Raw genomic sequence first — 223,666 nt, 5'->3', positions numbered from 1 at the left:
CGCAACCCGGCCCCTTCCAGACTTCCCACCGCAATAAAAAGCTGTCCTACAACAAACCATATGGGTTAGCTGGCTTTCGACTCGGTCCCTCCTGCCAACGGAGCCACCAATGCCCGACCATGATCCTCCCCCCTCGATCGATCAGCTGATCGACGGCCTCATCGCCCGTGAAGGCGGCTACACCAACCATCCCGCCGACCGCGGCGGCCCGACGCGCTACGGAATAACCGAAGCGGTTGCCCGCGCGCATGGCTACAGCGGTCCGATGTCGCTTCTGCCCCGGGACGAGGCCGCCGCCATCTATCGCCGCCTTTACTGGCTGCGCCCACGCTACGACCAGGTCGCCCGCCGCGCCCCGCGCGTCGCCGCCGAACTGTTCGACACGGGCGCCAACATGGGACCGGGCGTCGCCACCACTTTCCTCCAGCGCGCGCTTACTGCCCTGAACCGCAACGCCAAGGACTTCGCCGACATCACGCCGGACGGCCGGATCGGCCCCCGGACGCTCGGCGCACTCGACTCCTTTCTCGACCTGCGCGGTGCGGGCGGCGAAACCGTCCTGCTGCGTGCGCTCGAAGCACTGCAGGGTGAACGCTACCTCCGCCTGGCCGAAAAGCGCCCCGCCAACGAGGCCTTCCTCTACGGCTGGCTGGCGAACCGGATTGGCAACGTCGAATGACGTCTTTTTAGCCAGACCAGCCTCCGTTCGCGCGACCCCCGTACCGTGTCAACTTCGACAACTTCGTGAGGAAACCATGCCCCTTCTCGATGCCATCATCAGCCCGCTCGGCCAGCTGATCGACAAGATCATTCCCGACCCGCGCGCCCGCGACCGCGCCAAGCTCGAACTGCTCAAGCTCGAAGGCGACCAGGAGGCCGCGCAGATCGCGCAGCAGATGCAGGCGATCATTGCCGAAGCCAACAGCCAGGACCCGTGGACCAGCCGCGCCCGTCCCAGCTTCCTCTACGTCATGTATGCGCTGATGCTGTGGTCGATCCCGATGGGGCTGATCGCCGCGGTCAGCCCGGCTTCCGCCAATGCCATCGCCTCCGGCATGACCGCATACCTCCGCGGCCTGCCGAGCGAGCTCTACACCCTCTTCGGCACCGGCTACCTCGGCTACACCGCCGCGCGGACCTGGGGGAAGGTGAAGGGCGTCGAATAGACACCCCATGCGTGGTCATCGCGGGGGCAAACCGGCTCCGCGATGACCGATCTGGCGGCCTCCGGGCCTTGCATCGCTTCGGTTAAGGAACGATCCTCCCTCCGCTGATTTATGAGGGCAGCGGAGGAATCATCCAGTTGAGCGAATTGCTCGAACCCGGACGCAATTGCTGGCGGATCGAGCAGGCTGCGCGCGCAGCCGTGATCGTCGACGCCTGCGATTATTATCGCATCATCCGTGAAGCGATGCTTCAGGCGAAGCACCGGATCATGATCATCGGCTGGGATTTCGATCCCCGGATCATCCTCGACCGGACGAACAGCGACCAGAGCCTTGGCGACTTCCTGCTCGAGCTCGCCCGGACCAAGCCCAATGTCCCGATCAAGATCCTCAGCTGGCGGGTCGGGGCGTTCAAGCTGGCCTTTCGCGGCAGCGCCCTGTTGTGGCTTGCCCGGCTGGCTTGGACCAAGGCGATTCGCTTCGTCCTCGACGGGGCGCATCCGCCGGGCTGCTCGCACCACCAGAAGATCGTGGTGATCGACGACTGCTTCGCCATCTGCGGCGGGATCGACATGACCGCCGACCGCTGGGACCGCCCGGCCCATGCCGACAACGACCCCGGCCGGACCCGCCCCAGCGGCCAGCCCTACGGGCCGTGGCACGATGCCACCATGGCCAGCGACGGCGCGCTTGCCGCCGCCCTCGCCGAACTCGGACGGACCCGCTGGGAACATGCCACGGGTGAGCATTTGCCCGCGATCGAGGATGCGACGCCGATCTGGCCGGAACAGCTCGAACCGCAGTTCGAAGGCAGCAGCTTCGGGATCGCCCGCACCGTCGCTCCTTACCGCGACTGGGACGGCATCCACGAGATCGAAGCACTGACGGTCGACCTCATCGAACGCGCCCGCCGCTTCATCTACGCCGAGAACCAGTATCTCACCTCCCCCCGCATCGCCGCCGCGATCATGCGGCGGATGGCCGAACCCGACCCGCCCGAGATCGTGCTCGTCATGCCGATCCGCGCCGACGGCTGGCTCGAACAGGCGGCGATGGACGCGACGCGCCTGCGGCTGATGCAGATCATCGGCACCGAGGACGTCAACAACCGCTTCCGCATCTTCACTCCGAAGACCGAGGGCGACGACGACATCTACGTTCATGCCAAGCTGATGATCGCCGATGACCAGGTGCTGAAGATCGGCTCGGCCAACCTCAACAACCGGTCGATGGGTCTCGACAGCGAATGCGACGTCCTGCTCGACGCCGCGACCGATGCCGAGCGTGAGGCTCTGACCACCCTGCGCACCCGGCTGATGGCCGAGCACACCGACCGCTCCGAGCAGGAGGTCATCGACAGCTTCGGCCGCACGGGCTCGCTCCTCGCCACCATCGCCGAACTGACGAAGGTGAAGGGCCGCCGGCTCGAACCGCTCGCGTTCGAACAGCCGACCGGCGTCGCCAAGGCCATCGCCGAGCGCGAGCTGCTTGACCCCAAGAGCCCCGATGCCATGTTCGAGAGCATGACCGAGCGCACCCTGTTCAAGCCCTTGCGCGGGCGCCTCAAGGCGCTGCGCCGCCGCGGGCACAAGCTGCCCGCCTGATGGCTCGCTCTCCGTCGCGCCGGCGCTGGTCCAACCTGCCCCGCGCCGCCGCGGAGCTGGTCGACCGCTTCGGGTGGAGCCCGGTCGCGCTGCTCAACCGGATCGACCGCCTGACGCCGGGCAAAGGCGACCGCGCGCGCCGCATCGCGGAAGGGGTCCGGTTCGGGCCCCATGCCCGCCATCATCTCGACATCTGGGCGCCGTCGCATCCGGACAATGCCAGGCTTCCCGTGATCGTCTTCTTCTACGGCGGCGGATGGCATGCCGGCGAGCGCACCGACTATGGTTTTGCGGCGGCCGCCTTCGCAGCGCAGGGCTTCCTTGCGATCGTCCCCGACTACCGCCTCGTTCCCGAGGTCCACTATCCCGACTTCCTCGAGGATGCCGCGCTGGCCTTGCGGTGGGTGTGGGCCAATGCCGCGGCCTACGGGGGCGATCCGGGCAAGATCACGCTCGGCGGCCACAGCGCCGGCGCCTACATCGCCGCCATGCTTGCGCTCGACCCGCGCTGGCTGGCTTCGGTGCAGCTGCCGTCCGACACGATCAAGGCCGGCGTGCTGCTGTCGGGACCGTTCGACTTCGCGCCCTTTCGCGAATGGCGCGGGCGGGCGACCTTCGGCGGCTATCACGACCCGGCCGAGACCCAGCCCATCAACCACGTCCGTGCCGACGCCCCGCCGCTCCTTCTCCAGCACGGTTCGGGTGACCGGCTGGTCTATGCCAAGAATAGCCGCAGCCTCGATGCTGCGCTGACCCGCGTCGGGGCCCGCCACGAGATGCGGATCTATAAGGGCTGCGACCATGCCGGGACGGTGGTTGCCCTTTCCCGCCCCTTTCGCGGCCGCTTCCCGGTGCTGGCCGATGCGACGGCTTTCTTGCGCTCCGCACTCGGGCTTCCCACCTCCCCGCCAACGACATGAGCGGGACACCAATGGAACAATGGCACGGCACCACCATCATCGGGGTGCGCAAGGACAATCGCACGGTGATCGCCGGCGACGGCCAGGTCAGCATGGGCAATACGGTGATGAAGCCGAACGCCCGCAAGGTCCGCAGGCTGGGCAAGGACGGCAAGGTGATCGGCGGGTTCGCCGGTGCGACCGCCGACGCCTTCACCCTGTTCGAGCGGCTCGAGAAGAAGCTCGAGCAGCATAATGGCCAACTGCTCCGCGCCGCGGTCGAGCTGGCCAAGGACTGGCGAACCGACAAGTTCCTGCGCAACCTCGAGGCGCTGATGATCGTCGCTGACGCCGACGTGCTACTGGTCATAACCGGCAATGGCGATGTGCTTGAGCCCGAGGGCGGCATCGCGGCGATCGGCAGCGGCGGCAATTACGCGCTGTCGGCCGCCAAGGCGCTGGTCGATTATGAACCCGACCCCGAAAAGCTCGCCCGCAAGGCGATGGCGATCGCGGCCGAGGTCTGCGTCTTCACCAACGACCGCGTCGTGGTGGAGACGGTCTGAGCCCAGAGAGCTATGTCGTTCGCCCTGAGCGTAGTCGAAGGGCCCTGGTGCGAACGTTTGGAAAGAGCCCTTCGACTACGCGCCTGCGGCGCTTCGCTCAGGACGAACGAGGTTTGAACACGTGAACGACGCACTTACCCCCAAGACCATCGTTGCTGCGCTCGACGATCACATCATCGGCCAGACCGAGGCCAAGCGCGCCGTCGCCGTGGCGCTGCGCAACCGCTGGCGCCGCCAGCAGCTCGGTGACGAGCTGCGCGACGAGGTCACGCCCAAGAACATCCTGATGATCGGGCCGACCGGCTGCGGAAAGACGGAGATCAGCCGCCGGCTGGCGAAACTTGCCGACGCGCCCTTCGTGAAGGTCGAGGCCACCAAGTTCACCGAGGTGGGCTATGTCGGCCGCGACGTCGAACAGATCGCCCGCGACCTCGTCGAGGAAGCCGTTCGCCTGGAGAAGGAACGCCGCCGCGAGCGCGTCCGCCAGGCCGCCGAGGAGGCCGCGATGGAGCGGCTGCTCGATGCGCTGACCGGCAAGGGCTCGAGCGAGGCGACCCGCGCTTCCTTCCGGCAGCGCTTTTCCGATGGCAGCCTCGACACCGCCGAGGTCGAGATCGAGGTTTCCGAAGCGCCCGCCATGCCGTTCGACCTCCCCGGCCAGGGCGGCGTCGGAATGATCAATCTCAGCGAGATGATGAGCAAGGCGATGGGCGGGGCGCCCAAGAAGCGGCGCAAGCTGAAGGTGCCGTCGGCGTTCGCGAAGCTCACCGAGGAGGAGGCCGACAAGCGCCTCGACCAGGACGACGTCACCCGCACTGCGCTTGCCGATGCGGAAGCGAACGGCATCGTCTTCCTCGACGAGATCGACAAGATCGCGGTCAGCGATGTGCGCGGCGGCTCGGTCAGCCGCGAGGGCGTGCAGCGCGACCTCCTGCCGCTGATCGAAGGCACGACGGTTGCCACCAAATATGGGCCGCTCAAGACCGACCACATCCTGTTCATCGCGTCGGGGGCCTTCCACGTCGCCAAGCCCGCCGACCTGTTGCCCGAACTTCAGGGCCGCCTGCCCATCCGCGTCGAGCTGAAGGCGCTGACCGAGGACGATTTCGTCCGTATCCTGTCGGCGACCCGCGCGAGCCTGACCGATCAGTACAAGGCGCTTCTCGCCACCGAGGAAGTGACGATCGAATTTGCGGAGGATGGCATTCGCGCCCTCGCCCGGATTGCGGCGGAAGTGAACGAAAGTGTCGAGAATATCGGCGCGCGGCGGCTGCAGACGGTGATGGAGAAATTGCTCGAAACCGTCAGCTTCGAGGCCGAGGACCGTCGCGGCGAACACCTGCTGGTCGACGCTTCCTTTGTCGATGCGCAGCTCAGCGACCTCGCGCGCAACACCGACCTGTCGCGCTACGTCCTCTAGGGGGTCGGAGCCTCGACCGATCGGTAGCGCCACACCAGCCCCTGCTGGAACGGAGCCCAGGCGCTCGACTTCACCCCGGCCAGCCGCAGCTTGTCGGCGACCCACTGGTTGCAGGTGTTGATAGCGCTCGCCTTGCCGCGGCCGTGGTAGAAAGCGTCGTCGAGACCATAGCCCGGATGATCGATCCGCCGCGGCTGGCCATCGAATTCGGCGCGGATCGCGGCCCACAGGCGGCGATATTCCTCCGGGCGAAGGCGGATGGCATGAAGATCAAATCCGGGCTCCGCCGTCTGGTCGACGTGCAGCACGCGCTTCCCGCCGGTCATCGCCGCCCAGACGGTCCGAGGGGTGATGTCGCTCCATTGCGGCGTATCGAGATACACCCGCCGCTCGCCGGCTCCGAAGCCGTACCAGCGGACATCGAGCGGGGCGCTTTGCACGTCATCGGCGGGCAGCAGCGGCTGCCAGTCGAGCCCCTGCGCACGGGCGGGCATGACGATGTCGACGTGGACGCCGTTGGACCTGAGATAGATGGTCGTGCCCCTCTCCGGTTCGCTCCACCCGGCATTTACCGGCATCACGGAGCCGATCGCTGCGGCGAGCAGATAGGCGAGGGGAATCGCGATGATCGCAAGGGCCGCGCGCCGACCCCATCGACCCTTTCGCCGTCGTCCCTTTGCCCACGACCTCACGCTTTTCCCAACCCCGCCTTGCCTAATCGGTCCACCCCAACTATCTGCGCCGCACGTCGCCTGCTAGCCAGCGCGGCACCGGTCGGGGCGTAGCGCAGCCTGGTAGCGCATCACACTGGGGGTGTGGGGGTCGCAGGTTCGAATCCTGTCGCCCCGACCATTTTCTCTCCTTGAAGTCGGAAAAGAGCCGCGACCCCGATGCCTGATCCAAGCCTGATCCTCGCAGCCGCAGCGCCCGGCGCGCCTTCCGGCGCCACCGCCTTCCTGCTTCAGGTCTTCCCCTTCCTGCTGATCTTCGTGATCTTCTATTTCCTGTTGATCCGTCCGCAGCAAAAGAAGGTCCGCGAGCATCAGGCGATGATCTCCGCGGTCAAGAAGGGCGACGAAGTGATCACCGCCGGCGGGATCCGCGCTCGCGTCACCCGCGTTATCGACGAGCGTGAGGTCGAGGTCGAGATCGCGCAGGGCGTCAAGGTGCGGGTCGTCCGCTCGACCCTGACCCAGGTGCTGAACCAGGCTCCCAAGGGCGCGAACGACTGATGTTCGAACCGCCGAAGTGGAAGATCTGGGGGATCTTCCTGGCGATCGCCCTCGGCATCGCCTTCGCTATCCCGAGTTTCTTCCCGCGCAGCGAGGTCGCGACCTGGCCCAAGCTTGCGCCGCGGACCCAGATCGCCCTCGGTCTCGACATCGCCGGCGGTAGCCAGCTGCTCTACGAGGCCGACCTCGCCGACGCGCAGAAGCAGCGCCTGGCGGCGATGGAGGACAGCGTGTCGCAGGAACTGCGCCGCGATCCGCGAATCGAAGTCGGGGACATTTCCACCGCCGACGGGCGGATCAGCTTCATGCTCCGCAATCCGACCCAGCTCGATGCCGCGGTCGAGAAGATGCGCACGCTGACGTCGGGCGTCGGGCTGACCGGCACGCGCACCTGGAATGTGTCGACGCAGGACGGCAACCGCATCCTCATGACGCCGACCCCTGAAGGGACCCAGCAGGCGGTGAAGGATGCGATGACGGTTGCGCGCGACGTGGTTCGTCGCCGCATCGATCCGTCGGGCACGCGCGAAGTCACCGTCATCAACCAGGGCCAGAACCGCATCCTCGTGCAGGTGCCTGGCGTCGATGACCCCGAAAGCCTCAAGCGCCTGATCGGCCAGACCGCCCGCCTCGAATTTAAGCTGGTCGACCAGCGCGCCGACCCGTCACAGGTCGCCCAGGGCCGTGCGCCTCCCGGCAGCCAGGTGCTTCCGATGGCCGACGGTTCGGGCGCGATTGCGGTTCAGCGCCGGGCGATGGTCTCGGGCGAAAATGTCAGCCAGGCGACCCAGGCGTTCGACCAGCAGACCGGTGCGCCGGTGGTCACCATCCGCTTCGACACCGCCGGTGCGCGACGCTTTGCCCGGGCGACGACCGAGAACGTCAACAAGCCGTTCGCGATCATCCTCGACAACAAGGTGCTGTCGGCCCCCAACATCAACGAGCCGATCATCGGCGGCACCGCCCAGATCAGCGGCGGATTCACCGTCGAGAGCGCCGGCGAACTCGCCATCTCGCTGTCGTCGGGCAAGCTGCCGGTGAAGCTCGATCCGATCGAGGAACGCACAATCTCGGCCGAGCTTGGCCGCGATTCGATCGAGAAGGGCCTGCTCGCGTCGGCGATCGCGATCCTCGCCGTGATGTTCTTCATGATCATCACCTACGGCCGCTTCGGCGTCTACGCGAACATCGCGCTGGTGGTGAACGCCTTCATGATCCTGGCGGTGATGAGCATCTTCGGCTCGGCCCTGACCCTGCCGGGTATCGCGGGCTTCGTGCTGACGATCGGTGCGGCGGTGGACGCCAACGTGCTGATCAACGAACGCATCCGCGAGGAGCAGCGCCGCGGGCGCAAGCTGCTCGATGCGATCGACACCGGCTACAAGGAAGCCTCGACGGCGATCTTCGATGCCAACATCACCAACGTCATCGCCGCCGCCGTGATGTGGTATTTCGGTTCGGGCCCGGTCCGGGGCTTCGCCGTCGTGCTTCTGATCGGCATCATCACCTCGGTCTTCACCGCCGTGAACTTCACCCGCCTGCTGGTGGCCCTGTGGGTCAAGCGCAAGCGGCCGCGCGAACTGCATATCTGAGGCTGATGCCATGAAGCTGCTCAAGCTCGTCCCCGACAACACCAACATCGACTTCATGAAGGTGCGCAACATCGCCCTCATCCTGTCGATCCTCGTGACGGTCGCCAGCCTGGTGCTGGTCGGCGTCCGCGGGCTCAACCTCGGCATCGACTTCGTCGGCGGGCAGATGGTCCGCGCGACCTTCTCTCAGCCGGTCGGGATCGAGGATCTCCGCGGCAAGGTCGAGGCGCTCAATGTCGGTGACGTGAGCATCCAGGAGTTCGGCGACGGCAAGACCTATCAGATCCGCCTGCCGCGTCCGGAAGGTCCCGAGGTCCAGGCCGCGGCGATCATCTCCAAGGTCCGGACGATGCTCCAGAACCAGTATCCCGGCGTCAACGTCGGCGCTGGCGAGGCGGTGTCGGGCAAGGTGTCGGGCGAACTTGCCCGCGACGGCCTGCTCGCCATCACCCTCTCGATGCTTGGGGTCGCGATCTACATCTGGTTCCGCTTCGAATGGCAGTTCGGCGTCGGGGCGCTCGTTACCCTGTTCCACGATGTGTCGCTGATCCTGGGCTTCTTTGCCCTCACCCGGCTTCAGGTCGACCTCAACATCGTCGCCGCCTTCCTCGCGGTGGTGGGTTATTCGCTGAACGACACGGTCGTCATCTATGACCGCATCCGCGAGAATCTGCGCAAGTATCGCAAGATGCAGATCATCCCGATGCTGAACCTGTCGCTGAACGAAACCCTGTCGCGTACCATGGTGACCTCGGGCTCGATCATGCTGGCGCTGGCGGTGCTTCTCCTGTTCGGACCGGACGTCATCTTCGGCCTCACCGCCGCGATCCTGCTCGGCACCTTCATCGGCACCTATTCGTCGATCTACATCTCGGCGCCGATCCTGGTCTGGCTGGGGATCAAGCCCGACAGCTTCCTCAAGGTCGAGGACAAGTCGGCGAACCTTTCGGCCGGCGACGGAGCGGTGGTGTAAGCGGCGGTTCAGACACCGTCCCGCACTAGCGCTTGGCCTCCCCCTTCGACTGCCCTAGAAAGCCGCTCATGCTGAAGCCGAACCGCCTGTTTTTCCTTGCGCTGAGCGTCGCGGTGGTCCTGCCTGCCGCAGGCTGCGCCCGCAACAAGACCAAGGCCGACACGGCCTATGTCGCGCGCGACGTCAACACGCTCTACGCCCTTGCGAAGAAGCGGCTGGACCAGCGCGAATATACGCAGGCTGCGAAGATCTTCGACGAGGTCGAGCGCCAGCACCCTTATTCGGTCTGGGCCCGCCGCGCGCAGATGATGAGCGCGTTCAGCTATTACATGGCGCAGACCTATCCCGACGCAATCAGCTCGGCCCAGCGCTTCCTGACGATCCATCCGGGCAACAAGGATGCGCCCTACGCCAACTATCTGATTGCGATGAGCTATTACAATCAGATCGCTGACGTCACTCGCGACCAGAAGATCACCGGCCAGGCCAGTGACGCCTTCCAGGAACTGATCCGCCGCTATCCGGAGAGCCGCTACGCCGCCGACGGCCGGCTCAAGCTCGACCTCATCAACGACCAGCTTGCTGGCAAGGAGATGGAGGTCGGCCGCTATTACCAGCGCTCCGGTAACTGGCTGGCGAGCGTCAATCGCTTCCGCACCGTGGTCGACAAATATCAGACCACGACCCACACGCCCGAAGCGCTGATGCGCCTGACCGAAAGCTATCTGGCGCTCGGCACGCCCGACGAAGCGGTCAAGTCCGCAGCCGTCCTCGGCCGCAACTATCCCGGCACCGTCTGGTACCAGCGCGCCTATGCGCTGATCCAGAAGCACGTGCCAAACGCCCCGCTTCAAGCGGCCTGAGGAGGGTGCTGGGCCGGGCATGCTGAGGCAGCTCGTCATCCGTGACGTGGTGCTGATCGACCGGCTGACCCTCGACTTCGGCGATGGCCTTGGCGTCCTCACCGGCGAGACGGGTGCGGGCAAATCCATCCTCCTCGATTCGCTCGGCCTCGCGCTTGGCATGCGCGCCGACAGCGGGCTCGTTCGCGTGGGCCAGGACGGCGCTTCGGTCACCGCCGAATTCGATCTTCCGGCAAATCATCCCGCCCTTCGCCTGCTCGACGAGGCCGGCATCGAGCAGGAGGGCGGCGAGCCACTGATCTTCCGCCGGACGCTCAAGGCCGATGGCGGCAGCCGCGCCTTTCTCGGGGGCGGGCCGGTCCCGGCGGCGACCCTGCGCGAGGCCGGCGGCACGCTGATTGAAATCCATGGCCAGCACGACGATCGCGGCCTGCTCAATCCCAAGGGCCACCGCGCCCTGCTCGACAGTTTCGGACGGGTCGACGTCTCCGTCGTGGCGAAGGCGTGGCGGCGATTGTCGGACATTCGCGCCGAGCTCGACCAAGTGCGCAGCGCCGCAGCCGACGCCGACCGCGACCGCGAATTCCTCGACCACAGCATCGCCGAACTCGCCAAGCTCGAACCGGTGGAGGGCGAGGAACAGGCCCTGGCCGACAGGCGCGCCGGGATGAAGCAATTCGCGCGCGTGCAGGAGGACCTCGACGGCTTGTCGGGCCTGTTCACCGGCTCCGAAGGCGGCCTGTCGCAACTTCGCCAGGCGGCCCGGCGGCTGGAGCGGATCGCCGACGCCCACCCGCAGCTTGGTGAGGCGCTTGCCGCGCTCGACCGGGCCTTGGTCGAGGGCAGCGAGGCAGAAGAGAAGGTTCTATCAGCCCAGCGCGACCTCGCCTTCTCGCCCGAGGAGCTGGAAGAAGCCGAAGCCCGTTTGTTCGAACTGCGCGGCCTAGCCCGCAAGCACCGGGTTGAGCCCGACCAGCTTGCCGCGCTGCTCGACACCATGCGCGAACAGCGCGAGGCGATCGACCAGGGGGAGAGCCGCATCGGTGAGCTGGAGCGGGCCTTGGCCGTCGCCGACAGCGACTATGCGCAGGCCTCGCAGGCACTGACCGAGGCGCGCAAGACCGCCGCCAGCCGGCTCGATCAGGCGGTCGAGAACGAACTCGCCCCGCTAAAGCTCGAAGCCGCGCGCTTTCGTACTGTGGTAGCGCCGGGCGAGTCCGGACCTGCCGGCAGCGACAGGGTCGAATTCGAAGTGTCGACCAATCCCGGCGCGCCCTTCGGAGCACTGACGAAGATCGCCTCGGGTGGCGAACTGTCGCGCTTCATCCTCGCACTCAAGGTTGCGCTGGCCGAAGAAGGCGGTGCTTCGACCATGATCTTCGACGAGATCGATCGCGGCGTCGGTGGCGCGGTGGCAAGCGCGATCGGCGAGCGGCTGGCGCGTCTGGCGGCGAAGAGCCAGCTCCTGGTTGTCACCCACAGCCCCCAGGTCGCCGCGCGGGCCAGCAGGCATTACCGGATCGAGAAGAGCCATTCGGACGAGGGCACGCGGACTACCGTGCGCCTGCTCGATGCCGAGGAACGACGCGAGGAAATCGCCCGAATGCTCTCGGGCGCGGCGGTCACCGACGAAGCGAGGGCTCAGGCCGCCCGATTGCTCGAGACGGCCTGACGCTCCTCGCTCAGTCGGCGGCCGTGAGCTGGCGCTGCCCGCCGAGCTTGTAGACCTGGCCCCACTTCATCACGAAGCCGACGTTCTCCATCAGGCGGATGTTGGCCAGCGGATCGCCGTCGACCGCGATGATGTCCGCATCCTTGCCCGCCTCGATGGTTCCGGCCACCGCCGACACGCCGAGCAGGTCGGCCGCATTGACCGTCGCCGCCTTGATCGCGTCGGCCGGAGCCATGCCGTTCTTGACCATCAGCCCGAATTCCTCGGCATTCTTGCCATGCGGGCTGACCGCGCTGTCGGTGCCGAAGGCGATCTTCACGCCTTCCCGCACAGCGCGGGCGAAGCTCTTTTCGGCGTTGCCCTTGGCGGCGGCCGCCTTCTCGAACTGCGCCGGGGTCAGGGCCCCGCGTTCGCCGTCCTTGTAGGCTGCCGCGGGAGCCATCAGGGTCGGAACGTAATAAGCCCCGGTCTGCTTGTAGAGGCGGAAGGTCTCGTCATCGGCGAAGGTGCCATGTTCGATCGAGTTGGCGCCCGAGCGAAGCGCGGCGTTGATGCCACTCGTCCCATGGGCATGGACCGCGACCTTGCGGCCGAACGAGCGCGCTGTTTCGACGATGGCGCGCATCTCGTCTTCCATCATCTGCTGGTTGAGCCCGCCCGCGACATTGCTGAGAACGCCGCCGGTCGCGGCGAACTTCACCACGTCGGCGCCGTCGCGGATCTGCTCGCGGGTGGCGCGGCGGCAGTCGTCGGCCCCGTTGCAGACGTTGCTTTCATGATTGTGGCCGATCTCGGCGAGTTCGCGATTGAGGCCGTTCACTGGGTCGCCGTGCCCGCCCGAGACCGAGATCATCTTCGCGGCCATCAGGATGCTCGGTCCGACATAGGCGCCCGAATTGATCGCCCCCTTCAGCGCGCGGATGGTGGGCGGGTCGCCGCCGAGATCACGCACCGTGGTGAAGCCCGCGGCGAGCGTCTTCTTGGCATTGGCGAGCGCGGTGAAGGCTTCGTCCTCGTCATTGCGGACGGGCGCCTGAAGCCGCGCCTGCAGCCGGTCGTCGAGCCCGCCGAGGTGGACGTGGCTGTCGATCAGGCCGGGCATGACGGTGCTGGAGCGGAGATCGACAATGCGAGCGCCGGGAATGGTCGCGAAGCCGTCGCGGATCTCGACGATCTTGCGACCCTGGATCACGACCGAGGCATTGCGCATGGGCGCTCGGCCGGGAACGTCGATCAGCGTGCCGGCGTAGATGACGGTGACGGGCTGGGCGGTCGCCGCCTGGGCGATGGCGGCGGCTACGAGCATCGAAAGCATATTGGTCCCCCTGAGGTCTGGCCGAAGCTTAGCCGCCCCTACGCTCCTGCCAATAGCGATATGCCTCCCCTTGCAATCGCTCGATCAGGCGGCGCGCTTCGGGGCCGGTCCATTCGCCGGTGAAGCGATGCCTTTCCCAGCTGCCGGTCCACCAGCCCTGGCCGGGAAGCCCGTCCGACTGGCGCACCACCAAAACCGCCAGCTCGGGTTCGCCGGCGGCTTCGGCCGCCTCGTCGATGGCGGCAAGGGTTACGCAGAGCGCGCGCATCTTGGGCCGGGTGAAGGCGTGGCCGAGCCGCCCGAGCAGTTCCGAATAGGTGAGCGGATGACCGGCGGCGGCGGCGGCAAGCAGATGCTCGCGGACCGCTGCCGGGTCGGCGATGCTCACTGGCCGGGCTGGTTGGCGACCGGCGTCAGTTCATAGACTTCGAGCTTCGCTCCGGAGCGCGGATAGGGCAGTGTCAGCCGCCAGCGCATCGGAGCGATCCGCTCCATCACGCCGGCCATGTCGCGCTTGTCGTCCTGGCCGTAGGGCTTGGGCTGCTGTTCGCTGCCGAGCGCGACGCTGCCGAGGAAGATCAGGCGCGAGGCGACATCGTCGTCCCACAGGCGCCCGGCGGGGCGCTCGGTCCCGGTCTGCTTGACGATGGTGAGAAGGTCGTCCTCCACCTCGACATAGCAGAAGAACGGTTTGAAGCGGACAAAGGCCGGCGACCCTCGCTCGGCGCTGCCGAGCCGGACCAGCCGGCAATTGTAGCTGCCGGGCGTCGGCGCCGGGCGGGGTAGCGCGGTCGCGGGGCGGAGGAGGTCGCCTTCCTCGCGGACGCTGCTTGCGAAGCGCGCGCGGGCCGCGGTGAGCCCTTCGGTCCAGGCGAAGGGAAGGCGGTTGATGCGATCGGCATCGCCGGCCGTGGCCACCGCGAGCCAGCGGTCGGCCTTCTTCGGCGCCGTGGGGGCGGTTGCCGGCTGTGCCGACGGCGTGCCGACCTTGGCCACGGTGCATCCGCCAAGCGCCAAGAGCGCGGCGACGATCGTTCCTGAGCGGGCAATATCCATGGGCTTCCTCACGCTAGCACAGCGTCTGCGGGCGTCCACATGGACAAAGGCCCCCACTGGTTAACAATTCCTTGCGATGCGGCCGCGGCGGTCCCAAGGCGCGGCGAATGACCGCCTCCCCGCCTCCCCGTCCGCAAAGTCTTTCCCGTGCCGGCCTCGGCCTCGGGATCGGTGCCTATACGGCGTGGGGGCTGATGCCGCTCTACTTCAAGCTGCTGCTTGGCGTGCCGGCGGTCGCGATCGTCGCGCACCGGATCGTCTGGTCGTTCCTGCTGCTGGGTGGGCTGATCAGCCTGACCGGGACGTGGAGCGCGGTGCGCGCCGCGGTAAAGGAGCCACGGACGGTGCGGCTGCTGCTGGCGACCGCGGCGCTGATCGGGGGCAATTGGCTGCTCTACGTCTATGCGGTGAACAGCGGGCACATCCTGGCGGCGAGCCTTGGCTATTACCTCAATCCCCTCGCCAACATCCTGCTCGGGCGCTTCGTCCTTGGTGAGCCGCTGAGCCGGGCGCAGTGGCTGGCGGTGGCCCTTGCCGCGGTGGGCGTCTCGATCCTGGCGCTTGGCGCCCTGTCCCACCTGTGGCTCAGCCTCGCCCTGTGCGGCAGCTTCGCGCTCTACGGCCTGCTCAGGAAGGTCGCGACGGTGGAAGCGACCGCGGGGCTGGGCATCGAGACCGCGCTGCTGCTGCCCGTTGCCGCCGGCTGGCTGGTGTGGGCGATGCTGACCAGCGACATTCCGGTGTGGGGCGTCGACCGTGCCGATACCGGCCTGCTGATCCTGTCGGGGCTGGTATCGACCGTGCCGCTCCTCCTGTTCACCGCGGCGGCCCGGAAGCTTCCCTATTCCACTCTTGGCATCCTCCAGTTCATCGCGCCGACCCTGCAGTTCCTGGTCGCGGTGTTCCTCTACGGTGAGCCGTTCAGGACGACGCAGGCGATGGCCTTTGCCTGCATCTGGACGGCGGCGCTGATCTATCTCATCTCTGCGCTGCGCAGCGGTGCGGAAGGGAAGCCGGAACCGCTGCCCGAATAGGAGGGCAGTCATGAGCGCCGATCCCAGGATCGATGCCTATATCGCCAAGGCGCAGCCGTTCGCCCGGCCGATCCTCGAGCATGTCCGGAAGCGGATCCACGCCGCCGTTCCGGAGGTGGAAGAGAGCATCAAGTGGAGCGCCCCGGCGTTCCTGTTGGACGGCAGGATCCTGCTCATGATGGCCTGTTTCAAGCAGCATATGGCGCTGAACTTCTGGCGCGGGCAGGAACTGCGCGGCGGGGCGGCGAGCGACGAGGCGATGGGGCAGTTCGGCCGCATCACCGCGATGGCCGACCTGCCCGGCGATGCCGAGCTGGAGCGGCTGATCCGCGAGGCGGCCGACCTGTCCCGCTCGGCGCCCGCCCCGCGCAAGGCCAAGGCGGCCCCCAAACCCGCCGCCGAGCTTCATGCCGACTTCGCCGCGGCGCTGGACGGAGACGAGGCCGCCAAGGCCGCGTTCGAGGCCTTTCCGCCGGGATGCCGGCGCGAATATGCCGACTGGATCGCCGAAGCGAAGCGCGAGGAAACCCGGGCCAGGCGGATCGCGACGGCGATGGGCAACCTTCGCGAGGGCAAGAAGCTGCACTGGAAATATGAAGGCTGCTGACCGACATAAGGGATCATGTTGAACCTTGTCTCGCTCCTGATCGGCCTTGTCGCCCTTGTCAGCGCCGCCGTCGCCTTCCTTCCCCTGCTCGGCTGGGCCAACTGGCTGATCCTGCCGCTGGCGGTGGTCGGCGCCGGGATCGGCCAGCTGAGCGGCGGGTCCAAGGCCGGCCGCAACCTGTGCATCTTCGTGATCGTGGTCGGTGCCCTGCGGCTGATGCTGGGCGGCGGGATCCTCTAGCTCAGCGCATCTTCACGTAGCGGCCGGGGGCATCCTCGATCGCTTTCAGCTTGCCCTTGCCCGGCATGCGCGCGCCGGTAGCGGGAACCTCCTTCGGCGCCTTGCCCTTGAGCCAGCCGAGCCAATCGGGCCACCAGCTGCCCTTGTGCTCGGTCGCGCCCGCGATGAATTCGTCGAGGTCCTTGGGCTCGCCCTCGTTGACCCAATACTGATATTTGCCGGCGCTCGGCGGATTGACGACACCGGCGATATGGCCCGAGCCGGCGAGCACGAAGCGCTTTTCGCCGGGGACGTGGTCCATGATCTTCCACACGCTTTGCGGCGGGGCGATGTGATCCTCGCGCCCGGCCTGGATGTAGAGCGGGGTGCGGATCTGCCGGAGGTCGATCGGGGTGCCGTCGACGATCACACCGCCGCATTCGATCAGCTTGTTCTGCTTGTAGAGCGTATCGAGATAATCGCGGTGCCAGCCGGCCGGCAGGTTGGTGACGTCGCCGTTCCAGTGAAGCAGGTCGAACGGCGGGGGTTCCTTGCCCATCAGGTAGTTGTTGACGACGTAGTTCCAGATGAGATCGCGGCCGCGCAGCAGGTTGAAGGTGGAGGCCATCACCCGCCCATCGACGATCCCCGTGTCGGCCGACATCTGCCCGAGCAACTGCATGGTCTCGTCGCCGAGGAACAGGCGAAGATCGCCCGCTTCGGAGAAATCCACCTGCGCGGTGAAGAAGGTGGCCGAGGCGACCTTGTCCGCCTGCCCCCTTGCCGCCAGCAGGGCGAGCGTCGCGGCGAGCGTGGTGCCGGCCACGCAATAGCCGATGGTGTGCACGCTTTCGACGCCGAGCAGGTCGCGCACGGTGTCGATCGCATCGACCTGGCCGCGCAGGACGTAATCGTCGAGGGTGACGTCCTTGATGCTTTCGTCGGCCGACTTCCAGCTGACCATGAACAGGGTGATGCCCTGTTCGACGCACCAGCGGACGAAGCTCTTCTCGGCGGTGAGGTCGAGGATGTAGAAGCGGTTGATCCACGGCGGGAAGACGATCAGCGGCGTTTCCAGCACTTGCGGCGTCGTCGGGGTATACTGGATCAGCTGGTAGAGCGCGGTTTCGTGAACGACCTTGCCGGGCGTGGTCGCGAGATTGCGGCCGACCTCGAAATGCCCCTTGGCGACATGGGTCATCTGCCCCGCCTTCATGTCGTCGAGCATGTGGCGCAGGCCGGTGAGGAGGTTTTCGCCGCGGCTGTCGAGCGTCGCCTTCAGCACCTGGGGATTGGTGAGGGCGAAATTGGACGGGCTCATCGCGTCGACGAAGCTGGCAGTGAGGAACTTGAGGCGCTGGTGGGCCGCGGCATCGAGCCCATCGGCCTCGTCGACGCTTTTCATCAGCTGGTCGGAAATGGCGAGGTAGGACTGGCGAATGGTGTCGAACAGCGGATTGTCGCGCCATTCGGGTGCGGCGAAGCGCTTGTCCTTTTTCTCCGCCGCCGCGCTCATTCCGCCGAGCATCTGGCCCCACGCCTCGAGCCCCTTGCCCCACGCTTCGGCGCCGGCGCTCAGCATCGCCATCGGATCGGGCGCGGGCGGCAGCTTGAGGCCCGGCGCCGGATCGCCCGCCTTCCAGCTGTCGGCCCAGGTTTCGAGCAGCATCTGCTGCGCGCGGCCCATCACGAGCGTCCAGTGCTGCCAGTCCTCGAGGCTCGGAAAGGCGGGCGTGGCGGTGTCGGTCATGGTCGGTCCGTTTCTCTGCCCGGAGCAGGAAAAAGAAAAACTGCCTTGGATTTCACTTCGTCCACTTCGCCCCTGTCGTCCACGTCGCAGCGGTCGAGGCGGTGGGCGAAAGCGGTCGAAGGCATGGGCTCACCATGGCATGGATCGGGGGGTGTAGGACAGTGCGTGCCGCGCCCCGTCGCAGCGAGCGGCCTGGAATGAGCGGACCGGAGGGTCAGGCGTGGGGCAAGAAATCGCGGGCGGCGAGAAGTGTTCGGGGCCCGCGCGCAATGGATTGCTTCGGCGCCGCGCTCCTCGCAATGACGGGAATGCGATGACGCCCAATCTTCCCGTTCCTGCCCTGCCGCTGGCGATCCAGGCGATCGACCTGTTCGGGATCGCGGTGTTTGCCGTGTCGGGCGCGCTGCTGGCGGCGGAGCGACGGCAGACCTTTGTCACCTTCCTGTTTTTTGCGGTGGTGACCGGGGTCGGCGGCGGCACCTTGCGCGACCTACTGATCGGGGCACCGGTGTTCTGGACCCGGGGCAATGAGGTGCTGGTGATCTGCTTTTCCGCGGCGCTGCTGGTGTGGCTGGCGAGCCGGCGCTGGTTCGCGGGATCGGCCTTGCTGTGGTTCGACGCGGCGGGGCTTGGCGCCTACGCCACCTATGGCGCGGCCAAGGCGCTGGCCTATGGCATCGCGCCGGTCCCCGCCTTCGCGATGGGCGTGCTGACCGCCTGCGCGGGCGGAATCATCCGCGACGTGCTGGCGGGCGAGCCGTCGATCCTGATGCGGCCCGAGCTTTACGTCACGGCGGCGGCGCTGAGTGCGGGGCTGCTGGTGGGGCTGGCGCTGCTTGGCGTGACCGGCTGGGCCGCGGCGCTGGTCGCGGCGCTGGCCGGATTTGGCCTGCGCGGCCTGGCGATCGCACGGGGCTGGAGCCTGCCCGCCTACGGCAGGGGGTGAAATCGCCTCAGCCCGTCGAAACGCCCCGTGGCAAGGAGCGCCGCCTGCGCTAGGGGCGGCGGATGGGCGTGATGCAGCCTTTGTCGCACTATGCGGAAGACGTTCCGGTCCGGGCGAAGCAGCGCCGGCCGCGGCGCCAGCGGCTGATCGGGCTCGGCGCCGCGATCCTGCTCGAGCTTTTGGTCGTCCTCGCGCTTCTCACGCTGGGGAGCGGGCGGATGGCGGACATGGCCAAGGTCGGCGAACCGCTCAAGACCTTCGATCTTGCCGCGCCGCGGCCCGAGCCGGTGGTGCCGGTCAAGAAGCCCGAAACCAAGGTCACGGCGAAGACCGCCGCGGTAACCCCGCCCCGGCCGATCGATACCCCGCAGGTCCCCGCGCCCGCCGCCCCGTCGGTGCAGCCGCCGACGCCGCAGCCGGCGCCGCTGGTGCAATTGTCGCGCGACGAGCTGGCGGCGGCCGACCTTCGCTCGCTGCCATCGGTCCCGCGGCCGGTGGCGCGGGCCGGCCCGGCGGCGCCCAGCACCGAGGCCGACACCCCGCTGGTCGACGGCACCGGCCCCAATGGCGAAAAGCTGTACGCCGCCGCCTGGCAGCGCGAGCCGTCCGATGGCGAGATGCGCGGCTACCTGTCGACCGCGCAGCCCGGCTGGGCCCTCATCGCCTGCCGCACCGTGGCCGACTTCAGGGTCGACGATTGCGTGTCGCTGGGCGAAAATCCGCGCGGATCGCAACTGGCCCGCGCGGTACTGGCCGCCTCCTGGCAGTTCCGCGTCCTGCCCCCGCGGGTCGGCGGCCGCTACCAGGTCGGCGAATGGGTCCGCATCCGCTTCACCTACGGCGTCCGCCAACGCGCGGCGTGGGAGAAGTAAGCGGGCGGCTCTAGCGGCGCCGGGCTGCGATCAGCGCCCGCTGCTGCTCCTTGTACCAGGCGCTGACATCACGGCGATCGCGGCGGAAGATACGATAGGCAAGGGGAATGGCGCCAAGGATGCCGCGTACCTGGGGGAATTCGAAGCGCCGTGCGACCACGTCCTTGATCGTTTCGCCAAGCAGCCGGCGGGCGACGAAAATCCAGTAGCGGCCTTCCAGACGGCTGGGATCGGCGCTGTTCACCCTGATGAAGAAGGCCACGTTGGAAACGCCGAGAAGGGTCGCGAGGTAGCGGGAAGCGCGGCTGGCAGCGACTTCATAGTGGTGCTGCCGCGAAGCGTGGATGATCACGCAGGCCCCATGCCGGCCGTAGCGATAGCTGACATCGAGGTCCTCGCACGGCGAATAGCCGAGCAGGTAGGAATTGAAGCGCTCGGCCTTAGCGACCGGCGAACGGATCGCCATCGAACCACCCGGCAGATAGTCGCTGAGATAACCCTCATCGCTGCCCATGATGCCGGCCACCCGGTCCGCATTGCCGGGCCGTCCCTCGTCATAGGGCACGAACATGCGCTCCATGCTCATCATCAGGATTTCCTTGCGGATCCACGGCCAGATCTTCAGATTTTCCTCGAGAAAGCCGGCGAGCCTGGCGACCTTCCGGGTGCCGGTGTCCTTCTGCTCCAAGGCGGCGGGGACATTCGAGCCATCGTGAAGCCCCAGCATCCGAGCGGCAACAGGCGGAAAGTCGGCGACGAGATTGCCGCCTACGCCGACGATCCTCTGGTCGGGATCACGCTCGAAGATGGCGAGCGTCCGTTCGGCGTAGTCGGGGAAAAGGAGGCTGTCGTCATCGGTGAAGAGGACGACGTCGGCGGTGACATGGTCGAGCGCCTGGTTGCGCTGAAAGGCGGCGGAGCGTTCTTGCGCGGGAATGACGACCAGCCTGATCGCTGTCCCGGCAAGCAATTCGCGCAGCTCTCTCTCATGCGCTTCCCAATCCGGGCTCGCATCGACGACGATGATCTCTTTCGGTGACCGGGTCTGCGCAGCCGAACAGGCAACGGCGACCTTGAGAATGTCGATACGACTGACGGTCGGAATGCAGTGAGCCCAGCTCAGTTCGATTCCAGCCTGTGGTGGGCGCCCAGTTTCGGTCATGGATTGGCCGTGTAGCAGCAGCGGCGATCGAGGACAGGCCCTGGCGGCACGCGGTCCCGTCTTGGCACTCGCGATTGCCGAAGATCACAACTAAGGTCGGCGGCATGCACACCGATTTCTACCGCATCGAGCGGCTGCCGCCCTATGTCTTTGCCGAGGTGAATGGGATGCGCGCGGCGATGCGGGCGCGGGGGCAGGATGTGATCGACCTCGGGATGGGCAATCCCGACACGCCGCCGCCGGCGCACGTGATCGCCAAGCTGGCCGAGGTGGCGGCCAAGCCCGATGCGCATGGCTATTCGGCGTCCAAGGGCATTCCGGGGCTGCGCAAGGCACAGGCGGCTTATTACCAGCGGCGGTTCGGGGTGGAGCTCGATCCCGACAGCGAGGTGATCGTGACCCTGGGGTCGAAGGAAGGCCTCGCCAACCTTGCTCAGGCGATCACCGCGCCGGGCGACGTGATCCTGGCGCCCAACCCCTCTTATCCGATCCACAGCTTCGGCTTCATCATCGCGGGCGCCGCGATCCGCTCGATCCCCGCCGCGCCGGGGGAGGAGTTCTTCGAGCGGCTGCGGATGGCGATGCGCTACACCGTGCCGCGGCCCAAGGTGCTGGTGATCGGCTATCCGAGCAATCCGACGGCCTATGTCGCCGACGTCGCCTTTTACGAGAAACTGGTTGCCTTTGCGCGCGAGCACGGGATCTGGATCATCTCCGACCTGGCTTATGCCGAAATCTATTTCGGCGAGACGCCGACGCCGTCGATCCTGGCGGTCGAGGGCGCCAAGGAGGTGGCGATCGAGTTCACCTCGATGAGCAAGACTTATTCGATGGCCGGGTGGCGGATCGGCTTTGCGGTCGGCAATCGTGAGCTGATCGCGGCGCTGACGCGGGTGAAGAGCTACCTCGATTACGGGGCCTTCACACCGGTGCAGGCGGCGGCGGTGGCGGCGCTGAACGGACCGCAGGACTGCATCGCCGAGACCCGCGCGCTGTACAAACGCCGGCGCGACGTGCTGGTGGAAAGCTTCGGGCGGGCCGGGTGGGATATCCCCGTGCCGGAAGCGAGCATGTTCGCCTGGGCCCCGATCCCCGAGGCTTTCCAGAAGATGGGAAGCATGGAATTCGCCAAGCGGATGCTGAGCGAGGCCGGGGTGGCGGTGGCGCCGGGAGTCGGGTTCGGCGAGGAGGGCGAAGGGTTCGTCCGGATCGCGCTGGTCGAGAATGAGCAGCGGCTGCGGCAGGCGGCGCGCGGCGTGAAGAAGCTGCTGAAGTCGGTCTAGGCCATCCTTTCCCCTTCCCGTGCGTTCACGGGACCATGGAACGAAGGATTTTCAGCATTGCGGCGATCGCCGCGCTTTGTCTTGGCGGATGCGCGGGTCGCGTCGGCACCCCGGGCGGCGCGGTCGACCCGCTGCAGGCCCGCGGCGAGCAGCCCGGGTGGCGGCTGACCGCGACGCCGGGCCGGGTCGTCTTCGCAAGCGACGATGGCCGCCTGCTGGTCGATGAAACCAATGAAGCGGGAACGGTGCCGAAGGACGGGCGCCTGCAGGGCAAGCGGATCATCATCGACAGCCGGGTGCAGGCCTGCGCGCTGGGCGGAAGCGCCTACACGCAGACGGTGCGGGTGACGGTGGACGGGCAAGCCTGGGACGGCTGCGGCGGTGCCCAGTCGCGCGGCCTGTCGCTTGGCGCCGGCAAGTGGAACGTCCTGTCGGTGAGCGGGCGTTCGACCCCGCTCGACCGGCCGTTTGAGGCGAGCTTCGAGCGGGGCCGGCTGAGCCTCCAGCTTGGCTGCAACCGGCTGACCGCGCCTTATGCGCTGGCCGGCCAGTTGCTGAGCGTCGGCGCGGTCGCCGCGACCCGGATGACCTGCCCGGACATGAGCTTCGAGACGGCTGGCCTGCAGGCGCTAGCCCTGCCGTTCGAGGTGGAGCCCATCGGCACCGACCAGCTGGTGCTGCGCAACGCGCTTGGCACCTTCAACCTCGCGCGGGCGCGCTCCTAGGGGACCATCGTCACCAGCAGGTAGGCGGCGAACATGACGAGGTGGACGGCGCCGTGGAGCACCGTCACCCGGCCGCGCGCCAGCGACAGCGACGAGACGAACAGGGTGAGCACCAGCAGCACCACGCCCTGGTCCTCGAGCCCCAGCGACAGCGGCAGGTCGAGCAGGAAGGCGACCACCGTCACCGCCGGGATGGTGAGGCCGATGGTCGCGAGCGCCGAGCCGAGCGCGAGGTTGAGGCTGGTCTGGAGCCGGCCGAGCCGCGCGGCCTTCAACGCGGCGAGTCCTTCGGGAAGGAGGACTACGGCGGCGATGACGATGCCGACCAGGGCGCGGGGAGCCCCGGCGGCGGCGATCGCTTGCTCGAGCGGTTTCGACAGGCTCTTGGCGAGGAGGACCACGGCGAGCAGGCTGACCAGCAACAGCGCGAAGCTGATGCCCGCCGTCCGGGCCGTCGGGCGATGATCGTCGCTTCCGGCCGCTTCCGGACGGACGAAATAGTCGCGGTGCCGGACGGTCTGCGCGAAGACAAAGGTCAGGTAGAGGATCAGCGCGAAGATCGCGACAAAGGCGAGCTGGGTCGGGCTGTAGATCGGGCCGGCGACGCTGGTGGTGAAATTGGGCAGGACCAATGTCAGGACCAGCAGCGCCGCGATGGTGCTGAGCGCGGCATTGGCGCCGGTCCGAACGAAGCGCACCTGCATCGCGCGACGGGCGGCGGCGATGAGACAGACGCCGAGCATCAGGTTGAGGATGATCATGCTGGCAGCGAACACCGTGTCGCGGGCCAGCGCACTCGATCCTTCGGGTGCGGCGAGCATCAGGCTGACGATAAGCCCGGTTTCGATCACCGTCACCGCCAGCGCGAGGATGAGGGTCCCGAACGGCTCTCCCACCCGCTCCGCCACCACTTCGGCGTGATGCACGGCGGCAAGCACGGTGGCGGCGAGGATCAGGGCCGAAAGGAGCCACCAGCCGGCCCCCGCCATCGCCGCAATGGCGACGGCAAGGCCGATGGGTGGAACGATGATGGAGGCGCGGTCGGTGAAAGCGGACATGGTCAGAAGATAATGTAGCCCGCGACATAGCGTGTCACGAGGGCGGCAAGGACAAATGTCGCGGCGATGCGGCCGCGAACCGCCATGCCGAGGACGAGGAGGACCGCGAGCAGCAGCGTCATGCCGAGGCTCGAGGGGACGAGAAGGCGCGGGGCCAAGGAAGGGATGCTGGCATAATAGATCATCTGAACCACCAGCAGCCCGAGAAGGATACCAAGCACGATTCGGCGGACGCGGAAAAAATGATCGTCGAGATCGTCGATCCGGTCGAGGTCGCGGGGAAATACCAGCCGGGCAGCCATGTAATAGGCGCCGGCAAAGGCCGTCACCAGCATCAGGCTTTCCCCCGACACCGACACCAGCGACCGCAGCGTCCAGGCCGCCGACCAGAAGGACAACAGGTCGAGCAGCACGAACACCGCCAGCAGCGGGGTGAGCCAGCCGAGGCGAAGTTCGGGACGGCCATGCAACCGGTCCTCGATGCTGCGGGCAAGTCCGCTCAGCACTTCGGCGACGGACAGGCCCAGCATCAGCCCGTACAACGCAAACAGGAATTCAAAATCGCTCATCGAGGCCCAGCATGCGGACGGCACGCGGGTTTGACTAGGGGAGCGGCGCTGCCCATGACATTTCCAATGCCCAAGATGCGCAAGAAGGCGGACCTCCCGAGCAAGACGTGCGCGGCCTGCGGGTTGCCGTTCAGCTGGCGCAAGAAATGGGAGCGGGACTGGGCGAATGTCCTTTATTGTTCGGACCGCTGCCGGACGGCGGGAAAGAAGGCCTGATGATGTTTCCTGACACGCCCGAGACCGCGCAGGCGGTGGCCCGGATCATCGGCCAGGCGGTCGCGCCGGTGTTCCTGCTGGCGGGCATCGGCGCCTTCCTCAACACCCTGACCGGGCGGCTGGCGCGGATCGTCGATCGTGGCCGGGTGATCGAACCGCAACTGCTCGGCAGTGTCGGGGCCGAGCACGACCGGCTGGTGCGCGAGATCAACATGGTGGACCGGCGGATGGGGCTGATGAGCAGCGCCATCACCTCCACCGTCGCAAGCGCCGTGCTGGTTTGCACCGTGGTGGTGCTGTTGTTCGCCGCGGCGCTGACCAACCTTCATGCCGGGACCGCCATCGCGCTGCTGTTCATCGGCGCGATGGTGACGCTGGCCGCGGGCTTCTTCATATTCCTGATCGAGACCCGGATCGCAGCCCGGGCCATTCGCGTCCGCAAGGCGCTGCTCACCCACGAGGTGGACGAGGCCGCGGGCGACGAATGAGCTAGAGCGGCCGGGGCAGGTCGGTCCCGGCGGTATGCCAGTCCTGCCAGCGCCCCTCCCGGAGCAGGCCGGCGCGGAAGGCGTGCTGTTCCGGATCGATCACCAGCCACGCATCAGGTCCTTTCGACACCATCAGCAATCCCGAGCGCTGCAGTGGGCCGGAGCGCATCATCGCGTTGCGATAGGTCTGTGCGTCGGGGCCGAGACGGGCTTCGAGGTCGACGCTGATCGGGCTGTTTTCGACAAGGCCGCTTTCGGACGGGCGGCGGCCGATCATCCCGTCGAGCGCGGTCCAGTCCCCCGGCGCTTCCGCGATGACGTTGAGCGGCGGGGTGGCGACGTTGTCGGCCCATTTGTCCTGCTTGGAACAGGCGGACAAGGCGGCGGCGAGCAGCAGGGCAAGGATGCGCATGACATGGACAACGCCCGCCCGAGCGGTTTGGCTTCGGGTTTCTATTGAGGCGGCGGAACGAGCATCGCTGCTGGGGAGCTTGGTTGCCGCAGCCGCCGCCCCCCGGTAGGGCAGGCCCCAAGGCCAACAGGAGGACGACAGACCCGTGATTCAAGCCAGCAACATCCTCGACCGCGTACTCGTCCTCGAGATGGTGCGGGTCACCGAAGCCGCCGCCATCGCCGCTTCGACCCTGATCGGCCGCGGCGACGAAAAGGCGGCCGATGCCGCCGCGGTCGAAGCCATGCGCGCCGCGCTGAACGAGCTGCCGATGGACGGCACCGTGGTGATCGGCGAGGGTGAGCGCGACGAGGCGCCGATGCTGTATATCGGCGAAAAGGTCGGGTCCGAGCAGGGCACCGGCCCCAAGATCGACATCGCGCTCGATCCGCTGGAAGGCACCACCATCACCGCCAAGGCGGGTCCCAACGCGCTGGCCGTGCTGGCGATCGCCGAGGCCGGGTGCCTGCTGAACGCGCCCGACGTCTACATGGAGAAGCTGGCGATCGGGCCGGGCTATGCGCCGGGTACCGTCAGCCTCGAGCGGTCGCCGACCGAGAATGTCCGCTCGCTGGCCGCGGCCAAGGGCGTCGACCCGCACGAGATCATCGCCTGCGTCCTCGATCGTCCGCGCCACGCCGCGGTGATCGCCGAACTGCGCGCGCTTGGCTGCGGCATCATGCTGATCCCCGACGGCGACGTCGCGGGTGTCATCGCCACCACCAATCCCGACACCACCGTCGACATCTACATGGGGTCGGGCGGTGCGCCGGAGGGCGTGCTTGCCGCCGCGGCCCTGCGCTGCGTCGGGGGGCAGATCGAAGGCCGCCTGCTGTTTCGCAACGACGACGAGCGTTCGCGCGCGCGCCGCTGGGGGATCGAGGACCTCGACCGCATCTATCGCCTGGAAGACATGGCCAAGGGCGACTGCATCTTCGCCGCGACGGGCGTCACCGACGGGTCGCTGCTGAAGGGCGTGAAGCGCCGCAAGGGCTATCTCACCACCGAAAGCATCGTCATGCGCGCGTCGAGCGGAACGGTGCGGCGGATCTCGGGCGAGCATCGCAAGAGCCATTGAAGCCCGGCCCGGCTGCTGTATCATGCGGGTATGACAGCTGAGCTGACCGCAGACCGCGAAACGCCCCCGTTCGTCCACGCGGGCGGTCCCGTCGGCGTGGAGCCGGTTGAGCGTTCCTACGTGAACGTCATCCGGGCGCGGACCCTGATCGCCTGGCTGCCGGTCGTGATCGGGGCCATCGTCCTCGACCGGGTGGCGTTGCGGGAAACCGACTTCAGCGGGCTGCTGCTGGTGGCGATGCCGCTGCTGGCGGTGATCACGGCGGTGACCGCGCCGCCCCGGATTTGGGCGCGGATCGGCTATGCACTGGAGCCCGCGCTGCTGCGGGTGGTGCGCGGCTGGCTGTGGCACAGCGACACCGCCGTCCCGCTGGTCCGGGTGCAGCACCTTGATATCGCGCGCGGGCCGCTCGACAAGATGTTCGGCACCGCGACGCTGGCGATCCACACCGCGGGCACGCACAACAGCATCGTCAGCCTGCCCGGCCTGTCGCCCGCCCGTGCGGCCGAACTGGCGGCGGTGATCCGTACCCACATCAAGGCGGACCTCGACTGAGGTGACCCCGGTTCCGGTGACCGCTGACGACGCGCCGGCCGAGCGGCTGCACCCGCTTGCGCTGCTGAGCGGGATCGGGCGCGCGGTGCGCAACGTGGTCGGCGGAATCGCGGCGGGCGGTTTCCTTGCCGTTCAGGGCCGCATCGGCGTCGCGCTGATGATCTTTGCGGGCATTGCCATGATGACGCTGGGCGGGCTGTTCCTTCACTGGCGGCGCTTTTCCTTCCGGGTCGGGAGCGACGCGATCCGGATCGACAGCGGGATCGTCAGCCGCAACCAGCGCACCATCCCGTTCGACCGGGTGGCCGACGTGAGCATCGAGCAGGGACCCCTGCAGCGGGTGTTCGGAATCGCGCGGGTGACGCTCGAGACCGGCGGGTCGGCGGCGGGCAAGGAGGAAGGCGTGCTGGACGGCATCGCCCTCCACCGCGCCGAGGCCTTGCGCGAATATGTGCGCTCGATGCGGCAGGGCCTGGGCGCTTCCGCGGTGCCTGCGTCAGCGCCAACAGCGATCGCCGAAGCCGAGACCCCGGCGCTATTCGCGATGGACCTTAAGCGGGTGCTGACGCTGGGCTTCTTCAATTTCAGCCTAGCGGTGCTGGCGGGCCTGTTCGGCGCCAGCCAGACGGTCGGCGACGCGCTTGGCATCGACCCATTCAAGCGCCGCTTCTGGACCCCGATCCTCGAGCAGAACGGGCTTGGCGACTTCCTTCTCGCGCACCGGATCGGGCTGGCGATCGGCGGGGCGGCGGTGCTGGTGCTGGTCGGGATCGCGACCGGGCTGCTGCGCACGGTGCTGCGCGAATTCGGGTTCCGGCTCGACCGCACCGGCAACGGGTTTCGCCGCCGCCGCGGGCTCCTCACCAGGACCGATGTCTCGCTCCCGGCGCGGCGGATCCAGGCCGGACTGATCGCCACCGGTCCGATCCGCAATCGCTTCGGCTGGCGCGCCTTCAAGGTGCTGAGCCTGGCCGGCGAAGGCGGCGGCGGGGGCGGCCGGAAGGGGCAGGAGGGGCGCAGCAACCATGTGCTTGCGCCGCTCGCCAGCGATGCCGAGATCGCGCCGATAGCGTCACACATCGGGCTCACCGTGCCGGACGCGTCCACGCCCTGGCGGCAAGTGTCGCGCGGCTATGTCACCAGCGCCCTGGCGCTGATCGGGATCGTGACGGGTGTGGGCGCGGTGGGCGGCCTGCTGTTCTTCGTCGCGCTGAATGCGCCCCTTCAAGCCTATGCCTGGCCGCCGCTCTTCGCGCTCGCCGGCTTTCTTGCGCTCGGCCTGCTGCGCTGGTTCGAATGGCGGCACACCTCCTATGCGCTGGATGGTGAGCGCCTGTTGATCCGCAGCGGCTGGTGGAGCCGCCGCACCCTCCTCCTCCCCTTACGCAATGTGCAGAGCGTGACCCTCAAGGAAAGCAGCTGGTCGCGCCGGTTCGGGATCGCCAGCCTGGCAGTGGACGTCGCGGGCGGGCGTTCGGGCGGGCAGATCCTACCCGCCCTGCCGCGAGATCAGGCGCGCACCATCCGCGCGGAGCTGCTATCGGCGCAGCCATGAGTGCGGCGCTTGGAGTGGAACGGTCGCTGTCGGGCCAGGCATGGCGCTGGCGGCGGCCGCAATCGGAAGAGAAACTGGGCATGGCCCTGCTCGACGAGCTGCTGCTCGGCCGCGGGGTGAGCCCGGACGAGCTCGACCGCTACCGCAACCCGACGCTGCGCGACCTGCTTCCCGACCCCAGCCTGTTCCGCGACATGGACGCGGCGGCCGAGCGGGTCGCTACAGCGGTGCTGGCGCAGGAGACCATTGCCATCTTCGGCGACTATGACGTCGATGGCGCGACCAGCAGCGCACTGCTGGTGCTGCTGCTCCGGCAGCTCGGGATCGAGGCGATGGTCCACATCCCCGATCGCCAGGCCGAGGGTTATGGCCCCAACCTCCCTGCCCTGCTCAACCTCAAGGCCCGGGGCGCGAGCCTGATCGTCACGGTCGACTGCGGCGCGCAGGCGTTCGAGCCGCTGGCCGGTGCGCGCGAGGCGGGCCTCGACGTGGTGGTGGTCGATCATCACCAGTGCGCGGCCGCGCTTCCGCTGTGCCATGCGCTGGTCAATCCCAACCGGCTGGACGAGGGCGAGACAGGGATCAGCCACGGTCACCTCGCGGCGGTCGGCATGGCCTTCCTGCTTGGCGTGGCGGTGGTGCGGACGCTGCGTGGCCGCGGCTATTTCGCCGCGCGCCCGGAGCCCCGGATCATCGAGCTGCTCGACCTCGTGGCGCTCGGCACGGTGGCCGACGTCGCCAAGCTGCACGGCCTCAACCGCGCGTTCGTGGCGCAGGGGCTGAAGGTCATGGCGGGCGGGCGCAACATCGGCCTCAACGCGCTTGCCCAGGCCGCACGGCTGAGCGCGGCGCCGAGCTGCCGCGACCTTGGCTTCGCGCTTGGTCCGCGGATCAACGCCGGGGGCCGGGTCGGACGCGCGGACCTCGGGGTGCGGCTGCTGACCACCACCGACCCCGACGAGGCGCACGCCATCGCGCTGGAACTCGACCGCCTCAACGAGGAGCGCCGCGGGATCGAGCAGCTGGTGCTCGACGATGCGCTGGCGCAGGCCGCCGGATTCGATAGCGACCCCGTGGTGACCGTCGCGGCGGAGGGCTGGCACCCGGGCGTGATCGGGATCGTCGCCGGGCGCCTCAAGGAAAAATTCGGCCGCCCCTCCTTCGTCATCGCGGTCGGCGAGGACGGGATCGGCAAGGGTTCTGGCCGGTCGATCACCGGGGTCGACCTTGGCGCGGCGATCCTGTCGGCGAGGGACATGGGGCTGGCCGCGGGCGGTGGGGGTCATGCAATGGCCGCCGGGGTGACGCTTGCGCCAGGCGGGGTGCCCGCGTTCCGCGATTTCCTGAACCAGCGGCTGGCGGCGGACGTCGCCATCGCCACCGCCGGCCGCGCACTGGTGCTCGATACCCTGTGCGCGCCGCGGGGCGTGGCCGGCGGCCTGTGCGATTCGCTCGACCAGGCGGGTCCTTATGGGGTCGGCTGGCCGCAGCCCCGCGTCGCCGCGGGCGAGGCGCGGCTGATGCGGGTCGGGGTGGTCGGCAACGGCCACGTCCGCGGCATCGCCTGCGGGGCCGATGGGGCGAGCTTCAAGTGGATCGCCTTCCGGGCCGCCGACAGCGAGCTTGGCCAGGCGCTGCTGGCGATGCCCGGCGAGCGCAAGCTGTGGCTGGCGGGGACCGTCCACCGCGACAGCTGGACCGGGGGCAATGCGGCCGAATTGCACCTGGAAGATGCGGCGTTCGCGTGACCTTCGACGCCTGACCGATGGTCGGTAGCTTGCCTGCTTGACCACCCGCGCACCTTCGCCTAGGCAGCCCCCCGCCCAGTTGGCCCCTTCGTCTAGTGGTTAGGACGCGGCCCTTTCACGGCTGAAACACGGGTTCGAGTCCCGTAGGGGTCACCAGGCTTTCCGACATCATTTGAGAGCCTGCCAGCGCCATGCGCGCAGCGCTTTTGCGCGGGCAATCCACAACAGAAAAACGGCCCCGATGCCGCAAGGCACCGGAGCCGCTCCCTCCTGTCGAGACGAACTCGTTGGGTTAGGCGACCTGGTACAGGTGCACGGTGCGCCGACGACGACGCATTGAGGCACCGATCGCGCCGAAACCGACCAGCATGAGCGCCCAGGTTCCGGGCTCCGGCACGGCCGCAGTCACGCCGCCGAGGCGCAGCTGGCGGAGATCTGTAACGCCCGTCCCGTTGGTGTCGAAGCTGATCGAGGTGATGGCGTCGGTGCCCGTGGCCTCGAAGCCGAAGAAATTCTCGCCGTTGCCGAGCGCGAAATTCTGGGTGACGCCGTTCACCGTGATCGCGACCGAGCTGGTGCTGCCCTGCGCGTTGAAGAGGTTGAATTCGGCGCTGGTAAAGGTGCCGCCGTTGGTCAGGAAGACCGAACCCATATCGAGCGGCGACTTGTCGGCAGCCATGAAGCGCGACTGGCCGTTCGAAGCGGTCGTGGTCAGCGCTTCGTCGGACTGGACGCTCACCATCGTATTGGTCTGATTGGTGGTGCCCACCACCGAGGTGCCGGTCAGGCTGGTGTCGGCAAGGACATTCTCGGGCGGCTGGACCGCGCCGGGCGAAGCCGTGACGATGATGGCAGCCGAGGCCGGGGTGGCCGCGAGGCCGAGGGCCGACGCAGCGGCGATGAACGCAAACTTCTTCATAGGGGTACTCCGGACGCAACACGAGGCTGGACAGGAGAAAGGCCCACTGCCGCGGTGTACATGACGCACCGCGGCACCAGGCTGTTCCTATGCTTAAGAAATAAAGTTAATCCGGCGATAACGTATCGCGTGGCCGGAGGCGGTCAGCCCTGCCCCGCCCGGCCATAGATATCGTCGAACCGCACGATGTCATCTTCGCCCAGATAACTACCGCACTGGACCTCGACGAGGTGGAGCGGGACCTTGCCGGGGTTGGCGAGGCGGTGGACGGTGCCCGCGCTGATGTAGGTCGATTCATTCTCATGCAGCAGGAAGGTCTTCTCGCCGACGGTCACTTCGGCGGTGCCGGAGACGACCACCCAATGCTCCGAACGGTGGTGGTGCAGCTGGCTCGACAGCTTGGCCCCCGGGCGGACGATGATGCGCTTGGTCTGGAAACGCTCATCGAGGTCGGTGGTCTGGTACGATCCCCACGGCCGGTGGACGACGCTTGGCTGGTCGGCAACCGCATTGCCGCTGGCCTTGAGCGCCTTGACCACCGCCCCGATGTCCTGGGCGCGGTCGCGGGAGCTGACCAGGACCGCGCCGTCGACCGCCACCACGATGAGGTTGTCGAGCCCGAGGGCCGCGATCGTCGTCTCACCCCCGGCGAACAGCAGCGAATTGCTGGTGTCGAGCGCCATCGCGCTTCCGTGCAGCGCATTGCCGCGGTCGTCGTGCGCGGCGCGGCCCCAGATCTCGTTCCACGAACCGAGGTCGGACCAGGCCATGTCGACCGGGACCACCGCGACGTTGGTCGAGCGCTCCATCACCGCATAGTCGATCGAAATGGGGTCGATCGGCGAGGCTTCATTCTGCTCGGCCGGGCGGAAGAAGGTGCCGTCGGTGGCGCCGCCGTCGACCGCTGCCCGCGCCCAGGCGGCGATGCCCGGGGCATGCGCGTCCATTTCGGCGAGAAGGTCCTCGGCCCGGAACAGGAAGATGCCGGCGTTCCAGAAATAATTGCCCGAACGGACATAGTCCTCGGCCTTGGTCAGCGAGGGCTTTTCGACGAATTCGGCAACGTCGAGGACGCCCGCATTGCCGGCCCCGGCATCGACCCGGATATAGCCGTAGCCCGTATGCGGCATGGTCGGGTGGATTCCGAAGGTCACGATCTTGCCGGCCTGCACCGCGGGGACCGCCTCGCGGATCGCGGCATGGAAGGCGGGCAGGTCGTCGATGACGTGATCCGACGGAAGGACCAGCATCATCTCGCCCGGCGCGCGCTGGGCCAGCCATTGCGCGGCGACCGCGAGCGCGGGCGCGGTATTGCGGCCCTGCTGTTCGAGGATGATGCACTCCGCCTCGAAAGAGGTGTCCTCGACCTGGTCGCGGACGAGGAAGCGCTGGTCCTCGGCGGTGATCAGCATCGGCCGCGCGAACCCGGCGCCCGACGCACGCGTCACGGTGTTCTGAAGCAGGGAGGGCCCGCCATCGAAGCTTGCCAGCTGCTTGGGGAAATGGGCGCGGCTGAGGGGCCACAGGCGCGTGCCAGACCCGCCACAAAGAATGACGGGCCTGATGTTCGCAGGCGCCGCCTGGCCGGTCGTCGGCAGATTCGTATCGTTCATGCGCATTCCCATAGATGCTTCGGCAAGGTTCGTCGCGGTCAAGCACAGGCGGTGGCGAGGGTCCAGTTTGGACCCGTCGCATCCGCGCGAAGACGAGCACGGCCCTGCCAAGGGGCTGGGAAGAAACTTAATTTCTCTTTAACCGTTTCACCATCGACGAATTTGTCCCTGGAGTGTCGTCTTGTCCCTGCATCGAGCGTCCAAGCTACGGCTCATGCTGGCCTCCGCTGCCTGCGTGGCGGCGATCGCCTCGGCGCCATTGGCGATCACGACGCTTGGCGACCATGGAGTCGCCATGCCCGGTCTTGCGGCGTCGCAGAAGATCATGTCCCTCCTCGACGCCCGCTCGCCGGGCGAGCGCGTAAAGGGTGCGCTCAGCCAGAAGAAAAAGAAGAAGCAGAGCCTGGCGGTCCGCGAGGCCGCGCCAGCGACCTCCGCGACGCCGACCGAGCGGCTGGCCGCGGCGGTTGTACCGGCACCGGCCGCGCCCCCCGCCGAGGCGACCCCGCCCGTGACCGAAGCGCCGCCTGAAGCCCTGGCGGGCGTGGTTGCGCCTGCGGCTGCCGCCGTTGCCGGAGGCCCGCCGCTGCTGGTCGGCGCTGCGGTGTTCGGCGGTGGTGGCGGTATCGGCGGCGGCGGTGCAGGCGGCGGCGGCGGCGGCGGCGGGCAGGTGCCGCCCGGCACCACTCCGCCGACCAGCGCCGTTCCCGAACCGCAAAGCTGGTTCCTGATGCTCGTCGGCTTCGGCCTTGCCGGAACCTCCCTGCGACGGCGCTCCGCCGCGCGGCCGGCGCTGGCCTGAACGGACGATCATGCGCTGGTTGACCCTGGTCGGCGTTGCGGCTGTGGTAGGTGGGTTCCTTTCCTATCTGGCGGTCCCCCGGTCCGACGCCGCGGTGAGCGCTGCTGCTGCGCCTGCGGTGCAGTCGCGGTCCAGCGCCGACGACAAGCGGATCTACCTTTCCCCCGACCAGCGGCGTGAGGCGACCGGCAAGGCCGGGTTCGCCATCGCCCCCCGCTCGCTGCTGCGGGTCGACCGGCGGCTTCAATATGGCGAATATGAGTGGAACGCCGAGGGCGTGCCGCCCGGCCCGGTCACCGTCCGGGTGGACCTGCGCACCCAGCTGATGAGCGTGTTTCGCGGCGGGCACGAGATCGGGACCACGGTCGCGCTCTATGGTGCGGACAGCAAGGAAACCCCGCTCGGACGGTTCCCCATCCTGTGGAAGGGCAAGAACCACCGTTCGAGCCTGTACGACGCGCCCATGCCCTACACGCTGCGGCTGACCGGCGACGGCGTGGCGATCCACGGCAGCAATGTGCGGTGGGGCGCCGCCACTCACGGATGCGTCGGCGTTCCGACCGGTTTTGCAGAAAAACTGTTCGCGGCGACCAAGATCGGCGACGTGGTGACAATCGTCCGCACGAAGAACGGAACGGCATCATAGAACGTGCGAGCACGGGCGTGCGTAACTCAACTCATCGCATCAGGTTCCGAGATTAATTACCGATTTTTTGTTTCACCTGTGTAGCGATTAAATGCCGACCGCCATGGACAACTTGCTGCAGGTGCGAAGAAAAAAGGCGAGACCTCGGAACCAAATTCCTTACCAACCCGTTAACCCTGCCGCGGTGGAAACGCGATTTCACCGACTCTTCCACGCTAGGGGAACGTCATGAAAATGCTGAAACTCACGGTCGCTGCCGCGATCGCCGCCACCGCTTTGCCAAGTGCGGCAAGCGCTGCTTCCATCGTTACTACGGGTAATCTCGCCACCACGGTTGCGAATACCAAGCTCGATATTGCCGCAACCAACCCGAACAACTTCACGATCGGGTTCAGCGACGCGGATCTTGCCAATCCGTTCAATGAACTGCTGACCTTCACCACCGACGTTGCGGGTATCCTCAACATCAACGTGCTGACGTCGGCGACGTCGCTGGCCGACAACGTCACCTTCTCGAGCGTCTCGCTCTTCGGTGGCTCGATCGGCGGCGCACCCGGGACCAGCCTCGTGCAGGTCCGTCCGGATCCGAACGACACGTTTGGCTTTGCCAACAACACGATCAACATCGGTGCCGGCACCTACACCCTGAACATCCAGGGCACCCCGGGCTCGCAGAATGGCTCGTTCGGTGGTTCGGTTGCCTTCAGCCAGACCGCCGCGGTTCCCGAGCCGGGCACCTGGGCGCTGATGCTGATCGGTTTCGGTGCCGTCGGCTTCTCGATGCGTCGCCGCCGCGCGACCGCCGCACATCTTTATCAGGCTGCCTAAAAGCGCCTCGGTAAACTACGCAAAAACAAGGGGTCCGTCCGAAAGGTCGGGCCCCTTTTTTATGTGTGCGATCACCCGCGCTGGGCGATGACCTCGGCCAGGAATGCCTCATATTGCGCGGCTATCCTGTCCCACGAGAAGAGTTTCGCGCGTTCTTCGAGAGCGCTGCGGTCGGCACTGCGCTGAAGGCTGTCGGCGATGCCGCTGGTCAGGGCGTCCATATCCTCGTCACGCACGAGGCACGCCGTGGTGTCGGTGATCCAGCGCGTGCGTGGAAGGTCCCAGGCGACTGTCGTCAGGCCGCAGGCCATGGCCTCGACGAAGACGTTCCCGAAACATTCGTCGCGTGACAGGTGCAGGAACAGGTCGGCGCTGTTGTAGAGCGCCGGCATCCGGTCGGGCGTGACGGTGAAATTATGAAAGCGGCCGGGCATCAGCCTGGCCGCCTGGTCCCGCAGCGTGGCGCGCAAGGGGCCATCGCCGGCAACCGCCAGATGCACGCCGGGAAGCCTGCTCACCGCGTCGATCGCGGTGCCGACCTGCTTGCTGTGGATGAGCGCGCTCGCCATCAGCACCAGCGGAACGCCTTCGGGCAGGCCAAGGTCGGCCCGGGCCGGGGGCATGTTGTGGAAGCGCGCGAGATCGACGCCGTTGGGGATCAGCGCCGAGCGATAGCGATCGCGGTTCGTTTCCAGATAATCGGGGTTGATGCAGACCAGCCCCTCGCAGCCGAAGAAGCGATTCTCGCTGTTGTCGGCCTGCGCCGGCCAGTCACCATTCTGCGTGACGAACACATGGGCGGGGCGCCTGCCCTTGTGCTTGCGGGAGCGCAGCGCCCAGTTGAGGAAGGGGTAGGAGCAGGCCAGTGTCACGTCATAGTCGGCCGGGCGATAGACGCGCAGGAAACCGGGTATGAAGCTTGCTTCTTCCCACGAGGTTTCGGTGCGGAAGGCGGGCCAGCTCGGGAACCGCTCGAACCGTTCCCGCCCGATTAGCGGCGCGGACAGATAGCGATACGAGGTGCCGGGCCGTTCGGGCCCCGACCCAATCAACGTCACCTCATGCCCGCGGCGGGCAAGTTCGGACCCGACCGACATGAAGGCGATTTCCGCACCCCGCGAGACGCGGTGGAGCCCGGGCAATGCGAACGCGATCCTCATGCGGTGATCCAGCCCTTGGCGCTCATCCTTCGCGCAGCTCACTTATATTCGATGAGGGTGCGGCGCGACGAGGTCAGCCGCCGCGCCCAGTAGATCAGCACGCCCTGCACCTGCGCGATCTTGAACACGAACAGGAGCAGGCCCCACTTCAGCGCCGTCCCCTGCCCGAACCCCTTGCGCCGCGCCTGCCCGCTGGTGCGCACGACCTGGACGGCCAGCAGCGCCACGACAGCGAGGCCAAGGGCAAGGAAGACAGCGCTTTGGAAGGCGGCCGCGCCGAGCAGCAGAAGCGCCGCCAGCGCCATCACGCCCGTCCAAAAGAAGATGCTGAGGAGGAACCGGTGCCAGCCCGGATCGCCCTGTCGTCCGTGGAGGGCCGCCAATTCCGCAGTGGCATGGCCGGCCCGCATCGCGCGGCGCCAGGACTGGCGCATGCTGCCGATATCGACGTCGTGCAGCGTCATGTCGCGCCCATTAGCCCAGATCCGCCACCCGTTCTGGCGCAGGCGGAGGCAAAGGTCGGGCTCCTCGCCGGCGATCAGCCGCGGGTTGTAGCCGTTGACGGACTGCAGCGCCGCAAGGCGAAACAGCGCGTCGCCGCCGCACGATCGCGCCTCGCCCGCAGGGACGTCCCATTCGATCTCGCAGGCGACATGATAGATATTGCGGGTCGGATATTTCTCGCGCCTGCGACCGAACACCACCGCCAGCGTCTCGTCCGCGGCCAGGGTTTCCCGCGCCTGCTGGACCCAGCCGGGGGTCAGCTCGCAATCGCCATCGGCCGTGTGGACGAAGCGGACCTCCGGATGGCTGTCGGCGATGGCGGCAAGGCCGAGGTTGCGGGCGCGCGCAGCGGTGAATTCCTGCCCCTGGCCAAGTTCGAGGTCGAGAACGGTGAAGCCAAGAGAGCGGGCGAAGTCCTGGCTTCCGTCGGTCGAGCCGGAATCGACGTAGATCCGGGCGGGAACGTCAGGGACCGAGCGAAGGCAGCGCATCAGCCGCTCGCCCTCGTTTCGCCCTATGATGACGAACCCAACATCATCCAATCCCATGCGGGCGGCTATATGGCTGGCCTTTGCACCCGTCCACTCACGGGACGTTTACCGGTTTTGCGCAAACCGGCCTCTCTATCGTCCCACACCCGATGCTCTATGACGTGTCGCCATGCTTCGCATCGGTTACCTCATCAATCGTTATCCGTGGCCGAGCCACACGTTCATCCGCACCGAGATGCGCGAGCTCGAGCGGCAGGGGCACGAGGTCGCGCGGCTGGCGGTGCGGGGCTGGGACGATGCGCAGGGAAGCGCGCTCGACGAGGAGGAGCAGAAGCTCACCGATTATGTCCTGCAGTCGGGCGCGCTGGGCCTTTTGGCGAGCGCGGCCGGGCTGCTTTTGCGGTCGCCTCTTGCCTTCGCGCGCGGGCTTGCAGCCACCTTGCGGCTGGCGCGGGGGAGCCAGGCCGGCCTCAAGCATATCGCCTATTTCCTCGAGGCATGCTGGGTGGTCGGCTGGAGCAGGCGGCGCGGGGTCGCGCATCTCCATGCCCATTTCGGGACCAATACCGCGATCGTCGCGACGATCGTCCATGCGCTGTGCGGACTGCCTTTTAGCTTCACCGTCCACGGCCCCGAAGAGTTCGACGCGCCGCGCCAGCTGAAACTGCGCGAGAAGGCGGCGGCGGCAAGCTTCGTGGTGGCGATCACATCCTATTGCCGGAGCCAGCTCTATCGCTGGGTCGATCCGCAGGACTGGCCAAAGATCAAAATCGTGCGCTGTACGCCCGAGCCGACCTTTTTGGTCGCAGCGCCGACGCCCCCGCCCGCAGCCAAGCGCCTCGTCTGCGTCGGTCGGCTTTGCGAGCAGAAGGGGCAGCTGAAGCTGATCGAGGCGCTGGAGCGGCTGGGGGACAAGCACCCCGACCTCAAGCTCGTGCTCGCCGGCGAGGGGCCGATGCGGCCCGAGCTGGAGCACGCCGTCGCCAAAGCGAGCCTCGGCGAGCGGGTGACCATCACCGGCTGGATCAACAGCGAACGGGTGATGGGGGAGCTGCTGGCAGCCGATGCTCTCGTCCTGCCGAGCTTTGCCGAAGGACTGCCGGTCGTCATCATGGAAGCCATGGCGCTTGGCCGGCCGGTGATCAGCACGCTGATCGCGGGGATTCCCGAACTGGTGCGCGACGGCGTCGACGGCTTTCTTGTCCCGGCCGGTGACAGCGACCTGCTGGCCGACGCGATCGACCGGTTCCTCGCGCTCAGCAACGGGGAGCGCCAGCGCCTTGCGGCGGCCGCCAGCGAGCGGGTTCGCGAACGGCACCAGCCGGCGCGCGAAGCGGCCTATCTTGCCGAACTGGCGCTGAGCGGGGGCAAGGCCGAGCGCGACTGACCTACTGGGGACGCTCGGTCCGATTCCACTGCTTGGGCGCGCCCGAGCGGACCAGTTTCAGGTACATCGGGATCTTCCACAGCGCGTAGAGCGGCAGGCGGACGAGCGCGCCAAGGCTCAGGAAGGTGCGGCCCTCGCGCCACCAAGCGAGCAGGAGCACGAGCGCGGCGACGAGGCCGACGCCCGCGAGGAGGAGCGCTGGCGCGGGTGAAGCGCCAAAGGCTGCAAGGACGAGCAGAAGCGCCAGAACGGCCGCGTTGACGAGCGCCAGCAACGTCAGTGGCGGCACCAGCAGGTCGAGCCCCGCCAGCAGCGTTCGCGGCGACAAGGTGGCGATTCCGCGGGCGATCAGCCCCGGCGCGGTGGCCTTCGCCAGCGCGAGGAAGCCGCCTTCCCACCGGCTGCGCTGGCCGAGCGTATGCGACTGGTCGGCATGGGGCGACCAGACGATGCATTCTTCGACCAGCCGCGGGTGGGCGCCCGCCCGGGCAAGTTCCAGACCGAGGCGGGCGTCCTCGATGATGCTCGACGTCGCTAAGTCCGCGCCCTCGAACATGGGCCACGGGATGCACATGCCGGTGCCGGTCAGGTGCACGCTTCCGGCGAGGCGTTGAAGGCCGCGCTGGCGAACGAGGTTCTTGATCAGGAAGGCGAAGGTGGAAACCTGGACCAGCGCGCCCGCCGTGGGCGAGGGTTCGAGGAGGTTGATCGCCTGCACCGGCCGGCCCAGCTGCTGGCACGCACCGGCCAGCGCTTCCAACCCGTCGCGGCTGGTGCTGCAATCGGAATCGAGGACGATCACCGCGGTCGGCGGCGCCTGGCGCAGGTGATCGCGGGCGAAGGCGAGCGCGAAGCCCTTGCCGCGGTTCACCGCGTCCTGCCGCTCGATCACCTCGACCCCGAGCCCGCGCGCGATGCTGGCGGTGTCGTCGGTGCAATTGTCGGCGACCACCAGCACCCTGAACCGCGGGCCAGCGGCCTGCGTAAGGCTTTCCAGCGTCCGCGCGATAACCGCTTCTTCATTGTGCGCGGGCAGGATGATCGCGGTCGTCCCTAGCGGGCGGCGCCACAGTGTGCGGGCGCCGCGGGGAAGGCCAAGGGCAACTTCGGCAACGAACATGAGATCGCTGAGCAGCACGGGCGCAAGCAGGATCAGGGCGAGGACGGTCATCATGCAGTCGAAGCTTTCGGTCCCCGAAGCCCTCGGGGCGGGCGATTGCCAACCCTGTAGCATGGGACTAGCGTCTTGGATCAATTCGGTTCGTCTGCCAACGCAGATCAGGGCGGGTCATTAGTGCTGCTTGTGAAGCAAAAGGAAAAGGCGAACTGGCTGTCCCAATGGCAGCTTTCGCATGTCGCCCTGATTGTCGGCTTTCTGGCCTTCGTGCTGCCGCCGATGTTCGACGTCGCGCGCTTCAACTGGACCACCGAACAGGGCGGGCATGGGCCCATCGTCATGGCGACCGGCCTGTGGCTGCTATGGCGCGAATATAGCGCGTCGCGGCACCTGACACGTCCGGGCAATGCGATCCTGGGGATCGGTGCCCTGCTGGTGCTCGTCCCGCTCTACATCGTGGCTGGGATCACCGGCATCCTCGAGTTGCAGGTGTTCATCATGTACGCGGCGGTGGTCGCCGGAGCCTATCTGCTGGTTGGCCCTGCGGTCCTTCGCGCCTGCTGGTTCCCGATCCTCTATCTCGCCTTCGCGCTGCCGCCGCCCGACCAGGTCGTTGCCGTCATCACCCAGCCGGTGAAGATCGTGATCTCGAGCGCGGCGGTGAAGTTCCTGTACGCGCTCGGCTATCCGATCGGCAGTTCGGGCGTGATGATCCAGATCGCGCAATATGAGCTGCTTGTCGCGGCCGCCTGTTCCGGGCTGAACAGCCTGCTGACGCTGTCGGCGATCTGCATGTTCTACGTTTATCTGAAGAACAGCGACGACAAGAAGCTGTTCATCGGCATGGCGCTGCTGGTCGTGCCGATCGCGGTGCTGGCGAACTTCATACGGGTGCTGATCCTGATCCTCATCACCTATTACGCAGGCGAAGCCACGGCGCAGGGCTTCCTCCACGATTTCGCCGGCATCCTGACCTTCGCGGCGGCCCTCGCGACATTGATGGCGATCGAGGCGATCATCACCAGCCCGCGCCGGCTGTGGGCGAGGAAGAAGGCCGCCAATGCCTGAGCGCGAACAAGCAGAGCACGACATCGAGGCCGTGGGCACGAGCACGCGCGGGCTCGATCGGCGGCGCTTCCTGATCGGGGGCGTGATGGCCGCCGGCGCAGCGACGACCTACGCCCGGCTGCCGAGCAAGCCCGTCGACTATCTTGGCTCACGCAAGCTCGAGAAGCTCGTCCCCAAGAAGATCGGGTCGTGGGAATTCCTGACCAACAGCGGGCTGGTGGTGCCGACCGAAGACACGCTGTCGGATTCGCTTTATTCGCAGCTGCTGACCCGGACCTACACCAATGGTGTCGATCCGCCGATGATGCTGCTGATCGCGCAAAGCGCCGGGCAGACCGGCCTGTTGCAGGTCCATCGGCCCGAATTCTGCTATCCCGCGGGCGGGTTCAAGCTGTCGCCGATCGTCCCGATCCCGCTTGCCACCGGGGGTGGCAGCATCAAGGCGAACAATCTCACCGCGACCCTGCCGGGCCGGTCCGAACAGATCGTCTACTGGACGCGGGTCGGGACCGACATGCCGCTGACCTGGGCGTCGCAGCGGCTTTCGGTCGCGATCGCCAATCTGAAGGGACTGATTCCGGACGCGGTGTTGACCCGGGTATCGACGGTCGATCCCGATCGCGAGGCCGCCCTCACCCGCCTGGCGGACTTCGCGGAAACACTTCTGCGCGACATGGGCGCGAGCAAGGACGTGCTGATTTCGGGTCGCTAGTCCTAGTCGGCCTTGGGCCAGCTGAACGGCTTGAGATAGTGGAACACGAAGGCGAGCGTCCCGACGATCGCGAGGATGGCCAGCAGGTGCTGCCCTTCATTGCCGACGTAGTTGGCGACGGCGCAGCCGACACCCGCTGCAAGGTACATCCACAGGGGATCGTTGACGTCGTTGCCGCTGTCGCTGGTGGAGCGCTGCATGAACAGGACGATCAGTCCGGCAAAGATGCCGACCGTGATCCAGTCATAGGGCGTTTCCATTTGAAGCAACTCCTCCGCACCTGTCTGGCATCCCTCTAGCATCGATGCTAGCCTTGTAGGAACAGCTGTTATTGAGGTCTGATACATGCGCAATCGTGCTCTTGCTGCCGTTCTCCTTCTCGCCACCCTCACGGCTTGCCAGAAGAAGGCGGAGGGGCAGACCGTTGCCCTGGTCAATGGCGAGGAGATCACTTCGTCCGAACTCAACGCGGAACTGGCCAACGCCAACATTCCTGCCGACGCCGACAAGAAGGCGATCACCAACCGCATCCTTCAGGGGCTGGTCGATCGCCGCCTGCTGGCCGAGCAGGCGCGCAAGGACGGGGTCGACAAGACCCCCGACTTCATCGCCCGCCAGCGCCGGATGAATGAGGAACTGCTGATCGGCATGCTCGCCAACCGGTCGATGGACACCAGTAAGCTGCCGACCGATTCCGAGATTGCGGCGTTCCAGGCGAAGAACCCGCAGGCCTTCGCCAAGCGCGAAGTGTGGAAGCTTGAGCAGGTCCAGTATGACACGCCGAAGGACAAGGCCGTCACCGATCAGATCATCGCGACCAAGACGCTCGACCAACTGACGAGCGTGCTGACCGCGGCGCGGGTCCCCTTCCAGCGCGGCAACAACCAGATCGTCACGAGCTCGATCCCGAGCGAGCTTTATCCGCAGCTCGCGGGCCTGACGGCGGGCGAACCCTTTATCGTCCCCAACGGCAACAAGTCGGTGGCGAGCGTGATCGCTACACGCACGCCCGCGCCGGTCGATGCAGCGGCAGCCCGGACCGAAGCGGTGAACGCGATCCGGCGGCAGAGCAGCACCAATGCCCTGCAGCAGCGGCTGAAGGATCTGCGGGGCCAGGCCAAGATCGAATATAAGGCAGGCTTCGGACCGGCCGAGACGCCCAAGAAGTAAGAGAACGGCACCGCGCTTAGGCGGTTTGAAGAGCAGCGCTCCGAGAAGGGGCGCTGCCCTTTTTCTTACTTGCGGCGCTCTTCGCCGTAGCCGACCGCGTAATAGCTATCGACACCATAGCCGTCGCTGACGAGGCCACCCTTGAACTTGTTCAGGATGATCCCGGCAAGCTTCTGCCGGCCAAGCGTTTCGACCGAATCCTTGATTTCCTTTTCGGTCGTCAGACCCTCTTCGGACACCACCACATAGGCGTCGAGATAGGCCATGGTGGCGACCGCATCGTCATTGGCGAAGACCGGCGGCAGGTCGCAGATGAAGACATTGTCGGGATTGCTGCGGCGCATCGCCTGGAACATGCCGCGGGCCCGGGCAGAAGCGAGCAGTTCGGCCGAATGGACCATCCCGCCGCGGGTCGGGATGATGGTCAGCGCCTCGCCGTCGAGCAGGTAAGTCTCGAACCTTCCGCCATTCGCGAGATAGTCGTTGAGGCCATTGTCCGGGACGATCCCGAACTGGCTGCTGAGCGAACCGCGGCGCAGATCGAGGTCGACCGCGAAGGTGCGGATCTGCGGATCGCGGCTGAGGCTTGCGCTGATGTTGGCCGAGACGAAGGACTTGCCGACGTTGGGGGTGGCGGACACGACCCCGATCAGCCGCATGTTGCGGGCGCGCTTTAGCTCGAGCAGCCGTCCGCGCACGAGGTTGAAGCTGCGCGAGCGCGGATCGATGCTGTTGAAGCCGTAGATGCCGCCGGCAAGCGCCCGCTCGGGTGCCCAGCCCACGGGCTCGGGCGCGTCGAGCGCGTCGGCGACCGTCGCGTCCGGCAAGGGGTGGCGGTCGGCGGCATCGCCGGCCATCTGATTGAGACTGCTATGCAAGTCGTGGTCTCTTCCTGCGGAAAAGGGCGAAGCGCGCGGGCTTCCTGGATTTCTTGTCGACGAGCAGCGGCACCACGCCCAGGACCGGGAGGCCGAGGCCTTCGATCTGCGAGGGGCTGCGGAGCGGGCGGCGGAGGAATTCGACCGCAAAGGCGAGGAGCAGGCCAAGCACCAGGCCGACGCCCGCACCGGCACCGATCAGCAGCGGCCGGTTGGGCGAATGCGGGGTATCGGGAAGGTTGGGCGGCTCGACCAGGCTGAGGCGCTCGGCCCGCTGCTCATTGGCGAGGCGGGCGCTGTTCTGGGCGCTTAGCAGGTCGTCGGCGACCTTCTGATAGCGGCCACGCAATGCCTGCGCCTGGTTTTCGAGCTGCATCGCCTGTTCCATGATCGCCGGCGCCCGTGCGGACCCCGCCAGCGCCGCCTGGGTCCGGGCCATGGCCGCCGAACGCGCCGCCTGGAGCGAGGCGATGGCTTGGCTATTGGCCTGGACCTGTCCCCGCAGCAGCGCCGTGTCGTCTTGTGGGGGGTTGGCGCGAACCATCTGCTGCACGGCCCTCAGCCGCTCACGCGCGGTAAGGACATCGGGATGATTGTCGTTGTACAGCGCCTCGGCCGCGGCCACCGCCGCTTCTGCCGCCGCGATCTGAGGATCCTTCTTCGACGCGCGGCTGATCTGGACCAGAAGGTCCCGGTTCTGACTTTCGAGGCTGGCGATCTGGCTCGAATAACTGCCAAGGTCGAGCACTGGTGCGGCGGTATTCGCCAGGGTCGAACCGTTGCGGGCCTTGAGCGCAGTCAGCTGGCCTTCGAGGGAAGATACCTGGGCGCGCAGGGTATTGGCCTGGTCCTCCAGAAAACGAACGCTGAGGCGAGCCTGTTCAGCGACATCCTCATTGTCCTGCGAAAGGAAGTCGTTGACGTAGCTCTGCAGCACTTCCTGGGCGAGGGAAGGATCGGAATAATCGAAGCTCATGTCGATGGCGATCGTCGCACCGGTCCCCTGCCCACTGCCGATGTCGTTCGACTGGGCCCCCACCGTCGTCGCCTTGCGCATCTTCTCGACGATCGTCGACAGCGGCTCGCTCTGGCGTTCGTCGGCGTAGAGATTGTTTTGTTCGATCAGGCGAATGAGGTCGCCGCGGCTTAACACGCGCTCGCGGATGCGACCGATACGCTGTTCGATATCGCCGGGGTTCGGCGCCTGCACCACGCTAGTCGGCAGATCCTGGGACTGGACCAGCAGGCTGGCGGTCGACCGGTAAAGCGTCGGCAACGAGAAAGCTGCGATCGCTGCGATCGCGGTTACCGCGACAAAGGGAGCGACAATCCAGTAGCGGCGCTGCCACATGATCGTCGGCAAGTGGTTGAAGAACCACCCGATACCGCCCTGCCCGGTTTCAAACTCGTCCATCAGCGCACGCTTCCAAATCGATTACGGATGAACAGCGAGCCGCCAACATCTGTCTTGGGATCGTTGCCCGCGATGCTCAGCTTGCGAACGGACGCACTGACGCCCGCCGACAGCCGATCGGTTATGCTGCGATCGTACGAGCCCGACGCGCTGTAAAAGGACTGCTTGGTCGTGAAAAGCCTGCTCGCAGCGTCCGTGGTAACATAGGCGAACGAGGCCTGAACCTGATCCTTCGCGCCCAACCGACGAGAATAATCCAGGCTTGCGCTGGTCGAGGTCGGGGCAACTCCGAACGCAACGCCTTGCGCCCGCCGTGCCGCTCTCAGGCAGAAGCGTTCAAACTCAAGGGTACGACACAATGACGCATCGAGAGCAAGGTCCGTGCCCGACGTCTTTCCGCCCAAATTGCCGAAGTCCTGCTCGGTCCGCGTAAGACCGGCGGCCGCCGTCAGGCTGAGCAATTCTGCGAGTTGGGCGCTGACCGTGAGCTGGGCCCCGTAACTGGTGATGCCTCGCCCGAGTGAGTAGTCGGTTCGGGTCCCGATCAAGCGTCCGCCCAGCGAGAGGCGTTCGCTCAGCTGGCGCTGATAGCCAAGCGCTCCGTCATATTGCGTCGAATCGAGCAGCGCCTGGTTATTTCCCCCGTAGAAAACATGCTGCGCACCGACGCTGGCGACGAGCGTATCCACTGGAGAAAGTCTGAATTCACCGCCGCCGGATCCGGACACGCGGTACTGTCGCTGCGAAAGGGCCACCAAATCTGGGCTGACAAGCACGACGACGCTGGGAGGTATGACCGGGTCGGTGCCGTCGGTCGGATTGGGATCGGTGGGCGCCACGAAGAAGCGTGACGACAGCTGGGCGCCGAAGTCGCCGCTGAAGCTCAATCCCCCGTACAATCGCGTCGTCTCGCTGACGCGCGTGGTATTGAAAGCATTCAGCGAGAACAGCTGCCGATTGCTCAAGCGCCGGAAATAATAGCTGTTTTCGACATAAGCCGAGAGGCTGGTATTGCTCCGCTCTCCCCCCCACGAATGGTAGCCGTTGGCGGACACGCGGCCATAGGCGCTCGACCGGCCGACCAGCGACAGGTCCGGATTGGTCGAATAGCCGAGCGCGCCCGACACATCGAGGTAGGTCCGGTTCTGCGCCGCGGCGGGTGCAGCGGAGAGCAGCGCGGCGAGGCTTCCGCCCGCCAGCGCTTGCAGGAGAGTGCGACCGGTCATCACGGGATCACCAAGGTATCGCCGCTCTGAATCTGCGGTATGTCAGCGGTGCTCAAGCGTCCTCCATTCCCTTTCAGGGCGTCCACTACTCGCACACGGATGGTCAACAGATTGTCACCAGACTTGCGAATGATGCGCGCATTGCCGAGATCGGCGAATTCCGACGCGCCGCCGGCGATGCTGAGGGCCTCAAGCGCGTTGACGTAGCGGCCCGGGGTAAAAGTGCCCGGCGCGCGGACCTTGCCGATCACCGAGAACTGGAAGCCGCTCGGGCTTTTCACCGAGACGGTGACCTGCGGAACCTGACCGCGATATTGCGGCTGAAGCCCGGCGGTGATGATCCGTTCCAGCTCCGCCGGAAGCTTGCCCGCAGCGACGACCTGCCCGACCAGCGGGAAGGCGAAGGTGCCGTCCGGAAGCACGCGAACGCTGCGCTGGAGCCGTTCGTCGCCCCATACCAGCACGTCGATCTCGTCGCCGGGATTGATCCGATAGGCGACCCCGGCCGGGGCTTGCTGGCTTGCCTGCTGTGCCTGTGCCTGTCCTGTGCCGCCTGCGACGACGGCGAACAGAAGGGCAAGGATGATGTTGAAGCGCGCCATGTTACTCCTGCGTGATTCGGGATATCTGGGGCTGGTATAGGTGTTCCTACCTGAACCTTCTGGTCAGAAAACGTTCTTAGGTCTAGTCGAACCCCTTTATGAAGAACAAGAACAGGTTGAGCGGGGTTCTGCTCCCAACCATCTTTCTCGCCGCACTCGTATGCGGTTGCAGCGATCGCCAATCCAAGGCGCAATCCGCCTATGACGACTACCAGGCCGCTCTTGTAAGCGGCGATTTGGGCGCTGCCCGGGCGGCCTTGGGCAAGCTCGTCTCAGCCGACGATTCCAACCCCGATTACTGGATCGAGCTGGGCAAGCTGTCGATGCAGCTGGCCGATTATGGGACAGCTTATGACGCGTATCAGCGCGCTCATGAGCTCGATCGCGGCAATGCCGACGTGCTGGCGGTGATGACTCAGCTCGCGCTACGCTCGGGCAATCTCGAGATTGCGGACGACAATGCCAAGCAGCTCGAGCTCCTCGCCCCGAATAATCCGGCCGTTTCGCTGACCAAGGGCTATATCGCGCTTCGCCGGGGCAATTACGAAGAAGCCAATCGGCAGGTGGCGGCGTTCGCGACCGTCGCGCCCTACGATTCGTCCGGCAAGGTGCTTCAGGCGCGCATCCTGATGTCCCAGAACCAGCCCAAGGCCGCGGTCGACCTGCTGGAAGGCCAGGTCAAGCAACAGCCGTCCGACGCGACCAGCCTCAAGGCCTTGTCGGGCATCTACGAGCTGCTCGATCGCTGGGGCGATTCCGCGCGTACCTTGCAGGCTTATCTGACGTGGCGGCCCGAGGACCAGCAGGCCCGGGTTAACCTGGTCGAGGCGGCGCTTCGTTCGGGCCAGGTGGATGCGGCGGCGGCTGTTACCCTGAAGGCGGTCCAGAAGGATGACGTCGACCAGGTGCTGGCGCCGTGGATTTCCTTCGGCAAGCAGGAGATCGTGGCCGACCGCCTGTTCGAATATGCCAGGGGCGCGGACTATGGCCGGCGGATCGCCATCGCGCGCTTCCTCGCCACCACCGCGCAGCCCGAGCGTGTCATCGCCCTGACCGAAGGCGCGGCGGCGACCCCGGTCCGCCCCGACAATGTCATTCCCAACGCCCTCTATGGCGAGGCGATCGCCCGCAGCGGGCGGACGGCAGAGGGCATGGACCGGCTGAACCGCGTGATCGAGGTGGATGGCGCCAACCGCGAGGCCTTGCGGGCCCGGGCCCTCCTACGCAGCGCGGCCGGTCTTCATCAAAAAGCAATCGAAGATGCGCAGAAGATGGTGACGCTCGATCCGGACTCGGCGAACGCGCGATTGTTGCTCGCGCGCATCTATGACGCCGGTGGTGATGCGGACGGTGCGCGGCGCACCTTGTGGGACGCATTCCATGATATCGGTGAGGACCAGGTCATTTACGATGCGCTAAAGGCAGTTGTGGCACGGACCGAAGGTGCAGACGGCGTCGGCCGACTCTCCAAGGAGTATTACGACAAGCGTCTACAGCAGCTGGCTCGGAGTTTTTCGTGATCGTTCCCTCGAACGAGGATCTCATTCTGGAGGAAAGCGTCGCCGAGACGCTGGCGGTGGAACCCCGCCGGCCGGCGCTTGCCGCCGCGAACGGAACGCGATTCACTTCCAACATCGTCGGCCCTTTGCTGTTCCTGCGTGACATGCTGAGCTTCCTGCTGGCGTTCCCGATCGCGCTGTTCGCCTACGAAGGGCTGTTCGGACAGATGCTGGTGCCATCGGTCCACTTCTTCGCGGCAACCGCGATGGTGGGGACGTTCATCCTGCTGCGCGTTTCCAAGGACAGCTATCTCCAGAACCTGTTCACGATGAACGAGCGCGGCGACAGCGCCATCTTCGACGCGCTGCTGAGCGGCCTGGTCGCCACCGCCCTCGTCTTCCTCAGCGGCATGGTCGAGAATTTCTCGCGCGGGGTGAGCGTCCTCTACGTCGCCGCCACGGTCATGCTGCTGTCCTTTTCCCGCTGGCCGTTCAACAGCCTGCTTGAACGGATGGCCCAGCGCGGGGTGATCGGACAGCGTATCGCCTTCTACGGTGCCGATCCCGGCTCGATCGAAGCAATTCGCAAGGTGCTGGCGGCGAGCGATCTCAGCCACCTGCACTTCGTCGGGGTGGCCGACGACCGGCCCAAGCTGCCCGACGTGCCCGAGCTTCCGTTCATCGGTGGCAGCGACGAGCTTGCGACCATGGCCCGCGCCGGCAAGGTCGACCAGGTCCTGATCAGCGTCCGCAACCTGCCGTCGGCAAGGCTGCACGAGATCATGGAGCGGCTGAATTCGGTCTGCGTCGATATCTCGCTGATCCCCGATCAGGCAATCGACCTTGCACCCGATTACCGGGTCCGGCTGATCGGCACGCTGCCGGTGCTGACCGTATGGCAGCGCCCGTGGCGCGACGTCAGCGGCCTGTTGAAGCGCACCGAGGACATCATTCTTGCAGTCCTGGCGCTGATCGTGGTGTCGCCGATCATGCTGGTGACGGCGCTGCTGATCCGCCTGACCAGCGCCGGGCCGGTGCTCTTCGTGCAGCCGCGGGTCGGCTTCAACAACGAGGTGATCCACGTCCTCAAGTTCCGCTCGATGTATTCGAGCCAGACCGACCTGGTCGGCCTGCAGACCACCACCAAGGCGGATCCGCGCATCACGCCGGTAGGCAAGGTCCTTCGCCGCCTCAGCATCGATGAACTACCGCAGCTGCTCAACGTGCTGAAGGGCGACATGTCGATGGTCGGCCCGCGGCCCCATGCCACCCACATGCGGGTCGGGGACCTGTTCTACCAAGAAGCGGTCAAGGGCTATGCCGGGCGCCACCGGGTCAAGCCGGGCATCACCGGCCTTGCGCAGGTTCGCGGCCTGCGCGGCGAGATCCGCACCCTCGAACGGGCCAAGCGCCGGGTCGAACTCGACCAGCAATACATCAACCAATGGTCGGTCTGGCTCGATCTGTGGATCCTGCTGCTGACCGTGCGTGCCGTGTTCCTCGACGCCGATGCCTATTGAGCGCGTTCCTTTTGTCGGGGTGACCTTCGATCGGTTGACGATGGAAGAGGTGCTTGCGCGCCTGTCCGCGGTCACCGACGCAAGTCCCTACGGCTATGTCGTGACGCCCAACGTCGATCACGTCGTCCGCCTCGACGATCCGCAAGAGCGGGCCGAACTGCTCCCCCTCTACGAACAGGCCGACCTCAGCCTGTGCGACAGCCGGATCATCGCGCATCTCGGCCGACTGCGGGGCCTGTCGCTCCCGCTCGTCCCTGGCAGCGACCTTACGGCGCGGCTGTTCGCGGAGGTGATCCGGCCGGGCAACCGCATCGCCGTCGTCGGCGGCAGCCGCGCCATGGTCGCCGAACTGCAGCGGCGATATCCGGGCGTGAACCTCCTCCACTACGAAGCGCCGATGGGCCTCCGCCGCAACGAGGCCGCAAGGATCGAGGCCGCCCGCTTCGTCGCCGAGGCCAAGCCGCGCTTCACCTTCATCGCCGTGGGATCGCCGCAGCAGGAATTGATCGCGGACGCCGTGCGCGCTTTTCCGGGAGCGACCGGCATGGCCTTCTGCATCGGTGCCTCGCTCGACTTCATCACCGGCCATGAACGGCGCGCGCCCAAGGTGCTGCAGCGGCTGAGCCTCGAGTGGGTGCACCGGCTGGCGTCCGATCCCAAGCGGCTGTGGCGGCGCTACCTCGTCGAGGGACCGCGCATCTTCGTCATGGCCGCCCGCCCCCACCAGGGCATCGCCAAGCCTTGATCGAGACCATCACCCCGACCGGCGCCCGGCACTTGAGCCTGCCGGCAACGCCTGTCCGTCGTACCGCAGCGGGCCGCCGGGCGCGCCTGGTCGCGCTGCTCGGCATCGTACTGCTGATCGTCGCCGCGGCCTTTGCGGGCTACAGGATCTACCGGCAGCAACAGGCCGCGCCGGCGGCCACGGCGGGCAAGGCCCCGGGCGCGGCCACGGCCGGCGTGGTCCCGATCCCCGACCTGCCGCCGCCCGACCTGCTGCGGCCACTGACGCCCGAAGAGGCGCTCAAGGCCAATGCCGAACGGCCGGTCGAGGCCCAGCCGGCCACCCCGGCCCAGCCTTTCAAGCTGCGCGCGGACGAGATCAGCCGGCTGCGGGCAATCGATTGCCTGACCCAGGCCATCTACTACGAGGCGGCTTCGGAAGGCGTCGATGGCGGCCGCGCGGTGGCGCAGGTGGTGCTGAACCGCGTTCGTCACCCGGGCTATCCGAATACGGTTTGCGGTGTCGTCTACCAGGGCAGCGACCGCACGACCGGGTGCCAGTTCACCTTTACCTGTGACGGCTCGCTGGCGCGGACCCCGGTCGCCTATCTGTGGAACCGGTCGCGGCTGATCGCAGGCGAGGCGCTGGCCGGGCGGATCTTCGCCCCGGTCGGCTATGCCACTCACTACCATGCCGATTATGTCGTGCCCTACTGGGCCGCGTCGCTGGCCAAGGTGGCGGTGATCGGGCGCCACATTTTCTACACCTTCCGCGGCAGCGGCGGTTCGCGCGCGGCGTTCCGGCAGGGTTATGCGGGCGTTGAGCCTGCCGTGCTGCTGCCGACCCCTGAAGTCATTACCGACAGCCTCGACACGCTGGACAATGCCACCGCCCCCACCGATCTGCCGCCGCCGATCAAGGTGGAGGAGGACCGCGTCGAGGCGCTTGCCCCGTCACCCGTGATCAAGCCGGTGGCCGACACCAGCAAGCTCGAGGCCGACCTCACCCGCGGCCAGCTGATCCTGGGCGAACCCGCGCCGCCGAGCGGGACCCGCAAGAAGGCCGTGGCGGAGAGCGACTGCCCCGCCAGCTCGACGCAGGGCATGCGCGCTGCGGAGAATGCGGCTACGCGGGTGGGCAAGGACAAGCCGGGCTGCTGAGGAAGCGGCGGTTGCCGGAAGGTGCTGGCGGTGGCGGTAGCGGTGGCGATGGCGATGGCGATGAAGCCAGCCGCGTTTCGGGTCAGATCGAGCGGTGTGAATTCCTCAGCGAGGGAGATCGCCGCTTCAGCTTAGAGCGAGGGTCTAAATCCTTCGTGCCGCACCAGCGCCCACTACCGGCACAAAGAAAAAGGGACGCGGTTTCCCGCGCCCCTTTGTTCTCGCTAGGTATGTTGCTGTGGCTCAGGCCATCTGCGGCAGCGCAGTGGCGCGGCGGCGGCGGCGCATGGAATAACCCACCGCGCCGAAGCCGACGAGCATCAGCGCCCAGGTGCCCGGCTCCGGAACCGCGCTTCCGATACGCGTGGCATAGAGCTGCCCGTTCGAGGTGCCAGCAGTCGTCACGCGGCCCTGGCTATCCCGCAGGGTGATGCTGTTAATCGGCGTAGAACCGGCATCGAACAGCCAGAAAGCCGAGGCCTGGCTGTCGGCATCGACCGAACCGCCGCCGAAATGCAGACCAACCAGGGTCAGACCCTGCATCAGGGTGGTGCCAAAATTGATCTGCGAACCAGTTGGTCCCGTGAAGGTCGCCAACACCGTCGCATAATTGGCCGTGTACGGCGGTGCATAGGAAGACGTGCTGCCGGTCGGCGCAGGCGCGCCGTCTAGAAGGTCACGCAGAATGTTCTGAATCGCCGGGTCGGTGGTGCTTCCGGCTGAGCCTTGGAACAAGTTGCCGCCATAATATCCCTGGCAAGCAATGCCGCCCTGCACATACCCAACGGTGCAGGGGTCGGTTGCCGGGGTGGAAACAGGCTGGGCAGCAGATGCCGGCGCGGCGAACCCGACCGCAGCGACCAGCGCGCTCGTCGCCATCGCGACGTTCAAAAGCATCTTAGACATGAATCTTCCCCTGAGCGTAACCGGCAACCCGCCGGGCCATTCGATTTCCCAAGAACGACTCGCGTGTTAAACAATTTTTAAGATATTTACAATGTCCGTTATCCGGGCGGTCCTCACGACACTTGAAGTAAAAGTTAATACAAACAAGTGTGTTGGACCCGCCTGTCCCGTCGCGGGACTCAAATTTCGGGCGGTTTTGCTGGCTTTGAAAGCGCCGTCAGCGCGCGAGTCGATACGCTCGGGCGGCTTCCTGGAAGAGCGGGTGCTGGAGCCAAACGAGCAAAAATGCCCATGCTGCGACGCCGGCACCGATCGCCGCGGCGATCAGGCCGATGGGCGTTGCCGGGGAAAAGCCCGACCACAGCATCAGCAGCAGGGCCGGGCCGACGGCCACCAGGGTCACCAGCAGTCCTTCGCCATAGGCCCGCCGAAGCGCACCGCGCTCGCCGCCGACCAGCTCCCGCATCGGCTTGCGATAGAGGAGAAAGGCGAACAGCGCCTCGGCAACCTTGGCGGCGGCGGCGATCGTAAGGCTGACCATCGCCCCGGCCGCGAACGCCGCATAGCCGAAGATCGCGCGGAACGTCTCGATCCGCACCTGCTCGCGGGTGCGGTGGGAGAGGATGAAGATTTCGGCGGTCATGCCGATCGCCACCGAGATTGCCGACGCGATCATCAGCAGTGAAAGCGGCGTCGCCGCCGCCTGCCACTTCGCACCGTACAGGATCGCGATGATCGGCTGGGCAAGGACGGCAAGACCGATCATCATCGGCCACAGCAGGCCCAGCAACAGGCGCATGAAACGAAGGTAGGTCCGGTCGAAGGAACCAGTTTCCCGCAACTCGATCGACATGCGGCTGAAGAGGACGTTGCTGCCAGCGCCGAAGACATTGCTGTACAGTGTCGCCGGCAAGCTTGCTGCGCGCGAATAAAGGCCGAGCTGGCCCAGTCCGAGCAGCGACCCGAGGGTCATTTCACCAAGACGGGTGTTGATCTGCGCAATTCCGCTGATGCCGATCATCTGCGTTCCGAAGTGGACGATGGAACGGATCCCGGTGAACCGGAGCCTCCAGACATCGGGCCGCCACAGGGCGATATTGAAACAGATGGAGGTGACGACCCACGACAGGACCTGGGCCCAGGCAAAGCTCATATAAGCAAAGCCAAGCCACGCGAGGATGATCGTGACCAGCGCGATCATGGCGGAACGAACCACTGACATGATCGCAATGATCCCAAACCGCATTTCCCTGGCGCACAGGGCCGCGGGAATGAATTCCATCATCGCGAACAGAGGGAAAAGCGCGAAGACGAACAGGAAATTGCCGACTTCGCGCGACCCGAACAAATGCTGGGCAGCGACGGCGCCAATGAGGATCGAGACCACATAGACGAGGCTCATCAGCACGTTGACCGTGAACAGCGATCGCAATGTCTCGCGGGTGAGCTCGGCCTCCCGCATCAGATATTTGGCGAGCCCGAATTGCATGAGGACATTAATGACGGTGGTCACTGCGGCCGCCATCGCGAAGATTCCGAAATCCCTGGGGCTCACGATCCGGGCGACGACGATCGTCGACGAGAAAGTGAGAAGAAAGGACGTCGCTTGAGCCACGTAGGTCCAAGCCAGGGAAACACGAACCGACATAGGGCCTGACGATGGGAGCGATGAATGAGGCGCTGGTCTTAGAAGGAATGGCCGGGGCTGCAACCGGTAAGCATGGGCGCTGCAGCGTCAGGCCAAGCCAGGCTGACCGTGACCTTGAACCTGCCCTTGACCCTGAATGTCGGTCCGCCCCTGCTTCATCATTCGACGGCTACGCACTGCATTCTTCTGCTGCGCGAGAAAGCGGCTTCGCATCCCGACGATGATGCCCATTGATGCCGCCAGCAAATATTGCGACGGATTGACCACCAGCATCCACTCCACGAACGAATGGAGCGAGATGGCGATGAGCCCAACGCCGACACCGATCAGCACTTCAGCACCCGGCTGCTTCCGAAACCGGAAGGCCGTCGTCAGCGCGACGACGATGGAAGTCACCAGCAGAATCACGATCGTGATCAGACCGGGATATCCCGATTCCGCGCCGATCAGCAGATAGGCATTATGCACATTGGCCGCGCGGTTGCTGGCCGACCAGTTGACGCCAGCCCGATCCGCGAAGCCCTCCGTAATACTGATGAAGACATAGTGATTGGGGCCGATACCAAGCGGATAATCGCCGATGATCGCTTTCGCGGTCCGAACAAAGGCTTCGCGCTGGAGATCTTCGGACATGAAACTCGTGTTCTGCGCCTGAAAACGGCGCTCGAGCGCCGATTTCGCAAGAGGAAAGCTGGCGGCGAGAAGGATCATGCCGACCACGCCGACCGCGACCTTGCGACCGTTGCCGTTTACCGCGAGCGAAAGAACCAAGGTCAGAATTAGGCCGACCCCGGCGATACCGATCGTTGCCCGGGAAGCGGTCAGCGCGACAACGATGAGGCCGGCAATCACGCCGACCAGCGCCCGTCCTGAGCCGCGGCCGGCGAGGAAGGCAGCGAAGGCCGGCATCAGCGCCATGTGCGACACGAAGCCGAGTAAATTCTGGTGGCCAAGCGACCCACCGGTCTGCAGCGCACCATTGAGCCTGTCGAAAATAGCGTAGCCCGCCTGCACGGCAAGCCCCGCACAAAGTCCGGTAAGCAGCGCTCTTTCCCCGCGCTCCATTTCCGCCACTCGAGCCACGGCCAGGAACACCAGCACAACGCGAAGCAGCTGAACGACGTAAGAGATGGCATATTCTGGGAATCTGGCCTGCAGCACTGATATGCTCGCGGCGAAAAGATAAGCGAGCAAGGGACCGATCAGAACCAGCTTCGGCCAGCGTGTCCGCATTCCGAAAACTATTCCAAAGGCGACGGCGTCAAGCAGGCTGACCTGCCAACCCTTTACGTACCCCGACCAGATCGGCGTCGCGAAGGGCGCTACGTCAAGGTTCCAGGGACCGAGTACCCAGGGAAGGAAGGTGAGCATGCCCCATGCCCACGGCGCCTGCCGCGGGTTGCCTTTCAGCCAGACCGCAAGCAGCGGCGCGGCGAGAATAATCAGCGCAAAGGCAATCCACTTCATGCACGATGGCCTTCACCAGTGATGGCGGGCGACAGGATCAACTGCCCGAACACCCTACGAACAACTTCACGAAACCTGCGCTGGACGACATGATTTCGATCCAAGAAATTTCCTCCGACGGGAGACTATGATCACAGTCTAACGCACAGGGATTAGCGTCTCCTTTAGATGCATTCGGCGCCGCCGCACAGAAGCAAGTTGTGTTGCGGCTGTCCTTCCGGAAACAGACGCGAACAGGTCAAACAGCCAAGCCTTGGTCGCGTGCCGCAGCGATGGTAACCGAAGCATATGGCGATTGATCTACCGATGAACCGGCGTTCGGCCCTGGTCGGCCTCATCGGCGTTGCAGGTGCGGGCGGCGCGATCGGCTTGTCGCAAACGCAGCGGCGGGCCGAGGGTAGGCGGCAGACCGCACAGGCGGAGCCGATCAGGCTCGAGAACGGCGAGACCGATTTTCGCAAGGTTTCCCTGGCGCAAGTTCCCCTCGGCGCAGGGGGGTTCGTCACCGGGCTCGACATCAGCAGAGACGGCAAGCGCTTTGCCTGCCGGACCGACGTCACCAATGCCTATGTCCGTGACGTGGGCGATGGCTTCTGGCGCCCGCTCTTTTCTCCGTCGAGCATGGCGCCGAAGGATTATGATCCGCTCCCCGAGCACAAGGACAAGGCAGACTCGCTCGGCGTCGCGGGAATTCGGATCGCCCCTTCGAACAAGGACATCATCTTCGCGGTCTTCTGCGGCTACGTCTGGCGATCGGCCGACGGCGGCCGAACCGTTCAGCGCACTCGTTTTCCACAGAAGCGCTTCAATCCGAATGGGGGATGGCAGCGGCTGTTCAACCCGACCGTGGACATTCATCCCGTGGATCCCTCGTCCGTCCTGGTCGGGACCTGGGGTGAAGGGGCATGGTGCACGGCCGACGGTGGCGCAACGTGGCGCCAGGCCGACCTACCCCCGGCCGAGGGCACTCCCGACGGGCAGGAAGGCATTCATCTGGTTGCCTTCGACCCCGCCCAGCCCAATCGGGTCTACGTTTTTGTCGCCGGACTGGGGCTCTTTCGTTCCGATACCGGGCCAGGCGGCAAGTTCGACCTGCTGGCCGGCGGACCCACGCGCAGTTCCAACATCGTTCCCGGTCCGGGTGGCGACCTGTTCGTCTGCGAGTTCAGCAAGGATCGGTGGGGCGGGAAGGTATGGCGCTATTCGCCCATGGCTGGCTGGACATCCGCCCAGCCGAAGCGTGAAGCGATGACGCTGGCGTTCGATCCGCGCAAGCCCGGCACGGCCCTGCTGGTCAACGCCGACGGCGTCTTGATGAAGTCGGATGACTTCTGCGCGACCTTTGCCGAGCTTACCGGTTGGAAATGGGCCGAAAATGGCGGCGAGATCCAGTGGATGGGCGGGCTCTCGACGATGTATCCGGCACAGGTCAAATTCGACCCCAATGTTCCTGGACAGGCGTGGATCGCGCAGGGCGTGGGGGTGGCGAGCGCCAATATCGACGATCCGGCCATTCGAGTTCAGGATTGGTCGGCCGGGATCGAGGAACTCTGCGCCTGGTCGACGCTCTGTGTTCCCGGCGGAAAGACGTATCTCGCGGCGATGGACAAGCCGTTCTGGCGTGTCGACAGCCTGTCCGCCTACACGAATGACTTCCGATTTCCGGTACTCGAGGGCAACGGCCACAACGCCGACTTCGTCGCCTTTGCAACGTGGATGGATTACGCGCCCGAGGACCCGCGCTTCCTTGTCGGTGTGGTGGCACCGGGCCAATGGTCGGGTCCCGGCTACACCACCAATGGCGGTGAAAGCTGGAAAGTCTTCAGTGGCCAGCCCGAAGGTGGGTGGGGCAAGGGCGGTTGCATCGCCGCCGCGTCCAAAACCAATTTCGTCGTGCTGCCCTCGAACAACGCTCCAGGCGTCTACACGCTCGACGGCGGGAAGAGCTGGGCTACGATTAAACTTGACGGGAAGAGCCCCACTACTGGGTTCGCCAATGCGTTTTATGTCGGCCGCAAGAACCTTAGCGCAGACAAGAGTAGGCCGGGCACCTTTGCGCTCGTCTTTACGACGCTCAGTGGCAACGACGAGTATCTCAACGTGCTTGGCGGGTTGTGGCTGTCTCGTGACGGCGGCCGGTCATGGACGCAGCAACTGGCCGGCCTGATTGGTCCGCCCGGTACGAAGCCGCGGGAAGTCGCGGTGGCGGGCGGGGACGCAAGGCAATTCTGGCAATGCCAGCTCGAGTATGTTCCGGGGCGAAGTGGCGAATTGGTCTACACGCCACACGCCGACCTTTCTGCCGACCGTTTCTTCTGGTCACAGGATGATGGAAAGACCTGGGCGGAACTCCACAAGTCGATCCGCAACGTCCGCGCGTTCGGCTTTGGCAAGGCAGCCCCGGGCCAAGCGCGGCCGTCCCTCTTCTTCTGGGGTGAAGTCCGCGGTCGTCAGGGGCTATTTGCAAGCTTCGATTGGCTGGCGAGCGAACCGCGCCTCGTCTCCCGCTTCCCGAGCCAGATGCTGGCCAACGTCTCATGCATCGGTGGAGACCTGAACAATTTTGGACGGGTCTACGTGGGGACGTCCTGCGCCGGCTGGGTCAGGGTAGACGTCGAAGCCTGACCATTTTCGGACAAGACCCCATCGGCCACAGCTGTCCCTGCATCCTTCAATCCAAAGTTGATGGATTGGTTCGTCGATAACGTTCCCTCGTTTCGTCGCCGAGCGGCTTCGAATCGCCGTATACAGCTTCACACTTGGTGGCGCTGGCCAAACAAACCCGTCAGGGGCCGCGCCGGCAAGCGACCAGCAGCCGGTCAAATCTCGTAGATTATTCAGGTTCTTAACCGCCGGGGGGCGGGCTGGAATTTACTCCGGGATGGTCAGAATTCCGTTCTCTTCGGAGACGGTATCTTAACCAATTTGGCCGACTTCTGTCTGTGCGAGCCCGCCCCTGGAACGTCAGCCCCGGGGTGGTCAGGAATAGCCGGGAGGGATTCATGGGAAGTACTTTCCCAAACGATAGCGCTTGGAAGCCAGTCAAGATCGGTGCGGGTGGCTGGATCACCGGCATGGACATCGCTCCTGATGGAACCATGGTCGGCCGGACCGACACCTACGGTGCGTATCTTTGGAACGGAACGAGCTGGGACCAGCTCGTTACGGCTGCCAGCATGCCGGCCGACGTGAAGGGCATGGGCGGGGTCTTCGAAATCCGCATCGCGCCGAGCAACACGAACATCTTCTACATGGCCTTGCACGGGGGAATCTATAAGACCACCGATCGCGGCCAGACCTGGGTCAAGACCAGCTTCCCGGTTGGAACCTTCGATGCCAATCAAGCCAACCGCATGGACGGCCAGAAGATGGCCATCGATCCGAATAATCCCAATATCGTCTTTGCGGGAACGCAGACCGACGGTCTGTGGGTTACTCGTGACGGGGGTACGTCCTGGTCGAAGATCGCTGCAGTTCCTCAAGGTACCAACGGCAATGATCCCTCGCTGACGGGAATTTCGATCAAGGGTTCGAACGTGTTCGTCGGAACCGCTGGAAGCGGTGTCTATGCCAGTACCGACGGCGGTTACAGCTGGAAGAGCATCGGCGGACCGGCCGATGTTGCCAACGCGGTCATCGCGCCCGACGGCTCCTATTATGCCGCTGGCGGCAACACTTATTCTGCCCTGTACAAGTATGCCAACGGCACCTGGACCATTCTGCCGACGGCCGGCGGCGTGATCCAGTCGGTCTCGATCGACCCGTTCAACGCCAATCACATCGTTGCAGTCGGCGAAGGCGGAACGCTCCAGGAGAGCTGGGACGGCGGCAAGAGCTTTGGTGGCTGGAACTGGGCCGGAAGCATCGAATCGACCAAGGACGTGTCGTGGCTGGAGACCAGCGGCGGTTACATGTCGTCCAGCACGATCATTTTCGACCCGTCGGTACAGGGCAAGCTCTGGCAGTCGGCGGGCGTCGGCGTGTTCGAAACTGCACTTCCGAGCGGCGGGTTCGCCTGGAATACCCCGATCGTGTGGAATTCGCACAGTATGGGGATCGAGCAGCTCGTCGGTAACGAGATCATCGCACCCCTCGGCGGCAACCCGATCGCCGCTTCGTGGGACCGCCCGTTCTTCGAGGTCACCAACCCCGACAGCTATGCCAGCAGCTACGGCGGCGGCGGATTCTCGATGGGCTGGTCGGTCGACTATGCCTCGTCCAACTCGAAGTTCATCGTCGGCATCTCGGACTACTTCGGGACCGAGAACAGCGGCTTTTCGATCGATGGCGGCAAGACCTGGCAGAAATTCGCTGGTCTTCCGTCCTGGGCCAATGACACCGTTGGCGGCAGCATCGCGGCGAGCACCGACAAGAATTTCATCTGGGTAACCTCGGGCAACAACGCTCCCGCCTACACGCTGGACGGCGGCAAGACCTGGAGCCTCATCTCCATTCCGGGCGTCACCGACTGGTACATGGTGCACCAGGCCTATTACCTGAACCGGACCTCGATCACGGCTGATCGCGTTCTGCCCAACACCTTCTACCTGCAGGACCCTAATAGCGGCGTCTATCGCACCACCGATGGCGGGGTCAGCTGGACCAAGATGTTCAGCGGCCAGCCGGCCGACTGGTCCTATTGGAACGCCAAGATGGAAGCGGTGCCCGGCAGCGCCGGCGAACTCTACTTCACTTCGGGGCCGCAGGGTTCGGATCAGTTCGGCGTGCTTAGCGCCTTGTCGCTGATGCATTCGAAGGACGGCGGCGCGAGTTGGCAGGCCGTCGCGGGCGTCACGGCAGGCACCTTCGGCTACGGCGCTCCCGCGGTGGCTGGCGGTCCGGCAACGGTCTACATCCACGGCTACGTCAACGGCGATTACGGGATCTGGTATTCCGCCGATTCCGCCAAGACCTGGACCAAGATCGGCGAGCACCCGATGGGAAGCCTCGATGGCATCCGCACCATCTCGGGCGACATGGACAAGTTCGGCGTGGCCTATGTCGGCTTCGGCGGGTCGGGTTATGCCTATATCGACTTCAGCGGTTCGGCTCCGGCGCCCTCCACGCCGCCGTCGGTTCCGACCACCCCTCCGCCGAGCCAGCTTGGCGTCATCGCAAGCGCGCTCGACGATGTCGGGACCGCGGTCAGCGTCGGCAACAATGCAGTGGTCAACGATCCGACGCCGACCCTTGCCGGCACGCTGTCGGCGGCGCTCGGCACGGGGCAGAAGCTGTCGATCTTCCGCGATGGCCAGCTGATCGGCGATGTTTCGCCGACCACCACCAACTGGAGCTTCACCGATCCGGGCGCGACCGACGGCAAGCATGATTATGTCGTCAAGGTCGTCGACGCGCTGGGCCAGTCGGGCACTGTCTCGAGCACCTTCTCGCTGACGATCGACACGGTTGCCCCCAACCAGGCAGTCACGGTGACCGCGGCCGGTGGCGATGCCAACGGCAGCACCAGCACCAGCACCGCTCTCCGCATGGCAAGCGCATCGGCCGGCACCACGATCAGCGGGACCGTCGGCGGCGCGCTCGGTGCCGACGAAGTGCTGGTCGTGTTCCGCGACGGCGTCCGGCTCGGCACGGCTTCGGTTTCGAACGGAAGCTGGACCTACAGCGACGGCGTGACCACGGGCACGTTCAAGTATACCGCGCAGGTCCAGGATGCCGCCGGCAACCTTGGCCAGATGTCGTCGGTGCTGGCCGTCCAGCTCGGCCTCAACGACATCCTCGGGACCACCCGCAACGACGTGCTGGTCGGAACCAGCGGCGCCGATCGCTTCTCGGCGGTGGGTTCGGCGAAGAACCTCGGCAAGGGCACGATCGACGTCCTGACCGGCGGGTCGGGTGCGGACCAGTTCGTCCTCGGCGACTCCCGCGGCCGCTTCTATGACGACGGTTCGAGCCGGACGTCGGGCGCGGACGATTTCGCCCGCATCACCGACTTCTCGCTCTCGCAGGGCGATCGGCTCCAGTTGAAGGGCACTGCCGCCGAATATCTGCAGGGCTGGATCAACAACCTGCAGGGCTTCTCCGGCACGGGCATCTATCACGACACCAACGGCAACGGCGTGCTCGACAATCGCGACGAGCTGATCGCCCTTGTGCAGAACCACGGCCCGATCGATCAGAGCGCTTTCATCTACATCTGATCGCCAGGCCCTCAAAAAGCGAAGGCGTCCTTGCCGCAAGCGGCAGGGGCGCCTTTACTTTTTCGCTTTATCGTGCTGAAAGAATTGCATAATCGGCCTGCGGGCATGTGACATGCAAGCCACCCTTCCCCGCCATAATCGTCAATGCGAACATTTGGGCTGCGCGCGCTCTTAAAGAGCTATTAACCATATCGGGCGAGAGCGGACGGGCACGTGGCCGGGCACTGAGCGGTACACCCAAGAGGAACAAGGACAGGCAATGAACGAGGCGATCAGGACCGCACTTCAGGCCTGCCGACGACACTTCACGTCGGCCATCGTATTCAGCGCGCTGGTCAACCTGCTCTTCATCGTGCCGATGCTCTACATGCTCCAAGTGTACGAGCGGGTGGTGCCGACCCGCGGGCACACCACGCTGTACATGCTCACCCTCGTGCTGCTGGTCGGCCTCGTCACCATGGCCGCGCTCGACACCCTGCGCTCGCGGCTCCTGGTGCGGGCTGGAGTCCGGCTCGACGCGCAGCTTGCCAAGATCATTCTCCAGTCGACCCTCGGCCGGCCGAGCCAGGGAAGACAGCGCAACGCACTCCAGGCGATGCGCGAGTTCGACACCCTGCGGCAGGCGATGACCGGACCGGCGATCCTTGCCGCGCTCGATGCGCCGTGGGTGCCGATCTACGTGCTGATCGCCTTCCTGGTCAGCCCCTGGATCGGGGTGCTGGCGGTGGTCGGCGCGATCCTCGTCATCCTTCTTGCCATTCGCAACGAACAGGTCACCCGCGCCCGCCTGCAGGAAGCCAATCAGGCCGCCGGGCTGACCTATTCCGACTTCGAGACCGCAGTTTCCGCCGGCGACGTGGTCCGGGCGCTTGGCATGCGCGATGCGATGGTGAGCGGCCACCTGGCGCAGCGCTCGCACATGATGCGCCTCCAGACCGAGGCGAGCCTTGCCGCGAGCGGCGTCACCGCCACGTCCAAGTTCGTCCGCCAGTTCCTCCAGTCGCTGGCGCTCGGCGTCGGCGCGCTGCTCGCGATCGACGGGCTGATCAGTCCGGGCGCGATCTTTGCGTCGATGTTCATCGTCGGCCGTGCGCTGGCCCCGATCGATCAGATGGTCGGCAACTGGCGCGGCATCATCCAGGCCCGCGGCGCCTGGAATACGCTGAACGAGTTGTTGAACCAGGCCGGTCCCGACATCGCCCTGACCCAGCTGCCGCGTCCGCAGGGCCAGATCGAGGTCGAGGACCTTCACGTCATCTCCGAGGACGGCCAGCCGATCCTCCAGAACATCTCCTTCACGGTGAAGCCAGGTCAGGTGATCGCGATCGTCGGCCCGAGCGGTGCGGGCAAATCGACCCTGGTCCGCGCACTGGCCGGCGCAGTCGTGCCCAACCATGGCGCGATCCGGATCGACGGGGCCGACCAGCGCAACTGGGACCCGCAGCGGCTGGCCGAGCATGTCGGCTTCATGCCGCAGGAATCGACGCTGTTCCGCGGCTCGATCAAGGAAAATATCGCGCGGTTCCGCAACCGGTTGGGCGAAGATCCCGCGCAGATCGACACCGACGCGATCGCCGCCGCGCAGGTCGCCGGCGCGCATGACCTGATCCAGCGCCTGCCCGGCGGCTACGACCAGCAGCTTGGCCTTGGCGGGCGCGGTCTGTCGGCGGGCCAGATGCAGCGCGTGGCGCTTGCCCGCGCCCTGTTCCGCGGCCCGTCGGTCCTGATCCTCGACGAGCCCAATTCGAACCTCGATGCCGACGGCGAGCAGGAACTGCTGCAGTGCCTGCACCAGTGCAAGACGCGCGGCACCACCATCCTGCTGGTCGCGCACCGCATGAGCATGATGCCGATCGTCGATGGCCTGATGATCGTCCAGGACGGCCGCATCGCCGCTTACGGTCCCAAGCATGAGGTCATGCAGAAGATCGGCGCGCAGAAGGCCATGTCGCCCCCCTCGCCTACCCCCGGAGTTGCGTGATGACCGCCATGGACCTCGATCTCACGGCCACTGCGCTTCCCGCGAAGTTTGGCGGCTTTGGCGGCATCGGCGGCCAGTCCTCGGCGTCGAGGGGCGTCGACGACCCGAGCTTCGACATGCGACTCGGCTACCTCATCGCCTTTCTGTTCTTCGTGGTCGTGATCGGCTGGGCGGCGATCGCCAGGCTCGATGCGGCGGCGATGGCTGGCGGCAGGCTGGTCATCGACGGCCAGCGCCAGGCGGTCCAGCACCGCGATGGCGGCGTGGTCGGTGAGATTCGGGTCCGCGAAGGCCAGCGGGTCGAGAAGGGGCAGGTCCTCCTGACCTTGTCCGCCGCCGACGTCCGCGCGCAGGAGCGTGCCCTATCGGCGCAGGCGATCACGCTGTTCGCGCAGCGGGCCCGCCTGCAGTCCGAGCAGATGGGCCGCGCGACCATCATCACGCCACCCGAATTCGCCAGCATGACCGATCCCGAGGATCGCGCCTCGATCGAACAGGCGATGACCATCCAGCGCGCGCAGCTCCGCACCCGCATCGCCGTGGTGCAGGCCCAGCGCGGCGCCCTTGCCCAGCGCCAGTCGGGCGCGGGCAACATGGGCCGTGGCTATGGCGAGCAGGTCTCGGCACTAGAGCAGCAGATCCGCTCGCTCGACCAGGAACTCGAAAGCCTGCGCGGTGTCGCGGCCGAGGGGTTCGTTTCCCAGAGCCGGATCCGTGCACTGGAGCGCGCGCGGGCCGAGCTGATCGGCCAGCGTGGCCAGTATAGCGCCAACGTTGCCCAGACCCGCGATCAGGCCGGCGAGAGCCGCCTCCAGTCGCTGGAAGCGCAGAGCGATTATCTTGCCCGCAGCGCGTCCGAACTGCGCGACGTCGAGGCTGCGCTGAACGAGGTCGTCCCGAAGCTCGCCGCCGCCCGCGACCAGCTTGAGCGGACCGTCATCCGCAGTCCCGCGACCGGGACGGTGGTTGGCCTCCAGGTGTTCACCCCGGGCGGCGTGATCGCGGCCGGCCAGCGGCTGATGGACGTCGTTCCCGATCGTGCCGCGCTGCATGTCGAGGGCAAGTTGACGGTCAACGACGGCGACGACGTGGTTGCCGGGCAGACCGCCTTCGTTCGGTTCGATTCCCTTCACGAACGCTCGCTTCCGCCGCTTGAAGGCAAGGTGACGCGGGTGTCGGCCGACAGCTTCACCGATGAGAAGACCGGCGAAAGCTTCTTCACAGCCGCGATCGAGGTGCCGCCGTCGCAGCTCGCGCTCCTCAAGGAAGTGCGCGGCCCGGACTTCAAGCTTCGCGCCGGCATGCCCGTCACGATCGAGATCCCGGTGCGTCGCCGCACTGCCCTCCAGTACATGCTGGAGCCGATCACCTCGGCGATGCGTAAGGCCGGCCGGGAGCACTGATCCACAGTTTTCTGCCTGGCGCGGGTTAAACCGCGTTAACCACGGTTGCTCTCTGCTTCGTCAACGTTCACTTGTCGTAATGACAAGGGGGGATGGGGGCCAGCTTGCGGGGAGCGACCGCGACTGTCGGGTTCGGAAGATGGCCTGCAGGGCTGCTTGCAGGCTCGGCCATCGCGCTCGCCATTCTCAGCGCTCCAGCCTCGGCCGACACGCTGCGCGATGCCCTTCTTGCAACCTACGACACCAGCCCGGTCCTGAACGCCCAGCGCGAGGCGCTGAAGGGCAGCGACGCCGGCGTTGCCCTCGCCAATGCCGAAGGCCGGCCGCAGATCGCCGCGACGGTGGGCATCAACCGCGACCTCACCCGCTCGGGCGTGCTCGTCACCACCCGGACCAAGGGGCCGATCCTGTCGGGCGGCCTCGACGTCAACCTGCCGCTGTTCGCCGGCGGCCGGGTCCGCAATGGCATCGAAGCCGCCAAGGCGCGGGTCCAGGCGGGCCGTGCGGGACTGAAGGCGGTCGAGGGCGACGTCTTCGCCGAAGCGGTCGAAGCCTATATGGACGTGCTGCGCGACCGCGCGATCCTCGACCTCAACGACAATCAGGTCCGCGTCCTGACCGAGAATTTGCGCGCGACCTCGCAGCTCTACAGTGCTGGCGACCTGACCCGGACCGACATCGCCCAGTCGCAAGCCCGCCTCAGCAGCGCCAAGGCGCAGCTCGCGCTTGCCCAGTCGCGGATGTCGGCGAGCGAGGAGAATTACCTTCGCGTGGTGGGCAAGCGGCCCGACGGCCTCTCCTCGCCGCCCCCGCTTCCGGCGCTGCCCGCAACCGCCGACGAGGCGACCCGCATCGCGATCGCCCGCAACCCCCGGCTGACCGCCGCCCTCCAGCAGGCGCGCGCCGCGGGCCTCGACGTCAGGGTCGCCTTCTCCGAACGCCTGCCGAGCCTGTCGGGCGTGCTTGGCAGCGACTACGTCAACTATCTCAACGATCAGCCGGGTGTCGGCGTGCCCCGTGCCGGGGTGCAGACCAGCATCGGCCTGACCACCCGCATCCCCCTCTACCAGGGAGGCGCGCCCGCCGCCCGTGTCCGCCAGGCCCGCGCCGCCGAAGGCCAACTCGTCGAGCAGACCGTCGCAACCGAGCGGACCGTCGTCGCCAATGCCCGGTCGGCCTTTGTTGCCTACCAGGCTTCGCTGAAAGCCATCCAGTCGAACATCGATGCGGTGGATGCCAACGAGCTCGCGCTTCGCGGTGCCCGAGCCGAACGCAGCGTCGGGTCGCGCACGGTGATCGAGGTCCTGAACGCGGAACAGGAATTGCTGGGCGCGCAGGTCCAGCTGATCGCCTCCCGGCGCGACGCCTATGTCGCCGGATTCCGGCTGCTTGAGGCGATGGGCCAGGCAAGCTCGGAGGATCTCGGACTGGAGGGCGGCGCCCTTTACGACCCCCTGGGCAACTACAAGAAGGTCGCGGGCAACTGGAATGACTGGGGCGGCGCACCACGGCACGAGGCGCGGTCCACCTCGACCGTCAAACTGGCGGAAGGGCTGCCCGACCATGTGACCGGGACCGAACCGCAGGTCGCGATGCAATTGCCGCCGCCGCCCTCGCAGCCTGCACCGGTCGCGGTCGCGGCGGCACAACCCGCACCATCCCCGCATTCCTCCTCGGCCCCGGCCAAGGCCCCTGCTGCTACTGGCGGCTGGGCGATCCAGCTCGGCGCCTTCGCCCGGCCCGGCGCGCCGCAGGCGCTGTATGCAAGGGTTGCGAGCAAGATCGGCGCGCGCCAGCCCATCTATCTTCCGGCCGGCCGCGTCACCCGCCTGCTGGTCGGCCCCTACCAGAGCCGCTCGGAGGCCGAGGACGCGTGCCGTACGCTCGGCACCGCCACGCCCTGCCTCCCGCTACGCCGCGACTGATCGCCTCTCCGCCCGTCTGGCCTTGACCCGGCAATCCTGCCGGACGAAGGCGCTCGCCTGCACGAAACACGCGAGGAATGCCCGATGATCGAAGCCGAATGGTGGGAATATGACAGCGTCGAGGAAATGGCCGACGCGGTCGCCGGCGACGTCGGCTTCATCATCGAAAGCGCGATCGACGCGCGCGACGCATCGCTCCTCGCGCTGCCGGGCGGCAAGACCCCGCTGCCGATCTTCGGCAAGCTCGCCGCGCAGAAGCTCGCCTGGAAGAAGGTCACCATCGTCCCGACCGACGAGCGGCTGGTCGAAGTCAGCGACGAGCGCAGCAACGCGCGGCTGCTGGCGCAAAGCTTCATGCGGGCAGGCGCGCGGGTGATCCCGATCGGCGGCGAAAATGCCGACGTGGAGGCCGCGGGCAATATCGCCGACGCGCGGCTGCAGGACCTGCCCTGGCCGCCCGACCTCGTCTGGCTCGGCATGGGCGGCGACGGGCACACCGCCTCGATCTTCACCGGTCCTGACATGCAGAAGGCGCTGGATGCGCCCAAGGCGCGCCGTGCGGTGGGCGTCCGTCCCGACCCCATGCCCGCGGACATGCCGGTCGCGCGCGTCACCCTCACCCGCGCGGCGCTGCTGTCGGCGCGGACGCTGATCATCACCATCACCGGCCAGGACAAGCGCGACCTGCTGGAACAGGCGATCGCCGACGGTCAGTCGAGCAAGCTGCCGATCGGCCGGGTGCTGGCCGAGGCCGAGCAGCCAATCGACATCCACTGGGCGCCTTAATCGGTTCTCGCCATTGCGAGCCGGAGGCGGAGCAATCCATGGTTCAGTCCAGCGGATTGCCTCGTTTCGCTCGCACTGACAGCTCAGGAGGCAGGGTGAGGACTAGCGCAGCCGCTCCGCGTGCCACGCGAGGTGATCGGCCATGAAGGTCGAGACGAAGTGGTAGGAATGATCGTAGCCTGGGCGCACGGCTAGCTCGAGCCGCTGGCCGGCATTGTGGCACGCGGCCTCCAGCAACTCGGGGCGAAGCTCTCTCTCGAGGAACGGGTCGGCCCCGCCGACGTCGACCTTTAGCGCCGGGACCCGCGCCCCGCCCTCGATCAGCGCGACCGCATCATGCGCGCGCCACGCGTCGCGGTCGGCACCGAGATAATGCGAAAAGGCCTTTTCCCCCCACGGCACCTGTGACGGCGCGACGATCGGCGCGAAGGCCGACACGCTGCGGAAGCGGCCGGGATGGCGAAGCGCCACGGTCAGCGCGCCGTGGCCGCCCATGCTGTGGCCGGTGATCGCCTGCGCGCCCATGTCGAGCGCCGGAAACTCGGCCGCTACGAGGGCCGGAAGCTCGTCGGTGACGTAGCTCCACATCCGGTAATTGGCCGACCACGGCATTTCGGTCGCATCGATATAGAAGCCGGCGCCAAGGCCGATGTCCCAGCCCTCCGCATCCGCCACCCCCTCGCCCCGCGGCGAGGTGTCGGGCGCGAGAAAGGCGAGGCCGAGCTCGGCGCAGGAGCGGCGATACTCGCCCTTGTCGGTGACATTGGCGTGGGTGCAGGTCAGGCCCGACAAATAGGTCACCAGCGGCACCGCCCCTCGCTCGGCCTGCGGCGGCAGGAAGAGCGAGAAGGTCATCGGCGTGGCGGTCGCCGTGCTGTCATGGGTGATGACGAGCTGGCGGCCGCCATGGCTGAGGATGTCGGACCCGACCTGCATCGCTTGTGGCCTCAAGCGTCCGCCGGCATCCGGTGCATGGCGCAGAGCTTGTTGCCATCGGGGTCGCGCAGATAGGCGAGGTAAAGGTTCACGCCCATGCCACTGCGCACGCCGGGATCATCCTCGATCGGCGTGCCGCCGGCCGCGATGCCGGCTTCGTGCCAGGCATGGGCCTGTTCGGGACCGGTGACCGAAAAGCCGAGGGTGCAACCGTTGCCATGCGTCGCGGGCTGGCCGTCGATCGGCTTGGTGATGATGAAGATGCCCCCGTCTTTGAGGTACATGACGCGGCCCTTGGGATCGACCCGCCCTTCCCGGCCGCCAATGGCGGTGAACAGGGCATCATAGAATTTCTTGGACCGCTCGATGTCGTTCGAGCCGATCATGACGTGCGAAAACATGGGTTCTCTCCTCCCGCTTGTTGTTCAGTAGACCACGACGGCGCGGATGCTTGTCCCTGCGTGCATCAGATCGAAGCCCTTGTTGATCTCCTCAAGGCTCAGCACGTGGGTGATCATCGGGTCGATGGCGATCTTGCCGTCCATGTACCAGTCGACGATCTTGGGCACGTCGGTCCGCCCCTTGGCGCCCCCGAACGCCGTCCCGCGCCAGTTGCGCCCGGTGACCAGCTGAAACGGACGGGTCGCGATCTCCTTGCCGGCTTCGGCGACGCCGATGATGATCGAGGTTCCCCAGCCGCGGTGGCAGCATTCGAGTGCGGTGCGCATGACCTCGGTGTTGCCGGTGCAGTCGAAGGTATAGTCCGCGCCGCCGTCGGTCAGCTCGACCACCCTGGCGACGATCTCGTCGCGGCTCATTCCGCGGGTGTTGAGGAAGTCGGTCATGCCGAACTGGCGTCCCCATTCCTCTCGGTCGGGATTGAGGTCGACGCCGATGATCCGGTTGGCACCGGCCAGCCGTGCGCCCTGCACGACGTTGAGCCCGATCCCGCCAAGCCCGAACACCACGACGTTGTCGCCGACCTGGACCTTGGCGGTGTTGACCACGGCGCCGACCCCGGTGGTGACCCCGCAACCGATATAGCAACTGGTCTGGAACGGCGCGTCCTCGCGGATCTTCGCAACCGCGATCTCGGGCAGCACGGTGAAGTTCGAAAAGGTCGAGCAGCCCATGTAGTGGAAGATGGTCTCTCCCTTGTAGCTGAAGCGGCTGGTCCCGTCGGGCATCAGCCCCTTGCCCTGCGTCGCGCGGATGGCGGTGCACAGGTTGGTCTTGCCGGAAAGGCACGACTTACACTGGCGGCATTCGGGCGTGTAGAGCGGGATGACATGGTCGCCCGGCTTCACCGAAGTGACCCCTGCGCCCACCTCGCGCACGATCCCTGCCCCCTCGTGGCCGAGGACCGAGGGGAAGATGCCTTCGCTGTCGAAGCCGTCGAGCGTGTAGGCGTCGGTATGGCAGATGCCGGTCGCCATGATCTCGACCAGCACCTCGCCCGCCCTGGGCCCTTCAAGATCGAGTTCGACAATCTCCAGCGGTTGCTTGGGGGCAAAGGCGACGGCGGCTCGGGTCTTCATGGGCCGCCTGTTGCCACTTCCGGGCTGCTGCGCCAAGCACCGTCGCATGACATGGGCAACTGGCAAGCATGCACTCATCACCGGCGCTGGCACGGGCATCGGCGCGGGCGCCGCGCGGGCACTGGCGGCGGCGGGGGCCAGGGTCTCGCTGCTGGGCCGGCGGCCCGAGCCGCTGCAGGCAGTCGCCGCGCAGACCGGTGGCCGGGCGATCCCTTGCGACGTTACCGATCCCGAAGCACAGGCCCGCGCCTTTGCCGAAGCGCGTGACGCCTTCGGGCCGCTCGACATCGTCATCCTCAACGCCGGTATCGGCGACAGCCGTCCGTTCCTGCGCACCGGGCGCGAGACGTGGAACGCGATCATCGCCACCAATCTCACCGCGCTGTTCGACGGCGCGCAGCTTGCGCTTCCGGATCTCCAGGCCGCGGGCAAGCGGCTGATCATCGTCGCCTCGGTGGCGGGCCTGCGCGGCGGTGCGATGGCAGCGCCCTATGTGGCGTCCAAGCACGGCGCGGTCGGCCTCACCCGCAGCCTCGCGCTCGAGTTCGCGCGCACTGGGCTGACGGTGAACGCGATCTGCCCGAGCTTCGTCGATACGCCGATGGTCGACGACAGCGCCGAGCGGATCGCCGGCGCGACCGGAAAGAGCGTCGAGGAAGCACGCGCGCTGCTCGCCCGGACCAACGGCAACGGGCGCCTCATCACCGTCGGCGAGGTCACCCACGCCATCATGCAATTGTGCCACTCGGACGCGAGCGGCACCAACGGCGCCTGCGTGACGATCGACGGCGGAACGAGCGCCTGAGGCTCAACCCCGCGGCTTGACCGCCGTTACCCGCAGGAAGGTCGCGGAAATGACGGTCCGGTCCGGTTCGCCGCTGTTGTTCTGCGCCTCGAACAGGGCGACGAGATCGCGCTCCAGCTCCTGTTCCCGGCCAGCCTCCCGCGCGGCGGCAAAGGCGTTCATGGTCGGGCCGTAATAGTCGCGGAAGTGCGCGACGAAGCTCGCCGGCGAACCGTCGTGGCGGAACACGAATGAATCGCGTTCGCAGGTGACATCGTCGATCCCCGCGGCGGCAAAGCGGTCGCGGACATGCTCTTCCTGGCCCCACAGCATCGGACTGACGAAACCTTCTGGCGGGGGCGGCGAATAGGCGGCGCTGGTCTTCAGGATCTGCGCGACGAGGGTCGGGTCGCCGGGAATCCAGTTGCCCATGGTGATGGTGCCGCCGGGCCGCGTCACCCGCGCCATCTCCTTCGCGACATCTTCCGGACGAGGCGCGAACATGGCGCCGAAGACGCTCACCACGCGGTCGAAGGTGCCGTCGTCGATACCGCCAAGATCGCTCGCGTCGCCTTCCTGGAAGCGGCAATTGGCAAGACCTGCCGCCTCGGCCCTGCGGTTGCCGGCAGCGACCAGATTGGCCGCGATATCGACGCCGAGAACGTCCGCGCCGCGCTCGGCGGCGGGAAGGGCGGTGGTGCCGTCCCCGCAGCCAAGGTCGAGCACCTTTTCGCCCTCACGCACGCCGATGCGATCGACCAGTTCGGCGCCGCTCTGCCGCATGGTGTCGGCGATGCGGGTGAAGTCACCCTTTTCCCACAGGGCCTTGCTCGCGTTCATGGGTCACTCCGACGTGCCTGATGGACTGCCAGGGGGACAGTCGCCCGACGCATGAGTGAGCCGCCACTGCCGGGTTGCCCCGGGACGGCCAGACGCGATGCTAGCACAAGTGCGGCTTATTCAAACTCCACGATCACCTGGTCGACCGCGACGCTCTCGCCCGCGGTGACCGGCGTGGCCTTCACCGTCGCGCTCTTTTCGGCGCGGAGGATGTTTTCCATCTTCATCGCTTCCATCACCGCGATCGGCTGCCCGGCCTCGACCTTGTCGCCAACCGTGACGTCGAGCCGGGTGAGCAGGCCCGGCATCGGCGCAAGCAGGAGGCGTGAAAGGTCGGGCGGGACCTTCTCGATCATGTGCCGGGCAAGTTCGGCGACGCGCGGGGTCATGACCGTCACGCGGTGGCTTCCGCCGCGCGTCGTCATCCGCAGCGTGCGGCCCTGCCGATCGACCAGCACGGTGCGGCTGCGGTGGCCGATGCGGGCGCGAACGAGGCGCTGGCCCGGCGCGTAGTCGGCATCGAAAGCTTGTGAATCGCCGCCGTCGACGACCACCTTGTCGAGGGTGAAGTGGACGTGATGCTCCGCCCCGCCATCGAGGCGCACCACATGCTCGCGCGCAGGGGGCGAAGGCCGGCCGAGCTGCTGGTCGATCTGCAGCCCGCGGCTTTCGTGCACCGTGCCGATGAAGGCCGCCAGCGCGCTGAGGTCGGCAGTCAGCGTTTCGTCCAACGGAGCACCGGTGAAGCCGTCGGGATATTCCTCCGCGATGAAGCCGGTGGTGATTTCGCCTGAGCGGAAGCGCGGGTGCTGCATCAGCGCGGAAAGGAAATCGACATTGTGGCTGATGCCACCGATCTCGAACGCGTCGAGCGCCTCGACCTGCGCGTCGATCGCGGAAGAGCGGTCCGGACCCCAGGTGATCAGCTTGGCGATCATCGGGTCGTAGAACATCGACACCTCGCCGCCTTCGAACACGCCGTCGTCGACCCTTGTCCTTGTCTCGTTCGTGCTGAGCGAAGTCGAAGCACCGTCGCGCCCGCGCCCTTCGACTTCGCTCAGGGCGAACGAGGTTTTCGGAGGCTGATAGCGGACCAGCCGCCCGGTGCTCGGCAGGAAGCCGCGATAGGGATCCTCGGCATAGACGCGCGTCTCGACGCTCCAGCCGTTCAGCTGCACCTCGTCCTGGGTGAAGGCCAGCGGCTCGCCGGCGGCGACGCGGATCATCTGTTCGACGAGGTCGAGGCCGGTGATCTCCTCGGTTACCGGATGCTCGACCTGCAGCCGTGTGTTCATCTCGAGGAAGTAGAAACTCTCGCCCGTCGTGTCGGCGCCCGACACGATCAGCTCGACCGTGCCGGCGCTGTGGTAACCGACCGCGCGGGCCAGTGCGACGCACTGCTCGCCCATCGCCTTGCGCATCTGCGGCGTGACGAATGGCGAGGGCGCTTCCTCGACCACCTTCTGGTGGCGGCGCTGGATGCTGCACTCGCGCTCGTTCAGGTAGACAATGTTGCCGTGCTTGTCGCCGAGCAGCTGGATCTCGATGTGGCGCGGGCTTTCGATGAACTTCTCGATGAAGACGCGGTCGTCACCGAAGCTGGCGAGGCCTTCGCGCTTGGTCGCCTCGAAGCCGTCGCGGACGTCCTGTTCGGACCAGGCGAGGCGCATCCCCTTGCCCCCACCACCGGCCGAGGCCTTCATCATCACCGGATAGCCGATCTCGCCCGCGATCCGCACCGCGTCATCGGTGGTCGCGATGTCGCCGAGAAAGCCCGGCACGACGTTGACGCCCGCGGCCTGCGCCAGCTTCTTGGATTCGATCTTGTCGCCCATCGCGGCAATCGCATTGGCCGGCGGGCCGATGAAGGCGATGTTCTCCGCGGCCAGCGCTTCGACGAAGCTCGCGCGCTCGGACAGGAAGCCGTAGCCCGGGTGGACCGCCTCGGCGCCGGTCGCCTTGCACGCCTCGATGATGAGGTCGGCCTTGAGATAGCTCTCGCCCGCCGGCGGCGGCCCGAGCCGCACCGCCTCGTCCGCCATCCGCACATGCGGCGCGCGGGCGTCGGCATCGGAATAGACGGCGACCGTCTTGATGCCCATGCGGCGTGCGGTGCGGATCACCCGGCATGCGATTTCGCCGCGGTTGGCGATCAGGATCTTGGAGAACATCGGGCTACGCCTTGCGTCAAAAGAGGATGGAGAACCAGACCACCAGGAACCCGCCGACACCCATGCCGAGAAAGCCCGTGGCCGCGCGGATGTAGATCCAGGCCTTGCTGCCCAGCGCCTGCCGGTTCTGCCGGGCCTGGAGGATGGCAGAGCTCGCCGACAGGGCGAGCGCCCCGCTGATCCCGAAGGCCGCCAGCAGGATGCCGACGAGCAACGGCTGGATGGCCTTGCCGCCTGCCGACTGGGTCACGGTGATGACCCCGCCGATGGCCAGCAGCGCGATGGACAAGAGGTGCTTGGAATAATCGTACAGCAAGATGCCGCGGTCGCGGTCGTCATCCGGCGTGTCGGCGCCGAGGTCCACGGGCTCGATCATTCGGCGGCCTCGTCCAGCGGCGGCTTGTTGTGGCCAAGCAGGCGGAGGACTTCGTCGGCGGCGTCCGCCAGATTGGTGCCCGGACCGAAGATCGCCTGGACACCCGCGGCGCGCAGCTCGGCATAATCCTGCGCGGGAATGACGCCGCCGGCGATCACCTTGATGTCGGCGTGGCCCAAGTCCTTGAGGTGTCCGATCAGTTCGGGGATCAGCGTCTTGTGACCGGCCGCGAGGCTGGAGGCGCCGACCACGTCGACCTTTTCCTCCACCGCCAGTTCGGCAGCTTCGCGCGGGGTCTGGAACAGCGGGCCAGGGACGATCTCGAAGCCGAGGTCACCAAAGGCCGAACTGACGAGGTTGGCACCGCGGTCGTGACCGTCCTGACCCATCTTGGCGACCAGCATCCGGGGCTTGCGGCCCATTCGGCTGGTAACCGCAACCGTGCCCTGCTTGGCCTCCTCCCAGCGCTGGTCCGCGCGCTGGCCGTAGATGCCGGAAACGGGTTCGGGCCTGGTCGCATAGCGCCCGAAAGCGCGTTCGAGCGCGTCGGAAATCTCGCCCAGCGTGGCGCGGGCGCGCGCGGCGGCGACACTGAGGTCGAGCAGGTTGGCATCGCTTCGAGCGCCGGCTTCCAGCGCGTCGAGCGCCGCCTGCACCGTGGCCTCGTCGCGGTCGCTGCGCAGCTTGGCCAGCCGCTCGATCTGCCCGGCACGGACCTTGGCGTTGTCGACCTCGAGGATGTCGAGCTCGGCCTCCTCAGGCAGCCGGTAGCGATTGACGCCGACGATCACCGCTTCGCCGGTATCGACCTTGGACTGGCGCAACGCCGCGGCTTCCTCGATCCGGCGCTTGGGCAGGCCTTCGGTCACCGCCCTGGTCATGCCGCCCAGCTGCTCCACTTCCTGGATCAGCGCCCAGGCCTTCTCCTCGAGCTCGCGGGTCAGTGCCTCGACATACCAGCTTCCGCCGAGCGGATCGGCGACCGCGGTGACGCCGCTTTCCTCGGCCAATATCAGCTGGGTGTTGCGCGCGATCCGGGCCGAAAAGTCGGTCGGCAGCGCGATCGCCTCGTCGAAGCTGTTGGTGTGAAGCGACTGGGTGCCGCCAAGCACCGCCGCCAGCGCCTCGATCGTGGTGCGGACGATGTTGTTGTACGGATCCTGCTCGGTGAGGCTCACGCCGCTGGTCTGGCAGTGGGTGCGCAGCAGCTTCGATTTCTCGGACTTGGCGCCAAGGTCGGTCATGATCCGGCCCCACAGGGTGCGCGCCGCGCGCATCTTGGCGACCTCCATGAAGAGGTTCATCCCGATGCCCCAGAAGAAGCTCAGCCGTGGGGCGAAGGCGTCGATGTCGAGACCCGACTTCACCGCGGCGCGGACATATTCCATCCCGTCGGCGAGGGTGTAGGCCATCTCCTGAACCGCCGTCGCCCCGGCCTCGTGCATATGGTAGCCCGAGATCGAGATGCTGTTGAACTTGGGCATCTCGCGCGATGTATAGGCGATAATGTCGCTGACGATCCGCATCGAGGGTTCGGGCGGATAAATGTAGGTGTTGCGGACCGCGAACTCTTTCAGGATGTCGTTCTGGATGGTCCCGGTCAGCGCGGCGCGCGGCACGCCCTGCTCCTCGCCCGCGACGATGTAGAAGGCGAGCACCGGAAGCACCGCGCCATTCATGGTCATGCTGACTGACATCTCGCCGAGCGGGATGCCGTCGAACAGCAGCTTCATGTCCTCGACGCTGTCGATCGCGACGCCCGCCTTGCCGACATCGCCGGTGACGCGAGGGTGGTCGCTGTCGTAGCCGCGATGCGTCGCAAGATCGAAGGCGACCGACAGCCCCTTCTGACCGGCCGCGAGGTTGCGGCGGTAGAAGGAGTTGGATTCCTCGGCGGTCGAGAAGCCCGCATATTGGCGGATGGTCCACGGCCGCCCGGCGTACATCGTCGCATACGGCCCGCGGGTGTAGGGCGCGATGCCGGGGTAACCGGGCTCGATGCCATCCGCATCCTCGGGAACGTAGACGGTCTTGAGCGTGATACCCTCGGGCGTGGTGCGGCTGAGATCGGCTCCGCGCGCTTCCTTGGCGGCGAGGGCTTCCCAGGCAGTCTTCTTGTCATCGGCCATGCGAGGGCAACTAGCCCCAAGCGAGCCGCGCGAAAACCCTGACTAATGCGCCTGTTTGGGGCTTTCCATGATCTCCGTCAGCATCCCGCCCATGTCCTTGGGGTGCAGGAAGAAGATCGGCGTGCCATGCGCACCGATCCGGGTGGGCCCGAGGATCCGGGTGCCGAGGCTTTCGAAATGCGCGCGCGCTTCCGCGATGTCATCGACCTCGAAGCAGACGTGGTGCTGCCCGCCCTGCGGGTTCTTCTCGATGAACTTGGCGACCGGGCTGCCCTCGCCCAGCGGCTCGATCAGTTCGATCTGGCTGTTGGGCGCATCGACGAAGCAGACCCGCACGCCCTGCGCCGGCAGGTCGAAGGCCGGCGACGAAGGCTCCGCGCCGAACAGGGTGCGATAGGTCTCGAGGCTCCGCTCGATCGAGGGGGTGGCAACCCCGACATGGTTTAGGCGTCCAAGTTTCATCGGTATCCTACTTCAACGCTTTCAGGGTGGAGACGATCAGGGCTGCGAGTGAAATGCCGACCAGCACCAGCTTGAAGCAGATCAGCAAGCGGGCCCGGTTGGGCTCGATGCTCCGGCTCGCCATCGCCCCGCTCTCCTGCACGATTTCGGACCGGAGGGCGTGGAAAAGCCCCCGGCCGAACGCGACGCTCAGGAGCAGGAAGATGAGGGGCGCGAGCCAGCGGTCCATGTCACAGCGGGATGTTGTCGTGCTTCTTCCACGGGTTCTCGAGGCTCTTGTCCTTGAGCTTGCGCAGGCCCAGCGCGATCTTGCGCCGCGTTTCCTGTGGCTGGATCACGTCGTCGATAAAGCCCATGCTCGCCGCCACGAAGGGGTTGGCGAAGCGGTCTTCATATTCGCGGGTCTTCTCCGCTATCTTCTCGGCATCGCCGCGGTCCTGGCGGAAGATGATCTCGACCGCGCCCTTGGCCCCCATCACCGCGATCTCGGCGGTCGGCCAGGCATAGTTCAAGTCACCGCGCAGGTGCTTGGACGCCATGACGTCATACGCCCCGCCATAGGCCTTGCGGGTGATGACGGTGATCTTGGGAACGGTCGCCTCGGCGTAAGCGAACAGCAATTTCGCACCATGCTTGATGATGCCGTTATGCTCCTGGCCGACGCCGGGGAGGAAGCCCGGCACGTCGACGAAAGTCAGCAGCGGAATGTCGAAGGCGTCGCAGAAGCGGACAAAGCGCGCCGCCTTCTTGGACGAATTGATGTCGAGCACGCCGGCCAGCACCATCGGCTGGTTGGCGACCACGCCGACGGTGCGGCCCTCGATCCGGCAGAAGCCGATGATGATGTTGGCGGCGTGCGCGGGCTGAAGCTCGAAGAAGTCGCCCTCGTCGGCGACCTTCCGGATCAGTTCGTGCATGTCGTAGGGCTGGTTGGCGCTCGGCGGGATCAGCGTGTCGAGGCTGGGCTCGGCCCGGTCCCACGGATCCTCGCTCGGTCGCTCGGGCACCGCCACGCGGTTCGACAGCGGCAGGAAGTCGAAGAACTCGCGCGCCGCCAGCAGCGCGTCGATGTCGTTCTCGAGTGCGAGGTCGGCAACCGACGACTTGGTCGTGTGGGTGACGGCGCCGCCCAGTTCTTCCTGCGTCACGACCTCGTTGGTGACGGTCTTCACCACCTCCGGGCCGGTGACGAACATGTAGCTCGAATCCTTCACCATGAAGATGAAGTCGGTCATCGCCGGCGAATAGACCGCGCCGCCGGCGCACGGGCCCATGATGAGGCTGAGCTGCGGCACCACGCCGGAAGCGAGCACGTTGCGCTGGAACACCTCGGCATAGCCCGCGAGGCTGGCGACACCTTCCTGGATGCGCGCGCCGCCTGAATCGTTGAGGCCGATCACCGGTGCGCCGACCTTCATCGCCGCGTCCATGATCTTGCAGATCTTCTGCGCGTGGCGTTCCGACAGCGAGCCGCCGAACACGGTGAAATCCTGCGCGAAAACATAGACCAGCCGGCCGTTGATGGTGCCGCTGCCGGTCACCACGCCGTCGCCGGGGAAGCGCTGGTCGGCCATCCCGAATTCGGTCGCATTATGCTCGACGAAGGCGTCGACCTCCTCGAAGCTGCCCTCGTCCAGCAGCACGTCCAGCCGCTCGCGAGCGGTCAGGCGACCCTTGGAGTGCTGGGCGTCGATGCGGCGCTGGCCGCCCCCCCATCTGCGCTGCGGCGCGGCGACGTTCGAGTTCGGCAATGGTACTGCTCATGGGCGCAAGCTCTTCGGGCCAAGCCCGGGCTCCGTCAACTCGGTCAATTATTCACTCTGACCATTATGGCCCTCGGCCGGAACTTCGCGCTGGCGCCGCCCGTTCAACCCTCATCGCTGACTGCTACTAATCCGTTGTTGCAGTGCAGCATCACCAACCGAGGATCCGCCTTCCCGCGGAACCCGACTCGGTTGATTGTTGTTCGGTCGTAATAATCAGCTCTTTCGAGAGGTTCATTTCGCATGTTCGAGACTGTCGGCGTAAAAAGCTCTGGCGCTTCCTCCCTCCCAGCATTCTCGAACAAACGAACGACCCTTATCTGTTTCTCGCATCTGCGCTGGGACTTCGTGTTCCAGCGTCCGCAGCATCTGATGAGCCGCTTCGCCAAGGCGATGCCCGTGACCATCTGGGAAGAACCGGTGCCGGCTGCGGCGGGTGACGGCCCCTCGCTCGATATCCGGCCCGCGAAGGGCATGGACAATGTCACGTTGGTCACCCCGCACCTTCCGGAAGGCCTCGACATCGATGCCGAGCGCACCGTTCTGAAGGGCCTGCTCGACCAGTATGTGGCGAACACCGAAGGGCGTCTGATCCGCTGGTATTACACGCCGATGATGCTGCCCTTCTCGCGGCACCTCGATGCGGTGGCGACCGTCTATGATTGCATGGACGAACTGTCCGCCTTCCGCTTCGCCCCGACCGAATTGCTCGACCTCGAGCGCGAGTTGCTGGAGGCGGCCGACATCGTCTTCACCGGCGGCTATTCGCTCTATGAAGCCAAGAAGAAACGGCATGGCAACGTCCATCCCTTCCCCTCGTCGGTCGACCGCGCCCACTTCGGCAAGGCCCGCGCCGGCATTGCCGATCCCGCCGACCAGGCACCGATCGCCCGTCCGCGGCTCGGTTTCTATGGCGTGATCGACGAGCGGCTCGATCTCGAGCTGCTCGACCGTGTCGCCGAACTGCGCCCCCACTGGCAGCTGGTGATGGTCGGCCCGGTGGTGAAGATCAGCGAGGACGACCTCCCGCGCCGTCCCAACATCCACTACCTTGGCGGCAAGAGCTACGACGAGCTGCCGGACTATCTCGCCAACTGGGACGTGGCGATGATGCCGTTCGCCATCAACGAGGCGACCCGCTTCATCTCGCCGACCAAGACGCCCGAATATCTGGCGGCCGGCAAGCCGGTGGTCTCGACCCCGATCAAGGACGTCAAGCGCCACTACGAGAAGCTCAGCGGCGTGCGCATCGCCGCCACCGCCGAGCAGTTCGTCGAAGCCGGTGACCGCGCGCTCGGCCTCGCCAGCGACGGCGAATGGCTGGCCGAAGTCGACCTCGCCCTTGCCGACATGAGCTGGGACATCACCCAGGCGCGGATGGCGTCGCTGCTGGCCGAAGTCACCGAGCAGGGCCAGAAGATCGAGCGCCCGGCGTTCGGGCAGGGTCAGTACACCCACACCAAGAATAAGAAGTACGATTATCTGATCGTCGGCTGCGGCTTTGCCGGATCGGTCCTCGCCGAACGGCTTGCGACCCAGCATGGCGCCCGGGTGCTGATGATCGACAAGCGCGATCACGTCGCGGGCAACGCCTATGACGAATATGACAAGAACGGCATCCTGTATCACAAGTACGGGCCGCACATCTTCCACGCCAACAGCGACGAGATCGTCAGCTACCTCTCGCAGTTCACCCAGTGGCGCCCGTACGAGCATCGCGTGCTCGCCAACGTGCGTGACATGCAGGTGCCGATCCCGATCAATCGCACCACGCTGAACGAACTGTTCAACGCCGGGCTCAAGACCGACGAGGACGCCGCGGCGTTCCTGGCGGCGCGGGCCGAGCCGGTGGCGGAGATCAAGACTAGCGAGGACGTCGTCATCAACGCCGTCGGACGCGAGCTCTACGAGCTGTTCTTCCGCGGCTACACCCGCAAGCAGTGGGGCCTCGATCCGTCGGAACTCGACAAGCAGGTCACCAGCCGCATCCCGACGCGGACCAACACCGACGACCGCTATTTCACCGATACGCACCAGATCATGCCGCTTCACGGCTACACCAAGATGTTCGAGAAGATGCTCGACCATCCGCTGATCGACAAGCAGCTCGGCACCGACTTCCGTGATGTCCGCAACGACATCGATGCGGCGCACATCATCTACACCGGGCCGATCGACGAATATTTCGACTGGCGCTTCGGCAAGCTGCCCTATCGCTCGCTGCGCTTCGTCCATTCGACCATCGACAAGGAGCAATTCCAGCCGGTGGCGGTGGTCAATTATCCGGACACGGAAACGCCCTATACGCGGATCTCCGAATACAAGCACATGACCGGGCAGGAGCATCCCAAGACCACCATCACTCTCGAATATCCGAGCGCGGAGGGCGATCCCTACTACCCGATTCCGCGGCCGGAGAACCAGCTGCTGTTCAAGAAGTATGAAGCGCTGGCGGATTCGACCGCCGGGGTGACCTTCGTCGGACGGCTGGCGACCTATCGCTATTACAATATGGACCAGATCGTCGGCCAGGCGCTCGCCACCTTCCGGCGCATGGATGAGTCTCGCTCGCGCAGCGGCGCGTCCAGCCGGGAACTTCGCCTGGCGATCTAGGCCAGGAGGATCAAACCATGAGTGACGATCGAGAACGCAGCACTCCGCCCCTCGAATTATGGGGCGGAGTGGAATGCACCGTGGTCCGGATCGGCGACGACTTCCGCGACCAGGTGGTGGAGACCGGGCACGCCGTCCGCCTCGCCGACCTGAACGCGATCGCCGAGCTGGGCATCAAAACGGTCCGCTATCCGATCGTGTGGGAGCGGGTCGCGCCCAATTCCCCCGACAAGCTCGACTTCGCCTGGCATGACGAACGCCTGCGCCGCCTGCGCGACCTTGGGATCAAGGTGATCGGCGGGCTCGTCCATCACGGCTCGGGCCCGCGCTACACCAGCCTTCTCGACCCCCAGTTCGCGGCCAAGCTCGGCGACTATGCCGCCAAGGTCGCCGAGCGCTATCCGTGGATCGACCGCTGGACCCCGGTCAACGAACCGCTCACCACCGCCCGCTTCAGCTGCATGTACGGGCACTGGTACCCGCACCGGAAGAACTTCCGCGACTTGCTGCGGGCGCTGGTCAACGAATGTCACGGCAGCCTGCTCGCCATGCGGGCCATCCGCGCCGTCAATCCCGGCGCGCTGCACATCGTCACCGAGGATCTCGGCAAGACCTTCGCGACCCCGCGGATGGCGTACCAGGCCCGGCACGAAAATCAGCGCCGCTGGCTCAGCCTCGATCTCCTGATCGGGCGGGTCGACGAGCGTCATCCGTTTTGGCCGATGCTGATAGAAGCAGGCGCCGACCCCGCCGTGCTCGCCGAGCTGACCCGGCAGGAGGCCGCGCCCGACCTCATCGGGATCAACCATTATCTCACCAGCGAACGCTATCTCGACGAGCGCAAAAAGCTGTATCCTGACCAGCCGGTCGGCACCAACGGGACCGACCGTTATGTCGATCTCGAAGCCGTCCGGATGCCGCACCTGCGCGGCAAGACTGGACCGCTGCCGCGCCTGCGCGAAGCGTGGGAGCGCTACGGCATCCCGCTCGCCGTCACCGAGGTCCACCACGGCTGCACCCGCGAAGAGCAGGTGCGCTGGCTGTCCGAAGTGTGGAGCGCGGCCGAGCAACTGCGCGCCGAGGGCGGAGATATCCGCGCCGTCACCCTCTGGTCGCTGTTCGGCAACGTCGACTGGCGCTCGCTGCTGACCCGCCGTGAGGGCGTCTACGACGTCGGCGCGTTCGATACGCGCGGCGGCAAATTGCGCCCGACCATGGTGGCGCGTGCGGCCAAGTCGCTGGCGGCCGGCACTCCCCTCGTTCATCCCGCGCTCGAAGGGCGGCCCTGGTGGCGGCGCAGCGAACGCTTCTACAGCGGCGGCAAGCCCAGCATGAACCATCACCTCGGCAAGCAGCAACTGCTGATCACGGGCGCGACCGGTACCCTCGGCCAGGCCTTTGCGCGCCTGTCGCATCACCGCGGCCTGCGCCACGTGCTGACCGACCGCGCGGCGCTCGACATCACCGAGCCGCAGGTGATCGAACAGGCGCTCGACCGGCTTCAGCCGTGGGCCGTCATCAACACCGCGGGCTTCGTCCGCGTGCCCGAAGCCGAGCACCAGCCCGAAGATTGCTTCCGGATCAACACCACGGGCCCCGAACTGCTTGCCGCGGCCTGCCGCCGGCGGGGCATCCCGTTCGTCACTTTCTCGTCCGACCTGGTGTTCGACGGCAAGCTTGGCCGGCCCTATCTCGAACCCGATCCGACCAGCCCGACCTGCGTCTACGGGGAAAGCAAGGCACAGGCCGAAGACCGCGTGCTGGCGATCGATCCCGACGCGCTGATCATCCGCACCAGCGCCTTTTTCGGGCCGTGGGACCCGCATAATTTCCTGCACCACACCGTCGCGACACTCAGCCGCGGCGAGGAAGTATATGCGAGCGACAATGCGATCGTCTCGCCCACCTATGTCCCGGACCTGGTCCATGCGACGCTCGATTTGCTGCTCGATGGCGAGCGCGGGATCTGGCACCTCGCAAATGCCGGCAGCATCAGCTGGCATGAACTCGCTCGCGAAATCGCCGGGCGGACCGGGCTCTGCCCCAAGAAGATCAGGGACAGCGGCGGGGACCGGGCCGACACCACGCTCGGCACCAGCCGCGGCCAGCTGCTGCGCCCGCTGACCGCCGCGCTCGATGATTACGTCCGGGTGGCGACGACGCTCCCGCGCTGATCTCCCCGCCAGCTACCGGTCCGGTGCAATCGCACCGTTGAACCATCGCGCCCGCTCGTGCTTTGTCGGGTCTGAAAGGAACGCGCCCCCTTGCAGCCGCAGCCGCAGCCAAGCCACTGGCCCCAGCGCCTCTACCTCGTCCGCCACGGGCAGAGCCAGGGCAACGTCGCCCGCGACCTGTCGGAGGCGCAGGGCCTTGCGACCATCGGGATCGACACCCGCGACGTCGATGTGCCCCTGTCGCCGCTGGGCCATGACCAGGCCAATGCCGCCGGGCGGTGGTTCGCCGCACTGCCCGACCACGAAAAGCCCGAAGTCATCCTGTCGTCACCCTATCTGCGCGCGCGCCAGACCGCGCAGGCGATCTGCGAAGCGGGCGGACTCGCCGGCGGCCGGGCAAGGACCATCGTCGACGAGCGCCTGCGCGAACGGGAATTCGGAGTGTTCGACGGCCTCACCGCACTCGGTATCCGCCAACGCTACCCGGAAGAGGCCGCGCACCGCGCCCGCCTCGGCAAATTCTACCACCGCCCGCCCGGCGGGGAGAGCTGGGCCGACGTCATCCTTCGCCTCCGCTCGGCGATGAACTCGATCAACCTCCATTACAGCGGCCGCCGCGTACTGATCGTCTGCCACCAGGTCGTCGTGCTGTGCATGCGCTATGTGCTCGAGGAGCTCGACGAGGAGCAGATCCTCGCCATCGACAAGTCGGCGGACATCCTCAACTGCGGCATCTGCGCCTTCGACTTCGCGGTTCAGGAACTCGACTGCGCACCCCGGCTGGCGCTGTGGAATCATTCCGCGCCGCTCGAGGAACAGGGCGCTCCGGTCACCGCCGCACCCGATCAGATGGCTGGCAGCCGGTGAACGAGCCGCTCGCGCTCGATCCCGACACACTCAGGAAGCATCCGCTTCCCCCGATCGGCAGCGGCGACAAGGATGATCGCGGCTCGATCCTCATCATCGCCGGCAGCCGCGAGGTGGCCGGCGCCGCCTTGCTGACAGCAACGGCGGCGATGCGCGCAGGCGCTGGCCGCCTGCAGATCGTCACGGTCGAAAGCGCCGCGACCGCCCTTTCCGTCTCGATGCCCGAAGCGATGGTGACCGGCCTTGCCGAAGGTCGCGATGGCGGCTTTGCCCCTTCGACCGTCAAACCGCTCGCGGCGCTTGCGGCCAAGGCGGAGGTCGTGGTCGCCGGCCCGGGCCTGCGCGGCAACAGCTCGACCGCCGACCTCGCCGCCGCACTGGCACGGGATTGCAGCAAGCTGGTCCTCGACGCCGCCTTGCTCCACGCCCTCCCGGCGCGCCGCAGCGACGTCGCCCGCAAGAAGACCCCCGCCATCCTGCTGCCCCACGCCGGGGAGATGGCGAGCCTGCTCGGCTGCAGCGAAGAGGAGGTCGAGGCGGACCCCGTCGGCGCCGGTCGCCGCTGCGCCGATCGTTATGACAGCATGACCCTGGTCAAGGGCGTGCAGAGCCACGTCGTCACGCCCGATGGGCAGGTCTTCCGCTATCGCGGCGGCGGCCCGGGGCTCGGCGTTTCAGGCTCCGGCGACACGCTTGCGGGGATCGTCGGCGGCCTCCTCGCCCGCGGCGCCGACCCGCTCAGCGCGCTGCTATGGGGCGTATGGTGCCATGGCGAAGCCGGCCGCCGCCTTGGCGACAAAATCGGAACGCTGGGTTATCTGGCGCGCGAGATTCCGGACGAGGTGCCGGGGGTATTGCGCGACAACGGCGGCCTTAGCTGACCCCGTAATCGTCCAGCTCGTCACCGACCACCCGCACCACGTGCAGCACGTTGGTCGATCCCGCGGTCCCGAACGGCACGCCGGCAAGGATGATCACCCGTTCGCCGCCGGTCGCCAGCTTGTGGCGCAGCACCATGCGCTTGGCCTTGCCGACCATCTCCTCGAACGAGGCGACGTCGCGGGTGTGGACGGCGTGGACACCCCAGACGAGGCCCATGCGGCGGGCCACGGTGCGGCTGGCAGTCATCACCAGCAGCGGCACGGGTCCGCGCTCACGCGCGATGCGGCTGGCGGTGGACCCGGTCGAGGTATAACAGACCATCGCCGCCACCTTGACCGTGTTGGCGATGTTGCCGGCGCTTTCGGAAAGCGCGTCGGCGGTGGTCGGCTCGGCCGGCGTCGCGGTGAAATGCACCCGTTCGGCATACATGGGGTCGGCTTCGACCGAGCGGCCGATCCGGTCCATCATGTGCACCGCTTCCACCGGGAAATCGCCCGCCGCGCTTTCGGCCGACAACATGACCGCATCGGCGCCATCATAGATCGCATTGGCGACATCGCTCACCTCGGCCCGGGTCGGGGTCGGCGAGGTGATCATGCTTTCCAGCATCTGGGTCGCGACCACCACCGGCTTGCCGAGCTCGCGGGCGCGGGCGACGATCAACTTCTGCAGCGGCGGCACGGCCTCGGCCGGAAGTTCGACGCCAAGATCGCCGCGGGCGACCATCACCGCGTCGGCATGTTCGAGGATGCCTTCCAGCCGTTCAATCGCCGCCGGCTTCTCGATCTTGACCATCAGCGCGGCCTTGTCGCCGATCAGCGCGCGCGCTTCCTGCACGTCCTCGGCCCGCTGGACGAAGCTCAAGGCGATGTAATCGGCGCCCTGCTTGAGCGCGAACTGGAGGTCGTCGCGGTCCTTTTCGGTCAGCGCGGGGATCGGGATCAGCACGTCGGGGACGTTGACGCCCTTGTTGTTGCTGACCTTGCCGCCGACCTCGACGATGGTCTCGAGCCGCGTTGGGGCGACCGCCGCCACGCGCAGCCGGATCTTGCCGTCGTCGATCAGCAGCTGGTCGCCTTCGCGCACGGCTTCGAACAATTCGGGGTGCGGCAATTCGACCCGCTCGGCCGACCCCGGCGTGTCGTCGGCGTCGAGTATGAAGCGCGCACCTGTTTCCAGCTCCGCCGCCCCCTGCGCGAACTTGCCGACGCGCAGCTTGGGCCCCTGAAGGTCGAACAGGATGCAGCTCGGGCGCTTGTGCTCGGCCTCGAGGCTGCGGATGATCTGGACCAGTTCGGCCTTGGCGGCCTGGTCGCCATGGCTCATGTTGATGCGGAAGGCATCGGCGCCGCAGCTCATCAGCTTGGCGATCATCTCGCGGCTGTCAGAGGACGGCCCGAGGGTCGCGAGGATCCTGACCTTCCGTTCGCGCGGTCCGACCGACATCTTTACCCAAACTCCCGCTGCTGGCTGCTGTTGCCGCAGTGCCATAGCGCTCGGCGCAGCTTGTTCAACCGCTTGGCGGGTCCTCACGGCTCGCTTAAGGGCCCCGGCGCATACCTATTCACCGGGAGGGAAGAATCATGTCCGACGGCAACGTCGCTGCCGATCAGCTGCGCCTGTTCATCGAGCGCATCGAGCGGCTCGAGGAAGAAAAGAAGGGCGTCGCCGACGACATCAAGGACGTCTACGCCGAGGCCAAGGCCAATGGCTACGACACCAAGACGATGCGCCAGGTGGTCCGCCTGCGGAAGATGGAGAAGCACGCCCGCGACGAGGCGGACGCCCTTCTCGAAACCTATCGCAACGCGCTCGGTTTGCACTAATGATCAGGGCTGCATCATCAGGGGGAAGCAGCCATGATCATCACCACCACCTCGACGCTCGAAGGCCGCCCGGTCCGCGACTACCTCGGGCTCGTCGGGGGCGAGGTGATCGTCGGCGCCAACGTCGTCAAGGACGTGCTTGCCTCGATCAGCGACTTCTTCGGCGGGCGCTCGGGGGCCTACGAAAGCTCGATCCAGGAAGCGCGGGCGCAGGCGATGCAGGAGATGGAGGTCTCTGCCCGCCGCCTCGGCGCCGATGCCATCCTGGCCGTCGATTTCGACTATGAGGTGATCGGCAAGCAGGGCTCGATGCTGATGGTGTGCGTGTGCGGCACAGCGGTAAAGCTCAGCTGACTATGGTGGAGCACAGCTCCCCTGCGGTCCTCGCCGAGCGGCTGCTCGGCCGCTCCGACATCGACATCGGCGAAGAGGAACGGCGGGTCCTCGCAGCAATTGCGGCGGGCACCGCCAGCAGCCGCGACGTCAACGACGAGGCGACTGCCCAGGCGAGCTTTGGCGACCACCTGTCTGACCGGGTCGCCGCGGTTGGCGGCAGCTGGGCCTTCATCATCGCCTTTGCCGTAGTGTTGTTCGGCTGGATGCTGCTCAACAGCGAGGTCCTCAGCCGGATCGGCCTCGCCTTCGACCCCTACCCCTACATCTTCCTCAACCTCATGCTGTCGACGCTGGCGGCGATCCAGGCGCCGATCATCATGATGAGCCAGAACCGGCAGGCGTCGAAGGACCGGCTGGCGGCGCAGCTCGATTACGAGACCAACCTGCGCGCCGAACTCGAACTGCTTCGCCTCCACCACAAGGTCGACGAGCTGCTCGCCGCGCGCGCCGCGGGGGAGCTAGAAAGCCTCCACGAGAAGATCGACCGGCTGCTGGCGGACCGGGCGGGCGATTGAGCCCAAGCCCCAAGCTGGCTAGAGGCGCGGGCGAACCATTCAAGCGGGACACCCATGGCCGGCCATTCCAAATTCAAGAACATCATGCATCGCAAGGGCGCGCAGGACAAAAAGCGCTCCGGCATGTTTTCCAAGCTCAGCCGCGAAATCACCGTCGCGGCCAAGATGGGCCTGCCCGATCCCGACATGAACCCGCGCCTTCGTGCCGCGGTGAACGCCGCCAAGGCGCAGTCGATGCCGAAGGACAACATCCAGCGCGCGATCGACAAGGCGAGCAAGGGCGACGCGGAGAATTACGAGGAAGTCCGCTACGAGGGCTATGGCCCCAACGGCGTTGCGATCATCGTCGAAGCGCTGACCGACAACCGCAACCGCACTGCGACGAACGTCCGCACCGCTTTCTCCAAGAACGGCGGCAATCTCGGCGCGAGCGGCAGCGTCGCCCACGGCTTCGAGCGGCTCGGCCTGATCGAATATCCGGCCAGCGCCGGTGACGAGGACAAGGTGATGGAAGCCGCGATCGAGGCCGGCGCCGACGACGTCCAGAGCGACGAGGACGGCCATCAGATCTGGACCCAGACCGATGGCATGCACGACGTCGCCAAGGCGCTCGAGGCCGCGCTCGGCGAAGCGTCGGCGGTCAAGATGGCGTGGAAGCCAACCCTCACCACCGAGGTGTCGGGCGATGCGGTCGCCAGCCTGATGAAGCTCGTCGACGCGCTCGAGGACGATGACGACGTCCAGACCGTCTGGGGCAATTACGACATCTCTGACGACGAGCTGGCCAAGCTCGCCTGACATGCTGTGGCTGGCGATCAAGGCGGCGATCTCCGGTGTCCTGATCGCCGCCATCTCGCTCGTCGCCAAACGCTATCCGGGGTTCGGGGCGCTGATCGCGTCGCTGCCGCTGGTCTCGGTACTCGGAATGCTGTGGCTGTGGAGCGAGCGGCCCGACCCCGCCAACATGGCCGCGCACGCCGAAGCGACCTTCTGGTTCGTGCTTCCCTCGCTGCCGATGTTTCTGCTGATCCCGGCGCTGCTCAGGAACGGGGTCGGCTTCCACCTGTCGCTGGCGCTCGGCTGCCTGCTTACCGTGGTGCTCTATCTGCTGATGACCTGGGCGGGACCGCGCTTCGGGCTCCGGCTGTGATCATCCTCGGCCTCGACCCTTCGCTTTCCTCGTGCGGATGGGGGGTGATCCGGGCTGACGGCAACCGCCTGGTCCACCTCGCCAATGGCCAGATCAAGACCAGGCCCAGCCTCGCCCTTGCCGCAAGGCTCGCGGAACTGGCACGGACACTCGACGCCCTCATTGCCGAGCATGCCCCGCAGGCCGCCGCCGCCGAGGAGGTGTTCGTCAACAAGAACCCCGCCTCCACCCTCAAGCTTGCGCAGGCGCGCGGCGTCGCCCTGATGTGCGCCGCGCGCGCGGACCTCGACGTCGGCGAGTATGCGCCGAGCCTGGTCAAGAAGGCGGTGGTCGGGACCGGCGGCGCGTCCAAGGACCAGGTGCACGCCATGGTCGCGATGCTCCTTCCCGGTGCGAAGATCGCCGGCGAGGATGCGTCCGATGCGCTGGCGGTCGCGATCACCCACGCCCATCACCTTGCCAGCGCGCGGCGCGGAATATCTTGATTGGTCATTGCGAGGAGCGCAGCGACACGGCAATCCAGCGCCCATGGATTGCTTCGCCCCGCTCGCAATGACGAATAGCGGCACATGATCGCCCGCCTTGCCGGCACCCTTGCCGAACTTTCCGCCGACAGCGCCGTCATCGACGTGCGCGGGGTCGGCTATCTCGTTCTGGCGAGCGGCCGCACCCTGTCCGCCCTCCCGCCGGTCGGCGGCGACGTCATCCTGCTGACCGAGCTTCAGGTCCGCGAGGATTCGATGACCCTGTTCGCCTTCGGTGCGGCGGCCGAACGCGAGGCCTTTCGCCAGCTGACCGGTGTGCAGGGTGTTGGCGGACGGCTTGCGCTTGCCATCCTCACCATCCTCTCGCCCGACGAACTGGCCCGCGCCGTTTCGGCCGGTGACAAGGCGATGATCGCGCGGGCAAGCGGCGTCGGCCCCAAGCTTGCCCAGCGCATCGCGCTCGAACTCCAGGGCAAGCTCGGCCTCGCCCCGGCGCTCGGACCCGGAACCTCGGTCGCCGCCAGCCCGGCCACCAACGATGCCCTGTCCGCCCTTGCCAACCTCGGGTTCAAGCTGGCCGAAGCGTCCCACGCCGTCGCCGCCGCCGCCGAGGAGCTGGGCCCCGACGCCACCCTCGATGCGCTGGTCCGCCTGGCGCTTCGAAAGGCGGCCAAGTGACCACGCATCGCGCGTCCTGCCGCTGCGGCCAGCTTTCCGCCGTCGCGTCGGGCGATCCGGTGCGGGTGTCGGTCTGCCATTGCCGCAATTGCCAGAAGCGGACGGGAAGCGCCTTTGCGGTGCAGGCCCGCTGGCCGGGGAACCGCGTCGCGCTCAGCGGAACGTCCAGATCCTTCGAGAAGGTCGGTGGCAGCGGCAATTCGGCGATATTCCACTTCTGCCCGGAGTGCGGCTCGGACGTCTACTTCGTGAACGGCGGCCCTTCCGTGCATCCGGCCGTCGCCGACAGCATCGCGATCCCGCTCGGCGCATTCGACGATCCGACCTTCGCCACCCCGCAATTTTCGGTGTGGGAAAGCCGCAAGCACGAATGGCTTGAGATTTGCGGCCCCGGGATTCATCACGACTGATGGCTACCGATCCCGACCGCATCACCACGCCCGAGCGCACGGCCGAGGACGTCGATGCCGCGCTTCGCCCCAAGCGGCTGGACGAATTCGTCGGCCAGCAAGCGGCGCGCGAGAACCTTCGCGTGTTCATCGCCGCGGCCAAGGCGCGGGGCGAGGCGCTCGACCACGTGCTGTTCTTCGGACCGCCGGGGCTCGGCAAGACCACGCTGGCGCAGATCGTCGCGCGGGAAATGGGCGTCGGCTTCCGCGCCACCTCTGGTCCGGTGATCGCCAAGTCGGGCGACCTCGCCGCGCTCTTGACCAACCTCGAGGATGGCGACGTCCTCTTCATCGACGAGATCCACCGCCTCAATCCCGCGGTCGAGGAAGTGCTCTATCCCGCGATGGAGGATCGCGCGCTCGATCTGGTGATCGGCGAGGGCCCGTCGGCTCGCTCGGTGCGGATCGACCTGCCGCGGTTCACCCTCGTCGGCGCGACCACCCGGCAGGGGCTGCTGACCACGCCCTTGCGTGATCGCTTCGGGATTCCCGTCCGCCTCAACTTCTACACCGTGCCCGAACTGGAACTGGTCGTCCGCCGCGCCGCCAGCCTGCTCGGCGCCCCGGTCAGCGTGGATGGCGCGCACGAGATCGCCCGCCGCAGCCGCGGCACGCCGCGTATCGCCGGCCGCCTGCTGCGCCGGGTCCGCGACTTCGCCCATGCCGCGGGCGCCGACACGATCGACGCAGGCACCGCCGACCGCGCGCTCAGCCGGCTCGAGATCGACAGCCTCGGGCTCGATGCGATGGACCGCCGCTACCTCCTGATGATTGCCGACCTTTATGGCGGCGGCCCGGTCGGGGTGGAGACGCTGGCCGCCGGCCTGAGCGAGCCGCGCGACACGATCGAGGACGTGATCGAGCCCTATCTTATTCAGCTCGGCCTCATTGCCCGCACCGCACGCGGGCGCTGCCTCAACGGCAAGGCTTGGACCCATCTCGGCCTGCCGCCGCCCGCCGGCTCGTCAGGCGGCCTGTTCGATTAGGGAGACATCGTTTGTCGCTTTTGCTTGCTCTCGCCGCCCAGGCCGCCGCCGCTCAGGCCCCAGTCGCGACATCGCCCGACTACAGCAAGGACGCCAGCTGGCTGTGCCTGCCGGGCCGGCAGGACAGCTGCGCGACCCCGCTTCCGACGACCGCGCTGACCAGGAACGGATATGGCTCGACCGGGCTGGTCAGGCCGGCCACGACGACCAAGGTCGACTGCTTCTACGTCTATCCGACGGTCAGCCGGGACAGCGGCTTCAACAGCGACCTCACCGTCTCGGAAGAGACTGGCGCGGCGATGGCGCAGCTGGCGCGGTTCGGGACGGTGTGCCGCACCTTTGCGCCCATCTATCGGCAGATGACCTCCGCCGCGATCGGGGCCGCCGCGCTTGGCCGTGATCCCAAGCCCTGGTTCGAGCTTGCCTACGGCGACGTCAGCCGCGCCTTTGCCGAATTCCTGGCCAAGCGATCGCAGGGCCGCCCCTATGTCCTGATCGGCCACAGCCAGGGCAGCTGGCTGCTGCAGGCCCTGATCGCGCGCGAGATCGAGGGCAAGCCGGCGGCGGCGCGGATGGCGCTGGCGATCATCCCGGGCTTCAACGTGCTGGTGCCCGAAGGCAAGCTGACCGGCGGCACCTTCAAGTCGACCCAGCTGTGCACCAGGGCGGGCCAGCGCGGCTGCGTCGTCAGCTACGTTTCCTATCGCACCAACAACCCGCCGCCGCCCGGCGCCCTGTTCGGCTATGCGGCGGCCAAGGGCGTGACGGTTGCCTGCACCAATCCCGCCGCGCTCGGCACCCGCGGCTGGGCCGGCCTCGACAGCTACTGGACCGCGCGCAGCAACTTGCCCGTGCCCGGAGGCCCGATCCAGTGGTCGACCGAAGGCGCCCCGCCGACGCCCTTCCTGCGCACCGAAGGCCTCGTCAGCGGCCGCTGCGTCAACGAGGGCCCGCGCGGCTATCTGGAACTGCGCACCAACGTCACCCCTGGCGCCAAGTGGACCAGTCGGATCGGCGGCGAAGTCGGGCTTGGCGGCATGTTCATCCCCGGCTGGGGCATGCACCTCGCCGACATGCAGGCGCCGCAGGGCGACCTCATCCGGCTGGTCGAAGCGGTCGCCCGCTAGTTCTCGATCCAGAACAGCTCCTCGACCCGCCGCTCCAGCGCGACCGCGAGCTTGAGCGCGAGCAAGGTCGAGGGGACGAACACGCCATTCTCGACCGTATTCACCGTCTTGCGGCTCACCCCGCACCGCTCGGCGAGCTCGGCCTGCGTCAGGCCAAGCTCGCCGCGGCGCTCCTTCAGCCGGTTGGTGAGCTGCTCGCTCATGCCTCCAGCCCACGCTGCGCGCGCTTCTCGAGCATGACGAAGTGGAGAAGGCCGATGCCGAGGCTGAGGCTGATAACCAGGTGCAGCGCCTGGCGGACGGAAAGGTCGGCGACCGGCACCAGGGTGTAGACGAGCGCACTAAGTCCAACCGCCGCGATGAATCCGCTGCGCAGCGCGAGGAGCCGGTTCATCTGCGTCGCCTCGTCGTCGATCATCTCCCGCACCGCCTGCGGCGCAAACCAGAAGCCGCGGGTCACCAGCATCAGCATCAGCACCAGGGTCAGCACCGCCCAGGCACCGATCTTGACATGATCGACCGTGCGGCTGCCGCCCGCCGCGGAAAAATAGACCGCCTGCTGGGACAGGTAGATAACGAGGATCATCGGCAGCATCCGCAAGCGGCGCTGCTCATAATATTCGGCCTGCTCGCCCGGCGTCCGCTTGGTCCCGCGATCGCGCAGCTTGAAGATGAGGACGATCAACACCCCGAACACGAGCCCGGCCACAAGCCCCCACGCATAATCGTTCACTGCACTCTCCCTGTAACCTGTAGGTGACATGTAACCTTGGGGTTACTCACGTGTCAAGCCGCTCCAGGCACGGCTGGCCGAAACGGGTTGCCCCTGCGAGTCGGCAGCCGCTAAGGGCCAATGTAATGACGTCACCTCTGGACCAGCCCTACCGCGGCGGCTTCGTCGGGCCGGAGCATCGCTTCGCGCTGACCGTCTATTTCGAGGACACCGACACCGCGGGAATCGTCTACTACGCCAACTACCTCAAGTTCATGGAGCGCGCCCGCTCAGACATGCTGCGCGCGGCCGAAGTCGACCAGCGCGGCGCGCTCGAGGCCGGCACCGGCGTCTATGCGGTGGCGGAAGCGCACGTCCGCTACCTTCGCCCCGCCAAGCTTGGCGACGACCTCGTGATCGTCTCCACCCTCGATGAAGTGCGTGCCGCCTCGGTGCGGATTCACCAGCGGGTCATGCGCGGCGATGAACTGTGCGCGCAAGGACGGATCACCGCCGCCTTCCTCACCCCCGACGGGCGGCCGACCCGCCAGCCGCGGGAATGGGTTGCGCGGTTCGAAGACATACGCAGCAAGACAAAGGAACAAGCATGACGGCCCCTGCCGCCGCCCCCGCAGCCGCTGGTGCCGCCGACCTGATGAGCCCGCTCGCCCTCTTCCTCCACGCCGACGTGGTGGTGAAGGTGGTGATGATCGGCCTGCTATTTGCCTCAATCTGGACCTGGGGGATCATCATCACCCATGCCCAGCGCCTGAAGCGGATCAACCGCGACAGCCAGGCGTGGGAAGGCGACTTCTGGGCCGCCAAGGACATCGACACCTTTCACGACGCGCGCGGCAAGGACGACCTGCCTTCGGCCCGGATCGTCACCGCCGGCCTCAAGGAATGGCGTCAGTCGATCGCGCTTCCCTCCGGCGACCGAAGCGGCGCCCGCGAGCGGCTGACCACGGTGATGAGCGCCGAGGTGGAGCAGGAACTCGACCGCCTGTCCGACCGGCTCAACATCCTCGCGACCGTCGCCAGCTCCGCGCCCTTCATCGGCCTGTTCGGCACCGTGTGGGGCATCATGCGCAGCTTCACCGCGATCGCGGGCGCCAACAACACTTCGCTAGCGGTCGTCGCGCCGGGCATTGCCGAGGCGCTGTTCGCGACCGCGATCGGCCTGTTCGCCGCCATCCCGGCGCTGATCGCCTACAACCGCCTGACCCACGGTCTCGACCGCTTGGAAGCGCGTCTGAACCGCTTCGCCGACCGCTTCCACGCGACGCTGAGCCGCGAACTGGAACGGGGCGACTGATGGGCGGCTCGGTCGGCAACAGGAGGCGCGGCGGCCGCCGGGCCCCGATGGCCGAAATCAACGTCACCCCGCTGGTCGACGTCATGCTGGTGCTGCTGATCATCTTCATGGTGACGGCGCCGCTGCTGGTCGCAGGAGTCCCCGTCGACCTCCCCGAAAGCCGCGCCGCCCCGCTCGATACGCAGGTGCAGCCGGTGCAGGTAAGCATGGACGGTCAGGGCCGCATCTTCATCGACGAGACCGAGGTCGCCGCGACCGCGCTTCCGCAGCGCCTTGCCGCCATCGCCGCCGAACCGGCCCCGCCCGAGGGCCGCCGCATCTTCCTCCGCGCCGACCGCGGGCTCGACTATGGCAAGGTTATGGCGGTGATGGGCGAACTCAATCGCGCCGGGTTGAACCGCGTCGCGCTCGTCAGCACCGCGGGAGACGGCGGTTGAGGATCGACCGGGGCGAAGCGCAGGGGACGGGGCTTGCCCTGCTGCTGCACGTCGCCCTGGTCGTGGCGCTCGCCTCCAGCCTCGCCCACGTGCCGAGCACGCCCGAGCCGCCCGCGGTCGAGGTCGAATTCGTCGACAGCGACGAGGTTGCGCTGACTGCCGCTGCGCCGACCCCGGCAACCCCGCCCCCTGCCGCGCAAGCGCCGGCGCCCTCGCCCGAGCCGACCCCGCAGCCGGCACCCCCCCAGCCGTTGCCAGCCCCTGCGCCGCTCCCGGCACCCGCACCGCCGCAGCCAATGGCGCGGCCCGCCCCGGCCCCGCTGCCCCGGCCGGCCCCGCCCCGGCCGTCCCCGCCGCAGGCCCGGCCGACCCCGGCGCCCGCGCGTCCCGCTCCCGCCCGTCCCGCGCCGCCGCGCCAGTCGCGCATCGGCGATGATTTCCTGAAGGGCATCCCCAGCAACCGCGATCTTGCCCCGCGCGAGGCAGCGGAGGGCGCGGCGACCTTCAACGCGGCCGCCAAGGCGAGCGTCGACAGCGCGATCAAGCGGCAGATCCAGCCCTGCGCCAACCGCCAGCCGACGCTCGGCCCTGGCGCCGACCGGATCCGCGTCACGGTCAACCTTCGCCTCGACCGCTCCGGCCGCCTGTCGCGCCCGCCCGCGCTCGTCCGCACCTCGGGCGTCGACGACGACAATGCCAAATTCGAAGACCTCGCCTACGACCAGGCAGTGGCGGTCTTCCGCGCCTGTTCCCCTTTGCGCCTGCCGGAAGAGCTGTACAGCACTCCGACAGGTGGCTGGGGCAACATCAACCTGACCTATGCCGCGAAATGAGGACTGACATGCGCCTATCCCGTCATTGCGAGCGGAGCGAAGCAATCCATGGCCGCGCCGGATGGATTGCCTCGTCGCTTGCGCTCATCGCAATGACGTTTGGCGGTGCAAGTCCCGCGCTCGCCCAGAGCGAACCGCCGCCCGTCGATGTCGAAGTGACTAGCGGCGGCGTCAACAGCGCCATCACCATCGCCGTTCCGGCCATGCCGGTCGACGGCGCCGACCTTGCCCTCGGCCGCAATATCGCGGGCGTGATCGCCTCGGGCCTCCGCTCGAGCGGGCGCTTTTCGCCGCTCGGGCCGGCCGGCCTGCCCAACTACAGCATCGCGCAGGCCGACGCGCCCGCCTTCGGCGAATGGCGCGGGCTCGGCGCCAACCAGCTGGTCACCGGCTTCGTCCGCGCGACCGGCCCCGGCCAGATCACCGTTGGCTGCTATCTTTACGATGTCGGCGCCGGCCGCGAGCTGGTCCGCCAAGGCTATCAGGTCACCGCCGACAACTGGCGCCGCGCGGCGAACAAGTGCGCCGACGCCATCTATTCGCGCCTCACCGGGGAAGGCGGCTTCCTCGATACCCGCGTCGTCTTCGTCGCCGAGACCGGTCCCAAGACCAACCGGCAGAAGCGCATCGCCATCATGGATTCGGACGGTTCGAACCTCCGCTACCTGACCGAGGGCGAGGCGACGGTGGTCACCCCGCGCTTCTCGCCCGACGGAAGCAGGCTCGCCTATGTCAGCTACCAGGGCCGCCGCGCGCGGGTCTGGGTGCTCGACATCGCCTCGGGGCAGAAGCGCCTGCTGGTCCCCGGCCTTGCCCTGACCAGCGCGCCGCGCTTCTCGCCCGACGGCAACCGCATCGCCTATGCCTTGTCGGCCAACGGCAACACCGACATCTGGATCGCCAATGCCGACGGCTCGGGCGCACCGCGGCAGCTGACCAGCGCGCCCGGCATCGACACCGCGCCAAGCTTTTCGCCCGACGGCCGCCGGATCGTTTTCGAAAGCGACCGCGGCGGCTCGCAGCAGCTGTACGTGATGGATGCGGACGGATCGAACCAGCGCCGGATCAGTTTCGGCGGTCCGGCCGGCTCCCCCGCCTGGAGCCCGCGCGGGGACAAGATCGCCTTCGTTCGCGTCGGCGCCTTTCGCATCGGCGTGATGAATGCCGGCGGCGGCAGCGAACAGACGCTGACCGACGGCTGGCAGGACGAAAGCCCGAGCTGGGCGCCCAATGGCCAGTTCGTCATGTTCAATCGTTTCACCCGCGACGGGCGGTCCAGCCTGTTCGCGGTCCCGGTCGGTGGGGGCACTGCCCGCCGCCTTCCGACCCCGCAGGACGGCTCCGACCCGAGCTGGTCCCCGCTGCAGCGCTGACAAGGAGATACACGACATGCGCGCACCACTGACCCTCGCCACCCTGGCGCTCAGCCTGTCCCTCGCCGCCTGCGGCAAGCGTCAGGCCCCCGTCGTCGCCCCGCCGCCCACCACCGGTGAGACCGGCACGGGGACGACCACCAACAACGATGACGTCGGCCTCGTCGAGCTGCCCGGCAGCCAGGCCGCGATGGTCGCCGCGGCGGGTTCGGACACCATCTATTTCGGGACCGACAAGTCGGACATTTCGGCCGATGCGCAAGCGACGCTCCGGGCGCAGGCCAAGTGGCTGGTCGCCAATCCGAACGTGCGCGCCTCGGTCGAGGGACATGCCGACGAACGCGGCACCCGCGAATATAACCAGGCCCTGGGAGAGCGGCGCGCGCAGGCCGCCAAGCTTTTCCTGATGGCGCAGGGCGTGCCGGAAACCCGGCTGCTGACCATTAGCTGGGGCAAGGAACGTCCGGTTGCCACCGGCTCGGACGAAAGCGCCTGGGCACAGAACCGCCGCGCCGTGACGGTCGTGGTTCGCTGATCTCGCGTCGCCCCGGCGAAGGCCGGGGCCTCCTTGTGCGATTCGCTGATCAAATCGGATCCCGGCCTGCGCCGGGACGACGGTGTCAGTTTACGCCGCCGCGCGCACCTGGCCGCGGCCGGTCAGCGCCAGCCACGCCCGCGCCGCCTTCTGTGCTTCGGCGATCTCGCGGGCGGTCATCTCGACGCTGATCTCCGCCCGGCATGCCTGGCCGCGGGTGCAGCCGTTCAGCGCGGCGAGGTTGAACCATTTGTGCGCCTCGATCAGGTCGACCTCGGTGCCCCCGCGCCCGGTCGAATAGGTCACGCCCAGTTCGAACAGCGCGTTGACGTCGCCGCCTTCCGCATCGCGAAGCCGGCTCATGATCAGAAACTCTGCGCCCTTTTGACCGATTGCCATCACTTGAAACTCCCCTGTCTGTGGAAGCCAAGCTCGGCCCGATCGGGTCACCGAATGGTTAACAGAATAATTACCCGCCGGACTGTTGCACCGAAGTGACAGCGATATTGTCGATCAGGCGCACGCTCCCGATGCTGGCAGCGGCAAGCATCCGCGTTGTTTCGCTCGCGTTATCAACCGGTGCGAGAGTGCCGCCATCGACCAAGGCGAGATAATCCACTTTGGAGAAACCGCCCGCGACCAGCGCCTCACGGGCGTCCCGCAGCGCCAGCTCAGCCGGCTCGCCAGCCCCGATCCGGCGCGCGGCGTTAAGCATAGCCGCCGGCAAGGCCGCCGCCTGCCGCCGTTCCCCGGCCCCCAGCAGCGCGTTGCGTGACGACATGGCGAGGCCATCCGCTTCCCGCACCGTTGGATAGCCGAGGATCGCGACGCCAAGCCCGAGGTCCGCTTCCATCCGCCGGATCACCGCCAGCTGCTGCCAGTCCTTTTCCCCGAAGATCGCGATGTCCGGCCGCATCGCCAGAAGCAGCTTCGCCACCACCGTCGCCACGCCGTCGAAATGGCCCGGCCGATGCTCGCCCTCCCACCGCTCCGACACGCCGCGCACCGAGACGTTGGTGGCGAAGCCCTGCGGATAAAGCTGGTCCGGCGACGGCAGCCACACGAGGTCGCACCCGGCCTCCTCCAGCTTGGCGAGGTCGGTTTCCTCCTGCCGCGGATAGCGGGCGAGGTCGCCGGCGTCGTTGAATTGCAGCGGATTGACGAAGATGGTCGCGGCGACCCGCCCGGCCCGCTTGCCCGCCTCGGCGACCAACGCCAGGTGTCCGTCGTGCAGCGCCCCCATCGTCGGCACCAGGGCAAGCGTGTCGCCGGCGCCACGCAGCGCCCCCAAGGCGGGCTTGAGGCCGCCAAGCTCACGGATGATTTGCACCGCCGATTCCCCCGGTTTACTTGGGTCCAATAGTGATGCGCCTTGGCGCTACGCGGGGAAGAAACCAAGTGACGAGCCCACATTTCATCGTCTTCGCCAATGAAAAGGGCGGTACCGGCAAATCGACCACGGCGGTTCACACCGCCGTCGCGCTGGCGGCCGCAGGGCACCGGGTCGCCGCGCTCGACCTCGATCATCGCCAGCGCACCACCACCCGCTATCTCGAAAATCGCGCCGCGACCGTACGCCGGCTCGGCACCGATCTTCCGCAGCCGGTATTCCAGGTGCTCGACGACCAGACCGAGGAAGCGCTCGACGCCGCCATCGCAGGTCTTGCCGGTGATGCAGACATCCTCGTCATCGACACCCCCGGCCGCGACGACGCGGTGGCGCGCGCCGCCATCCTCAAGGCCGACACTTTGGTCACCCCGATGAACGACAGCTTCGTCGACCTCGACCTCATCGGGCAGGTCAATCCCGACACGTTCAAGGTGACCAAGCCCAGTTTCTATGCCGAGCTGATCTGGAACAGCCGCACCGCGCGGGCCAAGACCGCGGGCAAGAGCGTCGACTGGGTCGTGCTGCGCAACCGCCTCCAGCACATCGGCAGCCACAACCAGCAGCGCGTCGGCGCGGCGATGGACGAGCTTGCCCGCCGCGTCGGATTCCGGGTCATCCCCGGCCTGTCCGAACGCGTCATCTACCGCGAGCTGTTCCCCAAGGGCCTGACCCTGCTCGACCTCAAGCAGATCGGCGACGCCGGCATCGCCCACATCGCCGCCCGCCAGGAATTGCGAGAAATGGTCGCCGGCCTCGGCCTCCCCGGCGCCGAAGCAGCCAAGGCCGCCTAGCCCCCACCCCCGTCATTGCGAGCGCAAGCGAAGCAATCCATCTCGCCGATCAACCGAATGGATTGCTTCGCCGCGCCACTCCCCGCAATGACGCGGTTGAACCTTCCTTCCTCAACCTCGTTCAGAGGCCTCAATGACCCACAGCTTTGATCCCACCATCCTCCGCGAATATGACATCCGCGGCATCGTCGGCCGCACCCTCCACGAAGAGGACGCCTACGCGCTTGGCCGCACCTTCGCCGCGCAAGGGCAGGAAATGGGCGCCAGGAAGCTGGCGGTCGGCCGCGACGGCCGCGAACATTCGCCCCGCCTCGAAGCCGAACTGGTCCGCGGCCTGACCGAAGGCGGCATGGACGTGGTCCGGGTCGGCGAAGGCCCCTCGCCCATGCTCTACTGGGCGGTGTCCGAACTCGACGTCGATGGCGGCATCCAAATCACCGGCAGCCACAATCCGGCCGACTATAACGGCTTCAAGATGCTGCTTCCGGGCGGCTCGGTGTTCGGCGCCGCGATCAAGGCGCTCGGCGCCCGCGCCGCGGAGGGCCGCTGGACCGAAGGCCAGGGTCAGGTCACCGATGTCGACATCATGGATCGCTACGTCGCCCGTCTCGTCGAGGACTTCGAAGGCGGCGAATACCGGATCGGCTGGGACGCCGGCAACGGCGCTGCGGGCCCCGCGCTCGAAAAGCTGGTCAAGCTTCTCCCGGGTGAACACCACACCCTCTTCACCGATGTCGACGGCCGTTTCCCCAACCACCATCCCGACCCCACGGTCGAGAAGAACCTCGAGCATCTGAAGGCGCTGGTCCGCGAGAAGAACCTCGACTTCGGCATCGCCTTCGACGGCGACGGCGACCGTATCGGCGCGGTCGATAGCCAGGGCCGGGTTATCTGGGGCGACCAACTGGTGATGATCCTCGCCGGCCCCGTCCTCAAGGCCCAGCCCGGCGCGACCATCATCGCCGACGTCAAGGCCAGCCAGACCCTGTTCGACCGCATCGGCGAAATGGGCGGCCAGCCGCTGATGTGGAAGACCGGCCACAGCCTGATCAAGTCGAAGATGAAGGAAACCGGCGCGCCGCTCGCGGGCGAGATGAGCGGCCACATCTTCTTCAAGCACCGCTGGTACGGCTTCGACGACGCCCTCTACGCCTCGGTTCGCCTGATCGAGGCGGTCAGCGCCTCGGGCAAGAGCCTCACCCAGCTGCGCGACGACATGCCGGTCTCGATGTCCACGCCCGAACTTCGCTTCCCGGTCGACGAAAGCCGCAAGTTCGCGGTGATCGAGGAAGTGCGCGACCGCCTTGCCAGGGACGGCGCCAGTGTCGATGCGACCGACGGCGTCCGCGTGAAGACCGCCGAAGGCTGGTGGCTGCTGCGCGCCTCCAACACGCAGGACGTGCTGGTTGCCCGCGCGGAAGCGACCGATCAGCGCGGCCTCGACCTGCTGGTCACCGAAATCGACCAGCAGCTCGCCCTCTCCGAAGTCGAGCGCGTCGAAGCCGATCACTGATCATCGCCTGCGCAGACGCGGCACTTCCCTTCGCTGCAGCAGACGCTGGCCGGGTGGATCGCGGGCTGAACGACTGGACTCACCGGCCGTTCTGCGTCAGTTTTCCGCGATTCCCGGTCAGCAGCGAAGGGGTGAACCATGCCGCAATTCGTAATCGAACGTGAGATGCCGGGCGCGGGGCAGCTCGGCCCCGCGGACCTCAAGGGCGCGTCGCAGCACAGTTGTTCGGTGATCAAGGACCTCGGCCCCGACATCCAGTGGGTCCAGTCCTATGTCACCGACGACAAGATCTACTGCGTCTACCGCGCGCCCAGCGAACAGTTGATCAAGGACCATGCGGAAAAGAGCGGCTTTCCCGCCAACCGCATTTCCGAGGTGCGCAACATCATCGACCCCACCACCGCCGAGGGTTGAGCCTCAGGCAAACGGGCGGCTGCGGCCCCGGGCGTCGAACAGGGTCAGGTTGAGCGGGTCTTTCGAACCGTCGGGCATTTCCATGCCCGGCGATCCGCGCGGCATGCCGGGCGCCGCGATCCCGATCACGCCGGCCGGGCGCCGGGCCAGCAGCTTGCGGATCGCGTCGGCCGGCACATGTCCTTCGACCACCAGGCCGCCGATTTCGCTCGTATGGCAGCTGGCAAGCGCCGCCGGGACCTTGAGCCGGGTCTTCACCGCGGCCATGTCCTGGCTCTCGCGCACGGTGACGGCAAAGCCCGCGCGGCGCATCGCCTCCACCCACTTGATGCAGCAGCCGCATCCGGGGTCGCGCCACGTCACCATGGCCGGGGTTGGCGCGGCAAGCGCGGGCACGGCTGCAAGGGCCAGGCCGGTCGCAGCCACTGCCAGAAGCTGACGGCGGCTCGGCATCTCGAAAAGGTTGCTCATGGGGTCATCCTGACGCGTCTTACCTCGCCTGTCGATGAACGAAGTGGCCGCCATTGATCCCCGGCGCGACACCGCGCATCCTGCCGCGGCAACTGCCAGGGGGGACACCGGTGGACACGCACGACACGCCGGAGAAGAGCTACGACCTTGAACGCCTGATCTTCTTCACCGACGGGGTGTTCGCGATCGTTATCACCCTGTTGGTGATCGAATTGCACGTGCCCGAAGGGTGGGACCGAACGCTTGCCGGCCTGTTCGCCGCCGAATGGCGCAAGCTCATCGCCTACGCCATCAGCTTCTTCGCCGTGGGCATGTTCTGGAACGCGCATCGGCTGATGTTCCGCCGCATCGTCCGCTTCCACTCCGGACTGGTCGCGTTCAACTTCATCCTGCTCGCCTTCGTCGTGCTGCTGCCGTTCGCGGTCACCCTGATCTTCGAAAGCGGCCCGCGCGGGGAGCCTTTCTTCATCTACATCGCACTGATCGCCCTGATCGCGCTGTCGCAGGCGCTGCTGTGGGGTTTTGCCGCCTTCGTCGCGAAGGTCGTCGATCCGCGCTACGACAATCGCATGAAGCGGGTCATCTTCGTGACCCAGTTGATGATGCCGGTCCTGCTGTCGGGAATCGCGCTTGCCGCCGCCAACCAGGCGCCGCCGCTGACCTGGGTCTGGATCCTGCCCGTGCTGGTCCTGCTCGGCCGATACCGCCGCCGCGTGCTCGGAACCCTCGACCCCCGCCCGGTGCTTGCTCAGCCGTCGTCCTCATCGTCGTCATAACCGACCATATTCAGCTCGCGCGCCTTGATCTGGCGCGTCATGCACCAGTGCATCAGCGCATCCTCCCGGCCGTGGGTGATCCACACCTCCTTCGGCTTGATCTCGAGGATGGTGTCGGTCAGCTCGCCCCAGTCGGCATGATCGGAAATGATCAGCGGCAGCTCGACGTTCTTCTGCCGCGCGCGCTGGCGGATCCGCATCCACCCGCTTGCCGCCGCGGTGATCGGATCGGGTAGCCGGCGGCTCCACCGGTCGTTGAGCGCGCCCGGCGGGCACAGCACGAGATGCCCCATCATCTCCTTCTTGTCGGCGCCGGCGACCGGGCGCAGCTCGCCAAGGTCGATCCCCTGCTCGACATAAAGGTTGCACAAGCGCTCCAGCGCGCCGTGATAATAGATCGGCTGGTGGTGCCCGCGCCGCCGCGCTTCGGCGATCACCCGCTGCGCCTTGCCCAGCGCATAGGCGCCGACCAGCACGCAGCGGTCGGGATTGTCGGCCAGCCGGATCAGCAGCTTGTCGATCTCGCTCCCGGTTTCGGGATGGTGGAACACCGGCAGGCCGAAGGTCGCCTCGGTGATGAAGATGTCGCATTTGACCGGAAGAAAGGGCTCGCACGTCGGGTCGGGACGGCGCTTGTAATCGCCCGACACCACCACCCGCTCGCCCTTCCAGTCGAGGATGATCTGCGCGGATCCCAGCACGTGGCCGGCCGGCACGAAGCTTACCTCCACCTCGCCCACGGTGACGCTCTGCCCATAGGCGACCTCGCAGCCGTTCTGGTCGCCATAGCGCACGCCCATGATCGCCAGCGTCTCGGGCGTCGCCCACACGGTGCCGTGCCCGCCGCGCGCGTGATCGGCGTGGCCGTGCGTCACCAGCGCCCGTGCCTGGGGCTGCGAAGGATCGACCCAGGCATCGGCGGGCCGCACGTAGATGCCCGTCGGATGGGGCTCGATCCAGGAACCTAGGCGCGGCATGGCTCTTATACGGAAGTGACAGGCGGACGGTTCCGCAAGCATGATGATGAATGAGGGTGTTCAATGGCCGAAGGCAGCGACGTCAACTACTGGACCCTGGTGACGATCGTGGGCCCGATCATCCTCCTGGGCGTGATGATCTGGGTCCTCACCCGCAACCGGAAAAGCAAGATCGATCCCGAAATCACCGAACGGGCCACCCGCGAAAATTATGCCGCCGAGCAGCGCGAGCATGAGCGCGATCCCAACAGCGGCCTCTGACCGGGGCTGACCTTCCGCGGCAAGTCGCCGACTGGTTCGAGCAGCGCGGCTGGCAGCCGCGCCGCCACCAGCTGGAGATGCTCGAGCGTGCCCGCGCGGGCCGCCACGCGCTGCTGGTCGCCGCGACCGGCGCGGGCAAGACGCTGGCGGGTTTCCTCCCGACCATCTGCGAGCTTGCCGACGCCCCGGCCGAAGGGCTCCACACTCTCTACATCTCGCCGCTGAAAGCGCTGGCGGTCGACGTCCAGCGCAACCTCCTCGACCCGATCGAGGAGATGGGCCTCGACATCCGGGTCGAAACCCGCACCGGCGACACCCCGTCCGACCGCAAGGCGCGCCAGCGGGCAAAGCCGCCGCAGGTCCTGCTGACCACGCCCGAAAGCCTGTCGCTGCTGCTGTCCTACCCCGACAGCTTCACCATGTTCGCGGGGCTGCGCACGATCGTCCTCGACGAGATCCACGCCTTCGCCCGTGACAAGCGCGGCGATCTCCTCGCGCTCGCCCTCTCCCGCCTGCAGCGGATCGCACCCGACCTCCGCCGTGTCGGCCTGTCCGCCACCGTCGCCGATCCCGACGCCTATCGTAGCTGGCTCGCCCCCGATGCCGACATGGACGAGGTCGACGTCGTCCTCGGCGCAGAAGGCGCCGAACCGGTGCTCGACATCCTCCTGCCGCAGAACCGCGTTCCCTGGTCGGGCCACTCGGGCCGCTATGCCGCCAAGCAGGTCATGGCCGAGATCGAGGCGCACAAGACGACCCTCGTCTTCTGCAACACCCGCGGCCTGTGCGAGCTGATCTTCCAGGACCTGTGGAAGGTGAACGAGACCGGCCTGCCGATCGGCGTCCACCACGGCAGCCTCGCGCTCGAAGCCCGCCGCAAGGTCGAGGCCGCGATGGCCGCCGGCCGCCTGCGGGCGCTGGTCTGCACCAGCTCGCTCGACCTCGGGATCGACTGGGGCGACGTCGACCTCGTCATCCAGATGGGCGCCCCCAAGGGCAGTTCGCGCCTGCTGCAACGGATCGGCCGCGCCAACCACCGCCTCGACGAGCCAAGCCACGGTACCATCGTTCCCGGCAACCGCTTCGAATATCTCGAGGCCCGCGCCGCCCTCGACGCAGTGGCGGCGCGCGAGCTCGATCCCGAAATCTTCCGCCCCGGAACGCTCGACACGCTCGCCCAGCACATCCTCGCCTGCGCCTGCGCCGCCCCGTTCGACCAGGCCGAACTGCTAGCCGAAATTCGCTCCGCCGCGCCTTATGCGGGCCTGACCGACGACATCTTCGAGCGCGTGCTCGCCTACATCGCCACCGGCGGCTACGCCTTGCGCGCTTACGACAAGTTCCGCCGCCTCGTGGAGGAGCCCGCAGGCTCGGGCCAATGGCGCATCACCAAGCCCGCGGTCGCGACCCAGCACCGGCTCAACGCCGGGATCATCGTCGACAATCCGATGCTCGACGTCCGTTTCAAGAACGGGCGGATGCTCGGCCGCGTCGAGGAAGGCTTCGCCTCCACGCTCACCGTCGGCGACCACGTCTTCTTCGCCGGCCTCAGCCTTGAAGTGCTGCAGTTCAAGGACAGCGACATCCTCGTCCAGGCGTCGAAGAAAGAAGCCCGGCTGGTCACCTATGGCGGGCAGCGGATGAGCATGACCACCCACCTCGCCGACCGGGTCAAGGCGATGCTCGCCGATCCGTCGGACTGGCACCGTTTTCCCAAGGACGTCAGCGAGTGGCTGGAGGTGCAGCAGCGCCGCTCGCGCCTGCCCCAGCCCGACGAATTGCTGGTCGAAACCTTCCCCCACGAAGGCCGCCACTACATGCTGATGTACAGCTTCGAAGGCTGGAACGCCCACCAGTCGCTCGGCATGCTGATCACCAAGCGGATGGAAAAGCTCGGCCTCAAGCCCTTGGGCTTCGTCGCCAATGACTACGCGCTGTCGGTCTACGGCCTCGAACCGATCACCGATCCCGCGACGCTGCTCTCGCCTGACATCCTCGAAGGCGAATTCGTCGAATGGGTCGAGCAGTCGATGCTTCTGAAACGCGCCTTTCGCGAAGTGGCGGTGATCGGCGGCCTGGTCGAGCGGCAGCACCCGGGAAAACGCAAGACGGGCAAGCAGGTCAGCTTCTCGACCGACCTCATCTACGACGTGCTCCGCAAGTATGAGCCCGAGCATCTCCTCATGCGCGCCGCCTGGGACGACGCCCGCGCCCGCATGACCGAACTCGGCCGCCTTGCCCGGCTGGTCGAGCGCGCGGCGGCGCAAATGGTCCATGTCGACCTCCCCCGAGTCACCCCGATGGCGGTGCCGCTGATGGTCGTCATCGGCCGCGAGGCCCTGCCGAGCGGGGCGAGCGCCGACGAAGCCCTGCTGGTGGAGGCTGAAAGCGCTCTCGCCGAACTGGCGATGCGAGAAGACTGACGCTCGCCCACGGGCTCGTCCGTCCTGAGCGAAGTCGAAGGACGCCAGCGCCGGGCAAGTCGAAGTCCTTCCGCGACTGACCGATGTTGGGGGTTCAGCTTCGAAGGGCTACAATGCCCTGATGCGCTTCCTGCCAGTCCTCTTGCTCGCTCCAGCCCTGTCCGCCTGTGCGGTCGCCAGCACCGCGGTCGATGTCGTCACCCTGCCGGTCAAGGTCGTCTCGGCCGGGGTCGACGCGGTCACTACCAGCCAGTCGGAAGCCGACGAGAAGCGCGGGCGGCAGATCCGCAAGGAAGAGGAACGCCTCGGCCGCGAACGCCGTGCCCTTGACGAGCGCTGCCGCAAGGGCCGCGCCCGTCCCGAGGACGTCTGTCCGCCGCGCTGATCGGCAGTTACTTCCGCCCCAGCTTCGCCACCTCGTAGAGATAGTCGACGAACAGCATCGTCGTCTCGTCCAGCCCGGCGATCTTCGGGTTGCTCGACTTGATCAGGAACCATTCGTTCGGCGCATGCGCCCCGCTTCCGCGCCCGACCCCGAACTGCCCGGTCGGCAGGTTCAGCGGCGCGCCGTTGAACACCACGCCCGGCCAGCTTCCGGCGTTGCGCGGCGTGATCGTGTAGGGGATCTTGGCCCGGTCCAGCACGCGCTTCTGCGCCTGGATGAAGGGGCTGTTCTCGTCGGTCTGGTTGGGACCATAGCCGCCGCTCACCACCACCTTCACATCGTCGAACCCGCGCTTGGCAAGGTGCGCCTTCAGCTTGGTGACGACCTCGTCCTTGGTCATGTTGGGGACCAGCCGGAATTCCAGCTTCGCCTCCGCCCGTCCGGGCAGCACGGTCTTGCCGCCAACCCCGGTATAGCCGCTGACCAGCCCCTGGATGTTGACCGTCGGCATCGCGAGGAAGCGCTCTGACGCGGCCTGGAAGCCCGCATTGTCGATCCACTGCTCAACGCCGAGATTCTTCTTCTCGGTCGCCTCGTTGGAGGACGCGACACGCTGCGCGATCAGCTCCTTCTGCCGCGCGGTGAGCGGCTGCACATTGTCCATGAAGCCGTCGATTGTCGGCGTATGGCCATCATCGGCGACCATGGTGTTGAGCGCCTTCACCAGCCGCCAGGCCGGGCTCTCGATCCGCGCATAGTTGCTCGAATGGATATCGTTCTTGGGATATTTGCCGCTGGTCTCCCCGCCGACGATCAGCTGGAATTCGACAGCGCCCTTGGCCCCCAGCGTGATCCCCGCGGTGCCGTCCGCGTCCTGGCTGGCCGCCGGGATGAACACCCCGACGGTCTTCTTCAGCGCAGCGGCAACTTCCGGGTCGGCGACGATGGTCGGGAAGTTGGGCGAGGCGATCTCTTCCTCGCCTTCGGCCACGAGCACCAGGTTCACAGGCAGCTTGCGCCCGCTCGCCTTGAACGCCTGCAGCGCGGCCAGGAACGCCGTTTCCGGCCCCTTCTGGTTGACCGCGCCGCGGCCGCGGATCGCCTGGCCCTCGCCCGGCCGGTCGTACAGCGTGCCCGACAGCGGTGGGCTTTGCCATTCGGTCGGGTCGAACTGCTTCACGTCATACATGAAGTAGATGCCGAGCGTCACCGGCGCCCCGGCATCGAGGGTGGCGAACACCCCCGGTACGCCGCCCGACTGGACGATCCGCGCCTGCTGGAAGCCAGCATCGAGCGCAAGCTTGCGCATATGCTCGGCGCCCTCGGCGACGTTGCGCTTCTCCGCCGCGATGGTCGGCAGCGCGATCCATTCCTGAAGCATCCTGACGCTCTGGTCGTGGCGTTCGGCCACTACCTTCTCCAGCGCCGTCCGATTGGGCACCTGCGCGCCCGCCGATGTCGCCGCCAGCGCCAGTACCAGCCCAAGTCCAATCGTCCGCATCGCGCAACTCCCCCTGTGTTTGATCTGCCGCGGAGACTGGCGCGGACGGGCGCACTCGTCCAGAGCGTTCCGCCATGCGCTACTTCCTCGATTGCGAGTTCGACGGCTTCGGTGGGCCCCTGCTCAGCCTCGCGCTCGTCCCCGACGATGCGAGCGAGGAATATTACGCCATCCTCAAGCACGAGCGGCCCTGCACCGACTGGGTCGAACGCCACGTCGTCCCCTATCTTGAAACCGTGCCCCAGCACCTCCGCGCCGAACCGCAGGCCGCCGCCGACGTCGCCCGCGAGCTTTCCCGCTGGTTCAGCCCGTTCGACGAAGTCGAGGTGGTCGCCGACTGGCCCGACGACATTTCCTACCTGTGCAAGGCGCTGATGACCGGCAACGGGCAGATGGTCACCGTCCCGCCGATGACCTTCCGCCTCTTGAACCTCGCTGGCTTCTCCACCGCCCGCAACAGCGCGGTCCCGCACAACGCCCTTCACGACGCCCGCGCGCTGCGCGACCATGTGGTGAACCGCGGCTACTAAGTCGTTGCCACGGAATCAGAAGTCGGGCTAAGCGGCCCCACGATGGTTCCCCTTTCGTTCGCCGGTCACGATTTTCTCGCCGATCCCCAGGGTGCGCTGTGGTGGCCCGCCCGGCGTGCGCTGCTGGTCGCCGACCTGCACCTCGAAAAGGCGAGCTGGTTCGCCAAGCTCGGCCAGTTCCTCCCGCCCTACGACAGCCAGGCGACCCTCGCTGCGCTGACCGAGCTGGTCGACCGCACCGGGGCGACACGGCTCTACTGCCTTGGCGACAGCTTCCACGACAGGTTCGGCTGCGACCGCCTGCCCGACGCCGCGCGCGCGATGCTGCTGGCGCTCACCGCCCGCCTCGACTGGACCTGGATCCTCGGCAACCACGATCCCGGCTTTGCCGACCATTGCGGCGGCACCCTCATGGAAGAAGTGGCGGTCGACGGCCTGATCCTCCGCCACGAAGCCGACATCGCCGACCCCCGGCCCGAACTGTCAGGTCATTACCATCCCAAGCTGCGGCTCAACGTCCGCGGCCGCAAGGTCAGCCGCCGCTGCTTCGTCGCCAGCGGTGCCAAGCTGATCCTGCCCGCCTTCGGTGCGCTGACCGGCGGGCTCGATGCCGGCCATGCGGAGATCCTGCGCAAGGTCGGCACCCCCGCCGCGGCCCTCGTGCCCGTCAAGGATCGCCTGCTGAAGTTCCCGCTCGCCGCCTAGACCGCCAGCCGCGCCCTGATCAGCCCGCGCAGCATGTTGCCGAGCAGGAACCCGTCCGCCAGATCCTCCTCGCGAAGGTCGCCTTCCACCGCCCGGCCCTCGTCGATCAGCTTGGCCCGGAGCACCCCCGGCAGCAGCCCGCGGCTGAGCGGCGGGGTCACCAGCATTCCATCGCGCTCGACGAACAGGCAGGTGAAGCTGCCCTCGGTCAGATAGCCCTCGCGGTCCGTGAACAGCACCTCGTCGGCCCCGCTCGACAGGCGTGCCTGGTCATAGAAAGCCCGGTCGGTGCACTTGTAGCGAAGCCTGAAATCGCTGGTCGCGACGGGGAGCGGCATGACCCGGACGTTGAGCGGATCGGCATGACGGGCCGGAAGCCCGCGCACTTCCACCGCCATCATCCCGGTCGGCGACAGCAGCAACCGCGCCGTCCCGGTCGCCCGCCGCCCGAAGGTCGCCGCCTGAAGCTCGTTGCGCGCCGCATGCCGGTTGAAACGGAAATCCAGCGCGCCGGCCGACGCCTGCAGCCGGTCGAGGTGGCGATCGAGCTCGATCACCCCTTCCTCGGGATCGAAGCGCATGGTCTCGATCAGGTCGAACGACGGGCGGTCACGCGTCACGAAATCTCCCTTGGACAGGCATTCGCTCCATTCATCCTCCGCAATGGAGTCGACGACAAGCCCCGAACCCAGGCCAAGTGTCGCGATGCCGACGTTTTCACCAATCTCGAGCGTGCGGATAAGGACGTTGAACGCCGCATCGCCGCCCGGCTCGATCCACCCGGCCGATCCGCAATAGGCGCCGCGTGGGTGAGGCTCGAGCGCGCGGAGGGCCTTGATCGCCGCCACCTTGGGCGCTCCGGTCACCGACCCGCAGGGAAAGATCGTCCGCAGCACGTCCACCGCGCCAAGCCCGGGCCGCAGCCGCGCGGTCACCCGGCTGACCATCTGGGTGACCGTCGGATAGCGTTCCACCGCGAACAGTTCGGGCACCGCGACGCTGCCCGGTTCCGCCACCCGCGCAAGGTCGTTGCGGAGCAGATCGACGATCATCAGATTTTCCGCCCGGCTCTTGGCGTCCCCGGTCAGCACCTCCGCCGCCGCGTCGGGCGGGGCGGTCCCCTTCATCGGCCGCGCCTCGATCGCGCCGCCCTTCAGCGTGAAGAACTGCTCGGGACTGAGGCTCAGCAGCCAGCCGTCCGGATGCCGGATCAGCGCTCCCCACCCCGCCTTCGACGCCTCACGCAGCCGGGCGTAGAGCGCCGCCGGATCGCCTGCGATCCTGACCGTGCAGGGAAAGGTCAGATTGACCTGGTAATGCTCCCCCGCGCGCAATTGCTCGTGCACCTCGGCCACCGCCGCCAGATAGTCGCCGCGCTCCCACCGCGGCTTCGGCGCGCCGTTCCACGCGCCCGCGGGGTCGGGCAATAGCGCGTCGGCAACGACCTCCTCATAGCGATCGAACAACCCGAACCACAGCAGCGGCCCCGCGCCCTGCCGCGCGGTTCCGGCCAGCGCGGGGTCGAGCGCATGCCCCGCCTCATAGGCCAGGAACCCCGCCGCATGATTGCCCTCCCGCACCGCCGCCTGCAGCGCGTCTAGCGCCGGCAACACGTCGTCCATCCGCTCGGCCCGCACCTCGCCGACAGGCCCGCGATACAATCGTGCGCGGCCACCCGGCCGGGCATCGTCGAACAGGAGAAACGGCGCATCCATCAAACAGGCGTTTGCAAGGAGGCCGCCGCTTCGTAAAGTCGGACGCATGCGCCTCTCCCCCTTCCTGCTCGCCGCCGCGGCCGCGAGCCTCATCCCGGTATCCGCCATGTCCCAGAGCATCGATCCCAAGGTCAGCCAGCGGATCGACCGTATCCTCAAGGCGACCCCGCTGATCGACGGTCACAACGACCTCCCCGAACAGCTGCGCGAGAATTACGAGCTGAACGTCGCCGGGCTCGCCAGCGGCGGGACGACCCGCAACAAGCCGCTGATGACCGACATGGCGCGCTTGAAGGCCGGCCGCGTCGGTGGGCAGTTCTGGTCGGTCTATATCGATGGCACGGTCGTCGGCGATGCGGCGATCCGCCAGACCATCGAACAGATCGACACCGTCCACCGCCTCGTTCGCGCCTACCCCAATGACCTCGCCTGGGCGACCAGCGCCGACGACCTCGTGAAGGCGCACAAGGCGGGCAAGGTCGGAAGCCTGATCGGGATCGAGGGCGGACGGCAGATCGGTGGCAGCCTTGCCGCGCTGCGCCTCTTCTACGACGCGGGTGCGCGCTACATGACGCTGACCCACAACCAGACCACCGAATGGGCCGACAGTGCGACCGACCAGCCCAAGTGGAACGGCCTTTCGCCCTTCGGCCGCGAAGTCGTGGGCGAGATGAACCGCCTCGGCATGCTGGTCGACCTCTCCCACGTCTCGCCCGACGTGATGCGCCAGGCGATCGGGCTGTCGAAGGCCCCGGTCATCTTCTCGCACAGCAGCGCCGGCGGCATCGTCCCGCATCCGCGCAACGTCCCCGACGATGTGCTTCGCCTGCTGCCCGCCAATGGCGGCGTCGTCATGGTCAACTGGGTCCCGGGCTTCATCAGCCAGAAGGTATGGGACTGGAGCGCCAGCCGCGACGCCGAAACCGCGCGCCTCAAGGCCATCCACCGCGCCAGCCAGGCCGCGGTCGACGCCGGGATCAAGGATTGGGACGCCCGGAACCCGCGTCCGGAGACCACGGTCGTGGACGTCGCCAACCACGTCGAACATGTGGCGAAGATCGCCGGCTACGACCATGTCGGGATCGGCGCCGACCTCGATGGCATTCCCTACACCCCGACCGGGCTCACCGGGGTCGAAAGCTACCCCTTGCTGTTCGCCGAACTGATCCGCCGGGGCTGGTCCGACGCCAACCTCGCCAAGCTTGCCGGGGGCAATGTCCTGCGGGCCCTGCGCGGCGCGGAAGCGACCGCCCGCTCGCTCAAGGACGCACCGCCCTCGATGGCCGTGCTCGAACCCGCCAAGCCCGCCCAGTAGGAGCTCCCCCCATGCTGAACCGCCTCACTCTGGCGCTCGCCGCCACCTCGGCCCTCGTCTCCACCGCCGTCCTCGCGCAGTCACCCGCGAATCAGCCCAAGCCCGCCGCGCTTACCGTGCAGGCCGTGCCCCCGGTTCCGGCCGAGCTCGCCGCCCGGACCCGCCCCTACATGGAACTGCGCAGCGCTGGCTTTGCCGGCTGGAACAAGCGCGACCGCTCGATGCTGATCCGGACCCGCTTCGGCAACGTCCCCCAGCTCCACCGCGTCGCCGGGCCGATGATGGACCGCCAGCAGATCACGTTCGAAGCCGAACCCGTATCCGGCAGCTGGGCGCCCTCGGGCGACGTCCTCGCCATCCAGAAGGACGTCGGCGGCGGCGAATTCTTCCAGCTCTATCGGCTCGATGGCGGTCAGCTGACCCTGCTCACCGACGGCAAGAGCCGCAACGAGCTTGGCGCCTGGAGCAAGGACGGCAAGCTCCTCGCCTACAGCTCGACCCGCCGCAACGGCACCGACAGCGACCTCTACGTGATCGACCCGCGTGACCCGAAGAGCAACCGGCTCGTCGCGGAGGTCAAGGGCGGCGGCTGGGGCATCACCGCCTTCGCGCCCGGCAATGCCAAGGCGCTGGTCGCCAACTACCAGTCGGTGACCAACGTCGATCCCTATCTCCTCGACCTCAACACCCGCCAGCTGACGCCGCTCGGTGATCACAAGAAGGACATCGCCTTTGGCGGCGCGCAATTCGCGCCTGGTGGCCAGCTGTGGGTGCTGTCGGACGAGGACAGCGACGTCCAGCGCCTCGGCCGGATGGACACGACCACCGGCAAGTTCACGCCCGTCGCCAATGCCGGCCGCTGGGACATCGACGAATTCGACATTTCGGACGACGGCCGCCAGATCGCCTATCTCACCAACGAAGCCGGGATCAGCCGCCTTTACATCCTCGACGCCGCCAGCGGTCGGGCGCGGCAGGTCACCAGCCTGCCGGTCGGCGTCGCCGGGGGCCTCGAATGGTCGCCCTGGGGAGAGCTTGGCTTCTCCTTCAACTCGGCCAGCGGCACCGCCGACGCCTGGTCGCTGAACCCCGCCACCGGCAAGCTCACCCGCTGGACCCGGAGCGAGACCGGCGGCCTCGACTTCTCGCGCAACCCCGCCGCCCGGCTGATCGAGGTAAAAAGCTTCGACGGTGAGCGCGTGTCGGGCTTCCTCTACCGCCCCGATCCCGCCAAATTCCCCGGCAAGCGCCCGGTGGTCGTCGACATTCACGGTGGCCCCGAAGGGCAGATTCGTCCCGGCTTCATCGGCCGCGGCAACTATCTGGTGAACGAGCTCGGCATCGCCGTCTTCTATCCCAACGTCCGCGGCTCGACCGGCTTCGGCAAGCGCTTCGTCAGCCTCGACAACGGTCCGTTCAAGCGGGAGGATTCGATCAAGGACATCGGCGCCTTCCTCGCCGCGCTCAAGGCCGATCCGGCGATCGACGGCAATCGGATGGCGGTGACCGGCGGAAGCTATGGCGGCTACATGTGCTACGCCTCGGCGATCGCCTACGCGGCCGACTTCAAGGGCGCGCTCTGCAACGTCGCCATCTCCGATTTCGTCACCTTCCTCGAAGGCACGCAAAGCTATCGCCGTGACCTTCGCCGGGTCGAATATGGCGACGAGCGCATTCCTGAACAGCGCGCCAAGCTGCAGGAGATCAGCCCGCTTCGCCGCGTCGGGGAAATCAGGGCTCCGATGTTCGTCGTCCAGGGCGCCAACGATCCGCGCGTGCCCAAGTCCGAGGCCGACCAAGTCGTCGCCGCCCTCAATGCCCGTCCGGGCGCCGCGCCGACCTGGTACATGGTCGGCGAGAATGAAGGCCACGGCTTCGGCAAGAAGGAAAACCAGGACTATCTGTTCTGGTCGACCCTGCAGTTCTGGCAGCAGACGCTGCTCAAGTAAGCAAGAATGGAATTTGCGTGAGCGCCCAAGACAATCCGCCGTTGAAGGCGGTGGTGATCCCGGTCACCCCGCTGCAGCAGAATTGCACCCTCCTGTGGTGCACCGCGACCAACAAGGCCGCGCTGTGCGATCCGGGCGGTGACCTTCCCAAGATCAGGGCGGCCGTCGCCCAGGCCGGGGTGACCGTCGAAAAGATCATCCTCACCCACGGCCACATCGACCATTGCGGGCAGGCGGGCCAGCTCGCGGCGGAACTCGGGGTGCCGATCGAAGGGCCGCACCTCGACGACCTGTTCTGGATCGCCCGGCTCGCCGACGACGGCGCCGCCTACGGGATCGACGCCTCGCCCTTCGAACCCAATCGCTGGCTGACGGAAGGCGAGCAGGTGACCGTCGGCGACCTCGTGCTCGACGTCTATCACACCCCCGGTCACACGCCCGGGCACGTCATCTTCCATCACCCGCCGTCCAGCCTCGCGCTGGTCGGCGATGTGCTGTTCGCGGGCTCGATCGGGCGGACCGACTTTCCGCTGTCCAATCATCAGGACCTGCTCGATTCGGTCCGGACCAAGCTCTGGCCGCTCGGCAACGACACCGTGTTCATCCCCGGCCACGGTCCCGCCAGCAGCTTCGAACGCGAACGGGCAAGCAACCCCTTCGTCGGAGACCGGGTGCTCGCCTGAAGCGCCGGTGATGACGGGGCCGGGCGCGAAGTGGACAAAGTGAAATCCAAGGCACTTTGCTTTTCCCCGGCGTGCTTCCCGCCAGCCCCGCCCTTGCTTCCCCCGCGCTTTGCGCTATAGGCCGCCCGTTCGCGACGATCCTTGTCGCCGCCCCGGGGCTCCGCTCCGGTGAGCCGGTGGAGGAGCGTCGCCTTCTTTTTTGACCGCAACAGCTTAGAACAGGTGCCGCAATGGCCGTCCCCAAGAGAAAGACCTCGCCCTCGAAGCGCAACATGCGCCGCAGCCATCACGCGCTGACCCCGGCGAGCTTCCAGGAATGCCCGAACTGCGGCGAGCTCAAGCTCCCGCACAACCTCTGCCAGGCCTGCGGCCATTATAACGGCCGCGAGATCCTCTCCACCGAGGCCTGAAGAGCGTCGTTGAGGTGACGGCCAAACCGGCCAGCGCTCGGAGCCTCGAGGCTCCACGCATTGCAGTGGATGTGATGGGCGGCGATGGCGGCCCGGACGCGGTGTTCGGCGGCATTGAGCGCGCCTTGCGCACCGACCGTGCGCTTCGCTTCCTGCTCGTCGGCGACGAGGCGGTGATCGCTCCCCGCCTCGCGTCCATGGCCCTGCCCGCCGGCAGCGCCACGATCCTCCACGCCCCCGACAGCATAGCCGGCCACGAAAAGCCGAGCCAGGCGCTGCGCCGCGCGCGCACCACCTCGATGGGCCTCGCCATCAACGCCGTGAAGGAAGGCGCCGCCGACGCCGCGCTGTCGTCCGGCAATACCGGCGCGCTGATGGCGATGTCCAAGCTCGCGCTACGGACCATGCCCGGCATCGATCGCCCCGCGCTGACCGCCCTGCTGCCGACGCTTGGCACTCACGACTGCGTGATGCTCGACCTCGGTGCCAACACCGAATGCGACGCCCAGAACCTCGTCCAGTTCGCCGTCATGGGCGCGGCCTATGCCCGCACCGTGCTCGGCCTGAAGAAACCGCGGGTGAAGCTCCTCAACATTGGCACCGAGGAACTCAAGGGCACAGACGAACTGAAGGAAGCCGCCGCGCTGCTGCGCGAGGCGACCTATCTCCACCTCGCCTTTGACGGCTTCACCGAGGGCGACCAGCTTTCGCGCGGGAAGGTCGACGTGGTCGTCACCGACGGCTTCTCCGGCAACATCGCCTTGAAGACGGCGGAGGGCACCGCCCGCTTCGTCACCGACCTCCTGCGCCGTGCCTTCACTTCGTCGCTGCGCTCCAAGGCCGGCTTTGCGCTGTCCAAGCCTGCGCTGCACATGCTGAAGGTCCACCTCGACCCCAACAATCACAATGGCGCGGTCTTCCTCGGCCTCAACGGTCTGGTCGTGAAAAGCCACGGCGGGGCCAATGCCAAGGGCGTCGCCAACGCCATTGCCGTCGCCGCCCGCATGGTTCGCGGCGACATCGTCAACCAGGTGGTGAGCGACCTCGACGAATTCCGCGCCCATGCCTTTGCCGGAGCAAGCAAATAAGTGACCCTGCGTAGCGTTTTCCTCGGGGTCGGATCGGCCTTGCCGGCAAGGCGGGTCGACAATGCCGAACTCGCCGCGCAGGTCGATACATCGGACGAATGGATCGTCGAGCGGACCGGCATCCGCAGCCGCTATATCGCCGGTGAGGGGGAGACCACCGCCACCCTCGCCGCCGAGGCCGCCCGTAAGGCGCTTTCCGCCGCCGGCCTCGAGCCTACCGACATCGACCTCATCGTGCTTGCGACCGCCACGCCCGACCAGACCTTCCCAAGCTCGGCGACCAAGGTCCAGCACCTGCTCGGGATCAGGGACGGGATCGCGTTCGACGTCCACGCGGTCTGCACCGGCTTTCTTTACGCCCTGACCGTCGCCGACGCGATGCTCCGCGGCGGCAATGTGAAGACCGCGCTGGTGATCGGCGCCGAGACTTTCAGCCGGATCCTCGACTGGGAGGACCGCACCACCTGCGTTCTCTTCGGCGACGGCGCGGGCGCCATCGTGCTTCGCGCCGAGGAGACCGAGGATCGCGGAATCCTGGCGACCAGGCTGCACGCCGACGGCAAGTGGGGTGACATGCTCTACGTCGATGGCGGGCCGTCCACCACCGGTACTGTGGGCAAGCTCAGGATGAAGGGCCGCGAGGTCTTCCGCCACGCCGTCGTCAATCTTGCCGAGGTACTCGGCGAAGTGCTCGAAGCAGGCGGCAAGACGACCGCCGATGTCGACTGGGTCGTCCCGCATCAAGCCAACGCGCGGATCATCGACGCGACGGCGCGCAAGCTCGGGTTGTCGCCCGACAAGGTCGTGCTGACGGTCGACCGCCACGCCAACACCTCGGCCGCCTCGGTTCCGCTCGCCCTCGACGTCGCGGTCAAGGACGGCCGGATCAAGCCGGGCGACCTCGTGGTGCTCGAAGCAATGGGCGGCGGGTTCACCTGGGGAGCCGCCTTACTTTCTGTTTAACTCTCGGACATCCTTCGCCAACTTGGGAAGATTGTCCGTTTGCCGACCCTCGCAATCTGCGTTATGCAAGCCCAAGGGGACGCGCCTCGACGGGCGCCAGACAGGGCGGGAGTTTGATAATGGCCGACGCAGGTATCCCGCGTGGCGGGCAGAGCGAAATGCATGCAGGCACGCTGACCCGTGCCGATCTAGGTGACGTGGTCCACCGCAAGCTCGGCCTCAGCCGCGCCGAGTCGGCCTCGATGGTCGAGCGGCTGCTTCACCACATGTGCGCTGCCCTCGCCCATGGCGAGAACGTCAAGATCTCGGGCTTCGGCAGCTTCATCCTGCGCGACAAGGGCCAGCGCATCGGGCGCAACCCCAAGACCGGCGTGGAAGTGCCGATCGCGCCGCGCCGCGTGATGACTTTCCGCGCCAGCCAGACCATGCGCGACCGCATCGCGCGCGGCTGACAGGAGTGCCGGCCCCGTCCGGAACCAAGGACCCAGCGGCCTTTCGCACCATCGGCGAAGTCTCCGCTGAGCTTGGCATTGCGCAGCACATCCTGCGCTACTGGGAGAGCCGGTTTCCCCAGCTGAAGCCGCTCCAGCGCGCGGGAAACCGCCGTTATTACCGGCCGGAGGACGTCGAACTCGTCCGCCGGATCCACCATCTGCTGACCAGCCAGGGCTATACCGTGCGCGGCGTGCAGCAACTGTTGAAGGGCAAGGAACCGCTGCCCGAACCGCCACCGGTCGAGGAAGGGCTGGTCGATGCCCTGAAGCGCGTCCGGGCGGAGCTCACCGCCGCCATCTCCTAGACTTCGTTCGTCGTGGGCGACGTCGAAGGACACTGGACCGGCGCTGTCACACTCGCCCTTCGACGATGCTCGGGGCTGACAATGAAACCTGGGAGCGGGCCGAGGCGACCCGATCTACCGCTTCTTCCAAATTTACCCGGCTGACCCTGACCCCCGGCGGGAAGGCACTCAGCAAGCGTGACGGGCAAGCCGCCGACAGCATGACAAAGGTGCCGCGGTCGCCCTCGCGCCGCACCAGTCGCCCGAACGCCTGCGCCAGCCGCGCCTTCACCACCCGGTCGTCATAGGCGGATCCGCCGCCGGCCAGCCGTCGCGCCGCGTGAAGCACGGTCGGGCGCGGCCACGGCACCCGCTCCATCACCACCAGCCGAAGCGATTCGCCCGGCACATCGACCCCGTCGCGAAGCGCATCGGTCCCCAGCAGGCTCGCCCGCGGATCGGCGCGAAACATGTCGACCAGCGTGCCCGTATCGATCGGATCGACATGCTGGGCGAGCAAGGGCAACTGCTCGCGCGCCAGCCGGTCGGCAATCCGCGCCTGCACCGCCTTCAGCCGCGCGATGGCGGTGAATAGTCCCAGCGTCCCGCCGCCGGCCGCCGTGATCAGCCGGGCATAGGCGTTGGCGAGCGCGGCGAGGTCGCCCTGCTTGACGTCGGTCACGACCAGCACTTCGGCCGCGGCGGCATAGTCGAACGGGCTCGCGGCGTGGAAATGATCGGGCGCGGCGGGCAGGTGGGCGGCCCCGGTGCGCGCATCGGCGACCTCCCAATGTTCCTCGCCCCCGCGCAGGGTCGCGGAGGTCACCAGCACGCCGTGCGCGGGTTCGATCACCGCCTTGGCGAGCGGTCGGGTGGGATCGAGCCAGCGCCGCTGCAACCCGATGTCGAGCTCGCGCCCTTCGACCCGGTCGACGTTCAGCCAGTCGACGAAGTCGGGGTCGGCCGCCCCCCCGACCCGCGCCAACAGCTGCGCCCAGGCCGCCACCGCACCGCCGCGCCAGTTGAGCCCCGCAATCGCGCCCTCGACCCGCGCCCGCGCCGCCGCGTCGAGCCAGTCCGGCGCATCCTCGAGCACCGCTTCGAGGCGCAGGCGAAGCGCGGTCATCGGCCGTTGCAGTGCTTCCAACGTGACCAGCGCGGCCGCAGCGGCCTCGACCAGCGGCGCATCGGGCTCGGCCAGTTCGGTCTCGAGGCCATAGCCCGCATCCTCGGCCCGCGCCCGCGCCAGAACCGTTCCGCGCACCGCTGCGAACAAGGCCTCGAATGGCCCGAGCGGCACGCCTTCGACGACCCGCCCGAGCCAGCCGTCGCCAGGCAGCAGTCCCGCCGCCTGCACCGCGGCGTCGAGCGCCACGGCCCCCTCGTCATCGTAGGAGCAGACGTCCATCAAGCGCGCCGCGAGCCCTCGGCGGCGACCACGCGTGCTGCGCTCCGGTCCGACGATCCAGCGCCGAAGCTCGATCGTCTCCGCGCCGCTCAGCGCGACCGCGAAGGTCGAATCCGCAGCGTCAAACAAGTGATGACCTTCGTCGAACACGATCCGCTCAAGCCCGTTGCCGAGCCGGCCGCGCGCCGCCGAGATCATCACCAGCGCGTGGTTCGCGATCACGAGGTCGGCCCCGCGGCTGGCCCGCTCGGCCTTCTCGATGAAACACTTCCGGTAATGCGGGCAGCCGGCATAGACGCACTCACCGCGCCGATCGGTCAGTGCAGTGGCGCCGGCGCGGCGGAACAGGCTCGGCAGCCAGCCGGGCAGGTCGCCGCCGACCATGTCGCCATCCTTGCTGTAGGCGGCCCAGCGCCCGACCAGCTGCGCCAGCACGGCGGCCCGGCCCGAAAAGCTGCCCTGAAGCGCGTCTTCCAGGTTCAGCAGGCAGAGGTAATTCTCGCGCCCCTTGCGCACGACGATGCGCTTCTTGCGCTCCGACTCGTCGGGGACAATCCGGCTCCCCTCGGCATCGAGCTGCCGCTGCAGCGCCTTGGTGTACGTCGATACCCACACCGTCCCGCCCGCCTTTTCCGCCCACAGAGAGGCCGGCGCGAGGTAGCCAAGCGTCTTGCCGATCCCGGTGCCTGCTTCGGCCAGCAGCACATTGGGCGCATCGCGGCGATCGCGCGGGGCGAAGGCGTGCGCGGCCGCGGCGGCGAAGGCGCGCTGACCTTCTCGCGTTTCCGATCCCGCACCGGTCAACTGCGCCAGCCGCGCCTCCGCCTCACCGTCGCCCAGCCGGATCACCCGGGGTGGCGGCCGTTCGGCAGCCTCCTCCCACGCATCGAGCCGCGAAAAGAGCATCCGCTCGCCCTGCTCGGGTCGCCGCAGCCGCTGGCCGACCAGCCCCGCCCAGCCCCAGCCAAGCCGGTGCAGCGATGCGTTGCTCGTCCACGCGCCTTCACGGGCCGCCCAGCTTTCCTCGCCAAGTGTCGCGAGCAGGCGCCCGGCGATCGCCGGCAGCAATGCTGCGGCGGCGGCTTCGTCGGTGGGCAGGTCGATCCCGACCCACGCGGCAAGCCCAGCCACCGTCGGGACAACGAAGCGCGCGGGATGGACGAAGGCGAACAGTTCGAGGAGGTCGAGGCCGCTCACCTCGGCATAGCCGAGCCTTTGTCCGGCGAGCGGGGCGTTGAGCAGGAGGTGCGGCGTGTCCGACACCGCCCGGATCGCCTCGCCGCGCCCGGCCTCGCGTGCCCCATCGGGCCCGACCAGCCAGATACCGGCGTGGGACGCGTGCAGGGCGGGAAGGGACAGGACGGAAGTCATTGAAGTCTATGTGGCGGCGCGAGAACAGATGGGCAACATGCTTCCGCGCTGAATGTGTCGCCTCAAGTCGGTCGCGAGGCCTCGCCGCTGCGGGGCCGGATGTACAGGCGCCGGACCAGCGGGAAAGACCGGCAGGCCTCGCGCTCGACGTCGTCGACGATCCGCTCGACGTCCCCTGCCGAGATCGAATCCTCGAAGTCGACCGAGATCATCGCGGTGATCATGTCGGGGCTGCTGTGAACGGTCAGCACTTCGCCCACGCCCGTGACGCCGCAACGCGCCTCGACCAGCCGGCGCAAGCCCTCGACCAGTTGGGGATCGGCCGCCTCACCGATCAGCAGTGCCTTGGATTCATAGGCAAGCAAAAAAGCCGTCAGACCGAGGACAACGCCGATGACGATCGAGGCCGCGCCATCGAAGCGCGGGTCGCCCGTCCACTGGCTTATGGCAAGACCGACGGCAGCAACCAGAATGCCGGCCATGGCCGCGCCATTTTCAAGAAGGACGATGAATCCGGGCGGATCCTTCGAGCGCTGGATGGCGTGAAGCCATCCGAGCTGCCCCTTGGACGCCTTGAATTCCTTGAACGCAGACACCGTCGACCCGCCTTCGAGGAGGAAGGCGATCGCGAGCACGCCATAGGCAATGAGCGGGCTCACCGCAGGCTCGGGCTCGGCAATGTGGAGGATGCCCTCGTAGACCGAAACGCCGGCCCCGAGCGCGAACACCAGAACCGCGACCACGAAACTCCAGAAGTAGAGTTCGCGCCCGTAGCCGAACGGATGCAGCGCGTCCGCCGGCCGCCGCGAGGCACGTCGGCCCCACAGCAGGAGAAGCTGGTTGGACGAATCGACCACGGAATGGACGCCTTCGGTCAGCATCGCCGAGGAACCGGTGATCGCCGCCGCCCCGAACTTGGCCACGGCGATACCGAGGTTCGCCCCGAAGGCGATCCATAAGGTGCGATTGTTATGTCCGGTGTCGCTCATGCCTTGGCTTAGCTCAATTGCGGCGAAAAGGTTGCGGGCAGGCATTGCGGGCGACAGGCCGACTCTTGCCTTCGCACCTGCAACAAAGCAGGACGCACTGCATGACCGACGACGCGCTCCGCCAAGCAGCACTGACTTCCAAGGCCTGGCCGTTCGAGGAAGCGCGCAAATTGCTCGCCCGCTATCCGCAAGGGAAGGCGAATGGAGCGCCCGTGCTGTTCGAGACCGGTTACGGGCCATCGGGCCTGCCGCATATCGGCACCTTCACCGAGGTTCTCCGCACGACCTGGGTCCGCCACGCCTATGAGGTTCTGACCGGAGGCACCGTCCCCACGCGGCTGATCGCGTTCAGCGACGACATGGACGGGTTGCGCAAGGTCCCGGACAACGTGCCCAATCCTGAGATCCTGCAGGAAGCGCTGGGCAAGCCGTTGACCAGGGTGCCCGACCCGTTCGGCTGCAACGAAAGCTTCGCGCATCACAATAATGCGCTGCTGCGGCAGTTCCTCGACCGCTTCGGCTTCGATTACGAGTTTCTCAGCGCGACCGACGCCTACACGTCGGGCCGCTTCGACGACGCGTTGCGCGCGGTGCTGCGCCACTTCGACGACATCCTTGGCGTCATGCTGCCCACGCTGCGCGAAGAACGGCGCCAGACCTATTCGCCGGTGCTTCCGGTGTCGCCGACCACCGGCCGCGTGCTGCAGGTGCCGGTGCGGGTCGTCGATGCCGAGGCGGGCACCATCGCCTTTGTCGACGAGGATGGACAGGAAGTCGTCCAGTCGGCGCTCGGCGGCCTCAGCAAGCTGCAGTGGAAGGTCGACTGGGCGATGCGCTGGGTCGCGCTTGGCGTCGATTACGAGATGGCCGGCAAGGACCTGATCGACAGCACGATCCAGTCCGGCAAGATCGCCCGCATCCTCGGTGCCCGCCCGCCCGAAGGCTTCAACTACGAGATGTTCCTCGACGAAAAGGGCGAGAAGATCTCCAAGTCGAAGGGCAATGGCCTGACGCTGGAACAGTGGCTGACCTACGGGTCCGAAGCGAGCCTGCAGTTCTACCTTTGGCGCGAACCGAAGAAGGCCAAGAGCCTTCACCTCGGCCTCATCCCGCGGGCGATCGACGATTACTGGCAGTTCCGGGAGCGCTGGTTCGACCAGCCGGTCGAGCAGCGGCTCGGCAATCCGGTGCACCATATCCACGAGGGAGCGGTGCCGGAGCCGCGGTCGCTTCCGCTGAGCTTCAGCCTGCTTCTCAACCTCGCCAGCCTGCCGGGCGTCGCGGACAAGGCAACCGCCTGGCGCTTCGTCCAGCGCTATGCGCCGGGCACCGCTCCGGAAAGCGATCCCGAACTTGACGAGCTGATCGGGCTGGCGGTCACCTACGCCCGCGACTTCGTGGTGCCCGGTCTCCAGCGCCGCGCGCCCACCGCCGATGAAGCCGCGGCCCTGCGCGATCTCGACGCCCTGCTCGCCGGGCTCGCCGCCGACACTCCGGCCGACGAGATCCAGAATGCCGTGTTCGAGATCGGCAAGCAGCATTACGGCAAGGAACGCCTGCGGGAGTGGTTCCAGGCCGCCTACGAGACGCTGCTGGGGTCGAGCCAGGGCCCGCGCCTCGGCAGCTTCATCGCGCTCTACGGGATCGACAACAGCCGCCGCCTGATCGCCGAGGCGCTGCAGGCCTGACGCTTTCGGTCGTTCGTCGAAGCGGTCGCCGAATGGCGGCTTGACCGTCCATCGGCGCTCGGCTCCACTCCTTCGCACAAGCAGGGGGTGTGCGTTGCAGGCTGATCAGGCGCTGGTACTCGACCAGGTCACCAAGAGATATGGCGATTTCACCGCGGTCGACGCACTCAGCTTCGCCGTCCGTACCGGCGAGGTGTTCGGGTTCCTCGGCGGCAATGGCGCGGGCAAGACGACATCACTGAGGATGGTGCTCGACATCATCCGCCCGACCGCCGGCAACATCTCGGTTCTCGGCCGGGCGCCCGGGCGCGAGAATGCGCCCTTTCTCGGCTTCCTCCCCGAAGAGCGCGGCCTTTATCGGACCATGTCGGCAATCGACACAATCGTCTATTTCGGACGGTTGAAGGGTATGAGCGCGGGCGACGCCCGGACCGAGGGGCTGGCGCTGCTCGACCGCTTCGGACTTTCGGCGAACGCCAAGTCGACGATGGACAAATTGTCGAAGGGCATGGCGCAAAAGGTGCAGCTGGCGACCGCGGTGGTGAACAGCCCGCGCCTGCTGATCCTCGACGAGCCTTTCTCCGGCCTCGATCCCGTCAACCAGGGCCTGCTGGAAGATGAAATCCGCAATGCGTCGGCAACGGGTGCGACGGTGGTCTTCTCGACCCACGTGATGCAGCATGCCGAGCGCCTGTGCGACCGGCTGCTGCTGCTCGCCCGCGGCAGGAAGAAGTTCGAAGGAAATCTCGACGAAGCTCGCGCCCTGCTGCCGGCGCGGCTGAACGTCACCGCCCGCCAGCAGCTCGACGGTCTGCCCGGTGTTGCCGACTGTTCGGGCGGGCCCGACACCGGCGATGGCTGGCGCGACTATGCGGTAACGCTCGAACCCGGCGCCACCGCGGGCGGGCTGCTCGAATATTGCACGACCAACGGCATCGCGCTGCGCCGGTTCGAAGAACGCCGCGCCAGCCTGCACGACGTCTTCTTGCATATGGTAGGTTCGGGGGAGCCGGCACAGTGAACAACATCCTGCTCGTCGCGCTGCGCGAATATCGCCAGATCACCCGCATGCGCAGCTTCTGGCTGACGCTGCTGATCCTTCCGATCGCGCTTGCGATCGCACCGCTCACCCAGCGCTTCATGAGCGGGGATGAGGCGGACCGGGTGATGATCATCGATCAGGGCGACGGTGCGGTTGGAGGCGCAATCGCGACGCGGCTGCGGCTCGACGAGGACCGCCGCGCGATGAGCGAGCTTGCCCGCTACGTCCAGCGCCACAAGCTTTCCGCGCCCGGCGATGCGCCGTGGGCGAAGAACGACCGCTGGTTCAGCGACGCGGAAGTGGCTCGCTTCGCGGCCGATGGCGGCACCGCGGCCGCAATCGCGCGGATCAAGCCGATGGTCCCCGACGGAACGCCCGAGTTCGATCCGCCCGAACCGCGCCTCGTGATGGTCGCAGCCCCGGCCGACCTTGCCGCACTCCAGGGCACGGCGCTCGACCGCCGCATCGACACCTTGCTGAAGCCCGAGCAGGGCTCGAAAGCCAAGCCTATCGACGCCGTGGTGCTAGTGCCGGCGAATTTCCTCAAGACCGGGACGGCACGGCTGTCGTCATCGGGTCGTCCCAACCTCCAGCTCGTCGGGAGCGTGCAGGACGTGCTCACCCGGGCGCTTCGGCAGGGCCTGCTGAGCGAAAGCGGCGTCCCGGCCGCGATCGCCACCGCAGCCGCGACCGTGACCCCCAACCTTCTCATCAGCCAGCCCGCCCCCGGAAGCGGCGCGCGCGAGGCGATGCTGGTGCGCTCGATCGTCCCGCTCGCCAGCTCCTATCTCCTGATGATGGCGCTGATGCTGTCGGGCAGCTGGATGCTCCAGGGCACGGTCGAGGAGCGCTCCAACAAACTGCTCGAAACGGTGCTCGCCACCATCAGCCCCGAACAGCTGATGACCGGCAAGTTGCTCGGCACCGTGGCGGTGGGCCTCACCATGATCGCGGTATGGATCGGCTGCGGCGCTTTCGCGGCTTTCGCGACGCAGGGAGCGATCGCCGACATGATCCGCCCCGCGCTCGCCCCGCTGACGTCGTGGACGACGATTGCCGCGATGATCTATTTCTTCGTCGCCGGCTACATCGCCATCTCGGTCTTCTTCCTCGCGGTGGGCGCCATCAGCGATTCGATGAACGATGCGCAGGGCTATCTCATGCCGATCATCCTCGCGATCGTGCTGCCGATCTCCGTCCTGATCCAGGGCATCCTCGATGGCGGCAAGGGCATCGGGGTGGCAGTACTGACCTGGATCCCGATCTGGACCCCCTTTGCGGTGCTGGCCCGGCTCGGCCTCGGCATTCCCACCTGGGAGGTGATCGGCTCGGGCGTGCTCCTCGGTGCCTTCGTCGTGGTGCAGCTGCTGCTGCTCGGCCGCCTGTTCCGCGCCAGCCTGCTTGCGTCGGGGCAGAAGCCGAGCTTCAAGGAACTGCTGGGCCGCCTTCGCGGGCAGCCCGCCGACGCAAACTAGCGAGCGCTTGTCCTGACCGCCGTCAGGCTGGCGAGCGCGGACGCCGCATCGACCTTGACCCCGGCAAGGTCCAGCGCCTTGGCCAGCGCGTCGCCCGCCGGCACCGCCACGTCGGGGGCAACCCCGGTCCCTTCCCAACCCCGGTTGGTGTCGGGATCGTAGGTCCGCCCGTCCGGGACCAGGATGCTGTAGCCGAAGCCTAGGTCGGCCAGGCTGCCGTAATTGCCCGCGCCGCGGGTCGTCTCGCCGACCAGGGCCGCGCGGTGGGTGCGCTTCAGAGCAAGGGCCAGATGCTCGGCCGCCGAAGCCGACTTGCCCGAGGTCAGCAGATAGACTTTCGTGTCGACGAGACTGGCATCGGCCGCCGGGACCGCGAAATGCCGCTGGCGAACGATCCCGGACGGCGCGTCGATCCGGCGAAGGTTCGGCCCCTCCTCGCTCGCCCCGTTGTTGCGCAGGTAGACCGACTCGCGCGTGTCCATGTCGAGCAGCGCGGTTTCCTTCCCGAACAGCTGGGCCAGCAGCATATTCATCTCCGGAAACTCGCCGCCGCGATGCTTGCGGATATCGATAACGAGCGTCCTGGCGCCACGCACTTGCCTAAGGAAGGCGGCGAGTTCGGTCAGTGTCGCCTCGTTGCCGAAGAAGGCCGAAAAGCCAACATAGGCGGTGCCCGGCGCCAGCCAGCCCTTGGCGATGATGGTGCTGGTGGTCGGGTAAACGGCCATCGACTGGCGTTCCCCCTCTTTGTTCACCGCGGGCGGCAGCAGGCACAGGTGTGTGTCCGGATGCACCGCCTGCAGGTCGGCCGTCACCGCCTGAGCGAACGCCTGGGGGCTCGCAAAACGCGCATATCCTCCCGCCTCGAGCTTGCCGCGGAGCCTCGCCGCATAGGCCTTTCCAGCGGACGGCAGCAGGTAATCGCGCTCCAGCCGGGCAGCGAGCGCGGTCACGACCGCCTTGGCCTCGCTCGCTACGAACGGCAGGCTCTCCGCGGCAGGGGGCGTGGCAACGACCGGCTGGGCCAACGCTTCCGCCGGCACGAGGGCAAAGGCGGCGGCCGACGCGAGCAGGAGTGCGGCGGGAAACAGGAGACGCATGGGATCTTTTTCCGAAGCTGAAATGAACTCGCCACCCATTTAGCTGGATGGTGCCTCCCATGCTGCGCAAAGACGGTGCAGCGCGTGCCAGAATCTGGCACGACGACAACGATGCTCGACAAATTCGATCACGGCCTCCTGAACGAGATCCAGCGCGATGGTCTCGCCACCGCCGACACTCTGGCACAATCGGTAGCCCTGTCGCCCTCGGCCATCGCCCGACGCCTGCGCCGCCTGCGCGCCGAAGGGTGGCTCGGCCGAACCGTCGCCCTGCTCGGATCGCGGCTGACCGAGGGGCGTCTCCGCGCGCTCGTGCTGGTGCAGCTCACCGAACATGCCGACCGGACCGGAAAGGCTGCCTTGCTGGAAAAGCTGGACGCTGCCGAAACGGTCCAGTGGGTGCTGGAGATCAGCGGCGAACATGACCTCGCCCTGCTGCTCGACTGCCGCAGCATGGATGCCTTCGTGGCCGAGGCCGAAACCCTCCTCGCGGGATCGCCGGTGGTCCGCCGCTACGAGACCAGCTTCGTCAAGCGCAGCTGGAAGTTCGCGCCCTTCGTGCGGCTGGACTAGGGTCAGCTCGCCTTGGTCGCCGAAATCCAGCGGTCGATCTTCTGCTCCAGCACGACCAGCGGCAGCGCGCCGGTATTCAGCACCTGGTCGTGGAAGGCGCGGATGTCGAACTTCGCGCCAAGCTCCTGCTGTGCCTTGGTTCGCAGCCGCTGGATGGTCAGCGCGCCAAGCTTGTAGGCCAATGCCTGGCCCGGGATGGCGATATAGCGCTCGACCTCTGCGGTGGCGTCGGTGCGGCCCATGTTGCTGTTGGCAAGCATGTAGGCAATCGCCTGATCGCGGGTCCAACCCTTGGAATGAAGCCCGGTGTCGACCACCAGCCGCATCGCCCGCAGCATCTCGTCGCTCAGCGTCCCGAAGCGCTGATAGGGATCCTTGAACAGCCCCATGTCGTAGCCGAGCGTCTCGGCATACAGCGCCCACCCCTCGGCAAAGGCGGTATTGCCGCCGAACCGCATGAAATTGGGCAGCGCTTCATTCTCCTGCGCGAGGCTGATCTGGAAGTGATGCCCGGGCGATCCCTCATGGAGGTAAAGGGTCGTCATGCCCGGGGTGGTCCGGCTCGGCAGGTCGTAGGCGTTGAAGTAGAAGACGCCCGGCCGGCTGCCGTCGGGCGTGCCGCTTTCGTAGGAGCCGCCGGCTTCGAACTTCTCGCGGAACGGCTCGTAGGGGCGGATCTCGAGCCGGGTCTTGGGCATCACCGCGAAATAGGTCGGCAGCAGCGCGTCGACCTTCTTGCCGATGTCGTAATAGCCCTGCGTCAGCGCCGCCCGGCTCTTGGGCTGGAACTTCGGATCACTGCGAAGATATTCGAAGAAGGCGGCAAGATCGCCCTTGAAGCCGACTTCGCGGCGGACCTTGTCCATCTCGCCGCGGATCCGCGCCACTTCGCTGAGGCCCAGCTGGTGGATCTCGTCCGGCGACAGGTCGAGCGTCGTGTTGGAGTGGATGAGATAGCGATAAAGCTCGGGCCCACCCTTCATCGACGAAAGGCCGACATCCTCGCGCGCCGCAGGCAGATACTCGCTGCGAAGGAAATTGCGGACCCGGATCAGCGCGGGGCGTAGATCGGCATCGTAGGAGGAACGATAGGCTTCGGTCAGCCGCGCGCGCTCGGCGGGGGTGAAGGAGTCCGGAAAGCGTCGGACGGGCCCGGTGAAGTTGCTGTTGGCCGCGGTCTGTTCGATCTGCCCGTCGAGCTGCTCGATCATGTTGCGAACGGTCAGCTTGGTATCGACCACGCCATCGGCCATGCCCTCGCGCCAGCGGACGATCGCGCGGTCGAGGAAGCGGACGTAATCGGCGTGGCGCTTGAGGTTGTTCTCGTAATCGAGCGTCGTCTTGAACGGCGCCGCACCCTCGCCGCTGGCAAAGGTCGGGTAGGATGTCTGCAGGCCGAAGAAATGGTTCATCGGCCGCACCCGCGTCAGGCGCAGGAGATTGTCCTGAAGACCGCGCAGATTGTCCTCGGTGGTGAACCTGAAGACGTCGTAGGCGATGGCGTCGGTCGGGCTCAGCCGCGTCCGGTCGATGGCGGCAAGCGCGGCGAGATCGCTCTCGGCGGACTTCTTCTCCTCGGCGAAATAGGCGTCGGTGATCCTATCGCCGAGCCGGTCGGCATAACGCATGTCGCCGCGTTCGATCGCGGCGATGGGATCGCGGCGAAGCGCGGCCTCGTCGCTGGCCTGGAACAGCGCAAACAGGCGATCGTGATCGGACTGGGCGGCTGGCTGCTCGGCAGGAAGCGCCGACCGGGCCGGGGCAATGGCAGTCACTCGCTCGGGGACCGCAGCGCAGGAGGAGAGCACACACAGGCTTGCGCGGAGCAGGAAATAGCGATCGATCATCGGGCTTGGCACTCGGTCAGACGGAGGAAGGAAGCGAGGGTCCGGACAAGGCCCGGACCCTCGTAATGCCAATAACCCTTCGGCGAAGCGCCTGAGCCCTTCTACCAGAAGAAATTGCGGATCCGGTCGAGCACCCGGCCCGACCGCAGGTCGACCAGCAGGACATCGTCATAATAGCGGATCCAGCGATAAGGACCGCTGACGGGCGGCAGGCGATAGCCCCACGGATCGTTGATCCAGTAACGCGCCGAATAGAAGCGCGAGGGCAGCTGCCAGCCAAGATCCCAGTCGCGATAGCCCCAGCCGAAAGGATCGATGTAGATACCGACGTGAAAGCGCGAACGGTCGCGGTCGCGATAGCCGCGCCAGTCGTAGCGGCGATCCTGCCGCCAGTCGCGATGCCATTCGTCCCGGCCCCTGCGGTCCCGCTCGATCCGGTCGCGGCGCAGTCCTTCAGCGGCGATCCGATCGCGTAAATTGCCCGCGGCCGCGTCACGCGGTGACACTTCGCGCCGCGGGGTGACGACGGTGCCGGCATCCGGAATGGCCGAACCGAAGACCGGGGAGCCGGCGGCCGGCGGCACATCGGGCATCCGCCCGCGGCGGCCGCCGTCGCGCTCGCGCCAGCCGGTGCCGCCCATCGCTTCCGCGGTCGGCCGGGGTCGTTCGCCGCGCTCGGCATTGCGACGCCAATCGCTGCCCGACCGCTCTTCCGCCGCGGCGCGCGCGACTTCGCGCACGGGCTCGGGGGAGGCGGCCGGCGGATCGAAGCGGACGGCGGGCTGGGGCGCCTCGAACCGCTCGGGGCGCTCGGCGCGAGGCGCTGACTCGGGCCGCTCCGCACGCTCGACCCGCTCAGCGCGCTCGACGCGTTCCGGCCGCTCGGCGCGTGGGGCGCGCTCGAAGCGCGGGGCCGGTGCCTCGCGGGCTTCCGATGCGATGCCGGGATCGGGATCGGGGTCGGCCGCCAGGGCGGGGGTCGCAGCGCTAATGAGAAGAAGCGAAAGCAGGGACAGACGCATGGACATGGACCTCTCGGGCGGGTTCACTCCATCTTCTTCGCCTGCGGCTGACCGCGCGATTAACGCGCAGGCGTAACGATTTTGTCGCTTGCGGCAGGCGCCGCCGGGCTTTCCGGAGCAGAAGCGGACGCGGCGGCCGCCCGCTCGATCGCCCGGCGCAGGCGCGGCTGGATCCCGCAGGCGCAGCGATTGGGAAGCGTGTCGAGTTGCTCGGGTGACGGCCGCGGGCTCTGCTGCAGAAGGGCCGCTCCGGCACAGACGAAGCCCGGCAGGCAGAAGCCGCACTGGATGGCGTCCTCCGCCACCAGCGCAAGGGTCAGCGGATGGCCGGTGAGCCCCTCGATGGTGGTGACGTCGGCGCCCTCCAGCGTGCCGATCGGCAGCGTGCAGCTAAGCGCCGCGGCGCCATCGACGATGACGGTGCAGTTGCCGCACACCCCCGTCCCCCCGCACCCCTGCTTTGTCCCCGTAAGGTTCGCCGCATCGCGCAGCGCCCACAGCAATGGGGTCGCGGGATCGAGCGCGAATTCCAGTGCCTGACCGTTCACCCGCATCCGCGCCATGGCCCTGCTCTAGCCGCCGCTCGACGATGCTGCCAAGCATGAGGGCCATGAAAGCGATCGATACAGATTGGGGCCGGGTCGGCTGTTCGGTGGAGGGCGAGGGCGGAACAGCTTTGCTGTTCCTCCACGGCGTCGGGTCGGACCGCAGCGCGTGGGACGGCCAGCTGGCCCGTTTCGGGCAGGAGCGCATGGCGATTGCGATCGACATGCCCGGCTATGGTGACAGCGAATTCGGCCCTGAAGAGGGATCGGCCCGGACCGAATTCGCGCATGCGGCGATGAGCCTGCTCGATGCGCTCGGGGTAGAACGCGCCCACGTCTGCGGGCTCAGCCTCGGCGGTATAATTGCCTTCGAAATGGTCCGCCTGGCGCCCGAGCGGGTGGCGAGCCTGGTGCTGGCCGATACCTTCGCGCGGCATCCCGAGGGCCAGGCGATCCATGATCGCTCGCTTGCGGCAGCCGCTTCGCTTGGCATGGCAGGGCTTGCCGACAGCCGGGTCGATGCCCTCCTCGCCCAGCCTGCCGATCCCGTGGTGCGTGCGTCGGTGGTCGCCACCATGGCCAAGATCGATCCCGCAGCCTACGCCCGCGCTGCCGAGGCGGTATGGCTGGCCGACCAGCACCGGGTTGCGGCCAGCGTCGCCTGCCCCACGCTCATCCTGTACGGCAGCGAGGACCGGATTACCCCGCCCGAACTGTCCGAGGAATTGAAGACGATTATCCCGCAGGCCGGCCTGGTCGAGATTGCGGGCGCCGGCCACCTCCCCAACCTTGAACGGCCGGACGTCTTCAACCGGGTCCTCGCCGCCTTCCTCGCCGAGGTCGAAGGCTGAGCCACAGGCGTGGCGGGAGCCCGCGTGCGGGGACACGCGTTTCAGCTCCATGCCGTGGCATCCGCAACAGACCGACCGGAAGAAGGCACTGGCGCTGGTCGCCGTGCTGCACGTCGGACTTGGCCTGGCGCTTCTGAATGGCCTTGCGGGCGAGCCACTGCGGCGCGTCACCGATTCGCTCACCACCTTCGACGTTCCGCCGCCAGAGCCGCCTCGCCAGCCCGAGTCCCGGCGCGAGGAAAAGTCCGCCGAGGCCCGAGAGGAAGGAGCGACCGATCTGAAGGCCAGCCCGGCTCCGGTGGTCCAGCCACCGCCCAAGGTGCCGCTGCCTACCCCGCCGACATTGCGCACCGCCGACCAAAGCGCGCCTGCCATGGGCACGGCCGTCAGTGCCGGCGCGGGGCAGGTGGCGGGTACCGGCGCGGGCGCTGGAGCTGGCGGCGAGGGAAGCGGCGGCGGCGGCACGGGCGGCGCAGGAAGTGGCGGCGGCCTTGGTAGCGAAGCGCGACTGTTGTCGGGCAATCTCTCGCGCGGCGATTATCGGCGGATCCGCGGCTTTGGCGCGCCGCGCGGATCCGCCGTGCTGGCGATCGAGGTGGGGGCGGACGGACGGCTTACCCGTTGCCTGCCCTTTTCCTCGTCGGGCAATGCGGACCTCGACGGCGAATTGTGCCGGTTGCTGGCACGGACGCGGTGGATGCCGGCGCGTGACCGCTCGGGGCGCGAAGTGCCGGTCGCGCTTCGCTATGTCGCGACCTGGGACCGCGACTGAGCTCTACCGGGTTGCGATCCGCTGGCGGGCGGCCGGCACCGCATCGCGCTTGTAGATATCCTCGTAGATGGCAAGCTCGGTACCGCTGGGCACCGCCGTCAGGTAGGTCAGGTAGACCGGAACGGGCTTGTCGAGCGGCACCTTCTGCTCGGGCGCGGCGCTCCTGGCCTTGAGCGGCTTGCCATACAGCCAGGCCGCCAACCGGTGCGCGGCTTCGAGCCGGACGCAGCCGCCGGAGAACAATCGCGCCGCCTCGCCGAACAATTCGTCCTGCGGGGTGTCGTGAAGATAGATGCCCTGCGCGTTGGGGAACATGAACTTCATATCGCCCATGCTGTTGGCAGGACCAGGAAGCTGGCGCAGGCGCACTTCCTTCTTGCCTGCCGATACGGCCGCCCAGTCGACGCTGGCCGGGCTGACGACCTTGGCATTGTCGGACCAGTCGGACAGCACCTGATAGCCCTTGGCCTTGAGGTAGGGCAGCCCGCCCTTGACCACGTTGGGCGCGATCCTCTCGGCGGCAAGGTCGCTCGGAACGTTCCAATAAGGGCGAAGCGAGGTGTAGCGGATCAGCGCCGCCATCATCGGGGTCGGATAGACCGGCTTGCCGACCACCACCCGCATCATGTCGACGGTCTGGTTGTTGTCGATCATGAACAGGCGCTGCGCGGCGGTGTTCACCATCACGTAGCGGCCGGTCGCCGGAAGGCTGCGCACGCGGGCCATGTTGGTGCTGACCAGTGCGCGGGTCGCCGGGTCGGGACGGGTGTCGGTCAACTGGCGGCGCAGCTGCGCATAATAAGGGTGCATCCAGCCCATGTCGCGCATGTAGGCGCCGAGGTTGGGCGCGTTGGCGGCGGCGGCGAGGAGTGACGCGGCGCTGGGCGCCTGCGGGCGCAGTTCGCCATCGACATAGATGATGCCGACGCTCGGCGCGCGGCGGAGGTCCTGCGCGTAGCGGGTGAATAGGTCGCCAAGGGCGCGGTTGGCACGAGCAGTCGCTTGCGGATCACCGCCCTGCGCCGCGCGGATCAGCCGCGCGATGTCGCGGGTGCGGTACCGCTTAGGGTCGAGCCCGTCGGCCTGCGCCGTGGCAAGCAGGCGCAGCAGCTCGGGCGCTGCGGCCTCGTTGCCGGGACGAAAGAAGTCGGGTGCGGCGGCCGGCTGTGCTCGCGCCACCTGCGCCGTCGCGGGCGAGGCGGCGACAGCGGGAAGAAGGGCAAGGCCTGCACAAACAAGTGCCGGGCGCACGAGGCGCCCGGCACGCAAGCCGTTCAGAATACGCGAAAGGCTCATTCTTGCTCCTTAACCGCGCTCACCGCTGCGACGGGGAGCGGGCTGCTGGTAACCGGTGCCCATGTTGTTGTTCATGGTGCCGGCCTGCGCAGGCGCGCCCGGATAATATTGGCCGTTCTGGACGTAGCCGTCGACGCGGCCGTCCCGGTCCTGGTCGGCCCAGACGGCACCGGCGAGACCGCCGACCACCGCACCGGCGACCGCACCCTCGAGCAGGCTGACGCCCGGGATCAGCGCACCGGCAGCGGCACCGACCGCAGCGCCGACACCGGCACCGGTGGCAACGCGGCCGAGGGTCGAATCATAACCGCTCGGCGTGCCCTGGTAATACTGGCCATTCTGGACGTAGCCGTCGGCATAGCCATCATTGTTGTTGTCGGCCCACACGGCGCCGGTCAGGCCGCCGATTGCAGCGCCGACGGCCGCGCCGGTGATCGGGCTGATACCCGGGACAACGGCGCCGACAGCGGCGCCGCCAACGGCACCGACGGCTGCGCCGGTCGCGGCGTCGGCGAGGGTGTCGTTATTGGCAGTGGTGGCACAGGCGCCAAGCGACAGCGAGCTGGCGGCTGCCAAGGCGATCAAGGTCTTCTTCATATGCTTTCTCCCGATGGTTTCGGTAACCTTGAACGGTTCCGGCCGCTTTTGCGGCAGGACGGGCCGGCGAAAACGCCAAGCCTCGACCGATCAACGTCAGCGCCGCCCCAACGAAAGGCCACCGCCAGAGGTTCCGGGCACGCAACAAGCCCCAAGATTCCAAGGCTTTAGCCTGATGTGGGGAGCAGCGCCTCAGGCCAGTTGAAGCAATTGGAACGGCTGCGAAACGCCAGAGTGAAGGGGAGTTTTCCGATTAACGCCGACCCGAGCCCCGAAGGGCGTCGAGCACTGGCTTCAGGCGATGGCGGAGACGGAGGGATTCGAACCCTCGGTACAGTAATTCACCGTACGGCGGTTTAGCAAACCGCTGGTTTCAGCCACTCACCCACGTCTCCGGATGCCTCGGCTGCGGTGCGCTTAGCGGAGGCTTTCGGCAGGTTCAACCTCATCGATTGCAATGGCTTGCCCGCCATCGCGACGGAAAACGAAAGTGACATCGCCGACTGTCGGCAAGCCGACACAAAATTGAGTCTAAGTCATTATAAAATAAGATATTGCGCGACATCGAAACACTAGCGTAATGCTTCCGCCGGGGGTCGGACCGCGTGGTTCGTGTGGGAGTACGGGGCTTATGGAATTACCGCGCATATTGCCCGGCGACGCCGGCCTCGATTCCGCGTTCGCGGGAAACAGGCTGCTCAGGACCTTGTCCGCCGAAGATCGCGCCATGCTCGAACCCCATGTCGAGCTTGCCGCGCTCGAAGGTGGCGAAACCGTTCTCGCGGTCGGCGAGATGACCCGGCGCACCCTGTTCCCGTTCGACGGGCTGATGGTGTCGATGCGGCGCGTCCTCACCGGCGGTCGATCGGTCGAGGTTGCGGCGATCGGTCGCGAAGGCGCGGTCGGCGGGATCATCAGCTGCGGCGCAGCCCCGGCCTTTACCCAGGCCGTGGTGCAACTCCCCGGCTCCGCCGCGATCATCCCGATGACGGTGCTGGAGGACGCCAAGCAGGCCAGCCCGCACATCAAGAATTTGTTTTGCCGCTATTCGGACGCGCTTCTGGCGCAGGTCATGCAATCGGTGGCCTGCAATGCCTTTCACCCGATCGAGGCCCGCGCCGCGCGCTGGTTGCTTGACGCCCAGGACCGCGCGGCAAGCGACCGGCTGGAACTGACCCAGGAAAGCCTGGCAGGATTGCTCGGCGTACAGCGCACCACCGTCAATGCGGTCGCGCGCGTGCTTCAGGAACAGGGCCTCATCGCCTATCGCCGCGGAGCGATCCAGGTGCTCGACCGCGAGGGTCTGCGCAGGGTCAGTTGCGATTGCTACGAGGCGGTCGAACGGCACTTCCAGGAAGTGCTCGGCGAAGACGGACGCGGCATCGCGGACTGACGGGTGCCGGCGCGTCCGCGCCTTTTCTCGAAGCCCTAATTGTTCTGGATGTTGGACCGGGTCTTGGTCGCCCTGACCGTCGATGATTGCATGGTCGCGGCCGGGCACAGGCCTGCCGCATTACTGAGCGAAAGAGCCTGATAGGCCTCATAGCCCTTCCGGCTGCCCATCACCCGCGCGCCCTTCATTTCCTTGATGACATAGTGCGGCCGCATCTTCGCCAGCACCGGGCTCGCCTTGTCGAAATCGCGACTGCGCCCGCTCGCCATTCCGGACGCTGCATCGCGCGGTGATGTGCCGCCGTCGAACCAGGCTTCGGTGATCAGCCCGCCCTCGCAGCGGAGCAGCAAGGTCCCGCGATCGGCGACACCGTCACCGTCGACATCCCCGGCCGAAACGCTGAGGGGGATGAGCCCATCGGCCGTCGGGGCCCCTACCCCGTCGATGGTGAGGCTCCCCGCATTTGGCGCCAGCAGCGCGGCGCTCAGGACCAGGGTGAAGATCATGGGACACGCCCTCCTCCGCCCGCAGGATGCGCTTCCGGCGCTCGTTTCGCAAGCGACACGGTCAGCCAGCCAGTCTCCAGCCAAGGATCTGCCCGGCGTGGAACGGCACCAGCGCGGAGCCCGCCGCAGCGACTTGCCCGGGCACCTCCACGTCGGCGCGCTCCAGGGTGACCCGTTCTTCGTTGAGAGCGAGCCCGTAAAAGCGCGGCCCATGTTCTGACGCAAAGCCCTCGAACCGGTCGAGCGCAGCTTCCTCGTCGAACACCGTCAGATAGCTTTCAAGCGCGAACGGCGCGTTGAAAATACCTGCGCAGCCGCAGCCGCTTTCCTTGGCTTCCTTGAGGTGGGGCGCGCTGTCGGTCCCGAGGAAGAATTTCGGACTTCCCGACACCGCCGCGGCGCGGACGGCGAGGCGGTGCTTTTCGCGCTTCACCACCGGCAGGCAGTAGGCGTGGGGGCGAAGGCCGCCGTCGAACAAGGCGTTGCGGTTGAGATGGAGGTGCTGCGGGGTGATGGTCGCCGCCAGGTTTGGCCCCGCCTCGCGCACGAAATCGGCGCTGTCGGCCGTGGTGATATGCTCCAGCACGATACGGAGGCCCGGAAAGTCGTGCAGCACGGGGGCAAGCACCCGCTCGAGGAACACCGCCTCCCGGTCGAAGATATCGATCGCGGGATCGGTCACTTCGCCATGGACGCACAGCACCATGCCAATCTTCTCCATCCGCTCGAGCGCGCGATGGATATGGGCCACGTCGGTCACGCCGCTGTGGCTGTTGGTGGTCGCACCCGCAGGATAAAGCTTGGCGGCGACCCACACGCCTTCGCGGTGGCCGCGTTCAAGCTCGTCAGGGTCGATCGAGTCCGTGAGATAGCAGGTCATCAACGGCTCGAACCCGGTCCCCGCGGCAGCCCGAATGCGGTCCCGATACCCGCTGGCCGCAGCGACCGTGGTCACCGGCGGGACAAGGTTGGGCATGATGATCGCCCGCGCGAACTGCCGCGCGCTGTAGGGCGCCACCGCGTCCAGCATCGCGCCGTCGCGCAGGTGGAGGTGCCAATCGTCGGGGCGGCGGATGGTCAGGCGGTCTGTCATGGTCCCCCGGGATCGTTCGTGCTGAGCGAAGTCGAAGCACGCTGGCGCCAACGCCCTTCGACGTCGCTCAGGGCGAACGAGGTTTGTTCTTTGCGTGTGCGATCCTTAGCTAAGCTCCATGCCCGCCACCACCCTTGCCGACCGCGCCCTCATCCGCCTGTCCGGGGAGGATGTCCGCGGCTTCCTCCAGGGGCTCGTCACCAACGATGTGACGGGCGCCCTGCCGGTCTGGGCTGGGCTGCTGAGCGCGCAGGGAAAATGCCTGTTCGACTTCCTGGTGTGGGAGGATGGCGACGACCTGCTGATCGATTGCGAGTCCGAGGCGGTGGACGAGCTCCTCCGGCGGCTGCGCATGTACCGGCTACGGCGGCCGATCACCATCGAGCGGGACGAGGGCCTCGCGGTTCACTGGTCGGCCGATGGCGATCAAGGGGCAACCGACCCCCGCCTCCCCGATCTCGGGCGCCGCTGGATCGCCCCCGCCGACGAGGCTGCAACCGGCTGGCACGCCCACCGCCTGTCCCTTGGCGTCTGCGAAGGCCGGGCCGAGCTTGGCGACCTGCTCTGGCTCGAATGCAACGCGACTGAGCTCAACGGAGTGAGCTTCACCAAGGGCTGCTACGTCGGACAGGAGAACACCGCCCGGATGAACTGGCGGCAGAAGGTCAACCGCCGGCTGGTCGTCATCCCCGCACGCGAGGCGGGGCCGCGGACCAAGGCCTTTTACCCCGACCTCGGGCTCGCGGTGGAGCATCGCAGGGTCGACGATCTCTCAGGCGCAGCGCTGCCCGGCTGGCTGAGCAGCGCCCTCGCCGACGATTAGGCGGTCGCCGCCGGCTTCCTGCGCGCGGAAGCGATGCGGATGAGCGCGACGATCCCGATCCCGGCCCAGATCACGTTCAGCACCGCCGACGGCCACGCCTTGAAGTAGCCCGAGTTGATGATGAAGCCGATCGCGCCCAGCACGTTCATCGCTTGGTAGAGCGGCGACTTGGCATCGACCTTGCCCGCCGTCAGCAGCGCATAGCCGCCAAGGATCAGCAGGGCGGCGGCCCACCCTGCGATATCCACGAACAGACGTTCCATCAGGCGGCGAGCTTGCGCAGGACGTAGGGCAGGATCCCGCCGGCGTGGAAATATTCCAGCTCGTTGAAGGTATCGATCCGGCACCGCGCGGTGATGGTGCGGGTGTGGCCGTCTGCCTCGGTCACCTCGACCTCGACGTCCTGGCGCGGCTGGATCCCGGCGACGTCGCGGATGGTGAAGCTCTCGGACCCGTCGAGGCCGAGCGAGGCTGCCGTCTCGCCGTCGGCGAACTGCAGCGGCAGCACACCCATGCCGACGAGGTTGGAGCGGTGGATGCGCTCGAAGCTCTCGGCGATGACCGCACGAACGCCAAGCAGGACGGTGCCCTTCGCCGCCCAGTCGCGCGACGAGCCGGTGCCATATTCCTTACCCGCCAGGATCACGAGCGGAACGCCGGCTTCCTTGTAGGCCATGGCCGCGTCGTAGATCGCTTCCTGCTCGCCGGTCAGGAGGTTGCGGGTGTAACCGCCCTCGACCCCGGTCAGCATCTTGTTGCGGATGCGGATGTTGGCGAACGTGCCGCGCATCATCACGTCATGATTGCCACGCCGCGCGCCGTAGCTGTTGAACTCCTGGCGCGGCACCTGGCGCTCCATCAGCCACTTGCCGGCCGGGCTCTCGGCCTTGATCGAGCCGGCCGGGCTGATGTGGTCAGTGGTAATCGAATCGCCGAACACGGCCAGAGTGCGGGCGTTGGAGATGTCCTCGATGCCCTTGGCGGTCATGCTCATCCCCTCGAAATAGGGCGGGTTGGCGATGTAGGTCGACGCCGCCGGCCAGGCGTAGGTGTCGCCCCCGGTCACCGCGATGCCCTGCCAGCGCTCGTCGCCGCGATAGACATCGGCATAGCGCTTGCGGAACAGGTCGGAATGGACGTGCGCGTCGATCAGCGCGCGGATCTCGTCGTTGGTCGGCCAGATGTCCTTGAGGAACACCGGCTCGCCATTCTGGGCGGTGCCGATCGGTTCGGCGGTGATGTCGCTGCGGACGGTGCCGGCCAGCGCATAGGCGACCACCAGCGGCGGGCTGGCGAGATAGTTGGCGCGGCAATCAGGGCTGACACGCCCTTCGAAGTTGCGGTTGCCCGACAACACCGACACGGCGACGAGGTCGTTGGCGTTGATCGCCTGGCTGATCGGCTCGGGCAGAGGCCCGGAATTGCCGATGCAGGTCGTGCAGCCATAACCGACGGTGTTGAAACCGATCGCGTCGAGGTCTTCCTGAAGGCCGGCGGCGGCGAGATAGTCGCTCACCACCTGGCTTCCGGGCGCGAGGCTGGTCTTGACCCACGGCTTACGGGTCAGGCCCTTCTCGCGCGCCTTGCGGGCGACCAGGCCGGCGGCGATCAGCACGCTCGGGTTCGAGGTGTTGGTGCAGCTGGTGATGGCGGCGATCACGACGTCGCCGTTGCCAAGGTCGTGGCTCTCGCCCTCGACCGCGACGCGCGGGTCGTTGGCCTTCTTGTAGGTGTCGGCCAGCTCGGCGTTGAACTGGTCGTCGACGTCCGACAGGATCACCCGGTCCTGCGGCCGCTTGGGACCCGCAAGGCTCGGCACCACGCTGCCGAGATCAAGCTCGAGCGTATCGGTGAACAGCGGCTCGGGCGAGCTGGTGTCGCGCCACATGCCCTGCGCCTTGGCATAAGCCTCGACCAGCGCGATCCGGTCGTCGTCGCGGCCCGACAGGCGGAGGTATTCGAGGGTGCGGTTATCGATCGGGAAGAAGCCGCAGGTGGCGCCATATTCGGGCGCCATGTTGGCGATGGTCGCTCGGTCCGCCAGCGTCATCGCGTCGAGGCCCGGGCCGAAGAATTCGACCAAGCGGCCGACCACGCCCTTGGCGCGGAGCATCTGGGTAACAGTCAGCACGAGGTCGGTGGCGGTGATCCCTTCCTTGAGGCTTCCCGTGACGCGGAAGCCGACGACCTCCGGGATCAGCATCGACACCGGCTGGCCAAGCATCGCGGCTTCCGCCTCGATCCCGCCGACGCCCCAACCGAGCACGCCGAGGCCGTTGACCATCGTGGTGTGGCTGTCGGTGCCGACCAGCGTATCGGGATAGGCCACCTCGTCGCCGCTCTGGTCGGCCGAGGTCCATACCGTCTGGCAGATATATTCGAGGTTCACCTGGTGGCAGATGCCGGTGCCCGGCGGCACCACCTTGAAATTGTCGAACGCCTGGCTTCCCCACTTGAGGAACTCATAGCGCTCGCGGTTGCGGGCATATTCGTAGCTGACGTTGGCGTCGGCGGCCTTGGGCGTGCCGAACTCGTCGACCATTACCGAGTGGTCGATCACCAAGTGGACCGGCACCAGCGGATTGATCTTCTGCGGGTCGCCGCCGAGCTGCTTCATCGCGTCGCGCATGGCGGCGAGGTCGACTACCGCCGGCACGCCGGTGAAGTCCTGCATCAGCACGCGGGCCGGGCGATACTGGATCTCGCGGCTGATCCGCCGCTCCTTCTGCCAGTCGACCATCGCCTGAAGGTCGTCGCGGGTGACCGTGACCCCGTCCTCGAAGCGCAGCAGGTTCTCGAGCAGCACCTTCATCGAGAAGGGCAGGCGGCTGACATCGCCCAGCGCCTTGCCGGCCTTGTTCAGATCGTAAAAGGCATAGGCCTTGCCGCCGACATTCAGGGTCGAACGGGTGCCGAGGCTGTCCTGGCCGGTCGGGATCATGCGTTTCAAACTCGCTTGAAAGGAAGGATTGCCGCGGCCCTTAGCAAGCCTTTGGAGAGGCGGCAAAGGGGCGCGCGCAACCTCTTCTCGTCAACGCGCAGGAAGCCGGACGCTACTTCCCGTCGCCGACCTGTTCGATCGCGCGCTTGGCGCGTTCGCCATCGACGATGTCGTTGGTCCGGACGGCTGCTTCCTGGACCAGCTGCTTGGCCTCTTCGCGCAGTTCGCGGATCTGCTCCTCGTCGAGCTCTTCCTCGATCCCCACCATCTCGTCGCGGGCGCGCTTGGTGGCGTGGATCAGTTCGTCGAGCTTGGCATGCATGGCGACGTCGCGGCGACGGGCTTCCGACTCGCGTTCGAACTGCCCGTTCAGCACCATCTGGGTAAGCGTGATCGCAAGGATCGACAGCGCCGCGGTCAGCCCGTCGGCGTGAAAGCCGAACCAGAACCAGGCCACGCAGAAGATGATCACCCCGATCTGTGTCGCCGGATGGGCGAACAGCTTGCTCATGGCGTCCGAGAAACGGTCGCCGAGACGGACAATGCTGTTCTTTTCCTGCGCCATTACGCCTCCTAAACAATCGCTCGGCGCGTTCGTTGCACGGGTCGGCTAAGCCGTTGATGAACCACTGGGAAAGAATCGTCAGGCAATGGAACCGGCGGCGGGTCCGGAGGTTGATCCCGTGCGCTGCCGAATTCGGCGCGAGGGGAACGCCATGTCATTCACCAGCCCGGTATTCGATCGCCGTGTCGCCGCTTTCGAGCGCGCTGAGGCTGGCCGCTCCGGCAAACCCCTCGGCGATCTCAGCCTCGCCCGCGTCGCGCTGGCCCGCCGCCTTAATCGCGCCGGCCCGCCCGCAAGCAGCGATCCCGTCGCCCTTTCGGCCGGCTCGGGCTTCCTCCTCCGCGCCTAGATCCAGCCCCGCCGCTTGAGGTAGACCAGCGGCAGGATCGCGCTCAGCAGCATCAGCGCGAGGCTCATCGGATAGCCCCACACTTCGTCCAGCTCGGGCATATATTTGAAGTTCATTCCAAAGATGCCGGCGATCAGCGTCGGCGGCATGAACACGATGGCGACCCAGCTGAACAGCTTCATCGCCGCATTCTGCTCGATCGAGATAAGCCCCAGGCTGGCATCGAGCTGGAAGGTCAGGTCATCGCCAAGATAGCCCGCATGGTCGAGGAGGGCGGTGACATCGGCCTGCAGGCTGGTGATGCGATCGCGGGCCGCCTCGCTGCCAGGACCGTGCAAGCGCTCGGTGCCGGCGAGGAAGGTCAGTAGCCGAAGCGTCGAAACATTGGTCTCCCGCACCCGCGCCAGAAGGCTTTGCGCTCGACCGATCCGCGATAGCAGGGCGGTCAAGTTCTTGGCCGGTATCCGCCGCTCGTCGACCCGCTCATGAAAGATCTTGCGGGACAATTCTTCCATTTCCGCGCCCGATCGCTCGAGCTCGTCGGCTGTGCGGTCGACGATCGCGTCGAGGAGCTTGAGCATGACCTTCATCGCGTCGCCCGCAAGCTCCGGGCGCCGGCGCATCTCGGCGACGAATACCCGCACCGGCTTTGGCGTCGCATAGCGGACGGTGACCAGCTTGTCCTTGGCCAGCACGAAGGCGATCGGCTCGGTCGTCGGCATTCCGTCCTCGACCCCGCACAGGGTGCTGAGCGTCATGAACAGCGCGCCATTCTCTTCGTAGAGGCGGCTCGAAGGCTCGATCTCCACCATGTCGTCGCGGGTCGGAATGGCGATCCCAGTCAGCCGCTCGACCGCAACCTCCTCTTCGCGGGTCGGCTCCTCGAGGTCGATCCAGGTGGCGGTGGGCGGGATGGTGTGGGCATGCTCCGCCTCGACCAGGCTTCCGTCGCAGGCAGGGCCGTAGGTACGCATCATAGGGTTAGGAGACTTCCTCCGCCCCGCGCGCCTTGGCAAGAGTGAACCGCTCCCCTAGCCACGGGGCGAGATGCAAGCCGCCCACACGCACGACTTTCTTGGCGACTCGCACGACCGCAACGCGCGGCGGACGCAGATCGTGCTGGTGCTGACCGCCATCACCACGGTGACCGAGATCGGCTTCGGAACCCTGACCGGCTCCATGGCCCTGGTCGCGGACGGCTGGCACATGGCGACCGACAGCCTTTCACTCGCCATCACCGCCTTCGCTTATGCGTTCGCGAAGCGGCGCTCGGCCGACCCCCGCTTCGGCTGGGGGACCGGAAAGGTCGGCACGCTGGCAGCCTACTCCTCCGCGCTGGTGTTGCTCGCGGTCGGCGTCGGCATCTTTTACGAAAGCGTCGTCCGGCTCTTCAATCCGGTGTCGGTCGATTATCGCGAAGCGCTGATCGTCGCCGCGGTCGGCCTGGCGATCAACCTGTGCTGCGCGTTCATCCTTGGCAGCGGGGGTCACGCCCACGCCCACGATCATGGGGGCGGGCACGATCACGACCATGGCCACGACCTCAATCTCAGGTCGGCCTACCTCCACGTCCTCGCCGACGCGGTGACCAGCCTCACCGCGATCGTGGCCCTTGCCGCGGCATGGCAGTTCGGAGCGCGCTGGCTCGATGCGGCGGTCGGCATTCTCGGCGCCGTGCTCATCATCCGCTGGAGCCTCGAGCTGACCGGCCAGTCGACCCAGGTCCTTCTCGACCAGGTTCCCGACAAGCGGCTGTGCGACGAACTGAAGCAGAAGATCGAGGGCGAAGGCGACGTCACCGTCCATGACTGGCACCTGTGGACCGTCGGCCCCGGCCGCTACGCCGCCATCGTTTCCGCCACCGGCGCCCCTGCCAGCGAAATCCGCCGCCGTCTCGGCAGTGACAAGCGCATCGCCCACCTTACCGTCGAGTGTTCGTGAACAAGAAACTTCGGCCCTTCCTGGCAACCTTCCTCGTCCTCCTCGGCGCCGCCGCCATCCTGTGGCTGATGGGCCGGCCGCTCACCTACAAGGGCGGCCTTATCCAGCTGTGGGGTCCGGTCGGCCCCAAGCAGAGCCAGATGCTGCTCGACTGGTACAGCGCCAGCCACATCGTCCACGGCTTCCTCTTCTACGCCATCCTGCATGTCGCGGCGAAGCGCTGGAAGCCGGGGCAGAAGCTGCTCGCCGCGACCCTGGTCGAGGCAGCGTGGGAGATCGTCGAGAACTCGCCCGTCATCATCAACCGCTACCGTGAGGCGACCATCGCGCTCGGCTATCGCGGCGACACGGTGGTGAACTCGGTCAGCGACATCGTCATGATGATCGCCGGCTTCCTCCTCGCCGCGCGCGTCCCGGTGTGGGCAAGCGTGATGATCGTACTGGTGCTCGAACTCATTCCGCTCGCCATCATCCGCGACAATCTGACGCTCAACGTCTGGATGTTGCTCGCCCCCAATGACGCCATCCGCACCTGGCAGGCCGGCGCCTGAACCCTCCGCGCAAAAACTACATCCGGCGCGCGTGATCGAGGTGGCCGCGGACGATCGGCACAGCTGACGCGGCGACCCCGCGGAGCTGCGGATTATCGCCGTGCCGCGCATAATTGTCGTGCAGCGCGAGCGCCTGCTGGTGGCTCGTCACCTGCTGGGCACGATAGGCCGCGTCGAAATTTCCGGCGCGCTGCAGGTCGTTGAGAAGCGCCGCATGCATCGGCAGCATCTGTATCGGAACCCCGATCCCGGCCCCTGCCGCGACCGCCCTCAACTGCGCGCTGGTGTTCGAATGATCCCGGATCATCATCTGGGCATGCATCCGCGTCATCGCATTCTGGCTTCGCTGCAGCGCCAGCCGGCTGCTCTCGATCTCGAACAGGTCGGAGGACGCGGCCATGGCGACGAACGCCGGCGCGGCTTCCGGAGTCATGTCCATCGGTCCATTCACCGTGGCACAGGCGGTAAGCCCCATCGCGCCGAGCGCGGCGACGAGGGCAATCGGGACAAGACGACGCATGGGAGCACTCCTCGAGATGCCGGGACGATCGACAGGAGCCCAAAGGACCGCGGCGCGTTCAGGTTCCGTCGTCCTCCCCCGTGGCAGTGGACTGCGCAGATCCTCGTAAAGTCCCGGAGTGCTCATGAAGAATTTCGCCTTGCTGGCCGCCGCATTCACCACCGTCATGCCCGCCGCCGCTTCGGCCAGCGAAATCTTCGGCGGGGTTCATGCCCATGCGGTGAAGACGCCGCTCAGCCTCGAGGCGGATCGTGAGGACGGGGTTGATTTCAGCGCCGGCATTCGCGGCAACGGCATCCTCGGCACGCCCCTTCAGCCGCATCTCTTCGCGCAGGTGAACACCAACGGTGGGACCAACTTCCTCGCCGCCGGCCTGTCGGCCAAATTCGGCCGCAGCCTGTACGTTCGCCCGGGCCTTGGCCTTGCCATCCACGACGGTTCGGCCTCGCGGTTCGACCGGCGCGACCGGCTCGCCTTTGGCAGCCGGATCCTGTTCGAACCCGAACTGGCGGTCGGCACCCGGCTGAACGACCGACTGTCGATCGAGGCGAGCTGGGTCCACTTCAGCCATGCCCAGCTGTTTTCCGGGCAGAACCCTGGCATCGACAATATCGGCGTCCGGGCGAACCTCCGCCTCTAGCGGCTGAGCGCAAGGCCCATCGCCAGCCCCGCCAGTGAACCGGCGAGGGTCAGGCCGGCATAGGCGACCGCCGTCGCCGGCGCGCGCGACCACAGGCTGACCGTGTCGAGGGCAAAGGCGCTCATGGTGGTAAAGCCGCCAAGCAGCCCCACGCCGAGCAGCAGCCGCGCCTGTTCCGGCCCGCCGCTTCGCCCCAGCACGCCGGCCAGCAGCCCCATCAGGCAGCAGCCGATGATATTGACCAGCAGCGTCCCCCACGGACTGGCGACCAGCCCGCCGAGCCACCAGCGCAGCAGCGCGCCGGTGCCGCCCCCAGCGAAGACCAGCAGCCCGCTCAGTGCGCGGCGGCCTCTTGCACGGGCTTCTTGCGGCTCGGCAGCAGGTGCAGCACCGCGACGATCAGCCCCCCGACGATGATCCCGGCGATGGCGCCGAACCCGGCGTTGAACAGCCAGCTCCAGAAGCCCTGCCAGAAGCCGAGCGCCTCGGCCCCATGGACAGCGAGGTCATGCGTCAGGTGCGGGATCGCCTCGCCGATGTGCAGCGTCTCCATCCCGTGCAGCAGGATCTGCCCGCCGACCCACAGCATCGCCGCCGTGCCCACGATCGACAGGAAGGCGAGAAGCTTGGGCACCCCCAGCACCAGACCGCGCCCGAGCGAGGCCAGGGCGCCGCCCTTCGAACAAAGGTGCAGCCCGATGTCGTCGAGCTTCACGATCAGCCCGACGGTGCCATAGACCATCACGGTGATCGCGATGCCGACCACCGCCAGCACCACCGCCTCGATCACCAGCGAATCAAGTTCGAGCGCGGCAAGTGCGATGACCATGATCTCGGCCGACAGGATGAAGTCGGTGCGGATCGCGCCGGCCACCTGCCGCGCTTCCAGCTCGCCTGGGTCGTCGCAGGCCATCAATTCGTCGGTGTCGTGATGGTCGCCGGAAATCTTCTCCCACAGCTTCTCCGCCCCTTCGAAGCAGAGATAGGCGCCGCCGATCATCAGCAGCGGGGTGATGAGGTCGAAGCCGATCTGCTGCCCGGCCCAGGACAGGAACAGGGCGACCGGGAGGATGATCAGCAGCTTGTTCTTGAAGCTGCCGAGCGCGATCTTGCCGATGATCGGAAGCTCGCGCTCGGGACTGAGCCCGGTGACGTAGCGCGGGGTGACCGCCGTATCGTCGATCACCACGCCCGCCGCCTTGGACCCGGCCTTGCTGACCGCCGCGCCGATATCGTCCATGCTGGACGCGGCGAGCTTGGCGATGGTGGCGACGTCGTCGAGGAGCGCGATAAGACCTGAAGGCATGGCGCTGGCTTAGGCGAACTTGCACGGGCGGCGCAATTCGCGCATCCGCGCCCACATGCTGGACCTCGCTTTTCTCCGCCACAATCGCGACCTGGTCGCCCGCGCCGCTGCACAGAAGAACGTCGCGATCGACCTTGATGCGCTGCTTGCCCTCGACGCCGACGTGCGCGGCGCAAAGAGCGAGATCGATACCCTGCGGGCCGAGCGTAACGCCATTTCCGCAGGCTTCAAGTCCGCCGCGCCGGAGGAAAAGGCCGAACTCGGCCGCCGCGCCAAGGAAGCGGGCGCCAAGGCGTCCGAGCTCGAAGCCGGCATCGCCGCCAAGGAAGAGGAGCTGCGCGACCAGCTCCTGCGCCTCCCCAACATCCCGTGGGACGGCGCACCGGTCGGGCCCGACGAGAACAGCAATGTCGTCATCCGCACCGAAGGCACGGTCCCCGAATTCGCTTTCACTCCGCGCGACCATGTCGAGCTGGTCGAGATGAACGACTGGGCCGACCTCGGCCGCATCGTCCAGGTCTCGGGCAGCCGGCAATATTGCCTGAAAGGCCGCCTCGCCCTGCTCGAAACCGTGCTGATGAGCTGGGCGCTGACCAAGATCGCCGCCGCCGGCTTCACGCCGATCACCGTCCCCGCGCTCGTCCGCGAGGAAGCCTTCGTTCGCCAGGGCCAGTTCCCCGGCCACAAGGAGGAAACCTACCAGCTTCCCAACGACGACCTGTGGCTGGCCGGCACCGCCGAGGTCGCGCTGACCTCGCTTCATTCGGGCGAGATCCTCGACCTGTCGAACGGTCCCGTCCTCTACGCCGGCTATTCTCCCTGCTTCCGCCGCGAGGCGGGCAGCGCCGGCCGCGACGTCCGCGGGCTGCTGCGGGTCCACCAGTTCGCCAAGGTCGAACAGTTCGTCATCTGCCAGGCCGATGAAGCCACTTCGGCCGAATGGCACGCCCGCCTGCTCGGCCTCGCCGAGGAGCTGCTTACCGACCTCGAAATCCCCTATCAGGTGATCGAGACCTCGACCGGCGACATGGGCCTCGGCAAATTCCGAATGAACGATATCGAAAGCTGGGTGCCCTCGCTCGGCAAGTATCGCGAAACCCACAGCTGCTCGACCCTGCATGACTGGCAGGCCCGCCGCGCCAATCTTCGCTACCGCGATGCCGACGGCAAGGTGCGCTTCGCCCACACCCTCAACAACACCGCGCTCGCCTCGCCGCGGATCCTGGTGCCGCTGCTCGAGAACCACCAGACCGAGGATGGCCGCGTCCGCCTGCCCAAGGCGCTGCAGGGCCTGATGGGCGGTGAATATCTTTAATCTCGTCATTGCGAGCGAAGCGAAGCAATCCATATCGCCGCACGTGACCATGGTTTGCTTCGCCCCCGGCTCGCAATGACGACATTGGACGACACCAAAGCCCCGCCGAACTACCGGCGCCTGACCGAGGGGCTGAGCCTGGCCCCGCGGCTGTGGAGCAGCTTCGGGCACCTCGGCCCGCGCGGGCCGATCGATGGCCCGCCGGCACTGGTCATCCCCGGCTTCGTCGCCACCGACCGCACGACGATGGAGCTTCGCCGAGCCTTCGCGGAAGGCGGGTTCCGAACCCATCCCTGGGCACTCGGCCTTAACCGCGGCGCGCGCTCCGATACCCTCGTCAGCCTTGAACGCCGTCTCGAGCAGATCGGCGATGGCGAGCAGGTGCTGGTGGTCGGCTGGAGCCTCGGCGGCCTGTTCGCCCGCGAACTTGCGCGGCATCGCCCCGACCTCGTCAGCGCGGTGGTGACCCTCGGTTCACCCTTCTCCGGCGATGTCCGCGGCAACAATGTCTGGCGCTTCTACGAATGGGTCGCGGGCCACCCGGTCGACAATCCGCCGATCCCGCGCATCACGGACAAGCCGCCGGTCCCCACACTCGCCTTCTGGTCGCGCCGCGACGGCATTGTCGCTCCCGCCTGCGCTCGCGGCGAACCGCACGAAAGCGACCTCGCGATCGAGCTCACCTGCAATCACATGGCCTTCAGCGTCTCGCGCGCCGCAACCCGGCAGGTGGTGCAGCAGACCAAAAGCTTCCTGACCGCCAATCTTCGCTCGCCCTGAGCAAAAAACGAAGGGCCTTGGCGCAGGCGTGCTGATGGAAAATCTAGGCCTGCTGCCTTGCGATCACCGCCAGCGTGATCCGCGACAGGCAGACGAGCTTGCCGCCCTCCTCCTCGACCCGGATCGTCCACACCTGCGTCGTCCGGCCGATCGCTTCAGCCTTGGCGGTCGCGACCACCCAGCCCTCGCGTGCGGCGCGGATGTGGTTGGCGTTGATTTCCAGTCCGACCACGCCCTTCTGCTCGGGGTCGACGGTCATCATTCCCGCATAGGAAGCGACCGTCTCGGAAAGCGCGACCGATGCGCCGCCGTGGAGCCGACCGTAAGGCTGGGTGGTGCGGCGATCGACCGGCATCCGCGCCTTCAGCCAGTCGTCGCCCCGCTCGAGGAACTCGATCCCGAGATGGCCGATCATGCAGGCATCCCCGATACGGGTCGCCGCTTCGGGGTCGAAATCGTGAATGTGCCAGATGCTCATGCGTCAAAGGCTAAGCAGAACCGCAGCCCCCGCGCCAGCCTAGGGCAGCGGCCCGTCGAGCGCTTCGACCACCGCCTCCATGCTGTCCGCGACGAGGTAGAGCGGCTGCATCGCATCATGCCGGTACGGCGTCGCCACCGCCGACTGCGGCGTGAACCGCCGCCGCTCGATCTGCGGATCCTCGAGGCTCTTGGCCGCTTCGCCAAAGCTCGACGCCAGCCCGGCACCGAGGATACGCAGCTCGCCCTCTTCTCGGACCAGGCCGAATTCGATCGTATGCCAGTAGAGCCGCGCGACCTTGTCGCCCTGCCCCGCGGCAATCGCCTCGACGCCCGTCTGCCCAAATTGCTGCATCGCGTTGGCGACCTGCCGGTCGGCCAGCATCGGCACATGGCCATAGATGTCATGAAAGCAGTCAGGCTCCTCGAGGTAATCGAGCTCCGCCCGGGTGCGGATGAAGTTGCCGATCGGGAACACGCGCGCCGCCAGCATCGCAAAGAAGGCCTCGTCCGGTACCAAGCCGGCGACCGCGACGCAGCGCCATCCACTCAGCGGTTCGAGCAGGGCATTCAGCCGCGCCAGTTCCGGAATGCCGCCCCCGCCCAGCCCGACTAGCGCAAGCCCGTCGAGGAAGCGGCGGACGATCCGCCCCTCCAGCAGCCTGGTCTGCCGAGCGTAGAGAATGTCCCAGGTTTCATGGTCCTCGCTGCTGAACCGGCCCCAGCCCTGGTCGACCACATAGGCCTGCCAGCCCGGCACCAGCGGGTCGGCGGCGGCGTGGTGGAATTCCTTGAACATCGGGTCGATCCTTGGTCGGAAGCACAAAAAAACCCGCCGGGCGGTGGCCTGGCGGGGTAGCGAAAACTGGTCTGTCAGACGCGCGTTCAGCCGATCCCCACCTCGTGGAGATAATAATAGCTGGCGCTGGCAATACGGCCGGTCATGGGACTGGTGTATGCGCAAACGCGCGTGAATGGAAGCTGGCCCTTCCGCCGGGGCACCTCCATACCCATGTCAGCGGCATGGACGCGCCGGCCGACTTCCACGTTCACCTCTACTTCGACCCGGACGAGGTCGACCTTGCCCGCAGCGTCGCCGGCGAAGTGGCCGAGCGCTTCGGCGCGTCGGTCGGTCATTTCCATACCCGGCCGGTCGGGCCGCACCCGCGCGGTTCGGTCCAGCTGACCGTGGCGCCAGGCCGTTTCGGGGAGGTCGCCGGCTGGCTTCCGCTCCACCGCCGCGGCCTGACCGTCTTTGCCCACCCTTCGACCGGAAACGACCGCGCGGACCATACCGATCATGTGATCTGGTTCGGCCCGAGCGAGCCGCTCGCCACCGCCATGTTCGACTGAAAGGAACACAAGAGAATGACCGACGAAGGCAAGCGCATCGCCAAATATGCCGCCGTGGGCGCGCTGATCGCCATTCCCTTGCCCGTGGTCGGCCCGATCATCGGCGGGATCGTCGGCGCGGTGATCGGCGCCAACAAGAACAAGAAGCTTTACGGCCGGCCTTACTAGGCCGATCTATCGCGCGGCGCTCCCTACGGCCGCCGCGTCGCAATTGGCGCGGATGAAGTCGCAGTGGGTCGGCATATGATCCGCGAAATGCACATAGCTGGCGTGCATCTTGGCCAGCACGTCGTCGACCCACGCCGGCTCCGGCACGGTCGCGATCGGTTCGAGGGCGGCGGGCGGCAGTCCCTGCCCGAGCAGCACCGCGACCCAGCTCGGCGTCCCGAACAGTTCGCGCCCCTCGCGGAATAGTCGGCCCTTGCCCGCCCACAAGGCGAGCCTCGAGGCGAGGCTGTCCGGCACCGCCATGTCGCGACACCTGCGCCAGAAGTCCGAATCGTCCCGCCGCGACGCCTTGTAGTGAAGGATGATGAAGTCGCGGACGTCCTCGAACACCTCCCGCATCTGCCGATTATATTCGCCCCGCTCCAGCGGATCGAAACGGGAATCAGGGAACAGCGCCAGCAGCTTCTGGATGCCGCTTTGGATGAGGTGGATGCTGGTCGATTCCAGCGGCTCGAGGAACCCGCTCGACAGGCCCAGCGCGACCACATTGGCATTCCACGCCAGCTTGCGCCGCCCGGTCGTGAAGGACAGCTGCCTCGGTTCGCCGAGCGGCTTTCCGTCGAGGTTCCCCAGCAGCAACGCGGCCGCATCGTCGGCGTCCATATGCGCCGAGGAATAGACGATCCCGTTCCCCATCCGGTGCTGAAGCGGGATGCGCCACTGCCATCCCGCCGCCCGCGCGGTCGAGCGAGTGAAGGGATCGGGCTCTCCGGCAAGCTCGCACGGGACCGCGACCGCCCGGTTGCACGGCAGCCAGCGGGTCCACTCTTCATAGCCTGACCCCAGCGCCTGCTCGATCAGCAGCCCGCGAAAACCCGAGCAGTCGATGAACAATTCGCCCGCGACGATGCTCCCATCCGCCAGCGTGACGCTGGTGATGTGCCCGGTCTCGCCATTCTGGTCCCAACCGGTGATCTTCCCCTCGCGGCGGACGACCCCGCGCTCTTCCGCAATGCGGCGCAGGAACCGTGCGTACAGCCCCGCATCGAAGTGGAAGGCGTAATCGAGCTGGCTGAACGGCAGCCGCGAATCTGCCGTCGGCCGGGCGAAGCGACCCTTCGCCGCCGCAGCCGCGCTCATCGACCATCCGTCGATCGGCGGCAGCGCTCGGCGCTCGGCGCTGGCCAAGTACAATTGGTGGAAGTTCACTCCGCGCAGGTCCTGCCCGTGCGGCCCGAACGGGTGGAAATAGCGCCGCCCCACACCGCCCCAGTCGACGAACTCGATCCCCAGCTTGAAGGTCCCCTGCGTCGCCCGCAGGAAATCATCCTCGTCGATCCCGACCATCCGGTTGAAGGCACGGAGCGGCGGAATGGTCGCCTCGCCCACCCCGACGATGCCGATCTCGTCCGATTCGATCAGCGTGATGCGCGTGCCCCGCGGCAGCAGGGTGCTGAGCGCGGTCGCCGCCATCCACCCCGCGGTCCCGCCTCCGACCACCACGATGTCGCGGATCGCATGCGGGGGCAGGGCGTCGCTCACCTCCCGGCCCCGGCGCTCGCCAGCCGGTCGATCTCCTCGGCCAGCTGGCGGTCACGCTCGGTCACCCCGCCCGCGTCATGGCTGGTCAGCCGAAAGTCGACGCGGTTCCAGACGCTGGTAAACTCGGGATGGTGGTCGATCTTTTCGGCATGCAGCGCGACCCGCGTCAGGAAGGCGAAGGCCGCACTGAAATCGTCGAAGCGCAGGCTCCGGTGAAGCGCGCCATCCCGTTCTTCCCACGCCATGATCCCGGCTCCTCCAGCTTGAATTGCGACCATGCCCGGCGCAAGGGACCCCTGACAAGGAGATCCCTCAATGGCTACCGCCACGCTCGAGAAGGGGCCGCTCGGCCTCGACAATCCGATGGGTACCGACGGCTTCGAGTTCGTCGAATATGCCGCGCCCGAACCGCAGCTGCTGCGCGACCTGTTCGCCAAGCTCGGCTTTCCCGCGGTGGCCAGGCACCGTACGCAGGACATCACCCTCCATCGCCAGGGCGACATCAACTTCCTGATCAACGCGCAGGACGAAAGCCACGCCGCCGACTTCTCGAAGGAGCATGGCCCGAGCGCGGTCGCCATGGCCTTCCGCGTCAAGGATGCCGCCGCCGCCCACGCCCGCGCGCTGGAACTCGGCGCCACCGACGTCACCGCCAAGGGCCTCGGCTGGCCGGCGATTGAGGGCATCGGCGGCTCGCTCCTGTACCTCATTGACCGCTACGGCGATGCCGGCGACGCCTATGCCGACAATTTCGACTATCTGCCCGGCTTCGAAGAGGCGATGCAGGCCTCGGCCAGCCACCTCACCTATCTCGACCATCTGACCCACAATGTCCGCCGCGGGCGGATGAACCATTGGGCCGAATTCTACGAGAAGCTCTTCAACTTCCGCGAGATCCGCTACTTCGACATCGAAGGAAAGGTCACCGGCCTCTTCTCCAAGGCGATGACCAGCCCCTGCGGCAAGATCCGCATTCCCCTGAACGAGAGCCAGGACGACAAGAGCCAGATCGAGGAATTCCTCCGCAAGTATAATGGCGAAGGCATCCAGCACATCGCGCTCGGCACCACCGATATCTATGGTTCGGTCGATATCCTGAAGGACCGCGGCATTCCCTTCCAGGACACGCCCGACACCTATTACGACCTGCTCGACGCCCGCGTGCCGGGCCATGGCGAGCCCATGGAAGAATTGAAGAAGCGCCGCATTCTCCTCGACGGCGCGCCGACCGAGGGCCAAGGCCTGCTGCTGCAGATCTTCACCCAGGAAGTGATCGGCCCCATCTTCTACGAGCTCATCCAGCGCAAGGGGAACGAGGGCTTCGGCGAAGGCAATTTCAAGGCCCTGTTCGAAAGCATCGAGCTCGACCAGATCCGCCGCGGCGTGATCTCGGCGGACTGACCCCTCCCCGTTAGTCCCGAGCGAAGTCGAGGGACGGCCAGCCACGTGCCTCGACTTCGCTCGGCACAAACGGAAGTGATCGAATGACCGACGCCTTCATCTGCGACTACGTCCGCACCCCGATCGGCCGCTACGGCGGCGCGCTGTCCTCGGTCCGCGCCGACGACCTCGCCGCCATCCCCGTCCGCGCGCTCAAGGATCGCAACCCGGACGTCGACTGGCAGGCGCTCGACGACATCATCCTCGGCTGCGCCAACCAGGCGGGCGAGGATAATCGCAACCTCGCGCGTATGGCCGGCCTGCTAGCCGGGCTTCCTCACGACAGCGGCGGCGTGACTCTTAACCGCCTGTGCGGATCGGGTCTCGACGCGGTCGCGATGGCCGCGCGCACCATCCGCTCTGGCGAGGGCGACCTGCTCATCGCCGGCGGCTCCGAAAGCATGAGCCGCGCGCCCTTCGTCATGGCCAAGGCGACCAGCGCCTTCGACCGCAACGCCGAGATCTACGACACCACCATCGGCTGGCGCTTCGTCAACCCGAAGATGCGTGATGCCTATGGCGACGACACCATGCCGAGCACCGCCGAAAACGTCGCCGACGAATTTGCGGTCAGCCGCGAAGACCAGGATCTGTTCGCGCTGCGCAGCCAGGAAAAGGCCGCCGCCGCGCAGGCCAGCGGGCGCCTCGCCGCCGAAATCGTCGGCGTCGACATCCCCGGCCGCAAGGGTGAGGTGTCGACGGTCGACAGGGACGAGCACCCGCGCCTGACCCCGCTCGACAAGCTCGCCGCCTTGAAGCCCATCGTCCGCAGCGACGGCACGGTCACCGCCGGCAACGCCTCGGGCGTCAACGACGGCGCCGCGGCGCTGCTGATCGCCTCGGAAGAAACCGCCCGCCGCTTCGGCCTCACCCCCAAGGCGCGGGTGCTGGGCTGCGCGGTGGCGGGCGTTCCGCCGCGGATCATGGGCATCGGCCCGGCCCCGGCGACGACCAAGCTGCTCGCCCGCCTCGGCCTGACGCTTGATCAGATGGACGTGATCGAACTGAACGAAGCCTTCGCTGCGCAGGGCCTCGCCGTCCTTCGCCAGCTCGGTCTTCCCGACGACGACCCCCGCGTGAACCCCAATGGCGGCGCCATCGCGCTCGGCCATCCCCTCGGCATGAGCGGCGCCCGTCTCGCCGGCACCGCGGCAATCCATCTCGCGCAGACCGGCGGCCGCTACGGCCTTGCCACCATGTGCATTGGCGTTGGCCAGGGCATCGCCATGGTGATCGAGCGCGTCTGACCATGTCCCGTCATTGCGAGCGGAGCGAAGCAATCCATATCGGGCCGATGGATTGCTCCACCCGCAGCTCGCAATGACGAATTCCCAGCCCCTCTGGGATGTCCTCGCCGACGTCCCCGATCCCGAGATTCCTGCCGTCTCGGTGGTCGAACTCGGCATCGTCCGCGCCGTGACGCCCGACAAGGTGACGATCACCCCGACCTATTCGGGCTGCCCCGCCACCCTTTTCATCGAACAGAGCATCCGCGCCGCGCTCGACGCCGCCGGCTACCGCGGTACCGCGATCGAGACCGTCATCAGCCCGCCGTGGACCACCGAATGGATCACGCCCGAAGGCCGCGAGAAGCTCCGCCGCTACGGTATCGCCCCGCCCGAACCCTCGGGCGAGGTGCACTGCCCGCAATGCGGATCAGCCAAGGTCGAGGAAGTCAGCCGCTTCGGCTCCACCCCGTGCAAGAGCCAGTGGCGCTGCCGCGAGTGCCTGGAACCGTTCGACCGCTTCAAATGCCACTAGGTCGTCAGCCGCACTGACCCCGATGCAGCAACTTGTGGTCGGCCAGCACCAGCGCGACCATCGCTTCGACCACCGGCGCCCCGCGGATCCCGACGCAGGGATCGTGCCGCCCGCCGATCCCGATGCTGCTGGTCGGCTTGAACGCGGCGCGGAGGTTGATCGGCTGGCCGGTCGAAATGCCGCCGTCGATCCCGCTCCTGCTCATCAGCGGCAGGCTCGCCCGCCCGCTCGCCCGGCCGGCGGCAAAGCCCTCGCCGATCTCCACGCCCTTGACCGCGTTGATCCCCATCACCGCGGCGGCAAGGTCGGCATCGAGCTTGGCATAGATTGGCGCGCCCCAACCGGCTGACGCCCCCTCGGCCACGCATTCGATCACCGCACCGAGGCTGTCCTGATCGCCCCGCGCTTCATCGAGCAGCGCTTCCCACTTCTCTGCGTCCGCCTCGCCGCCGATCTCGGCCACGCGCGCGGTCACCGTCACTTCGGGGATCACCAGTCGCGCAATTGCTCCCGCAGCCACCCGCATCGCCGTCTCCCGTGCGCTCGCGCGCCCGCCGCCGCGCGGATCGCGAAAGCCATATTTGGCGTCATAGGCTGCATCGGCATGGCCGGGCCGAGGCGCCAGCCCGGAATAATCCTTCGAACGCTGGTCGACATTCTCGATCAGCATGCCGATCGGGGTGCCGGTCGTCCGCCCCTCATGCACCCCTGACAGGATCCGCACCCGGTCGGGCTCCTGCCGCGGGGAGACATTCTTGCCCGTGCCCGGACGGCGCTGGTCGAGGAAGCCCTGCACATGCGCCTCGTCGAGGCTCAAGCCCGGCGGACAGCCGTCCACCACCACGCCGATTGCCGGCCCATGGCTTTCGCCCCACGTCGTGAAGCGGAAAAGGCGCCCGAAGCTGTTCCAGCTCATTGCTCCGCCACCTCCTCGATCCTCGCGCCAAGCGCCTTCATCGCGTCGCGGAAGGTGGGGAAACTGGTCGCGATCATCTCGGCCTCGTCGACCGTCACCGGCTGCTCGGCGGCAAGGCCCAGCACCAGGTGGCTCATCGCGATCCGGTGGTCACCCTCGGTCCGCACGCTCGCGCCGCCGCGGATCGGCCCGCCCTGAATGACCAGCGCGTCACCATCGGCCCGCGCCTCGACCCCGCAGGCGCTCAACCCCTCGGCCATCAGCGCCAGCCGGTCGCTCTCCTTATGGCGAAGCTCGTCCAGCCCCTCGATCCGCGTTTCGCCGCGCGCGCCTGCGGCCACCACCGCAAGCATCGGGATCTCGTCGACCATCGAGGGGATTTCCTCGGCCGTGAATTCAGCGCCGAACAAGGGCCCGAAGCGCACCCGCACGTCGCCGATCGTCTCCCCGCCGCGCTCGCGGATATTGGCCATAGCAAGGTCCGCGCCCATCCGCTGCAGGGCCATGACGAAGCCCGAGCGATGCGGGTTGAGGAGCACGTCCTTCACCGTCACCTCGGACCCCGGCACGATCGCCGCCGCGCCGAGTGCGAAGGCGGCGGAGGAGGGATCGCCGGCGACCTCCACCAGGCGCCCCGACAGCCGCCGCCCCGCCCCCAGCCGGGTGACCGTCCCGTCACGCTGAAACGCGACTCCGAACTCCGCCAGCATGATCTCGCTATGGTCGCGGCTCGGCACCGGTTCGGCCACTTCGACCGGCTGGTCGCTGCCCAGCCCGGCCAGCAGCACCGCCGACTTGACCTGCGCGCTGGCCGGCACGTTCACATGCGCGATGCCGCGGGTGACCGGCCCCTCGACCGTCATCGGCAAGGTATCCCCACCTTCGAACCGCACGCCCATCGCTTCGAGCGGCGCCTTGACCCGCCGCATCGGCCGCTTCGACAGCGAGGCATCGCCGGTAAAGGTCGCGCGCACGCCTTGGCCTGCCGCCGCGCCCATCAGCAGCCGCACCGCAGTGCCGCTGTTGCCGCAGTCGATCGGCGCATCGGGGGAACGCCACCGGCCGCCCAGCACCCGCCAGCGCCCGGGCCCGAAGCGCTCGACCCGAACCCCGAACGCCCGCAGCGCCTCGGCCGTGGCGAGCACATCCTCGCTTTCGAGCAGCCCGGCGACCACCGTCTCGCCTTCCGCCAGCGCGCCGAAGATTAGCGCCCGGTGCGACAGGCTCTTGTCGCCGGGAACCGGAAAGGCGCCGGTCAGCGGCCCGGTGGCGAGAGACCGCAGCTTCATGCCGCGTCACGCCGGCCAAGCGCGGCCGCGAATGCCGCGACCACCGCTTCGGCCTGCCGCGGATTGAGCCGCGGGTCGCAGGCGCTGGTCCAGCCTTCGCCTTCCAGCCCGCCGCTCACCTCGGCGACATCCTCCGGGGTCATCTCGAGATGCAGGCCGCCGGCAGGCACGCCTTCGCTGCGCGCGATGGCGGCAAAGGCTTCGGCTTCCCAAACGGCGTCGGCCAGTCGCCGGACCTTGCGCGGTCCCCCGCGGCTGGTGTTGCCGTGCAGCGGATCGCTGACCCACAGCGGCTGCCGACCCTCCTGCCGAAGCGCGCGGATCAACGGCGGCAAGGCCGCGTCGATCTTGGGCCCAATGCGGACGATAAGCGTCAGACGTCCCGGCATCCGCTCGGGATCGATAAGATCAGCAAGCCGCCGCAGTTCATCAGCGCCGATCGCACCGAGCTTCACTCCGACCGGATTGGCAAGTCCCGCCGCGAAGGCGACGTGCGCGCCGTCCAGCTGCCGCGTGCGGTCACCGATCCACAGCATGTGGCCCGATCCGCTCCACCAGCGGCCATCGTCCCACTGCCGCACCAGTGCCTGTTCGTAAGGCAGCAGCAGGGCCTCGTGGCTGGCGTACAGCCGCTTCGGCAGGCGCCCAGCCGTCGTTGCGGCATGCGCATAGGCCTGCCGCATCCGCTCGGGATCGGGCTCAAGCGCGTCGCGGCCATTGACGATCTCGCCGCGCCAGACCCGGCCCTCGACCGTTCGCGGCTTGGCGAACTGCCCGGCGATCCGCGCCAGGCGAACCGCGGGAAGCGGCAGCATCCCCGCCAGCTGGTCGAACAATCCTGCCAGCCCGGCGATATCGGGCTCTGCGAAGGTTTCGGCGCAATCGCCGCCCTGCAGCAGCAAGGCGCGCCCCGCCGCCGCTTCCGCCAGCTCGCGCCGCAGCGCGTCGACGTCGTCCAGCGAAACGATCGGTGGCGCTTGGGCCAGCGCGGCCTCCACCGCCGCAAGCGCTCCGGCATCGGCATAGGCCGGCTGCTGCGCGGCGGGCCGCGAGCGCCAGAGTGCCGGATGCCAGTTCATCGTCATGCCTAGGCGCCCAGCGCCTTGCCCAGCTCGACCTGGCCCTGTTCCAGCCCGCTGGCTGGAACCGTGGCGGTGCCAAGCTCGCCGATCTCGCCCAGGCGGTCGAGGATCACCGAAGCGGCGTCGAGGTCATCGAGGCCCTTGATAGAAATGCCCTTGGTAAGCGTAATCTGCGCCGCCTCGACGCCCTGCGCCCCGGCGCAGAGGGTGGTCCGCGTCGGCGCATTCTCGGCCACCAGTGCCAGCAGCGCCGGGCTGACATATTCCGGCCCGAGCAACTCAAGCGCCTGGGGCGGCAACAAGCCTTCGGTCATTGCCGTGCGCGCGGTGGGCGCCAGGCAGTTCACCTTGATGTTGTTCTTGGCGCCCTCGATGCTCAGCGTCTGCATGAAGCCGACCAGCGCCATCTTCGCCGCGCCGTAGTTCGACTGCCCGAAATTGCCGTACAGCCCGCTCGAGCTCGTCGTCATGACGATCCGCCCGTAATTGCGCTCCCGCATGCCGTCCCACACCGCCTTGGTGCAGATGACGCTGCCCATGAGGTGGACGTCCATCACCAGCCGGAAGTCGTCCAGCGTCATCTTGGCGAAGCTCTTGTCGCGCAGGATCCCCGCATTGTTGACCAGGATGTCGACCGCGCCTGCCTTGCCGACCATCTCGGCCACGGCCTCCTCGTTGGTGACGCTGGCACCGAACGCCGTGGCCTGTCCGCCGGCAGCGAGGATTTCCTCCATCACGGCCTGCGCCTTGTCGATGTTCTGCGGAATATCGTTGACGACGACCTTGGCCCCGGCCCGCGCCAGCAGCAGCGCGTGGGTGCGGCCAAGGCCTCCACCCGCGCCGGTGACGATGGCGGTGCGACCCTCAAGCGAAACGGCCATGGCTCTCCCTTTGCTCTAGTTCGGAAGGGCAGTAGCGCCCTTGAGGGCGCTGACAAGATTGCCGAGCTGTTCAACGTCCGCCCCGCACTTCACCAGCGCCGAGCCGGCGATGACGCCCGCCGCCCCGCTCGCCAGCGCGTCGCGGACCTGGTCCGGGGTCGAGATTCCAAACCCGAGCACCGGCGGCGGTGCGCCTGCCTCGCTGAGTCCGGCGAACAACGCATCATGGTCGAGCGCCAGCTTCTCGCTGGTGCCCGTCACCCCGGCCCGCGCCACGCAGTATGTGTAGCCGCCCGACATTGCTGCGATCCGCCCCAGTACCGGCGGCGGCGTGTTGGGCGCTGCGATCATCACCAGCTCCAGCCCGGCTGCCTTTGCCGCCGCGCTGTAGGGCGCCGCCTCGAGGCTCGGCACGTCGGCGACGAGGATCGAATCCGCGCCCGCGTCGGCCGCATCGGCCATGAACTGCTCGCGGCCACGGGCGTGCAGGATATTGGCGTAAGTGAGTATCCCGATCGGCACTGCCGGATGCCGGTCGCGCAGGCCGCGGATCAGGTCGAAGCTGTCGTCGACCCGCATCCCCGATGCCAGCGCCCGCTCCGACGCGGCCTGGATCACCGGCCCGTCGGCGACGGGATCGCTGTAGGGAATGCCGACCTCGATCATGTCGGCGCCGGCTTCGACCACGGTATCGAGCAGAACCGCGCTGGTCGCCTTGTTCGGATCGCCGAGCATCAGGAAGGCGCCGAACGCCCCTTCGCCCCGCTGCTTCAGCCGCTCGAACATCTGGGCATAGCGGCTCATAGCGCGGCCTCCGGCTTCAGCAGCTTCACCGCGCTCGCCATGTCCTTGTCCCCACGGCCCGACAGGTTGACGAGGATGATGGTGTCCTTCGTCGCCCGCTCCGCTTCCTTTATCGCAAAGGCGATCGCATGCGCGCTCTCGAAGGCGGGGATGATTCCCTCCGACTTCGACAAGGCCTGGAACGCTTCCAGCGCGTCGGTGTCGGTCACCCCGACATATTCCGCCCGCTCGCTTTCCTTCAGGAACGCATGCTCCGGCCCGACGCCCGGATAATCCAGCCCGGCCGACATCGACCAGGTGTCGGCGATCTGCCCGTCACTGTCCTGCAGCAACAGGGTCTCGGTCCCGTGGAGGATGCCCGGCGTGCCCTTGAGGATGGTGGCGCCATGCTCATGCCCGTGCAGCCCCTTGCCCGCCGCCTCGGCCCCGACCAGCCGCACGTCCTCGTCCGCGACGAAGTCGGCGAACATCCCGATCGCGTTCGACCCACCGCCGACACAGGCCGTCACCACGTCGGGCAGGCGCCCTTCGATCTCCAGCACCTGCGCCCGCGCTTCCTTGCCGATCACCCGCTGGAACTGCCGCACCATCGTCGGGAAGGGATGCGGCCCGGCCGCGGTGCCGAGCAGATAATGGGTGTCGGCAAAGGTCGCCGTCCAGTCGCGCAGCGCCTCGTTGACGGCGTCCTTGAGCGTCCGGTCGCCAGCGGTGACCGGCACCACCTTGGCCCCCATCAGCTCCATCCGGAACACGTTCAGCTGCTGCCGCGCGACATCGTCCGCACCCATGAAGATCTCGGTTTCGAGCCCGAACAAGGCGCCCGCCAGCGCGGTCGCCACGCCATGCTGGCCGGCGCCGGTCTCGGCGATCAGGCGGCGTTTGCCCATCCGCTTTGCCAGCAGCGCCTGGCCCAGCACCTGGTTGGTCTTGTGCGCGCCGCCGTGAAGCAGATCCTCGCGCTTCAGGTAGATCCGCGCCTGCGTCCCCTTGCCGAGGTTGCGGCAGCGGGTCAGCGGGGTCGGCCGCCCGGCATAGGTGGTGAGCAATTCCTCCAGCTCGGCCTTGAAGCGCGGGTCTTCCTCCGCCTCGAGGAACGCCGCCTCCAGCTGCTCGAGCGCGGGCACCAGGATCTCGGGCACGAAGCATCCCCCGAACCGGCCAAAACGTCCGTCATGCTTCATCGAAAATCTCTCCGGTCGGGAAGTCTGAGCGCGTCGAACAGCGCAATTACCTTGTCGTGATCCTTGATGCCCGGCGCGCGCTCCAGCCGCGAGCTGGCATCGAGCCCGTAGACCCCGGTCGCCTGCGCGCTCCTGGCGTTATCGGGTCCGATTCCCCCGGCCAGGAAGGCGCTTGCCTTCGCGGGGTGCGCCGCGACGGCACTCCAGTCGCACGTCTGGCCGGTCCCTCCGCCGGGCGAATCGAACAGCAGCCGGTCGCCGCCGCGATCCTCGAACCCGGCGGTCCAGATCTCGCCTGCGAAGGACTGGCGAATGACATCGACATCCGCGCGGCTTTCCGCACCGTGGAGCTGCACGGCGGCAAGGCCAGCGTCGTTGGCAAGACGCGCAACCTCGGCCGGAGGCAAATCGCGGAACACGCCGACCGGCTTCAGGCCACCGGCGCGGGCGGCGTCCGCCAGCACGCGGGCGTGTGCCGCATCGACGGCGCGGGGCGTGTCCGCCACCAGGATGATCCCGGCATGGGTCGCACCGGCCCCGGCGGCCAGCGCAACATCCTCTTCACGGGTAAGCCCGCAGACCTTGACCCGCCCGAACACCAGCGCCCGCGCGGCCTCGCCCACATCCGCCGCGGCCATCAGCGAGGAGCCGACCAGGAAGGCATCGGCATGCTGCCCGAGCCGCTCCACGTCCGACCGCGTGCCGACCCCCGATTCGCTGACCAACGTGACGCCCTCCGGCACCAGCGCCGCCAGCCGCTCGGTCACCGCCAGATCGGTCTTCAGTGTCTTGAGGTCGCGGTTGTTGATCCCGACCAGCGTGGCGCCCAGCCCGAGCGCCCGGCCGAGCTCGGCCTCGTCATGCACCTCGACCAGCACGTCCATGCCCAGCCGCTCGGCTTCGGCCATCACGCGCCGCGCCATGTCGTCGTCCAGCACCGACAGCATGCACAGGACCGCGTCCGCGCCATGCCGCCGCGCCTCGCCGACCTGCCGCACGTCCACGACGAAGTCCTTGGCCAGCAGCGGCCCGTCGAACCGCGCGCGCACCGTTTCCAGCGCCGCGAAAGAGCCCCCGAAGAACCGCTCGTCGGTCAGGCAGCTGACCCCGTCGGCGACCCCGGCATAGGCCGCGATCGCGGTCTCGACCGAGTGCGGCGAGGAATGACCCGAGGGCGAGGCGCGCTTCACTTCCATGATGAAGCGCGCGCCGGGCCGAGCCAATGCCGCGCGTAGGCTGCGCCCGGTCGGCGCGATGCCGCTCGCGTCGAAGCCCTCCAGCCGCGCCGCGACTTCCTTGCGCTTGTGCGCGATGATCTCGCCCAGGACGTCAGCCATTGGTCGCCTCGATGAACGCCTGCAGCGTCCGCCCTGCCGCTCCTTGCGCAAGGAGGTCGTTGGCCCGCGCGGCGCCCTCAGCAAAGCCCGGCGCAAGCCCCGCGGTCCACAGCAGCGCGCCCGCGTTCAGGGCCACCGCTTCGCGCTCCGCCTGGCTCGCGCCGCCTTCCAGCAGGTCGCGCAGCCGGGCGGCATTGTCGGCCGGGTCGCCCCCCTCCAGCGAAATCAGCGGCTTGCGCTCGAAGCCCGCATCTTCCGGCGTCAGGACGATCTCCTCGAGCTCACCGCCCGCCACGCGGATCGCCCGCGTCTCGGCATGCAACGCCACTTCGTCGGTCCCGGCGCCATGGACCACCAGGGCCTTTTCGACGCCAAGCGCCTGCAGCACCTGCGCGATCCGGCGCAGCATCCGCGCGTCGGCGACGCCAAGCAGCTGCACCGGGGGCCGCGCCGGGTTCACGCATGGGCCCAGCAAGTTCATCACCGTCCGGACGCTCAGCTGCCGCCGCACCACGGCCGCATGCTTCATCCCCGAATGATAGGCCGGCGCGAACAGGAAGGTGAAACCGGTCTGGTCGAGGACCGCGCGCGCCCGCGCCGGGTCGAGCTCGATCCTGGCGCCAAGCGCTTCCAGCACATCGGCCGACCCGCACTTGCTCGACACCGAACGATTGCCGTGCTTGGCGACCTTCAGGCCCGCCGCCGCCGCGACGAAGCCCGCAGCTGTAGACACGTTGATCGTGCCCGCGCCGTCACCGCCGGTCCCGCAGCAGTCGGCGAACAGCCCGTCGGGCCGCTCGAACGGCGCCGCTGCCGCCAGCAGGGCCTGGGCCGCGCCGATCATCTCCTCCGGCGTCTCCCCCTTCATCCGAAGCGCGATCAGCATGCCGCCGATCTCGCCGGGCTCCAGCCGGCCGAGCACCAGCCGCTCGAACAGATGCTGGCTGTCGTCGGCGCTCAGGTCCTCGCCCGCCAGCAGGCGCGGCAGCGGGTTGGGAACCGGGCCGGCATCGACCGGCGGCGTGGACGGAATGACGGCGGTATATTGGGCGGTGGGGGTCATGACGCGAACCTTGAAAGGACAATAAAAAACCCGCCTGGAAAGGGCGGGTCGCATCTGGAATTCAGCTGGTGGAAGGTGACAGATGGCCTACCGCCAGCGCCATCGCGCCGCCGCTTGAGTATTCCGCCAGGGATGCCAGCTCTTGGTCACGGCGCTGTCTTTCCGCGTCGCCCTCGCCTTGTCAACCGCCTGGCGGTGGCGCACCAATCCTGGCGTGCAGGGAAAGATCGTCATCGCGGGGGCCGGAAGCATCGGCTGCTTCATCGGGGGGCTGCTCAGCCTCGGCGGCGCGGACGTCGTGCTGCTCGCCCGCCCACGGATCGCCGACGAGCTTGGCCGCCACGGCCTCACCCTCACCAGCCTCGAAGGCTGGACCGAAGAACTTGCCCCAGGCGCGCTCGCGGTCGAGACCGATCCGGCCACGGCCCTGCGCGAGGCGTCCCTCGTCCTCGTCACGGTCAAGAGCGGCGCCACGGCAGAAATGGCCACGCTGATCGCCGCCCATGCACCCGCTTCCGCCGCGGTCATCAGCCTCCAGAACGGGCTCGCCAACGCCGATGTCCTGCGCGCGGCCCTGCCCGGCCGCCGGGTCCATGCCGGCATGGTCAGTTTTAACGTCCTCCACCGCGGCGAAGGGCGTTTTCACCGCGGCACCTCGGGCCCGGTGATTGTCGAGGCGGGGGCACCGCCGCTATCCGCGCCCCATCTCGACATCCTCCAGCATGCCGAAATGCGCGCGGTCCTTGCCGGCAAGCTGGTCTACAATCTCAACAATGCGCTGAACGCGCTGTCGGGCCTGACCTTGCGCGAACAGCTGGCGGATCGCCGCTGGCGCCGGATCCTCGCCGCCGCGCAGGACGAAGCGCTCCGCCTGTTCCGGGCCGAGGGGATCGAGCCGTGGAGCCTAGGCAAGGTCCCGGTGACGCGCTTTCCCGCCATCCTGCGCCTGCCCGACTTCCTGTTCCGGCTGGTCAGCCGCCGTGGGGTCAGGATCGACGCCTCGGCTCGCTCTTCGATGTGGGAGGATCTCGAACGAGGCCGCCGCACCGAGATCGATGAGCTGCAGGGCGCGGTCATCACACGGGCCGCGGCGCTCGACTTGCCCACCCCGGTGAACCGCGCCATCGCCGATGCCGTCCGGGCCGCCGAGGCCGCCGGCGCGGGAAGTCCGAAATTGCTTCCCGGCGACCTTGCGGGCCCGCTTTCTTAACTCCGTCTCAACCCAGAACAGCTAGCAACCGACTGTTCAGGAGTTTGACCGGACCGATGTACGAAGCCCCCGATCGTTACAAGCGCATGATCGCCGCTCGCCTTCCCGATGGCGAATCGGCCGGGATTGCGCGCGACAGCGGCTCCGCATCGCCGCTCAAGGATGTGCAGCTGATCGCCCGCGGCCAGCTCGCCCCCTTCTTCGCCTTCACCAATGGCGCCGCTGCCTTGCTGTTCGCCATCGCCCTGTGGGGATCGGTTCCGGCCAGCTTGCTGCTCGGCTGGGCCGGCTTCGTCGTCATGGCGAACTTCCTCGCCATGCGCTGGAGCCAGAGCCAGGCCGTCACCTGCGTCGGCCGCGCCGGCCATTCGGTGCCCGTCTGGATGATGATCGGCGATGTGGTCGTCCGCGCCATGCTGTGGCTCAGCCTTCCCGTCTATCTCTTCCCGACGCTTTCGACCCCCAACCAGATCATCGCCGGCACCCTCATCGCGGGTGTCGGGATCGCCGGACTCGGGCTCGTCGTGGTGTTCGCCTGCGCCGTCGCCTGGATGAGCGCGTTCACCGCTGGGCTCGCGGTCCCGCTGCTGTTCCTCAAGTCGACGGTCGAATTCCAGCAGCTCCTTTCGATGCTATTCGTGCTCGGCGTCGCGATCGTCGGCATCCTCACCGTCGCCCGCTGGGCCGCGGGGCAGCTGCAGACCAATGCCGACATGGGCTCACAGTCCGAAAGCGCCTCGCTCCTGCTGCAGGAATATGAACAGCGCGGTGTGGGCTGGCTGTGGCAGGTCGATGCGGAAAACCGCGTCAACTACATCTCGAGCCGTATGGGCGCCCTCATCGGCAAGCCTTCGACTCAGATCCTCGGCCATTCGATGCCGGCGCTGCTCGGCGGCCATGCCGACCTTGGCCAGGTGCTTCTCGACAAGCAGACCTTCACCAACCTCGAAATGGAGCTGCGCACCGCGCGCGGCAATCGCTGGATCTCGCTGTCGGGCGATCCGATCATCGATACCGCCGGCCGCTTTGAAGGGTTTCGCGGCGTCGGGCTCGACATCACCGACGTGCGCCACACGCAGGAACGCCTGACCCACCTCGCCAATGTCGACGTCCTGTCGGGCCTGCCCAATCGCGGCCGGGTCCGCCAGCTGCTCGGCGACGCGCTGCGTCACGCGACCGCCAGCAATGTGCCTTGCGCGATCATGTTCCTCGACCTCGACGGGTTCAAGCCGGTCAACGACACCTTCGGCCACCCCAAGGGTGACGCAGTGCTCCAGGCCGTAGCCAAGCGGCTGTGCGACGAAGTCGCGGCCGACGGCCATGTCGGGCGTCTCGGCGGCGATGAATTCGCAATTGTCGTCCCCGACGCGCAAAGCCGCCGCAAGGTCGAACAGCTCGCCGACCGGATCATCATCGCCATCGCCGAACCCTATTCGATCGACGGTACCGAAATCCGCATCGGCGTCTCGGTCGGCTGCGCCTTCGGTCCGATCGACGGCGCCACGGTCGACGATCTCATCCTCAAGGCCGACCTCGCGCTCTACCAGGCGAAGGACGCCGGCCGCGGCGTGGTGCGCTATTTCAGCTCCGAACTGCAAAGCGAGCAGGAAGACCGTGTCCGCCTCGAGGCCGACATGCGCCTCGCGCTCGAGAACCGTCAGTTCTACCTCGCCTTCCAGCCGCTGGTCAGCGCCAGGAACCAGAAGCTGGTCGGCTTCGAAGCCCTGATCCGCTGGAACCACCCGCGCCGCGGCTTTGTCCCGCCCAACGTCTTCATCCCCGTCGCCGAGGAGTGCGGTCTGATGGGTCCGCTCGGCGAATTCATCATCGAGGAAGCCTGCCGCGCCGCCGCCAGCTGGCCCGAACCGATCACTGTCGCGGTCAACGTCAGCCCCAAGCAGATCATCCTGCCCAACCTGCCCAACGTCGTCAGCCAGGCGCTCGCCCGCCACAAGCTGCCGGGCAACCGGATCGAGCTGGAAGTGACCGAAGGCGTGTTCCTCGACAGCTCCAGCCGCAGCCTCGACATCCTCAGCCGCCTGCGCGCGCTCGGCGTCGGCATCGCGCTCGACGATTTCGGGACCGGCTATTCCTCGATCGGCTATCTGAACAAGGCGGTCTTCCACAAGCTGAAGATCGACGGCAGCTTCGTGCGTGACGCCGGCACCCGTCCTGGCAACGTCGCGATCATCAAGTCGATCGTGCAGCTCGCCAAGGATTTCCGCATGTCGGTCACCGCTGAAGGCGTCGAAACCGCCGAGGATTTCGAGCGGATGCGCGAACTCGGCTGCGACACCATCCAGGGCTATCTGTTCGGTAAGCCGCTCTCCTACGACCGCGCCAACCAGCTGGTCCTCGGCCTCGACGCCCGCCGCCTGGCGAGCTAGCCGCCGCGGCATTGCTGCACGGCGGGGCTGTGGCTCCGCCGCCTCGTCATCATTCCGTCACCGATCCGACTTTGCCGAGTCCCTGAGCGGCAACCGAGGTGTCGCTTGCCAGTCCTAGTTGCCCCCCAAGCCGGCGGAAGGCCGGGGGGACAAGGACATCTACATGACCGCTTCGACTTCGACCGGCCTCAGGGTCGCCACTGCCATGCTGTTCTGCGGCGCTTCTGTTCCTGCCGTCGCGCAGACCGACCTCGCGGCTGCGGCCAGCGACTCCGCCGGCGGCACCGCCACTACTGAAGAGGCGCAGCCGCCCGAGGCCAGCAGCAGCAACGACGGCCAGATCGCCGAGATCGTCGTCACCGCGACCAAGCGCGAGACCAATCTCCAGAAGACCCCGATCTCCATCTCGGTCATCGGCAACGAAGCGCTGCGGGAACGCCGGGTGCAGAGCCTGCTCGACCTTGCCGACGGCGGCGTCCCGTCGCTTCGCATCGCCACCTTCGAAGCGCGCCAGTCCGCGCTCACCATCGGCATCCGCGGCATCGTTCCGCTCGACGCCAACCAGCCCGCGCGTGAGCAGGGCGTCGGCGTCTATCTCGACGGCGTCTATCTCGGCCGCCAGCACGGCCTCAACGCCGCGCTGTTCGACGTCGAGCGGATCGAGGTGCTGAAGGGTCCGCAGGGCACCCTGTTCGGCCGCAATACCGAAGGCGGCGCGCTCAGCATCGTCACCCGCGCCCCGACCGGTCGCTTCGGCGGCAGCGCCAGCGCCAGCGTCGGCAACCTTGGTGCCTACAGCGGCAACCTCCATCTCGACCTGCCCGCCCGCGCCGGCCTCAGCCTCAAGCTCGACGGCGTGATCCAGCATCAGGAACCGATCACCGAGAACCCGTTCCCGGGGGCGGTCGGCTTCGGTTATTTCCACCGCAAGGGCGGCCGCGCCGCGCTGCGCTGGAAGCCGGCGAGCAACTTCACCAACGATTTCGCCGCCGACTATGCGCTCGACAAGAACTCGCCCTTCTACAGCCAGCTGCTGAACTACAATCCGAACGGCTGCCTCAGCGGCGGCTCGAACACCGCCCCGCTGCCGCTTCCCGCGGGAAGCAAGTGCGTCACGCCGGGCACCGCCTTTACCGGCACGCAGGGCACCATCCGCCCATTGCTCCCCGGCGTCGTCGTCAACGGCGACACGCTGATGCGCAGGGTCGACATTCCCGTCCCGCAGAAGGTCAGCCGCGACCGCACCTTCGGCTTCACCAACAACCTGCGCTGGTCGGTCATCCCCGAACTCGAACTGCGCTCGATCAGCGCGTGGCGCGGGGTCGATGTCGAGCAATATGACAATAGCGGCGGCGCCCACCGCGTCCCCGTTGTCAACCTGACCGCGGCCTGCACCGGCGCCAATTGCGCCTTCAGCCGCTACAGCCTCGCCGACCTTCGCCAGCGCCAGTTCAGCCAGGAACTGCAGGCGGTCGGAACCGTCGGCTCGCTCGATTACGTGGCCGGCCTTTATTATTTCAACGAGCGGGTGAGCGATGATGCCGCTACCCCGAACACGCTCGGCGCGGTGGCGACCGTCGCGGGCGGCGTGGTGACCGGCGCGACCTATGTGCCGATCCCCTTCTGCACCGGCACCAACCCGATCACCGCCAACGACTTCGTCGGCAATGCGGTGCGCGGCTGCAATATCGACCGCGCCTCCAAGGTCCGCTCGCGCAGCTACGCCGCTTATGGCCAGGTCACCTGGAACGCGACCGATGCGCTCCACGTCACGGTCGGCGGCCGCTACACGATCGACAAGAAGGAAGGCGAACTGCTCGCCTCGCGCAACATCGACTATCGCTTCGACAAGGCGCGCGCCGCCGCCAACGGCTACAAGCCGCTCGACGAGAAGTGGACCCGCTTCAACCCGCTCGCCGTCGTCGCCTATGACTTCAGCAACCGCGTCCACGGCTATCTCAAATATGCGACCGGGTACCGCGCCGGCGGCGCCAGCAGCCGTACTTCCGACTATCGCGCCTTCAATCCCGAAGACGTGAAGTCCTACGAAGCGGGCCTCAAGACCGAATTCTTCGATCGCCGCCTGCGCTTCAACATTGCCGGCTACCTGATGGACCGCAAGGGCAGCCAGGTCGACCTCAGCACCATCCAGCCGACCGCGACGGGCAACTTCAACAATCTCGTCACGTTCAACGCGCCAGGCACCACCAAGATTCGCGGCATCGAGGCCGACGTCACCGTCAGCCCGTTCCAGGGCCTGCAGTTCGGCGCGTCCTACGCCTACACCTACACCCGGATCCCGCCGGTGCCGGTGACCTACACCGCTTTCTGCACCGGGGTGGCGGCGCCTTCGACCGCCTGCACCTCGGCTGGCCAGGCGATCAACTCGACCACCGTTCCGCAGCAGTTCTTCATCGTCTTCACGCCGCGCAATGCGGCCAGCGGCTCGATCGATTATTCGCTTCCGATCGGCAGCAGCGAAACCGCGGTGAAATTCCACCTCGACGGCAATTACGCGCAGGCGACGCAGGCCTTCGACCAGTTCGCCGCCAAGGCCGACGCCTCATTCATCGTCAACGGTCGCGTGTCGCTGACCGACATCAACCTCGCCAATGCCGCCAGGTTCACGCTCAGCCTGTGGTCGCGCAACCTGTTCAACGAGCAATACGTCTATCGCCGCGACCCGTCGAACAGCATCCCGGCGGTGCAGACCGCCCCCGTGACCGGCGTTCCGAACATCCTCGCCGTCGGCAACAACGGCGGCATCCTCGGCGACTATGGCAACTTCAACACGCCGCGGACCTTTGGTCTCGAAGCCAGCATGAAGTTCTGAATGGGGGGCGGGGCTCAGTCCCCGCTCAACACCTTCCGCACCGAGGCCGCCAGCGCTTCGGAGCGGAAGGGCTTGGGCAGCAGGGTCGCGCCCGGGGCGGCGTGGCGGATCGCGTCGGTCTCGCTGTAGCCCGACACGAACAGGATGGCCTGCTCGGGCCGCTCGCCCCGCATCGCGCGGGCGACGTCGGCGCCGCTCATCCCCGGCATGATATAATCGAGCACGACAAGGTCGGGCGCCTCGCGCCGGAATTCCTTGAGGGCGGTCTCGCCGTCGGCGGCCTCGGTGACCTGATAACCAAGGTCCTCGAGGCTTGCGACGACGAACCCGCGGACGTCGGGATCGTCGTCCACCACCAGCACCCGCGCGCCCTGCTCGAGCACGTCGGCTTCGGCTTCCTCGGCCGCGATACCCGCCGCGGGTCCGGCCTCGGCCCCGTCGACCCGCCGGAAATAGAGCCGCACCGTGGTTCCCTCGCCCGGCTGGCTTTCGATGCGGGCAGTCCCGCCCGACTGGCGCGCGACGCCGTAGACCATCGACAGGCCAAGGCCCGTGCCCTTGCCCACGTCCTTGGTCGTGAAGAAGGGCTCGAAAGCCCGTGCCGCGACGTCCGGTGGCATCCCGCTCCCGGTGTCTGCGATGCTGAGCTCGATATAATCGCCCGGCTCCAGTTCGTGATCGTCGCTGATCGCGATCGCCGAGGTGGTGATCGAAAGGTGCCCACCCTCGGGCATCGCGTCACGGGCGTTGATCGCGAGGTTCAGAACCGCAAGTTCAAGCTGGGTCGGGTCGGCCAGCACGGGGATCGCCGCATCATCGAGCTCGATCTTCTTCTCGATCCCCGGCCCCAGCACGTTGCGCAGCAGCGGCCGCATGTTGGCGATCAGCGGCCCGACCAGAGTCGGGCGCACCTCCAGCCGCTGCACCCTGCTGAACGCCAGCAATTGCGCGGTCAGCCGCGCGCCGCGTTCGGCCGCCTCCAGCGCGTTGCGGGCATAGCGTTCGAGCTTGGGGTCCTCGGCCCGGCGGACGATGAGGTCGAGGCCGCCGACCACCACCGTCAGCAGATTGTTGAAATCGTGCGCGATCCCGCCCGTCAGCTGGCCGAGCGCCTCCATCTTCTGGCTCTGCCGAAGCTGCTCCTGCGCAGCTTTCAGTTCGGTGACGTCGCGCGCCTCGAACAGGATGTACATGACCGATCCGTCGCGGCCGAACACCGGGCGGAACGACACATCGAGATAGGCGGTCGCCGCTCCCGGCCGCTCAAGGATGATGTCGTGGGTGACCGGCGTGCCCCGCGCGGCGACCGTGATCGCGCCCGACACTGCCTCCTTGTGTTCGGGATAGGCGGCAAGCGTCGGCGCTTCCCACAATTTCTTGCCGATCGCCTCGTCCGCGCGCTTGTCGCGCCAGCTCGCCTGCGTCCGGTTGAGCTGGAGCACCGTTCCGTCGGGCTCAAGCAGCACCACCACTTCGCGCACGCTGTCGAAGATGGCGCGCAGCCGTGCCTCGCTCTCGCGGACCTCGGCGGTGCGTTCATCGACCTGCCTTCGCAGCTCGAGCTCGCCTTCCTTGGCCAGCGTGATGTCGAACGCCGCGCCGATGAAGCCGACCAGCTCGCCGTCCGGCCCGAACCGCGGGCTCGAGACCGAGCGCAGCCAGCGATACACGCCGTCCGCCCTCTGGTAGCGCGCCTCAAGCGCGAATGGCTGGCGCGACGCTTCGCCGGCGACGCTCTGCCGGACCACCTCGTCGAAGTCGTCGGGATGGATGAAGTCGCGCCACTCATGATCGTTGACGCGTTCGCGGCTGATCCCGACGAAGTTCAGATAGGCGTCGTTGACGAACTCGCGATGACCGTCGAGCCGGGTCACCCACATGATCACCGGCGCATTGTTCGCGATCCGCCGGAACCGCGCCTCGGATTCGCGGATCGACCGCTCGGCGACCCGTTGCTCGGTGACGTCGCTGACCAGGATCACGATCCCGGACACCGTCCCGTCCACCTCGATCTGCGGCAGGTACTGCGTCTGGATCGCCAGTGTCCCGCGGCTGGGATGGTCATATTCCGACGCGAACCACTGCTTCTCGCCCGCCAGCGCGGCCGCGATCAGCGGCTTGCGGATTTCATAGGCAGCAGGGTCGAGCACCTCGCCGATCCGCCGGCCGAGGATCATGCTGCGCGGCTTCTCAAGGAAGTCGGCCAGCGCCTGGTTGCAGAACAGATAGCGCTGGTTCTGGTCGATCAGCGCCAGCGGCATCGGCAGGGCATCGGCAATGCCGAGGATGCGCCGGAAGGCACTTCCCCCCAGCGCATTCATCGCACCGTCCGCGCCCCCGTTTGCCATGCCCGCAGTCTACCGCACGCGGCGGCGGCGGCAACCGCTCATCGGCTCAATGAACGAAGCGCGCGACCACGTCCCGGTAGCTTCGGCTGACCTTCACCTGCGCGCCGCTGTTCAGCACCAGGAAGCATTCGCCGTTGGTGTGCGGCTTGACCTGCCGGACGAGGTCGAGGTTGACGATGGTAGACCGGTGGACCCGCTGGAACCGCCGCGGGTCGAGCCGCTTTTCAAGGTCCTTCATCGTTTCGCGCAGGATCAGCGTGTTGTCGCCGGTCTGGATGCACATGTAGTCGCCGGCCGCGTCGATCCGCTCGATGGTGTCGACATCGACCCGGAAGATCTGGCCCTGGTCCTTGATGTTGATCATCTTCTCGAACCGGCCGGATTCTGGCGCTGCCGCCGGCGCGCTCTCGCCGATCTCCTCGGCCGCTTCGGGGGCATGCTCGGCAAGCGCTTCGGCAAGTCGCTCGGCATGCTGCGCCGCGCCGCGCTCGGCCAGCCGCTGGCGAACCCGCTCCATGGTCGTCGCCAGCCGGTCCTCGAGCACCGGCTTTTCGAGGTAATCGACCGCCTGAACTTCGAACGCGCGCAGGGCATGTTCGGAATAAGCGGTGACGAACACGAACAAGGGCGGATCGACGTCCATCAGTCCCTGGATCACCGAAAAACCGTCGAACCCCGGCATCTGGATGTCAAGGAACACCAGGTCCGGCTTGTGGGTCTTGATCGCCCGGATCGCTTCGCGCCCGTTGCTGGCGGTGCCGATCACCTCGACATCGTCATGCGCCTGGAGCCGGAGCATCAGCCCCTGCGTGGCCAGTGGTTCATCATCCACCAGGATGGTTCGAATGGTCATGGCTTCCTTCTTGTTGGGTCCGTCCGTCAGCTGCCAAGCGGCCGCGCGTCGAGCGGAATTTCGACGATAACGCTAAAACCCCCCTGTTCGTTCTTGCGTGTCGCGAAACGATGGCGCTCGCCATAGGCTTGCGCCAGACGGTCCCGCGTGTTCGCCAGTCCGACACCGGTCGATTGCGTCGCGACCAGGGCGTCCTGTCCCCCGGCGCCATTGTCGGCCACCTCGATCCGCACGCTGTCGCCTTCGGGCGTCGCGGTGATCCAGATGTCGGCCCCGGTCTCACTCGGGGTCACCGCATATTTGATCGCATTCTCGATCAGCGGCTGGAGCAGCAGGCTCGGCAGCCGCGCGCCGATGGTCTGCGCCTCGATCCGGAAATGCGGCCGCAGCCGGTCCTCGAACCGCATCTTCTCGATCTCGAGGTACAGCTTCAGCGTCTCGACTTCCTGCGCCAGCGTCACCTGCGCGGTGGGCTCGTTCGCCAGCGTGTAGCGAAGGAAACTCGACAGGCGCGCCAGCATCGCATTCGCCCGCTCGGTCTGCTTCAAAAGCACCAGGGTCGAGATCGAATTGAGCGTGTTGAACAGGAAATGCGGGTTGAGCTGATAGCGCAGCATCGCCAGCTGCGCGCTCGACGCCTGGCTTTCCAGCCGGGTCCGCTGGTCGATCTCCTCTTCCAGCAGCAGGTAATAGTTGATCCCGTAGTAAAGCGCCGACCAGGCCGCCAGCAGCGCGAAATTGAGCAGGATCGGCCCCAGCAGCTGCACGCCCACCGGGTTCGCCCCCGGGCGCACGAAGGTCGCGTGGCTCCACGTCTCGATGACCGAAAAGATACCCGAAGCGACCCCCACCGCCGCCAGGCTCAGGATCACCGTATAGAGCGCCCGCATGGTGATGAGGCGGCGGTAAAGGCTCGCCAGCAGCAGCGTCAGCGAATAGCCGGTGGCGGTCAGCAGCAGCGTGTGGACCACGAACATCGCCGGCACCGCATTGGCGATGCCCGACAAGGTCCGGAGCATGAAATAGCCGACCCAGCCCGACGACTGCAGCACCCAGAAAGCGCGGTTCTTGTCGGCGAAGAACGGCGCGTCGAGCCCGACCGTCCGCGCGATCGGCCCCTTGCGCGGCGCCAACGCCCGCGCCTTCCGCCGTGGCTGATCGGTCACAAGGGCGCTGTCGCTGGCCATCGGCAACCATATAGCCGCCCCCCGCCGCCATTGCGAGCGGACGTGCCGCCCCACTCGTCATTGCGAGCGCAGCGAAGCAATCCACGCCCCCTCACCGCACCAAATGATTGCGTCGCCGCCCCCGCGGTGACAGGCTCTCGTCTCGAGGAGTCGATGCCCATGACCGATCAGCCCGTCCAGGCCAGCTTCACCGCCATGGAAGACGGCACCGCCGAGGACTGGCAGGCGATCGCGTCGCATTTCTCGCCCTTCGCCAGGGCGCTGCCCGACCGCGTCCTGGCGCACCTCCGCTTGCTCGATGGCGATTACGGCGGCTTTCCGATCGATCGCCTCCAGCACAGCCTGCAGACCGCGACCCGCGCCCACCGCAACGGGGAAAGCGAGGATTATGTCGTCACTGCCCTCCTCCACGACATCGGCGACACGCTCGGCAGCTACAACCATCCCGACATCGCCGCGGCCATCGTGAAGCCGTTCGTCAGCGAGGAATTGCACTGGATCACCGCGCAGCACGGCATCTTCCAGGGCTATTACTTCTTCCACCATCTCGGCATGGACCGCGACATGCGCGAGAACTTCCGCGGCCATCCGCATTTCGAAGCGACCGCCCGTTTCTGCGAACTCTACGACCAGAGCGCCTTCGACCCGGCTTACGACGGCGCCCCGCTCGACTTTTTCGAACCCATGCTCCGCCGCGTCATGGCAGCGCCCAGGAACAGCATCTACAAGCTCGACTAGACCTCCCGCCCTTGCCTAGTAGGAATTGCTGGTCCAACGCGCATTTCGACCTCTAACTGCCTGAAATCAGGCGACGTGGACGAAGTGGACGATATGCTTTTCCAGCGCACCCTGCTCCTCACCGCGGCCTTCGGCTCCGTTGCCTTCATGACCGCTTCTGCTGTCGCCGCCGCGCCGGCCGCCGCCGTGTCGCCCGTACTGATGACGGCCGATGCCGCCGACCCGCACAGCTTTGCCCGTCCGCGCGAAGCCCGCGTGACCCATGTTGACCTCGACCTCCGCTTCGACTTCGCCGCCCGGCAGGTTAGCGGCACCGCCACGCTCGACATCGATCGCAGGCCCGGCGCGCGTGCGATCGTCCTCGACAGCGATGGCTACCAGGTCACCACGGTGACCGACGCCGCCACCGGCAAGCCGCTCGGCTTCGCCTTCGGGGCGAAGGACCAGAATTTGGGCCGCCCGCTGACAATCCAGCTTGCGGCCGCGACCCGCAAGGTCCGCATCGCTTATTCCGCCAGCAACGCCGCCGCCCTGCAGTGGCTGACCCCGCAGCAGACCGCCGGCAAGCGCCAGCCGTTCCTGTTCAGCCAGGGGGAAGCGATCCTCAACCGCAGCTGGATCCCGACCCAGGACAGCCCCGGCATTCGCCAGACCTGGTCGGCCCGGATCAATGTCCCGATCGAACTGACCGCGGTGATGAGCGGGCTTCGCTCGGACGAGGTCAACGTCACCAACGGCGGCCGGCGCACCTACGAATTCCACATGGACAAGCCGGTCGCGCCCTATCTCATCGCAATCGCCATCGGTGACCTGAAGTTCCAGCCGCTCGGGCCCCGCACCGGTGTCTGGGCCGAACCCGCGACGCTCCCCGCCGCGGCGAAGGAGCTTGAAGACACCGAAAAGATGGTCGCCACCGCCGAGCGCCTGTTCGGTCCCTATCGCTGGGGCCGCTACGACATGATCGTCCTGCCGCCCTCCTTCCCGTTCGGCGGGATGGAGAACCCGACCCTCACCTTCCTCACCCCGACCTTCATCGCCGGCGATAAAAGCCTGGTCAGCCTGATCGCGCACGAGCTTGCGCACAGCTGGTCGGGCAATCTCGCCACCAACGCTACCTGGGCCGATTTCTGGCTGAACGAGGGCACCACCACCTACGCCACCAGCCGGATCGTCGAGGCGATCTACGGCAAGCGCGTCGCCGACCAGCAGATCGCGCTCGGCATCGACAGCCTCGACGGGGAGCTCAAGGCACAGGCTGCTCCCGACACCCGCCTCGCCATCGACCTCAAGGGCCGCAACCCCGACGATGGCATGACCGACATCGCCTATGAAAAGGGCGCAGCCTTCCTGCGCGTGCTCGAAAAGGAAGTCGGCCGCGCGCGCTTCGACCCGTTCCTGCGCAAATGGTTCGCCGACCATGCCTTCCAGCCCGTCACCAGCGCGATGTTCGTCGCCGCGGTCCGCCGCGACCTCGTCCGCGGAAACCCGGCGCTTGAACGCCGGCTCCAGCTCGACCGCTGGGTCTATCAGCCCGGGCTGCCGGCCAATGCGGTCCCGGCCGACGCCCAGGCCTTTGCCGAAGTCGACGCCGCCGTCGCGGCCCATGCCCGCGGCACGCTTCCGACCGCCACCTGGGCGCGCTGGACGACCGACGAGCGCCTGCGCTTCCTCAACCGCCTTCCGCGCCAGCAGACCCGCGCCAGCCTCGACGCGCTCGACCGCGCCTTCGGGCTCAATGCGATCGGCAATGATGAAGTGCGCTTCGCCTGGCTCAGCCTTGCGGTCGCCAATCGCTATGACGCCGCGGTTCCTGCGCTCGACGCCTTCCTCAAGGCACAGGGTCGCCGTAAGTTCGTCCGCCCGCTGCTTCTGGCCCTGAACAAGGACCAGAGCTGGGGCCGCCCCATCGCGCTGCGCCTCTACCCGCAGGCGCGTGCCCTGTATCACCCGCTGGTGACGGGCGAGCTCGACAAGCTGTTCGGCGCCTGAGGAAGGAAGAAGGGACCTACCGCCCCTCTTCCTCTTCTTCCTCGTCCTCTTCTTCGCCGCCCGGCCCGAGCGCTGAACCAGGCTCCACCGCGGCCTCGGCACGGCGTTCGACCGGTGGCAGCCCCTCGCGGGTCAGCCGGGCATTGAGCCGCGGCAGCTCGGCGGCGAGAAGCTGGTCGAGTGCCGCAAGCTCGCGGTCGAGGCGCTGCGACAGGTCGGCGAACACCACATAGCTCTGCTGGGTCGGAGCGGCTTCGGCGGACTCGACGACCTCCCCCAGCGCCGCCAGCTTGTTGTTGAGCATGATCGGATAGTTGAGCGGGTCCTGCCGGCTGCGATTGCGAACCTGATAGATCCGCCCCTCGATCGCCCGGAGCCGCTCTTCCAGCCGCTCGCCCGCCTCCCGCGTCGCGCTGACCTTCGACTGCTTGTTCCGCTCCTCGATCTGCCCCGCCACACCGCGGACCAGCAGCACTGCTTCATTAGCACTGCTGACCTTTTCGCGGATCTGGTTGGCAAGCTCGAACCTCTTCTGGAGGTCCGCCTGCGACACGGTCGCGATCCGCGGGTCGAGGCGGATGTCGGCGGGCTGCGTGTCGACCTTGCCGTCGACCGTCAGCCGCACCGAATATTGTCCCGGCAACGCCAGCGGGCCCCGGTTGCGGGCGGACCACAGGATCATGTTCCGGAATTCGGTGAAGCCCGGATAGCGCATGTCCCAGGTGTAGCGGTTAAGCCCCGGCTTGAGCGTCGGCTTGGGGCCGGGCTTGGGCTCGTCCTCATCCTCGTCGACCGGCGTCGCCTCGGTCTTCGCCGGCTCGGGCGCGCCTTCGAAGGTGCGCACCACCTTGCCGGCGGGGTCGAGGATGTCGATCGACAGCTTGGCCGGCGTCGCGGGGAGGAAATAATCGATAATCACGCCCGGATCGACACCGCGCACCGCGGGTGCCGGCCGGAACAGCTGCACCGCCTTGGTGCCGCTCCGCCCGTCGAGCTGGCGCAGCACGTCGATATTGTCGAGCACCCAGAACGACCGCCCATGCGTCGCGATCACCAGGTCATGGTCGGTGACCGCAAGGTCGGCGACCTGCGTCGCGGGCAGGTTGCGCTGCAGCTTCTGCCAGTTCTGCCCATCGTCGAACGACACCCACACGCCGCGCTCGGTTCCGGCGAACAGCAGGCCGGGGCGAACCTTGTCCTCGCGGATGCTGCGGACGATCTCATCGGACGGAATGTTCCTGGTGATCGGCGTCCAGGTCCGCCCATAGTCGGTCGTCTTGAAGATATACGGCCGCATGTCGTCGAGCAGGAACAAGTGCCCGGTGAGGTACGCCGTTCCCGGCCGGTGCGGCGAATCCTCGATCGTGGTGATCTTGAGATATTTGGGAAAGCTCTTGGGGGTGACGTTCTGCCACGTCCGCCCGTTGTCGCGAGTGACGTGCACCAGCCCGTCGTCGGACCCGGCCCATATCACGTCCTTTTCCAGCCGCGACGGCGTCAGCGCGAAGACGGTGCCGTAGGTCTCGACCCCGGTCTGGTCGAGGGTGATCGGCCCGCCCGACGCCGCCAGCGTCTTGGGATCGCCAAGGGTCAGGTCCGGGCTAATCCTTTCCCACGAATTGCCGCCGTTGCTGGTGCGGAACACGTGCTGCGAGCTCACGTACAGGATGTTCTTGTCCTGCGGGTCGAACACGATCGGGTAGGTCCACTGGAATCGCTCGCCGATGTCGGCCGCCGAATAGCCCATCGGATTGTCGGGCACGACATTGACCGCGCGGCGCTGCCCGGTCGCATAATCGAACCGGTCGAGCGTCCCGCCATAGCTTCCGGCGTAGAAGATGTTGGGGTTGAGGGGGTCGTTCGCGACATAGCCGCTTTCGCCCCCGCCCACGGCAAAGCCATATTGCCCGCCGAGCGAATTGACGTGCCGCCAGCCCTTGCTCGGCACGCAGATGGTCGAATTGTCCTGCTGCCCTCCGCACGCGAAATAGGGGAAGTGGTTGCTGATCGCGACGCGGTACATCTGCGCGGTCGGATAGTCCTGCCGGGTCCAGCTCTGGCCGCCGTTGACGCTGACGTTGGCACCGCCGTCATTGGCCTCGATCATCCGCTGGTTGTCGTTTGGCGCGATCCACAGGTCGTGGTTGTCGCCATGCGGGACCTTGATCTTGGTCGGGAAGGTCTTGCCCCCATCGTCCGAGCGGAAGAACTGGACGTTGGTCACATACACCCGGTCCTTGTTCTTCGTGTCGGCGGTGATGCGCGTGTAATAGAAAGCACGCTGGCGCAGGTCGCGGCTGTCGTTGGTGCGCTTCCAGGTCGCGCCCGCATCGTCCGACACGAACACCCCGCCGTCATGGTTCTCGACCAGCGCATAGACGCGGTTGCCGTCGACCGGCGAGACGCTGACGCCGATCTTGCCAATCAGCCCCTTGGGCATGCCGGGATTGCGCGTCAGTTCGCTCCAGTGCTCGCCCCCGTCGACGCTCTTGAACAACCCGCTGCCCGGTCCGCCCGAGCTCATGCCCCACGGCTTGCGAAAGGCTTCCCACATCGCCGCGTAGATGATCTTCGGGTTCTTCGGATCGATCGACAGGTCCACCGCGCCGGTCTTCGGGTCGCGGTAGAGCACCTTGCGCCAGGTCGTGCCGCCGTCGCTGCTCTTGAAGACGCCGCGGTCGGCCGAGGCCCCCGAATAGCGCCCGAACCCGCCGACGAAGACGTTGTTGCAGTCGGTCGGGTCGATCCGCACGCGGGAGAAGTTCTGGACCTCCTTCAGGCCGACGTTCTTCCACGTCTTGCCGGCATCGGTCGAACGGTAGACGCCGTTGCCCGGCATGATGTTGCCGCGCAGCTCGGTTTCGCCGGTGGTGAAATAGACGATGTCCGGATTGGCCTCGCACACCGCGACGCCGCCGACCGCGCTATTGTCCGCGTCCTTGTCGGTGACGGGCTTCCAGCTGGTTCCCCCATCATTGGTCTTCCACAGGCCGCCGCCGACCGCGCCGAAATAATATTCCAGCGGGCGCGCCGTGCTTCCCGCCGCGGCGATCGACCGACCGCCGCGGTTGGGGCCGATGTTGCGCCACTTCAGCCCCGACAGATAGGTCTCGTCGACCGAGAAGGGGGTCGTCGGAATATTGCGCTCGACCTGCGCCGCAGCCGGGGCAGCAACCAGCAGGGCGACAAGGGCAGCAAGGCGAAGCGTCATGCGGGAACTCCGGCACGCCGGACGGACGCCCGGCGCGTTCACGATGGATTATCGTGCCGAAGCTTAGCTTCGCACCAGGCGTCTTGAAAGCACCATCACGCGATGATGCCCGCAGGGGGATCAGGCCGACACAAGCCGGGCCTGCTCCCCCGAAGCTCCTAGAAGAACCCGAAGTCGTCCGGGTGGAGCGAACCAAGCGTGACGCCCACCAGCACGACGGTATTTCCATTGCCGTCGCCGATCCACGTATCCGCACCAACCTGCGCGGCATTTCCGATGATTTGGCTGAAGCTGCTGAACAGCGCCTTGGAGAACAATACCGCGTCATCGCTCCCGGCGCCTGCCTTGAAGTCGGTGATCACATCGACGCCAAATCCCGGCTTGATGATGAACATGTCGGACCCGGCATTGCCCGTCAGCGTATCATAACCGGAACCGCCCTCGATGACGTTTGCCTGCGCGTTGCCGATGATGATGTTGTCACCCGCGTTTCCGGTACCGGAACGCTGGTTTCCGTAAAGCATCACGAGATGCTCGACATTGGTCGGAAGGATGTAGTCGACATAAGCGTAGACGACGTCCGACGCCCCTGCGTTCACGGCCTCGAAGATCACATCGCCCGGATTGTCGAGCTCGTAGAAATCGTCGCCCGCTCCGCCATTCATGGTGTCGGCGCCCAAGCCCCCAAGCAGCACGTCGACCCCGTTGCCGCCATCCAGCACGTCGTTTCCAGCGCCACCTTCGATGCGATCGTTGCCATCGAAGCCGGAAAGGCGATTGTCCGCATCATTGCCGACGATGAAGTTGTTCGAAGCGTTGCCATAGCCGAAGCTCTGGAAGCCGTAACGCATGTCCAGCGTCTCGACGTCGCTCGGCAAGGTGTAATCGACGTAGGCGAAGATCGTATCATTGCCTTCGCCAGCCTGCTCGAACACGATGTCTCCGGTGTCATCGACCTCGAAGGCGTCGTTGCCGGTGCCGCCGATCATCGTGTCGGCGCCAATGCCGCCCAGCAGCAGGTCGTTTCCGTCCCCGCCAGACAGATTGTCCTGCCCTGCCCCGCCGGCAAGCGTGTCGTCTCCGCCGAGGCCCGAAAGCCTGTCGTTGCCGCCCAGTCCGCCAAGGTAGTTGTTGAGGATGTTGCCGGTGATCTGGTCATCGAACGGCGACCCGCCAATGCCCTCGACGTTGATGAGCTGGGTGCCGAGCGGGCCGATGGTGATCTGTCCGGGCGCGGCAAGGGTTAGGTTGAGAGCGCTCGCCGCATTGGAGAAATCGACCCGGTCCTGCCCGTTCCCGCCGTCGATATAGTCGGTCCCGCGCAGGGCGGCGATATAGTCGTCGCCTTCGCCGGCGTTCACGATGGCACCGCCGTTGTTCAGCGCCAGCTGGTCGTTACCGGCGCCAAGATTGATGGTCATCACGCTGGTCTGGTAATGAAGGAAGATCAGGTCGTTGAAATCGGTGGCGCGAATCGAGCTGACGAGCTCGATGCCGCTGAACGTGCCGACCCCCGCGATCGTCGCCGAGGGAGGGGTCACCAGGAACGTCGTCGAGAATGATACTCCGGTCTGCGAGCCCGCAAGCGACAGGCGAAGGGTATCGATCCCATCTCCGCCGTCGACATCGTCACCGACACCCGCGGAAAGAAAATCATCGCCGGTCCCGCCGTTGAGAACGTCGCGTTCCCGGCCGTTATCGTCCTGGTTCAGCTCGGCCGACCACAGGAAATCATTCCCCGCGCCGCCGCTGATCGTATCGGCGCCAGCGCCGCCCACCAGCGTGTCGTTGCCGTCGGTCCCGGTAATGACGTCGTCGCCGGCAGTGGTTGTCGTCGCCGAGCTTGTCTGCAGTCCATCATTCATGCCGGGGCCTCAATCGAACGAATTTAAGATATCCCCGTTCAATCGACGTCGAAGACCGCAGTTCCCGCCCAACGCCAAAAGTGCGCTTTCAGTCTCGCGCGGTCGCTGGATTTTGAATGACAGTTGAACATTTGCGGTTCCGCTTCACTTTTTGCCGGCCAACTCTGACGTACGCCTGCTTTTATTATGTGAGACAGGCCGCGGCTGCGCCCCATCGCGCTGGCGGCGGATTTTCTCGTTTTGTTTCGACTAGGCTAGTCCTACGGGGCCATACGTTCCGGCCGATCGCAGGAGGTCGCGTCGTCGACGCAACTGCGACGGGGGACTGTGGCCCCTGACCAACCGCCGCCAGCACGCGACAATATATCTCTTTTTTCCTTTGATTCCGGTAACTTCTTGTAGCTATGCCGATCGCTTGTTCTGATGCTTGGGCCTCCGGCTCCCAGCTTCATCAACCTCGCCCGCGCCGCTCCGGCTACGAACCGGAGGGCGTGTTAGTGCAAAGGAGCAGGCGTGGCGCAGCTAGTGGGGACCGCAGGCGATGACGTCCTGACGGGGACGACGGCCGACGACATCATTTCCGGGCTTGGTGGCAACGACCAGATCGACGGCGGCGCGGGCCAGGATGTCATCGACGCCGGCGACGGCGACGATGTGGTGACCATCAGTGGCGCCCAGAATGGAAACTTCGTTCGCCTGATCGGCGGTGGCGGCGCCGATACGCTGGTGATCACGACATCCTCTTTCTCGTTTTCAACCGAAGTGCGCGAGTTCGAGACCCTGCGCCTCGCGGCGAGCGGACAGTTCAACGATCTGTCCGGCTTTTCGCAAATCCAGCTCGCCGACGGAATTCGCGCCGAGCTCACCAATTCGCGCAACCCGGCGGCTTCGATCGGTCTGACAGGCTCGATCTTCGTCCTTGGTCTGGACTCCACCATTGGCCAGATTTCCGGTTCGGATGCGAATGAAGTCTTCCGGATCGCGCGCGGTTCCTACATCCTCGGCAACGTCGACCTGGGCGGCGGTCTGGACCGGTTCGGAACCGCCGCCGCAACCTTGGACGTGAGCAATGGCTCACCCTTCGGCGGGTTGGTCAGTGGGGGTGCGGGTTTCGATGAGATCGAGCTCGGTACCCTCGATGGGACGCCGGACATCATCGAACACTATCGGTCCGATCTGTCGAAGTTCGTCGACTTCGAACAGCTCACGCTCAAGACAAACTTCCTGTCGATCACCAAGCGCTTCGTCGCCGACGTCACCCTGGTCGGCGCCAACGGTCTGAGCGCGATTAGCCTCGGGGCATATGGCCGGTTTGGCTTCGAACACTCGAACAGCCCCAACGCCGCTGTCGCGATGCAGGAGGGAAGCGAACTCACCGTCGGCGCAGGCTCGTCCCTGCTCAGTGTCGTCACGCTCGCCGCAGGGCCCGAATTCGACGGCTACGGCATCGAGACACGCGGGGTGTCGGTCTCCAACCTGGGCGACATCAGGAGCAGCCTGCAGCTCAGCGCTTTCGACGACGCCTATCACGGCGAATCGGGTACGATTGGCGGGACGGTCTTCGGCTACGGCGGCAACGACCGACTCTATGGTGGAGCCGTTGCCGAGCGGCTCGAAGGCGGCAGCGGCCAGGACTTCCTGTCGGGCGGCGGCGGCGGCGACGTGCTGATTGGCGGGACCGGCGGCGACGTCATGCTGGGCGGCACCGGGAACGACATCTACGAAGTCGACAACGGCAGCGATATCGTCTTCGAAACCGCTGGCGAAGGAACCGCCGACAACGTCTTTGCCTACCTCGACTTCACCCTGCCCGACGCCGTCGAGAATCTGGTGATGCTGTACGGCAACCAGCGGTTCGGCACCGGCAACGCCCTCAACAATATCATCGTCGGGAATGCGTCGAGCAACGTCCTTGAAGGCGGCGCGGGATATGACACGCTGACCGGCGGACCTGGAAGCGACTTCTTCATCATCCGTCCGGGCTTCGGCATGGATGTGATAACGGACTTCACTCCCGGCGCCGGGACCCCCGACGCGATCCTGTTCTCGTCCGCCCTCTTCACCAGTTTCGCACAGGTCATGGCCAATTCCGCCCAGGTCGGTAGCGACACCTGGATCGGCGACGGTGTGGGCAACACCGTGGTTCTGACCGGAATCAGCATGAGCAGCCTGGCCTCGGACGACTTCGGTTTCATCTGACGCGACGGCAGTTCGAAGGGCCGCAATCCTTGCTGAATCGTTCCGGCTTTGTTCGGTCGGGACGTGGAGCGAAGCGGATTCGAGCGCCTGCGTGAGTTGGCTCTGCAAGCGATTAAGGAAGCCGCCGCTTCTTCTCACGGCGGCCCCGTGCCTAGAACCCGTGCTCTTGCGTTGGCAGTTGCCTGGCTTCGGCATTTGGGCTCGGATGACGTTTTGCTTCTTTGGCCGTTCAAGAGCTTCTGGAAAGGGCTCGCAGCTGAGCGGGAGCATGATCGATGGTCCGCAGTGAATGCCGCCGCCAATGCAATCTATGCTGCATTGGGAAGAAGCCGGAGCCTCGAGCAGACCTCTGCCTTTGAGCGAAGCGCCAGGGAAAGGGCATGATGTCTGGAACGGGTGGCGAGCGGACATTCGCACCGATCGATTGAACGACCGTTTGTGGCCGATAGAAGACTGTCCGCTTTAGGGTTCGCGAGCCGGATCTAAGACTTCGGGTTTGCGATTATGCCTGGGCTGTCCAGCGCCCGAGCGGCATCCTCGACGTGTCGCTCAGGTCAGACTTTCGATGATGGTAACGTTGGCGATGCCGCCGCCCTCGCACATTGTCTGCAGCCCGAAGCGCTTGCCGCGCGCCTTCAGCGCATGGACCAAGGTCGCCATCAGCTTGGTCCCGCTGGCACCGAGCGGGTGACCGAGCGCGATCGCGCCGCCATTGACGTTGAGTTGCTTGGCATCCGCCCCGAGCTCGCGGAGCCAGGCGAGCGGAACCGGGGCGAACGCTTCATTCACCTCGTAGAGGTCGATGTCGGCGATGGCCCGTCCCGATCGCTCCAGCGCGCGGCGGGTGGCCGGGATCGGCTCCATCAGCATGATCACCGGATCACCGGCAGTGACGGTGAGATTGTCGATCCGTGCCAGCGGGGTCAGGCCATGCTCCTTCAAGGCCCGTTCGCTGACGATCAGCGCACCGCTCGCACCATCGCAGATCTGGCTGGCATTACCGGCGGTGATCACCCCGTCGGGCTTCAGCGTCTTGAGGGCGGCGAGCCCTTCCATCGTCGCGCCCGCACGAACGCCCTCGTCACGCGTATGAAGGTCGCGATTGCCCTCGGCATCGACGACTTCGAGCGGCACTATCTCGTCGGCGAAGGCATTGGCTTCGATCGCCGCCTCCGCCTTGCGGTGGCTGCCGAGCGCAAAGGCGTCGAGCTCCTCGCGGCTCATGCCATAATTCTTCGCGATCATCTCGGCGCCGGTGAATTGGCTGAATTCGGTGACGCCGTAGCGATCGAGGATCGCCTTGGACCATGGTCCCTGCCCGATCCCCGCCTGCATCGGCAGAATGACCGGCGTGCCCATCGGCACCCGGGTCATGCTTTCGACGCCGGCGGCGATGACGACATCCTGCGTGCCGCTCATCACCGCCTGCGCGGCGAAGTGCAGCGCCTGCTGGCTGCTACCGCATTGCCGGTCGATGGTGACGGCCGGCACGCTGTCGGGAAGCTTGCTCGCCATCACCATATTGCGGCCGACATGAAAGCTTTGTTCGCCGATCTGGCTGACGCAGCCGACAATGACGTCCTCGATCGCAGCCGGATCGATCCCGCTCCGCTCGACCAAGGCATTCAGCACCGCCGCGCCAAGATCGGCCGGATGCCAGTCGCGCAGCGCCCCTCCCCGCTTGCCTCCGGCGGTACGGCGAGCATCAACGATATAAGCAGCTGTCATCGAATTCTCTCCGTGGGAAGGTCGTTCAAATTTTCACGATCTGGGCCAAGCGTTGCATCAAGCGCTCCACGAAGATCGAACGCAGCAAGTCGCAGCGTCTCGTCAGCCTTCGGGGTCAGCGCACCAAGATGAAGGAAGCCGTGAACCATGCCTTGGGCAATCCGGCAGGTGAGCGGGACGTGCCCCTCCCGAAGCGCCTGGGCGAGCGCCAGCCCTTCATCGACAAGCGGGTCCGCGGCCGCCAGGAACAGGCTGGTCGGAGGAAGTACGGAAAGGTCTCGCTTCAGCAGTTCGGCTCCGGGGGCGTGCCGCTGGGGCCCGAGATAATTTTCCCAGAACCACAGCATGGCATCCCGCGACAGGCCCGGTCCCTCTTTCAGCTGGTGGGCCGAAGGGCTGTCGCAGCCCGGATCGAGAAAGGGATAGAAGAGCGCCAGCGCGGCAGGTCGCTCGAGTTCGCCGCGCGTGCCAAGCGCAAGCGACAGGGCAAGGTTGGCGCCGGCGCTGTCGCCGGCAATTGCCCATCGTCCCGAGCAGATGCCGAGCTCATCGCCGCCGGCGGTCACACGGTCCCACGCGGCTCGGCAATCCTCCAGCCCCGCCGGGTAGGGGTGTTCCGGGGCGAGGCGGTAGTCGACCGACACCACTAAGCTGTTGCTGAAGCGCGCCAGCGACCGGCACTGCGGATCGTGCGTGTCGAGGCTTCCGAGGGTGAACCCGCCGCCGTGAAGGAACATGATCCCCAAGTGGGGCGCAGCAGCGTCGGGACGATAGAAGCGCAAGCTCAGCTCCGCGCCCTCACCGGTCACGATGACCTCGTCCCAGACACGGAACAGCGCCGGCCCAGCCGGCTGACGGCACATCGCGCTATTGGCGGCCTCGCGGACCTTGTCGATCGGAACGTGAGCGGGCGGCCGCCGCGCCGTTGCGCGCGGATCGGCGGCAAGAGCCCTCAAGGCGGGGTCGATCGAATAGCGGTCGACAGCGTTCTTCATCAGCTAGGGGTGCGCCGCTAGTAACCTCCTGTCAACAATAGCGTTGACGAATTCGACGACATGCGGGACATAGATCACATGAATGATCTCGGCGCACCCGACCAGCCCGCTTCAGAGCCAGCCAGCGCGCCAAGCCGGATCGGCCGACGCCGAAACGTGGCCAGGGAGGACGGGGGGAGCAAGGGCTATCGCAAGCGCCGCGAGGAAATCGCCGAAGCGGCGGTTCGGGTGTTCAATCGCCTGGGCTACGAGCGGGCGAGCCTCAGCGCCGTTGCGGCCGAGCTGGAGATCGATCGGGCCAGCCTCTATTATTACATCGGCTCCAAAGAGGAGCTGTTCGACGAGGTCGTCCGCACCGTGGTCGAGCGCAATACGGAAATAGCGGTCCGTATCGAGAACAGCGAGCTAGCGCCTCGGCGCAAGCTGAGGGAGCTGATCATCGCCCTGATGAACAGCTACGGCCACCATTATCCGCTGCTATACATCTACATCCGCGAAAACCTCAGTCACGTCAGCGACAAGCGCTCGGACTGGTCGCAGCACATGCGGACACAGAATCGCAAGACCGAGGATTCGATGATTGCCATCATCGAACAAGGCTATGCCGACGGCAGCTTCCGCAACGTCGGCTCACCCCGCGTGGTGGTCTACGGTATCCTCGGAATGCTGGGCTGGACCAACCGCTGGTTCCGTCCCGACCGCAGCGACGTTTCGGTCGAGGAAATCGGCAAGACCTTCGCCGAGATGGTGCTGGGCGGGCTCGAAACCCCCTACTGACAAACAAAGGCCGACGGGGTGGCACGCCCCGCCGGCCTCAGCGCCCCCACGTTCAGAAACGCACGTTTCCTTGGATTGCGATCTCCCGGCCACGCGCCACAACACCGCGCTGCTCGCCTTGCGTCAGCGGGACGCTGGTGCCGCCGGTGCGATCGCCCGCAAACAGCAAATAATATTTGTTGGTGAGGTTGCGCCCGATCAGCCCGATCGACCACCGATCATCCCGCGCGCCGACCTTGATCCCGGCGTTGAAGCGCCAGAACGCGTCCTGCTTCGTTGCCGGAGCCAAGGTGTCGCCGGCATAATAGGACGAGCTGTAGAAGGCATCGCCATTCAGCGTCCATTCCAGGCTGGCCCCAAGGTCGCGGGTATAGTCGAAGCCGGCATTGCCCGCCCAGTCGGGTGAACGCGCCGGAGCACGGCCGTCGAACACCTGCTGCAGGATCGCGCCGCCCGCTGCCGTCAGCGCGCGCGACCCGTTGGGGTTGAGCACGAACGAGCAGCCCGGGGGCGCCGCGGCGGTCAGCGCCTGCGCCACCGGAATGGTGTAGCCGTAGCATTGCCCGGTGTAGTCGCGGAAGCGATTGCGGACATACGCGATCGCCCCGCGCAGGTTCAGCCCCTGCATGGCGCGATAGTCCGCCTCGAGCTCGACCCCGCGCTGCCGGACGGCGCCAGCATTGTTGATCTGGAAGCGGATCGCGGCGGCGTCGTAGGTGGTGACCTGAAGGTTCTTGAAGTCGAAACCAAAGGCCGTCGCCTGCAGGCGGAGGCCCGGTGCGACCTGCCCCTTGGCGCCGAACTCGATCCCCTTCACGGTCTCGGAATCAAAGTCGATGTCGCTCAGCAGCGTGGTGGTCTGGATTGGGCTGGTGATGCCGAAGCCGCCCGACTTGAAGCCGGTCTTGTAGGCGACGTAGATCGCCGAGTTCGACACTGGGCGATAGGTCAGTGTCACTTCGGGCGAGATGTTTTTGTCCTTGAAGGTCGCGGCCAGCACGCCTGGCGTCGGATCGGTCGACCCGGCAAAGACGGTTGTCTGCGTCGCGAAACGCCCGAGTGCGGTATTGACGCCGTAGAGGTTCTGATTGCGGGTCCGCTTGCGCTCTGACGTCCAGCGGGCACCGGCGGCGAGCTCGACCTGGTCGGTAACGTCCCACACAGCCTGCCCAAACGCCGAATAGGCCCGGCCCTTGAGGTAGGCCTGCTTGACGTAGGTCACCAGCTGATCTGTTGCCGGATTGTAGCTGATGTCGGCCCGGAAATTTGTGTGGTTGTAGAGCTTGTCCTCGGCGTTTTGATAATATGCGCCGAAGAGGAAATTGACCGGGCCATTAAGCTTGGTCAGCGCGCGCACTTCCTGGCTGAAGGCGCGGTAGCTCGTGTCCTCGTAGGTGGTCAGTGCATTGTCGACTGTGTGGGTCAGGCCCGAGATGCTGCGATAGCGATTGTAGAGGGTGCCGGTGATCGACGTCAGGGTCAGTGCGCCAAGGTCGAGCTTCATGTTGAGCGAGGTGGTGACCGCCTGCTGACGACCACGCGAGCGATTGTCGCCGTTCAGCGCCGGGACGCGGCTGGCGATGGCAGGCACGATGTTACTGAAGCTGGTGTTGTTGTCGGGCCGGCAGTCGCCGAACGGATCGACCACGCCAAACGAGCGCGGCTTGCCGTCCGAGCACGGCCCGATGTTCTGCGAATAGCTGCCGCCGCCCTGGTCGATGCCCTTGAGCCCGAACAGCTTACCGGTGATCGTCAGATTGTCGGTAGGCGCGAACTCGAGCGTGCCGCGACCCATGATCTCATAGTCCCCGACGCGGTCGTCGGGCGGGCCTGGAAGCCGCCCGGTCGCGGCCGGAAGCGCGGCGGGGAAGAAGGGATTGGCGGCGGGCTGCGCATTGTTGTGCAGCCACCCCTTCATGTCGCGATACTTGAGCGCCAGGCGGCCGCCGATCCCGCCGGCGATCGGACCGGCGATGAAGCCTTCGGTGGTGACTTCGTCGGCGACGAATTCATACGCCGCGCGTGCGCCCACGGTGAGGTCGCGGGTCGGTCCGGCGCTGGTCACCGAGATGACCCCGGCCGGGCTGTTCTTGCCGAAGAACAGGGCCTGCGGGCCCTTGAGGATCTCGACCTGCTGCATGTCGAAGAAGCCCAGTGTCGCGACGCGCCCCGATGAGGTCTGCACCCCGTCGAGCGCGACTGAGACGGGCTGCTCGTAGCCGACCTGCGTTGGGGGCGAGCTGATGCCGCGAATTGACAGCGAGCCGCCACCGATAGTGCGGTAGTTGCTGATGATGACGGTCGGCGTCAGCTCACCGATCTTGGTGAGGTCGGTGGCATTGTAGCGGACGATATCCTCGGCGGAGAGCGCCGAGACGGCAACCGGCACATCAAGCAATGTCTCGCTGCGCAGGCGGGCCGTGACAACGATATCTCCAGACGGCTGGTCCTTTGGTGCGACAGTCGAGTCGCCGGTGTTCGGCGCGACCGGATCGGCCACAGCGCGGGCGGTCGGCGACTCGGGCGCGGCCTGCGCTAGCGCCGCAGAGGGAGTGAGGGTCAGCGCCAGCCCTAACGTGCTGACAGAGCCGAGAAGTTTCAGGCCAATTCCGTGCAAGCGCCCCATCAAACTGCCCTCCAGCGTGTTTCCACGGTCGTGTTGAAAAGAGGAAGCTATCAACGCCTAAGAATCTGTCAACGGCTTTGTTGAAAGCGCTCTAAAAAGCTGCCGATCACTGACGTAAATTCCGGTTTTCGCAAGTGCGAAAAGGACATTCTATTTTGCTGCAGCGCGGCAATTCGACGCAACCCACGTTGACACGGAGCGTGGCGTTATGTTTCAACAGTGGCGTTGATAATCATGCATTTTGGAGCCTTCCTTGCTCGACAAGGCGAACCTGCAGGACGCGATCTCAGGCGCAAGTGTGCCAACGCTGGCGTGCCTGTTGGTGCACCTTACCGGCGATCCACGCTGGGTCCGTCCGCCGTTTCGTTTTGGGCGTCTGCGCGGCATGGATGACAATGAGACGGGCGACCTGCCGTTCACGCAGCAACAGGAAATCCGCGATGCGGCTCTCGCGGCCATCGACGCCTGGTTGGATGGCGCTCCGGTGACTCTGCCCGATCCCGGCGACGAACTGTTGCTGGATATGATGAGTGCGACGCTCGGCGAGGACATCCCCTCCACCTACGTGCCGATGATCCGTCACGAGCTCGGCCTCGCCGAGGACCCGGGCGCCCGGCCAGCGGCTGTCCCGCCTGGCTTCACCGCGCTCATCATCGGTGCCGGCATCTCGGGGATCAGCGCAGCGGTGGAACTGGACCGCGCAGGGATCCCCTACACCATCATCGAGCGCAGCCACGATGTTGGCGGCGTATGGCTGGAGAACCGCTACCCAGGCGCCGCCTGCGACGTGCCCAGCCACCTTTATTCCTTCTCCTTCGCGCCGGGCCGCTGGTCGCGCCACTTCGCCGACAGCCGCGAGATCCATCGCTATCTGAAAGAGGTCGCCGAGGATCACGGTGTGCTGTCACAGATCCGCTTCGGACTGGAAGCGACCGCCGCGCGCTTCGACGAGCAGCGGGGCGAATGGGAGGTGCTGGCAAACGACTCGACGGGCGCGGAGCAGCGGCTGCGCGCGACGATCCTGATCAGCGGGGTCGGCGCGTTCAACAAGCCGCGCATGCCCGACGTGCCGGGCCTCGAGCGCTTCGCAGGCCCGAGCGTCCATACAGCCCGCTACCCCGACGAAGGTCTCGCCCTTGATGGCAAGAGGGTCATACTGGTCGGCAACGGCGCCAGCGCGATGCAGGTGGCCCCTGCGATCGCCGATCGCGTCGCCGCCCTCACTATCATTCAGCGAAGCCCGCAATGGGCGGCGCCCTTCACCAAGTTCCAGCAGTCGATCCCCGAACCGGTGCAGGATCTCCTCGATGAGGTTCCTCTATACCGCCTGTGGTACCGGCTGCGGCTCAGCTGGGCCTTCAACGACAAGCTTTATGAGGCGCTGCAGCATGATCCGGACTGGTCGGCCGAGGGGTCGATCAACGCGATCAACGACGCGCACCGCAAAGGGCTGACATCCTATATCCGTAAGGAACTAGGCGAGGCGCAGGAATTGTTACCGCAGGTCCTCCCCTCGCACCCGCCGTTCGCCAAGCGCATGCTGCTGGACAACGGCTGGTTTCGGACCGTCGCGCGTGACCATGTGCGACTGGTGACCTCGGGCGTGACGGAAGTGCGCGAGGACGGGGTCGTGACCGCGGATGGCGACTTCCATTCTGCCGATGCGATTATCTGGGCCACCGGATTCGACGTAGTCAATCTTCTCGCGCCGATGCGGGTCGAGGGTCTCGGTGGTCGGCTGCTCCACGACGAATGGCAGGGTGACGATGCGCGCGCCTTTCTCGGCACTGTGGTTCCCGGTTTCCCCAACTTCTTCTGTCTTTATGGCCCCAACACGCAGTTCGGCCATGGCGGTAGCCTGATCACGATCCTTGAGCGCCAGACCCATTATCTGATGTCTTTGCTGCGTCAGATGCTCGAACAGGGCTGCCGCACGGTTGAGGTCAGGCGCGAGGTCTATGACGATTATTCGCAGGCGGTGGATGACACCCATCGCGGCATGATCTGGCAAGCTTCGGGTGTGAAGAGCTATTTCATGAACAGCCGCGGCCGGAACGTCGTCAACAACCCGTTCCGCATCATCGACTTCTGGAAGATGACCGAGAGCGCCAATCTTGGCGATTATCGCTGCCTCAAGCCGACCGGCGTATCGGTACCGATTGCCGCAGAGGCTCGCGCATGACCTCCGTCCTTGTCGAACGCGCGGGCGAGATCCTCGTCGTCACTCTTAACCGGCCAGACCGGCGAAATGCCGTCACCCGCGAGGTCTCGGAACGAGTGGCGGCGGCGATGGACGAACTTGATTCCGATCCTGCGCTTCGCTGCGCCATCATTACCGGTTCGGGCGGCCATTTCTGTTCGGGAATGGATCTCAAGGTCTTCGCCAGCGGTGAACGCCCGGAAGTGGACGGCAGGGGCTTCGCCGGCGTGACCGAGGCTCCGCCGGCCAAGCCGCTGATCGCCGCTGTCGAAGGCTTCGCTCTGGCCGGTGGCTTTGAACTGGCACTCGCCTGCGACCTCATTGTCGCGAGCGAAACGGCGCAATTCGGCTTGCCGGAGCCGACCCGAGGCCTTGTCGCGGGATCGGGAGGCCTGGTCCGCCTGGCGCGTCGCATTCCGCCGAACATCGCAATGGAATATGGGCTGACCGGCGCTCGTATGGATGCGCGCACGGCACAGCGCCTCGGCCTTGTGAACCGACTTGTCGCCGCTGGCGAGGCGCTCGGCTCGGCACTCGATCTTGCTCGCATCCTTGCCGCCAACGCTCCGCTTTCAGTGGCAACCAGCAAGCGCATCATGGTCGAGCAGGCTGGCTGGCCGGCGGAGCGGCTGTGGGACATCCAGCGCCCCCTGGTCGATGCCGTGGTCCGGAGCCGCGATGCGCAGGAAGGCGCCCGCGCCTTCGCCGACAAGCGTCAGCCGGTTTGGGAGGGCCGCTGATGATTGGCTCCAGTTTCGCCGTGGTCGGCGGCGGCACGATGGGAGTAGGCATCGCCTATGTCCTCGCGCAGGCCGGGGGCGAGGTGCTGGTAGTCGAGCCCAGCGACACCAGCGCCGAACGCATGAACCGCACCGTGGAAGGAGCGATCGATAGCGGGATCAAGCGTGGCAAGCTTTCGCCTGATGCCGCGAAAGCGCTGCGCTCGCGCATCACTCGTCTCATCGCCACCGATGACCTGCCGATCGGCCTCGAACTCATCGTCGAAAGCGTGCCGGAGCGCCTGGAACTGAAGCATCGGGTCCTCGCCGCATGCGCTGCCCGCGAGCCGCGCCTCCTCGCAAGCAATACCTCGTCGCTGTCGATTGATCTTCTCGCACAGGCCGTCACGCAGCCCGACCGCTTCCTCGGCATGCATTTCTTCAACCCAGTCTGGTCGTTGAAGCTGGTCGAACTCATCACCGGCGCCGCGACCAGCGAACCCGCACTGGCGCACGCCCGCGACATCGTGAGCCGGATCGGTCACCAGTCGCTGACGGTTCGCGACATTCCCGGTTTCGCCACCAGCCGCCTCGACCTCATTGCCGCGCTGGAAGCGATGCGGATGCTGGAAAGCGGCGTTGCATCGGCCGAGGATATCGATCGCGCTGCGACGATTGCCTATCGCCACCCGGTCGGCCCGCTGCGGCTCAGCGATATCGTCGGGCTGGACGTGCGGCTCGACATCGCCCGCTCCCTTCAGGCCGCACACGGCGACCGCTTTGCCCCGCCTGCCATCCTTGAGCGCATGGTCGCTGAGGGCAAGCTCGGCGAGAAGTCGGGCCAAGGCTTCTATTCTTATCCCTCCAGCACCACCGAGGCTGCATGAGCACCGAGACCATGTTCCACTCGCCCCTGGTCGACACCGCCGACCACCACCGAGACCTGCGCGATGCGGTGTCGAAACTGGTCGGGCGGTTCGGCCGCAAATATTTCCAGGAAGAGGTCGCCAAGGACGGCTCGGCGGACGAACTTTACCAGGAGCTCGCCAAGGCTGGCTTCCTATCGGTCCACATCCCCGAACAATGGGGTGGCGGCGGCGGTGGACTGGCCGATCTCAATATCGTGATCGAAGAGACCGCTGCGCAGGGCTGCCCGTTGCTGAGCCTCGTGATCGCGTCGATCTGCGCCCCGATCATCGCCAAGTTCGGCACCGACGAGCTCAAGAAGGAATGGCTTCCTGGGCTTGCCGCCGGCCAGCGCAAGATGAGTTTCGCGATCACGGAACCTGACGCCGGTTCCAACACCCACAAGGTGTCGACGCAGGTACGGCGCGACGGCGACGGGTGGATCCTGCGTGGGCAGAAATACTGGACGTCGGCGATCGACGAAGCGGATGCTGTGCTGGTCGTCGCTCGTGACGCGGACCTGTCGACGCCGGAGCGATCGGCGCTGACGCTGGTGATCGTTCCTGCCGACGCGCCGGGGATCACCGCGACCCGGATCGATGCGGCGGTGAAGGTGCCCGAGCGCCAGTTCTCCGTCTTCTTCGACGATGTGAAGCTGCCCGCCGACGCGCTGGTCGGCGTCCAGGGCAACGGCCTCAAGCAGGTATTCCTTGGTCTCAATCCGGAACGTGTGTCGGCCGCCGCGATCAACAACGGCATTTCGCGCTACGCCCTCGTCAAGGCCGCGCAATATGCCAAGGACCGGACGGTGTGGAAGACGCCGATTGGCCAGCACCAGGGCGTCGCCCACCCGCTTGCCGAGGCGTTCATCGCGGTGCAGCAAGCCCGCCTGATGAACGCCCGCGCGGCGCAGCTCTACGACGCTGGGGAGGATGCGGGCGAAGCGGCCAACATGGCCAAGTTCGCCGCCGCCGACAGCAGCCTCGTCGCGCTCGACCAGGCGATCCAGGTGCATGGCGGTAATGGCCTCAGCCACGAATATGGGCTGGCCGACCTGTGGTTTACCGCCCGGCTTCACAAGACCGCACCGGTCAGCAGGGAGATGATCCTTAACTACATTGCGCAGCACAGCCTCGGTTTGCCCAAGAGCTACTGACGCGATGTCTGACGCGCCGCCCACCTTACTTGACCTGCTCCGGCGTTTCGCGGGCGAACGCCCGCAAGCGACGGCCCTGCTGTTCGGCGGCGATCGGCTGACCTTCGCCGAGCTCGACCGCCGGAGCAGCCAGCTGGCGAATGGGCTGGTGTCGAAGGGCATCCGGTCCGGCGACCGGATCGCCATCCTCGCTCGCAATCATCCGGTGTTCTACGAGCTGCTGTTCGCGGCGATGAAGATCGGGGCGATGATGATGCCGCTCAACTGGCGGCTGAGCTCGGCCGAAGTCGCGGCGATCCTCGCGGACGGGGAGCCCCATCTCTTGTTGCTCGACTCGGAACTGGATTGCAGGGCGGACGACCTCGATATCATCCCGCTAGGCGCCGACTTCGATACCTGGGTTCAGGCCCAACCGGCCGACGATCAATCGGCGCAATCGGCGCGGTCTGAACCGTCCCTTCTACTCTACACCTCGGGGACTACCGGAAAGCCCAAAGGCGTCATGATCACGCCGGACAACCTTTCCTTTGTCGAGCGAACAGCTCGCGAAGCTTGGGGATTTACGGCCGACAGCGTCAACCTCGTCGCCATGCCGCTCTTCCACATTGGCGGGATCGGCTACGGCATGATGGCGCTCAGCCAGGGCGGCACTACCGTGCTCCTACGCCAGCCGGACCCGTCCGATGTCGTCACGGCGATGCGCGATCATGGCGCAACACACGGCTTTTTCGTGCCGACCGTTCTCGAGCGGATCCTCGATCATCTCGAAGGGTCCGACGCTCCGCCCCCAACCAGCCTAGAGCGGCTGGTCTACGGCGCCGCGCCGATCGGCCGTCCGACGCTTGACCGCGCACTGCGCCTCCTCGGTTGCGGCTTCGACCACGCCTACGGGATGACGGAGACGGCGGGCACGGTCATCTCGCTCCCTCCGCGCGATCATCTCGACGACAGCGACGAGCGGCTCCGCTCGATCGGCCGCCCCTTCCCGTGGGTCGAATTGCGACTGGCCGATCCGGCGACAGGCGACGACGTTGCACCGGGGGAGGTTGGCGAGATACTGATCCGCTCTCCGGTGGTTGCGCCCGGCTATTGGCGCAAGCCAGCTGAAACCGCCGCCGCCATCGATGCGGAAGGTTGGCTGCGCACCGGCGACGCCGCCATCATCGATGCCGAGGGCTACGTCACTCTCGTCGACCGCTTTAAGGACATGATCGTCTCGGGAGGCGAGAACATCTATCCGCGCGAGATCGAGAACGTCCTGCTTGCCCACCCTGACGTCGCTGATGTTGCGGTGATCGGCATCCCGCACGAGCGCTGGGGCGAAAGCCCGGCAGCCTTTGTCATTGCGGTTACAGGCGCCACGCTTCCCGAAAACGACCTCCGCGCCTTCCTTCGCGAGCGGCTCGCGCACTTCAAATGCCCCTCGCTGATCCGGATCGTCCCCGAGCTTCCCCGAAACCCGTCGGGGAAGGTGCTGAAGGGCGAGATGCGCAAGCACGAATGGTGGTCGCGGTGACGGCCTCGCTGTCCCTCCCCGCCCGCCTGCTGCGCGGGTTTGCGACCGACTTCCTGACCTCGCACGATGTCGCCGAAGCCCGGCGGATCATGGCGCCGGACTATACGCTCCACATCGGCGGCCACGTCTTCGCCGGGCGCGATGAGCAGTATCTTCCGGCGACCGCAGCGCAGCTCGACCTCTTCCCGGGCCTGATCGTCACCGTGCACGACGTCGTCCTCGCTCCAGGCTGGGCGGCGATGCGTTTCACCGAGCATGGCGTCTCGGCGAGGCCGCCCCTCCATGCGGTCGCCTGGGGTGGGATCACGCTGTTTGCCCTCGATGGAGAGCAATTGTCACGAGGCTGGGCGGAAGAGGATTATTTCGCTCGCAAGCGCGAACTGAAGAGCGGCGTGTGCGATCCCATCTTGCCGCCGATGGCCGCGCCGTGGGATCAGCCCTGCGAGGCGCCCAACGAGTCGACCGAGCGGCTGGCGCGAGAGTGGCTCGAAGAGCCGGCCAACCTCCTGTCGCCGATGGTCGAGCAGATCAGGGTCGGTATGCCGGCCTTCGACGAGCTAGTCCGCCCGTCGGGCATCACCGTCTCTGCCCTTTTCACAGCCGGCCCGCGCGCGGCCTTCCATGCCGTCCTGAGCGGTAGCTACGCCGGCGGTTTCGCGGACATCGACCAGGCGAATGTCGGCGCAGGGATCGAGCTGCGCGTCGCCGGCATCCTCGACACCGAAGCCGGTCAGGTCCGCCGCCTTCAGCTCTCCGCCGACCGGCTCGGCCTCCATCGCGACCTGCTCGGGAGGGCACGGCCATAGCCAAGATCATCATCACCTGCGCCGTCACCGGCGGCGCGCATACGCCGAGCATGTCTGACGCGCTTCCCGTGACGCCGCAGGAAATCGCCGACCAGGCCATCGCCGCGGCCGAAGCCGGCGCATCGATCCTGCACCTTCATGCACGCAATCCCGAGACCGGGCAGCCGACGGGCGACCCCGACGTCTACGCGCAGTTCCTCGGACTCATCCGTCAGCGCACCGATGCGGTCATCAACCTCACCACGGGAGGCTCGGCGACGATGGAGCTCGACGAGCGACTCAAGGCGGCTCGCCGGTTCAAGCCGGAGATGTGCTCCCTCAACATGGGCTCGCTGAACTTCGCCTTCTTTCCCGTGGCGGACCGGATCAGCAATTGGAAGCACGACTGGGAAGAGGGCTACATCCGCAATTCAGACAGCTACATCTTCCGGAACACGTTCCGCGACATCTCCACCATCCTCCAGTCACTGGGCGATGCCGGCGCCCGCTTCGAGCACGAATGCTACGACGTCGGCCACCTCTACAACTTGGCTCATTTCGTTGATGCCGGAGCGGTCAAACCGCCGTTCCTGATCCAGATGATCTTCGGCATTCTCGGCGGGATCGGGGCCGATCTCGAGAACCTGATGTTTATGAAAGCGACCGCCGACCGGCTATTCGGACGCGGCAGTTTCCAATGGTCGGTGCTCGCCGCCGGCCGCCACCAGATGCCGTTCCTGACACAAGCCGCGCTGATGGGCGGCCACGTCCGCGTCGGCCTCGAGGACAGCCTGTTCATCGAGCGCGGCGTACTGGCGCAATCCAATGCCCAGCAGGTCGAGAAGATCGTCCGCATCCTCCGCGAAATGGGGCACGAGCCAGCAACCCCTGCCGAGGCGCGCGCCATGCTGGCGCTCAAGGGCGGTGACCGGGTGGAGTTCTAGAGCATGGCGAGACGCATCATCGACCTGTCGGTGCCGATCGAAAATGACGTCGCTTCCGATCCCGAAGGCTATCGTCCGCAGATCGACTATATCGATCACGCCGCTTCGGTCGGCGAGATCACCTCTTTCTTCCCCGGTTTGACTAGAGAACAACTTCCCGACGGCGAAGGCTGGGCGATCGAGCGGATCGCGCTCACCACCCACAATGGCACCCACCTCGACGCGCCGTATCATTATGCCTCGACCATGGACGGCGGTCGCCGCGCCATCACCATCGACGAAGTGCCGCTCGACTGGTGTTTCGGCCCGGGCGTGAAGCTCGACTTGCGCCACCTGCCCGATGGCCACGTCGCGACCGCAGCCGAGGTCGAGGCAGAACTCGATCGCATCGGCCACCGTCTCGCCCCGCTCGACATCGTGGTGGTCAACACCGCAGCCGGGAACCGCTACGGCTCGGACGATTACGTCGTGCGCGGCTGCGGCATGGGCCGCGAGGCGACCCTGTTTCTGCTCGAAAAGGGGGTCCGCGTCACCGGCACCGACGCCTGGAGCTGGGATGCGCCTTTCCTCTACACTCGCGAACGCTTCGCCGAGACCGGAGATGCCTCACTGATCTGGGAAGGCCACCGCGCCGGGCGCGACATCGGCTACTGCCATATCGAAAAGCTGCACAATCTCGAGCAGTTGCCCGCAACCGGCTTCACCATCTCCTGCTTTCCGGTGAAGATCCGTGCTGCCTCCGCCGGCTGGACCAGGGCCGTCGCCATCATCGACGAGGACCAATGAGGGACGCCGACACGCGCAACGAATTTGCCACCGGGTGGAAACTGCTGCTCGCCTGCGTCGCGGGGGTCGCGTTTGGCTCGGTCGGGATCGCCGTCTATTCAATCGGCGCGTTCGTCGACCCGCTCGGCCGCGAATTCGGCTGGACCCGCACCGAAGTCACCGCGGCCCTGCTCTTCAGCAGCGGTTTAGGCGGCCTCGCGGCGCCGTTCATCGGAGCCCTGATCGAGCGCTTCGGCGCCCGCCCGCTGGCTTTAATCGGCCTGACCGGAGTCGGCGCCGCTTTCCTGCTCGCTTCGCGTAACAACGGCAGCCTGCCGCTCTTCTACCTCTGCTTCGCGGTTGTCGCGACGTTGGGTGGGGGCAGCGGTCCGATCAGTTGGACAAAGGCAATCGCCAGTCATTTCGATCGGCATCGCGGCCTTGCCCTGGCGATGGCGCTCGCAGGAACTGGGATCATCGCTATCCTTGCACCGCCCTACGTCACCTGGCTGATTGAGCGGTTCGGCTGGCGAACGGCATTCGTCGGTGTCGCTCTTCTTCCCCTCGCCCTTGCGCTGCCGCTGGCCGTGCTGTTCTTCAAGCCCGCCGGTGACGTTCTTCGCGCGCAAACAAGCTCTGTCGAAAGGCCGGGCCTGACCACTGGTGAGGCCGTTCGCACCTATCGCTTCTGGGTAATGCTGGGGTCGGTGCTTGCCATGTACCTCGGAATCGCCGGCATGATCCCCAACCTCATTCCTGCGCTCACCGACAAGGGGATCGCCCGGGAATCTGCCGCACTTGCCGCGAGCGCCTTCGGTTTCTCCGTCATTGCCGGCCGGATAACGGTGGGCTGGCTGATCGATCGGTTGTGGGCACCAGGGGTAGCGGCAGTCGTGCTTACCCCAGCTGCCATCGGCTGCCTGATCCTAATGGGAGATCCCTCCCTCGCGCTTGCCATCACGGCAGCCGTGCTGGTCGGGGTCGCAGCGGGCGCAGAACTTGACCTTCTCGCCTATCTCACGACGCGCTATTTCGGCCTGCGCAGCTACGGCAAGACCTATGGTCTTCTATACGCCGGCGTCGCCTTCGCCGGCGGAATCGGCCCGCTCGCCTTCGCCGCCCTTGCCGAACGCGCGGGCAGCTATGACGTCAGCTTCGCGGTCGCAGCGGCCTTGTTTGCCATCGGTGGCCCGGCCGTTCTCACCTTGGGCCGCTATCCTCGACTTGCCGATTAGGCTCAGATGTCCGCAATTGGGCGATCGGCAATCGTTTGTGAGTGTCCGGACTGGGCGCTGAGCCGACGTCTCGCGAAGCATAATCTAGCGTCCGCTATCTGCCTTGCTCACCCGAAAGCAGCCTTTCCGCTTCCCACCAGTCGCTGCCGGTAAGTTGGCTGCCTGATCGTGTGAAATCGATCTACTACCTGACCTCGAGACAAAGCTGAGGGCCCAAGGTGACTCTGGGGTAACTTGCACTAGAACGAGCGCATGCAGACCTCGAGCCTGAAACGCGAGCACGACAATCCGGCAAGGGGCCGGCTCGCTCTGGGCATCGTCATCGGTCTCATCGTCGGCTTCCTGGCGTTGTTCGCCATCCTCGGGATGACGATGTGGCTCGGTGAGCGGTCGAACTCGATCTTTCAGGCGTCGGACGTCCAGCGGGGCACGCGGACGGCTGCAGTGGAGCTGCGCGACGCACTACGCACAGCGGAATCGAGCCAGCGCGGCTATCTGCTGACCGGCAACGAAATCTACCTCGCGCCGTACGACACGGCCAAGGCGCGCGCCCTGCAGCATCTGTCCGATCTCGCGCAGCGTCTCGAGACAGGGTCAGAGCCCCCGCCGTACCTTCCTCGGCTGCATCAGGCGGTCGCCGAGAAGTTCCGCGAGATGGACGAGAGTGTGGCGCTGAAGCGCTCCGGCGCGGACACCGAGGCGCTGTCGGTCATCCGCAGTAATCGGGGCAAGGCCCTGATGGATGAAATCAACGTCTACCTTTACGGCGCGATGTTGGACGTCGATGAGAAATCGACGCTCTCCCAGCTTGAGCAGCAAGACAATGCCGCGATGCTGCGCCTGGTGTCGATCATCGCAACGATCGTCATCATCCTCGTCGTGGCCGCGGTGACGTTGAACGTGCTTCGTAACCGGCGGGAGATCACCCAGGCACGGGACGAGGTGCGCGCGATCAACGTCACGTTGGAAGAACGGGTCGAGCGGCGGACCGAGGAGCTGGCCCGCGCCCGGGAACGCGCCGAGTTGCTGCTGGCCGAGGTCAATCACCGGGTCAGCAATAGCCTTCAGCTCGTGGCCGCGCTGGTCACCATGCAGGCCAAGACGGTGACCGACGAAGCGGCCAGGGGTGCCCTGAAGGAGACCGAGTCACGAATCCAGGCGATCTCGCAGATTCACAAGAGCCTCTACACATCCAACGACGTGACCTCGGTCGCGCTCAACGACTATCTGAGCGTGATGCTGGAGAATTTGGGACGGGCGATGAACAAGGACGGTCATTCCGCCCGGCTGACAAGTGCGCTCGACCCGATCTCCCTTCCCACCGATCAGAGCATCAGCCTTGGGGTGATCGCGACGGAGCTGGTGACGAACGCATTCAAATACGCCTATCCCGCCGGTCAGTCGGGCGAGATTCGCGTCATGCTGCGGATGCTGAAAGAAGGGCGTGCCGAACTGGTCGTGCAGGATGATGGGATCGGCGTCGGCGCCAGCTCTCGTCCTGGCGGAACGGGCTTGGGATCGAAAATCGTTGCAGCGATGGCGGCGGGGCTGAAGACCAAGGTCGAGTATATCGATCGCACACCCGGCACCGCCGCACGGATGACCTTTTCGACGCTGCAGCCCGCATGAGAACCGCCGCGTGGCAGGTGATGCGCGGGGTTGCTGCGGCATTGGTCCTTGCCGCGGCACCGCTGTCCGCGGCGCCGGCGCCGGGTCACGGGCTCACACGCCCCGTTGTCCTTCCTCCCTTCAACCCGGCCCGGAGCAGCTGCGCCAAGCCACGGGGCCTGCTCCGCGAACTCGTGTTCGTCCAGGACAATGACCGTGAGTTCGTCCAAGGCATCGGGCGCGGCCTTGCCGCCGCAGCGTCCGATCGGGGCCTCACCTATCGAAGCATGCGCGCCAACAACGATCCCGGGCTGATGATCCGGCAGATCAACGCGCTTCAGGCGCGAAAGGCGGGCTCCCTGGTGGTCGCCCCGATCGATCCGCCGTCCCTGAGCCCCGGCATCGAACGCGTGATCAGGAGCGGTGCCTACGTCGGGGCGATCGTGCCTCCCCCTGCTACGACCATTCTGAATGCGCCGCAGTACCAGACCGGCAAGGTGCTGGCGGATGCGGCCGCGGCGCACATCCGGACACGGCTCGGCGGTAGGGCAAAAGTCGTCCTGCTGACCCACGACAATCTTCAGTTCCTCGCCCCGCGCTTCACCGCCATGCGCGATACGCTGCGCAAGTTGCCGGGCGTGACCATCGTGGCCGACATCTCGCCCGTCACCGTCGATCGGACGGGGGGCTATCGCACGATGAAGACGATCCTGCTGGCGCACCCCAAGATCGATGTCGTGCTGGGCGCCGACACCGTCGTCCTTGGTGCGCTCGATGCCCTGCGCCAGGCGGGAAAGGCGCGGCCGGACCAGTTCCTCGGCGGCATTGATGGCGAGCGCGCCGCCGTAGCGGAGCTTAAAAAGGCCGGAAGTCCCTACAAGGCGAGCATCAGCCTCGCGTCCTCAATCTTCGGCTATGCGATGGGTCGCTTCGCTGCGGACTGGCTAGACGGGCGGTGGGTGCCGCAGGCAATGGACATCCTCCCCAAGGCCCTTACGATCGCGAATATCGCGCATTACGAGCGGGATGTGGCCGACCCGAAAGCCGTCTATGCCGACCCGTCGCGCCGAAACTCTTATCTGAAAATGTATGGCAACATCTGTTTCGACAGCCGCGACCGCTACCTGAACTTCCCCTGGTCTTCCGAGCGACCGTAGACGATCTGCACGACAGCAATTCGCACCGAGGTTATATGCGAATGGGCGCCCCCTCCGACCATCTCTCCCGAGCAATCCGTCCGATGTTCTCGGTGGTGCCGCAACGCTTGCCGACCAGCTCGCCTCCAGGCTCCCTACGCCTGATGCCAAACCGCCCCCGTGCTTGCGGATTGGCACCCCTCAAGCAGTAATCCAGAGTGGCGGTGATTGCCCGTAAGAACAGGCTCTCGCTCGCGGAATTGAAGTCAGCAGAGTTGCTGCCGCCCACATTACGGGTACGAAAAACTCCCGCCTTCCACTTACAACCTATGGCAGCCATCCAGCCCCTCTGCCGCCGACTGGAGAACGTCGACAAACATGAGGCTGGCGGAGCGGGAGGGATTCGAACCCTCGATACGGTTTTGCCGTATACTCACTTTCCAGGCGAGCGCCTTCGACCACTCGGCCACCGCTCCGCACTTCGTATAGGTGCCTGGACTGCGCGGGCTCTTAGGGGGTCCGCGCGCAAGGAACAACCCGCTTGGCAGCCGCTTCCCACGCGCTACACCGCTTTCCCATGCGCGCCTTCGGTCCTGCCCCCAGCCTGTCGGAGATTGAGGCGCTCGCCCGCGCCGCGCTCGACCGCCTGCCCGAACCCTTTGCCGCCACCGCGCGCGAGGTCCTGCTGCAGGTCGACGACTTCGCCGAGGACGAGACGCTGGCCGACATGGGGATCGAAAGCCCCTACGACCTTTCGGGCCTCTACGTTGGCCGCCCGCTGACCGAACGCAGCGTTGATGAAAGCGGCCGCTTTCCCGACCGGGTCTTCCTTTACCGCGTTCCGATCCTGCTCGAATGGAGCGAAGGCGAGGACAGCCTCGAACATCTCGTCGCCCACGTCCTGATCCACGAGATCGGCCACCACTTCGGCCTCAGCGACGAAGACATGCACGCACTCGAGGACGCTGCCGCTTGAGCCTGCTGCGGCTGACCAACGTGGCCTGCTGGCGCGGCGGGCGCCTCCTGTTCGAAGGGCTGGACCTGGCGGTCGGGCCGGGTGAAGCGGTGCTGGTCAGCGGACCCAACGGCACCGGCAAGTCGAGCCTGCTGCGCCTCGCCGCCGGGCTGCTGCGTCCCCTCGCCGGAAAGGTCGACAGCGAACCGTGCGCGCTTGCCGACGAACGCCCCGCGCTCGATGCCGAATTGCCGCTCGCCAGGGCGCTCGCTTTCTGGGCGCCCGATCCCGCGCGGGTGCCGGACGCGCTTGCTGCCACGGGCCTCGAGGCGCTGGCCGAAGTGCCCGTCCGCCTGCTCTCGACCGGACAGCTGCGGCGTGCCTCGCTCGCCCGCGTGACCCTTAGCAGCGCGCCCCTGTGGCTGCTCGATGAGCCTGCGAACGGCCTCGATGCAGCCTCGCTCGGCCTGCTCGAAGCGCTGATCCGGACACACATCGCCGGCGGCGGCGCGATCCTCGCCGCTTCGCACCAGCCGCTTGCCGGCGCCGACTGGCGGCTGCTGGAGCTGGCCCGGTGATCGGCCGGCTGATCCGCCGCGACCTTCGCCGGACATTCGCCGGAAGCGCATTGCTGCCGATCATCTTTTTCCTGCTGGTCGCCGCGCTCATGCCCTTCGCGGTCGGGCCCGACGCCAGGCTGCTCGCCCGCGTCGGCCCCGGCCTGTTGTGGATCGCCGCCCTGACCGCAGCCCTCCTGCCCCTCGAACGCCTGATCGAGCCCGACCGTGCTTCGGGCCACCTCGACCAGCTCGCACTGGCTGGCCTCCGCATGGAAGAAGTCGCGCTCGCCCGGACGATCGCCCACTGGCTCGGCTTCGGGCCGCCCTTGCTGATCGCCGCCGTGCCCGCGTCGGTCCTGCTCGGCATGCCGCCCGAAGCGCTGCAGCGCACGCTCGTCACGCTCGCGGTCGGCACTCCTGGGCTTGCCGCCCTCGCCGTCGCGGTCGCAAGCCTTACCGCGGGACTTCGCCAGGCGTCGGCGCTCGGCGCCCTGCTGCTGCTTCCGCTGGCCATTCCGCTGCTGATCTTCGCCGCCTCGGCCGCGGGCGATCCGCGCGCCGGAGCGCTGCAGCTCGAAGCCGCGGTCAGCCTGTTCCTGTTCGTCGGGGCACCGTTCGTCGCCGGCGCGGCCCTTCGCGCGACCAGGACCTAGTCGCGCACCCAGCGCGCGAACAAGGCAGTCGGCAGCAGCAGCCCGCGGGCTTCCTCGCGCACAGTCATCTCGCCGACCTTGATCCGCCCGCCAAGATGACCGAGCGTCTGCCGCAGCAATTCGCCAACGCTGATCGCGCTCATCCGCACTGCATAGACCGTCAGCACCAAGAACCGGCTGTTCTCGTCCAGCAGCCGCCCGCAATCCTCGATCAGGCCGGGCAGATGCTCTTCCAGCCGCCACACCTCGCCCGTCGGCCCGCGCCCGAACTTGGGCGGATCGAGGAGGATGCCGTCATAGCGCCGCCCGCGCCGCACCTCGCGCGCGGTGAACTTGGCGGCATCGTCGATCATCCAGCGGATCGGCCGCTCTTCCAGCTCGGACAGATGAGCATTGTTCTTGCCCTGCTCGACGCTTTTCTTGGACGCATCGACATGGGTCAGGCGCGCCCCCGCCTCGCTCAGCAGCAGGGTGCCGACGCCGGTGTAGCCGAACAGGTTCATCACCTCTCCGCCTTCGGCCCGCGCCCGCATCCAGTCCCATTGCGGGGCCATGTCGGGAAAGAAGCCGAGGTGGCGGAACGGGGTCAGGCTCGCCTCGAAGCGGACCCCGTCGCGGCGCAGCGGCCAGCTGCGCGGAACGGGGCGATGCTGGACCCAGCGCCCGCCGCCGTCCTCGTCGCTGCCGGGCACGAAGGTCGCGTCCGGGTCCCAATCGTCCGCGGCCGGCGCCCACATCGCCTGCGGCTCGGGGCGGACCACCTTGATATGCCCATAGCGCTCATATTTGAGGCCGTGCCCGCAATCGATCAGGCCCCAGTCGGCCCACGGCTCGGCGACGATGGTCTGAAGGTCGCTCATGCTGCCACTCCGAAGGTCGCCCGCGCCGGCGCGCCGCGCAGCATCCGTGCCCCCGCGTCGCGCACGTCCTCGACGCTCAGCGCCGCGAGCCGGTCGGCCAGTTCCTCGCGCCCGATCAACCGTCCGTGGACCAGCCACTGGCGCGCGGCCTGCGCGGCCTGTCCCCACGGCGTTTCGAGCGCCATCGCCTGGCCCGCGCGGATCTGGATCCGCGCCCGGTCCAGCTCGCGCTGCTCGAGACCCGCGGCGGTTTCGTGGAGCACCTCTTCGATCAGCACCTGCGCCGCCTTGCCTTCCTTGCGCGCGGTGGCGGCATGGACGTGGAGCAGGCCAAGGTCATCATGCCCGTGCAGCCCCGCGCTCACCGTGTAAGCAAGCCCGCGCTCTTCCCGGACCGACTGGAACAGGCGCGACGATGCCCCCCCGCCCGCGATGTCCGCGAACAGCCGCGCCGCAAGGTAGCCCGCGTCCTTCTGGCCCGGCGCTTCATAGGCGAGCGTGATCTGCGCCTGCTCGGCCTTGGCCCGCTCGTGCCGGCTTTCCGCGGTGAAACGCGCGGTGGGCGCTGCCGGAACCGCACCCGCGGCCAGTGTCGCCAGGTGCCGCTCGGCAAGCGCGACCACCGCCTCATGCTCGACTGCCCCGGCCGCGCTCAGCACCATCGATCCGCCGCGATAATGTTCGTCCCGCCAGGCGAACAGGTCGCCGGTCCGGATCGCCCGCACGCTTTCCTCGCTGCCGAGGATCGAGCGGCCGAGCGCCTGCCCGGCAAAGGCCTGGCTCCAAAGATGGTCGAAGATGATGTCCGAGGGGGTGTCCTCCGCCTCGGCAAGCTCCTGCAGGACGACCTCGGCCTCGCGCTCCAGTTCCGATGCGTCGAACGCCGGCCGGCAGACGAGATCGCCGATCAGTTCGACCGCAAGGCCGACGTGATCGCTCAGCACCGCGGCGGTAAAGCTCGTCTGGTCGCGCTCGGTGCAGGCGTTGAGTTCGCCGCCGACATCCTCGATCGCCTCGCTGATCTGCCGCGCAGAACGCCCCCCGGCGCCCTTGAACACCATATGCTCGAACAGGTGGGCAAGGCCGTTCAGCCGCTCCGTTTCGTGGCGCGATCCGACGCCTGCGAATAGCGCGATGCTGGCCGTCTCCAGCCCCGGCATCGGCCGGGTGATGACGGTCAGGCCATTGGCGAGCTGGGTGATCGCCGTCATGCCCACCGCCTCCGCAGCGCCAGGGCATAGATGACCAGAGCGATGGCGGCGAACGCGAACCATTGCACCGCATAGCTCTTGTGGTTGTTGGGAATGCTGTCGAGGTCGGCCGGCGGGTTGGCCGCCAGCCCGGCCAGCGGCGGGTCCGCCACGATCATCATCCCGGCCGGACGATGATCGAACAGCTGGCGGAGCAGCGACCGGTTGTCCGGGGCCTGCGCCAGATAGCCATTGACCACGCCGCCCTCGAACGCTTGGCCCTCCTTGGGCTGCCGGACAGTTCCCAGCTGCACCGCCAGCGGCTGGTTCAGCCCGGCACTGCAATCCGCGATGATGCGGAAGCCGTATTTGCCCGCCCCGGTCAGCCGCGTCGGCGAGCGTCTCTCGCAGCGCGCCCGCGCCGGACGGAACAGGTTCGCCTGCAGGTCGAGGCCGGGCGCCACGTCGATCCGGCTTGCCTTCACGTTGCGGACGACCTCGGCGATCGCCGCTTCCTTTTCCTTCGCCCGCCCGAGCTGCCAGACGCCAAGCGCGACCATCGTCGCCACCGCCGCCAGCACCACCAGCGTCGCCAGGATCGGCACCCGCTTCACTTGACCAACCGTCCTTCGTGCGCCGCGTTGCGATATTCGGCGCCGAGCAGCCATGCCTTGGCCAGCCGCAGCCCACCCAGCGTCAGCGCTGCGCCGACCGGCAGCCAGACGAGGTGCACCCACCACGCCGGCTCGTACGCGGCATCGACCACCAGCGCCCCGATCACCAGCAGCGCTCCGACCAGCAGGATCAGGAACGCCGCCGGCCCGTCGCCGACATTGAACTGGGTGAAATCGAGCCCGCATTCGCTGCAGGCGTCACGCAAACGAACAGGGCCGGCGAACAGCCGGCCCTTCTCGCAACGTGGGCAGAGGCCGGCGAGCCACTGGCCCGCCGGTCCCGCATGGGTGATCAGCCGTGCCACTCGGCGCCCCAGCCACCCCACAGGTAGATGGAGACGAACAGGAACAGCCACACCACGTCGACGAAGTGCCAGTACCAGGCCGCCGCCTCGAAGCCGAAATGCTTCTCGGGGGTGAAGTCGCCCCTGGCTGCGCGGATATAGCAGACGATCAGGAAGATGGTCCCGATCAGCACGTGCGCGCCGTGGAAGCCGGTCGCCATCATGAAGGTCGAGCCATAGACGTTGCCGCCGCTGGCGCTCACGAAGCCGAACGGCGCGTGGGCATATTCATAAGCCTGGATCGAGCTGAACACGAGGCCGAGCGCGATGGTGGCGAGGAGGCCGGTCTTCAGCCCCTCGCGGTCGCCGTTGATCAGGCTGTGGTGCGCCCAGGTCACCGTCGTGCCCGAACACAGCAGGATCAGGGTATTGAGCAGCGGGAAGCCGAGCGGGTTGATGACCGGCATGTCCTTGGGCGGCCACACGCCGCCGATGCTCTCCACCGCGCTCGGGAACAGGGCATTGTCGAAGAAGGCCCAGAACCAGGCGAGGAAGAACATCACTTCCGACGCGATGAAGAGGATCATCCCGTAGCGCAGGTGAAGCTGCACGATCGGCGTGTGATCGCCCGCGCGGCTTTCGTGCACCACGTCGCGCCACCAGCTGAACATGGTCAGCAGGACGCCCGCAAAGCCCGCCAGGAGGACGAACTTGCCGTAGGGATTGTCGTGCATCGCCAGCACGCCGCCAGCCGTCAGCGCAAGGCCCGAGAAGGCGCCGATCAGCGGCCAGAGGCTCGGCGGAAGGATGTGGTACGGATGGTTGCGGGTCGCGGCCATGGGTCCTCGAAATTCCAAGCTAAACTGTTGCTGAAGGGCGCTCTAGCGAGCCTCGGCGCGCTTTTCCACCGGGTAAAAGGTGTAGGAGAGGGTGATCTCCTCGATATGCTTGGTCGCGGGGTCGGTGCGGATCTTCGGATCGACGAAGAAGACCACCGGCATTTCGACCTTCTGCCCGCCGTGCAGCGTCTGCTCGGTGAAGCAGAAACATTCGAGCTTGCTGAAATACTGGCCCGCGATCTCGGGCGTGACGTTGAACGTCGCGGTGCCCGTCGTTTCCCGCGCCGTCAGGTTCTTGGCAGTGAAATAGGTGACGATCCGCGCCCCCGGCACGACCCGGGTCGTGTTGGTCTCGGGCTTGAATTCCCACGGCAGCGCCGAATTCACATTGGCATCGAAACGCACGCCGACCGGGGCCAGCGCGGCTTGGGCGCCCGGGGCGGCGCTGGCCCGCATCGGGGTGCCGCCAAAGCCCGTCGCCTGGCAGAAGATGCGGTAAAGCGGCACGCTGGCGAAGGCGAGGCCGACCATGAACAGCACGAACAGCACCGCATAGCCCGCCACCCGGCGGTTGCGGGCGTTAAGGTTGCCGCGGTCGAGCGACGCTGCCGTCACTGATTGACCGTCATCTTGGCGATGGTCACCGCAAAGGTCAGCGCGATGAAGGCGAACAGCAGGATCGCGGTCACCCGCGCTGCCTTGCGCTGCCGGGCGCGGATCACCTCATCTTCAGGCTGCGTCACAGGTAACGATCCACAACCAGGGCTCCAAATACAGCGAATTGATAAAGGATCGAGAATTTGAATAGCGCCTTTTCCGGGCCCATTCCGGCCGGCTCGGTCGCCTTGTTGGCAAGCACCCGCAGGCTCAGCACCAAGAATATGGCGCTCAAGACGCTCGCCACCACGCCATAGACGGCGCCGGTCAGACCAAGCGGCCAGGGCGCCACCGCCACGATCACCATCGGCACGGTGTAGAGCGCGATCTGGCGCCGCGTCGCCTCGAACCCCGCCACCACCGGCAGCATCGGCACGCCGGCATTGGCATAATCGGTCTTCACGAACAGGCTGAGCGCCCAGAAGTGCGGCGGCGTCCACAGGAAGATGTTGAGGAACAGCAGCACCGGCAAAAGCTCGATCCGGCCGGTCGCGGCGACCCAGCCGATCAGCGGCGGAAAGGCGCCCGCCGCACCGCCGATGACGATGTTCTGCGGGGTCCGCCGCTTCAGCCAGGCGGTGTAGACGACCGCATAGAAGAAGATGCTGAACGCGAGGATCGCCGCCGCCAGGTGATTGGTCGCAAGGTCCATCAGGACCACGCTGCCAAGGCTGAGGCCGACCGCGAACTGGAAGGCGGTCTCTGGCTTCAGCCGCCCGCCCGGAAGCGGCCGCTTGGCGGTGCGCTTCATCTGCGCGTCGATGTCCGCCTCGTACCACATGTTGAGCGCGCCCGCCCCGCCGGCCCCGACCGCGATGCAGAGAACCGCGGTAAACGCCAGCACCGGGTGCATGTGCACCGGCGCAGCGAGCAGGCCGGCAAGCCCGGTGAACACCACCAGGGTCATGACGCGCGGCTTGGTCAGCGCGAACAGGTCGCGCCAGTCGGCCGGGAGGTCGTGGGTGGATACTGCGGTGCTCATGATTCAGGCGGGCCTATAGGCCCCCGCGACCAAAGAGGAAAGCTGCCGCTCGGGGCTCACTGGACCAAGTGCCGTGCTCGGGTAGAATAGCCCGATGCTGACCCGAATCGTCCTTGCTTTCAGCGCCTTGGCGCTACTCCCCGCCGCTCCGGCTCTCGCTGCCCAGGCGCAGGTCCAGGCGCCGGCTGCCGACCTCGCCTACGTCCGCCTCGACACGGAAAAGGGCCCGATCCTCCTCGCGCTGGAACGCGGACGCGCGCCGCTCACCACCGCCAACTTCCTCCGCTACGTGGAATCGAAGCGGTTCGACGGGATCGGTTTCTACCGCGCCATGCCCTACGGCGAAGGCAACGGCCTCATCCAGAGCGGGATCACCAAGGACGCCCGCCTGCTCTACCCGCCGGTCGCGCACGAACCGGCAAGCAAGACCGGGATCAAGCATGAACCCGGCACCATCCTCCTTGCCAACGCCGGCCCCGGCACCGGGCGCAGCGACTTCTTCATCACCCTTGGCGCGATCCCCTTCGGCGACGATTTCGCGCCGTTCGGTCATGTGGTCGAAGGGATGGACGTGGTGAAGGCGATCTTCGCCTCGCCGGTCGATCCGGAAAAGGGCGTCGGCCCGATGAAGGGGCAGATGCTCTCGCCCCCCGTGATCGTCCGCACCGCGCGAAAGGTCGATGCCCCGGCGCGCTAGCGCCGTTCGGATGCGCTTTGCGATCGCGCCGCGGCATAGCCCGACCCGGCATTCCACGTCGGCCACGCGCCTGAATTCGCGACCATTTGCCCGACCCGGAACGCTGCCAGCGCTTCCTGCGCGGTGCCGGCGAAGGTCCAGCCGGGACGGAATTCGTCGCACGGCTGGTGGTAGCAGCGAACATTATACTCGCCGACGATCCGCTGCCCCGCCGCTGCGCCGCCCGACTTGAGGTCGCGTCCGGCCCGGAACGCCAGCGCCGGCACCCCGCGCTGCGCGAAGGGGTAATGGTCCGACCGGAAATACCACCCCGCTTCGGGGCTCGGCTCAGCGTCGACCCGCAATCCCTGTTCGCGCGCTGCCACCGCCAGCAGTCCCTCGAGGTCGGTCTGTCCCGGCCCGATCAGCTCGAGGTTCCTCGCCGCGGGCAGCACCACATGCGGGTCGAGGTTGATCACCGCCGCGGTCTTCGCCAGCGAATAGAGCGGGTGCTGGGCGTAATATTCAGCGCCGAGCAGCCCCTTCTCCTCCGAGGTCCAGGCCGCGAACACCACCGAGCGCTCGGGCCGATTGCCCGCCGCAAAGGCCCGCGCCACTTCCAGCAGCTCGGCCGTGCCCGTTGCATTGTCGATCGCGCCGTTGCGGATCGTGTCGCCGGTTCGGTCCGGGCCGTTGTGTCCGTTGGCGTCCCAGTGCGCGCCGTAAAGGACGAACTGGTCGGGCCGCGCGCTGCCGCGCAGCACGCCGACGACATTGTGGCTGATCACGTCGGACGCCTTGTTGGTTGCCGCCACGCTGACCGTCGCCTGCAGCGGGAACGCCCGGAACTCGGGCGTTCGTGCCCGCACTTTGAGCGCGGGCAACGTCAGGCCGAGCTTCGCCAGCACCGGCAGGATCGCCCCGCCGCGCACGATCCCGGCGAACTGCAGCGGATTGGGCTTCAAGGGCGCATAGGAAAAGGCCGGGACGCGGATGCTGTCGCCCGCCTGCGAATAAGGCCAGCTGTAGGCCGCCGTCTCGTGGATGAAGAGCACGCCAAGCGCGCCCGCCTTCGCCGCCGCCGCCGCCTTGGTCCCGCCGCGTCCGCCGACCACCAGCGCGCGTCCGCCAAAGCCGAGGTCCTTGCCGCCTTCGAGGTCGGGATCGCCGGCCAGCATGACCACGACCTTGCCGCGCACGTCGACGCCCTGGAACGCGTCCCAGCCCCGCGCCGGATCGGGCGCGCCCCAGCCGGCGAACACCAGCGGCGCATCGCGCACGTCGGTCACCCCGGGGTTGGTCGGATTGATGTCGAGGTCGGGCCCGTCGCGAAGCACGTCGGCCTGCCCGCCAGCGCGGATCGTCGCGGTCGCGCCCGGCTGCGTGTCGAGCCGCACCAGCGGCACCTTCTGGAACCAGCCGCCATCCTCGCCCCCCGGCTGGAGTCCCGCCGCCGCCAGCTGCTTCGCGAGATAGGCGATGGTCGCCGCCTCCCCCTTCTCCCCCGGGCCGCGCCCGTCGAAGGCGTCGGACGACAGGGTGCGCACATCCTCCTTGATCCGCGCCGGGTCGATCGGCCCGGCAGCGGCGGTGAGGGCAAGGGCGGCAAGCGGGAGGATGAGGATACGCATCGCCGCACAGTGACGCGGGCGGCTGAGGATGCAAGCGCGCGCTTGTTTCAGCCACGTTTCACGCAACAAGGCCCGCCCTGAGGATCTCGGGGCGGGCCTTGCCATGGTCTAGTTGACTGGGTGCCTCAGTCGATCTGCGGCAGCACGTCGAACTGGTGGTAGGGCGGCGGGCTCGGCAGGGTCCACTCGAGCGTGGTCGCGCCTTCGCCCCAGGGATTGTCCGGCGCCTTCTTGCCGCCGATCAGGCTCAGGATCACGTTCACGAAGAACACGCCCATCGCCGCGACGGTCACCATGTAACCGACGGTCGACACGTAGTTCCAGTAAGCGAACGCCTCGTTGTAGTCCGGGATACGCCGCGGCATGCCGTCGAGGCCGAGGAAGTGCTGCGGGAAGAAGATCAGGTTCACGCCGGCGAACATCACGAAGAAGTGAAGCTTGCCGAGGACCTCGTTGTACATCTTCCCGCTCATCTTCGGGAACCAGTAGTAGAAGCCCGCGAAGATGCCGAACACGGCGCCCAGCGACAGCACGTAGTGGAAGTGCGCCACGACGTAATAGGTGTCGTGCATGTAGGTGTCGACGCCGCCATTGGCGAGCACGACACCGGTTACGCCGCCGACCGTGAACAGGAAGATGAAGCCGATCGCGAACAGCATCGGGGTCGGGAAGGTGATCGACCCGCCCCACATGGTCGCGATCCAGCTGAAGATCTTCACGCCGGTCGGGACCGCGATGATCATGGTCGCGGCTGTGAAGTACATCTTCACGTTCACGTCGAGGCCGACGGTGAACATGTGGTGCGCCCACACGACGAACCCGACCACGCCGATCGCGACCATGGCGTAGGCCATGCCGAGATAGCCGAACACCGGCTTGCGGCTGAAGGTCGCGACGATCTGGCTGACGATGCCGAACGCCGGCAGGATCATGATGTAGACTTCGGGGTGGCCGAAGAACCAGAACAGGTGCTGGTAGAGCAGCGGGTCACCGCCGCCCGACGCGTCGAAGAAGGCCGTGCCGAAATTGCGGTCGGTCAGCAGCATGGTGATCGCACCCGCCAGCACCGGCAGCGCCAGCAGCAGCAGGAAGGCGGTGACCAGGATCGACCACACGAACAGCGGCATCTTGTGCAGGGTCATCCCCGGCGCGCGCATGTTGAAGATGGTGGTGATAAAGTTGATCGCGCCTAGGATCGAACCCGCACCCGCAAGGTGGAGCGCGAAGATGGCGAAATCGACCGCCGGCCCGGCCGACCCGCTGGTCGACAGCGGGGCATAGACGGTCCAGCCGGTGCCCGCGCCGACGCCGGTCCCGCCGCTGGTGAAGGTCGACAGCAGCAGCGAACAGAAGCCCGCAACGGTTAGCCAGAAGCTGATGTTGTTCATCCGCGGGAAGGCCATGTCCGGCGCACCGATCATAATCGGCACGAACCAGTTGGCAAAGCCGCCGATCAGCGCCGGCATGACCATGAAGAAGACCATGATCAGGCCGTGGCCGGTGATCAGCACGTTCCAGTGGTGATAGGCCTCGTCGATATTGGCCGTGCCCGCACCGATCGGCCAGGCCTTGGTCAGATACTGGATGCCCGGCTCCATAAGCTCGGCGCGCATGATGCCCGACAGAGCGCCGCCGACGATCCCCGCGATGATCGCGAAGATCAGGTACAGCGTCCCGATATCCTTGTGGTTGGTCGACATGAACCAGCGGGCGAAGAAGCCCGGCTTGTGGTCATGATCGTCGTGCGCATGGGCATGGCCGCCGGCGTTGGCGGGCTCGAGCTTCAGCGTGTCAGCAGTGGTGGCCATGGATCGGTCCGTTCAATTCTTAATTGGTGCCGGTGGTCGCGCGGTTGGCGACGTTCGGTTGGGTGGTGCCGGGAGCAGCCGGAGCAGCGCCGGCCGCCGGGGCCGGAGCGGCAGCGCCCGCGGCCGGGGCCGGGGCCGGGGTCACCGCTGCCGGGCTGACCTGCGTCGCCGCGGTGCTGTCGGGGACGGCCGCCGGGGTTGCGCCCGGCATCGTTCCGCCCTTGCTCGCGACCCACTGGGCGAAGCGCTCGGGTGCGACGACCTCGATCACCACCGGCATGAAGCCGTGGCGCGCGCCGCACAGTTCGGAGCACTGGCCGAAATAGACACCCGGCTTGTCGACCTTGACCCAGGTCTCGTTGAGGATGCCCGGGTTGGCGTCGGTCTTGGTCCAGAAGGCCGGCATGGCGAAGCTGTGGATCACGTCGTTCGAGGTGACGATGAACTTCACCACTTTGCCCGCCGGGATCACCAGCCGCTCGTCCACCGCCAGCAGGCGCGGACCGTCGGCGTCGGTGCGGAAGCGGGCGCCGGCGGCGACTTCGTTCTTTTCCTTCAGCATGTTCGAGACGATCTCGAACCCGCCATTGTCCGGATACTGGTAGCTCCAGTACCACTGGTTGCCGATCACCTTCACCGTCAGGTCCGCCGGCGGCGGGCTGTACTGGTGGCGGATCAGGCGGATCGAAGGCACCGCGATGGCGACCAGCACCAGCACCGGGACCAGCGTCCACACCACTTCGACGAAAGTGTTGTGGCTGGTCCGGCTCGGCGTCGGGTTGGCGCTGCGGCGATAGCGGATCATCGTCCACACCAGCAGTGCCAGCACGAACAGGCTGATCGCCGCGCACAGCGCCAGCAGCCAGTTGTTGTGGAAGGCGGCGGCTTCACGGCCGACCGGGGTATACTGCTCCTGCAGGCCCATCCGGCCGTCCGGCATGCCGACGCCCTTGACGGCGGGCGCATGTTCGAAGGTCGGGGTCGCGGCAGCGCCCGGGGCGACCGCGGCCGCGTCGGCCGGAGTCGCGCTCGGATTGACCGCGGCGGCACTCGGACCGGCCGGAGTCGCAGCGGTCGCAGCGGCACCCGCCGGCGCCGCGGCCTGTTCTTGCGGGGCCGGATTCGCAGGCGTTTGTGCTTGCGCCACCATCGGCAGCATCCCGATGGCAGCAAGTGCGATCAGCCCAGTTTTCAACGTCATCACGACCCCAGTGACAGGTTCAAGTCACGGCAGCCACCGACCGGGCCGCCTCGAAAGTGGCGGCCTTATAGGCAGGGGCTCCCGCCTTCTCAAGGACTTGTATATGCGCTCAGCAGCGGGCCGCCGGAAAGCCCGCCCAAAGGCCATGACAAAAGGGGCGAACGCTATGACCGAGCAGGAGATATTGGACGAGTTTCGCGCGGCCGAAGCGCTGCTCGAGGGCCATTTCATCCTGTCCTCGGGCCTGCGCTCCCCCCGTTATCTGCAATGCGCGCGGGTGCTGATGGACCCGGCACGGGCCGAACGGCTGGCGACCGCGCTTGCCGCCAGGATCGACCCGGCCCTCCGCGCCCGGCTCCAGGCCGTTGTGTCCCCGGCGATGGGTGGGGTGATTATCGGCCATGAAATGGGCCGCGCACTGCGCCTCCCCGCCATGTTCGTCGAGCGCCCGGCCGGCACCTTTGAACTGCGCCGCGGCTTCCGCCTCGACCCCGGCACCCGCGTCCTGCTGGTCGAGGATGTCGTCACGACCGGACTGTCCAGCCGCGAAGCGATTGCTGCGATCGGCGAGGCCGGCGGCGACGTGATCGCGGCGGCCTCGCTGGTCGACCGTTCGAACGGCACTGCCGACCTTGGCGTCCCCTTCACCCCGCTGATCCGGCTCGACGTTCCGACCTACGAGGCCGACGCCCTGCCGCCCGAACTGGCCGCCATTCCCGCGATCAAGCCCGGCAGCCGCGCGGCGGCCTGATTGAACAATAGGATATCAGATGCCATGTCGGTGGCGATGAGCAGCCTGGAACCGAACGCCGCGCATGCGCCGAGGTCACAGGGTGTCAACTTCGCTGTGACCCCCTTCCCCTCCCGGCAGGGTCACAATCAGGGGTGCCCACCGCGTCACCTTGGTGACCTCGCCCGATGACGATCCCGCTCCGCCTCGGCGTCAACATCGACCACGTTGCCACCATCCGCAACGCGCGCGGCGGTGACTTTCCCGACCCCGTGCGCGCCGCCCACGCTGCCGAGGCCGCGGGAGCACAGGGCATCACCGCCCACCTCCGCGAAGACCGCCGCCACATCCGCGACGACGACCTCGTCCGCTTGAAGAACGAGATCGCGCTCCCGCTCAATCTCGAAATGGCCGCGACCGAGGAAATGCTCCGGATCGCGCTCGCCACCCGGCCCCACGCCGCCTGCATCGTCCCCGAAAAGCGCGAGGAGCGCACCACCGAGGGCGGGCTCGACGCGCATGGCCAGCAGGCGAAGCTCGCCCGTTTCTGCCAGGAACTCGGCGCCGCCGGCATCCGCGTCTCGCTCTTCATCGAGCCCGAGCCCAATCAGATCGAGGCCGCCATGCGGCTCGGCGCCCCGGTGATTGAGCTCCATACCGGCCGCTACGCCCACCTTCCCGAAGATGGCCGCGAAGCCGAACTGAAGCGCCTCGCCGATGCCGCCGCCCTTGCCGCCAAGAACGGCATCGAGCCCCACGCGGGTCATGGTCTGACCTTCGCCAATGTCGTCCCCATCGCCGCCATCCCGCAGGTCGCCGAGCTCAACATCGGCCATTTCCTGATCGGCGAGGCGATCTTCGTCGGCCTCGAAGCCAGCATCCGCCGGATGCGCGACCTCATGGACAGCTCGCGTTGATCGTCGGCCTCGGCTCCGACCTTTGCAACATCGAGCGGATCCAGGCGTCGCTCGACCGCTTCGGCGACCGCTTCCTCAACCGCGTCTTCACCGACAAGGAACGTGCCAAGGCCGCGCGCCGCCCGTTCACCGCCGCCGGCACGCTGGCCAAGCGTTTCGCCGCCAAGGAGGCCTTCTCCAAGGCGGTCGGCACCGGGTTCAAGCGCGGCGTCTTCATGAAGGACATCGGGGTCGCCAATCTGCCAAGCGGCGCGCCCACTCTGCAGCTGACGGGCGGCGCGGCCGAGCGGCTTGACGCGCTCACCCCTGCGGGCCACGCCATGCGTGTGCATCTGACGATGACCGACGACCACCCGTGGGCGCAGGCCTTCGTCATCCTCGAAGCCGTTCCGAACCGGAGTTGAAGCCTTGACCGACACCGTCCTCAGCGAAGCCAAGGCGCCCGATCCGTCGGTGCCCGAAGCGACGCCGGCCAAGAAGGATTCGGCCCTCTGGCGGGAGATCAAGGGCATCTTCTGGGTGTTGCTCGCGGTGCTGTTCTTCCACAGCTTCATCGCCAAGCCCTTCTACATCCCGTCGGAATCGATGATGCCCGCCCTCCTCAAGGGCGACCGGCTGGTAGTCAGCAAATATGCCTATGGCTGGTCGTGGGTTTCGCCGAGCTTCCACCTCTGGCCTGAACAGAAGGGCCGCCTGTTCGGCAGCCTTCCCAAGCAGGGCGACATCGTCATCGTCACGCCCCCCGGCCTCAACGAAGACTATATCAAGCGCGTGATCGGGCTTCCCGGCGACACGGTCGAAGTGCGCGGCGGGCGGCTGATCCTGAACGGCGTGCCCGTCCGCCAGCAGCGCCTGCCCGATCGCATGGTCCCGGTCGACGGCAATGCGCCGTGCGGGGTCGAACAGTTCGCCGGCCATCTCGTCCAGCGGCCCGACGGCAGCTTCGCCTGCTCCCTCCCGATCGTCCGCGAAACCCTCCCCAACGGCGCGACCTACGACACGGTCGAACTCGGGCAGAGCGTCGGCGACGATTATGGTCCGGTAAAGGTCCCGGCCGAACATGTCTTCCTGATGGGCGACAACCGTGACCGCAGCGCCGACAGCCGCTTTGCGCTCGGCCCGGTCGAGAACGGCCTTGGCGGACCCGTTCCGTGGGAGAATATCGGCGGCCGCGCCGAATTCATCACCTTCAGCCTCGACGGCTCCGCCAGCTGGTGGAACCCGGTCAGCTGGCTGACCTCCCTGCGCGGCGGCCGCGCCGGCACGAGCCTTCGTTCGGGGGTCTGAGCGGCATGGCAGGGGGCAGCGACGAGGGTCACGTCGAACAGCCGGGTCCTGCCGAATTCTACGATCCCGCGGTCCGCCGCGAGCTTCAAAGGGCGTGGATCTGGATCGGCTCGCTGCTGCTGGTCGCGGCCGTCATCCTGCTCTCGCAGCCGCTGCTGCTGATCGTCGGCGGGCTGGTGTTCGCGGTGCTGCTCGATGGCGGCACTCGGTTGCTCGGCCGCTACCTCCCGCTTCCGCGCGGCCTTCGCCTCGCCATCATCACCCTCATCGGCTTCGGCTTCCTCGGGTGGGTGCTCTATTACGCCGGCACCACCTTCGCCGCCCAGTTCGAAGCGCTCCGCCTGACGGTCGAAGCACAGGCGATGCGCCTCTACGCATGGGCCGCCGACCACGGGATGGTCGCCGAAGGAAGCTCGGACACCGCGGTGCAGCAGCTGCTCGGATCGCTCGGCCGGGTCACCAGCTTCGTCGGCTCGGCGATCGGCGCGCTGACCAGCGCCTTCCTGATCCTGATCATCGGCATCTTCTTCGCGGTCGAACCCAAGGTCTACGACCGCGGCGTCGCATGGATGCTGCCGCTGCGCCACCGCGCCGATTATTACGACATCCTCGCCACGGTCGGCTTTACCCTGCGCCGGCTGCTGTTCGGCCGGCTGGTCGGAATGGTGGTCGAAGGGATCTTCACTTTCGCCGTGTTGTGGGTGGGCGGCGTACCGATGGCGGCGCTGCTCGGCCTGCTGACCGGCATCCTCGCCTTCATCCCCAACATCGGGGCGATCGTGTCGGGCATCCTGATGGTGGCGGTCGGATTTTCGGCCGGGACCGACCAGGGGCTGTGGGCGATCTTCACCTACTTCGCCGTCCAGAACATCGACGGCTATCTGATCCTGCCCTACATCGCCCGCAAGACGGTCGACCTCGCGCCCGCCATCGTACTTGCCGCGCAGCTGGTGTTCGGCGCGCTGTTCGGCTTCCTCGGCCTGCTGCTCGCCGACCCGATCATGGCGACGATCAAGGTCACCCTTGAAAAGCTCGCCGAGCGCCGGTCCGGCGCCGGGCTTACTGACCCGGCGCTGCGGACGGCGGCGGAACTTCCGCGCCCGGCGGAAGGGCCTGGGCCCCCTGCGGGACCTGCTGCGCCGCATTCTTCACCACCCGCTTCACCGTAATCTCGAAATCGAGCGGGCTGTTGGGCGGGATCGGCGAACCCGGCGGCGGGGTCGCGCCATAGGCCAGCTCGCCCGGGATGCGGACCTTGTAGCGGCCGTTCGGACGCATGTTCTGAAGCGCTTCGGCAAAGCCCGGCACGACCTGCCCGACCAGCAGCGGCGCGTCCTGCGCCTCGTCGAACTTGGTCCCGTCCGGAAGCGTCCCGACATAGTCGATGATCACCCCGTCCTGCGGCCCGATGAGGTCGCCTTCGCCCGCCGCGATAGTACGGATCTGGAGCCCGCTCGGCTTGACCTCGGGGCCCA

The 223,666-nt window shown here is 66.9% G+C and carries 213 protein-coding genes, 4 tRNA genes and 2 pseudogenes (1 of these 219 cut by a window edge); 127 read left to right on the top strand and 92 right to left on the bottom strand.

The annotated features are described in order from the left end of the window. Window positions 1-109: 109 nt before the first annotated feature. From ABD729_RS04810 to hslU, 6 genes are all read left to right on the top strand, one after another. Window positions 110-679, top strand: coding sequence for a glycoside hydrolase family 108 protein (locus ABD729_RS04810; protein ID WP_344709020.1), 570 nt, complete (start codon window positions 110-112; stop codon window positions 677-679). Window positions 680-755: 76 nt separating this feature from the next. Then, window positions 756-1,166 carry a holin family protein gene (locus ABD729_RS04805; protein WP_344709019.1) on the top strand — a complete coding sequence of 137 codons (411 nt, stop codon included), beginning with the start codon at window positions 756-758 and terminating at the stop codon, window positions 1,164-1,166. A gap of 137 nt (window positions 1,167-1,303) precedes the next feature. Further along, entirely contained in the window at window positions 1,304-2,770 is a 1,467-nt protein-coding gene (locus ABD729_RS04800) for a phospholipase D-like domain-containing protein (protein WP_344709018.1), read from the top strand. Continuing rightward, a complete protein-coding gene (locus ABD729_RS04795) occupies window positions 2,770-3,690 on the top strand; it encodes an alpha/beta hydrolase (protein WP_344709017.1) in 921 nt (306 codons plus the stop codon). The genes ABD729_RS04800 and ABD729_RS04795 overlap by 1 nt, the downstream gene beginning before the upstream one ends. Beyond that, on the top strand, window positions 3,687-4,235 hold the full coding sequence (gene hslV / locus ABD729_RS04790) for an ATP-dependent protease subunit HslV (RefSeq protein ID WP_344709016.1): 549 nt from the start codon (window positions 3,687-3,689) through the stop codon (window positions 4,233-4,235). Before ABD729_RS04795 ends, hslV begins: the two co-directional genes overlap by 4 nt. A gap of 121 nt (window positions 4,236-4,356) precedes the next feature. Further along, window positions 4,357-5,655 (top strand): ATP-dependent protease ATPase subunit HslU, encoded by a 1,299-nt coding sequence (gene hslU / locus ABD729_RS04785; protein WP_344709015.1) that lies wholly within the window; start codon window positions 4,357-4,359, stop codon window positions 5,653-5,655. Here hslU and ABD729_RS04780 read toward each other — a convergent pair. After that, window positions 5,652-6,347 (bottom strand): TIGR02117 family protein, encoded by a 696-nt coding sequence (locus ABD729_RS04780; protein ID WP_344709014.1) that lies wholly within the window; start codon window positions 6,345-6,347, stop codon window positions 5,652-5,654. The genes hslU and ABD729_RS04780 overlap by 4 nt on opposite strands. Window positions 6,348-6,430: 83 nt before the next feature. Between ABD729_RS04780 and ABD729_RS04775 the strand changes: the two genes are divergently transcribed. From ABD729_RS04775 to recN, 6 genes are all read left to right on the top strand, one after another. Then, window positions 6,431-6,507, top strand: a tRNA-Pro gene (locus ABD729_RS04775). Window positions 6,508-6,545: 38 nt separating this feature from the next. Next, complete coding sequence (gene yajC / locus ABD729_RS04770) at window positions 6,546-6,887, top strand: preprotein translocase subunit YajC (RefSeq protein ID WP_344709013.1); 342 nt, start codon at window positions 6,546-6,548, stop codon at window positions 6,885-6,887. After that, a complete protein-coding gene (gene secD / locus ABD729_RS04765; protein ID WP_344709012.1) occupies window positions 6,887-8,479 on the top strand; it encodes a protein translocase subunit SecD in 1,593 nt (530 codons plus the stop codon). The genes yajC and secD overlap by 1 nt, the downstream gene beginning before the upstream one ends. Before the next feature lie 10 nt (window positions 8,480-8,489). After that, window positions 8,490-9,452 (top strand): protein translocase subunit SecF, encoded by a 963-nt coding sequence (gene secF, locus ABD729_RS04760; protein WP_344709011.1) that lies wholly within the window; start codon window positions 8,490-8,492, stop codon window positions 9,450-9,452. A 68-nt stretch (window positions 9,453-9,520) separates the two neighbouring features. After that, window positions 9,521-10,315: an outer membrane protein assembly factor BamD gene (locus tag ABD729_RS04755; RefSeq protein ID WP_344709010.1), complete on the top strand. Its 795-nt coding sequence runs from the start codon at window positions 9,521-9,523 to the stop codon at window positions 10,313-10,315. 19 nt (window positions 10,316-10,334) lie between these two features. After that, entirely contained in the window at window positions 10,335-11,987 is a 1,653-nt protein-coding gene (recN, locus tag ABD729_RS04750; protein WP_344709008.1) for a DNA repair protein RecN, read from the top strand. Window positions 11,988-11,997: 10 nt separating this feature from the next. On the opposite strand, the gene ABD729_RS04745 is transcribed toward recN, so the two are convergent. Genes ABD729_RS04745 through ABD729_RS04735 form a run of 3 tightly spaced genes read right to left on the bottom strand, consistent with a single transcriptional unit; the run spans window position 11,998 to window position 14,370 of the window. Continuing rightward, window positions 11,998-13,302: a metal-dependent hydrolase family protein gene (locus tag ABD729_RS04745; RefSeq protein WP_344709007.1), complete on the bottom strand. Its 1,305-nt coding sequence runs from the start codon at window positions 13,300-13,302 to the stop codon at window positions 11,998-12,000. A 28-nt stretch (window positions 13,303-13,330) separates the two neighbouring features. After that, window positions 13,331-13,690 (bottom strand): ribose-phosphate pyrophosphokinase, encoded by a 360-nt coding sequence (locus ABD729_RS04740; RefSeq protein WP_344709006.1) that lies wholly within the window; start codon window positions 13,688-13,690, stop codon window positions 13,331-13,333. Beyond that, the gene (locus ABD729_RS04735; RefSeq protein ID WP_344709005.1) at window positions 13,687-14,370 is read right to left on the bottom strand and encodes a DUF4893 domain-containing protein; all 684 of its coding nucleotides are present in this window, start codon (window positions 14,368-14,370) and stop codon (window positions 13,687-13,689) included. Before ABD729_RS04735 ends, ABD729_RS04740 begins: the two co-directional genes overlap by 4 nt. A 95-nt stretch (window positions 14,371-14,465) precedes the next feature. On the opposite strand from ABD729_RS04735, the gene rarD reads away from it, so the two are divergent. From rarD to ABD729_RS04720, 3 genes are read left to right on the top strand one after another with little or no spacing between them, the layout of a single operon-like run. Then, on the top strand, window positions 14,466-15,392 hold the full coding sequence (gene rarD, locus ABD729_RS04730; protein ID WP_344709004.1) for an EamA family transporter RarD: 927 nt from the start codon (window positions 14,466-14,468) through the stop codon (window positions 15,390-15,392). 10 nt (window positions 15,393-15,402) lie between these two features. Next, entirely contained in the window at window positions 15,403-15,999 is a 597-nt protein-coding gene (locus tag ABD729_RS04725; protein ID WP_344709003.1) for a YdeI/OmpD-associated family protein, read from the top strand. 15 nt (window positions 16,000-16,014) lie between these two features. Then, entirely contained in the window at window positions 16,015-16,239 is a 225-nt protein-coding gene (locus ABD729_RS04720; RefSeq protein WP_344709002.1) for a hypothetical protein, read from the top strand. A 1-nt stretch (window position 16,240) separates the two neighbouring features. Here the strand turns inward: ABD729_RS04720 and ABD729_RS04715 are convergent, their stop codons facing one another. Then, window positions 16,241-17,968: a PHA/PHB synthase family protein gene (locus ABD729_RS04715; protein WP_344709001.1), complete on the bottom strand. Its 1,728-nt coding sequence runs from the start codon at window positions 17,966-17,968 to the stop codon at window positions 16,241-16,243. A 313-nt stretch (window positions 17,969-18,281) separates the two neighbouring features. On the opposite strand from ABD729_RS04715, the gene ABD729_RS04710 reads away from it, so the two are divergent. Together ABD729_RS04710 and ABD729_RS04705 are read left to right on the top strand one after the other, a co-directional pair. Beyond that, window positions 18,282-18,914 carry a trimeric intracellular cation channel family protein gene (locus ABD729_RS04710; RefSeq protein ID WP_344708999.1) on the top strand — a complete coding sequence of 211 codons (633 nt, stop codon included), beginning with the start codon at window positions 18,282-18,284 and terminating at the stop codon, window positions 18,912-18,914. Window positions 18,915-18,985: 71 nt separating this feature from the next. Then, window positions 18,986-19,786 (top strand): hypothetical protein, encoded by an 801-nt coding sequence (locus tag ABD729_RS04705; protein ID WP_344708998.1) that lies wholly within the window; start codon window positions 18,986-18,988, stop codon window positions 19,784-19,786. A gap of 10 nt (window positions 19,787-19,796) precedes the next feature. Here ABD729_RS04705 and ABD729_RS04700 read toward each other — a convergent pair whose 3' ends face one another. Next, window positions 19,797-20,948, bottom strand: coding sequence for a glycosyltransferase family A protein (locus ABD729_RS04700; protein WP_344708997.1), 1,152 nt, complete (start codon window positions 20,946-20,948; stop codon window positions 19,797-19,799). A gap of 104 nt (window positions 20,949-21,052) precedes the next feature. On the opposite strand from ABD729_RS04700, the gene ABD729_RS04695 reads away from it, so the two are divergent. Both ABD729_RS04695 and ABD729_RS04690 read left to right on the top strand, forming a co-directional pair. Beyond that, window positions 21,053-22,231 carry an LL-diaminopimelate aminotransferase gene (locus ABD729_RS04695; RefSeq protein WP_344708996.1) on the top strand — a complete coding sequence of 393 codons (1,179 nt, stop codon included), beginning with the start codon at window positions 21,053-21,055 and terminating at the stop codon, window positions 22,229-22,231. A 35-nt stretch (window positions 22,232-22,266) separates the two neighbouring features. Next, complete coding sequence (locus ABD729_RS04690; protein WP_344708995.1) at window positions 22,267-22,956, top strand: META domain-containing protein; 690 nt, start codon at window positions 22,267-22,269, stop codon at window positions 22,954-22,956. Here ABD729_RS04690 and ABD729_RS04685 read toward each other — a convergent pair. After that, on the bottom strand, window positions 22,953-24,014 hold the full coding sequence (locus ABD729_RS04685) for a calcium:cation antiporter (RefSeq protein ID WP_344708994.1): 1,062 nt from the start codon (window positions 24,012-24,014) through the stop codon (window positions 22,953-22,955). The two genes, ABD729_RS04690 and ABD729_RS04685, sit on opposite strands and share 4 nt — an antisense overlap. A 2-nt stretch (window positions 24,015-24,016) precedes the next feature. Beyond that, window positions 24,017-24,583 (bottom strand): hypothetical protein, encoded by a 567-nt coding sequence (locus ABD729_RS04680; protein WP_344708993.1) that lies wholly within the window; start codon window positions 24,581-24,583, stop codon window positions 24,017-24,019. Between the two features lie 66 nt (window positions 24,584-24,649). On the opposite strand from ABD729_RS04680, the gene ABD729_RS04675 reads away from it, so the two are divergent. Further along, window positions 24,650-24,799, top strand: coding sequence for a DUF2256 domain-containing protein (locus tag ABD729_RS04675; RefSeq protein ID WP_344708992.1), 150 nt, complete (start codon window positions 24,650-24,652; stop codon window positions 24,797-24,799). Further along, on the top strand, window positions 24,799-25,287 hold the full coding sequence (locus ABD729_RS04670) for a DUF2721 domain-containing protein (RefSeq protein WP_344708991.1): 489 nt from the start codon (window positions 24,799-24,801) through the stop codon (window positions 25,285-25,287). Before ABD729_RS04675 ends, ABD729_RS04670 begins: the two co-directional genes overlap by 1 nt. A gap of 1 nt (window position 25,288) precedes the next feature. On the opposite strand, the gene ABD729_RS04665 is transcribed toward ABD729_RS04670, so the two are convergent. Continuing rightward, a complete protein-coding gene (locus ABD729_RS04665; RefSeq protein WP_344708990.1) occupies window positions 25,289-25,699 on the bottom strand; it encodes a hypothetical protein in 411 nt (136 codons plus the stop codon). A gap of 145 nt (window positions 25,700-25,844) precedes the next feature. Between ABD729_RS04665 and glpX the strand changes: the two genes are divergently transcribed. The 5 genes from glpX (at window position 25,845) to ABD729_RS04640 (ending at window position 30,830) form a co-directional block, all read left to right on the top strand. After that, window positions 25,845-26,816: a class II fructose-bisphosphatase gene (gene glpX / locus ABD729_RS04660; protein ID WP_344708989.1), complete on the top strand. Its 972-nt coding sequence runs from the start codon at window positions 25,845-25,847 to the stop codon at window positions 26,814-26,816. A gap of 30 nt (window positions 26,817-26,846) precedes the next feature. Then, a complete protein-coding gene (locus ABD729_RS04655; protein WP_344708988.1) occupies window positions 26,847-27,371 on the top strand; it encodes a PH domain-containing protein in 525 nt (174 codons plus the stop codon). Window positions 27,372-27,387: 16 nt separating this feature from the next. Continuing rightward, the gene (locus ABD729_RS04650; RefSeq protein WP_344708987.1) at window positions 27,388-28,926 is read left to right on the top strand and encodes a PH domain-containing protein; all 1,539 of its coding nucleotides are present in this window, start codon (window positions 27,388-27,390) and stop codon (window positions 28,924-28,926) included. Beyond that, window positions 28,923-30,674: a single-stranded-DNA-specific exonuclease RecJ gene (recJ, locus tag ABD729_RS04645; protein ID WP_344708986.1), complete on the top strand. Its 1,752-nt coding sequence runs from the start codon at window positions 28,923-28,925 to the stop codon at window positions 30,672-30,674. Before ABD729_RS04650 ends, recJ begins: the two co-directional genes overlap by 4 nt. Before the next feature lie 81 nt (window positions 30,675-30,755). After that, a tRNA-Glu gene (locus tag ABD729_RS04640) sits at window positions 30,756-30,830 on the top strand. A gap of 136 nt (window positions 30,831-30,966) precedes the next feature. Here ABD729_RS04640 and ABD729_RS04635 read toward each other — a convergent pair. Continuing rightward, entirely contained in the window at window positions 30,967-31,593 is a 627-nt protein-coding gene (locus tag ABD729_RS04635; protein ID WP_344708985.1) for a PEPxxWA-CTERM sorting domain-containing protein, read from the bottom strand. Window positions 31,594-31,736: 143 nt separating this feature from the next. Next, window positions 31,737-33,206: a mannose-1-phosphate guanylyltransferase/mannose-6-phosphate isomerase gene (locus ABD729_RS04630; RefSeq protein WP_344708984.1), complete on the bottom strand. Its 1,470-nt coding sequence runs from the start codon at window positions 33,204-33,206 to the stop codon at window positions 31,737-31,739. A gap of 214 nt (window positions 33,207-33,420) precedes the next feature. Between ABD729_RS04630 and ABD729_RS04625 the strand changes: the two genes are divergently transcribed. From ABD729_RS04625 to ABD729_RS04615, 3 genes and pseudogenes are all read left to right on the top strand, one after another. Next, window positions 33,421-34,008 carry a PEPxxWA-CTERM sorting domain-containing protein gene (locus ABD729_RS04625; protein ID WP_344708983.1) on the top strand — a complete coding sequence of 196 codons (588 nt, stop codon included), beginning with the start codon at window positions 33,421-33,423 and terminating at the stop codon, window positions 34,006-34,008. Between the two features lie 10 nt (window positions 34,009-34,018). Next, a complete protein-coding gene (locus tag ABD729_RS04620; RefSeq protein WP_344708982.1) occupies window positions 34,019-34,654 on the top strand; it encodes a L,D-transpeptidase family protein in 636 nt (211 codons plus the stop codon). A gap of 300 nt (window positions 34,655-34,954) precedes the next feature. Continuing rightward, a pseudogene (locus ABD729_RS04615) lies at window positions 34,955-35,482 on the top strand (FxDxF family PEP-CTERM protein); the annotation flags it as partial. Between the two features lie 71 nt (window positions 35,483-35,553). Here ABD729_RS04615 and ABD729_RS04610 read toward each other — a convergent pair. Both ABD729_RS04610 and ABD729_RS04605 read right to left on the bottom strand, forming a co-directional pair. Continuing rightward, the gene (locus ABD729_RS04610; RefSeq protein ID WP_344708980.1) at window positions 35,554-36,642 is read right to left on the bottom strand and encodes a glycosyltransferase family 4 protein; all 1,089 of its coding nucleotides are present in this window, start codon (window positions 36,640-36,642) and stop codon (window positions 35,554-35,556) included. Window positions 36,643-36,680: 38 nt separating this feature from the next. Then, window positions 36,681-37,694, bottom strand: coding sequence for a glycosyltransferase family 2 protein (locus tag ABD729_RS04605; RefSeq protein WP_344708979.1), 1,014 nt, complete (start codon window positions 37,692-37,694; stop codon window positions 36,681-36,683). A 112-nt stretch (window positions 37,695-37,806) separates the two neighbouring features. Between ABD729_RS04605 and ABD729_RS04600 the strand changes: the two genes are divergently transcribed. Then, window positions 37,807-39,024 carry a glycosyltransferase family 4 protein gene (locus ABD729_RS04600; protein WP_344708978.1) on the top strand — a complete coding sequence of 406 codons (1,218 nt, stop codon included), beginning with the start codon at window positions 37,807-37,809 and terminating at the stop codon, window positions 39,022-39,024. 1 nt (window position 39,025) lies between these two features. On the opposite strand, the gene ABD729_RS04595 is transcribed toward ABD729_RS04600, so the two are convergent. Continuing rightward, window positions 39,026-40,198: a glycosyltransferase family 2 protein gene (locus ABD729_RS04595; protein ID WP_344708977.1), complete on the bottom strand. Its 1,173-nt coding sequence runs from the start codon at window positions 40,196-40,198 to the stop codon at window positions 39,026-39,028. Between the two features lie 120 nt (window positions 40,199-40,318). Between ABD729_RS04595 and xrtV the strand changes: the two genes are divergently transcribed. Both xrtV and epsI read left to right on the top strand, forming a co-directional pair. Beyond that, window positions 40,319-41,209 carry an exosortase V gene (xrtV, locus tag ABD729_RS04590; RefSeq protein ID WP_344708976.1) on the top strand — a complete coding sequence of 297 codons (891 nt, stop codon included), beginning with the start codon at window positions 40,319-40,321 and terminating at the stop codon, window positions 41,207-41,209. Continuing rightward, a complete protein-coding gene (epsI, locus tag ABD729_RS04585) occupies window positions 41,202-41,921 on the top strand; it encodes an exosortase-associated protein EpsI, V-type (protein WP_344708975.1) in 720 nt (239 codons plus the stop codon). Before xrtV ends, epsI begins: the two co-directional genes overlap by 8 nt. Before the next feature lie 2 nt (window positions 41,922-41,923). Here the strand turns inward: epsI and ABD729_RS04580 are convergent, their stop codons facing one another. Further along, window positions 41,924-42,181 (bottom strand): XrtV sorting system accessory protein, encoded by a 258-nt coding sequence (locus tag ABD729_RS04580; RefSeq protein WP_344708974.1) that lies wholly within the window; start codon window positions 42,179-42,181, stop codon window positions 41,924-41,926. An 85-nt stretch (window positions 42,182-42,266) separates the two neighbouring features. Between ABD729_RS04580 and ABD729_RS04575 the strand changes: the two genes are divergently transcribed. Further along, window positions 42,267-43,091 (top strand): SurA N-terminal domain-containing protein, encoded by an 825-nt coding sequence (locus ABD729_RS04575; RefSeq protein WP_344708973.1) that lies wholly within the window; start codon window positions 42,267-42,269, stop codon window positions 43,089-43,091. A 65-nt stretch (window positions 43,092-43,156) separates the two neighbouring features. On the opposite strand, the gene ABD729_RS04570 is transcribed toward ABD729_RS04575, so the two are convergent. The 4 genes from ABD729_RS04570 to ABD729_RS04555 are packed head-to-tail and all read right to left on the bottom strand — an operon-like array spanning window position 43,157 to window position 47,211. Further along, the gene (locus tag ABD729_RS04570) at window positions 43,157-43,969 is read right to left on the bottom strand and encodes a CpsD/CapB family tyrosine-protein kinase (protein WP_344708971.1); all 813 of its coding nucleotides are present in this window, start codon (window positions 43,967-43,969) and stop codon (window positions 43,157-43,159) included. Further along, on the bottom strand, window positions 43,962-45,383 hold the full coding sequence (locus ABD729_RS04565) for a GumC family protein (protein WP_344708970.1): 1,422 nt from the start codon (window positions 45,381-45,383) through the stop codon (window positions 43,962-43,964). Before ABD729_RS04565 ends, ABD729_RS04570 begins: the two co-directional genes overlap by 8 nt. Then, window positions 45,383-46,612 carry a hypothetical protein gene (locus ABD729_RS04560; RefSeq protein WP_344708969.1) on the bottom strand — a complete coding sequence of 410 codons (1,230 nt, stop codon included), beginning with the start codon at window positions 46,610-46,612 and terminating at the stop codon, window positions 45,383-45,385. The genes ABD729_RS04565 and ABD729_RS04560 overlap by 1 nt, the downstream gene beginning before the upstream one ends. Further along, window positions 46,609-47,211 carry a polysaccharide biosynthesis/export family protein gene (locus ABD729_RS04555; protein ID WP_344708968.1) on the bottom strand — a complete coding sequence of 201 codons (603 nt, stop codon included), beginning with the start codon at window positions 47,209-47,211 and terminating at the stop codon, window positions 46,609-46,611. Before ABD729_RS04555 ends, ABD729_RS04560 begins: the two co-directional genes overlap by 4 nt. A 257-nt stretch (window positions 47,212-47,468) precedes the next feature. Here ABD729_RS04555 and ABD729_RS04550 point away from each other — a divergent pair, with 257 nt between their 5' ends. Genes ABD729_RS04550 through ABD729_RS04535 form a run of 4 tightly spaced genes read left to right on the top strand, consistent with a single transcriptional unit; the run spans window position 47,469 to window position 52,114 of the window. After that, window positions 47,469-48,731: a tetratricopeptide repeat protein gene (locus ABD729_RS04550; protein ID WP_344708967.1), complete on the top strand. Its 1,263-nt coding sequence runs from the start codon at window positions 47,469-47,471 to the stop codon at window positions 48,729-48,731. Then, window positions 48,728-50,230, top strand: a complete 1,503-nt coding sequence (locus tag ABD729_RS04545; protein WP_344708966.1) for an exopolysaccharide biosynthesis polyprenyl glycosylphosphotransferase — start codon at window positions 48,728-48,730, stop codon at window positions 50,228-50,230. Before ABD729_RS04550 ends, ABD729_RS04545 begins: the two co-directional genes overlap by 4 nt. A gap of 40 nt (window positions 50,231-50,270) precedes the next feature. Continuing rightward, window positions 50,271-50,975: a WecB/TagA/CpsF family glycosyltransferase gene (locus ABD729_RS04540; protein ID WP_344708965.1), complete on the top strand. Its 705-nt coding sequence runs from the start codon at window positions 50,271-50,273 to the stop codon at window positions 50,973-50,975. Then, window positions 50,972-52,114, top strand: a complete 1,143-nt coding sequence (locus ABD729_RS04535) for a cell wall hydrolase (RefSeq protein ID WP_344708964.1) — start codon at window positions 50,972-50,974, stop codon at window positions 52,112-52,114. The genes ABD729_RS04540 and ABD729_RS04535 overlap by 4 nt, the downstream gene beginning before the upstream one ends. A 243-nt stretch (window positions 52,115-52,357) precedes the next feature. Here ABD729_RS04535 and ABD729_RS04530 read toward each other — a convergent pair whose 3' ends face one another. The 3 genes from ABD729_RS04530 to ABD729_RS04520 all read right to left on the bottom strand — a co-directional run bounded on the left by ABD729_RS04530 (window position 52,358) and on the right by ABD729_RS04520 (window position 56,135). Next, complete coding sequence (locus tag ABD729_RS04530; RefSeq protein WP_344708963.1) at window positions 52,358-53,020, bottom strand: PEPxxWA-CTERM sorting domain-containing protein; 663 nt, start codon at window positions 53,018-53,020, stop codon at window positions 52,358-52,360. Between the two features lie 217 nt (window positions 53,021-53,237). Further along, window positions 53,238-54,668: an oligosaccharide flippase family protein gene (locus tag ABD729_RS04525; RefSeq protein WP_344708962.1), complete on the bottom strand. Its 1,431-nt coding sequence runs from the start codon at window positions 54,666-54,668 to the stop codon at window positions 53,238-53,240. Between the two features lie 87 nt (window positions 54,669-54,755). Then, complete coding sequence (locus tag ABD729_RS04520; protein WP_344708961.1) at window positions 54,756-56,135, bottom strand: O-antigen ligase family protein; 1,380 nt, start codon at window positions 56,133-56,135, stop codon at window positions 54,756-54,758. A 579-nt stretch (window positions 56,136-56,714) separates the two neighbouring features. Between ABD729_RS04520 and ABD729_RS04515 the strand changes: the two genes are divergently transcribed. The 6 genes from ABD729_RS04515 to pgl all read left to right on the top strand — a co-directional run bounded on the left by ABD729_RS04515 (window position 56,715) and on the right by pgl (window position 68,388). Beyond that, window positions 56,715-58,760 (top strand): WD40/YVTN/BNR-like repeat-containing protein, encoded by a 2,046-nt coding sequence (locus ABD729_RS04515; protein ID WP_344708960.1) that lies wholly within the window; start codon window positions 56,715-56,717, stop codon window positions 58,758-58,760. A 449-nt stretch (window positions 58,761-59,209) separates the two neighbouring features. Continuing rightward, on the top strand, window positions 59,210-62,293 hold the full coding sequence (locus ABD729_RS04510; RefSeq protein ID WP_344708959.1) for an Ig-like domain-containing protein: 3,084 nt from the start codon (window positions 59,210-59,212) through the stop codon (window positions 62,291-62,293). 259 nt (window positions 62,294-62,552) lie between these two features. After that, window positions 62,553-64,274: a type I secretion system permease/ATPase gene (locus ABD729_RS04505; RefSeq protein ID WP_344708958.1), complete on the top strand. Its 1,722-nt coding sequence runs from the start codon at window positions 62,553-62,555 to the stop codon at window positions 64,272-64,274. Then, on the top strand, window positions 64,274-65,677 hold the full coding sequence (locus ABD729_RS04500; protein WP_344708957.1) for an HlyD family type I secretion periplasmic adaptor subunit: 1,404 nt from the start codon (window positions 64,274-64,276) through the stop codon (window positions 65,675-65,677). Before ABD729_RS04505 ends, ABD729_RS04500 begins: the two co-directional genes overlap by 1 nt. Window positions 65,678-65,781: 104 nt before the next feature. After that, the gene (locus ABD729_RS04495) at window positions 65,782-67,602 is read left to right on the top strand and encodes a TolC family outer membrane protein (RefSeq protein ID WP_344708956.1); all 1,821 of its coding nucleotides are present in this window, start codon (window positions 65,782-65,784) and stop codon (window positions 67,600-67,602) included. Window positions 67,603-67,686: 84 nt separating this feature from the next. Continuing rightward, the gene (pgl, locus tag ABD729_RS04490) at window positions 67,687-68,388 is read left to right on the top strand and encodes a 6-phosphogluconolactonase (RefSeq protein ID WP_344708955.1); all 702 of its coding nucleotides are present in this window, start codon (window positions 67,687-67,689) and stop codon (window positions 68,386-68,388) included. Between the two features lie 102 nt (window positions 68,389-68,490). On the opposite strand, the gene fghA is transcribed toward pgl, so the two are convergent. The 3 genes from fghA to ABD729_RS04475 are packed head-to-tail and all read right to left on the bottom strand — an operon-like array spanning window position 68,491 to window position 70,862. After that, on the bottom strand, window positions 68,491-69,324 hold the full coding sequence (fghA, locus tag ABD729_RS04485) for an S-formylglutathione hydrolase (RefSeq protein WP_344708954.1): 834 nt from the start codon (window positions 69,322-69,324) through the stop codon (window positions 68,491-68,493). A gap of 11 nt (window positions 69,325-69,335) precedes the next feature. Next, window positions 69,336-69,725 (bottom strand): VOC family protein, encoded by a 390-nt coding sequence (locus ABD729_RS04480; protein ID WP_344708953.1) that lies wholly within the window; start codon window positions 69,723-69,725, stop codon window positions 69,336-69,338. A gap of 24 nt (window positions 69,726-69,749) precedes the next feature. Then, the gene (locus tag ABD729_RS04475; RefSeq protein WP_344708952.1) at window positions 69,750-70,862 is read right to left on the bottom strand and encodes an S-(hydroxymethyl)glutathione dehydrogenase/class III alcohol dehydrogenase; all 1,113 of its coding nucleotides are present in this window, start codon (window positions 70,860-70,862) and stop codon (window positions 69,750-69,752) included. Between the two features lie 46 nt (window positions 70,863-70,908). Here ABD729_RS04475 and ABD729_RS04470 point away from each other — a divergent pair, with 46 nt between their 5' ends. Continuing rightward, complete coding sequence (locus tag ABD729_RS04470; RefSeq protein WP_344708951.1) at window positions 70,909-71,667, top strand: SDR family NAD(P)-dependent oxidoreductase; 759 nt, start codon at window positions 70,909-70,911, stop codon at window positions 71,665-71,667. A gap of 3 nt (window positions 71,668-71,670) precedes the next feature. Here the strand turns inward: ABD729_RS04470 and ABD729_RS04465 are convergent, their stop codons facing one another. The 7 genes and pseudogenes from ABD729_RS04465 to ABD729_RS04435 form a co-directional block, all read right to left on the bottom strand. Beyond that, a complete protein-coding gene (locus tag ABD729_RS04465; protein WP_344708950.1) occupies window positions 71,671-72,486 on the bottom strand; it encodes a class I SAM-dependent methyltransferase in 816 nt (271 codons plus the stop codon). A 116-nt stretch (window positions 72,487-72,602) separates the two neighbouring features. Then, a complete protein-coding gene (locus tag ABD729_RS04460; protein WP_344708949.1) occupies window positions 72,603-74,657 on the bottom strand; it encodes an ATP-binding protein in 2,055 nt (684 codons plus the stop codon). A 16-nt stretch (window positions 74,658-74,673) separates the two neighbouring features. Further along, complete coding sequence (locus tag ABD729_RS04455) at window positions 74,674-75,033, bottom strand: hypothetical protein (RefSeq protein WP_344708948.1); 360 nt, start codon at window positions 75,031-75,033, stop codon at window positions 74,674-74,676. Beyond that, complete coding sequence (gene scpA, locus ABD729_RS04450; protein ID WP_344708947.1) at window positions 75,030-77,162, bottom strand: methylmalonyl-CoA mutase; 2,133 nt, start codon at window positions 77,160-77,162, stop codon at window positions 75,030-75,032. Before scpA ends, ABD729_RS04455 begins: the two co-directional genes overlap by 4 nt. A gap of 42 nt (window positions 77,163-77,204) precedes the next feature. Next, window positions 77,205-77,624 carry a methylmalonyl-CoA epimerase gene (gene mce, locus ABD729_RS04445; RefSeq protein WP_344708946.1) on the bottom strand — a complete coding sequence of 140 codons (420 nt, stop codon included), beginning with the start codon at window positions 77,622-77,624 and terminating at the stop codon, window positions 77,205-77,207. Window positions 77,625-77,631: 7 nt separating this feature from the next. After that, entirely contained in the window at window positions 77,632-77,853 is a 222-nt protein-coding gene (locus tag ABD729_RS04440) for a hypothetical protein (protein WP_344708945.1), read from the bottom strand. Window position 77,854: 1 nt separating this feature from the next. After that, window positions 77,855-79,388, bottom strand: a pseudogene (locus ABD729_RS04435) (acyl-CoA carboxylase subunit beta). Window positions 79,389-79,735: 347 nt separating this feature from the next. On the opposite strand from ABD729_RS04435, the gene glf reads away from it, so the two are divergent. From glf to ABD729_RS04415, 4 genes are all read left to right on the top strand, one after another. After that, window positions 79,736-82,000: a UDP-galactopyranose mutase gene (gene glf / locus ABD729_RS04430; protein ID WP_344708944.1), complete on the top strand. Its 2,265-nt coding sequence runs from the start codon at window positions 79,736-79,738 to the stop codon at window positions 81,998-82,000. A gap of 17 nt (window positions 82,001-82,017) precedes the next feature. Then, the gene (locus ABD729_RS04425) at window positions 82,018-84,174 is read left to right on the top strand and encodes a family 1 glycosylhydrolase (protein ID WP_344708943.1); all 2,157 of its coding nucleotides are present in this window, start codon (window positions 82,018-82,020) and stop codon (window positions 84,172-84,174) included. 90 nt (window positions 84,175-84,264) lie between these two features. Next, window positions 84,265-85,041 carry a histidine phosphatase family protein gene (locus ABD729_RS04420; protein WP_344708942.1) on the top strand — a complete coding sequence of 259 codons (777 nt, stop codon included), beginning with the start codon at window positions 84,265-84,267 and terminating at the stop codon, window positions 85,039-85,041. Beyond that, window positions 85,038-85,922: an NAD(P)H-hydrate dehydratase gene (locus ABD729_RS04415; RefSeq protein WP_344708941.1), complete on the top strand. Its 885-nt coding sequence runs from the start codon at window positions 85,038-85,040 to the stop codon at window positions 85,920-85,922. Before ABD729_RS04420 ends, ABD729_RS04415 begins: the two co-directional genes overlap by 4 nt. On the opposite strand, the gene pyk is transcribed toward ABD729_RS04415, so the two are convergent. After that, window positions 85,915-87,369, bottom strand: coding sequence for a pyruvate kinase (pyk, locus tag ABD729_RS04410; protein WP_344708940.1), 1,455 nt, complete (start codon window positions 87,367-87,369; stop codon window positions 85,915-85,917). The two genes, ABD729_RS04415 and pyk, sit on opposite strands and share 8 nt — an antisense overlap. Before the next feature lie 137 nt (window positions 87,370-87,506). Here pyk and ABD729_RS04405 point away from each other — a divergent pair, with 137 nt between their 5' ends. The 10 genes from ABD729_RS04405 to ABD729_RS04360 all read left to right on the top strand — a co-directional run bounded on the left by ABD729_RS04405 (window position 87,507) and on the right by ABD729_RS04360 (window position 93,535). Then, window positions 87,507-87,749: a DUF2312 domain-containing protein gene (locus tag ABD729_RS04405; RefSeq protein WP_344695465.1), complete on the top strand. Its 243-nt coding sequence runs from the start codon at window positions 87,507-87,509 to the stop codon at window positions 87,747-87,749. A 33-nt stretch (window positions 87,750-87,782) separates the two neighbouring features. Then, window positions 87,783-88,103, top strand: a complete 321-nt coding sequence (locus ABD729_RS04400) for a YbjQ family protein (RefSeq protein WP_344708939.1) — start codon at window positions 87,783-87,785, stop codon at window positions 88,101-88,103. A gap of 2 nt (window positions 88,104-88,105) precedes the next feature. Beyond that, entirely contained in the window at window positions 88,106-88,660 is a 555-nt protein-coding gene (locus ABD729_RS04395) for a DUF1003 domain-containing protein (protein WP_344708938.1), read from the top strand. Window positions 88,661-88,714: 54 nt separating this feature from the next. After that, window positions 88,715-89,458 (top strand): YebC/PmpR family DNA-binding transcriptional regulator, encoded by a 744-nt coding sequence (locus ABD729_RS04390; protein ID WP_344708937.1) that lies wholly within the window; start codon window positions 88,715-88,717, stop codon window positions 89,456-89,458. Between the two features lies 1 nt (window position 89,459). Then, entirely contained in the window at window positions 89,460-89,810 is a 351-nt protein-coding gene (locus ABD729_RS04385) for a DUF3147 family protein (protein ID WP_344708936.1), read from the top strand. Then, on the top strand, window positions 89,807-90,295 hold the full coding sequence (gene ruvC / locus ABD729_RS04380; RefSeq protein ID WP_344708934.1) for a crossover junction endodeoxyribonuclease RuvC: 489 nt from the start codon (window positions 89,807-89,809) through the stop codon (window positions 90,293-90,295). Before ABD729_RS04385 ends, ruvC begins: the two co-directional genes overlap by 4 nt. 84 nt (window positions 90,296-90,379) lie before the next feature. Beyond that, window positions 90,380-90,973: a Holliday junction branch migration protein RuvA gene (gene ruvA / locus ABD729_RS04375; protein WP_344708933.1), complete on the top strand. Its 594-nt coding sequence runs from the start codon at window positions 90,380-90,382 to the stop codon at window positions 90,971-90,973. Then, entirely contained in the window at window positions 90,970-91,383 is a 414-nt protein-coding gene (locus ABD729_RS04370; protein WP_344708932.1) for a GFA family protein, read from the top strand. Before ruvA ends, ABD729_RS04370 begins: the two co-directional genes overlap by 4 nt. Beyond that, window positions 91,383-92,408: a Holliday junction branch migration DNA helicase RuvB gene (gene ruvB, locus ABD729_RS04365; RefSeq protein WP_344708931.1), complete on the top strand. Its 1,026-nt coding sequence runs from the start codon at window positions 91,383-91,385 to the stop codon at window positions 92,406-92,408. The genes ABD729_RS04370 and ruvB overlap by 1 nt, the downstream gene beginning before the upstream one ends. 11 nt (window positions 92,409-92,419) lie before the next feature. Beyond that, complete coding sequence (locus ABD729_RS04360; protein ID WP_344708929.1) at window positions 92,420-93,535, top strand: DUF3089 domain-containing protein; 1,116 nt, start codon at window positions 92,420-92,422, stop codon at window positions 93,533-93,535. Here ABD729_RS04360 and ABD729_RS04355 read toward each other — a convergent pair. After that, window positions 93,532-93,738: a helix-turn-helix transcriptional regulator gene (locus ABD729_RS04355; RefSeq protein WP_344708928.1), complete on the bottom strand. Its 207-nt coding sequence runs from the start codon at window positions 93,736-93,738 to the stop codon at window positions 93,532-93,534. The two genes, ABD729_RS04360 and ABD729_RS04355, sit on opposite strands and share 4 nt — an antisense overlap. After that, window positions 93,735-94,268, bottom strand: coding sequence for a hypothetical protein (locus ABD729_RS04350; RefSeq protein WP_344708927.1), 534 nt, complete (start codon window positions 94,266-94,268; stop codon window positions 93,735-93,737). Before ABD729_RS04350 ends, ABD729_RS04355 begins: the two co-directional genes overlap by 4 nt. Window positions 94,269-94,393: 125 nt before the next feature. Here ABD729_RS04350 and ABD729_RS04345 point away from each other — a divergent pair, with 125 nt between their 5' ends. From ABD729_RS04345 to pal, 6 genes are read left to right on the top strand one after another with little or no spacing between them, the layout of a single operon-like run. Next, window positions 94,394-94,858, top strand: a complete 465-nt coding sequence (locus ABD729_RS04345) for a YbgC/FadM family acyl-CoA thioesterase (RefSeq protein WP_344708926.1) — start codon at window positions 94,394-94,396, stop codon at window positions 94,856-94,858. Further along, window positions 94,855-95,562, top strand: coding sequence for a protein TolQ (gene tolQ, locus ABD729_RS04340; protein ID WP_344708925.1), 708 nt, complete (start codon window positions 94,855-94,857; stop codon window positions 95,560-95,562). Before ABD729_RS04345 ends, tolQ begins: the two co-directional genes overlap by 4 nt. Then, entirely contained in the window at window positions 95,562-95,999 is a 438-nt protein-coding gene (tolR, locus tag ABD729_RS04335) for a protein TolR (RefSeq protein WP_344708924.1), read from the top strand. Before tolQ ends, tolR begins: the two co-directional genes overlap by 1 nt. Continuing rightward, on the top strand, window positions 95,996-96,832 hold the full coding sequence (locus ABD729_RS04330; protein WP_344708923.1) for a cell envelope biogenesis protein TolA: 837 nt from the start codon (window positions 95,996-95,998) through the stop codon (window positions 96,830-96,832). The genes tolR and ABD729_RS04330 overlap by 4 nt, the downstream gene beginning before the upstream one ends. 8 nt (window positions 96,833-96,840) lie before the next feature. Further along, complete coding sequence (tolB, locus tag ABD729_RS04325) at window positions 96,841-98,205, top strand: Tol-Pal system beta propeller repeat protein TolB (RefSeq protein ID WP_425564839.1); 1,365 nt, start codon at window positions 96,841-96,843, stop codon at window positions 98,203-98,205. A 16-nt stretch (window positions 98,206-98,221) separates the two neighbouring features. Beyond that, window positions 98,222-98,740 carry a peptidoglycan-associated lipoprotein Pal gene (pal, locus tag ABD729_RS04320; RefSeq protein ID WP_344708922.1) on the top strand — a complete coding sequence of 173 codons (519 nt, stop codon included), beginning with the start codon at window positions 98,222-98,224 and terminating at the stop codon, window positions 98,738-98,740. Between the two features lie 90 nt (window positions 98,741-98,830). On the opposite strand, the gene ABD729_RS04315 is transcribed toward pal, so the two are convergent. Next, a complete protein-coding gene (locus ABD729_RS04315) occupies window positions 98,831-99,139 on the bottom strand; it encodes an SEL1-like repeat protein (RefSeq protein ID WP_344708921.1) in 309 nt (102 codons plus the stop codon). A gap of 70 nt (window positions 99,140-99,209) precedes the next feature. After that, window positions 99,210-100,070: a pantoate--beta-alanine ligase gene (panC, locus tag ABD729_RS04310; protein WP_344708920.1), complete on the bottom strand. Its 861-nt coding sequence runs from the start codon at window positions 100,068-100,070 to the stop codon at window positions 99,210-99,212. Between the two features lie 35 nt (window positions 100,071-100,105). Between panC and ABD729_RS04305 the strand changes: the two genes are divergently transcribed. From ABD729_RS04305 to ABD729_RS04295, 3 genes are all read left to right on the top strand, one after another. Next, complete coding sequence (locus ABD729_RS04305; protein WP_425564867.1) at window positions 100,106-100,921, top strand: division plane positioning ATPase MipZ; 816 nt, start codon at window positions 100,106-100,108, stop codon at window positions 100,919-100,921. Window positions 100,922-101,054: 133 nt separating this feature from the next. Then, window positions 101,055-102,434, top strand: a complete 1,380-nt coding sequence (gene pgmG / locus ABD729_RS04300; RefSeq protein ID WP_344708918.1) for a phosphoglucomutase/phosphomannomutase PgmG — start codon at window positions 101,055-101,057, stop codon at window positions 102,432-102,434. 138 nt (window positions 102,435-102,572) lie between these two features. Next, the gene (locus ABD729_RS04295) at window positions 102,573-102,848 is read left to right on the top strand and encodes a DUF4242 domain-containing protein (protein WP_344708917.1); all 276 of its coding nucleotides are present in this window, start codon (window positions 102,573-102,575) and stop codon (window positions 102,846-102,848) included. Between the two features lie 3 nt (window positions 102,849-102,851). Here ABD729_RS04295 and ABD729_RS04290 read toward each other — a convergent pair whose 3' ends face one another. Beyond that, window positions 102,852-103,319: a DUF411 domain-containing protein gene (locus ABD729_RS04290; protein ID WP_344708916.1), complete on the bottom strand. Its 468-nt coding sequence runs from the start codon at window positions 103,317-103,319 to the stop codon at window positions 102,852-102,854. Between the two features lie 110 nt (window positions 103,320-103,429). Between ABD729_RS04290 and ABD729_RS04285 the strand changes: the two genes are divergently transcribed. Continuing rightward, entirely contained in the window at window positions 103,430-104,095 is a 666-nt protein-coding gene (locus tag ABD729_RS04285; RefSeq protein WP_344708915.1) for a TMEM175 family protein, read from the top strand. Here ABD729_RS04285 and ABD729_RS04280 read toward each other — a convergent pair. Continuing rightward, window positions 104,068-105,072, bottom strand: coding sequence for a ligase-associated DNA damage response exonuclease (locus ABD729_RS04280; protein ID WP_344708914.1), 1,005 nt, complete (start codon window positions 105,070-105,072; stop codon window positions 104,068-104,070). The two genes, ABD729_RS04285 and ABD729_RS04280, sit on opposite strands and share 28 nt — an antisense overlap. Before the next feature lie 63 nt (window positions 105,073-105,135). Here ABD729_RS04280 and ABD729_RS04275 point away from each other — a divergent pair, with 63 nt between their 5' ends. The 3 genes from ABD729_RS04275 (at window position 105,136) to ABD729_RS04265 (ending at window position 108,141) form a co-directional block, all read left to right on the top strand. Next, window positions 105,136-105,333 (top strand): hypothetical protein, encoded by a 198-nt coding sequence (locus tag ABD729_RS04275; RefSeq protein WP_344708913.1) that lies wholly within the window; start codon window positions 105,136-105,138, stop codon window positions 105,331-105,333. After that, on the top strand, window positions 105,330-107,756 hold the full coding sequence (locus tag ABD729_RS04270; RefSeq protein WP_344709634.1) for a ligase-associated DNA damage response DEXH box helicase: 2,427 nt from the start codon (window positions 105,330-105,332) through the stop codon (window positions 107,754-107,756). The genes ABD729_RS04275 and ABD729_RS04270 overlap by 4 nt, the downstream gene beginning before the upstream one ends. Before the next feature lie 121 nt (window positions 107,757-107,877). Further along, on the top strand, window positions 107,878-108,141 hold the full coding sequence (locus ABD729_RS04265; protein WP_344708912.1) for a hypothetical protein: 264 nt from the start codon (window positions 107,878-107,880) through the stop codon (window positions 108,139-108,141). Window positions 108,142-108,148: 7 nt separating this feature from the next. Here the strand turns inward: ABD729_RS04265 and ABD729_RS04260 are convergent, their stop codons facing one another. After that, window positions 108,149-109,642, bottom strand: a complete 1,494-nt coding sequence (locus ABD729_RS04260; protein ID WP_344708911.1) for a M20/M25/M40 family metallo-hydrolase — start codon at window positions 109,640-109,642, stop codon at window positions 108,149-108,151. A 74-nt stretch (window positions 109,643-109,716) separates the two neighbouring features. Here ABD729_RS04260 and ABD729_RS04255 point away from each other — a divergent pair, with 74 nt between their 5' ends. Both ABD729_RS04255 and pdeM read left to right on the top strand, forming a co-directional pair. After that, on the top strand, window positions 109,717-110,172 hold the full coding sequence (locus tag ABD729_RS04255) for a hypothetical protein (RefSeq protein WP_344708910.1): 456 nt from the start codon (window positions 109,717-109,719) through the stop codon (window positions 110,170-110,172). A 42-nt stretch (window positions 110,173-110,214) separates the two neighbouring features. Further along, window positions 110,215-110,877, top strand: a complete 663-nt coding sequence (gene pdeM / locus ABD729_RS04250) for a ligase-associated DNA damage response endonuclease PdeM (protein ID WP_344708909.1) — start codon at window positions 110,215-110,217, stop codon at window positions 110,875-110,877. Here pdeM and ABD729_RS04245 read toward each other — a convergent pair. Further along, the gene (locus ABD729_RS04245) at window positions 110,874-112,592 is read right to left on the bottom strand and encodes a chorismate-binding protein (RefSeq protein ID WP_344708908.1); all 1,719 of its coding nucleotides are present in this window, start codon (window positions 112,590-112,592) and stop codon (window positions 110,874-110,876) included. The two genes, pdeM and ABD729_RS04245, sit on opposite strands and share 4 nt — an antisense overlap. A 46-nt stretch (window positions 112,593-112,638) precedes the next feature. Between ABD729_RS04245 and ABD729_RS04240 the strand changes: the two genes are divergently transcribed. The 8 genes from ABD729_RS04240 to ABD729_RS04205 all read left to right on the top strand — a co-directional run bounded on the left by ABD729_RS04240 (window position 112,639) and on the right by ABD729_RS04205 (window position 119,799). Beyond that, complete coding sequence (locus ABD729_RS04240) at window positions 112,639-113,907, top strand: dipeptidase (protein WP_344708907.1); 1,269 nt, start codon at window positions 112,639-112,641, stop codon at window positions 113,905-113,907. An 11-nt stretch (window positions 113,908-113,918) separates the two neighbouring features. Beyond that, complete coding sequence (locus tag ABD729_RS04235; RefSeq protein WP_344708906.1) at window positions 113,919-115,856, top strand: S9 family peptidase; 1,938 nt, start codon at window positions 113,919-113,921, stop codon at window positions 115,854-115,856. A gap of 17 nt (window positions 115,857-115,873) precedes the next feature. Next, window positions 115,874-116,539 carry an MBL fold metallo-hydrolase gene (locus tag ABD729_RS04230; RefSeq protein ID WP_344708905.1) on the top strand — a complete coding sequence of 222 codons (666 nt, stop codon included), beginning with the start codon at window positions 115,874-115,876 and terminating at the stop codon, window positions 116,537-116,539. Between the two features lie 230 nt (window positions 116,540-116,769). Then, on the top strand, window positions 116,770-116,949 hold the full coding sequence (gene rpmF, locus ABD729_RS04225) for a 50S ribosomal protein L32 (RefSeq protein WP_344708904.1): 180 nt from the start codon (window positions 116,770-116,772) through the stop codon (window positions 116,947-116,949). A 14-nt stretch (window positions 116,950-116,963) separates the two neighbouring features. Further along, a complete protein-coding gene (gene plsX / locus ABD729_RS04220; RefSeq protein ID WP_344708903.1) occupies window positions 116,964-118,037 on the top strand; it encodes a phosphate acyltransferase PlsX in 1,074 nt (357 codons plus the stop codon). After that, window positions 118,038-119,000, top strand: a complete 963-nt coding sequence (locus ABD729_RS04215; protein WP_344708902.1) for a beta-ketoacyl-ACP synthase III — start codon at window positions 118,038-118,040, stop codon at window positions 118,998-119,000. Window positions 119,001-119,119: 119 nt separating this feature from the next. After that, on the top strand, window positions 119,120-119,452 hold the full coding sequence (locus tag ABD729_RS04210) for an integration host factor subunit alpha (protein WP_344708901.1): 333 nt from the start codon (window positions 119,120-119,122) through the stop codon (window positions 119,450-119,452). 5 nt (window positions 119,453-119,457) lie between these two features. After that, window positions 119,458-119,799 carry a MerR family transcriptional regulator gene (locus ABD729_RS04205; protein WP_344708900.1) on the top strand — a complete coding sequence of 114 codons (342 nt, stop codon included), beginning with the start codon at window positions 119,458-119,460 and terminating at the stop codon, window positions 119,797-119,799. A 46-nt stretch (window positions 119,800-119,845) separates the two neighbouring features. Here ABD729_RS04205 and ABD729_RS04200 read toward each other — a convergent pair whose 3' ends face one another. Next, entirely contained in the window at window positions 119,846-122,557 is a 2,712-nt protein-coding gene (locus ABD729_RS04200) for an ATP-dependent DNA helicase (protein WP_344708899.1), read from the bottom strand. Between the two features lie 62 nt (window positions 122,558-122,619). After that, a complete protein-coding gene (locus tag ABD729_RS04195; RefSeq protein WP_344708898.1) occupies window positions 122,620-123,546 on the bottom strand; it encodes a cation diffusion facilitator family transporter in 927 nt (308 codons plus the stop codon). 101 nt (window positions 123,547-123,647) lie between these two features. On the opposite strand from ABD729_RS04195, the gene ABD729_RS04190 reads away from it, so the two are divergent. The 3 genes from ABD729_RS04190 (at window position 123,648) to ABD729_RS04180 (ending at window position 127,751) form a co-directional block, all read left to right on the top strand. Further along, window positions 123,648-125,234 (top strand): lysine--tRNA ligase, encoded by a 1,587-nt coding sequence (locus tag ABD729_RS04190; RefSeq protein WP_344708897.1) that lies wholly within the window; start codon window positions 123,648-123,650, stop codon window positions 125,232-125,234. Between the two features lie 94 nt (window positions 125,235-125,328). Further along, window positions 125,329-126,255 carry an ABC transporter ATP-binding protein gene (locus tag ABD729_RS04185; RefSeq protein ID WP_344708896.1) on the top strand — a complete coding sequence of 309 codons (927 nt, stop codon included), beginning with the start codon at window positions 125,329-125,331 and terminating at the stop codon, window positions 126,253-126,255. Continuing rightward, the gene (locus ABD729_RS04180) at window positions 126,252-127,751 is read left to right on the top strand and encodes an ABC transporter permease (RefSeq protein ID WP_344708895.1); all 1,500 of its coding nucleotides are present in this window, start codon (window positions 126,252-126,254) and stop codon (window positions 127,749-127,751) included. Before ABD729_RS04185 ends, ABD729_RS04180 begins: the two co-directional genes overlap by 4 nt. On the opposite strand, the gene ABD729_RS04175 is transcribed toward ABD729_RS04180, so the two are convergent. Further along, window positions 127,748-128,851, bottom strand: a complete 1,104-nt coding sequence (locus ABD729_RS04175) for a S41 family peptidase (protein ID WP_344708894.1) — start codon at window positions 128,849-128,851, stop codon at window positions 127,748-127,750. The two genes, ABD729_RS04180 and ABD729_RS04175, sit on opposite strands and share 4 nt — an antisense overlap. 111 nt (window positions 128,852-128,962) lie before the next feature. On the opposite strand from ABD729_RS04175, the gene ABD729_RS04170 reads away from it, so the two are divergent. Beyond that, window positions 128,963-129,424, top strand: a complete 462-nt coding sequence (locus ABD729_RS04170; protein ID WP_344708893.1) for an Lrp/AsnC family transcriptional regulator — start codon at window positions 128,963-128,965, stop codon at window positions 129,422-129,424. 2 nt (window positions 129,425-129,426) lie between these two features. Here ABD729_RS04170 and ABD729_RS04165 read toward each other — a convergent pair whose 3' ends face one another. The 3 genes from ABD729_RS04165 to ABD729_RS04155 form a co-directional block, all read right to left on the bottom strand. Continuing rightward, complete coding sequence (locus ABD729_RS04165) at window positions 129,427-131,271, bottom strand: DUF885 domain-containing protein (protein ID WP_344708892.1); 1,845 nt, start codon at window positions 131,269-131,271, stop codon at window positions 129,427-129,429. A gap of 101 nt (window positions 131,272-131,372) precedes the next feature. Further along, complete coding sequence (locus tag ABD729_RS04160) at window positions 131,373-132,293, bottom strand: RcnB family protein (protein WP_344708891.1); 921 nt, start codon at window positions 132,291-132,293, stop codon at window positions 131,373-131,375. 59 nt (window positions 132,294-132,352) lie between these two features. Further along, window positions 132,353-132,856 (bottom strand): (2Fe-2S)-binding protein, encoded by a 504-nt coding sequence (locus ABD729_RS04155; protein WP_344708890.1) that lies wholly within the window; start codon window positions 132,854-132,856, stop codon window positions 132,353-132,355. Between the two features lie 38 nt (window positions 132,857-132,894). On the opposite strand from ABD729_RS04155, the gene ABD729_RS04150 reads away from it, so the two are divergent. Beyond that, window positions 132,895-133,689, top strand: a complete 795-nt coding sequence (locus ABD729_RS04150) for an alpha/beta fold hydrolase (protein WP_344708889.1) — start codon at window positions 132,895-132,897, stop codon at window positions 133,687-133,689. 49 nt (window positions 133,690-133,738) lie between these two features. Continuing rightward, entirely contained in the window at window positions 133,739-134,461 is a 723-nt protein-coding gene (locus ABD729_RS04145; protein WP_344708887.1) for an energy transducer TonB, read from the top strand. A gap of 3 nt (window positions 134,462-134,464) precedes the next feature. Here the strand turns inward: ABD729_RS04145 and ABD729_RS04140 are convergent, their stop codons facing one another. From ABD729_RS04140 to ABD729_RS04130, 3 genes are all read right to left on the bottom strand, one after another. Next, complete coding sequence (locus ABD729_RS04140) at window positions 134,465-135,757, bottom strand: L,D-transpeptidase family protein (protein WP_344708886.1); 1,293 nt, start codon at window positions 135,755-135,757, stop codon at window positions 134,465-134,467. Between the two features lie 9 nt (window positions 135,758-135,766). Next, on the bottom strand, window positions 135,767-136,354 hold the full coding sequence (locus ABD729_RS04135; RefSeq protein ID WP_344708885.1) for a YMGG-like glycine zipper-containing protein: 588 nt from the start codon (window positions 136,352-136,354) through the stop codon (window positions 135,767-135,769). A gap of 302 nt (window positions 136,355-136,656) precedes the next feature. Further along, a tRNA-Ser gene (locus ABD729_RS04130) sits at window positions 136,657-136,749 on the bottom strand. Window positions 136,750-137,060: 311 nt separating this feature from the next. Between ABD729_RS04130 and ABD729_RS04125 the strand changes: the two genes are divergently transcribed. Continuing rightward, on the top strand, window positions 137,061-137,747 hold the full coding sequence (locus tag ABD729_RS04125) for a Crp/Fnr family transcriptional regulator (RefSeq protein ID WP_344708884.1): 687 nt from the start codon (window positions 137,061-137,063) through the stop codon (window positions 137,745-137,747). Window positions 137,748-137,782: 35 nt separating this feature from the next. On the opposite strand, the gene ABD729_RS04120 is transcribed toward ABD729_RS04125, so the two are convergent. Together ABD729_RS04120 and pyrC are read right to left on the bottom strand one after the other, a co-directional pair. After that, the gene (locus ABD729_RS04120) at window positions 137,783-138,253 is read right to left on the bottom strand and encodes a hypothetical protein (RefSeq protein ID WP_344708883.1); all 471 of its coding nucleotides are present in this window, start codon (window positions 138,251-138,253) and stop codon (window positions 137,783-137,785) included. 61 nt (window positions 138,254-138,314) lie between these two features. Beyond that, entirely contained in the window at window positions 138,315-139,346 is a 1,032-nt protein-coding gene (pyrC, locus tag ABD729_RS04115) for a dihydroorotase (protein WP_344708882.1), read from the bottom strand. 118 nt (window positions 139,347-139,464) lie between these two features. Here pyrC and ygfZ point away from each other — a divergent pair, with 118 nt between their 5' ends. Then, window positions 139,465-140,169, top strand: coding sequence for a CAF17-like 4Fe-4S cluster assembly/insertion protein YgfZ (gene ygfZ, locus ABD729_RS04110; protein ID WP_344708881.1), 705 nt, complete (start codon window positions 139,465-139,467; stop codon window positions 140,167-140,169). Here the strand turns inward: ygfZ and ABD729_RS04105 are convergent. The 3 genes from ABD729_RS04105 to ABD729_RS04095 all read right to left on the bottom strand — a co-directional run bounded on the left by ABD729_RS04105 (window position 140,166) and on the right by ABD729_RS04095 (window position 143,675). Next, window positions 140,166-140,432: a CBU_0592 family membrane protein gene (locus ABD729_RS04105; RefSeq protein WP_344708880.1), complete on the bottom strand. Its 267-nt coding sequence runs from the start codon at window positions 140,430-140,432 to the stop codon at window positions 140,166-140,168. The two genes, ygfZ and ABD729_RS04105, sit on opposite strands and share 4 nt — an antisense overlap. Then, on the bottom strand, window positions 140,432-143,110 hold the full coding sequence (acnA, locus tag ABD729_RS04100) for an aconitate hydratase AcnA (protein ID WP_344709633.1): 2,679 nt from the start codon (window positions 143,108-143,110) through the stop codon (window positions 140,432-140,434). Before acnA ends, ABD729_RS04105 begins: the two co-directional genes overlap by 1 nt. Before the next feature lie 112 nt (window positions 143,111-143,222). Then, window positions 143,223-143,675, bottom strand: coding sequence for a low affinity iron permease family protein (locus tag ABD729_RS04095; protein ID WP_344708879.1), 453 nt, complete (start codon window positions 143,673-143,675; stop codon window positions 143,223-143,225). 151 nt (window positions 143,676-143,826) lie between these two features. On the opposite strand from ABD729_RS04095, the gene ABD729_RS04090 reads away from it, so the two are divergent. Continuing rightward, window positions 143,827-144,024, top strand: a complete 198-nt coding sequence (locus ABD729_RS04090; protein ID WP_344708878.1) for a hypothetical protein — start codon at window positions 143,827-143,829, stop codon at window positions 144,022-144,024. Here ABD729_RS04090 and ABD729_RS04085 read toward each other — a convergent pair. After that, on the bottom strand, window positions 144,021-145,001 hold the full coding sequence (locus tag ABD729_RS04085; RefSeq protein WP_344708877.1) for a magnesium transporter CorA family protein: 981 nt from the start codon (window positions 144,999-145,001) through the stop codon (window positions 144,021-144,023). The two genes, ABD729_RS04090 and ABD729_RS04085, sit on opposite strands and share 4 nt — an antisense overlap. Window positions 145,002-145,071: 70 nt before the next feature. Between ABD729_RS04085 and dmeF the strand changes: the two genes are divergently transcribed. Both dmeF and ABD729_RS04075 read left to right on the top strand, forming a co-directional pair. Next, window positions 145,072-145,965: a CDF family Co(II)/Ni(II) efflux transporter DmeF gene (dmeF, locus tag ABD729_RS04080; protein WP_344708876.1), complete on the top strand. Its 894-nt coding sequence runs from the start codon at window positions 145,072-145,074 to the stop codon at window positions 145,963-145,965. After that, window positions 145,962-146,516: a DUF2585 family protein gene (locus tag ABD729_RS04075; protein WP_344708875.1), complete on the top strand. Its 555-nt coding sequence runs from the start codon at window positions 145,962-145,964 to the stop codon at window positions 146,514-146,516. The genes dmeF and ABD729_RS04075 overlap by 4 nt, the downstream gene beginning before the upstream one ends. Before the next feature lie 16 nt (window positions 146,517-146,532). Here ABD729_RS04075 and ABD729_RS04070 read toward each other — a convergent pair whose 3' ends face one another. Then, complete coding sequence (locus tag ABD729_RS04070; RefSeq protein ID WP_344708874.1) at window positions 146,533-147,036, bottom strand: DUF4142 domain-containing protein; 504 nt, start codon at window positions 147,034-147,036, stop codon at window positions 146,533-146,535. 124 nt (window positions 147,037-147,160) lie between these two features. Here ABD729_RS04070 and ABD729_RS04065 point away from each other — a divergent pair, with 124 nt between their 5' ends. Next, window positions 147,161-147,676 (top strand): acyloxyacyl hydrolase, encoded by a 516-nt coding sequence (locus ABD729_RS04065; RefSeq protein WP_344708873.1) that lies wholly within the window; start codon window positions 147,161-147,163, stop codon window positions 147,674-147,676. Here ABD729_RS04065 and ABD729_RS04060 read toward each other — a convergent pair. Both ABD729_RS04060 and ABD729_RS04055 read right to left on the bottom strand, forming a co-directional pair. Beyond that, on the bottom strand, window positions 147,673-148,002 hold the full coding sequence (locus ABD729_RS04060; RefSeq protein ID WP_344709632.1) for a fluoride efflux transporter FluC: 330 nt from the start codon (window positions 148,000-148,002) through the stop codon (window positions 147,673-147,675). The genes ABD729_RS04065 and ABD729_RS04060 overlap by 4 nt on opposite strands. 8 nt (window positions 148,003-148,010) lie before the next feature. Continuing rightward, complete coding sequence (locus ABD729_RS04055) at window positions 148,011-148,982, bottom strand: DUF808 domain-containing protein (RefSeq protein WP_344708872.1); 972 nt, start codon at window positions 148,980-148,982, stop codon at window positions 148,011-148,013. Window positions 148,983-149,037: 55 nt separating this feature from the next. Between ABD729_RS04055 and serS the strand changes: the two genes are divergently transcribed. Both serS and ABD729_RS04045 read left to right on the top strand, forming a co-directional pair. Next, window positions 149,038-150,297 carry a serine--tRNA ligase gene (gene serS / locus ABD729_RS04050; RefSeq protein ID WP_344708871.1) on the top strand — a complete coding sequence of 420 codons (1,260 nt, stop codon included), beginning with the start codon at window positions 149,038-149,040 and terminating at the stop codon, window positions 150,295-150,297. Between the two features lie 75 nt (window positions 150,298-150,372). Further along, a complete protein-coding gene (locus ABD729_RS04045) occupies window positions 150,373-151,077 on the top strand; it encodes an alpha/beta fold hydrolase (protein WP_344708870.1) in 705 nt (234 codons plus the stop codon). Between the two features lie 43 nt (window positions 151,078-151,120). Here ABD729_RS04045 and ABD729_RS04040 read toward each other — a convergent pair whose 3' ends face one another. Beyond that, on the bottom strand, window positions 151,121-151,555 hold the full coding sequence (locus tag ABD729_RS04040) for a hotdog fold thioesterase (protein WP_344708869.1): 435 nt from the start codon (window positions 151,553-151,555) through the stop codon (window positions 151,121-151,123). 39 nt (window positions 151,556-151,594) lie between these two features. Next, window positions 151,595-152,353, bottom strand: coding sequence for a phenylalanine 4-monooxygenase (locus ABD729_RS04035; RefSeq protein WP_344708868.1), 759 nt, complete (start codon window positions 152,351-152,353; stop codon window positions 151,595-151,597). Window positions 152,354-152,577: 224 nt separating this feature from the next. On the opposite strand from ABD729_RS04035, the gene ABD729_RS04030 reads away from it, so the two are divergent. Together ABD729_RS04030 and ABD729_RS04025 are read left to right on the top strand one after the other, a co-directional pair. Further along, the gene (locus tag ABD729_RS04030; protein WP_344708867.1) at window positions 152,578-152,907 is read left to right on the top strand and encodes a DOPA 4,5-dioxygenase family protein; all 330 of its coding nucleotides are present in this window, start codon (window positions 152,578-152,580) and stop codon (window positions 152,905-152,907) included. A 15-nt stretch (window positions 152,908-152,922) separates the two neighbouring features. Continuing rightward, window positions 152,923-153,075: a hypothetical protein gene (locus ABD729_RS04025; RefSeq protein WP_344708866.1), complete on the top strand. Its 153-nt coding sequence runs from the start codon at window positions 152,923-152,925 to the stop codon at window positions 153,073-153,075. Between the two features lie 6 nt (window positions 153,076-153,081). On the opposite strand, the gene ABD729_RS04020 is transcribed toward ABD729_RS04025, so the two are convergent. Together ABD729_RS04020 and ABD729_RS04015 are read right to left on the bottom strand one after the other, a co-directional pair. Then, complete coding sequence (locus ABD729_RS04020; protein WP_344708865.1) at window positions 153,082-154,617, bottom strand: tryptophan halogenase family protein; 1,536 nt, start codon at window positions 154,615-154,617, stop codon at window positions 153,082-153,084. After that, on the bottom strand, window positions 154,614-154,862 hold the full coding sequence (locus tag ABD729_RS04015) for a 4a-hydroxytetrahydrobiopterin dehydratase (protein WP_344708863.1): 249 nt from the start codon (window positions 154,860-154,862) through the stop codon (window positions 154,614-154,616). The genes ABD729_RS04020 and ABD729_RS04015 overlap by 4 nt, the downstream gene beginning before the upstream one ends. Window positions 154,863-154,932: 70 nt before the next feature. Here ABD729_RS04015 and hppD point away from each other — a divergent pair, with 70 nt between their 5' ends. The 3 genes from hppD (at window position 154,933) to paaD (ending at window position 157,818) form a co-directional block, all read left to right on the top strand. Continuing rightward, window positions 154,933-156,018 (top strand): 4-hydroxyphenylpyruvate dioxygenase, encoded by a 1,086-nt coding sequence (gene hppD / locus ABD729_RS04010; RefSeq protein WP_344708862.1) that lies wholly within the window; start codon window positions 154,933-154,935, stop codon window positions 156,016-156,018. 83 nt (window positions 156,019-156,101) lie between these two features. Then, on the top strand, window positions 156,102-157,304 hold the full coding sequence (pcaF, locus tag ABD729_RS04005; RefSeq protein WP_344708861.1) for a 3-oxoadipyl-CoA thiolase: 1,203 nt from the start codon (window positions 156,102-156,104) through the stop codon (window positions 157,302-157,304). Between the two features lie 73 nt (window positions 157,305-157,377). Further along, window positions 157,378-157,818: a 1,2-phenylacetyl-CoA epoxidase subunit PaaD gene (gene paaD / locus ABD729_RS04000; protein ID WP_344708860.1), complete on the top strand. Its 441-nt coding sequence runs from the start codon at window positions 157,378-157,380 to the stop codon at window positions 157,816-157,818. 4 nt (window positions 157,819-157,822) lie between these two features. On the opposite strand, the gene ABD729_RS03995 is transcribed toward paaD, so the two are convergent. From ABD729_RS03995 to trpD, 8 genes are read right to left on the bottom strand one after another with little or no spacing between them, the layout of a single operon-like run. After that, window positions 157,823-158,734 (bottom strand): chorismate synthase, encoded by a 912-nt coding sequence (locus tag ABD729_RS03995; RefSeq protein ID WP_344708859.1) that lies wholly within the window; start codon window positions 158,732-158,734, stop codon window positions 157,823-157,825. Beyond that, window positions 158,731-160,023: a 3-phosphoshikimate 1-carboxyvinyltransferase gene (gene aroA / locus ABD729_RS03990; RefSeq protein ID WP_344708858.1), complete on the bottom strand. Its 1,293-nt coding sequence runs from the start codon at window positions 160,021-160,023 to the stop codon at window positions 158,731-158,733. Before aroA ends, ABD729_RS03995 begins: the two co-directional genes overlap by 4 nt. Then, the gene (locus ABD729_RS03985) at window positions 160,020-161,102 is read right to left on the bottom strand and encodes a 3-deoxy-7-phosphoheptulonate synthase (protein WP_344708857.1); all 1,083 of its coding nucleotides are present in this window, start codon (window positions 161,100-161,102) and stop codon (window positions 160,020-160,022) included. Before ABD729_RS03985 ends, aroA begins: the two co-directional genes overlap by 4 nt. Window positions 161,103-161,110: 8 nt before the next feature. Beyond that, window positions 161,111-161,986 carry an SDR family NAD(P)-dependent oxidoreductase gene (locus ABD729_RS03980; protein ID WP_344708856.1) on the bottom strand — a complete coding sequence of 292 codons (876 nt, stop codon included), beginning with the start codon at window positions 161,984-161,986 and terminating at the stop codon, window positions 161,111-161,113. Between the two features lie 15 nt (window positions 161,987-162,001). Further along, window positions 162,002-162,790 (bottom strand): tryptophan synthase subunit alpha, encoded by a 789-nt coding sequence (trpA, locus tag ABD729_RS03975; RefSeq protein WP_344708855.1) that lies wholly within the window; start codon window positions 162,788-162,790, stop codon window positions 162,002-162,004. Then, window positions 162,787-163,971, bottom strand: a complete 1,185-nt coding sequence (gene trpB, locus ABD729_RS03970; RefSeq protein WP_344708853.1) for a tryptophan synthase subunit beta — start codon at window positions 163,969-163,971, stop codon at window positions 162,787-162,789. The genes trpA and trpB overlap by 4 nt, the downstream gene beginning before the upstream one ends. Then, window positions 163,968-165,308: a bifunctional indole-3-glycerol-phosphate synthase TrpC/phosphoribosylanthranilate isomerase TrpF gene (gene trpCF, locus ABD729_RS03965; RefSeq protein WP_344708852.1), complete on the bottom strand. Its 1,341-nt coding sequence runs from the start codon at window positions 165,306-165,308 to the stop codon at window positions 163,968-163,970. Before trpCF ends, trpB begins: the two co-directional genes overlap by 4 nt. Beyond that, the gene (trpD, locus tag ABD729_RS03960; RefSeq protein ID WP_344708850.1) at window positions 165,301-166,371 is read right to left on the bottom strand and encodes an anthranilate phosphoribosyltransferase; all 1,071 of its coding nucleotides are present in this window, start codon (window positions 166,369-166,371) and stop codon (window positions 165,301-165,303) included. Before trpD ends, trpCF begins: the two co-directional genes overlap by 8 nt. A gap of 214 nt (window positions 166,372-166,585) precedes the next feature. On the opposite strand from trpD, the gene ABD729_RS03955 reads away from it, so the two are divergent. The 3 genes from ABD729_RS03955 to ABD729_RS03945 all read left to right on the top strand — a co-directional run bounded on the left by ABD729_RS03955 (window position 166,586) and on the right by ABD729_RS03945 (window position 172,801). Then, window positions 166,586-167,581, top strand: a complete 996-nt coding sequence (locus ABD729_RS03955) for a 2-dehydropantoate 2-reductase (RefSeq protein WP_344708849.1) — start codon at window positions 166,586-166,588, stop codon at window positions 167,579-167,581. Between the two features lie 56 nt (window positions 167,582-167,637). Continuing rightward, window positions 167,638-169,968 (top strand): putative bifunctional diguanylate cyclase/phosphodiesterase, encoded by a 2,331-nt coding sequence (locus ABD729_RS03950; RefSeq protein ID WP_344708848.1) that lies wholly within the window; start codon window positions 167,638-167,640, stop codon window positions 169,966-169,968. A gap of 163 nt (window positions 169,969-170,131) precedes the next feature. Further along, window positions 170,132-172,801 (top strand): TonB-dependent receptor, encoded by a 2,670-nt coding sequence (locus tag ABD729_RS03945; RefSeq protein WP_344708847.1) that lies wholly within the window; start codon window positions 170,132-170,134, stop codon window positions 172,799-172,801. Window positions 172,802-172,815: 14 nt separating this feature from the next. Here ABD729_RS03945 and ABD729_RS03940 read toward each other — a convergent pair whose 3' ends face one another. From ABD729_RS03940 to ABD729_RS03930, 3 genes are read right to left on the bottom strand one after another with little or no spacing between them, the layout of a single operon-like run. Next, window positions 172,816-175,149: a PAS domain S-box protein gene (locus tag ABD729_RS03940; RefSeq protein ID WP_344708846.1), complete on the bottom strand. Its 2,334-nt coding sequence runs from the start codon at window positions 175,147-175,149 to the stop codon at window positions 172,816-172,818. 46 nt (window positions 175,150-175,195) lie between these two features. Next, window positions 175,196-176,002: a LytR/AlgR family response regulator transcription factor gene (locus ABD729_RS03935; protein ID WP_344708845.1), complete on the bottom strand. Its 807-nt coding sequence runs from the start codon at window positions 176,000-176,002 to the stop codon at window positions 175,196-175,198. Window positions 176,003-176,028: 26 nt separating this feature from the next. Further along, window positions 176,029-177,189 (bottom strand): sensor histidine kinase, encoded by a 1,161-nt coding sequence (locus ABD729_RS03930; protein ID WP_344708844.1) that lies wholly within the window; start codon window positions 177,187-177,189, stop codon window positions 176,029-176,031. Between the two features lie 159 nt (window positions 177,190-177,348). Between ABD729_RS03930 and ABD729_RS03925 the strand changes: the two genes are divergently transcribed. Continuing rightward, window positions 177,349-177,927 (top strand): HD domain-containing protein, encoded by a 579-nt coding sequence (locus ABD729_RS03925; protein ID WP_344708843.1) that lies wholly within the window; start codon window positions 177,349-177,351, stop codon window positions 177,925-177,927. Window positions 177,928-178,020: 93 nt separating this feature from the next. Further along, window positions 178,021-179,916, top strand: a complete 1,896-nt coding sequence (locus ABD729_RS03920; protein ID WP_344709631.1) for a M1 family metallopeptidase — start codon at window positions 178,021-178,023, stop codon at window positions 179,914-179,916. A 16-nt stretch (window positions 179,917-179,932) separates the two neighbouring features. Here the strand turns inward: ABD729_RS03920 and ABD729_RS03915 are convergent, their stop codons facing one another. Next, the gene (locus ABD729_RS03915) at window positions 179,933-183,127 is read right to left on the bottom strand and encodes a WD40/YVTN/BNR-like repeat-containing protein (RefSeq protein ID WP_344708842.1); all 3,195 of its coding nucleotides are present in this window, start codon (window positions 183,125-183,127) and stop codon (window positions 179,933-179,935) included. A 158-nt stretch (window positions 183,128-183,285) separates the two neighbouring features. Further along, entirely contained in the window at window positions 183,286-184,992 is a 1,707-nt protein-coding gene (locus tag ABD729_RS03910; RefSeq protein ID WP_344708841.1) for a calcium-binding protein, read from the bottom strand. Window positions 184,993-185,505: 513 nt separating this feature from the next. Between ABD729_RS03910 and ABD729_RS03905 the strand changes: the two genes are divergently transcribed. Beyond that, window positions 185,506-187,191: a hypothetical protein gene (locus ABD729_RS03905; RefSeq protein WP_344708840.1), complete on the top strand. Its 1,686-nt coding sequence runs from the start codon at window positions 185,506-185,508 to the stop codon at window positions 187,189-187,191. A gap of 549 nt (window positions 187,192-187,740) precedes the next feature. Here ABD729_RS03905 and ABD729_RS03900 read toward each other — a convergent pair. Both ABD729_RS03900 and ABD729_RS03895 read right to left on the bottom strand, forming a co-directional pair. Then, entirely contained in the window at window positions 187,741-188,919 is a 1,179-nt protein-coding gene (locus ABD729_RS03900) for an acetyl-CoA C-acetyltransferase (protein ID WP_344708839.1), read from the bottom strand. Continuing rightward, on the bottom strand, window positions 188,916-189,914 hold the full coding sequence (locus tag ABD729_RS03895) for an alpha/beta hydrolase (protein WP_344708838.1): 999 nt from the start codon (window positions 189,912-189,914) through the stop codon (window positions 188,916-188,918). Before ABD729_RS03895 ends, ABD729_RS03900 begins: the two co-directional genes overlap by 4 nt. 78 nt (window positions 189,915-189,992) lie before the next feature. On the opposite strand from ABD729_RS03895, the gene ABD729_RS03890 reads away from it, so the two are divergent. Next, the gene (locus ABD729_RS03890; RefSeq protein ID WP_344708837.1) at window positions 189,993-190,691 is read left to right on the top strand and encodes a TetR/AcrR family transcriptional regulator; all 699 of its coding nucleotides are present in this window, start codon (window positions 189,993-189,995) and stop codon (window positions 190,689-190,691) included. A 52-nt stretch (window positions 190,692-190,743) separates the two neighbouring features. Here the strand turns inward: ABD729_RS03890 and ABD729_RS03885 are convergent, their stop codons facing one another. Next, window positions 190,744-193,317, bottom strand: coding sequence for a TonB-dependent receptor (locus ABD729_RS03885; protein WP_344708836.1), 2,574 nt, complete (start codon window positions 193,315-193,317; stop codon window positions 190,744-190,746). 385 nt (window positions 193,318-193,702) lie between these two features. Here ABD729_RS03885 and ABD729_RS03880 point away from each other — a divergent pair, with 385 nt between their 5' ends. The 11 genes from ABD729_RS03880 (at window position 193,703) to ABD729_RS03830 (ending at window position 206,308) form a co-directional block, all read left to right on the top strand. Then, window positions 193,703-195,499 (top strand): flavin-containing monooxygenase, encoded by a 1,797-nt coding sequence (locus ABD729_RS03880; RefSeq protein ID WP_344708835.1) that lies wholly within the window; start codon window positions 193,703-193,705, stop codon window positions 195,497-195,499. Beyond that, window positions 195,496-196,257, top strand: a complete 762-nt coding sequence (locus tag ABD729_RS03875) for a crotonase/enoyl-CoA hydratase family protein (RefSeq protein ID WP_344708834.1) — start codon at window positions 195,496-195,498, stop codon at window positions 196,255-196,257. Before ABD729_RS03880 ends, ABD729_RS03875 begins: the two co-directional genes overlap by 4 nt. Continuing rightward, window positions 196,257-197,123, top strand: a complete 867-nt coding sequence (locus tag ABD729_RS03870) for a 3-hydroxyacyl-CoA dehydrogenase family protein (RefSeq protein WP_344708833.1) — start codon at window positions 196,257-196,259, stop codon at window positions 197,121-197,123. Before ABD729_RS03875 ends, ABD729_RS03870 begins: the two co-directional genes overlap by 1 nt. Continuing rightward, on the top strand, window positions 197,120-198,298 hold the full coding sequence (locus ABD729_RS03865) for an acyl-CoA dehydrogenase family protein (protein WP_344708832.1): 1,179 nt from the start codon (window positions 197,120-197,122) through the stop codon (window positions 198,296-198,298). The genes ABD729_RS03870 and ABD729_RS03865 overlap by 4 nt, the downstream gene beginning before the upstream one ends. 4 nt (window positions 198,299-198,302) lie before the next feature. Then, on the top strand, window positions 198,303-199,814 hold the full coding sequence (locus tag ABD729_RS03860) for a class I adenylate-forming enzyme family protein (RefSeq protein ID WP_344708831.1): 1,512 nt from the start codon (window positions 198,303-198,305) through the stop codon (window positions 199,812-199,814). Continuing rightward, window positions 199,811-200,620 carry a nuclear transport factor 2 family protein gene (locus ABD729_RS03855; RefSeq protein ID WP_344708830.1) on the top strand — a complete coding sequence of 270 codons (810 nt, stop codon included), beginning with the start codon at window positions 199,811-199,813 and terminating at the stop codon, window positions 200,618-200,620. The genes ABD729_RS03860 and ABD729_RS03855 overlap by 4 nt, the downstream gene beginning before the upstream one ends. Next, window positions 200,617-201,543, top strand: coding sequence for a 3,5-dioxohexanoate:acetyl-CoA acetone transferase (kce, locus tag ABD729_RS03850; RefSeq protein ID WP_344709630.1), 927 nt, complete (start codon window positions 200,617-200,619; stop codon window positions 201,541-201,543). The genes ABD729_RS03855 and kce overlap by 4 nt, the downstream gene beginning before the upstream one ends. A 3-nt stretch (window positions 201,544-201,546) precedes the next feature. Further along, a complete protein-coding gene (locus ABD729_RS03845; RefSeq protein ID WP_344708829.1) occupies window positions 201,547-202,329 on the top strand; it encodes a cyclase family protein in 783 nt (260 codons plus the stop codon). After that, window positions 202,326-203,543, top strand: a complete 1,218-nt coding sequence (locus ABD729_RS03840) for an MFS transporter (protein ID WP_344708828.1) — start codon at window positions 202,326-202,328, stop codon at window positions 203,541-203,543. Before ABD729_RS03845 ends, ABD729_RS03840 begins: the two co-directional genes overlap by 4 nt. A gap of 252 nt (window positions 203,544-203,795) precedes the next feature. Further along, window positions 203,796-205,172 (top strand): sensor histidine kinase, encoded by a 1,377-nt coding sequence (locus ABD729_RS03835; RefSeq protein WP_344708827.1) that lies wholly within the window; start codon window positions 203,796-203,798, stop codon window positions 205,170-205,172. Further along, the gene (locus ABD729_RS03830; protein WP_344708826.1) at window positions 205,169-206,308 is read left to right on the top strand and encodes a sugar ABC transporter substrate-binding protein; all 1,140 of its coding nucleotides are present in this window, start codon (window positions 205,169-205,171) and stop codon (window positions 206,306-206,308) included. Before ABD729_RS03835 ends, ABD729_RS03830 begins: the two co-directional genes overlap by 4 nt. A gap of 364 nt (window positions 206,309-206,672) precedes the next feature. Here ABD729_RS03830 and ABD729_RS03825 read toward each other — a convergent pair. After that, window positions 206,673-206,763, bottom strand: a tRNA-Ser gene (locus ABD729_RS03825). Between the two features lie 101 nt (window positions 206,764-206,864). On the opposite strand from ABD729_RS03825, the gene ABD729_RS03820 reads away from it, so the two are divergent. From ABD729_RS03820 to ABD729_RS03810, 3 genes are read left to right on the top strand one after another with little or no spacing between them, the layout of a single operon-like run. Further along, window positions 206,865-207,263 (top strand): metallopeptidase family protein, encoded by a 399-nt coding sequence (locus ABD729_RS03820; protein ID WP_344708825.1) that lies wholly within the window; start codon window positions 206,865-206,867, stop codon window positions 207,261-207,263. Beyond that, window positions 207,260-207,820 carry a heme ABC exporter ATP-binding protein CcmA gene (gene ccmA, locus ABD729_RS03815; RefSeq protein ID WP_344708824.1) on the top strand — a complete coding sequence of 187 codons (561 nt, stop codon included), beginning with the start codon at window positions 207,260-207,262 and terminating at the stop codon, window positions 207,818-207,820. Before ABD729_RS03820 ends, ccmA begins: the two co-directional genes overlap by 4 nt. After that, on the top strand, window positions 207,817-208,455 hold the full coding sequence (locus tag ABD729_RS03810) for a heme exporter protein CcmB (RefSeq protein WP_344708823.1): 639 nt from the start codon (window positions 207,817-207,819) through the stop codon (window positions 208,453-208,455). The genes ccmA and ABD729_RS03810 overlap by 4 nt, the downstream gene beginning before the upstream one ends. On the opposite strand, the gene ABD729_RS03805 is transcribed toward ABD729_RS03810, so the two are convergent. The 8 genes from ABD729_RS03805 to ABD729_RS03770 are packed head-to-tail and all read right to left on the bottom strand — an operon-like array spanning window position 208,452 to window position 213,941. Next, the gene (locus ABD729_RS03805; RefSeq protein WP_344708822.1) at window positions 208,452-209,315 is read right to left on the bottom strand and encodes a class I SAM-dependent methyltransferase; all 864 of its coding nucleotides are present in this window, start codon (window positions 209,313-209,315) and stop codon (window positions 208,452-208,454) included. The two genes, ABD729_RS03810 and ABD729_RS03805, sit on opposite strands and share 4 nt — an antisense overlap. Next, window positions 209,312-210,526 carry a M16 family metallopeptidase gene (locus ABD729_RS03800; protein ID WP_344708821.1) on the bottom strand — a complete coding sequence of 405 codons (1,215 nt, stop codon included), beginning with the start codon at window positions 210,524-210,526 and terminating at the stop codon, window positions 209,312-209,314. Before ABD729_RS03800 ends, ABD729_RS03805 begins: the two co-directional genes overlap by 4 nt. Then, a complete protein-coding gene (locus tag ABD729_RS03795; protein ID WP_344708820.1) occupies window positions 210,523-211,119 on the bottom strand; it encodes an SURF1 family protein in 597 nt (198 codons plus the stop codon). The genes ABD729_RS03800 and ABD729_RS03795 overlap by 4 nt, the downstream gene beginning before the upstream one ends. Further along, window positions 211,116-211,484: a DUF983 domain-containing protein gene (locus ABD729_RS03790; RefSeq protein ID WP_344708819.1), complete on the bottom strand. Its 369-nt coding sequence runs from the start codon at window positions 211,482-211,484 to the stop codon at window positions 211,116-211,118. Before ABD729_RS03790 ends, ABD729_RS03795 begins: the two co-directional genes overlap by 4 nt. After that, window positions 211,472-212,302, bottom strand: coding sequence for a cytochrome c oxidase subunit 3 (locus ABD729_RS03785; RefSeq protein WP_344708818.1), 831 nt, complete (start codon window positions 212,300-212,302; stop codon window positions 211,472-211,474). Before ABD729_RS03785 ends, ABD729_RS03790 begins: the two co-directional genes overlap by 13 nt. A gap of 42 nt (window positions 212,303-212,344) precedes the next feature. Then, on the bottom strand, window positions 212,345-212,917 hold the full coding sequence (locus ABD729_RS03780; protein WP_344708817.1) for a cytochrome c oxidase assembly protein: 573 nt from the start codon (window positions 212,915-212,917) through the stop codon (window positions 212,345-212,347). After that, entirely contained in the window at window positions 212,914-213,045 is a 132-nt protein-coding gene (locus ABD729_RS03775) for a hypothetical protein (RefSeq protein ID WP_344708816.1), read from the bottom strand. Before ABD729_RS03775 ends, ABD729_RS03780 begins: the two co-directional genes overlap by 4 nt. After that, complete coding sequence (locus tag ABD729_RS03770) at window positions 213,042-213,941, bottom strand: heme o synthase (protein ID WP_344708815.1); 900 nt, start codon at window positions 213,939-213,941, stop codon at window positions 213,042-213,044. The genes ABD729_RS03775 and ABD729_RS03770 overlap by 4 nt, the downstream gene beginning before the upstream one ends. A 127-nt stretch (window positions 213,942-214,068) precedes the next feature. Here ABD729_RS03770 and ABD729_RS03765 point away from each other — a divergent pair, with 127 nt between their 5' ends. Further along, window positions 214,069-214,638: a peptidylprolyl isomerase gene (locus ABD729_RS03765; protein ID WP_344708814.1), complete on the top strand. Its 570-nt coding sequence runs from the start codon at window positions 214,069-214,071 to the stop codon at window positions 214,636-214,638. Here the strand turns inward: ABD729_RS03765 and ABD729_RS03760 are convergent. From ABD729_RS03760 to coxB, 3 genes are all read right to left on the bottom strand, one after another. Next, window positions 214,635-216,248 (bottom strand): M28 family peptidase, encoded by a 1,614-nt coding sequence (locus ABD729_RS03760; protein ID WP_344708813.1) that lies wholly within the window; start codon window positions 216,246-216,248, stop codon window positions 214,635-214,637. The genes ABD729_RS03765 and ABD729_RS03760 overlap by 4 nt on opposite strands. Before the next feature lie 125 nt (window positions 216,249-216,373). Beyond that, window positions 216,374-218,056 (bottom strand): cytochrome c oxidase subunit I, encoded by a 1,683-nt coding sequence (gene ctaD / locus ABD729_RS03755; RefSeq protein WP_344708812.1) that lies wholly within the window; start codon window positions 218,054-218,056, stop codon window positions 216,374-216,376. Between the two features lie 19 nt (window positions 218,057-218,075). Then, window positions 218,076-219,257, bottom strand: coding sequence for a cytochrome c oxidase subunit II (gene coxB / locus ABD729_RS03750; protein ID WP_344708811.1), 1,182 nt, complete (start codon window positions 219,255-219,257; stop codon window positions 218,076-218,078). A gap of 166 nt (window positions 219,258-219,423) precedes the next feature. Here coxB and pyrE point away from each other — a divergent pair, with 166 nt between their 5' ends. The 5 genes from pyrE to ABD729_RS03725 all read left to right on the top strand — a co-directional run bounded on the left by pyrE (window position 219,424) and on the right by ABD729_RS03725 (window position 223,360). After that, window positions 219,424-220,008 carry an orotate phosphoribosyltransferase gene (gene pyrE / locus ABD729_RS03745; RefSeq protein ID WP_344708810.1) on the top strand — a complete coding sequence of 195 codons (585 nt, stop codon included), beginning with the start codon at window positions 219,424-219,426 and terminating at the stop codon, window positions 220,006-220,008. A gap of 167 nt (window positions 220,009-220,175) precedes the next feature. Continuing rightward, window positions 220,176-220,904, top strand: a complete 729-nt coding sequence (locus tag ABD729_RS03740) for a pyridoxine 5'-phosphate synthase (protein WP_344708809.1) — start codon at window positions 220,176-220,178, stop codon at window positions 220,902-220,904. After that, window positions 220,901-221,308 carry a holo-ACP synthase gene (gene acpS, locus ABD729_RS03735; protein WP_344708808.1) on the top strand — a complete coding sequence of 136 codons (408 nt, stop codon included), beginning with the start codon at window positions 220,901-220,903 and terminating at the stop codon, window positions 221,306-221,308. Before ABD729_RS03740 ends, acpS begins: the two co-directional genes overlap by 4 nt. 4 nt (window positions 221,309-221,312) lie before the next feature. Beyond that, a complete protein-coding gene (gene lepB, locus ABD729_RS03730; RefSeq protein WP_425564834.1) occupies window positions 221,313-222,191 on the top strand; it encodes a signal peptidase I in 879 nt (292 codons plus the stop codon). Between the two features lie 5 nt (window positions 222,192-222,196). Beyond that, window positions 222,197-223,360 (top strand): AI-2E family transporter, encoded by a 1,164-nt coding sequence (locus ABD729_RS03725; protein ID WP_344708807.1) that lies wholly within the window; start codon window positions 222,197-222,199, stop codon window positions 223,358-223,360. On the opposite strand, the gene ABD729_RS03720 is transcribed toward ABD729_RS03725, so the two are convergent. Then, window positions 223,251-223,666 carry the 3' portion of an FKBP-type peptidyl-prolyl cis-trans isomerase gene (locus ABD729_RS03720; RefSeq protein ID WP_344708806.1) on the bottom strand. Its footprint extends 121 nt past the window's final position, so only the last 416 of its 537 coding nucleotides appear in the window; its start codon lies off the right edge, out of view — the gene reads right to left on this strand; its stop codon occupies window positions 223,251-223,253. The two genes, ABD729_RS03725 and ABD729_RS03720, sit on opposite strands and share 110 nt — an antisense overlap.

This window comes from Sphingomonas humi (genome assembly GCF_039536725.1).
Taxonomy (GTDB): domain Bacteria; phylum Pseudomonadota; class Alphaproteobacteria; order Sphingomonadales; family Sphingomonadaceae; genus Sphingomicrobium; species Sphingomicrobium humi.
This window is presented reverse-complemented; position numbering and strand designations above follow the sequence as displayed.

Excerpts from the sequence above, each read along its gene's own strand:
- epsI (WP_344708975.1), top strand. The coding sequence starts at position 41,202 with ATGCCTGAGCGCGAACAAGCAGAGCACGACATCGAGGCCGTGGGCACG.
- ABD729_RS04460 (WP_344708949.1), bottom strand. The coding sequence starts at position 74,657 with ATGTTCTCCAAGATCCTGATCGCCAACCGCGGCGAAATCGCATGCCGG.
- ABD729_RS04700 (WP_344708997.1), bottom strand. The coding sequence starts at position 20,948 with ATGACCGAAACTGGGCGCCCACCACAGGCTGGAATCGAACTGAGCTGG.
- ABD729_RS04805 (WP_344709019.1), top strand. The coding sequence starts at position 756 with ATGCCCCTTCTCGATGCCATCATCAGCCCGCTCGGCCAGCTGATCGAC.
- ABD729_RS04635 (WP_344708985.1), bottom strand. The coding sequence starts at position 31,593 with ATGAAGAAGTTTGCGTTCATCGCCGCTGCGTCGGCCCTCGGCCTCGCG.
- ABD729_RS04030 (WP_344708867.1), top strand. The coding sequence starts at position 152,578 with ATGGACGCGCCGGCCGACTTCCACGTTCACCTCTACTTCGACCCGGAC.
- ABD729_RS04595 (WP_344708977.1), bottom strand. The coding sequence starts at position 40,198 with ATGATGACCGTCCTCGCCCTGATCCTGCTTGCGCCCGTGCTGCTCAGC.
- trpCF (WP_344708852.1), bottom strand. The coding sequence starts at position 165,308 with ATGGCTGACGTCCTGGGCGAGATCATCGCGCACAAGCGCAAGGAAGTC.
- ABD729_RS04085 (WP_344708877.1), bottom strand. The coding sequence starts at position 145,001 with ATGATGCGTACCTACGGCCCTGCCTGCGACGGAAGCCTGGTCGAGGCG.
- scpA (WP_344708947.1), bottom strand. The coding sequence starts at position 77,162 with ATGGCCGATGACAAGAAGACTGCCTGGGAAGCCCTCGCCGCCAAGGAA.
- aroA (WP_344708858.1), bottom strand. The coding sequence starts at position 160,023 with ATGAAGCTGCGGTCTCTCGCCACCGGGCCGCTGACCGGCGCCTTTCCG.
- ABD729_RS03830 (WP_344708826.1), top strand. The coding sequence starts at position 205,169 with ATGAGAACCGCCGCGTGGCAGGTGATGCGCGGGGTTGCTGCGGCATTG.
- rpmF (WP_344708904.1), top strand. The coding sequence starts at position 116,770 with ATGGCCGTCCCCAAGAGAAAGACCTCGCCCTCGAAGCGCAACATGCGC.
- tolQ (WP_344708925.1), top strand. The coding sequence starts at position 94,855 with ATGACGGCCCCTGCCGCCGCCCCCGCAGCCGCTGGTGCCGCCGACCTG.
- ABD729_RS04525 (WP_344708962.1), bottom strand. The coding sequence starts at position 54,668 with ATGTCGGTTCGTGTTTCCCTGGCTTGGACCTACGTGGCTCAAGCGACG.
- ABD729_RS04160 (WP_344708891.1), bottom strand. The coding sequence starts at position 132,293 with ATGCGTCTGTCCCTGCTTTCGCTTCTTCTCATTAGCGCTGCGACCCCC.
- ABD729_RS04295 (WP_344708917.1), top strand. The coding sequence starts at position 102,573 with ATGCCGCAATTCGTAATCGAACGTGAGATGCCGGGCGCGGGGCAGCTC.
- trpB (WP_344708853.1), bottom strand. The coding sequence starts at position 163,971 with ATGAAGCATGACGGACGTTTTGGCCGGTTCGGGGGATGCTTCGTGCCC.
- ABD729_RS03820 (WP_344708825.1), top strand. The coding sequence starts at position 206,865 with ATGCGCGCCTTCGGTCCTGCCCCCAGCCTGTCGGAGATTGAGGCGCTC.
- ygfZ (WP_344708881.1), top strand. The coding sequence starts at position 139,465 with ATGCCCGCCACCACCCTTGCCGACCGCGCCCTCATCCGCCTGTCCGGG.
- pdeM (WP_344708909.1), top strand. The coding sequence starts at position 110,215 with ATGGTTCCCCTTTCGTTCGCCGGTCACGATTTTCTCGCCGATCCCCAG.
- ABD729_RS04140 (WP_344708886.1), bottom strand. The coding sequence starts at position 135,757 with ATGAGCCTTTCGCGTATTCTGAACGGCTTGCGTGCCGGGCGCCTCGTG.
- ABD729_RS04520 (WP_344708961.1), bottom strand. The coding sequence starts at position 56,135 with ATGAAGTGGATTGCCTTTGCGCTGATTATTCTCGCCGCGCCGCTGCTT.
- ABD729_RS03925 (WP_344708843.1), top strand. The coding sequence starts at position 177,349 with ATGACCGATCAGCCCGTCCAGGCCAGCTTCACCGCCATGGAAGACGGC.
- ABD729_RS03835 (WP_344708827.1), top strand. The coding sequence starts at position 203,796 with ATGCAGACCTCGAGCCTGAAACGCGAGCACGACAATCCGGCAAGGGGC.
- rarD (WP_344709004.1), top strand. The coding sequence starts at position 14,466 with ATGACCGCCTCCCCGCCTCCCCGTCCGCAAAGTCTTTCCCGTGCCGGC.
- ABD729_RS04705 (WP_344708998.1), top strand. The coding sequence starts at position 18,986 with ATGCAGCCTTTGTCGCACTATGCGGAAGACGTTCCGGTCCGGGCGAAG.
- yajC (WP_344709013.1), top strand. The coding sequence starts at position 6,546 with ATGCCTGATCCAAGCCTGATCCTCGCAGCCGCAGCGCCCGGCGCGCCT.
- ABD729_RS04055 (WP_344708872.1), bottom strand. The coding sequence starts at position 148,982 with ATGCCTTCAGGTCTTATCGCGCTCCTCGACGACGTCGCCACCATCGCC.
- pyk (WP_344708940.1), bottom strand. The coding sequence starts at position 87,369 with ATGTCGGTCGGACCGCGCGAACGGAAGGTCAGGATCCTCGCGACCCTC.
- ABD729_RS03980 (WP_344708856.1), bottom strand. The coding sequence starts at position 161,986 with ATGGCCGTTTCGCTTGAGGGTCGCACCGCCATCGTCACCGGCGCGGGT.
- ABD729_RS04315 (WP_344708921.1), bottom strand. The coding sequence starts at position 99,139 with ATGGCAATCGGTCAAAAGGGCGCAGAGTTTCTGATCATGAGCCGGCTT.
- ABD729_RS04710 (WP_344708999.1), top strand. The coding sequence starts at position 18,282 with ATGACGCCCAATCTTCCCGTTCCTGCCCTGCCGCTGGCGATCCAGGCG.
- ABD729_RS03770 (WP_344708815.1), bottom strand. The coding sequence starts at position 213,941 with ATGAGCACCGCAGTATCCACCCACGACCTCCCGGCCGACTGGCGCGAC.
- mce (WP_344708946.1), bottom strand. The coding sequence starts at position 77,624 with ATGAAACTTGGACGCCTAAACCATGTCGGGGTTGCCACCCCCTCGATC.
- ABD729_RS04540 (WP_344708965.1), top strand. The coding sequence starts at position 50,271 with ATGGAAGAGGTGCTTGCGCGCCTGTCCGCGGTCACCGACGCAAGTCCC.
- ABD729_RS03870 (WP_344708833.1), top strand. The coding sequence starts at position 196,257 with ATGATTGGCTCCAGTTTCGCCGTGGTCGGCGGCGGCACGATGGGAGTA.
- ABD729_RS03740 (WP_344708809.1), top strand. The coding sequence starts at position 220,176 with ATGACGATCCCGCTCCGCCTCGGCGTCAACATCGACCACGTTGCCACC.
- ABD729_RS04195 (WP_344708898.1), bottom strand. The coding sequence starts at position 123,546 with ATGAGCGACACCGGACATAACAATCGCACCTTATGGATCGCCTTCGGG.
- ABD729_RS03895 (WP_344708838.1), bottom strand. The coding sequence starts at position 189,914 with ATGAAGAACGCTGTCGACCGCTATTCGATCGACCCCGCCTTGAGGGCT.
- ABD729_RS03845 (WP_344708829.1), top strand. The coding sequence starts at position 201,547 with ATGGCGAGACGCATCATCGACCTGTCGGTGCCGATCGAAAATGACGTC.
- ABD729_RS04425 (WP_344708943.1), top strand. The coding sequence starts at position 82,018 with ATGAGTGACGATCGAGAACGCAGCACTCCGCCCCTCGAATTATGGGGC.
- ABD729_RS03940 (WP_344708846.1), bottom strand. The coding sequence starts at position 175,149 with ATGGCAAACGGGGGCGCGGACGGTGCGATGAATGCGCTGGGGGGAAGT.
- ABD729_RS03785 (WP_344708818.1), bottom strand. The coding sequence starts at position 212,302 with ATGGCCGCGACCCGCAACCATCCGTACCACATCCTTCCGCCGAGCCTC.
- ABD729_RS04255 (WP_344708910.1), top strand. The coding sequence starts at position 109,717 with ATGCGCTACTTCCTCGATTGCGAGTTCGACGGCTTCGGTGGGCCCCTG.
- ABD729_RS04600 (WP_344708978.1), top strand. The coding sequence starts at position 37,807 with ATGCTTCGCATCGGTTACCTCATCAATCGTTATCCGTGGCCGAGCCAC.
- dmeF (WP_344708876.1), top strand. The coding sequence starts at position 145,072 with ATGCAAGCCGCCCACACGCACGACTTTCTTGGCGACTCGCACGACCGC.
- ABD729_RS03930 (WP_344708844.1), bottom strand. The coding sequence starts at position 177,189 with ATGGCCAGCGACAGCGCCCTTGTGACCGATCAGCCACGGCGGAAGGCG.
- ruvA (WP_344708933.1), top strand. The coding sequence starts at position 90,380 with ATGATCGCCCGCCTTGCCGGCACCCTTGCCGAACTTTCCGCCGACAGC.
- ABD729_RS03760 (WP_344708813.1), bottom strand. The coding sequence starts at position 216,248 with ATGCGTATCCTCATCCTCCCGCTTGCCGCCCTTGCCCTCACCGCCGCT.
- ABD729_RS03865 (WP_344708832.1), top strand. The coding sequence starts at position 197,120 with ATGAGCACCGAGACCATGTTCCACTCGCCCCTGGTCGACACCGCCGAC.
- ABD729_RS04145 (WP_344708887.1), top strand. The coding sequence starts at position 133,739 with ATGCCGTGGCATCCGCAACAGACCGACCGGAAGAAGGCACTGGCGCTG.
- ABD729_RS04680 (WP_344708993.1), bottom strand. The coding sequence starts at position 24,583 with ATGAGCGATTTTGAATTCCTGTTTGCGTTGTACGGGCTGATGCTGGGC.
- ABD729_RS03985 (WP_344708857.1), bottom strand. The coding sequence starts at position 161,102 with ATGAACTGGCATCCGGCACTCTGGCGCTCGCGGCCCGCCGCGCAGCAG.
- ruvB (WP_344708931.1), top strand. The coding sequence starts at position 91,383 with ATGGCTACCGATCCCGACCGCATCACCACGCCCGAGCGCACGGCCGAG.
- tolB (WP_425564839.1), top strand. The coding sequence starts at position 96,841 with ATGCGCCTATCCCGTCATTGCGAGCGGAGCGAAGCAATCCATGGCCGC.
- trpD (WP_344708850.1), bottom strand. The coding sequence starts at position 166,371 with ATGACCCCCACCGCCCAATATACCGCCGTCATTCCGTCCACGCCGCCG.
- ABD729_RS04345 (WP_344708926.1), top strand. The coding sequence starts at position 94,394 with ATGACGTCACCTCTGGACCAGCCCTACCGCGGCGGCTTCGTCGGGCCG.
- ABD729_RS04725 (WP_344709003.1), top strand. The coding sequence starts at position 15,403 with ATGAGCGCCGATCCCAGGATCGATGCCTATATCGCCAAGGCGCAGCCG.
- ABD729_RS04530 (WP_344708963.1), bottom strand. The coding sequence starts at position 53,020 with ATGTCTAAGATGCTTTTGAACGTCGCGATGGCGACGAGCGCGCTGGTC.
- ABD729_RS03915 (WP_344708842.1), bottom strand. The coding sequence starts at position 183,127 with ATGACGCTTCGCCTTGCTGCCCTTGTCGCCCTGCTGGTTGCTGCCCCG.
- ABD729_RS04695 (WP_344708996.1), top strand. The coding sequence starts at position 21,053 with ATGCACACCGATTTCTACCGCATCGAGCGGCTGCCGCCCTATGTCTTT.
- ABD729_RS04240 (WP_344708907.1), top strand. The coding sequence starts at position 112,639 with ATGCGCCTCTCCCCCTTCCTGCTCGCCGCCGCGGCCGCGAGCCTCATC.
- ABD729_RS04355 (WP_344708928.1), bottom strand. The coding sequence starts at position 93,738 with ATGAGCGAGCAGCTCACCAACCGGCTGAAGGAGCGCCGCGGCGAGCTT.
- ABD729_RS04580 (WP_344708974.1), bottom strand. The coding sequence starts at position 42,181 with ATGGAAACGCCCTATGACTGGATCACGGTCGGCATCTTTGCCGGACTG.
- fghA (WP_344708954.1), bottom strand. The coding sequence starts at position 69,324 with ATGCAGGTCGGGTCCGACATCCTCAGCCATGGCGGCCGCCAGCTCGTC.
- ABD729_RS04715 (WP_344709001.1), bottom strand. The coding sequence starts at position 17,968 with ATGACCGACACCGCCACGCCCGCCTTTCCGAGCCTCGAGGACTGGCAG.
- ABD729_RS04095 (WP_344708879.1), bottom strand. The coding sequence starts at position 143,675 with ATGGCGCAGGAAAAGAACAGCATTGTCCGTCTCGGCGACCGTTTCTCG.
- ABD729_RS04065 (WP_344708873.1), top strand. The coding sequence starts at position 147,161 with ATGAAGAATTTCGCCTTGCTGGCCGCCGCATTCACCACCGTCATGCCC.
- ABD729_RS04165 (WP_344708892.1), bottom strand. The coding sequence starts at position 131,271 with ATGATCGATCGCTATTTCCTGCTCCGCGCAAGCCTGTGTGTGCTCTCC.
- ABD729_RS04605 (WP_344708979.1), bottom strand. The coding sequence starts at position 37,694 with ATGGGATTGGATGATGTTGGGTTCGTCATCATAGGGCGAAACGAGGGC.
- ABD729_RS04720 (WP_344709002.1), top strand. The coding sequence starts at position 16,015 with ATGTTGAACCTTGTCTCGCTCCTGATCGGCCTTGTCGCCCTTGTCAGC.
- ABD729_RS04795 (WP_344709017.1), top strand. The coding sequence starts at position 2,770 with ATGGCTCGCTCTCCGTCGCGCCGGCGCTGGTCCAACCTGCCCCGCGCC.
- ABD729_RS04670 (WP_344708991.1), top strand. The coding sequence starts at position 24,799 with ATGATGTTTCCTGACACGCCCGAGACCGCGCAGGCGGTGGCCCGGATC.
- ABD729_RS03995 (WP_344708859.1), bottom strand. The coding sequence starts at position 158,734 with ATGAGCTGGAACAGCTTCGGGCGCCTTTTCCGCTTCACGACGTGGGGC.
- ABD729_RS03840 (WP_344708828.1), top strand. The coding sequence starts at position 202,326 with ATGAGGGACGCCGACACGCGCAACGAATTTGCCACCGGGTGGAAACTG.
- ABD729_RS04105 (WP_344708880.1), bottom strand. The coding sequence starts at position 140,432 with ATGGAACGTCTGTTCGTGGATATCGCAGGGTGGGCCGCCGCCCTGCTG.
- ABD729_RS04155 (WP_344708890.1), bottom strand. The coding sequence starts at position 132,856 with ATGGCGCGGATGCGGGTGAACGGTCAGGCACTGGAATTCGCGCTCGAT.
- ABD729_RS03875 (WP_344708834.1), top strand. The coding sequence starts at position 195,496 with ATGACCTCCGTCCTTGTCGAACGCGCGGGCGAGATCCTCGTCGTCACT.
- ABD729_RS03890 (WP_344708837.1), top strand. The coding sequence starts at position 189,993 with ATGAATGATCTCGGCGCACCCGACCAGCCCGCTTCAGAGCCAGCCAGC.
- tolR (WP_344708924.1), top strand. The coding sequence starts at position 95,562 with ATGGGCGGCTCGGTCGGCAACAGGAGGCGCGGCGGCCGCCGGGCCCCG.
- ABD729_RS04500 (WP_344708957.1), top strand. The coding sequence starts at position 64,274 with ATGACCGCCATGGACCTCGATCTCACGGCCACTGCGCTTCCCGCGAAG.
- ABD729_RS04035 (WP_344708868.1), bottom strand. The coding sequence starts at position 152,353 with ATGTTCAAGGAATTCCACCACGCCGCCGCCGACCCGCTGGTGCCGGGC.
- pgl (WP_344708955.1), top strand. The coding sequence starts at position 67,687 with ATGATCGAAGCCGAATGGTGGGAATATGACAGCGTCGAGGAAATGGCC.
- ABD729_RS03935 (WP_344708845.1), bottom strand. The coding sequence starts at position 176,002 with ATGACCATTCGAACCATCCTGGTGGATGATGAACCACTGGCCACGCAG.
- ABD729_RS04690 (WP_344708995.1), top strand. The coding sequence starts at position 22,267 with ATGGAACGAAGGATTTTCAGCATTGCGGCGATCGCCGCGCTTTGTCTT.
- ABD729_RS04475 (WP_344708952.1), bottom strand. The coding sequence starts at position 70,862 with ATGAAGACCCGAGCCGCCGTCGCCTTTGCCCCCAAGCAACCGCTGGAG.
- ABD729_RS04200 (WP_344708899.1), bottom strand. The coding sequence starts at position 122,557 with ATGACTTCCGTCCTGTCCCTTCCCGCCCTGCACGCGTCCCACGCCGGT.
- recJ (WP_344708986.1), top strand. The coding sequence starts at position 28,923 with ATGAGTGCGGCGCTTGGAGTGGAACGGTCGCTGTCGGGCCAGGCATGG.
- ABD729_RS04665 (WP_344708990.1), bottom strand. The coding sequence starts at position 25,699 with ATGCGCATCCTTGCCCTGCTGCTCGCCGCCGCCTTGTCCGCCTGTTCC.
- ABD729_RS04440 (WP_344708945.1), bottom strand. The coding sequence starts at position 77,853 with ATGGACCGCTGGCTCGCGCCCCTCATCTTCCTGCTCCTGAGCGTCGCG.
- pal (WP_344708922.1), top strand. The coding sequence starts at position 98,222 with ATGCGCGCACCACTGACCCTCGCCACCCTGGCGCTCAGCCTGTCCCTC.
- ABD729_RS04565 (WP_344708970.1), bottom strand. The coding sequence starts at position 45,383 with ATGGACGAGTTTGAAACCGGGCAGGGCGGTATCGGGTGGTTCTTCAAC.
- ABD729_RS04625 (WP_344708983.1), top strand. The coding sequence starts at position 33,421 with ATGCTGGCCTCCGCTGCCTGCGTGGCGGCGATCGCCTCGGCGCCATTG.
- recN (WP_344709008.1), top strand. The coding sequence starts at position 10,335 with ATGCTGAGGCAGCTCGTCATCCGTGACGTGGTGCTGATCGACCGGCTG.
- ABD729_RS03860 (WP_344708831.1), top strand. The coding sequence starts at position 198,303 with ATGTCTGACGCGCCGCCCACCTTACTTGACCTGCTCCGGCGTTTCGCG.
- ABD729_RS04685 (WP_344708994.1), bottom strand. The coding sequence starts at position 24,014 with ATGTCCGCTTTCACCGACCGCGCCTCCATCATCGTTCCACCCATCGGC.
- paaD (WP_344708860.1), top strand. The coding sequence starts at position 157,378 with ATGACGAATTCCCAGCCCCTCTGGGATGTCCTCGCCGACGTCCCCGAT.
- acnA (WP_344709633.1), bottom strand. The coding sequence starts at position 143,110 with ATGATCCCGACCGGCCAGGACAGCCTCGGCACCCGTTCGACCCTGAAT.
- pyrE (WP_344708810.1), top strand. The coding sequence starts at position 219,424 with ATGACCGAGCAGGAGATATTGGACGAGTTTCGCGCGGCCGAAGCGCTG.
- ABD729_RS04045 (WP_344708870.1), top strand. The coding sequence starts at position 150,373 with ATGACGACATTGGACGACACCAAAGCCCCGCCGAACTACCGGCGCCTG.
- ABD729_RS04505 (WP_344708958.1), top strand. The coding sequence starts at position 62,553 with ATGAACGAGGCGATCAGGACCGCACTTCAGGCCTGCCGACGACACTTC.
- ABD729_RS04290 (WP_344708916.1), bottom strand. The coding sequence starts at position 103,319 with ATGAGCAACCTTTTCGAGATGCCGAGCCGCCGTCAGCTTCTGGCAGTG.
- ABD729_RS04280 (WP_344708914.1), bottom strand. The coding sequence starts at position 105,072 with ATGCCGCGCCTAGGTTCCTGGATCGAGCCCCATCCGACGGGCATCTAC.
- hppD (WP_344708862.1), top strand. The coding sequence starts at position 154,933 with ATGGCTACCGCCACGCTCGAGAAGGGGCCGCTCGGCCTCGACAATCCG.
- hslV (WP_344709016.1), top strand. The coding sequence starts at position 3,687 with ATGAGCGGGACACCAATGGAACAATGGCACGGCACCACCATCATCGGG.
- ABD729_RS04620 (WP_344708982.1), top strand. The coding sequence starts at position 34,019 with ATGCGCTGGTTGACCCTGGTCGGCGTTGCGGCTGTGGTAGGTGGGTTC.
- ABD729_RS04235 (WP_344708906.1), top strand. The coding sequence starts at position 113,919 with ATGCTGAACCGCCTCACTCTGGCGCTCGCCGCCACCTCGGCCCTCGTC.
- ABD729_RS04210 (WP_344708901.1), top strand. The coding sequence starts at position 119,120 with ATGGCCGACGCAGGTATCCCGCGTGGCGGGCAGAGCGAAATGCATGCA.
- ABD729_RS04150 (WP_344708889.1), top strand. The coding sequence starts at position 132,895 with ATGAGGGCCATGAAAGCGATCGATACAGATTGGGGCCGGGTCGGCTGT.
- ABD729_RS03885 (WP_344708836.1), bottom strand. The coding sequence starts at position 193,317 with ATGGGGCGCTTGCACGGAATTGGCCTGAAACTTCTCGGCTCTGTCAGC.
- ABD729_RS04260 (WP_344708911.1), bottom strand. The coding sequence starts at position 109,642 with ATGCGGACGATTGGACTTGGGCTGGTACTGGCGCTGGCGGCGACATCG.
- ABD729_RS04090 (WP_344708878.1), top strand. The coding sequence starts at position 143,827 with ATGTCATTCACCAGCCCGGTATTCGATCGCCGTGTCGCCGCTTTCGAG.
- ABD729_RS04405 (WP_344695465.1), top strand. The coding sequence starts at position 87,507 with ATGTCCGACGGCAACGTCGCTGCCGATCAGCTGCGCCTGTTCATCGAG.
- ABD729_RS04655 (WP_344708988.1), top strand. The coding sequence starts at position 26,847 with ATGACAGCTGAGCTGACCGCAGACCGCGAAACGCCCCCGTTCGTCCAC.
- coxB (WP_344708811.1), bottom strand. The coding sequence starts at position 219,257 with ATGACGTTGAAAACTGGGCTGATCGCACTTGCTGCCATCGGGATGCTG.
- secD (WP_344709012.1), top strand. The coding sequence starts at position 6,887 with ATGTTCGAACCGCCGAAGTGGAAGATCTGGGGGATCTTCCTGGCGATC.
- ABD729_RS04395 (WP_344708938.1), top strand. The coding sequence starts at position 88,106 with ATGGTGGAGCACAGCTCCCCTGCGGTCCTCGCCGAGCGGCTGCTCGGC.
- ABD729_RS04190 (WP_344708897.1), top strand. The coding sequence starts at position 123,648 with ATGACCGACGACGCGCTCCGCCAAGCAGCACTGACTTCCAAGGCCTGG.
- ABD729_RS04265 (WP_344708912.1), top strand. The coding sequence starts at position 107,878 with ATGCGCTTCCTGCCAGTCCTCTTGCTCGCTCCAGCCCTGTCCGCCTGT.
- ctaD (WP_344708812.1), bottom strand. The coding sequence starts at position 218,056 with ATGGCCACCACTGCTGACACGCTGAAGCTCGAGCCCGCCAACGCCGGC.
- ABD729_RS04745 (WP_344709007.1), bottom strand. The coding sequence starts at position 13,302 with ATGCTTTCGATGCTCGTAGCCGCCGCCATCGCCCAGGCGGCGACCGCC.
- ABD729_RS04040 (WP_344708869.1), bottom strand. The coding sequence starts at position 151,555 with ATGAGCATCTGGCACATTCACGATTTCGACCCCGAAGCGGCGACCCGT.
- pgmG (WP_344708918.1), top strand. The coding sequence starts at position 101,055 with ATGACCCACAGCTTTGATCCCACCATCCTCCGCGAATATGACATCCGC.
- ABD729_RS04070 (WP_344708874.1), bottom strand. The coding sequence starts at position 147,036 with ATGCGTCGTCTTGTCCCGATTGCCCTCGTCGCCGCGCTCGGCGCGATG.
- ABD729_RS04400 (WP_344708939.1), top strand. The coding sequence starts at position 87,783 with ATGATCATCACCACCACCTCGACGCTCGAAGGCCGCCCGGTCCGCGAC.
- ABD729_RS03880 (WP_344708835.1), top strand. The coding sequence starts at position 193,703 with ATGGATGACAATGAGACGGGCGACCTGCCGTTCACGCAGCAACAGGAA.
- secF (WP_344709011.1), top strand. The coding sequence starts at position 8,490 with ATGAAGCTGCTCAAGCTCGTCCCCGACAACACCAACATCGACTTCATG.
- serS (WP_344708871.1), top strand. The coding sequence starts at position 149,038 with ATGCTGGACCTCGCTTTTCTCCGCCACAATCGCGACCTGGTCGCCCGC.
- ABD729_RS04170 (WP_344708893.1), top strand. The coding sequence starts at position 128,963 with ATGCTCGACAAATTCGATCACGGCCTCCTGAACGAGATCCAGCGCGAT.
- ABD729_RS04810 (WP_344709020.1), top strand. The coding sequence starts at position 110 with ATGCCCGACCATGATCCTCCCCCCTCGATCGATCAGCTGATCGACGGC.
- ABD729_RS03900 (WP_344708839.1), bottom strand. The coding sequence starts at position 188,919 with ATGACAGCTGCTTATATCGTTGATGCTCGCCGTACCGCCGGAGGCAAG.
- ABD729_RS03950 (WP_344708848.1), top strand. The coding sequence starts at position 167,638 with ATGTACGAAGCCCCCGATCGTTACAAGCGCATGATCGCCGCTCGCCTT.
- ABD729_RS04135 (WP_344708885.1), bottom strand. The coding sequence starts at position 136,354 with ATGAAGAAGACCTTGATCGCCTTGGCAGCCGCCAGCTCGCTGTCGCTT.
- ABD729_RS04555 (WP_344708968.1), bottom strand. The coding sequence starts at position 47,211 with ATGGCGCGCTTCAACATCATCCTTGCCCTTCTGTTCGCCGTCGTCGCA.
- ABD729_RS03920 (WP_344709631.1), top strand. The coding sequence starts at position 178,021 with ATGCTTTTCCAGCGCACCCTGCTCCTCACCGCGGCCTTCGGCTCCGTT.
- ABD729_RS04465 (WP_344708950.1), bottom strand. The coding sequence starts at position 72,486 with ATGAACGCGAGCAAGGCCCTGTGGGAAAAGGGTGACTTCACCCGCATC.
- ABD729_RS04510 (WP_344708959.1), top strand. The coding sequence starts at position 59,210 with ATGGACATCGCTCCTGATGGAACCATGGTCGGCCGGACCGACACCTAC.
- ABD729_RS04610 (WP_344708980.1), bottom strand. The coding sequence starts at position 36,642 with ATGAGGATCGCGTTCGCATTGCCCGGGCTCCACCGCGTCTCGCGGGGT.
- ABD729_RS04245 (WP_344708908.1), bottom strand. The coding sequence starts at position 112,592 with ATGGATGCGCCGTTTCTCCTGTTCGACGATGCCCGGCCGGGTGGCCGC.
- ABD729_RS03910 (WP_344708841.1), bottom strand. The coding sequence starts at position 184,992 with ATGAATGATGGACTGCAGACAAGCTCGGCGACGACAACCACTGCCGGC.
- ABD729_RS03945 (WP_344708847.1), top strand. The coding sequence starts at position 170,132 with ATGACCGCTTCGACTTCGACCGGCCTCAGGGTCGCCACTGCCATGCTG.
- ABD729_RS03725 (WP_344708807.1), top strand. The coding sequence starts at position 222,197 with ATGGCAGGGGGCAGCGACGAGGGTCACGTCGAACAGCCGGGTCCTGCC.
- ABD729_RS04305 (WP_425564867.1), top strand. The coding sequence starts at position 100,106 with ATGCGCCTTGGCGCTACGCGGGGAAGAAACCAAGTGACGAGCCCACAT.
- ABD729_RS04480 (WP_344708953.1), bottom strand. The coding sequence starts at position 69,725 with ATGTTTTCGCACGTCATGATCGGCTCGAACGACATCGAGCGGTCCAAG.
- ABD729_RS04675 (WP_344708992.1), top strand. The coding sequence starts at position 24,650 with ATGCCCAAGATGCGCAAGAAGGCGGACCTCCCGAGCAAGACGTGCGCG.
- ABD729_RS04175 (WP_344708894.1), bottom strand. The coding sequence starts at position 128,851 with ATGCGTCTCCTGTTTCCCGCCGCACTCCTGCTCGCGTCGGCCGCCGCC.
- ABD729_RS04390 (WP_344708937.1), top strand. The coding sequence starts at position 88,715 with ATGGCCGGCCATTCCAAATTCAAGAACATCATGCATCGCAAGGGCGCG.
- ABD729_RS03805 (WP_344708822.1), bottom strand. The coding sequence starts at position 209,315 with ATGAGCGACCTTCAGACCATCGTCGCCGAGCCGTGGGCCGACTGGGGC.
- ABD729_RS04470 (WP_344708951.1), top strand. The coding sequence starts at position 70,909 with ATGACATGGGCAACTGGCAAGCATGCACTCATCACCGGCGCTGGCACG.
- ABD729_RS03800 (WP_344708821.1), bottom strand. The coding sequence starts at position 210,526 with ATGACGGCGATCACCCAGCTCGCCAATGGCCTGACCGTCATCACCCGG.
- ABD729_RS04025 (WP_344708866.1), top strand. The coding sequence starts at position 152,923 with ATGACCGACGAAGGCAAGCGCATCGCCAAATATGCCGCCGTGGGCGCG.
- ABD729_RS04275 (WP_344708913.1), top strand. The coding sequence starts at position 105,136 with ATGGCCGAAGGCAGCGACGTCAACTACTGGACCCTGGTGACGATCGTG.
- ABD729_RS04015 (WP_344708863.1), bottom strand. The coding sequence starts at position 154,862 with ATGGCGTGGGAAGAACGGGATGGCGCGCTTCACCGGAGCCTGCGCTTC.
- ABD729_RS04630 (WP_344708984.1), bottom strand. The coding sequence starts at position 33,206 with ATGAACGATACGAATCTGCCGACGACCGGCCAGGCGGCGCCTGCGAAC.
- ABD729_RS04575 (WP_344708973.1), top strand. The coding sequence starts at position 42,267 with ATGCGCAATCGTGCTCTTGCTGCCGTTCTCCTTCTCGCCACCCTCACG.
- ABD729_RS04120 (WP_344708883.1), bottom strand. The coding sequence starts at position 138,253 with ATGATCTTCACCCTGGTCCTGAGCGCCGCGCTGCTGGCGCCAAATGCG.
- ABD729_RS04385 (WP_344708936.1), top strand. The coding sequence starts at position 89,460 with ATGCTGTGGCTGGCGATCAAGGCGGCGATCTCCGGTGTCCTGATCGCC.
- ABD729_RS04755 (WP_344709010.1), top strand. The coding sequence starts at position 9,521 with ATGCTGAAGCCGAACCGCCTGTTTTTCCTTGCGCTGAGCGTCGCGGTG.
- ABD729_RS04455 (WP_344708948.1), bottom strand. The coding sequence starts at position 75,033 with ATGATCGAGCCCGTGGACCTCGGCGCCGACACGCCGGATGACGACCGC.
- pyrC (WP_344708882.1), bottom strand. The coding sequence starts at position 139,346 with ATGACAGACCGCCTGACCATCCGCCGCCCCGACGATTGGCACCTCCAC.
- pcaF (WP_344708861.1), top strand. The coding sequence starts at position 156,102 with ATGACCGACGCCTTCATCTGCGACTACGTCCGCACCCCGATCGGCCGC.
- trpA (WP_344708855.1), bottom strand. The coding sequence starts at position 162,790 with ATGAGCCGCTATGCCCAGATGTTCGAGCGGCTGAAGCAGCGGGGCGAA.